195 protein-coding genes and 2 tRNA genes (2 of these 197 only partly in view) are annotated in these 230,686 nt (G+C 45.2%); 83 read left to right on the top strand and 114 right to left on the bottom strand.

Annotation, left to right across the window (positions count from 1 at the left end; all coding sequences use genetic code 11):
- From GWR56_RS08780 to GWR56_RS08765, 4 genes are all read left to right on the top strand, one after another.
- Positions 1 to 1,188, top strand: the 3' end of a protein-coding gene (locus GWR56_RS08780; RefSeq protein WP_162430744.1) for an ABC transporter permease. Its footprint begins 1,212 nt before the window's first position; 1,188 of the gene's 2,400 nt are visible here — the last part of the coding sequence; the start codon falls outside the window, past its left edge; the stop codon is at positions 1,186 to 1,188.
- A 668-nt stretch (positions 1,189 to 1,856) separates the two neighbouring features.
- A complete protein-coding gene (locus GWR56_RS08775) occupies positions 1,857 to 2,438 on the top strand; it encodes a Crp/Fnr family transcriptional regulator (RefSeq protein ID WP_162430743.1) in 582 nt (193 codons plus the stop codon).
- 115 nt (positions 2,439 to 2,553) lie between these two features.
- Positions 2,554 to 3,249 (top strand): polysaccharide lyase family 7 protein, encoded by a 696-nt coding sequence (locus GWR56_RS08770; protein ID WP_162430742.1) that lies wholly within the window; start codon positions 2,554 to 2,556, stop codon positions 3,247 to 3,249.
- A 5-nt stretch (positions 3,250 to 3,254) separates the two neighbouring features.
- Entirely contained in the window at positions 3,255 to 4,223 is a 969-nt protein-coding gene (locus GWR56_RS08765) for a zinc-binding alcohol dehydrogenase family protein (protein ID WP_162430741.1), read from the top strand.
- Positions 4,224 to 4,368: 145 nt separating this feature from the next.
- Here GWR56_RS08765 and GWR56_RS08760 read toward each other — a convergent pair.
- Positions 4,369 to 4,456 (bottom strand) — tRNA-Ser (locus GWR56_RS08760).
- A 261-nt stretch (positions 4,457 to 4,717) separates the two neighbouring features.
- Here GWR56_RS08760 and GWR56_RS08755 point away from each other — a divergent pair.
- Both GWR56_RS08755 and cdaA read left to right on the top strand, forming a co-directional pair.
- Positions 4,718 to 5,689 carry a polyprenyl synthetase family protein gene (locus tag GWR56_RS08755; RefSeq protein ID WP_162430740.1) on the top strand — a complete coding sequence of 324 codons (972 nt, stop codon included), beginning with the start codon at positions 4,718 to 4,720 and terminating at the stop codon, positions 5,687 to 5,689.
- A gap of 128 nt (positions 5,690 to 5,817) precedes the next feature.
- A complete protein-coding gene (gene cdaA / locus GWR56_RS08750; RefSeq protein ID WP_162430739.1) occupies positions 5,818 to 6,609 on the top strand; it encodes a diadenylate cyclase CdaA in 792 nt (263 codons plus the stop codon).
- On the opposite strand, the gene GWR56_RS08745 is transcribed toward cdaA, so the two are convergent.
- From GWR56_RS08745 to GWR56_RS08730, 4 genes are all read right to left on the bottom strand, one after another.
- On the bottom strand, positions 6,606 to 7,121 hold the full coding sequence (locus tag GWR56_RS08745) for a hypothetical protein (protein WP_202925393.1): 516 nt from the start codon (positions 7,119 to 7,121) through the stop codon (positions 6,606 to 6,608). The two genes, cdaA and GWR56_RS08745, sit on opposite strands and share 4 nt — an antisense overlap.
- A 133-nt stretch (positions 7,122 to 7,254) precedes the next feature.
- Positions 7,255 to 8,181: a TIGR01777 family oxidoreductase gene (locus GWR56_RS08740; RefSeq protein ID WP_162430738.1), complete on the bottom strand. Its 927-nt coding sequence runs from the start codon at positions 8,179 to 8,181 to the stop codon at positions 7,255 to 7,257.
- An 11-nt stretch (positions 8,182 to 8,192) separates the two neighbouring features.
- Positions 8,193 to 9,008 (bottom strand): DUF393 domain-containing protein, encoded by an 816-nt coding sequence (locus GWR56_RS08735; RefSeq protein WP_162430737.1) that lies wholly within the window; start codon positions 9,006 to 9,008, stop codon positions 8,193 to 8,195.
- Between the two features lie 54 nt (positions 9,009 to 9,062).
- Entirely contained in the window at positions 9,063 to 9,569 is a 507-nt protein-coding gene (locus GWR56_RS08730; RefSeq protein ID WP_162430736.1) for a GbsR/MarR family transcriptional regulator, read from the bottom strand.
- A gap of 120 nt (positions 9,570 to 9,689) precedes the next feature.
- On the opposite strand from GWR56_RS08730, the gene GWR56_RS08725 reads away from it, so the two are divergent.
- The 3 genes from GWR56_RS08725 (at position 9,690) to GWR56_RS08715 (ending at position 13,075) form a co-directional block, all read left to right on the top strand.
- Positions 9,690 to 10,670, top strand: a complete 981-nt coding sequence (locus GWR56_RS08725) for an SDR family oxidoreductase (RefSeq protein ID WP_162430735.1) — start codon at positions 9,690 to 9,692, stop codon at positions 10,668 to 10,670.
- Positions 10,670 to 11,455, top strand: coding sequence for an SDR family oxidoreductase (locus tag GWR56_RS08720; protein ID WP_162430734.1), 786 nt, complete (start codon positions 10,670 to 10,672; stop codon positions 11,453 to 11,455). The genes GWR56_RS08725 and GWR56_RS08720 overlap by 1 nt, the downstream gene beginning before the upstream one ends.
- A gap of 126 nt (positions 11,456 to 11,581) precedes the next feature.
- Entirely contained in the window at positions 11,582 to 13,075 is a 1,494-nt protein-coding gene (locus tag GWR56_RS08715; RefSeq protein ID WP_304608936.1) for an NAD(P)H-hydrate dehydratase, read from the top strand.
- 198 nt (positions 13,076 to 13,273) lie between these two features.
- On the opposite strand, the gene GWR56_RS08710 is transcribed toward GWR56_RS08715, so the two are convergent.
- The 6 genes from GWR56_RS08710 to GWR56_RS08685 all read right to left on the bottom strand — a co-directional run bounded on the left by GWR56_RS08710 (position 13,274) and on the right by GWR56_RS08685 (position 17,825).
- Positions 13,274 to 14,101, bottom strand: coding sequence for an anti-sigma factor domain-containing protein (locus tag GWR56_RS08710; protein WP_162430732.1), 828 nt, complete (start codon positions 14,099 to 14,101; stop codon positions 13,274 to 13,276).
- Between the two features lie 2 nt (positions 14,102 to 14,103).
- Positions 14,104 to 14,655: an RNA polymerase sigma factor gene (locus tag GWR56_RS08705; RefSeq protein ID WP_162430731.1), complete on the bottom strand. Its 552-nt coding sequence runs from the start codon at positions 14,653 to 14,655 to the stop codon at positions 14,104 to 14,106.
- 24 nt (positions 14,656 to 14,679) lie between these two features.
- Complete coding sequence (gene lipA / locus GWR56_RS08700; RefSeq protein ID WP_162430730.1) at positions 14,680 to 15,558, bottom strand: lipoyl synthase; 879 nt, start codon at positions 15,556 to 15,558, stop codon at positions 14,680 to 14,682.
- Positions 15,559 to 15,948: 390 nt separating this feature from the next.
- Positions 15,949 to 16,281, bottom strand: coding sequence for a bacillithiol system redox-active protein YtxJ (gene ytxJ, locus GWR56_RS08695; RefSeq protein ID WP_162430729.1), 333 nt, complete (start codon positions 16,279 to 16,281; stop codon positions 15,949 to 15,951).
- Between the two features lie 231 nt (positions 16,282 to 16,512).
- Positions 16,513 to 17,010 (bottom strand): 6,7-dimethyl-8-ribityllumazine synthase, encoded by a 498-nt coding sequence (ribH, locus tag GWR56_RS08690; protein ID WP_162430728.1) that lies wholly within the window; start codon positions 17,008 to 17,010, stop codon positions 16,513 to 16,515.
- Between the two features lie 140 nt (positions 17,011 to 17,150).
- Positions 17,151 to 17,825 carry a tol-pal system YbgF family protein gene (locus GWR56_RS08685; RefSeq protein WP_162430727.1) on the bottom strand — a complete coding sequence of 225 codons (675 nt, stop codon included), beginning with the start codon at positions 17,823 to 17,825 and terminating at the stop codon, positions 17,151 to 17,153.
- A gap of 221 nt (positions 17,826 to 18,046) precedes the next feature.
- Between GWR56_RS08685 and GWR56_RS08680 the strand changes: the two genes are divergently transcribed.
- The gene (locus GWR56_RS08680; protein ID WP_162430726.1) at positions 18,047 to 19,144 is read left to right on the top strand and encodes a DNA replication/repair protein RecF; all 1,098 of its coding nucleotides are present in this window, start codon (positions 18,047 to 18,049) and stop codon (positions 19,142 to 19,144) included.
- The gene (locus GWR56_RS08675) at positions 19,137 to 19,427 is read left to right on the top strand and encodes a DUF721 domain-containing protein (protein ID WP_162430725.1); all 291 of its coding nucleotides are present in this window, start codon (positions 19,137 to 19,139) and stop codon (positions 19,425 to 19,427) included. Before GWR56_RS08680 ends, GWR56_RS08675 begins: the two co-directional genes overlap by 8 nt.
- Here GWR56_RS08675 and GWR56_RS08670 read toward each other — a convergent pair whose 3' ends face one another.
- Positions 19,428 to 19,628: a hypothetical protein gene (locus GWR56_RS08670; protein ID WP_162430724.1), complete on the bottom strand. Its 201-nt coding sequence runs from the start codon at positions 19,626 to 19,628 to the stop codon at positions 19,428 to 19,430. It abuts the gene before it with no gap.
- Positions 19,629 to 19,771: 143 nt separating this feature from the next.
- Positions 19,772 to 20,191, bottom strand: a complete 420-nt coding sequence (locus tag GWR56_RS08665) for a nucleoside-diphosphate kinase (protein WP_162430723.1) — start codon at positions 20,189 to 20,191, stop codon at positions 19,772 to 19,774.
- Between the two features lie 126 nt (positions 20,192 to 20,317).
- Between GWR56_RS08665 and GWR56_RS08660 the strand changes: the two genes are divergently transcribed.
- From GWR56_RS08660 to GWR56_RS08635, 6 genes are all read left to right on the top strand, one after another.
- Positions 20,318 to 21,328, top strand: coding sequence for a bifunctional oligoribonuclease/PAP phosphatase NrnA (locus tag GWR56_RS08660; protein WP_162430722.1), 1,011 nt, complete (start codon positions 20,318 to 20,320; stop codon positions 21,326 to 21,328).
- 15 nt (positions 21,329 to 21,343) lie between these two features.
- Positions 21,344 to 22,306: an FKBP-type peptidyl-prolyl cis-trans isomerase gene (locus GWR56_RS08655; protein ID WP_162430721.1), complete on the top strand. Its 963-nt coding sequence runs from the start codon at positions 21,344 to 21,346 to the stop codon at positions 22,304 to 22,306.
- A 140-nt stretch (positions 22,307 to 22,446) separates the two neighbouring features.
- Positions 22,447 to 23,445 (top strand): FKBP-type peptidyl-prolyl cis-trans isomerase, encoded by a 999-nt coding sequence (locus tag GWR56_RS08650; protein WP_162430720.1) that lies wholly within the window; start codon positions 22,447 to 22,449, stop codon positions 23,443 to 23,445.
- 48 nt (positions 23,446 to 23,493) lie between these two features.
- Positions 23,494 to 24,261 carry a TatD family hydrolase gene (locus tag GWR56_RS08645; RefSeq protein WP_162430719.1) on the top strand — a complete coding sequence of 256 codons (768 nt, stop codon included), beginning with the start codon at positions 23,494 to 23,496 and terminating at the stop codon, positions 24,259 to 24,261.
- Positions 24,262 to 24,298: 37 nt separating this feature from the next.
- Positions 24,299 to 25,318 (top strand): asparaginase, encoded by a 1,020-nt coding sequence (locus GWR56_RS08640; protein WP_162430718.1) that lies wholly within the window; start codon positions 24,299 to 24,301, stop codon positions 25,316 to 25,318.
- A 193-nt stretch (positions 25,319 to 25,511) separates the two neighbouring features.
- On the top strand, positions 25,512 to 25,784 hold the full coding sequence (locus GWR56_RS08635) for a GIY-YIG nuclease family protein (RefSeq protein WP_238395336.1): 273 nt from the start codon (positions 25,512 to 25,514) through the stop codon (positions 25,782 to 25,784).
- Positions 25,785 to 26,007: 223 nt separating this feature from the next.
- On the opposite strand, the gene GWR56_RS08630 is transcribed toward GWR56_RS08635, so the two are convergent.
- Both GWR56_RS08630 and GWR56_RS08625 read right to left on the bottom strand, forming a co-directional pair.
- A complete protein-coding gene (locus GWR56_RS08630; RefSeq protein WP_162430716.1) occupies positions 26,008 to 26,718 on the bottom strand; it encodes a LytTR family DNA-binding domain-containing protein in 711 nt (236 codons plus the stop codon).
- Entirely contained in the window at positions 26,715 to 27,737 is a 1,023-nt protein-coding gene (locus tag GWR56_RS08625; protein WP_162430715.1) for a sensor histidine kinase, read from the bottom strand. Before GWR56_RS08625 ends, GWR56_RS08630 begins: the two co-directional genes overlap by 4 nt.
- Before the next feature lie 243 nt (positions 27,738 to 27,980).
- Between GWR56_RS08625 and GWR56_RS08620 the strand changes: the two genes are divergently transcribed.
- Positions 27,981 to 28,796 carry a hypothetical protein gene (locus tag GWR56_RS08620; RefSeq protein ID WP_162430714.1) on the top strand — a complete coding sequence of 272 codons (816 nt, stop codon included), beginning with the start codon at positions 27,981 to 27,983 and terminating at the stop codon, positions 28,794 to 28,796.
- 97 nt (positions 28,797 to 28,893) lie between these two features.
- Here GWR56_RS08620 and uvrA (GWR56_RS08615) read toward each other — a convergent pair whose 3' ends face one another.
- Positions 28,894 to 31,740: an excinuclease ABC subunit UvrA gene (gene uvrA, locus GWR56_RS08615; RefSeq protein ID WP_162430713.1), complete on the bottom strand. Its 2,847-nt coding sequence runs from the start codon at positions 31,738 to 31,740 to the stop codon at positions 28,894 to 28,896.
- A 327-nt stretch (positions 31,741 to 32,067) separates the two neighbouring features.
- Positions 32,068 to 32,859 carry a lytic transglycosylase domain-containing protein gene (locus tag GWR56_RS08610; RefSeq protein ID WP_238395335.1) on the bottom strand — a complete coding sequence of 264 codons (792 nt, stop codon included), beginning with the start codon at positions 32,857 to 32,859 and terminating at the stop codon, positions 32,068 to 32,070.
- A gap of 221 nt (positions 32,860 to 33,080) precedes the next feature.
- Here GWR56_RS08610 and GWR56_RS08605 point away from each other — a divergent pair, with 221 nt between their 5' ends.
- Positions 33,081 to 34,496, top strand: a complete 1,416-nt coding sequence (locus GWR56_RS08605; RefSeq protein WP_162430712.1) for a pseudouridine synthase — start codon at positions 33,081 to 33,083, stop codon at positions 34,494 to 34,496.
- A 285-nt stretch (positions 34,497 to 34,781) separates the two neighbouring features.
- The gene (locus GWR56_RS08600) at positions 34,782 to 35,915 is read left to right on the top strand and encodes a lactonase family protein (protein WP_162430711.1); all 1,134 of its coding nucleotides are present in this window, start codon (positions 34,782 to 34,784) and stop codon (positions 35,913 to 35,915) included.
- A gap of 81 nt (positions 35,916 to 35,996) precedes the next feature.
- Here the strand turns inward: GWR56_RS08600 and GWR56_RS08595 are convergent, their stop codons facing one another.
- The 8 genes from GWR56_RS08595 to ileS form a co-directional block, all read right to left on the bottom strand.
- Positions 35,997 to 36,491, bottom strand: a complete 495-nt coding sequence (locus GWR56_RS08595) for a lipocalin family protein (protein WP_162430710.1) — start codon at positions 36,489 to 36,491, stop codon at positions 35,997 to 35,999.
- Between the two features lie 76 nt (positions 36,492 to 36,567).
- Complete coding sequence (bshA, locus tag GWR56_RS08590) at positions 36,568 to 37,701, bottom strand: N-acetyl-alpha-D-glucosaminyl L-malate synthase BshA (RefSeq protein WP_162430709.1); 1,134 nt, start codon at positions 37,699 to 37,701, stop codon at positions 36,568 to 36,570.
- Positions 37,702 to 37,881: 180 nt separating this feature from the next.
- Entirely contained in the window at positions 37,882 to 38,292 is a 411-nt protein-coding gene (locus tag GWR56_RS08585; RefSeq protein ID WP_162430708.1) for a hypothetical protein, read from the bottom strand.
- Between the two features lie 87 nt (positions 38,293 to 38,379).
- Positions 38,380 to 38,619, bottom strand: coding sequence for a hypothetical protein (locus GWR56_RS08580; protein WP_162430707.1), 240 nt, complete (start codon positions 38,617 to 38,619; stop codon positions 38,380 to 38,382).
- 109 nt (positions 38,620 to 38,728) lie between these two features.
- A complete protein-coding gene (locus GWR56_RS08575) occupies positions 38,729 to 39,421 on the bottom strand; it encodes an SIMPL domain-containing protein (RefSeq protein ID WP_162430706.1) in 693 nt (230 codons plus the stop codon).
- 752 nt (positions 39,422 to 40,173) lie between these two features.
- Positions 40,174 to 40,779, bottom strand: a complete 606-nt coding sequence (locus GWR56_RS08570; RefSeq protein ID WP_162430705.1) for a lipoprotein signal peptidase — start codon at positions 40,777 to 40,779, stop codon at positions 40,174 to 40,176.
- Positions 40,780 to 41,157, bottom strand: coding sequence for a TraR/DksA C4-type zinc finger protein (locus GWR56_RS08565; RefSeq protein ID WP_129878235.1), 378 nt, complete (start codon positions 41,155 to 41,157; stop codon positions 40,780 to 40,782).
- The gene (ileS, locus tag GWR56_RS08560) at positions 41,158 to 44,541 is read right to left on the bottom strand and encodes an isoleucine--tRNA ligase (RefSeq protein ID WP_162433150.1); all 3,384 of its coding nucleotides are present in this window, start codon (positions 44,539 to 44,541) and stop codon (positions 41,158 to 41,160) included. It lies immediately after the preceding gene.
- Positions 44,542 to 44,951: 410 nt separating this feature from the next.
- On the opposite strand from ileS, the gene GWR56_RS08555 reads away from it, so the two are divergent.
- The gene (locus GWR56_RS08555; protein WP_162430704.1) at positions 44,952 to 46,601 is read left to right on the top strand and encodes a M28 family metallopeptidase; all 1,650 of its coding nucleotides are present in this window, start codon (positions 44,952 to 44,954) and stop codon (positions 46,599 to 46,601) included.
- Between the two features lie 123 nt (positions 46,602 to 46,724).
- Here GWR56_RS08555 and GWR56_RS08550 read toward each other — a convergent pair whose 3' ends face one another.
- The gene (locus tag GWR56_RS08550) at positions 46,725 to 47,342 is read right to left on the bottom strand and encodes an HAD family phosphatase (RefSeq protein WP_162430703.1); all 618 of its coding nucleotides are present in this window, start codon (positions 47,340 to 47,342) and stop codon (positions 46,725 to 46,727) included.
- A 106-nt stretch (positions 47,343 to 47,448) separates the two neighbouring features.
- Between GWR56_RS08550 and GWR56_RS08545 the strand changes: the two genes are divergently transcribed.
- Both GWR56_RS08545 and GWR56_RS08540 read left to right on the top strand, forming a co-directional pair.
- Positions 47,449 to 48,981, top strand: coding sequence for a CotH kinase family protein (locus GWR56_RS08545; protein WP_162430702.1), 1,533 nt, complete (start codon positions 47,449 to 47,451; stop codon positions 48,979 to 48,981).
- Between the two features lie 10 nt (positions 48,982 to 48,991).
- Complete coding sequence (locus tag GWR56_RS08540; RefSeq protein WP_162430701.1) at positions 48,992 to 49,186, top strand: hypothetical protein; 195 nt, start codon at positions 48,992 to 48,994, stop codon at positions 49,184 to 49,186.
- Here GWR56_RS08540 and GWR56_RS08535 read toward each other — a convergent pair.
- Complete coding sequence (locus GWR56_RS08535) at positions 49,180 to 49,956, bottom strand: SDR family oxidoreductase (RefSeq protein WP_162430700.1); 777 nt, start codon at positions 49,954 to 49,956, stop codon at positions 49,180 to 49,182. The two genes, GWR56_RS08540 and GWR56_RS08535, sit on opposite strands and share 7 nt — an antisense overlap.
- Before the next feature lie 125 nt (positions 49,957 to 50,081).
- Here GWR56_RS08535 and GWR56_RS08530 point away from each other — a divergent pair, with 125 nt between their 5' ends.
- Together GWR56_RS08530 and recO are read left to right on the top strand one after the other, a co-directional pair.
- Positions 50,082 to 50,267: a hypothetical protein gene (locus GWR56_RS08530; RefSeq protein ID WP_162430699.1), complete on the top strand. Its 186-nt coding sequence runs from the start codon at positions 50,082 to 50,084 to the stop codon at positions 50,265 to 50,267.
- 27 nt (positions 50,268 to 50,294) lie between these two features.
- Complete coding sequence (gene recO, locus GWR56_RS08525; RefSeq protein WP_162430698.1) at positions 50,295 to 51,020, top strand: DNA repair protein RecO; 726 nt, start codon at positions 50,295 to 50,297, stop codon at positions 51,018 to 51,020.
- A gap of 7 nt (positions 51,021 to 51,027) precedes the next feature.
- Here the strand turns inward: recO and GWR56_RS08520 are convergent, their stop codons facing one another.
- A complete protein-coding gene (locus tag GWR56_RS08520; protein ID WP_162430697.1) occupies positions 51,028 to 51,543 on the bottom strand; it encodes a hypothetical protein in 516 nt (171 codons plus the stop codon).
- Positions 51,544 to 51,684: 141 nt separating this feature from the next.
- Here GWR56_RS08520 and GWR56_RS08515 point away from each other — a divergent pair, with 141 nt between their 5' ends.
- Complete coding sequence (locus GWR56_RS08515; protein ID WP_162430696.1) at positions 51,685 to 52,632, top strand: hypothetical protein; 948 nt, start codon at positions 51,685 to 51,687, stop codon at positions 52,630 to 52,632.
- Between the two features lie 27 nt (positions 52,633 to 52,659).
- Here the strand turns inward: GWR56_RS08515 and GWR56_RS08510 are convergent, their stop codons facing one another.
- From GWR56_RS08510 to GWR56_RS08475, 8 genes are all read right to left on the bottom strand, one after another.
- Positions 52,660 to 53,760: an AI-2E family transporter gene (locus GWR56_RS08510; protein ID WP_162430695.1), complete on the bottom strand. Its 1,101-nt coding sequence runs from the start codon at positions 53,758 to 53,760 to the stop codon at positions 52,660 to 52,662.
- Positions 53,761 to 53,867: 107 nt separating this feature from the next.
- Positions 53,868 to 54,110 carry a hypothetical protein gene (locus GWR56_RS08505; RefSeq protein WP_162430694.1) on the bottom strand — a complete coding sequence of 81 codons (243 nt, stop codon included), beginning with the start codon at positions 54,108 to 54,110 and terminating at the stop codon, positions 53,868 to 53,870.
- A 238-nt stretch (positions 54,111 to 54,348) separates the two neighbouring features.
- Positions 54,349 to 55,197, bottom strand: coding sequence for a sugar transferase (locus tag GWR56_RS08500; protein WP_370463818.1), 849 nt, complete (start codon positions 55,195 to 55,197; stop codon positions 54,349 to 54,351).
- Positions 55,198 to 55,269: 72 nt separating this feature from the next.
- On the bottom strand, positions 55,270 to 56,079 hold the full coding sequence (locus GWR56_RS08495) for a class I SAM-dependent methyltransferase (protein WP_162430692.1): 810 nt from the start codon (positions 56,077 to 56,079) through the stop codon (positions 55,270 to 55,272).
- A gap of 6 nt (positions 56,080 to 56,085) precedes the next feature.
- A complete protein-coding gene (locus GWR56_RS08490; RefSeq protein WP_162430691.1) occupies positions 56,086 to 56,739 on the bottom strand; it encodes a class I SAM-dependent methyltransferase in 654 nt (217 codons plus the stop codon).
- A complete protein-coding gene (locus GWR56_RS08485; protein ID WP_162430690.1) occupies positions 56,736 to 58,067 on the bottom strand; it encodes a flippase in 1,332 nt (443 codons plus the stop codon). The genes GWR56_RS08490 and GWR56_RS08485 overlap by 4 nt, the downstream gene beginning before the upstream one ends.
- A gap of 100 nt (positions 58,068 to 58,167) precedes the next feature.
- A complete protein-coding gene (gene typA, locus GWR56_RS08480) occupies positions 58,168 to 59,979 on the bottom strand; it encodes a translational GTPase TypA (protein WP_162430689.1) in 1,812 nt (603 codons plus the stop codon).
- A gap of 173 nt (positions 59,980 to 60,152) precedes the next feature.
- Positions 60,153 to 61,826 carry an SUMF1/EgtB/PvdO family nonheme iron enzyme gene (locus GWR56_RS08475; RefSeq protein ID WP_162430688.1) on the bottom strand — a complete coding sequence of 558 codons (1,674 nt, stop codon included), beginning with the start codon at positions 61,824 to 61,826 and terminating at the stop codon, positions 60,153 to 60,155.
- Between the two features lie 219 nt (positions 61,827 to 62,045).
- On the opposite strand from GWR56_RS08475, the gene porV reads away from it, so the two are divergent.
- Both porV and ispF read left to right on the top strand, forming a co-directional pair.
- Positions 62,046 to 63,224 (top strand): type IX secretion system outer membrane channel protein PorV, encoded by a 1,179-nt coding sequence (porV, locus tag GWR56_RS08470; protein WP_162430687.1) that lies wholly within the window; start codon positions 62,046 to 62,048, stop codon positions 63,222 to 63,224.
- Entirely contained in the window at positions 63,225 to 63,707 is a 483-nt protein-coding gene (gene ispF / locus GWR56_RS08465) for a 2-C-methyl-D-erythritol 2,4-cyclodiphosphate synthase (RefSeq protein WP_162430686.1), read from the top strand.
- Positions 63,708 to 63,842: 135 nt separating this feature from the next.
- Here ispF and GWR56_RS08460 read toward each other — a convergent pair whose 3' ends face one another.
- From GWR56_RS08460 to GWR56_RS08430, 7 genes are all read right to left on the bottom strand, one after another.
- Positions 63,843 to 67,289, bottom strand: a complete 3,447-nt coding sequence (locus tag GWR56_RS08460) for a glycosyltransferase (RefSeq protein WP_162430685.1) — start codon at positions 67,287 to 67,289, stop codon at positions 63,843 to 63,845.
- A gap of 47 nt (positions 67,290 to 67,336) precedes the next feature.
- Positions 67,337 to 67,498, bottom strand: a complete 162-nt coding sequence (locus GWR56_RS08455) for a FeoB-associated Cys-rich membrane protein (protein WP_162430684.1) — start codon at positions 67,496 to 67,498, stop codon at positions 67,337 to 67,339.
- Positions 67,499 to 67,552: 54 nt separating this feature from the next.
- A complete protein-coding gene (locus tag GWR56_RS08450; RefSeq protein WP_162430683.1) occupies positions 67,553 to 68,746 on the bottom strand; it encodes a hypothetical protein in 1,194 nt (397 codons plus the stop codon).
- Positions 68,747 to 68,799: 53 nt separating this feature from the next.
- The gene (locus GWR56_RS08445) at positions 68,800 to 69,633 is read right to left on the bottom strand and encodes a type 1 glutamine amidotransferase (protein WP_162430682.1); all 834 of its coding nucleotides are present in this window, start codon (positions 69,631 to 69,633) and stop codon (positions 68,800 to 68,802) included.
- Positions 69,634 to 69,731: 98 nt separating this feature from the next.
- Positions 69,732 to 70,829, bottom strand: coding sequence for a carboxylate-amine ligase (locus GWR56_RS08440; RefSeq protein WP_162430681.1), 1,098 nt, complete (start codon positions 70,827 to 70,829; stop codon positions 69,732 to 69,734).
- Positions 70,830 to 70,986: 157 nt separating this feature from the next.
- A complete protein-coding gene (locus GWR56_RS08435; protein WP_162430680.1) occupies positions 70,987 to 72,063 on the bottom strand; it encodes a RimK family alpha-L-glutamate ligase in 1,077 nt (358 codons plus the stop codon).
- A gap of 53 nt (positions 72,064 to 72,116) precedes the next feature.
- Positions 72,117 to 72,824, bottom strand: a complete 708-nt coding sequence (locus GWR56_RS08430) for an esterase family protein (protein WP_162430679.1) — start codon at positions 72,822 to 72,824, stop codon at positions 72,117 to 72,119.
- A gap of 219 nt (positions 72,825 to 73,043) precedes the next feature.
- Here GWR56_RS08430 and GWR56_RS08425 point away from each other — a divergent pair, with 219 nt between their 5' ends.
- Entirely contained in the window at positions 73,044 to 73,856 is an 813-nt protein-coding gene (locus tag GWR56_RS08425) for an esterase family protein (RefSeq protein ID WP_162430678.1), read from the top strand.
- Between the two features lie 10 nt (positions 73,857 to 73,866).
- On the opposite strand, the gene GWR56_RS20625 is transcribed toward GWR56_RS08425, so the two are convergent.
- On the bottom strand, positions 73,867 to 77,772 hold the full coding sequence (locus tag GWR56_RS20625) for a methylmalonyl-CoA mutase family protein (protein WP_238395334.1): 3,906 nt from the start codon (positions 77,770 to 77,772) through the stop codon (positions 73,867 to 73,869).
- A gap of 743 nt (positions 77,773 to 78,515) precedes the next feature.
- On the opposite strand from GWR56_RS20625, the gene GWR56_RS08410 reads away from it, so the two are divergent.
- On the top strand, positions 78,516 to 81,710 hold the full coding sequence (locus GWR56_RS08410; RefSeq protein WP_162430677.1) for a SusC/RagA family TonB-linked outer membrane protein: 3,195 nt from the start codon (positions 78,516 to 78,518) through the stop codon (positions 81,708 to 81,710).
- Positions 81,711 to 81,723: 13 nt separating this feature from the next.
- The gene (locus GWR56_RS08405; RefSeq protein WP_162430676.1) at positions 81,724 to 83,229 is read left to right on the top strand and encodes a SusD/RagB family nutrient-binding outer membrane lipoprotein; all 1,506 of its coding nucleotides are present in this window, start codon (positions 81,724 to 81,726) and stop codon (positions 83,227 to 83,229) included.
- 446 nt (positions 83,230 to 83,675) lie between these two features.
- Here GWR56_RS08405 and GWR56_RS08400 read toward each other — a convergent pair whose 3' ends face one another.
- From GWR56_RS08400 to GWR56_RS08390, 3 genes are read right to left on the bottom strand one after another with little or no spacing between them, the layout of a single operon-like run.
- Entirely contained in the window at positions 83,676 to 84,167 is a 492-nt protein-coding gene (locus tag GWR56_RS08400) for a hypothetical protein (RefSeq protein ID WP_162430675.1), read from the bottom strand.
- A gap of 5 nt (positions 84,168 to 84,172) precedes the next feature.
- Positions 84,173 to 85,153, bottom strand: a complete 981-nt coding sequence (locus tag GWR56_RS08395; RefSeq protein WP_162430674.1) for a hypothetical protein — start codon at positions 85,151 to 85,153, stop codon at positions 84,173 to 84,175.
- A gap of 57 nt (positions 85,154 to 85,210) precedes the next feature.
- Positions 85,211 to 86,110, bottom strand: coding sequence for a hypothetical protein (locus GWR56_RS08390; protein ID WP_162430673.1), 900 nt, complete (start codon positions 86,108 to 86,110; stop codon positions 85,211 to 85,213).
- A 1,136-nt stretch (positions 86,111 to 87,246) separates the two neighbouring features.
- On the opposite strand from GWR56_RS08390, the gene GWR56_RS08385 reads away from it, so the two are divergent.
- The 5 genes from GWR56_RS08385 (at position 87,247) to GWR56_RS08365 (ending at position 94,132) form a co-directional block, all read left to right on the top strand.
- A complete protein-coding gene (locus tag GWR56_RS08385; RefSeq protein ID WP_162430672.1) occupies positions 87,247 to 88,209 on the top strand; it encodes a TIGR01212 family radical SAM protein in 963 nt (320 codons plus the stop codon).
- A 502-nt stretch (positions 88,210 to 88,711) separates the two neighbouring features.
- On the top strand, positions 88,712 to 89,947 hold the full coding sequence (locus tag GWR56_RS08380) for an acyltransferase (protein WP_162430671.1): 1,236 nt from the start codon (positions 88,712 to 88,714) through the stop codon (positions 89,945 to 89,947).
- A 1-nt stretch (position 89,948) separates the two neighbouring features.
- Positions 89,949 to 91,250 carry an acetylxylan esterase gene (locus tag GWR56_RS08375; protein WP_162430670.1) on the top strand — a complete coding sequence of 434 codons (1,302 nt, stop codon included), beginning with the start codon at positions 89,949 to 89,951 and terminating at the stop codon, positions 91,248 to 91,250.
- 9 nt (positions 91,251 to 91,259) lie between these two features.
- Positions 91,260 to 92,105 carry a hypothetical protein gene (locus GWR56_RS08370; RefSeq protein ID WP_162430669.1) on the top strand — a complete coding sequence of 282 codons (846 nt, stop codon included), beginning with the start codon at positions 91,260 to 91,262 and terminating at the stop codon, positions 92,103 to 92,105.
- 5 nt (positions 92,106 to 92,110) lie between these two features.
- Positions 92,111 to 94,132 (top strand): tetratricopeptide repeat protein, encoded by a 2,022-nt coding sequence (locus tag GWR56_RS08365; RefSeq protein WP_162430668.1) that lies wholly within the window; start codon positions 92,111 to 92,113, stop codon positions 94,130 to 94,132.
- Between the two features lie 317 nt (positions 94,133 to 94,449).
- Here GWR56_RS08365 and GWR56_RS08360 read toward each other — a convergent pair whose 3' ends face one another.
- Both GWR56_RS08360 and GWR56_RS08355 read right to left on the bottom strand, forming a co-directional pair.
- Positions 94,450 to 95,079: an RDD family protein gene (locus GWR56_RS08360; RefSeq protein WP_162430667.1), complete on the bottom strand. Its 630-nt coding sequence runs from the start codon at positions 95,077 to 95,079 to the stop codon at positions 94,450 to 94,452.
- A gap of 33 nt (positions 95,080 to 95,112) precedes the next feature.
- The gene (locus GWR56_RS08355) at positions 95,113 to 95,739 is read right to left on the bottom strand and encodes a DUF4159 domain-containing protein (RefSeq protein WP_162430666.1); all 627 of its coding nucleotides are present in this window, start codon (positions 95,737 to 95,739) and stop codon (positions 95,113 to 95,115) included.
- 286 nt (positions 95,740 to 96,025) lie between these two features.
- On the opposite strand from GWR56_RS08355, the gene GWR56_RS08350 reads away from it, so the two are divergent.
- Entirely contained in the window at positions 96,026 to 97,021 is a 996-nt protein-coding gene (locus GWR56_RS08350; RefSeq protein WP_162430665.1) for a MoxR family ATPase, read from the top strand.
- A gap of 24 nt (positions 97,022 to 97,045) precedes the next feature.
- On the opposite strand, the gene GWR56_RS08345 is transcribed toward GWR56_RS08350, so the two are convergent.
- The gene (locus GWR56_RS08345) at positions 97,046 to 97,513 is read right to left on the bottom strand and encodes a DUF4293 domain-containing protein (RefSeq protein WP_162430664.1); all 468 of its coding nucleotides are present in this window, start codon (positions 97,511 to 97,513) and stop codon (positions 97,046 to 97,048) included.
- Between the two features lie 66 nt (positions 97,514 to 97,579).
- On the opposite strand from GWR56_RS08345, the gene GWR56_RS08340 reads away from it, so the two are divergent.
- The 3 genes from GWR56_RS08340 to GWR56_RS08330 all read left to right on the top strand — a co-directional run bounded on the left by GWR56_RS08340 (position 97,580) and on the right by GWR56_RS08330 (position 100,643).
- A complete protein-coding gene (locus GWR56_RS08340) occupies positions 97,580 to 97,936 on the top strand; it encodes a hypothetical protein (RefSeq protein ID WP_162430663.1) in 357 nt (118 codons plus the stop codon).
- A gap of 31 nt (positions 97,937 to 97,967) precedes the next feature.
- Entirely contained in the window at positions 97,968 to 98,774 is an 807-nt protein-coding gene (gene truA, locus GWR56_RS08335; protein ID WP_162430662.1) for a tRNA pseudouridine(38-40) synthase TruA, read from the top strand.
- A gap of 111 nt (positions 98,775 to 98,885) precedes the next feature.
- Entirely contained in the window at positions 98,886 to 100,643 is a 1,758-nt protein-coding gene (locus GWR56_RS08330; protein WP_238395357.1) for an ABC transporter ATP-binding protein, read from the top strand.
- 66 nt (positions 100,644 to 100,709) lie between these two features.
- Here GWR56_RS08330 and GWR56_RS08325 read toward each other — a convergent pair whose 3' ends face one another.
- The 3 genes from GWR56_RS08325 to GWR56_RS08315 are packed head-to-tail and all read right to left on the bottom strand — an operon-like array spanning position 100,710 to position 102,473.
- Complete coding sequence (locus GWR56_RS08325) at positions 100,710 to 100,961, bottom strand: hypothetical protein (RefSeq protein ID WP_162430660.1); 252 nt, start codon at positions 100,959 to 100,961, stop codon at positions 100,710 to 100,712.
- 49 nt (positions 100,962 to 101,010) lie between these two features.
- Positions 101,011 to 101,766 carry a DUF4846 domain-containing protein gene (locus tag GWR56_RS08320; RefSeq protein ID WP_162430659.1) on the bottom strand — a complete coding sequence of 252 codons (756 nt, stop codon included), beginning with the start codon at positions 101,764 to 101,766 and terminating at the stop codon, positions 101,011 to 101,013.
- Positions 101,763 to 102,473 (bottom strand): M23 family metallopeptidase, encoded by a 711-nt coding sequence (locus GWR56_RS08315; protein ID WP_162430658.1) that lies wholly within the window; start codon positions 102,471 to 102,473, stop codon positions 101,763 to 101,765. The genes GWR56_RS08320 and GWR56_RS08315 overlap by 4 nt, the downstream gene beginning before the upstream one ends.
- A 213-nt stretch (positions 102,474 to 102,686) precedes the next feature.
- On the opposite strand from GWR56_RS08315, the gene GWR56_RS08310 reads away from it, so the two are divergent.
- The 6 genes from GWR56_RS08310 to GWR56_RS08285 all read left to right on the top strand — a co-directional run bounded on the left by GWR56_RS08310 (position 102,687) and on the right by GWR56_RS08285 (position 108,438).
- Positions 102,687 to 103,160 (top strand): ribonuclease H-like YkuK family protein, encoded by a 474-nt coding sequence (locus GWR56_RS08310; protein ID WP_129877731.1) that lies wholly within the window; start codon positions 102,687 to 102,689, stop codon positions 103,158 to 103,160.
- A gap of 134 nt (positions 103,161 to 103,294) precedes the next feature.
- Entirely contained in the window at positions 103,295 to 104,137 is an 843-nt protein-coding gene (locus GWR56_RS08305; protein ID WP_162430657.1) for a sulfurtransferase, read from the top strand.
- Positions 104,138 to 104,187: 50 nt separating this feature from the next.
- Positions 104,188 to 104,655: an SRPBCC family protein gene (locus tag GWR56_RS08300; RefSeq protein ID WP_162430656.1), complete on the top strand. Its 468-nt coding sequence runs from the start codon at positions 104,188 to 104,190 to the stop codon at positions 104,653 to 104,655.
- 188 nt (positions 104,656 to 104,843) lie between these two features.
- Positions 104,844 to 106,478 carry a TldD/PmbA family protein gene (locus tag GWR56_RS08295; RefSeq protein ID WP_162430655.1) on the top strand — a complete coding sequence of 545 codons (1,635 nt, stop codon included), beginning with the start codon at positions 104,844 to 104,846 and terminating at the stop codon, positions 106,476 to 106,478.
- A gap of 2 nt (positions 106,479 to 106,480) precedes the next feature.
- Positions 106,481 to 107,818, top strand: coding sequence for a TldD/PmbA family protein (locus GWR56_RS08290; protein WP_162430654.1), 1,338 nt, complete (start codon positions 106,481 to 106,483; stop codon positions 107,816 to 107,818).
- A 158-nt stretch (positions 107,819 to 107,976) separates the two neighbouring features.
- On the top strand, positions 107,977 to 108,438 hold the full coding sequence (locus tag GWR56_RS08285) for a hypothetical protein (protein ID WP_162430653.1): 462 nt from the start codon (positions 107,977 to 107,979) through the stop codon (positions 108,436 to 108,438).
- A 110-nt stretch (positions 108,439 to 108,548) separates the two neighbouring features.
- Here GWR56_RS08285 and GWR56_RS08280 read toward each other — a convergent pair whose 3' ends face one another.
- From GWR56_RS08280 to GWR56_RS08255, 6 genes are all read right to left on the bottom strand, one after another.
- Positions 108,549 to 111,221, bottom strand: a complete 2,673-nt coding sequence (locus tag GWR56_RS08280) for a TonB-dependent receptor (RefSeq protein WP_162430652.1) — start codon at positions 111,219 to 111,221, stop codon at positions 108,549 to 108,551.
- The gene (locus GWR56_RS08275) at positions 111,218 to 112,162 is read right to left on the bottom strand and encodes a GLPGLI family protein (protein WP_162430651.1); all 945 of its coding nucleotides are present in this window, start codon (positions 112,160 to 112,162) and stop codon (positions 111,218 to 111,220) included. The genes GWR56_RS08280 and GWR56_RS08275 overlap by 4 nt, the downstream gene beginning before the upstream one ends.
- A gap of 191 nt (positions 112,163 to 112,353) precedes the next feature.
- Entirely contained in the window at positions 112,354 to 113,022 is a 669-nt protein-coding gene (locus tag GWR56_RS08270) for an RDD family protein (RefSeq protein WP_162430650.1), read from the bottom strand.
- Positions 113,023 to 113,067: 45 nt separating this feature from the next.
- Positions 113,068 to 114,057, bottom strand: a complete 990-nt coding sequence (locus GWR56_RS08265) for a LiaI-LiaF-like domain-containing protein (protein ID WP_162430649.1) — start codon at positions 114,055 to 114,057, stop codon at positions 113,068 to 113,070.
- 2 nt (positions 114,058 to 114,059) lie between these two features.
- Positions 114,060 to 114,665 carry a PspC domain-containing protein gene (locus GWR56_RS08260; protein WP_162430648.1) on the bottom strand — a complete coding sequence of 202 codons (606 nt, stop codon included), beginning with the start codon at positions 114,663 to 114,665 and terminating at the stop codon, positions 114,060 to 114,062.
- Positions 114,666 to 114,691: 26 nt separating this feature from the next.
- On the bottom strand, positions 114,692 to 115,396 hold the full coding sequence (locus tag GWR56_RS08255) for an SDR family oxidoreductase (protein ID WP_162430647.1): 705 nt from the start codon (positions 115,394 to 115,396) through the stop codon (positions 114,692 to 114,694).
- Between the two features lie 92 nt (positions 115,397 to 115,488).
- Here GWR56_RS08255 and GWR56_RS08250 point away from each other — a divergent pair, with 92 nt between their 5' ends.
- The 5 genes from GWR56_RS08250 to GWR56_RS08230 all read left to right on the top strand — a co-directional run bounded on the left by GWR56_RS08250 (position 115,489) and on the right by GWR56_RS08230 (position 120,244).
- Positions 115,489 to 116,220, top strand: coding sequence for an ABC transporter permease (locus GWR56_RS08250; protein ID WP_162430646.1), 732 nt, complete (start codon positions 115,489 to 115,491; stop codon positions 116,218 to 116,220).
- On the top strand, positions 116,217 to 116,969 hold the full coding sequence (locus GWR56_RS08245; RefSeq protein ID WP_162430645.1) for an ABC transporter ATP-binding protein: 753 nt from the start codon (positions 116,217 to 116,219) through the stop codon (positions 116,967 to 116,969). Before GWR56_RS08250 ends, GWR56_RS08245 begins: the two co-directional genes overlap by 4 nt.
- A 152-nt stretch (positions 116,970 to 117,121) precedes the next feature.
- A complete protein-coding gene (locus tag GWR56_RS08240; protein ID WP_162430644.1) occupies positions 117,122 to 118,009 on the top strand; it encodes a class I SAM-dependent methyltransferase in 888 nt (295 codons plus the stop codon).
- A gap of 88 nt (positions 118,010 to 118,097) precedes the next feature.
- Entirely contained in the window at positions 118,098 to 119,159 is a 1,062-nt protein-coding gene (locus GWR56_RS08235) for a hypothetical protein (protein WP_162430643.1), read from the top strand.
- A 122-nt stretch (positions 119,160 to 119,281) separates the two neighbouring features.
- Positions 119,282 to 120,244 (top strand): Gfo/Idh/MocA family protein, encoded by a 963-nt coding sequence (locus GWR56_RS08230; RefSeq protein ID WP_162430642.1) that lies wholly within the window; start codon positions 119,282 to 119,284, stop codon positions 120,242 to 120,244.
- A 61-nt stretch (positions 120,245 to 120,305) separates the two neighbouring features.
- On the opposite strand, the gene lepB is transcribed toward GWR56_RS08230, so the two are convergent.
- Genes lepB through GWR56_RS08205 form a run of 5 tightly spaced genes read right to left on the bottom strand, consistent with a single transcriptional unit; the run spans position 120,306 to position 124,675 of the window.
- Positions 120,306 to 121,442, bottom strand: coding sequence for a signal peptidase I (lepB, locus tag GWR56_RS08225; protein ID WP_162430641.1), 1,137 nt, complete (start codon positions 121,440 to 121,442; stop codon positions 120,306 to 120,308).
- Positions 121,443 to 121,464: 22 nt separating this feature from the next.
- Positions 121,465 to 122,214, bottom strand: a complete 750-nt coding sequence (gene dapB, locus GWR56_RS08220; RefSeq protein ID WP_162430640.1) for a 4-hydroxy-tetrahydrodipicolinate reductase — start codon at positions 122,212 to 122,214, stop codon at positions 121,465 to 121,467.
- A gap of 18 nt (positions 122,215 to 122,232) precedes the next feature.
- Positions 122,233 to 122,940, bottom strand: coding sequence for a DUF5683 domain-containing protein (locus GWR56_RS08215; RefSeq protein ID WP_162430639.1), 708 nt, complete (start codon positions 122,938 to 122,940; stop codon positions 122,233 to 122,235).
- Between the two features lie 3 nt (positions 122,941 to 122,943).
- Positions 122,944 to 123,867, bottom strand: a complete 924-nt coding sequence (locus tag GWR56_RS08210) for a ParB/RepB/Spo0J family partition protein (protein WP_162430638.1) — start codon at positions 123,865 to 123,867, stop codon at positions 122,944 to 122,946.
- A 4-nt stretch (positions 123,868 to 123,871) separates the two neighbouring features.
- A complete protein-coding gene (locus GWR56_RS08205; RefSeq protein WP_162430637.1) occupies positions 123,872 to 124,675 on the bottom strand; it encodes a ParA family protein in 804 nt (267 codons plus the stop codon).
- A gap of 275 nt (positions 124,676 to 124,950) precedes the next feature.
- Here GWR56_RS08205 and GWR56_RS08200 point away from each other — a divergent pair, with 275 nt between their 5' ends.
- The 3 genes from GWR56_RS08200 (at position 124,951) to GWR56_RS08190 (ending at position 127,621) form a co-directional block, all read left to right on the top strand.
- A complete protein-coding gene (locus GWR56_RS08200) occupies positions 124,951 to 125,472 on the top strand; it encodes an NADPH-dependent FMN reductase (RefSeq protein ID WP_162430636.1) in 522 nt (173 codons plus the stop codon).
- Positions 125,473 to 125,536: 64 nt separating this feature from the next.
- The gene (locus tag GWR56_RS08195; protein WP_162430635.1) at positions 125,537 to 126,274 is read left to right on the top strand and encodes a hypothetical protein; all 738 of its coding nucleotides are present in this window, start codon (positions 125,537 to 125,539) and stop codon (positions 126,272 to 126,274) included.
- Between the two features lie 105 nt (positions 126,275 to 126,379).
- Positions 126,380 to 127,621: a hypothetical protein gene (locus GWR56_RS08190; RefSeq protein WP_162430634.1), complete on the top strand. Its 1,242-nt coding sequence runs from the start codon at positions 126,380 to 126,382 to the stop codon at positions 127,619 to 127,621.
- A 16-nt stretch (positions 127,622 to 127,637) separates the two neighbouring features.
- On the opposite strand, the gene GWR56_RS08185 is transcribed toward GWR56_RS08190, so the two are convergent.
- The 3 genes from GWR56_RS08185 to GWR56_RS08175 form a co-directional block, all read right to left on the bottom strand.
- Complete coding sequence (locus GWR56_RS08185; RefSeq protein WP_162430633.1) at positions 127,638 to 129,566, bottom strand: gliding motility-associated C-terminal domain-containing protein; 1,929 nt, start codon at positions 129,564 to 129,566, stop codon at positions 127,638 to 127,640.
- A 151-nt stretch (positions 129,567 to 129,717) separates the two neighbouring features.
- Positions 129,718 to 131,661 carry a gliding motility-associated C-terminal domain-containing protein gene (locus tag GWR56_RS08180; RefSeq protein ID WP_162430632.1) on the bottom strand — a complete coding sequence of 648 codons (1,944 nt, stop codon included), beginning with the start codon at positions 131,659 to 131,661 and terminating at the stop codon, positions 129,718 to 129,720.
- Between the two features lie 108 nt (positions 131,662 to 131,769).
- On the bottom strand, positions 131,770 to 133,728 hold the full coding sequence (locus GWR56_RS08175) for a gliding motility-associated C-terminal domain-containing protein (protein ID WP_162430631.1): 1,959 nt from the start codon (positions 133,726 to 133,728) through the stop codon (positions 131,770 to 131,772).
- A gap of 106 nt (positions 133,729 to 133,834) precedes the next feature.
- On the opposite strand from GWR56_RS08175, the gene GWR56_RS08170 reads away from it, so the two are divergent.
- Positions 133,835 to 135,178: a sorbosone dehydrogenase family protein gene (locus GWR56_RS08170; RefSeq protein ID WP_238395333.1), complete on the top strand. Its 1,344-nt coding sequence runs from the start codon at positions 133,835 to 133,837 to the stop codon at positions 135,176 to 135,178.
- 173 nt (positions 135,179 to 135,351) lie between these two features.
- Entirely contained in the window at positions 135,352 to 137,430 is a 2,079-nt protein-coding gene (locus GWR56_RS08165) for a TonB-dependent receptor (protein WP_162430630.1), read from the top strand.
- Positions 137,431 to 137,505: 75 nt separating this feature from the next.
- Here the strand turns inward: GWR56_RS08165 and GWR56_RS08160 are convergent, their stop codons facing one another.
- The 10 genes from GWR56_RS08160 to GWR56_RS08115 form a co-directional block, all read right to left on the bottom strand.
- On the bottom strand, positions 137,506 to 138,627 hold the full coding sequence (locus tag GWR56_RS08160) for a glycoside hydrolase family 26 protein (RefSeq protein WP_162430629.1): 1,122 nt from the start codon (positions 138,625 to 138,627) through the stop codon (positions 137,506 to 137,508).
- Positions 138,628 to 138,787: 160 nt separating this feature from the next.
- Positions 138,788 to 140,542 carry an alpha-L-arabinofuranosidase gene (locus GWR56_RS08155; protein ID WP_162430628.1) on the bottom strand — a complete coding sequence of 585 codons (1,755 nt, stop codon included), beginning with the start codon at positions 140,540 to 140,542 and terminating at the stop codon, positions 138,788 to 138,790.
- A gap of 5 nt (positions 140,543 to 140,547) precedes the next feature.
- Complete coding sequence (locus tag GWR56_RS08150) at positions 140,548 to 141,768, bottom strand: AGE family epimerase/isomerase (protein WP_162430627.1); 1,221 nt, start codon at positions 141,766 to 141,768, stop codon at positions 140,548 to 140,550.
- A gap of 3 nt (positions 141,769 to 141,771) precedes the next feature.
- Positions 141,772 to 142,956, bottom strand: a complete 1,185-nt coding sequence (locus GWR56_RS08145) for a glycosidase (RefSeq protein WP_162430626.1) — start codon at positions 142,954 to 142,956, stop codon at positions 141,772 to 141,774.
- 4 nt (positions 142,957 to 142,960) lie between these two features.
- Entirely contained in the window at positions 142,961 to 144,808 is a 1,848-nt protein-coding gene (locus tag GWR56_RS08140) for a sodium:solute symporter family protein (protein ID WP_162430625.1), read from the bottom strand.
- A gap of 111 nt (positions 144,809 to 144,919) precedes the next feature.
- A complete protein-coding gene (locus GWR56_RS08135; protein WP_162430624.1) occupies positions 144,920 to 145,795 on the bottom strand; it encodes an AraC family transcriptional regulator in 876 nt (291 codons plus the stop codon).
- Between the two features lie 166 nt (positions 145,796 to 145,961).
- On the bottom strand, positions 145,962 to 147,038 hold the full coding sequence (locus tag GWR56_RS08130) for an IPT/TIG domain-containing protein (RefSeq protein ID WP_162430623.1): 1,077 nt from the start codon (positions 147,036 to 147,038) through the stop codon (positions 145,962 to 145,964).
- Between the two features lie 27 nt (positions 147,039 to 147,065).
- A complete protein-coding gene (locus GWR56_RS08125) occupies positions 147,066 to 148,682 on the bottom strand; it encodes a RagB/SusD family nutrient uptake outer membrane protein (protein WP_162430622.1) in 1,617 nt (538 codons plus the stop codon).
- A gap of 18 nt (positions 148,683 to 148,700) precedes the next feature.
- A complete protein-coding gene (locus GWR56_RS08120; protein WP_238395332.1) occupies positions 148,701 to 151,856 on the bottom strand; it encodes a TonB-dependent receptor in 3,156 nt (1,051 codons plus the stop codon).
- Between the two features lie 652 nt (positions 151,857 to 152,508).
- The gene (locus GWR56_RS08115; protein WP_238395331.1) at positions 152,509 to 156,633 is read right to left on the bottom strand and encodes a hybrid sensor histidine kinase/response regulator transcription factor; all 4,125 of its coding nucleotides are present in this window, start codon (positions 156,631 to 156,633) and stop codon (positions 152,509 to 152,511) included.
- Between the two features lie 403 nt (positions 156,634 to 157,036).
- On the opposite strand from GWR56_RS08115, the gene GWR56_RS08110 reads away from it, so the two are divergent.
- From GWR56_RS08110 to GWR56_RS08080, 7 genes are all read left to right on the top strand, one after another.
- The gene (locus tag GWR56_RS08110; protein ID WP_162430620.1) at positions 157,037 to 157,846 is read left to right on the top strand and encodes an ABC transporter permease; all 810 of its coding nucleotides are present in this window, start codon (positions 157,037 to 157,039) and stop codon (positions 157,844 to 157,846) included.
- Between the two features lie 4 nt (positions 157,847 to 157,850).
- Positions 157,851 to 158,624 (top strand): ABC transporter ATP-binding protein, encoded by a 774-nt coding sequence (locus tag GWR56_RS08105; protein ID WP_162430619.1) that lies wholly within the window; start codon positions 157,851 to 157,853, stop codon positions 158,622 to 158,624.
- Between the two features lie 17 nt (positions 158,625 to 158,641).
- On the top strand, positions 158,642 to 159,631 hold the full coding sequence (locus GWR56_RS08100; RefSeq protein WP_162430618.1) for an MlaD family protein: 990 nt from the start codon (positions 158,642 to 158,644) through the stop codon (positions 159,629 to 159,631).
- A gap of 127 nt (positions 159,632 to 159,758) precedes the next feature.
- Entirely contained in the window at positions 159,759 to 160,223 is a 465-nt protein-coding gene (locus GWR56_RS08095) for a hypothetical protein (protein WP_162430617.1), read from the top strand.
- 290 nt (positions 160,224 to 160,513) lie between these two features.
- Positions 160,514 to 160,996, top strand: coding sequence for a sigma-70 family RNA polymerase sigma factor (locus GWR56_RS08090; protein ID WP_162430616.1), 483 nt, complete (start codon positions 160,514 to 160,516; stop codon positions 160,994 to 160,996).
- A complete protein-coding gene (locus tag GWR56_RS08085) occupies positions 160,993 to 161,490 on the top strand; it encodes a hypothetical protein (RefSeq protein ID WP_162430615.1) in 498 nt (165 codons plus the stop codon). Before GWR56_RS08090 ends, GWR56_RS08085 begins: the two co-directional genes overlap by 4 nt.
- A 110-nt stretch (positions 161,491 to 161,600) precedes the next feature.
- Positions 161,601 to 161,756, top strand: a complete 156-nt coding sequence (locus tag GWR56_RS08080) for a hypothetical protein (protein WP_162430614.1) — start codon at positions 161,601 to 161,603, stop codon at positions 161,754 to 161,756.
- Here GWR56_RS08080 and GWR56_RS08075 read toward each other — a convergent pair.
- The gene (locus GWR56_RS08075; RefSeq protein ID WP_162430613.1) at positions 161,749 to 163,287 is read right to left on the bottom strand and encodes an alpha-N-arabinofuranosidase; all 1,539 of its coding nucleotides are present in this window, start codon (positions 163,285 to 163,287) and stop codon (positions 161,749 to 161,751) included. The genes GWR56_RS08080 and GWR56_RS08075 overlap by 8 nt on opposite strands.
- A gap of 255 nt (positions 163,288 to 163,542) precedes the next feature.
- Here GWR56_RS08075 and GWR56_RS08070 point away from each other — a divergent pair, with 255 nt between their 5' ends.
- From GWR56_RS08070 to GWR56_RS08055, 4 genes are all read left to right on the top strand, one after another.
- Positions 163,543 to 164,850, top strand: a complete 1,308-nt coding sequence (locus tag GWR56_RS08070) for a gluconate:H+ symporter (RefSeq protein WP_162430612.1) — start codon at positions 163,543 to 163,545, stop codon at positions 164,848 to 164,850.
- 1 nt (position 164,851) lies between these two features.
- Positions 164,852 to 165,649, top strand: coding sequence for an alpha/beta fold hydrolase (locus GWR56_RS08065; protein ID WP_162430611.1), 798 nt, complete (start codon positions 164,852 to 164,854; stop codon positions 165,647 to 165,649).
- A gap of 83 nt (positions 165,650 to 165,732) precedes the next feature.
- Positions 165,733 to 166,053 (top strand): hypothetical protein, encoded by a 321-nt coding sequence (locus GWR56_RS08060; protein ID WP_162430610.1) that lies wholly within the window; start codon positions 165,733 to 165,735, stop codon positions 166,051 to 166,053.
- Between the two features lie 263 nt (positions 166,054 to 166,316).
- Positions 166,317 to 166,676 (top strand): response regulator, encoded by a 360-nt coding sequence (locus GWR56_RS08055; RefSeq protein WP_162430609.1) that lies wholly within the window; start codon positions 166,317 to 166,319, stop codon positions 166,674 to 166,676.
- A gap of 87 nt (positions 166,677 to 166,763) precedes the next feature.
- On the opposite strand, the gene GWR56_RS08050 is transcribed toward GWR56_RS08055, so the two are convergent.
- The 3 genes from GWR56_RS08050 to ispG form a co-directional block, all read right to left on the bottom strand.
- Positions 166,764 to 166,934 carry a hypothetical protein gene (locus GWR56_RS08050; protein WP_162430608.1) on the bottom strand — a complete coding sequence of 57 codons (171 nt, stop codon included), beginning with the start codon at positions 166,932 to 166,934 and terminating at the stop codon, positions 166,764 to 166,766.
- Between the two features lie 16 nt (positions 166,935 to 166,950).
- Positions 166,951 to 168,858 carry a molecular chaperone DnaK gene (gene dnaK / locus GWR56_RS08045; protein WP_162430607.1) on the bottom strand — a complete coding sequence of 636 codons (1,908 nt, stop codon included), beginning with the start codon at positions 168,856 to 168,858 and terminating at the stop codon, positions 166,951 to 166,953.
- A 283-nt stretch (positions 168,859 to 169,141) separates the two neighbouring features.
- Entirely contained in the window at positions 169,142 to 171,169 is a 2,028-nt protein-coding gene (gene ispG, locus GWR56_RS08040) for a (E)-4-hydroxy-3-methylbut-2-enyl-diphosphate synthase (RefSeq protein ID WP_162430606.1), read from the bottom strand.
- Positions 171,170 to 171,409: 240 nt separating this feature from the next.
- Here ispG and GWR56_RS08035 point away from each other — a divergent pair, with 240 nt between their 5' ends.
- Positions 171,410 to 172,231 (top strand): hypothetical protein, encoded by an 822-nt coding sequence (locus GWR56_RS08035; RefSeq protein WP_162430605.1) that lies wholly within the window; start codon positions 171,410 to 171,412, stop codon positions 172,229 to 172,231.
- A gap of 1 nt (position 172,232) precedes the next feature.
- Here the strand turns inward: GWR56_RS08035 and GWR56_RS08030 are convergent, their stop codons facing one another.
- The 8 genes from GWR56_RS08030 to GWR56_RS07995 all read right to left on the bottom strand — a co-directional run bounded on the left by GWR56_RS08030 (position 172,233) and on the right by GWR56_RS07995 (position 183,454).
- On the bottom strand, positions 172,233 to 173,090 hold the full coding sequence (locus tag GWR56_RS08030; RefSeq protein ID WP_162430604.1) for an NAD(P)-dependent oxidoreductase: 858 nt from the start codon (positions 173,088 to 173,090) through the stop codon (positions 172,233 to 172,235).
- A gap of 3 nt (positions 173,091 to 173,093) precedes the next feature.
- Positions 173,094 to 174,095, bottom strand: a complete 1,002-nt coding sequence (locus tag GWR56_RS08025; protein ID WP_162430603.1) for a phosphotransferase — start codon at positions 174,093 to 174,095, stop codon at positions 173,094 to 173,096.
- Positions 174,096 to 174,177: 82 nt separating this feature from the next.
- Positions 174,178 to 175,509 (bottom strand): TldD/PmbA family protein, encoded by a 1,332-nt coding sequence (locus GWR56_RS08020; protein ID WP_162430602.1) that lies wholly within the window; start codon positions 175,507 to 175,509, stop codon positions 174,178 to 174,180.
- 3 nt (positions 175,510 to 175,512) lie between these two features.
- Complete coding sequence (locus GWR56_RS08015) at positions 175,513 to 177,150, bottom strand: TldD/PmbA family protein (protein WP_162430601.1); 1,638 nt, start codon at positions 177,148 to 177,150, stop codon at positions 175,513 to 175,515.
- A gap of 51 nt (positions 177,151 to 177,201) precedes the next feature.
- Entirely contained in the window at positions 177,202 to 178,956 is a 1,755-nt protein-coding gene (locus GWR56_RS08010; RefSeq protein WP_162430600.1) for a hypothetical protein, read from the bottom strand.
- Positions 178,956 to 181,076 (bottom strand): DUF4175 family protein, encoded by a 2,121-nt coding sequence (locus tag GWR56_RS08005; protein WP_162430599.1) that lies wholly within the window; start codon positions 181,074 to 181,076, stop codon positions 178,956 to 178,958. Before GWR56_RS08005 ends, GWR56_RS08010 begins: the two co-directional genes overlap by 1 nt.
- A complete protein-coding gene (locus tag GWR56_RS08000; protein WP_162430598.1) occupies positions 181,069 to 182,529 on the bottom strand; it encodes a BatA domain-containing protein in 1,461 nt (486 codons plus the stop codon). The genes GWR56_RS08005 and GWR56_RS08000 overlap by 8 nt, the downstream gene beginning before the upstream one ends.
- Before the next feature lie 70 nt (positions 182,530 to 182,599).
- Positions 182,600 to 183,454 (bottom strand): DUF58 domain-containing protein, encoded by an 855-nt coding sequence (locus GWR56_RS07995; protein WP_162430597.1) that lies wholly within the window; start codon positions 183,452 to 183,454, stop codon positions 182,600 to 182,602.
- 548 nt (positions 183,455 to 184,002) lie between these two features.
- Here GWR56_RS07995 and GWR56_RS07990 point away from each other — a divergent pair.
- The gene (locus GWR56_RS07990; protein WP_162430596.1) at positions 184,003 to 185,835 is read left to right on the top strand and encodes a DEAD/DEAH box helicase; all 1,833 of its coding nucleotides are present in this window, start codon (positions 184,003 to 184,005) and stop codon (positions 185,833 to 185,835) included.
- A gap of 114 nt (positions 185,836 to 185,949) precedes the next feature.
- On the opposite strand, the gene GWR56_RS07985 is transcribed toward GWR56_RS07990, so the two are convergent.
- The 5 genes from GWR56_RS07985 to GWR56_RS07965 form a co-directional block, all read right to left on the bottom strand.
- The gene (locus GWR56_RS07985; protein ID WP_162430595.1) at positions 185,950 to 186,270 is read right to left on the bottom strand and encodes a hypothetical protein; all 321 of its coding nucleotides are present in this window, start codon (positions 186,268 to 186,270) and stop codon (positions 185,950 to 185,952) included.
- Positions 186,271 to 186,327: 57 nt separating this feature from the next.
- Complete coding sequence (locus GWR56_RS07980; protein WP_202925392.1) at positions 186,328 to 186,672, bottom strand: hypothetical protein; 345 nt, start codon at positions 186,670 to 186,672, stop codon at positions 186,328 to 186,330.
- A gap of 31 nt (positions 186,673 to 186,703) precedes the next feature.
- Positions 186,704 to 187,711: an NAD(P)H-dependent glycerol-3-phosphate dehydrogenase gene (locus GWR56_RS07975; protein WP_162430594.1), complete on the bottom strand. Its 1,008-nt coding sequence runs from the start codon at positions 187,709 to 187,711 to the stop codon at positions 186,704 to 186,706.
- A gap of 217 nt (positions 187,712 to 187,928) precedes the next feature.
- Complete coding sequence (locus tag GWR56_RS07970) at positions 187,929 to 189,269, bottom strand: efflux RND transporter periplasmic adaptor subunit (protein WP_162430593.1); 1,341 nt, start codon at positions 189,267 to 189,269, stop codon at positions 187,929 to 187,931.
- Positions 189,270 to 189,291: 22 nt separating this feature from the next.
- Positions 189,292 to 190,731 (bottom strand): TolC family protein, encoded by a 1,440-nt coding sequence (locus GWR56_RS07965; RefSeq protein ID WP_162430592.1) that lies wholly within the window; start codon positions 190,729 to 190,731, stop codon positions 189,292 to 189,294.
- Between the two features lie 85 nt (positions 190,732 to 190,816).
- On the opposite strand from GWR56_RS07965, the gene GWR56_RS07960 reads away from it, so the two are divergent.
- Both GWR56_RS07960 and GWR56_RS07955 read left to right on the top strand, forming a co-directional pair.
- Positions 190,817 to 191,452, top strand: a complete 636-nt coding sequence (locus GWR56_RS07960; RefSeq protein ID WP_162430591.1) for a polysaccharide deacetylase family protein — start codon at positions 190,817 to 190,819, stop codon at positions 191,450 to 191,452.
- 364 nt (positions 191,453 to 191,816) lie between these two features.
- Positions 191,817 to 194,084 (top strand): aconitate hydratase, encoded by a 2,268-nt coding sequence (locus tag GWR56_RS07955; RefSeq protein ID WP_162430590.1) that lies wholly within the window; start codon positions 191,817 to 191,819, stop codon positions 194,082 to 194,084.
- Positions 194,085 to 194,436: 352 nt separating this feature from the next.
- Here the strand turns inward: GWR56_RS07955 and recA are convergent, their stop codons facing one another.
- The 4 genes from recA to GWR56_RS07935 form a co-directional block, all read right to left on the bottom strand.
- Entirely contained in the window at positions 194,437 to 195,444 is a 1,008-nt protein-coding gene (gene recA, locus GWR56_RS07950; RefSeq protein WP_162430589.1) for a recombinase RecA, read from the bottom strand.
- A 113-nt stretch (positions 195,445 to 195,557) separates the two neighbouring features.
- Entirely contained in the window at positions 195,558 to 196,319 is a 762-nt protein-coding gene (nth, locus tag GWR56_RS07945; RefSeq protein WP_162430588.1) for an endonuclease III, read from the bottom strand.
- 211 nt (positions 196,320 to 196,530) lie between these two features.
- Positions 196,531 to 196,728, bottom strand: a complete 198-nt coding sequence (locus GWR56_RS07940) for a hypothetical protein (RefSeq protein WP_162430587.1) — start codon at positions 196,726 to 196,728, stop codon at positions 196,531 to 196,533.
- A gap of 299 nt (positions 196,729 to 197,027) precedes the next feature.
- Positions 197,028 to 197,612: an RNA polymerase sigma factor gene (locus tag GWR56_RS07935; RefSeq protein ID WP_129877749.1), complete on the bottom strand. Its 585-nt coding sequence runs from the start codon at positions 197,610 to 197,612 to the stop codon at positions 197,028 to 197,030.
- A 401-nt stretch (positions 197,613 to 198,013) separates the two neighbouring features.
- Between GWR56_RS07935 and uvrA (GWR56_RS07930) the strand changes: the two genes are divergently transcribed.
- Both uvrA (GWR56_RS07930) and GWR56_RS07925 read left to right on the top strand, forming a co-directional pair.
- Positions 198,014 to 200,881, top strand: a complete 2,868-nt coding sequence (uvrA, locus tag GWR56_RS07930; RefSeq protein ID WP_202925391.1) for an excinuclease ABC subunit UvrA — start codon at positions 198,014 to 198,016, stop codon at positions 200,879 to 200,881.
- Positions 200,882 to 201,108: 227 nt separating this feature from the next.
- Positions 201,109 to 203,136 carry an IPT/TIG domain-containing protein gene (locus GWR56_RS07925; protein WP_162430586.1) on the top strand — a complete coding sequence of 676 codons (2,028 nt, stop codon included), beginning with the start codon at positions 201,109 to 201,111 and terminating at the stop codon, positions 203,134 to 203,136.
- A gap of 75 nt (positions 203,137 to 203,211) precedes the next feature.
- Here the strand turns inward: GWR56_RS07925 and GWR56_RS07920 are convergent, their stop codons facing one another.
- From GWR56_RS07920 to tsaD, 3 genes are all read right to left on the bottom strand, one after another.
- Positions 203,212 to 203,604 (bottom strand): contact-dependent growth inhibition system immunity protein, encoded by a 393-nt coding sequence (locus tag GWR56_RS07920; RefSeq protein ID WP_162430585.1) that lies wholly within the window; start codon positions 203,602 to 203,604, stop codon positions 203,212 to 203,214.
- Between the two features lie 4 nt (positions 203,605 to 203,608).
- Entirely contained in the window at positions 203,609 to 203,779 is a 171-nt protein-coding gene (locus tag GWR56_RS07915) for a hypothetical protein (protein ID WP_162430584.1), read from the bottom strand.
- Between the two features lie 93 nt (positions 203,780 to 203,872).
- Complete coding sequence (tsaD, locus tag GWR56_RS07910) at positions 203,873 to 204,874, bottom strand: tRNA (adenosine(37)-N6)-threonylcarbamoyltransferase complex transferase subunit TsaD (RefSeq protein ID WP_162430583.1); 1,002 nt, start codon at positions 204,872 to 204,874, stop codon at positions 203,873 to 203,875.
- Positions 204,875 to 205,054: 180 nt separating this feature from the next.
- On the opposite strand from tsaD, the gene GWR56_RS07905 reads away from it, so the two are divergent.
- Positions 205,055 to 209,530, top strand: coding sequence for a translocation/assembly module TamB domain-containing protein (locus tag GWR56_RS07905; protein ID WP_162430582.1), 4,476 nt, complete (start codon positions 205,055 to 205,057; stop codon positions 209,528 to 209,530).
- Here GWR56_RS07905 and GWR56_RS07900 read toward each other — a convergent pair.
- The 3 genes from GWR56_RS07900 to GWR56_RS07890 all read right to left on the bottom strand — a co-directional run bounded on the left by GWR56_RS07900 (position 209,527) and on the right by GWR56_RS07890 (position 212,721).
- Complete coding sequence (locus tag GWR56_RS07900; RefSeq protein WP_162430581.1) at positions 209,527 to 210,732, bottom strand: bifunctional 3,4-dihydroxy-2-butanone-4-phosphate synthase/GTP cyclohydrolase II; 1,206 nt, start codon at positions 210,730 to 210,732, stop codon at positions 209,527 to 209,529. The genes GWR56_RS07905 and GWR56_RS07900 overlap by 4 nt on opposite strands.
- A gap of 100 nt (positions 210,733 to 210,832) precedes the next feature.
- Positions 210,833 to 212,251: an LptF/LptG family permease gene (locus tag GWR56_RS07895; RefSeq protein ID WP_162430580.1), complete on the bottom strand. Its 1,419-nt coding sequence runs from the start codon at positions 212,249 to 212,251 to the stop codon at positions 210,833 to 210,835.
- 89 nt (positions 212,252 to 212,340) lie between these two features.
- Complete coding sequence (locus GWR56_RS07890; RefSeq protein WP_162430579.1) at positions 212,341 to 212,721, bottom strand: START-like domain-containing protein; 381 nt, start codon at positions 212,719 to 212,721, stop codon at positions 212,341 to 212,343.
- A gap of 319 nt (positions 212,722 to 213,040) precedes the next feature.
- Here GWR56_RS07890 and GWR56_RS07885 point away from each other — a divergent pair, with 319 nt between their 5' ends.
- Together GWR56_RS07885 and GWR56_RS07880 are read left to right on the top strand one after the other, a co-directional pair.
- Positions 213,041 to 213,571 (top strand): phage integrase SAM-like domain-containing protein, encoded by a 531-nt coding sequence (locus tag GWR56_RS07885; RefSeq protein WP_162430578.1) that lies wholly within the window; start codon positions 213,041 to 213,043, stop codon positions 213,569 to 213,571.
- A 75-nt stretch (positions 213,572 to 213,646) separates the two neighbouring features.
- Positions 213,647 to 214,018: a hypothetical protein gene (locus GWR56_RS07880; RefSeq protein WP_162430577.1), complete on the top strand. Its 372-nt coding sequence runs from the start codon at positions 213,647 to 213,649 to the stop codon at positions 214,016 to 214,018.
- Positions 214,019 to 214,179: 161 nt separating this feature from the next.
- On the opposite strand, the gene GWR56_RS07875 is transcribed toward GWR56_RS07880, so the two are convergent.
- The 4 genes from GWR56_RS07875 to GWR56_RS07860 form a co-directional block, all read right to left on the bottom strand.
- The gene (locus GWR56_RS07875) at positions 214,180 to 215,133 is read right to left on the bottom strand and encodes a hypothetical protein (protein WP_202925390.1); all 954 of its coding nucleotides are present in this window, start codon (positions 215,131 to 215,133) and stop codon (positions 214,180 to 214,182) included.
- Entirely contained in the window at positions 215,133 to 215,357 is a 225-nt protein-coding gene (locus GWR56_RS07870; protein ID WP_162430576.1) for a hypothetical protein, read from the bottom strand. Before GWR56_RS07870 ends, GWR56_RS07875 begins: the two co-directional genes overlap by 1 nt.
- Positions 215,358 to 215,622: 265 nt before the next feature.
- Positions 215,623 to 215,871 carry a helix-turn-helix domain-containing protein gene (locus GWR56_RS07865; RefSeq protein ID WP_238395330.1) on the bottom strand — a complete coding sequence of 83 codons (249 nt, stop codon included), beginning with the start codon at positions 215,869 to 215,871 and terminating at the stop codon, positions 215,623 to 215,625.
- The gene (locus GWR56_RS07860) at positions 215,871 to 217,370 is read right to left on the bottom strand and encodes an SIR2 family protein (RefSeq protein ID WP_162430575.1); all 1,500 of its coding nucleotides are present in this window, start codon (positions 217,368 to 217,370) and stop codon (positions 215,871 to 215,873) included. The genes GWR56_RS07865 and GWR56_RS07860 overlap by 1 nt, the downstream gene beginning before the upstream one ends.
- Positions 217,371 to 217,658: 288 nt before the next feature.
- On the opposite strand from GWR56_RS07860, the gene GWR56_RS07855 reads away from it, so the two are divergent.
- Positions 217,659 to 217,732, top strand: a tRNA-Met gene (locus GWR56_RS07855).
- A 200-nt stretch (positions 217,733 to 217,932) separates the two neighbouring features.
- Here GWR56_RS07855 and GWR56_RS07850 read toward each other — a convergent pair.
- The gene (locus GWR56_RS07850; protein ID WP_162430574.1) at positions 217,933 to 219,723 is read right to left on the bottom strand and encodes a hypothetical protein; all 1,791 of its coding nucleotides are present in this window, start codon (positions 219,721 to 219,723) and stop codon (positions 217,933 to 217,935) included.
- A 10-nt stretch (positions 219,724 to 219,733) separates the two neighbouring features.
- Entirely contained in the window at positions 219,734 to 220,492 is a 759-nt protein-coding gene (locus tag GWR56_RS07845) for a hypothetical protein (RefSeq protein ID WP_162430573.1), read from the bottom strand.
- Positions 220,493 to 220,633: 141 nt separating this feature from the next.
- Between GWR56_RS07845 and GWR56_RS07840 the strand changes: the two genes are divergently transcribed.
- Positions 220,634 to 221,278, top strand: a complete 645-nt coding sequence (locus GWR56_RS07840) for a response regulator transcription factor (RefSeq protein WP_162430572.1) — start codon at positions 220,634 to 220,636, stop codon at positions 221,276 to 221,278.
- A gap of 5 nt (positions 221,279 to 221,283) precedes the next feature.
- Here GWR56_RS07840 and GWR56_RS07835 read toward each other — a convergent pair whose 3' ends face one another.
- The gene (locus tag GWR56_RS07835; protein WP_162430571.1) at positions 221,284 to 223,059 is read right to left on the bottom strand and encodes a tetratricopeptide repeat protein; all 1,776 of its coding nucleotides are present in this window, start codon (positions 223,057 to 223,059) and stop codon (positions 221,284 to 221,286) included.
- 699 nt (positions 223,060 to 223,758) lie between these two features.
- On the opposite strand from GWR56_RS07835, the gene GWR56_RS07830 reads away from it, so the two are divergent.
- The 3 genes from GWR56_RS07830 to GWR56_RS07820 are packed head-to-tail and all read left to right on the top strand — an operon-like array spanning position 223,759 to position 225,964.
- Entirely contained in the window at positions 223,759 to 224,493 is a 735-nt protein-coding gene (locus tag GWR56_RS07830) for a hypothetical protein (protein WP_162430570.1), read from the top strand.
- A 2-nt stretch (positions 224,494 to 224,495) separates the two neighbouring features.
- On the top strand, positions 224,496 to 225,161 hold the full coding sequence (locus tag GWR56_RS07825) for a hypothetical protein (RefSeq protein WP_162430569.1): 666 nt from the start codon (positions 224,496 to 224,498) through the stop codon (positions 225,159 to 225,161).
- A gap of 2 nt (positions 225,162 to 225,163) precedes the next feature.
- On the top strand, positions 225,164 to 225,964 hold the full coding sequence (locus GWR56_RS07820) for a hypothetical protein (protein ID WP_162430568.1): 801 nt from the start codon (positions 225,164 to 225,166) through the stop codon (positions 225,962 to 225,964).
- Between the two features lie 23 nt (positions 225,965 to 225,987).
- Here GWR56_RS07820 and GWR56_RS07815 read toward each other — a convergent pair whose 3' ends face one another.
- Positions 225,988 to 226,569: a non-canonical purine NTP diphosphatase gene (locus tag GWR56_RS07815; protein WP_162430567.1), complete on the bottom strand. Its 582-nt coding sequence runs from the start codon at positions 226,567 to 226,569 to the stop codon at positions 225,988 to 225,990.
- 1 nt (position 226,570) lies between these two features.
- Positions 226,571 to 227,203: a hypothetical protein gene (locus tag GWR56_RS07810; RefSeq protein WP_162430566.1), complete on the bottom strand. Its 633-nt coding sequence runs from the start codon at positions 227,201 to 227,203 to the stop codon at positions 226,571 to 226,573.
- 151 nt (positions 227,204 to 227,354) lie between these two features.
- Between GWR56_RS07810 and GWR56_RS07805 the strand changes: the two genes are divergently transcribed.
- Both GWR56_RS07805 and GWR56_RS07800 read left to right on the top strand, forming a co-directional pair.
- Entirely contained in the window at positions 227,355 to 228,737 is a 1,383-nt protein-coding gene (locus tag GWR56_RS07805) for a peptidylprolyl isomerase (RefSeq protein ID WP_162430565.1), read from the top strand.
- A 3-nt stretch (positions 228,738 to 228,740) separates the two neighbouring features.
- Positions 228,741 to 229,703: a MoxR family ATPase gene (locus tag GWR56_RS07800; RefSeq protein WP_162430564.1), complete on the top strand. Its 963-nt coding sequence runs from the start codon at positions 228,741 to 228,743 to the stop codon at positions 229,701 to 229,703.
- Positions 229,704 to 229,831: 128 nt separating this feature from the next.
- Here GWR56_RS07800 and GWR56_RS07795 read toward each other — a convergent pair whose 3' ends face one another.
- Positions 229,832 to 230,686, bottom strand: partial view of a DUF4440 domain-containing protein gene (locus GWR56_RS07795; protein ID WP_162430563.1) — the 3' portion only. 9 nt of this gene lie beyond the right edge of the window; the window shows 855 of its 864 coding nt (coding positions 10-864); its start codon lies beyond the right edge, outside the window; its stop codon occupies positions 229,832 to 229,834.

Below are 230,686 nucleotides of genomic sequence, written 5' to 3'. Positions count from 1 at the left end.
TTAAAAGGGAGTATCATATCAAACAGTGCACCGGGCGGTACGCAATGGCTGCGACACGGGCTTGTGGTAGTACAGTTTTCGTTATCAGTTTTGCTTATCATTAGCGCCATCGTGGTCATTAACCAGGTGAGCTATATGCACAATAAAGATTTGGGCTTCAGGAAGGAGCAGGTTTTGTTCTTCCCTATGAAAGGTGAGAATCTTCAAAAAAATTATGCAAGCTTTAAGAATGAATTGATTCGCTACCCAGGAATAAAGTCGGTATCAATTGGCTATGGCTTTCCTGGTGATAAATTTGGCGATGGTTTAATGACAGTAAAAGAAAAGCCTAAATTGAAGCCAACAAAAGCTGTACAGGTAATGGTTGACGAAGATTATCTCAAGACACTTGGGCTAAAACTGCTTGCAGGCAGAAATTTTTCGAAAGAAATCGGCAGCGACGTAAGCGCTTACATCATCAATGAAACAGCCGTTCGGAACTTGGGGTTGGGCAGTGCCAGGCAGGCTATCGGTAAAACATTGTCATGGCCTACATGGGCAAAGTCTGACTCATTAAAAACCGGGCCAGTGATCGGCGTAGTTAAAGATTTTCACTACAAAAGCCTCCACGAAATAATAGAACCGGCGGTGCTGCAGATTTATCCGCAGGCTTATTCTAAAGTAGCTGTTAAAATAAGTGGCTCAAAGATCGAAACAACTATTGGCGAAATCAAGAAAGTATGGGGCCGTTATTGCGCCGACTACCCTATTGAGTACAACTTCCTTGACGAAAGCTTCGGTAAGATGTATAACGGTGAAGATAAGCTCAAAACCCTTCTTACACTGTTTACGGCAATAACTATTTTTGTATCGTGTTTAGGTTTGCTGGGTTTGGCTGCGAATGCTGCGGAGCGGAGAAAAAAGGAGCTTGGGGTGAGAAAAGTCCTGGGCGCCACAGTAGCGGACCTGGTTGCGCTGCTATCAAAAGATTTTGTAAAGCTGGTTCTGATTTCTTTTTTGGTAGCTTGCCCTATTGCGTGGTACTTCATGAACCAGTGGCTGGATAGTTTTTCTTACCGCATCACCATTACCTGGTGGATGTTTGCTGTTGCTGGAGCGCTTGCAGTGATGCTGGCATTAGTAACAGTTAGTTTTCAGTCAATAAAAGCTGCGCTTTCTAACCCCGTTAAGAATTTAAGAACAGAGTGATTTTTAGGGAGATTTTTGTATCGCTGGTCTTTGCCATATCCAGCCTTTTTCCGTTCGAAGGTATTATCACCTAAAAAAAGCGAACTGATCCAACAGATCATTTCATTTTCGGCACTCGGGCGGTTTGACCGTCTAACAGGCGATTTTGGTTTTAAAGTGCCTAAAGCCAAGAACTGTGACATTTAGAACAAAATTATAACTCACAGAAAATACTTTTCATATGTTTAAAATGAATGCGTTGACCGTCCATAGTAACACGAAGGTAAATAGGTGCAATGCCGTCGGCACTCCTGCGTTGTTCTAATGTTAACAGGCCACCAATGGGTCACCAGAGTAATGCGATTGTTTGAACAATTTGGTAGTGCCCGAAAACAAAAACGCTTTAAATGCATCATTTAAGGCGTTTTTGAATCTTTCGATATATAAGTTGCGGGGATAAAGAGCGTAGGATTGAACACCTTTCTACGATTTTGGCAGTTATTAAAGAAATATTTGGAAAATAATAAAGAATAATGTGGTTATAATTGCGAATCCAAAAAGCACAGATGTCGAACACCTTTATCCATGATGTAAAGAAAATTATGGTGTTAAAATCAGATAAATAATCAAGGCTCAATGATTTATATTTTTTAAGTTTGATTCTCGAAAAAGAATATTGTGACTAAGCTGTGCAAATAGAAAAGTTAAAGGAGCATTTCGATAATTATTTCCCACTCGATTCCGCAGAACAGGAGGCGCTAAATAAACTTTTTAGTGAAAAAAATATAAAACGCAGGCATTTTGTACTGGAGCAGGGCGAGGTTTGCAAGCATTTTACTTTTGTCGTTTCAGGGTGCCTAAGAATGTATGCGGTCGACACACATGGCAAAGAGCATAATCTGCAGTTTATCCCCGAGAATGATTGGGCGACAGACTTAAGCAGCTTTTATTCAGAACAACCGAGCCAACTTTTTATCCAGGCCTTAGAGCCATCTAGGGTATTGCAGATAAGACATGATAATGTCTTGTATCTATATACCAAGTATCACAAATTCGATCATAACTTTAGGGTAATATTCGAACAAAAATATATTGAGTCACAAAATAGGACGCTTCAAAATATCAGTTCTTCAGCTGAAGACCGGTACCAACATTTTCTGAGGCAATACTCCAATCTTTCTAATCGGCTATCCAATGTTCAAATAGCTTCCTACCTCGGTATTACACCCGAGTTTCTGAGCGTGATCAGGAGAGCTAATGCTTACAAATAAAATTTGAGCGTATTCCGCAGTATTTCTTAAAATACTTTAAGGGTATTTCGTGCATTTACTATTGAACTTTGTAGTATAAATCAGGAGTACTAGGAAAGAAACTATTTAATACAAAATGAAAAAATTATTATCCATTTTATTACTGTGTCTACCTGCGTTTTATACGTTCGCGCAGGAGATTGCTTATCAAAATCAAAGGTTTGAGTTGCGCAATGTAAAAGCATCATTGGAGACTCTCGGTGGCAAACCTGTGCTAAAGGTGGAAAGAGACCTGGAAGCTCTACCATTTGATGTAAATAATCTATCTAAAACTGTCGATGAGCCAACCTACGTCAAGCTAAAAGGTGTCGACTTCGAAAACGGAGTCATAGATGTCAAAGTGCTTAGCCGTATTCAAAACCCATCGCCTTTTGAGAATGCGCAGGGTTTTATAGGCGTGGCTTTAAGGATCAGCGAACGCGATTCGGCTTATGAGTCCATTTATTTAAGGCCAAAAGCTGGTAGTTCGGACAATCAGTTTGCCAGAAATCATACCGTGCAATACTATTCCTATCCAAACTATAAGTTCGACAAGTTAAGAAACGAACCCAACGGGTCTTATGAGACCTATGCTGATATAGGCCTGGATGAATGGATAGATATGCGTATTGAAGTAGCCGGCAATAAGGCAACGCTCTATATCAACGGCCAGAAACGCCCGTCATTTATTATTGAAAAAATGAAGGGCAGCACAACCCACGGCGAAGTCGCTCTTTGGGTTGACATTGGCACGATAGGATATTTCAAAGACCTGAAAATAATAAAGCAATAAGTTCCATGAAAGCAGCAGTTATACACCAACCGGGCGGTCCCGAAAATTTTACCATTGAAGAAAGACCTGTTCCTGAACCACAGAATGGCTGGGTCTTGATAAAAGTTAAAGCATTTGGGCTTAACAGGGCAGAGTTAATGACACGGAAGGGCTATTCCCCAAATGTAAAGTTTCCGAGGATATTAGGTATCGAGTGTGTTGGCGAAGTGCAAGATGATCCATCTGGCCAATTTTTAACTGGACAAAAAGTCGCCGCATGTATGGGCGAAATGGGCAGGCAATTCGACGGTAGTTATGCTGAATATACTTTACTGCCAAAATCACTGCTGTATCCTTTTGAAAGCAAGCTGCCATGGGAACAGCTTGGTGCTATTCCCGAAATGTTTCAAACGGTATATGGTTCGCTTCATTTAGCATTGAAAATTAAACAGGGGGAGACGCTGTTTATCAGGGGAGGCACCTCATCGATAGGGCTTCTGGCCGGACAACTAGCTAAACACAGCGGGCTTAATGTAACCGCAACTACAAGGAATCCGGAAAAAACCGAACTATTACTAAAGAATGGCGCCGATCACGCTATCATTGATGACTGCGATTTATCTGATAAGGTTAGAGCCATCCACCCCAATGGTGTAAATAAGGTCTTAGAACTTATCGGCACGTTAACACTTGGTGATTCTCTCAAATGTGCTGCTCCGGGTGGCATAGTTTGCATGACGGGCATGTTATCGGAACAATGGTCGTTCACAGATTTCGCACCGATGGACTATATTCCGGCAACTGTTGGCTTAACAGTGTACGACAGCGGTCAGTTTCGTGTTGACCTGCCAGGTTTTCAGCAATTCTTAAAGGACGTTGAAGCTGGCATCATTAAACTACCTATCGGCCGCACCTTTAAACTACATGAAATAACTGTTGCACATCAATTGATGGACAGTAATTCGGCGGGTGGGAAAATTGTTATACTCACTTAGCTCGACCGTTCAAAAAGTAAAAGCGGTAACAATAAAACAGACGCAATATGTGATCGAAGTATTATGAGATTTAGAACACCTAAAAAATAGCCTAAAGTTATCTTATAGAACAAAGCCTGACTATTGCCAAGCTTAATTAATAATGCGGAGAGGGAGGGATTCGAACCCTCGATACGCTTTTGGCATATACACACTTTCCAGGCGTGCTCTTTCGACCACTCAGACACCTCTCCGTATTTTTGAGGAGTGCAAATGTAAAAATAAACCCGCACAAAAAAAGCGGGACCTTGCGGCCCCGCTTTAAAACGAAAACTTTAACTCACAAAAACTAAACTTATATGCAGTTATTACTAACTTATAATAATAGAGTGTGAAACAGGGTTAAGGTTTAATAGGCGTAAAAGTATTTGCGGTTTATGCATATATATTTTTTTAAGCTTATGTTTGCTGCGGATTGCCGGTACAGGTGATTATATAAAGCGTGTTTTGTTTTAATGCTGAACATCAACGAAATTAAAAAACCTATTGCTGCAGAAATTGATGTGTTTGAAGAAAAATTCAAAACATCAATGAAAACGCCTATAGCCCTGCTGGATCGCATCCTTTATTATGTGGTAAAAAGTAAGGGGAAAAAGATACGGCCCATGTTCGTCTTTTTTTCGGCGAGCATATGCGGCGGCATTAACGAGGCTACGCATCGCGGCGCAGTATTGGTAGAGCTGCTGCATACAGCAACCCTGATGCACGACGATGTGGTTGATAACTCTTACCAGCGACGCGGCTTTTTTTCGATAAATGCCTTATGGAAAAATAAGATAGCCGTTTTAGTGGGCGATTACCTGCTGAGCAAGGGCTTGCTGCTGTCTGTAGATAACGGCGACTTCGGATTGTTAAAGATCGTTTCTGAAGCGGTTAAACAGATGAGCGAAGGTGAATTGCTGCAGATAGAAAAGGTGCGCAAAATGGATATCAGCGAAACGGTTTATTACGAGGTTATCCGCCAGAAAACCGCTTCGCTGATCGCTTCGTGCTGCGCATGCGGGGCGGCATCCGCCAATGCTGATGATGCCACTATCGAAAAGATGCGCCTGTTTGGCGAAAAAATAGGCATCGCTTTCCAGATAAAGGATGATATGTTTGATTTTGGGACCAACGATGTGGGCAAACCACTGGGCATAGATATCAAAGAAAAAAAGGTGACCCTGCCGCTGATATACGCGCTTAACAATAGCGATGGAACGGAAAAAAGGCGCATGATAGGCCTGGTAAAAAACCATAACGACGACTCGAAAAAGATAGCCGAGATCATCAGTTTTGTAAAGGCAAAAGGCGGACTTGAATATGCCGGCACACAAATGAAAAAATACCAGGAAGAGGCTTTTGCAATACTTAACACCTTCCCCCCCGGCGAGGCACGTACCGGCCTGGAGCAACTGGTACGCTTTACTACCGAACGTAATAAATAGATCGTAGTTTTTACTTTACTTTCACCCTCTTTGCCCAGCAGAGAGGGTCGACGAGCGCAGCGTAGTCGGGGTGAGTAAACTAACCGATACTATTACAGAACTTTCCTAAAACTTATTAACTTCGTAACATGCACTCCTTTGATTTCAGCAGCCTTAAGGTAACGCCATTTGCCATACTGGATATAATTCTGCTGGCAATTATTATTTACCAGTTGTATAACCTGATAAGGGGCACCATCGCTGCTAATATCTTCATCGGGCTGGCCATTATATACATACTGTATTTTATCGTACCCGAATCAAAAATGCCGCTGCTGGCAGGTATACTTAAAAAGGTTGCCGATGTGGGCATTATCGCGGTTATTGTTTTGTTTCAGCAGGAAATACGCCGCTTTTTATTGCTGGTGGGTAAAAATGCTTCGCTGCAACGCAATAAAGCATGGTGGCGTTACTTTTTTGGGAAGGCCGAAACTGAGAAGAATAATTACGCCCGTATAAAACCTATTATTGACGCCTGTAAGAGCATGAAACAAACCCGAACGGGGGCGCTGATAGTTTTCGCGAAGTATTACGACGAGCAGTTTTACCAGAACAGTTGCGAAGTACTTGATGCCAGGATATCAAAACGGGTGTTAGAGAGCATATTTCAAAAGAACAGTCCCCTGCATGATGGCGCCGTGGTGATATCGGAAAATAAGATAAAATCGGCCAGCTGCATTTTACCCGTTACCGAAAAGGCCGACCTGCCCGCTCAGTTCGGGTTGCGCCACCGTGCCGGCATTGGTGTTACCGAAGCCAACGATGCTACCGCTATCATTGTATCTGAAGAAACCGGCGAAATATCCTATGCTAAACAAGGCCGCATAAAAATGGACATCAGCTTTGCCGAGCTTGAAAAATTGCTGAATAAGGACTTTTAAGCGCTTTCCAGCTGTTCTAATTTCCTGCTGTACCAATAAGCCACATACAAGGGGATGATACCGATTACCCCAAAAGAGCAATCTACCAGCTGCCAAAACAACGGGATATGCCGGATAGGCCCTGCAACAAATGCCAGCGGGAAAATGAGCACGCAGGCTATCATACCAAATTGTAACACCCATATATTTCGGACAGGATCGCGCAGCGGACCAATGAACGCAATGGCAATAACGATGTGGGCAAAGGCCAGCCAGTCGGTACCATAACTGAGGTAAGGGTATTGCGAGTTAGTGTTTTTTACAGCTGTGTAAATGGTGGTAAGCCAGTGCTGTACTTTGGGTGAAAAGCTGTTGATATTATTCATCGCGATCGCCAGTTCGCTCTCGATAGGGAATGCGGTTATCCCGCTCAGCACCAAGCCGGTTATCAGGAAGATAAGCCAGTATTTGATGCGCTTTTTTAATTGTGTTTGGGTAAGGTTCATATGATCGAAAAAAAATGTCTTTTTCAATTCCCTCCCTTGGGAGGGGCGTGCAGAGTTGTGTATTGGCAGGGAGGGGTTATTACGCTGTTTATCGCTTTATTGAACCCCTCCCTGCACCCTCCCTTGGGGAGGGAATCGCTCCGCACTCCACATTCTGATATTATATGCTAATGCTCAATATATCTTTAATGGCGTGCTCCGCCTTGGCAAACTGGAACTGAAAACCGGCATCGAGCAGGCGTTTGGGCACCACCCAGCGGCTTTTTAATATCAATTCGGTTTCGGTGCCGATAAGGGCTGCGCCTATTTCCAGCATCCATGCCGGAGCGGGCAAGCCGAACGGTATGCCACATGCATGGCGTAGCTGTTTCATCAGGTCGGTGTTTTTTAAAGGGTTTGGAGCGGTACAGTTAATAACCCCTTTCATCTCGGGGTGCTGCAGCAGCCATTCGGTACATTTCACCACATCCTGTTCATGTACCCATGATACGTACTGCTGCCCGTCGCCCTGATGGCCGCCCATGCCGGTTTTAACCAGGTTAACTAAGCGGGGAAAAGCACCTTCGTTATGGCTTAGCACTATGCTTATCCGCAAAGCCACCTTACGGGTATGCGGAGTTGGTATATCAAAAAATGTATTTTCCCATTTTTTACAAACATCAATAGAAAAGCCATAACCAATTTCACCGGTTTCTTCGTCCTGCGGGCGGTCTTCAGCATGGCGATATATGGTGGCCGATGCCGCGTTTATCCAAAGCTTGGGCGGGTTAATCAGTCCGTCAATAACCTTTCCCAGCAGCCGGGTAGGCTCCACCCTCGAGCGGATGATCTCTTCGCGGTTTTGTTTGGTGTAACGGCAGTTAACGTTTTTGCCGCAAAGGTTTATCAGCAGATCGGCGCCTTCCAGTTCCTTAGCCCAGGGGCCGGACATACGACCATCCCAAACCAATGTTTTAATATTTTCATTGTCAGCATGGGAGGTCCTGCTTAAAATGATAACCTGTTCGGCTACATCTTTATAATGGTCGGCAAGGGCTTTGCCCAACTGCCCGCTACCCCCTGCCAGTATTATTTTATGATATTTCATGTCAATAAGTGTTAAATGAATAAAATGACCGCTAAAACAAATGCCCTGTAAATAGTCCAGGTGATGGTAAGCGTCCACCCGATGTTTAATATTTTGCTCCTGCGGATATGCTCCAAGAACATCAGCCCCGCTACCAGCATAAAATAGCCCGCGTAAAACATGGGGTGCTGCCCTATCAGTCCGGCCAGCAGCAGCACGGGCAACAATAATAAGCCGCCTCCAAAAGAAATGGTCATCATGTTACCCAGGTAATCCCATTTCTTTTCGTTAGCTATCAAACTAATAATTATCCCCTGAAAAATTACCTGCCCACCGCATATCAGGGCTTCGCGGTACAGGCTGCCTACGGGCATAATACCCTGCAGCAACCCGGCGTAAAAGGTTAGTATATACGAGGTAACGGCCCAGGTAAATACCAAATAGGCTACCCGGTAACGTAACAGGAAGGTTGGCTGCAAGGCAAAGCCATCGCCGGCTGTTGGTATAATAACCCTGCGGTTGTATGATATAAAGGCGTAGACCTTGCCCATTAACCAAACAAACGGCGCAAAGCCAAACAACGGCCTTAACAGCGGCATGGCATTCGCCAGTATTTTAAACAGGCTTTTTATACCGTAGGTTACCTCGCCGGTTTTATTGTTCACCAACGCTATTTCGTTTACGGCGCGCTGCCTGTTTACCATCGGGCAGTTTTGTGGCTCTAATTGCTGGTATGGCGCCCGGCCGTTCGTGTCAAGCAAACCTGTTTGCACAAAGGTTTTGGTATATAGATCGCACATGGGGCATTCGGCATCGTAAAGTATGGTGTGGTCGTTCAGGGTTTTCATTATTGTAATATTTGAATTTTCAGTAATTTTTGAAATATATACTGCAAAAAAATGCTACTTAAACATTTTAAAAATAGAGCCCCAAAACCAGTTCTCTTCAGCTTTTAACATCGTATCCAAAGTTCTATCTACGTTTTTAGCCATCCTGTTTATATCGGTTACGGATTTATTAAAGGTGGCATAATCAGCATCTTTGCTATCCCCTTTGACCTTTACCAGCTCGTCTAATATTTTCATAACGGGTTCCAACTCGCGTTTGCGGCGCTCTTTGGCTACCTGGCGGGCAATGTTCCAGGTATCTTTATCAGCAAAAAAGTATTCTTTACGTTCGCCGGCCTTGTGCCTTTTTTCAACCAGCCCCCAGCCCATCAGTTCGCGCAGTGTCATGTTGGCGTTACCACGGGATATGCTCAGGCTTTCCATGATCTCTTCAGTAGTTAACTCGGTCGGGGTTACCAGCAGCAGCGCATGCACCTGCGCCATGGTGCGGTTTATCCCCCACTCAGAGCCTAACTTGCCCCACGCCTCGATAAATTTTTGTTTTGCTTCGGGTAATTCCATGCACAAATATAAATATGTTTTTAAACTTTCAAAACTTTTTGAAAGTTTATTTTAAATATTGTTTCAGGTTCCCACTAAATAATTTTTATCTTCCGCTGCATACCTCCATATTTACGATACATGAATATTTTAGTGACAGGCGCTACCGGGTTTATTGGCCGGAAACTTTGTTTCGAGCTTGCTCAAACGGGCCATCATGTAAAAGCGCTTTGCCGGAATACGGAGCACCCCTACCTGATCAGACATCCAAATATTGAACCTGTAAAAGGTGATATATTGCTGCCCGATACGCTAAATAAAGCGATGGAAGGCTGCACGCAGATATACCATACTGCTGCTATGGCTAAAATGTGGTGCCGCAATCAGAATGATTTTCTGGAAACGAATGTTACCGGCACCCGCAACGTACTGCTTGCCGCGCAGCAGGCAGGTATAGCGCGGGTGGTTTACACTTCAACCTGCGGCGTTTGGGGACCGACCTTAAAATATCCTTTGACCGAAGATGAGCCGCGCATTGTGGGCTTCCCGATAGCATACGAGCGCACAAAGTACCTGGCCGAACTGGAAGTGAATAAATTTGTTGAACAGGGTATGGATGTGGTTACCGTTAACCCGTCCCGGGTGTTTGGCGAGGGGCCGATTACCGACAGCAACACCGTAAGCAAAATGATAAGCGGGTATTTAAAAGGTAAATGGCGCATTATCCCCGGCGATGGCGGGCAGATATCCAACTATGCCTACCTTGATGATGTGGTGAACGGGCATATAGCGGCTATGGAAAAAGGCCTTACCGGCAACCGTTATATTTTGGGCGGCGAGGATATAAGCTTTGATCAGTTTTTCAGTACGTTGGCAGAAGTATCTGGTGTGCGCCGAAAGATGGTAAAACTGCCGCAAAAATTAATAAAATTTTATAGCCATCTCGAAGCGTTGAAAACCAGGCTAACGGGCCTTGCCCCGGTTTTTTTACCCGAGTTTGCCGACCGCCTGCTATTTAACCAAAAGTACAGCAGCCAAAAAGCGGCAGAACAATTGGGATATACCATAACCCCCTTTGATGAAGCCATGCGCCGAACCGTTAACTATTTAAAAGCACACTAATGCCGCAATTAACCGCCATAGTAACAGGGGCCAGCGAAGGATTGGGGAAAGCATTTGCCATTGAACTGGCTAAACGCAATATTAACCTGGTCTTGATAGCCCTACCGGGTCCCGGGCTTTATAACCTGGCAAAATACCTGGTGAAGAATTTTGAGATTAAGACCGATGTTTTAGAAACGGACCTGACGGATGCCGATAGCTGCCACCAAATTTTTAAGTATTTAACCGAACATCGCATAACCGCCCACATGCTTATCAATAACGCCGGCATCGGCAATTGGGACTGGTTTACCGATAAAAGCACAGGCTTCTATAAAAAACAAATAGATCTTAATATCACCGCTCCTGTTTTGCTGACGCGATTGTTTTTGGCGCAGGTGGATGTCACTATTACATCTTACATTTTAAATGTAGGCAGCATGGGTGGCAAGTTTATAGTCCCGCGCAAGCAGGTTTACGGGGCAAGCAAGGCGTTTATCAGTTATTTCACAAAATGTATGCAGTTGGAACTTGCAGGCACAAATGTGAAAATGAGTTTGCTTAGCCCGGGTGGGATAAACACCAAGCCGGAACTGCTCGTGTTAAATCAACAGCTTAAAGGCATTGCCAAAGCCACCATATTTGAAGCGGAAGATGTGGCCCGTATCGCTATCGACGGTTTGTTTAAAGGCAAGCCAGAGATAGTACCCGGTGCTGCCAATAAATTTTTAGTCGCCTTGAACAGCTTACTGCCGCAGTTTATCAAGAACGCTATTATTAAACGCAAGTTAAAGGGGCACGGGTAATTTTTAGCCCAGGGGGTGATAGGTAATAATTCGCAAATCGAACCCTTCGTTCGCTTATCCCGACAAATCTTTTTCCTTACCAAACAAAACACAAAAATCCTACCTTTAGGCTATATGTTGCCGTTATTGATATCCAAGCAAATCCGCGAAGCCGACGCTTACACCATCGCTAATGAGCCAATAAGTTCTATCGACCTGATGGAACGCGCATCAAAAGCTTTTGTAGGATGGTTCGTCAATCATTTTCAAGACAGGAAGCAAAAAATAGCTGTTTACTGCGGCACCGGCAACAACGGCGGCGACGGATTGGCCATCGCCCGCATCTTGGGGCATCACGGTTATAACCATATAGATGTAAAGATATGCCGCTTTAGCGATAACGCCAGCGATGATTTTACCACGAACCTGAAGCGGTTAAAAACCTCAAAAATCCCTATAAAAGAATTAAAAAAGGGCTTTAAGACCATTAAAGAAAGCGCTGATCTGATTATAGATGCCATGTTAGGTACAGGCCTTAACAAGCCACTGGCAGGCGACTACAAAACGCTTGTGGAACACCTTAACAGCCTGGAAAAAACGGTGGTTGCGGTTGATGTGCCAACGGGTTTATTTACAGAGGCCGAATTACCTGAAGGTGCCGCGGTCCTTAAAAACGACCTGGTGATCACCTTTCAGCAACCGAAGATAAACTTCCTGCTGCCCGAGAGCGGCCCCTACATTAACTGCTGCGAAGTAGTAAAAATTGGATTAAGCGAAGATTTTATAAACACAGCCGACACCCCATATTATTACGTTGAGGAAAAGGACGCAAGGCAGCTGATAAAACCGCGCAGTCGGTTCAGCAACAAGGGCACATACGGGCATGCCCTGATCATTGCCGGTAAGGACGAGACCATGGGAGCGGCACTGCTGGCCTCATCAGCTTGTGCACACGCGGGCAGTGGGCTAACAACTGCCTGTATACCCCTAAGCGGATTGGTAGCCCTGAACAGCTCGATGCCTGAAATAATGGCTTTGATACGCCGGGAAGAAAAAACGCCTGATATTGATGGAGACAAATTTACCGCCATTGGTATCGGCCCCGGTTTAGGTAAAGAAACAGGCACTTTAAAACTGCTAAAAGCTGTTATAAAAAATTATAAAAACCCGGTGGTGATTGACGCAGATGCGCTTAATGTACTGGCAGAGCATCAAAACCTGCTAAAAAAGCTGCCGGCCGGGAGTATTTTAACGCCCCATATGAAAGAGTTCGACCGTTTGTTTGGCAAGCATACCAATTGGTGGCAGCGGCTGCAAACCGCCAAAGCAAAGGCCAAGGCGTTAGGCATTTATATTATCCTAAAAAATGATTACACCATAACAGCTACGCCGCAAGGACAGCTTTATTTTAACTCTACAAGCAACGCGGCTATGGCAAGCGGGGGCATGGGCGATGTGCTAACCGGTATCATAACCTCGTTGTTAGCGCAAAAATACCCGCCGCGGGATGCCTGTATATTGGGGGTATATGTTCATGGTAAGGCGGGCGACGAACTGGCGCTGCCAAACCGTATGAACGTGGTGTTACCCAGCCGCATTATTGCCCAGCTGCCGGTTACCATGGCAAAATTAAAGGCATAAAAAAAGCGAATGTAAGTATTGAACATTCGCCTTTTTAAACTATTAACTGATCTTATAAAGAACTAAATACTTCTAACTAATTGTATATATATGACGTGCGCCACATATAATAGTTACAATAACAACGCGAAATATTTAATTGTTTGATAATTGATACAGTTTTTAACAAAACTTTAACATACGGCAGTTTTTCCCGGATTAAAAAGTGCCTATCACCACCATCTCGTTCATAGTGGGATTTATGCTACCGCCCATGGGTTCTAAGGTTACCGCAAAGCCCTGAGCAGAAGCTATCGCCTTCATTTCCTTTACCCCGGCGGTATCTGCATCAGGGGCATCAAATACTCCCATATCTACAGGTTTGCCGTTAACCAGCGCCCATAGCTGGTATTGATGTTGTTTGTCGTTCTTAGGCAGTTTTACACTCTGAACATCAACCATTACCTTTTTGCTCACGGCGTTCCAGGCCAGTATCATGGCGGCTGTTGGTGTTTTAGCGGTGCCCTTTAATTTTAGCACCTTATACGATGGGTCGCGGTACATATCCAGCTGGTTATCCATTAAACTAACCTGGTTGGCAAAATGCTGTTTATCCAAACGTAAAGCGGCGATCTGAGCATTTGAATCCTGCAGCTGGCTGTATAGGTTTACCAGGCCATAAATGCTTATCAGCAACAGGGTAAGGCACGCTGCAAAGGCGTACTTGTAAAAGCTGTTTACGCGTGCGGCGGGCAATTGTGGTACATTGTCATCGTCATGGTGCGTAACGCTTTTGGTAAAAGTATTGTCATCGCCAAGGTTTACAACCATGCTATTTAAAACCCGGTTACGCAGTTGTTCAGAAGGTTCAACGGCCTGCGCGCGGGCATAAAGTTCAAGCGATGTTTCTATTGCATTGATCTCGGTCCTTATCTCGGGGTATTTTGAGGCCATACCTTCAACCTGCAACTTTTCTTCCGCGCTCATATCGCCCAGAACGTAAAGTTCCAAAATTCCCGATTCGATATATGCCTTAACGTCTTCCACGCTTAATTAAAATGTTTTCTGAGTTGAAGTATCCCCATCCGCAACCTTGTTTTAACAGTGCCCAATGGTATGCCGAGTTCTTCGGCCGCTTCAACATGGGTATAACCTTTAAAATATACCAGGTCGAGTATTGATCTTTGTTCGGGTTTCAAGGTGGTTACTAACTCCTTAATACCCAACAACTCGGGCTTGTAAATTGTATTTTTCTGTTCATCAACGAAAGTTACGTTATTTTCAAGCTCATGGTTTTTGCTTTGATTTTTAAAATCCTTTGATCGTACTTTATCGATAGCCAGGTTTCGCGCGATATTTACCATCCATGTAAATAATCGCCCTTTATCGCTGCTGTAACCGCTGAACGAACGCCAAATTTTTACAAAAGTTTCCTGCAAAACGTCTTCGGCGATAGCTTCGTCGGTGATGATCCTGGAAATAACGCCGAATAAAGAAGAAGAGTACATATCATATAAAGCCTCAACCGCAATTTTCTCGCGGTTGCGCAAAGCAAGTACTAATTCTTCCTCAGATAACGATATTTTGCGTTGGGGGCTCAATGTGATGAAGATAAACAGGAATTATCACATTTCAAACAGATGTTTTTCGGCATGGTAAGATGAGCGCACCAGCGGCCCGCTTTCTACATACCTGAAGCCCTTTTTCAACCCCCATTCTTTATAATTCGCAAACTGGTCGGGGTGTATCCAATCAATAACCGGGTGATGGTTACGCGTTGGCTGTAAATACTGGCCCAGCGTAAGGATATGTACACCTGCTTCCAACAGGTCGTCCATCGCTTCAAGCACATCTTCTTCACGTTCGCCCAGGCCAAGCATAATGCCCGATTTAGTGCGCACGCCGGCAGCCGACGTTCTTTTTAGTGCCTCAAGGCTACGATCGTACTTAGCTTGTATGCGTACTTCGCGGGTTAAGCGGCGTACGGTCTCTAAATTATGCGATACTACCTCGGGCTGGGTTGCCAGCACACGGTCAAGATTGTCCCATATCCCACGGAAATCCGGCAACAAAGTTTCAAGTGTGGTTTGCGGGCTTTCGCGACGGATAGCGTTGATAGTTTCGGCCCAGATGATAGAGCCGCCATCCTTAAGGTCGTCGCGGTCAACAGAGGTAATTACGCAATGTTTTACCTGCATCAGCTTAACCGAATTTGCTACACGGTTTGGCTCATCCATATCAACAGCCAATGGCCTGCCGGTTGCAACCGCGCAGAACGAACAGGACCGGGTACAGATGTTGCCCAGTATCATAAAGGTGGCAGTACCTGCTCCCCAGCACTCGCCCATGTTTGGGCAATTGCCGCTTTCGCAAATAGTGTGCAGCTTATGTTCGTCAACCAAACCACGCACGTGGGCGTATTCCTTCCCTACCGGAAGCCTAACCCTTAACCAATCGGGCTTACGCTGCGGCTGGCTGGCGGGAACTACAGGCAAATCTATCATGGTACAAAATTAGTTAAAAACCCCCTAACCCCCTAAAGGGGAGATAGAATTAATGCAATATTACAGTTTGTTGATGTAAAAGCAATAATTGAGTAAGTTAGCACTATTGTCCAACTGCTTGTGAATAAAAAAAGAGAACGGGTAACGCCCTATATTTTTAATAATATTATTTCCCCTTCTACCAAAGTTTTTCGCCGTTGTTGGTGTTGTCACCAACAACTTTTAGGACGGTAAACTTATGTGCACTGGATGCATGGTGCTTGTTGGTGACAACACCAACAAGGGCTAAAACGAAAAATACATAGTGGCGATAAATAAAAATCCGCAGGATAAACCTGCGGATCATATATTATTAAGTCTTGATTCCTGAATCTAAAAATCTTTATTCTCTTACAAAACCAGCACACTCATGGCCTCATCTACCGAGATAGCGCCGTGCGACTGATCCAATATACATTCGCCGTCCTTTATCAGCAGCATCTGCGGCGACTCGTGGTACACACTAAAATCCTGCGCTATTTTGTTTGACAGTTCGCGATATTTGATCAGGTCTAAAAAGTAAAGCGGCATATCAGCCGGCAAGCTCTGCCAATCCATTTCAAAGCGCCTTTTTGCCATCATACTGATAGAGCAGCGTGTGCTGTGTTTAAAAATCAGGCTATAACCCTGCTGTTGTTTAATATTTTCCAGCTGATCAGCCGTTTCCAACGATATCCATTCCATACAACAAAAATAAAGTAATGCGCCTGTTCAAACGTAAAAACAGTGTAAAACCGCTTTTAGTTTTTAGCTAAAGGCAATAAAATGACAAATGAATGTTAACGGTGGTTGGGGTACGAACCGTATGCAGGGCATAATTTGTTTGAGCACGAAGCCATTGTGGCTAATGCCAACGCGATAACTGCAATGTATAATATCTTTTTCATTTGCTTTAAACTTACTATTTATACGGGTTTAACCAATTAAAGTTTCGTTCAGTTTAGCCATCTTAATGGCTGTTACCGCGGCCTCATCGCCTTTGTTACCATGTTTACCGCCGGCCCTGTCAATGGCTTGCTGCTGATTATCAGTGGTTAACACCCCAAATATAACAGGTTTTGAATATTTTATGGCAACATTGGTTACACCATTTGCTACCGCGTCGCAAATAAAATCAAAATGGCGTGTTTCGCCCTGTATAACACAGCCCAGGGTTATTACGGCGTCAAGTTTTTTGTTTTTCAATAACAGTTCGGCGCCCGTGGTCAATTCAAAACTGCCGGGAACCGGATACGAGTGAATATTTTCGGGCCTGGCGCCATATTTTACAAGGCTGTTGTAAGCGCCCTGGTATAGTGCGTTGGTAATTTCGGCGTTCCACTCGGCAACTACAATACCAAAGCTATAGCCTTCGGCCGACGGGATTTCGCCCGCGGTTGAAAAATCAGACAGGTTTTTTAATTGCGTAGCCATAGTTTGATTTCGGATTTTAGATATACGATTTCGGATTTGCTGTTAACTAAAAAGTCCGATTCCTAATTTATCCGGTGAATATAGTTACTCATAGGATAAATCCGAAACCGAACTTCCGAAACCGATATTAGGTTAATTAATTACTTCGCTTCGGCGCGGGCTATATATTCGTCAATATTTTGTGCTTCCGCGCTGTCAAAATAATCAGTTTTGATCTTTTTATAAGTATCAACAGCCGACTTGTAGTCTTTCTTTGCTTCGTAAACCAAGCCAAGTTTCTTTAAATAAAAAGGCGAAAGAAATTTATTGCTTGCTTTATCAGCGGCTTTTTTAAAGTAGGTTTCGGCTTTATCGTAATCTTTCAGTTCAACGTAAGCGTCGCCGGTACTGCCCAGCGCTTCGGCGGCCACCATGTTGTCGTCGCCGCGGTAGTTGGTCAGGTTATCAATAGCCTGGCGGTATTCGCCTTTGTTTAAATAAGCGGTACCTAAATAAAAATAGGCAAGGTTAGCAACTTTTGTGTTGCTGTAGTCGGTTATTATCTTTTTGAAGCCGGGGTAACCGTTATCGCCGTTAATGGCTTTATCCCAGTCCTTATTAGCCCAAAAATCCTGCGCTACATGCATTTGGTTTGCTGCGGTAACTTCCCTTGGTGCAAGGTATAATTTAAGGTATGCTACGTAAATAACAATCATTACAACAATAGCTGCTGCAATAAATATTAAGCTTTTTTGGTTCTCCTGAACAAAACTACCGCCTTTTACAACATTGTTTTTAGTTGCAGTAGTATTCGACTTCACCTCGGTTGCTGACATCTGTATTTTAAAATTAAGTGTGCAAAAATACGGTTTTCAATCCTTTTAGCAAATTTAAATTTTGAGGTTATTAAGGGAGAAAGGACTGAATGACAAAAGATAAAGGAAGGCTACTCGTAAAGACGCGATACTTTGCGTCCCTACCCGGATAAATAGCAATACCAATGAACAAATAAACCAATGAACTAATGAACTAAAACAACTAAATTTGCTTTCCGCTTATGTACCTGCAGCAACTCTCATTCATCAACTTTAAAAATTACGCCGAAGCCGAGGTTTCGCTGGCCGAGGGCGTTAACGCTTTTGTAGGTAATAATGGCGCAGGAAAAACCAATCTGCTTGATGCGGTGCACTACCTGTCGCTTTGCAAGAGCTATTTTAATCCTATCGATAGCCAGCAGATAAAGCAGGGCGCCGATTTTTTTATGATCAACGGTATCTTTAAAAAAAACGGCCACAAAGAAGTTGTTGCCTGCGGGGTTAAGCGCAACCAGAAAAAGCAATTTAAACGAAATAAAAAAGACTACCAGCGCCTGGCCGATCATATCGGGCTGCTGCCGCTGGTAATGATTTCGCCTTATGATATCAGCATCATTATAGAGGGCAGCGAGGAACGCCGCAAATTTATAGACAATGTAATATCACAAACCGACCATAACTACCTGGACGAGCTGATCGCCTATAATAAGGTTTTGGTTAACCGTAACTCGCTGCTGAAGCAAATTGCCGATACCGGCCGGTACGACCCTGAACTGCTTGCTGTATTTGATGAGCAGTTAACCGCATCCGGGAAACGAATATTTGAAAAACGCCGGGCTTTTATGGAGGTATTCACCGGGATATTTAACCGGCATTACCAGTTCATAAGCGAGGATGCCGAGCAGGTAGAACTGGTGTATGAGTCGCAGTTATTGCACAACGATTTTACCGCACTGCTTAATAAAGCCATAGAGCGCGACAGGGTGCTTGAACGTACCACAAACGGCATACATAAGGACGACCTGCTGTTTAATATTCACGGCATGGCCATGAAAAAATTTGGTTCGCAGGGGCAGCAAAAGTCCTTTTTGATAGCGCTTAAGCTTGCCCAGTACACCTTCCTTACCCAAAAAAACGGTTTTAAGCCCCTGCTGCTGTTGGATGATATTTTTGATAAGCTTGACGATAACCGCATTACCAAACTAATGCAAATGGTATCTAACAACGATTTTGGGCAGGTATTGATAACCGATACCAGTACAAGCCGTGTAAAAGGAATATTTGATAGTATAAATGTAAGCGTTAAATTATTTAAAGTAACGGAGGGTAGCATTGCGTAAGGCTAACGATAAATCGCTTAAAGAGGCTATTGAACAAATGCTGAACGTTTACAAAATAAAGCGCCGTTTTGACGAAACCGCCATAGTAAGCGCCTGGCCGCAACTGGTAGGCAAATCTGTTGCTAACCGTACAAAAGAACTGTTTATACGCGATAAGAAATTGTTTCTGCGGATAGAATCATCGGTAATTAAAAATGAGCTGGTAATGATGCGTAACCAGATTATCCAGAAAATAAATGATGATGCTAAAACCGAATTGGTAACCGAGATCGTGTTCCTGTAATTAACGCCCGCGCGAAAGGCGTAAGCGGCGGCTCACCTTGCGGAAGCTATCGTCCATTATTTGCGAGAAGGCAAGCAGAAAAATACCGGGAAATATAAAAGCGAACTGCGCTTCGGGATGGTTCCTGAAAATATCCATTGAAGTAACAATGATAGTAACCATTATTACCGAATAAATAAGATATTTAAACAGCGATTTCATTGGAACCCGTTAATTAGCTGCGCGTTATGCGCTTAAAGGTAAAGATAGTTTAATACTTTAATTAAACAATAAAAAATATTAAAAAAGCCATTTGTGCATTACAAATATAACGCACAAATGGCTTTTCTTGCTCATGCGGGCGGTTAAAACCTTTCGAAGGCCGAGAAAAAGAAGTTAGCCTCGATTTCGGCGTTCTCGTCAGAGTCTGACCCATGCACCGCGTTGGCATCAATTGATTTGGCAAACAGGTTGCGTATAGTGCCTTTTTCAGCCTTAGCAGGGTCGGTGGCGCCAATCAGCTTGCGGAAATCTTCTATCGCGTTATCCTTTTCAAGTATCGCAGCTACAATAGGGCCCGATGACATAAAGTTAACCAGGTCTTTAAAAAATCCGCGCTCGGCGTGTACCGCGTAAAACTCGCCGGCCTTTGCCTCTGATAACGAAGTGTATTTAAGGGCAGTTATTTTAAAGCCCGCTTTGGTTATCTGATCTAAAATAGCGCCTATATGCCCGTTAGCTACTGCATCGGGCTTTATCATTGTAAAAGTTTTGTTATTTGCCATTGTAATATGCTTTGTATTTAAAGAGGCGCAAAAGTAGCGTTTTATAACTGAAACTTAAAGCTTTTGCTATAAATATGATACACGTATTTAATTAATTTACTTAGCTTTGCAGCTCTTTAAAAATTGATGTTGGATTTAGCTTCGCTTACTGAACTTTTAAGTCAGCCACGTAAAATAGTAATTACTACCCATCATAAGCCCGATGGCGATGCCATGGGCTCGTCGTTAGGGTTGTATAATTACTTTATACAGCAAGGCCACCATACCAAGGTAATTACCCCGACAGACTACCCTGACTTTTTAACATGGATGCCAGGTAACGGGGAGGTGATCATTTACACAGAGAACGCGGAACTGTCAGCAAGGCTTATTGCCGATGCGGAACTTATTTTTTGTGTGGATTTTAACAGCCTTACCCGTATCAACGATATGGGGGTGCTGGTGGGCAACAGCGCCGCCTGTAAAGTAATGATAGACCATCACCTTGAGCCCGAAGATTTTGACGATTACCGCCACTGGGATATCAACGCCTGTGCTGCCGCCCAGCTGGTTTATACTTTTATTACCGATAAGCTGCAAAATAAAGCGCTTATAAATAAGGATGTGGCTACCTGCCTGTACACCGGTATCATGACCGATTCGGCATCTTTCCGCTTGCCAAATACAACATCAGCCGTGCACCGCATTGTTGCCGACCTGATAGATGCGGGCGCGAATAACTCGCGCATACACGAGCTGGTTTACAACAGCGCCTCAGAGAACCGATTACGCTTTTTAGGCCATTGCCTTGCCAATTGTTTAGAAATACTGCCCGAATACAACACCGCTGTAATAGCCGTTAGTAAAAACGATATTGCAATGTTTAACGTAAATACCGGTGATACCGAAGGCATTGTTAACTATGCCTTATCAATTGCCAGGATACATTTAGCGGCCTTTATTGTAGAGCGTGCCGATAAGGTTAAAATATCGTTACGCTCAAAAGCGGAGTTTCCGGCTAACGAGATATGTAAAAAATATTTTAACGGGGGCGGCCACCGTAACGCCGCAGGCGGCCAGTCTGACGAGCCGCTTGAGGCTACCATCGCAAAATTTAAATCGATATTACCAGAATATAAAACCCTTTTAATACAATAAGAATTAAACAAAAAAATGAGAAAGAACTTAACGATCATAGCCATTGCAGCATTAGGGCTTGCAAGCTGTAAAGGTGGGTTTAAGCAAACCGAAGGCGGGCTATTGTACAATATCCGTACAGATAATTCTGGCCCAACCGTTAAACCGGGCGATTTTATCAGCCTTAACCTAACCTTAAAAAACGAGGGCGACTCAGTATTGGGCAGCACTTACGAACAGGGGCGCCCTGCACCGCAGATAGTTGAAAAAACAACCCGCAAGGGCGATGTAACATCGGTTTTCCCGCTGCTGAGCGAAGGCGACAGCGTTACTGTAAAAGTTAACATCGATTCAACCTTTAAAAAAGGCGGCCCAAGGCCTCCGGGTTTAAAAGGAAAATACATCATTTACGAAATTAAAGTAGAAAAGGTAATTGCAAGAGGCAACACAACCGAAGCCGTTTTTAACGCTCATATTACCGACTACTTTAAGGCACAGGCCGACCAGATGAAAAAACAAGAACCGGCCAAGATCAAAAAATATGTTGAAGAAAAAAAGCTGAACGTTAAAACCACCCCTTCGGGCTTACAGTACCAGATCACCCAGCAGGGATCGGGCCCAATGCTGGTTGTTGGCGACACCGCGGTGGTAAACTACACCGGATCGTTAGTTGACGGGAAAGTTTTTGATACCAGCATTAAAGAAGAGGCGATGAAAAACAAAAGGATTTTTAACCCAAGCCGTAAATACGAGCCGTTTAAATTCCCTGTGGGTGCAGGTGCCGTTATTCGTGGTTGGGACGAAGGCTTCCTGCTCTTGAACAAAGGCAGCAAGGCTACTTTCGTTATCCCGTCTGAACTGGGCTGGGGCGAACAAGGCTCGCAAGGTATGATACCTGCCTTTGCACCGGTTATTTTCACGGTAGAGGTTTTAGATATCATTAAGCCAAACCCTAACGCGCCAAAGCCTGTTCAACCAACAGTGCCGGCACTTAGATAATTTCAAAAAAAATTTATAGCCTTCCGGGATACCTCCGGGAGGCTTTTTTTATGTCATGAAACCATCACAGGCTGCAGCTCAAAAAACTATTTGAATATAGCGTGTAATAGCTTCATAGCCATTAAAAAACAATAATCCTGATGAAAAATACTTTTTATTTAGTCGTTATATTTTCGTTGTTAACCCTTACCGCAGCAGCGCAGTTTAAGCAAACCTCCTCTGGTGTGCAATACCAGGTTATCAGCAATGCCCCCGGTCAAAAAATAAAGCAAAACGATATCATAACCTTCCAGGCTGTACAATGCACCGATAAAGATTCGGTATTGTTTAGCACCTATCAGCAGGGCCAGCCGGTAAAGGCGCAAGTGCGCCCATCTGCCAACGTAGCCGACCTGATGGATATATTCCCGCTATTGGCTGTTAATGATAGCGCCGTTGTTAGGGTACCGGTTGACTCAGTATTTAAGGGCCACGAAACCGAAATGCCACCGATATTTAAAAAAGGCGGCAACATTGTTTTTAAGCTGAAAATATTACAGGTGCAAACTTTAGAAGAAGCTATGGCCGAACGCAACGCCGCTATGGCAAAGATGAAAGCCGAAGGCGAAAAACTGAAAGCTGCCGAGGCAGCTAAACTGGAAGGCTACATTAACAGCAACAAAATAATAGCTAAAACCACCCCATCCGGTTTAAGGTACGTTATTAAACAGGCCGGCAATAAGCCTAAACCGCTTAAAGGCGATACGATTTATGTAAACTATACCGGCCGCACCCTTGAAGGTAAGATGTTTGACAGCAGCATTGAAGCCGATGCGAAAGCCGGCGGTTTAAACCAGCCCGGACGCCCTTACGAGCCTATTAGCTTTGCATTGGGTACCGGCAGGGTTATACCAGGCTGGGACGAGGCTTTCCTGCTGATGAACGAAGGCTCAAAGGCGAAATTGATCATCCCTTCCGCGCTGGCTTATGGCGAGTATGGCTCGGGTGCCGACATCACCCCTTATGCACCTTTAGTGTTTGATGTAGAACTTGTAAAAGTAGTAAGGGTAAAGCATCCTGCCACAATACCTGCTGCCAAAGCGCCGTTAAAGAAAAAAACAGCGGTGAAAAAGCGAACAGCAGTTAAAAAGAAAAATTAATTTTAATTGAAAAGCCTTCTGCAAAGAAGGCTTTTTTAATTTTGTGCCATGGTGTTAACCGATACACATACCCATTTATATTACGAAACTGATACTGACAAGCGGGCGCAAATGATGCAGCGTTGCCTGGAAAATAATATTGGGCGCTTGTTTTTGCCCAATGTGGATGCGGCGTCGGTACCTATGATGTTCGATCTGGTGAAAACTTACCCCGATGCCTGTTACCCCATGCTCGGCCTGCATCCGTGTTCGGTAAAAGATGACTGGGAAGAGGAACTGGCGGTAATACAACCGGCCATGCATCAGCATAAAATATACGCTGTGGGCGAAATCGGGATAGACCTTTACTGGGACAAAACCTTTTTAACCCAACAGGTACAGGCTTTTAAATTGCAGATACAATGGGCTAAAACTTTAAAATTGCCCATAGTGATACATTGCCGGGATGCCTTTGATGAAGTTTACCAGGTATTGCATGATGAGCACGACGAAAACCTGCGCGGTATATTTCACTGCTTTACCGGTACGCTTGAACAGGCAAGTAAAGTTACCGCACTGGGGTTTTACCTGGGCATTGGGGGCGTAGTGACCTATAAAAATGCCGGGTTGGATAAGATATTACCGCAAATTGACCTGAAGCATGTGGTTTTAGAAACCGATTCTCCGTACCTTACGCCCGTTCCGTACCGGGGTAAACCCAATGAAAGCGCTTACCTGATCTATGTGGCGCAAAAGGTGGCGGAACTGTATCAGATATCTGTTGAAGATGTGGCCCGTATAACCACCGAAAATTCAGAAAAGATATTTGGTGTTTAGATCAAAGATTATATTAATAGCATAAACCTGACCCAAAATGAGCCAGATACTGATCATCTATACCGGTGGTACAATAGGTATGATGAGCGACCCTGTTACAAAAACGTTGGTACCCATCAACTTTGAGCAGATAATGGATAATGTACCCGAACTGGAAAAGCTTAATTGCAAGATTAAGGTGCACTCGTTCGAGCATATTATCGACTCATCAAACATGAACCCCGTTATATGGGCCGAACTTGCCGCGCTTATAGAAGCCAATTACGATACTGTTGATGGCTTTGTGATACTGCATGGTTCTGATACCATGGCATTTACTGCCTCGGCACTTAGTTTTATGCTGCAAAATCTGAACAAGCCGGTAATTTTTACAGGATCGCAGTTACCCATCAGCGCGGTACGTACCGATGCCAAAGAAAACCTGATGACGGCTATTGAAATTGCTAAGGCGAAAAAGAACGACAAGGCACGCGTACCCGAAGTTTGCATTTATTTTGATTACAAACTGTTTCGGGGGAACCGCGCGTTCAAATATAACTCATCAAAATTCGAGGCCTTCCGCTCGCCCAATTACCCTATATTGGCCGAATCGGGCGTACACCTGCGTTTCAGCATAAACGATATCCGCCCGCCGGGCGAAGGCCCGCTTAACGTTCATAACAAGTTGGTGAGCGATGTTGCTGTACTAAAACTGTACCCGGGGATCAGTCCGAAGGTTGTGGAGACCATTTTAAGTGCAGACGTACGCGGCATAGTAATGGAGACCTTTGGCGCGGGTAACACTACTACCGACCAGTGGTTCATCGATCTGCTTGAAGCCGCTATCGATAGCGGAAAAGTGATCCTGGATATTTCGCAATGCAAGGTAGGTACGGTTGAACTGGGACGATACGAAACCAGCAAGCAGTTAAAAGATATTGGCGTGGCCAACGGGTATGATATGACCTATGAAGCCGCTGTTACCAAAATGATGTACCTGCTGGGCGAGATAGACGACCCTAAAGAGGTAAAGCGCTGCCTGGAGAAGGATCTAAGAGGCGAATTAACGGAATCATAGGCCGTTTAATAACACAACCATGTCATCCCCAAATCCGCCACGTCATGGCCAGGTACGAAGCAATCTCTTCAGGACAGTTGGGCGATGTACGATTGGATTAAGGCACTTCCCGTCATTGCGAGGAACGAAGCAATCTCTTTAGGACAATTAAACATGTAATATGGTTATGCAAAGAGGCGGTTGTGTGTACATCATGACTAACAAGCAAAATGTAGTTTTTTACACTGGGGTAACCTCCGATTTGATGGATAGGGTTTGGGACCATAAAAACAAAACCTACCCTGACAGTTTTACTTCAAGATATAATTGCCATAAACTCGTTTATCACTACTTCTACTCGCATATTGAAGAAGCGATTGCGGCTGAAAAACTGATTAAAGGCGGAAGTCGCCAAAGCAAGATAGATTTAGTCAATTCTATAAATCCCGGATGGAACGATTTATATGATGATCTGCTAAATGAATAATTAGCATGTGGTAATAGCTTAAAGAGATTGCTTCGTTCCTCGCAATGACGGTCCTGTCTTGTTGTAGCTATTTGTGTATTAATTTTTACCAAACCGTTGGTGGCACAGCTTCGTCAGTACCTAAAAATTAAAACGCCTGATTATCAAGCGTTCACGTGTGTTCACGGTGTTCACGTGGCGCGAACGTGAACACTAAGAGTCCCAGGCAGAGCCGGATAGCCCCCTAAAATATCCTCTGCCTTATCACTGCCATAAATCCCTCCCTGAACTTTTCGCTTACCGGGATCTGCTTATCGCCGATGTAAACGTGGTTATCCTGTATCTTGCTTAAGCGTTTGGTATTTACGATGTATGAGTTATGCACCCGCACAAAAGGCTGGGGCAGCTGCATTTCTACCTCTTTTAAACGGCGGTATATCAGCAGTTCTTCGGTAGCCGTAACCAGGCGCACATATTCCTTTTCACCCTCAAAGTACAATACCTCGTCCAGCAGTATCTTACGCAGCGTTTTACCCGATTTTACAAAAAAGTAATCATCCTCCGGCTTGCTCTCGCTTTTTTCTATCACCGTATGTTTGCCAAAAGCGGCATCAATTTTTTGTGTAGCGGCCAAAAATCGTTTAAGCGTTATAGGTTTCAGCAAATAATCAATGGTTTGGAAGGCGTAGCTGTCGGCCGCATGTTCGGCATAAGCGGTGGTAAAAACAATTTTGGTTTCTTTGGGCAGCAACCCCGCCAATTCCATACCTGTAAGGTGCGGCATGTTGATATCCAGAAAAATAAAATCTACGGTATGTTTCTTTAAAAAGTCTATCGCCTCCAACGCGTTGTAGCATTTGCCTAAAAGCTGCCATTGCGTGGTCTGACCGATCAGCACTTCCAGCAGGCTAACCGCGTTTGGCTCGTCGTCGATAATAATGCAGCTTAAGTTCATGCCAGCGGGATATTTAGTTGCGCAATGTAAATATCGCCTTTATTTTCAACCTGCAGCTCAAAATCCGTTTGGTAAAGCAGCACTAACCGTTTCCGTAAATTCTGAATACCAAACCCCGTGGATAAAGTAGTTAACGGCTTATCCGGAATGGTGTTGGTAGTGGTAAACTGCAGCCGGCCATTTTGCTGTAGCAATGTTATATTTATCTTATTATGGCTGCTGCTTTTATCGATACCATGCTTAAAAATATTCTCGACGAAGGTCATCAGCAGCATGGGCGGCAGGGTTAACGACATGTCGCAATCTTTGGTAAAGGTGATATCTACATCGTAACGGATGCGGATATTTTCCAGCGCGATATAATTTTCAAGAAATTGCACTTCGTTCGCAAGACTAACCTCCTGCCTGGGGCTTTCATCAACAAAATAGCGCATAATGTCCGACAGCTTCTCGATCAGTGCTGCCGTTCGCGGCGATTCAAGATAAGCTTCGTAATAGATATTATTCAGGGTATTAAACAAAAAGTGTGGCTGCACCTGCGATTTCAGGAGGTTTAATTCGGCCTGTGTTTTTTGGACAAGGATATCTTCTGATTGTTGCTTTAACTTGAAATAGGCAAGCGCTATCCTGAAAATAAAACTGAGCATAAATATCAGCAGCCCCGCTATAACAAAGCTCATGATAGCTTCAAATTTCATCTTGGTGGGGTGCCCCATGGCAAAAAAGGCGTTGTATATATATAATGACAGATAAGCACGCAGCGCACCGGTTATCAGCAGTAATACAATAACCGCTAAAATATAAAGCGCTAACCTGCCTGTTTGATATAACTTCGGGAAAAGCCACAAAATGTTGCCATAAATTATGGCCGCATAAAAAAGGGTGTTTATCAATGCAAAAACAGTCGACTGCCCTATGCCATCCATCGGCAGCAACGAAAACAGCACAATAAAAAATACGAAGATCCAAACCATCCACTGCTGTTGCCGGATGTTTGGCTTCCTTTTAAACAATTGCATGCTTAAAAGTACAAAGCTTTTTGATAGATGTGTACCCGTTTAAACCATATGCCAAGTTTATTAAACCATCGCCGGTAAAGTTTCAATGAAATGGTCATGGGGATGAATAAACAAGCGATTGCGCATTTATTGAAAAAATCGCCCTGCCTGCTAAATAGATATTAACGTATGTTGAAATAGTTTGAGCTGATGCCCTGTAAGATGCAGTTTTAAGTAATTATGAAAACCGTAAACATACAAACCATGAGATCACTATCACCTATAAGCGCCGCTTTGACCGCTGCACTTGTCACATTGCTTTTTTCAGCTCAACCCAGACGTGCGCTTGCACAAGTAGATACCATTCGCGTAAAAGATCATCGCCTAAACACCGCGACACTGAAGCCCGGCATGCGCCAGTACCTGGTGTACTTTCAAATGCCCAAAAGCCCTAAAACGTTAAGGTATTGGCTTTGGCTGCGCGATACAAAAATAGTGGAGCGCAACGGCGAAAAGGTATTTGCCACTACACAACACTGGTATGGCAGCGATACCATGAGCTACCGCACGGGTTATTCGGTAAACAGGGTGAAGGATTTTTCGCCTGTATACCATAGCGAAACGGTTGCCGGTAAACTTGGCGCTTACAACTGGGATGCCAATAAAATAAAAGGCGCGGATACCGTAGCGCTAAATACCAAAAAGGATTTCGAACTTAATTTTACTGAGCGCAATTTTAACTGGAACCTGGATATAGAAACCTTTGAAATGCTGCCGCTTGCTGCAGGGAAAACCTTCGCCATAAATTTCTATGATGCCGGTTTCGGTAAGCCGGAATATATTATATACAAAGTTACCGGCAGTGAAGTGATAAGCACTTTGGATAACCAAAAAGTTGACTGCTGGAAACTGGTGAATGAAGCCGAACACAATGGTCAAAAATCGGTAGAAACATTTTGGATCAGCAAAAAGAACCACGAATTTTTAAAAGAAGAGGACAGCTTTGGCGGCATGTACCGTTACAAGGTTAAGATGCCCGGCGCTGCCGCTAACCTGCTGCAAAGGTTTGCAGGGAAATAACCACTGATTTTGTCATGCTAAAGGATAACGGGGAATTGATCCACGCATTTCGAATCGGCCACTAAAGGTTTGATATCCTTTAGTATGACAAATTTTATTACTTCAATCCCATTTCCTTTTTCAAAAACTGGCCGGTAAAGCTGTCTTTAACTTTGCATAAACCCTCGGGCGTACCACTAAACAGGATTTTACCGCCGCCAGAGCCTCCTTCGGGACCGAGATCTATAACATGGTCAACAACCTTGATAACATCCAGGTTATGCTCTATCACCAGCACGGTGTTGCCCTTATCAACCAGTTGGTTTATTACGCCCAGCAACACGTTTATATCCTCGAAGTGCAGGCCGGTTGTGGGTTCGTCCAGTATGTAGAAAGTGTTACCTGTATCTTTTTTACTAAGCTCAGTAGCCAGCTTTACGCGCTGCGCCTCGCCGCCTGATAGTGTGGTTGACGATTGCCCAAGCGTAATATAGCCCAATCCCACATCAAACAGGGTTTTTACCTTGCGGTAGATAGATGGGATGTGTTCAAAAAATGGCGTGGCATCTTCGATGCTCATATCCAGCACATCGCTGATGGATTTGCCACGATATCGTACTTCCAGCGTTTCGCGGTTATAGCGCCGGCCGCCGCATTCTTCGCATGGCACCTGCACATCGGGTAAAAAATTCATCTCGATAACCTTTTGGCCTGCGCCCTGGCAGGTTTCGCAGCGGCCTCCTTTTACGTTGAACGAGAAACGGCCCGGCTTGTAGCCACGTATCCGCGACTCGGGCAAGGCGACAAACAGGTTACGTATATCAGAGAATACGCCGGTATAAGTAGCCGGGTTTGAGCGTGGTGTACGGCCAATGGGTGTCTGGTCTATTTCGATAACTTTATCGATATGCTCCAGCCCTTCAATTTTATCGTACGGCAGCGGATGCTTTTTAGCACGGAAGAAATGTTGGTTCAATATCGGGTACAGCGTTTCGGTGATCAAACTTGATTTACCGCTGCCCGATACGCCTGTCACCCCTATCAGCTTACCTAACGGGAAATCGACCGATACCTTCTTTAAATTATGCCCCGTAGCCTTTTTAAGCGATAACGTTTTACCATTACCTTCCCGGCGCTTTTTAGGGATAGCTATCTCACGCTCGCCGTTAATGTAAGATGTGGTTAACGTATGCTTAGCCATTAATTGGGCAGGTGTACCCTCGGCAACAATAGTACCGCCGTGTACCCCCGCTGCCGGGCCCATATCTATCACATGGTCGGCTTCCAGTATCATATCCTTATCGTGCTCTACAACCAAAACGGTGTTACCCAGGTCGCGCAGGTTTTTAAGGGCGTTTATCAGGCGTTCGTTATCCCGCTGGTGCAGGCCGATGCTTGGCTCATCCAAAATATACATAACGTTCATCAGCTGCGACCCTATCTGCGTAGCCAGCCTGATACGCTGCGCCTCGCCACCAGATAGGGTTTTGGCGGTGCGGTCAAGCGTAAGATAGCTGAGGCCGACATCCAGCAAAAAGCCGATGCGTGCGCGTATCTCTTTTAATATTTCTTTAGCGATAACGTTCTGGCGCTCGTTCAGCCTTTCTTCCAACCCGGTGTACCACTTATCCAGTGTGGTAATATCCATGCAGGCTAACTCAAAAATATTCTTTTCGTCAACCTTAAAATGCAGCGATTCCTTTTTGAGCCTTGCGCCATCGCAAACCGGGCAGGTACGCAGTACGCGATAATTTTCCATATCGTCCATACCCTCGTCGTTGCGGCGCTCCTGCTGCTCTTCCAGCATGCGGATGATGCCGTCGAAGGTTATCTGGTAACTTTGAACGTTCCATTTGTTGTACTCAACCGCCACGGTTATCATATCCGGCGATCCGTTCAGGATAATGTCCAACTGCTCGCGGGTCAATTTTTCTATGGGGGTGCTCAAGCTAAACTCATATTTTTTAGCCAGCGCCTTCAGCACCTGGAAGATCCAGGTTTCACGGTATTCGCCTATCGGCGCTAATCCACCGTTAATAATACTCAGTTTAGGGTTTGGCACTACAGATGCCTCGTCAACTTCGAAAATATAACCCAGTCCGTTACACTTTTCGCAAGCACCATAAGGCGAGTTGAACGAGAAGGTGTTAGGCTGTGGTTCATCATACGAGATGCCCGACACCGGGTCCATCAGGTATTTGCTGAAATAAGATACATTGTTATCCTTATCGGCAATGCGGATAATGCCTTTGGCAATTTTAAGTGCCGATTGCACCGAGGTATATAATCTTTTGCTGTCAGCCTCGCTCACTACCAGGCGGTCCACTACGATGTCAATATCGTGTATCTTATAACGGTCTACCTGCATTTTCGCTTCCACATCGGCGATAGCGCCATCAATGTAAACCTTCAGGTAGCCCTGCTTACGTATTTGCTCAAAAAGCTCGCGGTAATGGCCTTTACGGGCCTTTACCACCGGCGCCAGTATGTTTACCGGCTGCCCGTCAAACTTTTCTAAAATGGTTTTCAGGATCTGGTCCTCGCTCATGCGCTCCATTTTCTCGCCGGTGGTGTACGAGTAAGCCTCGCCCGCACGGGCAAAAAGCAGGCGCATAAAATCGTAGATCTCGGTAATGGTACCTACGGTACTGCGGGGGTTTTTGCTGGTGGTTTTTTGTTCGATGGCGATAACCGGACTAAGCCCCGATACCTTATCTACATCAGGCCGCTCCATACCGCCCATAAACTGGCGCGAGTAGGCCGAAAATGTTTCCATATAACGACGCTGACCCTCGGCATAAATGGTATCAAACGCTAACGACGATTTACCGCTGCCGCTAAGCCCGGTTATAACAACCAGCTTATTGCGCGGAAAAGAGACATCTATATTTTTTAAATTATGTACCCGGGCACCATAAACTTCAACTTCACTTTGCTCGCCCAGGTCTAATGTTTTTTCGCTCATATATTCTTCAGAAAACAAGACAGATACGGCTTAGTTTTTGGTTGGCCGTGTAATTACTAAAAAAGTTCGCAAATATACATAAAAGTGGTGGTGATTTAAAGGGTTAGCATGGTGATGGAGGTACCGGTTAATGTAAAAATTTCCACATCCGTCAATCCGTTGCCGGGCCTTTTGACGCCTCGTTGCTGGCAACGAAGGGTTACTCTTTCTTTCCCTTTTTTTTAAATGATAAAAGCTTTTTCCGTGTTCAGGTGAAGGTTTCCACAACGTAAAAAAGCCACCCCGCTTGGGATGGCCTTTAAAAGTGCTCCGTAATATTAAATTACTTTAATTGTTGTATGCTACCGAATATGGCAGTGGCTTTTGCATATAGCTATAAAAGTTTTTATAGCCGTACTTTTCGGGGTTGTTGATGATCTCTTTCATCGCTATAAGTTTGTAAACGTACGATCCGGTTTCGCGGTTAAGGCTCATGCGGAAGTAGTTATCCTCATTTTGCTTGTCCATGGCCCTTTCCAGTTTAACCGAACCATTGTTGTAGGCTGCGGCAGCCAGCGTCCAGCTGTTAAACTCGCCGTACAGCTCTTTAATGTACTTACAAGCGGCTATGGTTGATTTACGAACGTTCAAACGCTCATCTTTACCGTGCCCTACCTTTAAACCATATGAGCGCGCGGTGCCCGGCATAAACTGCCAGATGCCCCTCGCCCCTTTTGGCGATGTACCAGACTGTAAACCCGACTCTACCAGCGGTACGTACTTAAAATCTTCGGGGATACCGTAAAACTTTAAGATAGGCTCGATGATAGGGAAAAGCTTATCGGCTTTTGAATGCAGAACGTTCGACTGAACGTTTTTGTACCTGTGCTTCGCTATTGATTTTTTTAATTTAAAATCTACTTTTTTGTCGTTTACCGGTATGGCTTCGTCGGCAAAACTATAGGCTTCTTCAAAGTCGTCGGCGGGCTTGCTGAACAGTAAATTTGAAGGCGTGTAAGCGATATGTTTTGCAGGAAATACCGGGTTGGTACTGAAAATGTTAAGACTGGAAATGATAACCAGCACCAAGATTACGGAGCACGTAATTAAGTGTTTTTTAGTCATTTCAATTTTACTCATTAATTAAACATTTTGGTATGATGTGCCGCAAAGGTACGTTATATAAAGCAGATTATCAAACACTTATATTATACTTAGTGTTTTGAACATTTTAAAACTGGCCAAAAATCGACGTTTAAAGCGCTTTAAACCTGCTTTTTGGACCTGATTAAAAAGTTGTTTTTTTGGTTAATTTGTAGTACTTTTGACCCTCACGCTGCGAAAGCGCAAAACAAAAAAATATGGTATTCAAAAGACCAGCAGGTAGTCGCGACGACAAGCCCGACAAATCACAGGGCCGCTCAAAAAGTGGTGGCGAAAACACCAAAAGACCATCATTTTCCAGCACAGGAAAATCCTTTGGCGCAGGTCGCGCAGATGGCAAAAAAAATTTCTCTACAGATAAAAGAGGATCTACCTATTCAAAACCCAATACCGGTAAACCAGATGCTGACGGCACCGAAAGGCCACGTAAAAGCTATGGCCAGGCCTCGTCATTCGGCGGTGGCGATAAAAGATCATTTTCGCCAAAAGGCAAGCCGTACAGCGGCCGCCCAACAGATGGCGACCGCCCAAAACGCAGCTACGGCGATGCGCCACAAAACGACCGCAAAACTTTTGCCCCACGTGACAAACCTTACAGCGGCCGCCCACAAACCGGCGACAGCGAAGGTGGCAGTTATAAAAAGCCAGGCTTAGGCCCGGCATCATACGGCCCTCGTAAAAATCCGTCATCGTTAGATAAGCCCTTTAACAGGCGCCCTGCCGGTACTGATGGGCCAAAGAAAAGCTTTGGTGAGAAGAAATTTGCAGGCACACGCGGCGGCAAAAAAGACTTTCCAAGCACGTCTACAGGTTTCCGTAAGAGCGAAAACGATAATATACCATCAAAACCTACCATGCGCGGGCGTAAGAACCCGGTGGTTAAGGCTAAGGATGATGGCCTGATACGACTTAACCGCTACATTGCCAACGCAGGTATATGCAGCCGCCGCAAAGCCGACGAACTGATAGCCGCGGGAGTAGTATCGGTAAACGGCGAAGTGATATCTGAACTGGGCCACAAGGTTGACCCGCTTAAGGACCTGGTACGTTACAACGGCGAGGCTTTAAAACGCGAGAAAATGGTTTATGTATTGCTAAATAAGCCAAAAGATTATATCACCACAACCGACGACCCGCAGGAACGCCGCACGGTTATGCACCTGGTTGAGAAAGCCAGCAGAGAACGCATATACCCGGTGGGCCGACTTGACCGCAACACCACAGGCTTATTGTTGATGACAAACGATGGCGACCTGGCCGACAAGCTATCGCACCCGCGTAACAGCGTAACCAAACTTTACCTGGTAGAACTTAACAAGGCGCTTAGCCAGGGCGATCTTAATAAAATTGAGTTTGGCATTGAGCTGGAAGATGGCATAATTAAACCTGATAGCGTATCGTATGTTGCCGGCGGCACAAAAAAGGAAATAGGCATACAGATACATAGCGGTAAAAACCGCATTGTGCGCCGCATTTTCGAATCGCTGGGGTATGACGTGGTGAAGCTTGACCGGTCGGTTTACGCTAACCTTACAAAAAAAGACCTTCCGCGTGGCAGGTGGAGATACCTAGACGAAAAGGAAGTGATACAACTAAAGCATTTAATAAAATAATAACAATAAAGGCATCATGTAAGTGATGCCTTTATTGTTGTGGCGCTTTGTGCAGCCCGATGTATATAGGCAGGTCATCCTAACAGATTGCCCCGCTATCCGCAACTACGTATTCGAGTGATAAGTGGCTATTTAGCGCGATTGAGCAGACAAATGTTTATATCCCCCTTTCAAATGCATCATCCATTAAACCTATTCGTGCATCATCCTGTCTTACACATTATTAATAAGTAGTGTTATCTTTTTTAATCATTTTATTAACTTGCACTTATAAACCAATTACGAATGAAAAAATCTCTGTTGATGATAGCTATGCTTCTGCCTATAATAACATCTGCTCAAAAAAAAACGGAATCGCCCAAAAGTTTCGACCTTATTGTGGGCGCTTATACCAGCGGTTCCAGCAAGGGGATTGCTGTTTACCGTTTTTATACCGAAACCGGCAGACTGGCCTACTTAAGTCAGATAGATGATGTAAGCAACCCATCGTACCTTACCGTATCAAATAACAATAAGTTTGTTTATGCCGTTAACGAGAATGATAACGGCGAGGTAAGCTCGTTCTCGTTTGAGCCAAAAACCGGTAAGCTAACATTTATCAATAAAGTATCTACCCTGGGTGGCGCGCCGTGCTATATTTCTGTAGACAAAGATCAGAAGAACCTTTTTGTAGCCAATTACTCGGGCGGTAACATTGCAGTGCTGCCTATAAACGAAGACGGATCTATCGCCCCTGCCGTACAAACTATTAAAGATGACGGCCATAGCGTTAATAAAGAGCGCCAGGAAAAAGCGCACGTACATACCGCGGTATTATCGCCCGATGAAAAATATGTATTGTATACCGATCTTGGTACCGATAAAATTAATATCACCAAATACAAAGGTGGCAAAAGCAACCCTATAGTACCTGCAAAGCCTGCCTTTGTAAGCGTAAAACCAGGCTACGGCCCGCGCCACCTGGCTTTTTCGAACAATAAAAAAACCATGTACCTGATAACCGAAATGGGCAGTACAGTGGTTGTATTTGATTATAATAACGGCAAACTAAAACAACGCCAGGACATAAGCCTGTTACCTGATGGTTTTAAGGGAGAGACCGGCGCTGCCGATATTCACGTTTCGCCAAACGGCAAATTCCTGTACGCTACAAATCGCGGCGATGCCAATGATATATCTGTATTTGCCATCAATCAGGAAAATGGCGAACTAACATTTATAGAGCGTAAGCCATCAGGCGGTAAAGGCCCGCGCAATTTTGTGATTGACCCTACAGGGCAATACTTGTTAGTAGCCCACCAAAACAGCGATAACATTACCGTTTATAAGATAGATGAAAATACCGGTAAAATAACCAGCACGGTTGCACGCATTACCGTTGGTAACCCTGTTTGTTTAAAGTTTGCCCCGGCGATGTAATTAAAAAATAAAATTTAGCTGATTAGCAAAGAAGCCGGAAGTGATTTACTTCCGGCTTCTTTTGCTTTTATCTTATTCAGCTTACCGGGCTTTGGTAAACGAATAAATTATATAGCCATTACTGTTACCTATTGCTACAGGCGATCGCAGTGTCATGGTAGTGTTATCGATAACACCGATATCTAAACGATAACCTTCCTGTACGTTTTTGGCCTTATCGCCTTCGTAAAGTTTTTTGAATTGAAACTGCGTACCGGTGGGGCCGTTAAATACCGACCAAAAAATGGTTTGCGAGGTTCCGTTGGTTAATGTATAAATACCATTACCGCTGTTGGTAAATTTCCAGGTACTGCCTACAAATGCATCAGGCGATGCCTGGTCAAATACATTCTGCACAGCGCCCGGTACCAGGCCATCGTAGGTTACGTTGGTTAATGTCCAGGTGCCTACAAACTTCCCGCGTGATACATTAGCTGAAGATGTTGCGCCCGAATTTGTGTTTTGAGGTGTTGAGCAAGCTGAGAAAATAAAGGTAAGGGCTAAAATTGCAATTGATGTTTGAAATATCTTTTTCATGGTTGATGGTATGATATGTGTTTTAATTGGTATATAAACACAAATCAGGCCAAAAGGTTATGGTAATAATATAATATTACCGCTTGCTACGCTCAATAACCTCCTGATAATAATTTTCATATAAAGGCATTATATTAGATAGCTCCAGTTCTTTTGCGCGTGCAAGCGCGTTTTCTTTAAACTGGTTTAACCTTTCTTCGTCTTCCAATATAAATATGGCTCTTTCGGCCATTCCTTCTACATCACCTACGTCCTTTAAAAACCCTGTAACACCCTCCAGGTTAAGTTCGGGTAAGCCACCTGCATTGCTGCTTATAACGGGCACCTTACAAGCCATAGCCTCTAAAGCGGCAAGCCCGAAACTTTCAGACTGCGACGGCATTAAAAACAGGTCGGAGACGGAAAGGATCTCTTCAATAGCATCCTGCTTACCTAAAAAACGTACGTGCTCGGCAATGCCCAGGTCGCGGCTCAACTGCTCGCATACTGATCGTTCACCACCATCGCCCACCATTAATAATTTAGATGGTATCTTTTCTACCACTTTAGCAAACATCTTTATTACATCCTCGGTACGCTTTACCTTACGAAAGTTTGATGTATGCACCAGCACTTTTTCGCCGTTAGGCGCAATGGCCTTTTTAAAATGATCTTTAGCTTTTAGGCTAAAGCGTGTAAGGTCAATAAAATTTGGTATTACCTTAATATCCTGTTCAATATCAAAGTATTTGTAGGTGTCTTGTTTCAGGTATTCTGATACCGCAGTTACCCCATCAGATTTGTTTATTGAAAATGTTACCACCGGCTTATAGGTACTATCCTGCCCTACCAACGTAATATCAGTACCATGCAGCGTAGTTATAAACGGTATTGAAATGCCATAAGTAGCGAGTATTTGTTTGGCCATAAATGCCGCGGAGGCATGGGGTATGGCGTAATGTACGTGCAGCAGGTCAAGCTTTTCAAACCTTACGACATCAACCAGGCGGCTGGCAAGGGCCAGTTCATACGGCGGGTAATCAAACAACGGATATTGGGACACCGACACTTCGTGATAAAAAAGGTTTTCCGAAAAAAAATCGAGGCGCGCGGGCTGGTTATAGGTAACAAAATGTATCTGGTGCCCCCTGGCTGCAAGGGCTTTCCCTAATTCTGTAGCAACAACCCCGCTCCCGCCAAAGGTGGGATAACAAACTATTCCTATTTTCATTTTACTAAATGCATTTTAGGCCTCAACAACGTTAATTTATTTAACACTGATAATCAGCATGCAAGTTTAACAGCTATTTATTGTAAAAGTGTTAGCCCTATGTAAAATGATTGAACGGTATGATGAAGAGTCAAAAGATGTAAAACAAAAGACAAACAGGTAACTACCCTGCTGCATCTGCTAAACTACGCCCGCCATCAGCTTGATTAACGAGGCGTTCAGCAGGTTATTTATAGCGTTTAACGTAGCGCTGCTTTTCGGTTCTTTTTGCAGGTCGGCATGATATATCATGTGGTGTACGCCTAATACCTTTAAGGTCGCATCTGCACTAATGCTCTCATTGCGTTTGTAGCAGCAAATTTTGATGTGTTTATAAAACGGATTGGTTTGCAAACGACGCAGCACCCTTTCTATATGATGGGCCATGTGTGCATGGTGAAACAGGATAACGTCAGGCTTAAGTTCATGTATACTCGGAAATATAGCGGCGATTACCGAAATGTGTTTCACGTTATCGTACTCGGCCAGCAACTGGTCGGGAAAAGCTTCCGGGGCCACCAAAAGCACTTTCTTTGAACGGGTACCTATCATGCTCAAACCGTTTGGGGGACACGAAGATAAAATGTATATTTTACAATATCAACCCCCATTGAGCAAAAAATAATATTTAATTACCTGTTAATGAACGGGTCGCGCATCCGAAGTGTCGCTGGCCCCATGGCCTGCAGGGTCGGCATTACCGGCATTGGTACTATCCATTTTTGTAGAATCTGCCGCGTGGGTATTCCCAGGATCGCCCGTGCCGGCTTTTGCAACCGTATCCTGGGTGCCGCCTAATGTGGCGTTACTGCGATCTTTACAAGCGGTTACAGATATGGTTAAAAGCGCTGCTATTGTTATATATTTTAAAGCTTTCATACTTTTATTTTTATTAGTAACATCCCCATAAATTAAATGTTTGGCAATAAACAAAACAGCCCCCGCAATTATCGTTGCGAGGGCTGCTTATCCTAATATAGCGGGTCGATTATTTTATCTCGAACACGGCGTTTATCTGAAAACTCAGTTTTATCTTTTTGAAATCGATATCCGATTCAGGCACCGCTGCATCAGCCGCGGCCGATTTGAACATCACGTTAGCGTACATACGGGGCTGCGGGAAACTGCTGTTATCGCTCTCGGTAATATTCAATGCGCTGCCTAGCTTATCGCCTAAACCATTTACTAAGAAAGCGGCTTTGTCTCTTGCGGCAAGCAACGCTTTCAACTTTAGTTGATTTTTCACTTCGTTAATTTTTGAGTAATCATAGCTATCAATATTGGTGCTTTGAATGCCCTTGGGGTCCAGTTTGCTCATGATCTGGTTAAACTTGTTCAAGTCGCGAAACTTAACGCCATATTGTTTACTGGCCAAAAAGTCGGGGTTCTTCTTCTTCTCTGTTTCATAGTTCCATGAAGAGAGGTTATTAATTGTAAAGTCTTCCTTTGCAATACCGGCCTCGGCAATGGCTTTCTCCAATTGTGCCTCCAACTGGCTAATTGTAACCTTCTTTTTTCCGTTAAGATATTCTTTAAGGGATATAGAAACGTTTATAATATCAGGAGTAACTTCTTGTTCGGCAATGCCGGTAACTTCAATTTTTCGGCGCATGTCGGCGTTTTGTGCAAATGCCCCAAATGTGGTGGCGAATAAAGCGGCAAATAAAAATAACTTTTTCATAAGTATTAAATAAGTATATAGTGTGTAGAGTTAATTACGTATCAAAAGTTTAATTTGAAACATACATAAAAACATAATGTGTAACCTGTAAGACCGCGGTGTGTTTTAATAAGTTGATAATAAAGAGGTAAGGCTGAAATATTTAATAATTGCACAAACCCATTCTAACGAAGAACTGGCCAGTGCTTTAATAAACGCCGGTCCGCTCATTGCCGCGGAGGGCTACTTCTTTTCTCTTGATAGAAAAGAAGCAAAAGATCAAGTCAGAGCAATGCTTCAGCTCGCCCTGCCGGTTCTTAACGCTTTTTTCTCGATTGTTCGCTGTGCTCCAATCTATCGAAAAAAGCTAAACCGGCATTCCCGCCATACACCCGGCCCGCTCACTCTGACAGCAAGCCCCCGCGCTCCTAAATGGAGCCTGAAAAACGGAACGTCACCAAAAAATGCGGCATTGGCCTGTTCGGGTAGTACAGGCATTGCCTTAGCACACCCTTTCACAGAACAGGACGCAGCCGAGACTTTTCTTTGGTCACTTTCTTTTGAGAGAAAAGAAAGTGACATCCACTGACGACTCGTTGTAACACTGCCATTCCTAATGAAGAACTAAAAGGATATACATTCACCGCGTTCCCTCTCCACCCTGGCGTATAAGCACATGGTTGACAAATAATTGGTAATTGCTTTATACTCATATTGCAATAAAACAAAAAAGCCTCCCGTATCCGGAAGGCTTTGAAATTATTTAAAAGGTGTTACTCCTCCACCATTTCGCTATTAGGATTGCTTTCTTCGGGCACTTGCTGTTTAAAGTAACGCTTTTGATTTAGCAGTATCATAATAACCCCTACTGATATAGATGCATCGGCCAGGTTGAATACCGGCCGGAAGAAAATGTAGTCCTGACCGCCCCACACCGGCACCCAATGTGGGAATTGCCCTGTTAACAGCGGGAAGTAAAACATATCAACAACACGCCCATGAAACAAGCTTGCGTAGTTATAAATTACGCCATAAAAGGTAGAATCAATAATATTACCCAGCGCGCCTGCCAGTATCAGGGCTACCATCATAATTAAACCACGGTGATATTTATGCTTAATCAGGAAGACCAGTGCGTAACCAATGCCACAAACGGCCACAATACGGAACAGCGTTAAAGCCAGTTTGCCAAACTCGCCGCCAAGCTCCATGCCAAAGGCCATACCGTTATTTTCGGTATAGTGCAACATGCCCCGGTTACCCAAAAAGCGTATCTCTTCGCCCAAGGACATATGGCCCCTAACCCAGATCTTGATGATCTGGTCGAGTAAAATGATAAATGCTGCGGTTAAAAAAGGTTTTGTATAAGCAGCCTTCATTTATTGCTTTAATTTAGCTTCCATAGTAAGCGTTGTGTGCGGAACAGCACGCAGGCGCTCTTTTGGAATAAGCTTACCGGTTTCGCGGCAAATGCCATAGGTTTTGTTTTCGATACGAACCAAAGCGGCTTCTAACTGCTCAATAAATTTCTTCTGGCGGGCAGCCAATTGGTTTATCTGTTCTTTCTCTAACGTCGCAGATCCATCTTCAAGTGTTTTATACGTACCCGCAGTATCATCAGTACCGTTCGCGTTCGGCGAGCTTAGCGACGTAGCCAGTGCGCTCAACTCTTCTTTAGAGCTGCGTAATTTTTCTAATAATAGGTCCTTGAATTCTTTTAATTCCGAATCAGAATACCTTGTTTTTTCGTTTTCCATTTAACTTTTACTTATAGCGATCAAAATTTCGTTCTCATCAATCACGGCCTTAACGCCTTCAGATAGCTGATTATCAAGCACAAGGCTGTCTGCTAAAATTTCGGCGCAAATATATGATAAATTATTTTCCAGTGCTTTCCAGATACCGGTGCCGCAACTCACACTTACGTTTATGCGGTCGGTTACTTCTAATCCTTTATCTTTACGGTTATTTTGTATACGGTTTACAAATTCCCTTGCAATACCCTCCTCTTTCAACTCATCGGTTATCGTAACATCTAAAGCCACGGTTAGTTTTCCTAAATTTGCAACCTGCCATCCAGGTACATCTTCGGCTATAATTTCCACGTCAGAAAGTAGTATCGAGTGTTTAGCATCAAGTATCAGGATAGAGCCGTTTGTTTCCAATTCGGTTATCTGTTGCTGATCAAACCCATTGATAGCAGCGGCCACATCTTTCATATCCTTTCCTACCTTGGCGCCCAAAGCTTTAAAGTTGGGTTTTATCTTTTTCTTGATAAAACCGGCAGCATCGGTGATGTATTCAATATCCTTAATGTTGGTCTCTGATAGGATCAGCTCTTTCACCTTCTCTATCTGTGCTTTAAATTTCTTATCCAGTATTGGCAATAAAATCTTGCTCAACGGCCGGCGCACAGGCACCTCTATTTTTTTACGAAGCGATAACACCAGTGATGAAATATCCTGCGCCAACTGCATGCGTTCTTCCAGGGCGGTATCAACCAGGTCGTTATGGTATTCGGGGTAGTACGCCAGGTGTACCGATTCAAACTCCTCTTTACCGGTAACGCTGTTCAGGTCGGTATATAAACGCTCGGCAAAGAACGGTGCAATAGGCGCCATTAACTTGCTGATGGTTATTAAACAGGTGTAAAGCGTTTGGTATGCCGAGAGCTTATCTTCAGAGTTATCTGACCGCCAGAAACGGCGGCGACTTAGCCTGATGTACCAGTTGCTAAAGTGAGCGTCAACAAATTCCTGTATGGCACGGGCCGCTTTGGTTGGTTCAAAATCGGCGTAATAGTCATCAACCTCCTTGCTAAGGGTGTTTAACAGCGATATGATCCAACGGTCAAGCTCGGGGCGGTCCTCTATCGCTATCTCGGCTTCCTCGTACTTAAACTTATCGATGTTGGCATAAAGCACAAAAAACGAGTAAGTATTGTACAGTGTACCGAAAAATTTACGGCGAACCTCGTCCAGCCCTTCGATATTAAATTTCAGGTTATCCCATGGGGCCGCGTTACTGATCATATACCAGCGGGCAGCATCGGCGCCAAACTGCTCGATGGTCTCAAACGGATCTACGCCATTGCCCAAACGTTTTGACATTTTGTTACCGTTCTTATCGAGCACCAAACCGTTTGATACCACGTTCTTGAACGCAACGCCTTTGTTGCCTACCTGCTCGTTAATGGCTTTTACTTCGTCGCTCGCTTCGCTCAGCATTACCGCTATGGCGTGCAGTGTAAAGAACCAGCCGCGGGTTTGGTCAACCCCTTCAGCAATAAAATCTGCCGGATAAGCATTTTTAAATTCTTCTTTATTTTCAAACGGAAAGTGCCATTGTGCGTAAGGCATGGCGCCGCTGTCAAACCAAACGTCAATCAGGTCGGGTTCGCGTAGCATGCGTTTGCCGGTCGATGATGTTAATATTACATCGTCCACATAAGGGCGGTGCATGTCTTCCAGTTTAAAGCCCGCAGGCATTAAACCGGCCTCAATTGATCTTTGTATCTCGGCGTTCAGTTCTTGTATCGAACCAATGCACTTTTCTTCTTTGCCATCTTCCTCGCGCCAGATAGGCAGCGGGGTACCCCAGTAGCGCGAACGCGACAGGTTCCAGTCAACCAAATTCTCCAGCCAGTTACCAAAACGGCCTGTACCGGTACTTTCGGGCTTCCAGTTAATGGTTTTATTCAGCGCAACCATTTTATCCTTCACCGCTGTGGTGCGGATGAACCAGCTGTCTAAGGGATAGTAAAGTATAGGTTCATCTGAGCGCCACGAGTGGGGGTAGCTGTGCTCGTATTTTTTAACGTCGAATGCTTTGTTCTCGGTCTTTAACTTTATAGAGATGAGTACATCAGTCGGTTTAAACCCTTCCGCTGCACGGTCTTCGTTGGAATAGTATTCTTCTTTTACGTAACGGCCGGCAAAATCGGTAACCTCTTCAACAAAGCGGCCTTGTTTATCAACCAAAGGCACTTCTTTACCGTTCTCGTCCCTTACCATTACCGATGGCACGTTATTCTCCTTACATGCTCTAAAGTCATCCGCACCAAAAACCGATGCGGTGTGCACAATGCCTGTACCATCCTCGGTAGTAACAAAATCAGCCGGGATCACACGGAAAGCGTTTTGCTCCAATTCCGCATTTGTTACGTACGGCATTAGCTGCTCGTAGTGAATATCCAGCAGGTCGGTACCCTTAAACTCGCGGGTCAATGTCCAGGGTATAATTTTATCGCCGCCTTTGTAATCTTCAAAAGATGCGTTCTCACCCTCGGCCTTAAAGTATTTCTTCACCAGGTCCTTAGCCAACACCACGCTAATGGGTTCGTAGGTATAAGGATTAAAGGTGTTTATCTGTACGTAGCTGATGCTTTCGCCAACGGCTAATGCGCAGTTTGACGGCAATGTCCATGGGGTGGTCGTCCAGGCCAGGATAAACACATCGCTGCTTACACCGTCAAATAAAAAGGCTGAATCGCTGTCATTCTTTACCTTAAACTGGGCGACAATGGTAGTGTCTTTTACCATTTTGTAGGTGCCCGGCTGGTTCAACTCGTGCGAGCTAAGGCCGGTGCCCGATTTTGGCGAATACGGCTGTACGGTATAGCCTTTGTAAAGCAGGTCTTTATCGTACAATTGTTTCAGTATCCACCAAAGGGTTTCAATGTATTCGTTCTCGTAGGTGATGTACGGGTTTTCAAGGTCGACCCAATACCCCATCTTTTCGGTAAGATCATTCCAGATATCGGTATAACGCATTACCTCCTTGCGGCAGGCATCGTTGTATTCTTTTACCGATATTTTTTTACCAATATCATCTTTGGTTATACCCAGGGCTTTTTCAACAGCAAGTTCAATAGGCAGGCCATGGGTATCCCAGCCGCCTTTGCGTTTAACCTGGTACCCCTTAAGGGTTTTATAACGGCAAAAAATATCTTTGATGGAGCGGGCCATTACGTGGTGAATACCCGGCATACCATTGGCGCTTGGCGGCCCTTCATAAAAGGTATACGGCTTGCTTGCCGGCCTGCTGCTGATACTTTTTGCGAATATGCCGTTCTGTTTCCAGAAATCCAGCACTTCTTTACCTGTTTGCGATAGATTTAACTGCTTATATTCCTTGTACATCAATATGTTCGCCTCGAATTTTAAAGGTTGCAAAAATACGGATTTTTATTATTAAATGATAGTTAATAGGGTAATTATGACGGAGAGATTTTGATAGGATGGGATTTATCCGGACACGCATGCCGTATATAATGCTTTGCCGGGTTGGCTCACCCCCTGCCCCCTTTCTGCTGCGCAAAGAGGGGGTGTAAGAGTCACTCTCTTTGCAAAACAAAAAGCTGTTACCCTCTTTGCGCAGCAGAGAGGGGAGGTTTTTTAATCTTCTAAACCCTCTTTACGCAAGCGTAGAGAGGGTCGCGCACGTAGTGTCGCGGGGTGAGTTATCGCCGCCCGTGTAACCAAGCCTTTACCATTAGCACCTGCAAACAATCCAAAGCTTTCCTATATTTGATCTACAAACATTCTGAACCATGAAACTAAACTTCATAAGCTTTTTGACCGCTGCCACCCTCCTGGCCAGTTGTGCAGGTAACGAAAAGAAAACAACCATCGTTACAACCCCGGATACGGGCATGGCTGCCGATATACGCCATCATATTGCTGTTTTGGCCAATGATAGTTTATTAGGCCGTAAGCCGTTTACCCGGGGCGAGGATAAAACCATTGCCTATATAGCCCGGGAATTCAAAAAGCTGGGGCTTGAGCCGGGCAACAATGGCAGTTACTTTCAGGAGGTACCGCTGGTTGAGATAACCTCTGCCTCGCAGGAAATGAGGATAAGTGGAGCGGCAACAACATCCCTTAAACCGGGTGTTGACTTTGTAGCATCGACCCGCCGCGAGTTGGACAGCCTGAGTTTAAAAAACTCTCCGTTAATTTTTGCGGGCTTTGGCGTGGTTGCGCCAGAGTACGGCTGGAACGATTATAAAGGCCTTGATGTAAAGGGTAAAACGGTTATTGTTTTGGTTAACGACCCGGGCTTTAAGGCCAAAGAAAAGCTATTTAAGGGCGATACCATGAGTTATTATGGCCGTTGGACCTATAAATATGAAGAAGCCGCGCGGCAGGGCGCGGCCGGTGTTATTATCGTTCACCAAACGGACCCGGCAAGCTACGGCTGGCAGGTAATTCAAAACAGCTTTACCGGATCAAAGCTTTACCTGCAGCAGGCAGATAAACACATGAACCGCTGCATGGTTGAAGGCTGGATGAGCGAAGAGGCTGCCACAAAATTGCTATCGGCCGCGGGCGTCAATGGCGATATCCGCGAGTATGCCCGTAAAAAAGGTTTTAAGGCAGTACCGTTGAAAAGCACCGTATCATTAAATTTAAAAAATACGCTCAAATACTCTAAATCGCACAACGTGATAGCCCGTTTAACAGGATCCGCGCGGCCGGACGAAACCATTTTATATACCGCACATTGGGACCATTTTGGCATTGGCAAACCTGATGCAAAAGGCGACAGCATTTACAATGGCGCGGTTGATAATGCCAGTGGCGTAGCTGCTGTTTTGGCCGTTGCTAAAAAGTTCACACAGCAAAAAACCAAACCGGAACGTTCGATCGTTTTCCTTGCGGTTACTGCCGAGGAACAGGGTTTATTAGGGTCGGAATATTATGCTACCCACCCTATCTATCCCCTAAATAAAACTGTTGCCAACCTTAATATTGACGCCTTATCAGATTTTGGCGAAACCAGCAACTTTTCTATCACCGGCAAAGGGCAGAACGATCTGGACGACTATGTAATAGCACTCACCAAACCAAAAGGCTGGGATGTTGTGGGTGATGAAACACCGGGTTCGGGCAGCTACTACCGGTCAGATCATTTTAACTTTGCTAAGGTGGGCGTACCGGCGCTCGATCTGCATAACGGCTCAAAAAGCATCCAGCGCGGCGAAGAATTTGGCAAGGAAAAAGCTAAGGAATACAACGAGCAACATTACCACCAGCCATCAGACGAGTACAGCGAAGCTATGGACACGAAAGGCATGGCCCAAACCGCCAACCTGATGTACCAACTTGGCGTTAAGCTAAGCAACGAAACCACCTTCCCTGGCTGGAAAAAAGGCTCGGAGTTTAAGGCGGTAAGGGATAAAATGATGGGGAATAAATAAACGCTTATAAGTGACCGACGTGTCATTGCGAGGTACGAAGCAATCTCTTTAAGCAAATCGGCTATGCAAGTTGTATACCGATCCTGAAGAGATTGCTTCGTACCTCGCAATGACGTTTTTTAATTACACCTTATCAATCCTAATCCACTGCATGCCGGCTGCTTCGGCTGCTTGTACGCCAGGTTCGCCATCTTCAAAAACCAGGCAGTGGCGAGGCTCAACACCCAACTGTTCGGCAGCGACTAAAAACGGATCGGCAAAGGGCTTTCCGCGTTCGGTTTCGCCTGCGCATATCAACACTTCAACCAGATCGTAAATGCCCAGTACCTGCAGCGTTTTGGTTACCGAGTTACGGCTGCCGCCAGATACCACTCCTATTTTAATCTTTCCCGCATGGCTCTTTAAATGGTTCACCACATACTCTATAGGCTGGGTTTGTTCAATATACTCATTAAAAAATATCTTGTGCTTACGGGCTGCAAAATCGGCAGGTTCAAAGGTGGTGTTGTAACGTTTGTTTATTTCGTCGACAACATTAAGTATAGGCAGGCCGGCAAATTCGTCAATAATATCTCCGTCTATCACTACGCCGTCATCCGCAGCTACCCGTATGTAGCTGTTTTTATGAGCGCCCATGTTATCTGCAAGGGTGCCGTCACAATCGTATAAAAAGGCCTGGTAATCGCCGGCAGCAAGCTTTGTTAAAGCTTTATATTTTTGAGTTGATAATGTTTTATCCATCTGTGCAAGTATAAATAACCTGCAAACATTTTTCAACACCTGCGGGTGTATCTTACCGCATAGTTGCATCTTTTTTTTAATATCTTGCAGATTATAAACGCGTTAAATGAAGAGACACATTACCTCAGTTTGCTTTCTGTTATTAGTTTTTGGGTGTAAAAAAGATTCGGTGATCATTCCGCCGGTTATAGAACCCGTTGTAAGCAAGTTTGAATTTAAAATAGAAGCTGCTAAAAACCCGGACCAGATTTTTACCGATGTTGTTTTAACTATAGAGGGTACCAGGATAAAAGGGTATACTCCCGGTACAAAATCCCTGCACGAGTTGATATTATCCTACAAGCTAAAAGATAATGCATCGATAGTGAAGGTTAATGGCGTGGTACAAAAAAGCGGTGTAACATCAAACGATTTTAGCAAACCGGTGATTTACTCTATAACCGACTCTAAAGGCAGCACTACCGATTATACGGTTAGCATATTTAACTTTACCGGCCTGCCCATATTTAACCTTACAACATCGGCCCCGGTGGTATCAAAAGACGATTATGTTACCGGCACACTTAATATAAACACCAACGGGCTTTATGAACAGGAAACAAACGATATTGCACTACAAATAAAAGGCCGGGGTAACTCTACCTGGGTTTTACACCCCAAAAAGCCATATCGCTTAAAATTCAATTCGAAGGCAAAAGTGCTGGGTTTGCCCGCCGCTAAAAACTGGGTACTGCTCGCCAACTATTCTGATAAAACACTTATGCGTAACTATATTGCCGATGGTGTGGCGCAAAGCCTTAACGGCGATTTTACCCCGCATGGGATATTTGTTGAAGTGGTAATGAATGGCAGCTACGTGGGTAATTATATGCTAACCGAACAGGTAGAAGTAAATCCCGGACGCGTTAACATCACCGAAATAAAAAGCGGAGATAACGCCGATCCTAACATTACAGGCGGCTATTTATTAGAGCTTGACCAGCGGCAGGAAGATGAAAACCGGTTTACAACAAATGCAAACCTGCCCTTTACGGTAAAGGAGCCCGGAAGCATTACTCCGGCCCAAATGGCTTATATTAAAACCTATATTCAGGATACCGAAAATGCCATATTTGCAGCAAACTTCGCCGATCCTGTAAATGGCTATGCCAGGTATATCAATACCGACTCGTTCATCAACTGGTTCCTGGTCAACGAATTATTTAAGAACCAGGACGCGGCAAACTTTAGCAGTATGTTTTATTATAAAGACAGGGGCGGCAAATTGGGTATGGGCCCCGCCTGGGATTTTGACCTGGGCGCTGGAAATGTTGATTACAGCGACGCTACTAAACCCGATGGTTGGTGGGTACGTACCGGGCCGTGGTTTAACCGCCTGTTTCAGGACGCTGCGTTTGCGGCAAAAGTGAAAGCACGCTGGCAATTCTTAAAAGCTAACGGCATACCGGCCATGTATAAGAACATTGACCAAACCCAGGCTTATTTAACCTTATCGGCACACGAAAATTTTTCTACATGGAATATTCTGGATACATACGTTTGGCCTAACCCGGTTGTTTTAGGCTCATACCCCAGGGAAGTTGCGCAATTAAAAACCTGGCTTACACAACGCGTAGCATGGCTGGATAGTAATTTGTAATTTTGCAGTTATGAATTTTAAGATATTTGTGGTGGTATTTGCAGGTGTGCTCATTATACTGTTTGCCATCTTCAGCCTGTATGCTGTTGGCGCACAAAACCAGCAATGGAAAAACGTATTGATAGGCGCCGCTATAGGCTGTGTGCTTGCAATTGGTTTCCGTGCTATGAAAAAGAAGAGGCTGGACGGTAAAAAACCTCAATAAATATTACGCCCCGCTCCACCATCAACCTGTATGGTTTGCCCGCTTATATAGGCAGCTTGTTCTGATGCCAGGAACGCCACCAGCGCGGCCAGTTCTTCGGGTTTGCCAATACGGCCAAGCGGGATGGTTTTGGCTTTTTCGGCCAGCGCCGTATCCGGGTCGGCACTTTTTGGCAGCGTATGTTTTATACGGTCGGTAAGGATAAGGCCGGGCGCTACGTTATTTACCGTGATGTTATAAGGGCCGAATTCATCGGCCATCAATTTTGCCATACCCACAACGCCCATGCGCATAGCGGTTGATAACACAGAATTAGCCAGCACCGATTTAACCGATCCGCTTATAATATTAATGATGCGCCCGCTGCCTGTTTTTTGCAGGTGAGGTAATACCAGGCGGCTGGTGCGCGCCATACTCAGTAAATTAAGTTCGAATGCCTTTTGCCATTGGCTATCGTCAAAATTTTCAAACTTGTCAAAGGGCGGGCCGCCGGCGTTATTTAGCAAAATATCTATACGACCAAAAGCATCAGCGGCCTTGCTTATAAAATCGGTTACCTGTGCAGCGTCGGCAACATCAACCGGGATGGCTATCACGTCGTTACCGGTGGTCTGCTTAATTTCCGCAGCGGTTTTGTTCAGTGCGGCTTCATCACGAGAGCCAATGATAACCTTTGCGCCTTCGGCAGATAATGCCATTGCAATAGCCTTGCCTAAGCCCTTGCTGGCCGCAAGTACAATTGCCACCTTGTTGTTCAGTTTCAGATCCATCTTACAATAACATATAATTTTGATACTTGTTGGTTTACCTGTGTCCGTTTGCTAACATAAATAAAATATCTTTGTGATGGTTAAACAAGCCTAAATGGCTTAATTTAAACGTAATTCAAAAAGGGATGAAAAACCAGGTTGCCCGTACCTTTTTACTGTTAGGCACAGCGCTTATACTTTTTGCCTCGGCCGAGTTGTTTATACTACCCGGAACCTACCGTGATATTTGTAACGGCGCTTCGGCTGGCTTGGGGCTGGCCGGCTGCATAAGCTTTGTGATGCTACTCGTCGAGAACTTTAAAAAGCGCTAACCGGTATGAAAATATTATTGCTTTGCCATGCTGCATAAAACCCGCGGCATTGTTTTTAAAACTACCGACTACAGCGAGAGTAGTGTTGTGGTACAGATATTTACCGAAAAATTCGGGCTGCAATCGTACATCATAAATGGGGCAAAAAAGCCAAAGGCCAAAATAGGCCGCAATATGCTTCAGCCGCTGCACCTGGTCGATATGGTGGTATATCACAAAAGCAATGGCAACGTGCAGCGTATAGCCGAATTAAAGAACGCGCCTACCCTTCATACCATCCCATACGATGTGGTTAAAAGCTGTATTGCCATGTTCCTGAACGAGGTATTGTATAAAGCTGTAAAGCAGCAAACGCCCGACGGAAACATATTTGATTTTATCTTTAATGCCATCGAACTGCTTGACCATAAAACACGCGGACTGGCAAACTTTCACTTGGTATTTTTAACTCAGCTAACGCGGTACCTGGGCTTTTACCCGCACGGCGGCAATATGGCTACGGCCAATTATTTTGATATGAGGGACGGCGTTTTTAGCAATTATAAGCCGGATAGCCTAAACTACCTGTCGCCGCCGCATACCAAAAATTTTTATGTTTTGCTGCAAAGCAGCTTTGCCAATGCAGATGAAGTTAAGTTAAGTAACGACGAGCGACGTTACCTGATCAATAAACTACTGGAATATTACGCTATGCATATCGAAGGTTTTGGCAATATCCGGTCGCACGAGGTACTGGAAGAGGTTTTGGGATAAATCTTGCTTATTTAGGGTTGTACTGAAAATCTACCCCGCCCATAATAGTTTCCGCTTCAAATCTGGCTTTTAACAGTTCGGCAATAGTAATTTCTTTGGTCTTGTATCGCGAGAAAGCGTAATCAAGATAACGCCATGCCGCACGGCAATTATTAGCCTTTGCACCTAAATTAAATGCGGTTATTAATGTTAACGACGCCGTTGAGGCAAATGAAACATAGGGTAAATATTCGGAAGAATATTTTGCGGTATCGCTGGCTATAAATGTTGTTACAAAAACCGATGAGATAATGGCTATACAACCTAACAATACGTAAGTAAGGTGCAACTGCGTTGCCATGCCATCATAAGTATTCAGGGTATCAACTATGCTGATCTCGATATCTTTGGGCACATCGTTTGAAGATATTTTGGTTATGGGCTTTTGTTTATTAAAAAACTTAAATATTAAAGCCACGCCTCCTGTTGTTATTAATAACCCAATTACAATTTTAACGATAAGGGCTGGTGATAAAGCTGTCATATACAAACACTTGGTTATATTAAAGATAACAAAAAACAATAAGCCAAACAATAATGCCAAGCCAAATATCGGTTATAAATTACCCGATAATGTTACGATGTGTTTTCCTTGCAACTAAAACAATTTTTATATTTTAGCATCATGCCCGCCATCTATCAAAAAGCAATAAAACCATCATTAATTTTAATATCATCACTTATCTTTTTTACCGGCTGTGGCCCTAAAAAGAAAGAAAAATTTAAAATATCTTTTAAAGATGTAGAAGGTATTACATTTTTAGAGGTGTCGCGCAAGCAAAATAATGGGCTATCGTTTAACGAGTATGGCTTTCACCTGGTGCCCGACTGGAGGCTTCAGTTTGTATCGGCAGACTCTGCTGCCCTGTATAGCCCGGTAAAAAAACAATTCTTCAACTTTCCACTGGCTTTGGGTACCGACTCTGTTTTTAATATTGCCCACGCATTTTTAAAAATGAAAACAATGAGTAAGGATAGCCTTGTGTTTGCCCTGCTCGAAACAGATGGCGACTCGATGAACCTTAATAAGTCGCGTGTGACGATGAAGCTTTATTCCGAGGATTTTATAAAAAACAAATTACACACCGATGTTGCGTTACTGCAGCGCCCCGGCAAACAGGATACCGTTTTTATTCGTAGTTTGGTAAACAAGGCCAACGCTGACATTAAGAAAGCATTTGCCGCATCGCAACCGGTGCAGCTTATCAGTAAAAACCCCAATGTTACGGTTGATAAGAATAAAGCAGTACCCAGTCTTTTAGATAACAAATACAGTACGGATGATGATTATTTGAACCCGGTTTACAATATAGTTATTAACAAAGCTTACCAGGATTTTGACTATTCGTTCGAGGCGGTGGTAGATTCGGCCGGTGTATGGCATTACAGTAAACCGCTGGTTGTTTTTTTGGGCGATAAAAAAGCCGAGGCAAACTTCATAAAAGTTTCTACCGCCATCATGAACACGTATCTTAAACTGTTTTTAACAACCATCCCCGGCGAAACACTTGGTATGAAGCATGCCAGCATCATATCGGTAAATGTAAAAGGTATTACTGCCGCCAAAAAGTAAATACCGCGCCCGCCGAACGTCAGATCGTTACTTTGCGCGCTTGAATAAACGTGTTATAAAATTACCCTGTTCTCCTTTTTTCTCTTTAGGCGGGGCAATTAAAAAGGCGTAATCATTTAATGGTTCGCAATGGTCGCAAACTATTTTAAATATCCCCAGCAGCGGCACAGCCAGTATCATGCCGGGAATACCCCACACTGCTTCGCCCACCACTATTATGAGGATAGTAAACAGCGGATTGATGTTAAGCCTGTCGCCAACAACCAGGGGTTCAAGCACATAAGTTTGTATAAATTGTACCAGTCCATAGGTTATCAATACCCCTGCTACAACCCGGGTATCGCCGCTTTGCGCCAAAGCCATTAAAACGGTAATGGATGTGCCGGTAATATTACCTGCAAAAGGCACCAGTTCGAGTATGCCGCACAATACGGCAAAAAACAGCGCGTTGTTAACTCCGGCAATAGTAAACCCAATGCCATACATTACCCAAAGCATTACAATCATCAGGCCCAAGCCCCCTAAATAGTTTTGGGTAACTACACCTGCGCTGGTAAGTACAGTTTCGGCGTCTTTGCGGTTATCTGGCTTAAACAAACGCAGTATAAACTTTTTAAAATGAACGCGATAGAACATGAACAGGAAGGTATATACCACTACCAGCACGGCATCTATAATTATCCCAACCAACGAGCCTGCAAGCGTGGTTACCATACCCGCAACCTTACCCATACCGCCGCTTTGCTGTTCCTTTATTATCTTTGTCTGTTCGCGGTGCGATATGCCAAAATGTTGATTTACATAATCTTTAACGCCCGCAACAAGGCTTCCCACCCGTTCTTCGATCTTTGAAAGATCGTCCGTTAGATCGCTCAGTTGGTATTGCAACAGTGTAATAATACCCCCTATAACTACAAGCAGCGCTAATACACTTAAAACAGATGCAAAACCGTTACCCATTCCTTTACCTTGCAGCCAGTGGCACAATGGTAAAAGCAGCATGGATAATACTGCCCCAAAGGTAAGCGGTATCAAAACGGCCGATGCAAAATACAGGGCGCCAAACACCAAAATAAATAATAAAAGGATGCGGAGAGTTTGATTAAGGTAAGTAACGTTCACAGGCATAACATTTAAAGGCGGGAATAAAAAAGGGTACTGGGTTTAGCGGCAATAGCAATATTAACAGATATCTATCGCCACACCCGGTACCCTTTAATGATGGTTACAGGCCGTTAGCCAAATATGCGTTTTTTGATATAATCAACGGCCGAATCGGGAAGTTCGGTTCCGCCGGTCTGCACAAGGCAACCGTCATCCTGAACGGTGAGTTCGGCCTCTATATTTTTATCTATACATACATCAAGCTTGTTTTGTTCCTTTTGAACACGGCATGGTACTTCGCGACCAGAGTAATGCATTTCAAACTCGTATTTACCATCTTTATAAGCGGGGCTGGTATCTTTCTCTTCTATCATGGCTTAGTTATTTTAGGTATAACACCACAGAGTGTACCAATGTTTTAAAACCAAAAAAGAGAAAATTTTTGGTTTTCTCTTTTTGTGTTTTTACTGACCTCATTATATCATAAAGAACAATTGGTTGGGTAGGATATATAATAATTACCCAAATATAATATCTATATACTTAGTAGACAATATTAAATAACTTTTTTTTATCAACAACTTGCATTTTATTTGGAAATATGTTGATAAGTTAAACCCTTCTTAGCATATATTTCGCCCGGAGTTGTTTGACAAAACGCATACCCCGCTGCAAAAAGCCACCTTTCCGGTTTTTTAAAAAATGCTTAATAGCATGATAAGCCTTTACGTTTTCTTCTATTTTATCCGGGTAAAAACATACGGGCTGCTGCGCCACCTGTACACTGTACATGTGCTCGATATTAGAATGGACGCCGGTGCCGTCATGCCCTATATTGTGTATAAGCGATTTGCTTGGGTTTAAGGTGAGCCCGTTCTTTAAAAACACCGATGCATACCATCGTATTGCCCATGAATTGTTTTTACGGGCCTTAAACTCCTGCATCTGTTTCCAGAAGTTCATGGTGCCATCTATCGAGAAGCGGCGTATTTTTTCTGCGTCGAACTGCGCCATCAGCGTATCAATATCGGGCTCAAAGTTTTTCCAGGCGCGCGCCCATGTAGCCCAACCCCAACTGGTAGCGGCTCTAAAAAAAAAGCTTTCGGGCAACGATTTGTCCTGCAGGTGAAACATATATGCTCCAATATGCATTACCTGATCCTGGTTAGCGTAACGTATTAACGCATCATTAAAATATTGCAGTGTATAGGGCGATGATATCAAATCATCTTCAAATACAATTACGCTGCCATATTGGTTAACCAATTGTGTAACCCCGCTGATGATGGAATTGGCAAGCCCCATATTTTGATCACGCTCAATAACTTTAACCGATTTAAAACCCGATGCTCCCGCTGCTACACGCCTAACGGCTTCTACACTGGCCTTATCAGCCAAGGTTTTAGCCCCGTCCGAAAATATATACAAAGGCGACTCGGCCGCCAATAAATTTTTTTGCAAATAACTCAGTGTTTGACCTGTATGATACGGCCTGTTATATACAAAAAGCGCTATAGGTGCTATGGATTCCAATTAATGAATAGGTATTGATGAATTTTGAGACCCTGTTGTTGTTTGATTAAATATACCGGGCTGCTTACCGGCCGTAGTACATAACACCGTATACGCATTGGCCAGTCGCTCCCGGAACGAATCGCTAAGTTCAACTATGGTATTTTTTATGGCGTAGGCTGCCAGTATCTTAAACCTGTCGATAAACTTTCCGGGTTTCTTTTGATTGATAAAGGTGTTATAGCGCGTAACTTCGGGCCAAATGATAGAATACATATCTGTTTTGATCTTATAGCCTTCGGTCTGTAATAGATATCTTAAAGTTGTTGGTGTATAAATATTGATAAGCCCATATGACAAAAAATGCTGTATGCGTTTATCGGCGTTTGTCTTATAATCAACCGAAACCTCTATCACAACATGCTTGCTTAAGCGTTTGATCTCGCGCAGCAAGAGGCGCTCATGTTCTGCATGCTCCAATACATGTGACAAAATAACCAGATCAAAGCTATTATCTGCAAAGGGCAGCTGGTACCCTTCAACAACCTGTACCGATACCAGGTTTTTGATATTCCGTGCGCGGGTGTATGCTACCGCGCTTTCAGAGACATCTACCGCATAATATTCAGACCCGAAATTATATTCCGATAATTTTTTTAACACACTGCCATCGCCCGAGCCAACTTCCAGTATCTTATTAAACGTTTGGCCCTTGCATACAGTAATAATATGATGTGCCTTATACTTTGCACCAAGCATACGCCACGCCTCGTCATGGCCCTGGTACAGATCGTTGTACGCCTTTTTCAGGTTGTGGCTGATGCTTTCCATTGTTCATTATATATCCAAACAATTATCAGCTTTATAAAAAACCGATGTTGACTTACGGTAAAAAAGTCCCGGGGATATCCCACTCAGTAATAAGTGCTTAAATCCTTTACTTATCAAAAAGTCTATACCTTCCTGGTAAACGTCGCGTTCAGAATCGTCCAATACCATAACGCCGTTTGGCGATAACGCCTCGACGCCCTGCTTGCAGCAATTTACCCTATCGCGGCCATCAACAATAATAATATCAAACTTTTTGTTTAGCTTAACAGGCATGCGGCAATAATCGCCCCCTTTTATCAGCTCGCTATATATGAGTTCTGCATTAGCCGGTTTATTTCCAGATCGGTCTATTTTGTCAAACCACTCCTTATCATGTTCAACAGACACTACCGAACCAGCATATTTGGCGTAAAAGTATGTTGAATTACCCGAACCAAACTCAAACACCATGTGATCTTTATTAAGCCTGGTTTTTATAAAGTCGATAAAAGAATAGGTAACCCAGGGAATTGGATTGCCATCATTATCAACAGGCGACCGGGTATCAAAGGCTTTAAACCAGCCAATATCATTCAGATACCCTTTTTTATCAAACGACAACAGCGCACGCAGGTGCGACGGATGGGTTAATACTTTTATTAATGATGAAAATGTACTCAACGTTTTACAATCTTTTGAAAAAGTGAAATCAAAAATAACGATTTTAACATCATAACCCCCTGCCCTCTTGTTTTGGGGATAAACAATATAAAAAACGTTGCGGCCGCATAGGCTATTAGAGTGGCATAAGCCGCGCCAATAATGCCATAACGCGGAATGAAAAATAAATTAAGGATAATATTTATTATAGCGCCAACACCGGTACGCAACATCGACAGTTTAAAATACCCTTCGGCTATCAGATACTGGCCGCTGGCGCTGCCTAAAAACACGAACACACCAGCCCAAACATGTACGGCTAATACAGGGGCTCCGGGCCAGTATGCGGGCTTGTACAATAGATGATAAATTAAATTTGAGCCCAAACTCATAACAATGGCAATGCCCAGGCTTAACACCACCATCAAATCGTACAGGTTTTGCAATCGTTTATAGTATCGCTCTATTTCAGTTTTACGCGCATGCATAATGGCCGGAAATATTGAGGTTACTATAGCTACAGGAATAAAATACCAGTTTTCGCTGAGGCTGGCTGCCGTATTGTAAATACCAAGCTGGCTCGCATTTTCATACATAGGTATCATAACCTGGTCTATCTTCATGTAAACGGTTACCAATATGGCCGAAAACGCAAGCGGCCACGAATGCCTGAGCAGATAGCCGGTTATGCGCTTATCATAAGTCCAATTACTTATGCGTTCTCCATTCTGTCTGTAAAGTATGATATACCCCACCGCCAATAAAGCCGTATCGAGCACTAACGAATAAACGAACCATATAAGCGGCAGCTGCAATACTATAAACAGCAATTTGATAACTGCCGATGCAATATTACCCGATACTTGTACCAGCATAATACTTTTTCCCTGCACCCTCGACTGAAAAAAGCTGTCGATAATGTTTACAGATTGCACCACTGATGTACAGGCCACTATTAAAACATAACTAAACGGAGTTTCTAACGGCTTGGCTAACGACAGCAGTGTATAAACTCCGTAAACCAAAGGTAAAGTTAATATACCTGCCGCAAGCCGGAGCCAAAACGCCGTGCCCAGCAAAGCGTTCTTCCTTTCCGGATGCGTAAGCAACTCGCGGGTGATAAAGCCATCCAAACCAAGCGCAGCTATAGCCATGGTAAAAGTAACAATGGCCATAGGGTAATTTAAAACACCAAACTGTTCGGTACTAAGGTATCGCGATAGCAGCACACTGTTAATTAAAAACTTAACGATCATGCTGCCAACCCGGGCTATTAAAAGCCAGCCGGTATTTTTAAAATACTTTTCAAAGGCCTGCTGGTCAAATCCGGGGATGCTGGGTATGCGCATATATAGCGCAAATATATAAAAAGCAAAGGGCTCTCCGTTAGGAAAGCCCTTTGCTTTTTATTAGCTTCAAGATCGGTCAGGCGCCTTACCTTTAACTCAGTTACTGGCTCTGAAACTTCTTGGCGTTTATCCTTCTTTCGTTCTCGTTCAGGAATATTTTACGCATGCGGATACTTTGCGGGGTAACCTCGATGTATTCATCAGCTTGTATATATTCCATTGATTCTTCTAATGAGAACTTGATAGCAGGCGCTATACGTACGTTGGTATCGCTACCTGATGCACGCATGTTTGTTAGCTGCTTGCCTTTGGTAAGGTTAATAACCAAATCGTTATCGCGTATGTGCTCGCCTAATATCTGGCCTTCGTAAATATCCACACCCGGATCGATAAAGAAACGGCCGCGATCTTGCAATTTATCAATGGCAAAAGCGGTGGTTTTGCCGGTATCCATAGATACTAAAACGCCGCTTAAACGTCCGGGGATATTGCCTTTCCATGGCTCGTAAGCCTTAAAGCGGTGCGCCATTATAGCCTCGCCACCGGTGGCAGTTAACACGTTATTACGCAAACCGATAATACCGCGTGCAGGTATATCAAACTCAAGGTGTTGTAAGTCGCCTTTAGGCTCCATCACCAACAGGTCGCCTTTGCGCTGTGTAACCAATTCAATAACTTTACCTGCAACATCTGCCGGTACATCTACTATAAGGGTTTCAACCGGCTCGCATTTCACACCGTCAATTTCCTTTACAATAACCTGCGGCTGGCCTACTTGTAACTCGTAACCTTCACGGCGCATGGTTTCTATCAATACTGATAAATGGAGGATACCGCGGCCGTACACCAGGTATGAATCGGGCGATTCAGTTTCAACAACTTTAAGCGCCAGGTTTTTTTCCATCTCTTTATACAAACGGTCGCGCAGGTGGCGCGATGTTACAAATTTGCCCTCTTTACCAAAAAACGGAGATGTGTTGATGGTGAAGAGCATGTTCATGGTAGGCTCATCAATTTTGATTACCTCAAGTTGCTCCGGATTTTCAAAATCAGCAATAGTATCGCCAATATCAAAACCTTCGATACCCACAACGGCGCAAATATCGCCGGCGTTAACCGATGCGGCTTTAACCTTTCCTAATCCCTCAAAAGTGTAAAGTTCCTTGATACGCGATTTTTGAATGGTGCCATCGCGCTTAACCAATGATACCGGCATATTTTCTTTAATGGTACCACGTGCCACACGACCGATAGCGATACGACCAACGAAAGATGAATAATCTAATGACGTGATCTGCATTTGCAGCGAACCTTCGTTGATAGGCGCCGGCGGTATATTTGCCAAAATGGCATCCATTAACGGAAAAATATCTTCAGTTGGTGTTTTGTAGTCGGTGCTCATCCAACCTTGTTTAGACGAACCATAGATAACCGGGAAATCCAGTTGTTCTTCGGTAGCCTCAAGGTTAAAAAACAGTTCAAATATCTGTTCGTAAACTTCTTCGGGGCGGCAGTTCTCTTTATCTACTTTGTTCACAACCACAATTGGCTTTAAGCCCAGGGCCAAAGCTTTTTGGGTTACAAAACGGGTTTGGGGCATAGCGCCTTCAAAGGCATCGCAAAGCAGCAAAACGCCGTCGGCCATTTTTAACACACGTTCAACCTCGCCGCCAAAGTCGGCGTGACCAGGGGTATCAATAATGTTTATCTTAACATCTTTATACATTACCGAAACGTTTTTTGATACGATGGTAATACCACGCTCGCGCTCCAGGTCGTTATTGTCTAATATCAGTTCACCGGTCTCCTGTCCTTCACGGAAGATGGCGCAACTGTGTAAAATCTTATCAACCAATGTGGTTTTACCGTGGTCAACGTGTGCGATAATCGCAATATTTCTTATTTTTTGCATGAAATGCGGCCTTATAAATTTGGCGCAAAGATACGCTTAATATATGGCAATTGGAAGAGCAGCTGGCATTTTACAATTATCTGATGCCTAAGCCGCATCGCGGCGTGTTGTATGCAAATAAAAAGTCCCTGCCGGTTAACCGTCAGGGACTTAAAGTTTTGCCTTTACAGCTATTAGCGTGCTTTATAGTTTTTTGGTCTTTTTACAGGGTAATGCGGTTTGCCTTCAGGGTGTATCTCAGGCGCGCCCACCATGGTCATTGCGCATCGGAAACCAATTTCGGCGCTGGTGCTCTCCTGATCGGCAAACCGGCGGGTTGCCGGGTTAAGCCAGTAAGCCATGTCGTTCCACGACCCGCCTTTGTACACCTTCGAGTGGTCGTTCACTAAGGTGGTGGTACCGTACAAACTGGTATTCACAGAGTCGCCATAACCCCTGTAGTCCGAAGTGTAAGGTTTACCCGCCAGAGGATCTGCATTTGCTGTAACAGCAGGTTGTGCGCCGTTATTTGCAGCACCGGCAGCCTGGGCTTGTTGCTGTGCTATCATATCGGCGTATTTCAATTTTTTATTTGAGCGGGCCGGGTCTTTAATAGGGCGGCCGTATTTATCTTTTGCGTAAAGGCCCTTTGCAGGGTCGGCAAGGCGTTTATTGGTAAACTGGTTACCACGAAAAGGGTTAAGGTCGTCTACTTCTTCAAACGATGTTTGGCGATAAGTATCGGCCACCCACTCGTTAACGTTGCCCGCCATGTTATACAAACCAAAATCATTCGGCTGGTACGAACGTACAGGCGCTGTTATAATGGCCTTGTCATTTAAGCCTCCCGCAACTCCGGCGTTATCGCCGGCGCCGCGTTTAAAGTTGGCCAATATCAAACCACGGGTAGTCTTTTTGGGCGAACGCACCCCAAGGCCATCCCATGGATATACACGGCCATCATTTATGTTTTCGAACTGAGTGTTACCTGCAAGTGCCAAAGCGGCATATTCCCATTCAGCTTCTGACGGCAAACGGTAACCCTGCTTTAATATGCCATCCTCTAAACGCACAGGCCTTACAGCACGCTTATTGGTACCGGTGGGCTTAGCATTAGGGTTAAGGTCGGTCATCATTTTTTTACCATCGATTCCCTGGCCTTGATATTGCCCGTTTAGGTACATATCCGTATTATATGGCAGGTTTGTTGACGTAGTAGCATTAGCGGTTGTTCCGTTTGCACCACCGGCATTAGCAGTTCCATTTGCACCACCGGCCCCTGCCTGATTCCTTGCCTGGTCCTTCCACGTAACCAGGTTGCCGCGTTCGCGCAAAATATTTTCATTGGTACGGTCGGTGCGCCACACGCAATAATCCTGGGCCTGCTCCCAGGTAACACCAACTACGGGGTAATCCTGAAACGCAGGATGGCGCAGGTAGTTATCTACGTAAGGCTCGTTGTATGATAAAGGTCTACGCCATACCAGCGTATCCGGCAGGGCGTTATAGTACAATTCGTTATCGTTAGGGAAGGTAATATTTATCCAGTGCAGGTAATCCAGCCAGTCCTGGTTAGATACCTCTGTTTCATCCATGTAAAACGACGGAACAGTTACCCTGCGGCGCATGTTGTTATACTCGTAGGTAACATCCTGGTCGGCGCTGCCGCCTAAAACAAAAGTTCCGCCCTCAATTGGTACAAGGCCCGGGCCCGGGGTAGGGTGGCTTTGTTGATATCTTAGATAGCCGCCATTTGTCCGGTCGTTGTAAGCTAAGCCTGTTTTTTGTGATTGCTGACGTTTACTGCAGCTGCTAAGCATAACACCTAACGCCCCCAACACCAAAGCAGTATTAGTAAGTACTTTCATATTTTGCAAAATATATTCAGAGGTAAATTTAGAAAAAATCAATTATAAAAATGTGTCTGTAACAAGTTTATCCCTAAAACTTTGTTAAACGGATATTTTATAGACGGAGTTACAATAATTTAAATCATAACCAGTTTATACCACATTGCATATAAAGTATTGCGGTAATAACGTTAGCATATTTTTATTATTTTTAAATAATAAGACTAAATTGCACCAATGAAGTTCTTGAACACCAGAAACCTTGCTTTAGCTATACTACTGGCCTTGCCCGCGCTGGCTACGGCACAAAACGGCAACCCGGGCTCGGATGGTAGTTCGTCAAACGCCATACCCACAGCTGTACCGTTCCTGAATATATCGCCCGATTCACGCTCGGGAGCTATGGGCGAAGCAGGGGTTGCGTTATCGCCAGATGTTAATGCCAATTACTGGAACCCGGCAAAGCTTGCATTTCTTGAAAATAATAACGACATCGCTTTATCGTACAGCCCCTGGCTAAGGCACCTGGTGCCCGATGTTAACCTCGCCTATTTCAGTTATGCGCATAAAATTGATGACAGGAATACCTTTGGCGCTTCGCTGCGTTATTTTAACCTGGGATCGATACAACTGATAGACGATAACCAAACCGACCAGGGCGTTTATAAACCCAGCGAATTTTCAATTGATGCGTCTTTTGCGCGTAAGTTTGGCGAAAACCTTTCGTTGGGCTTAACACTCCGTTATATCTATTCGAATTTTAGCAACGGCGCTTTCGTAGCGGGTTCAGCTCAGCAAAGCAAGGCAGGCAATGCGGTATCTGCCGGAGTATCATTATTTTATAACAAGCCATATGGCGATAACGCCGTGTTTGCTTTCGGCGCTAATATTTCAAACATCGGCAATAAAATAAGCTATGCCACAACCGGCCAAAGTTACTTTTTGCCGGCCAACTTAAAGTTGGGCGTAGCCAATACCTGGAATGTTGACGACATGAGCAGGTTTACCATCGCTTTTGATATCAATAAGCTATTGGTGCCAACGCCGCCAATACGCGACAACGATGGTAATATCATCAAGGGCAAAAATGATGATGTATCGGTACCGGCCGGAATTTTTGGCTCGTTTGCTGATGCACCCGGAGGGTTTAGCGAAGAGTTAAAGGAAATTACGCTATCGCCAGGGGTAGAGTATACCTACAACAACCTTTTTGCACTAAGGGCGGGTTACTTTTACGAAAACCCCAGTAAGGGCGGCAGGCACTACGCTACTGCGGGTTTCGGGCTGAAATATGATGTATTCGCCTTCGATTTTTCGTACCTGATAGCCAGCCAGCAAAACAGTCCGCTGGCAAACACACTGCGTTTTACTTTGTCGGCTGGGTTTGGCGGCACCAATAATGCTTCTAAAAAATAAATGGCTAAAATTAAAGTAGGTTTTGGTTTTGATGTACATCAGCTAAAACAACAACACCCTTTTATACTGGGCGGCGTAAACCTTGAACACACCGCCGGCGCTTACGGGCACTCTGATGCCGACGTGCTGCTGCACGCCATATGCGACGCCCTGTTGGGCGCTGCTAACCTGCGCGATATTGGCTTCCATTTTTCTAATAAAGATGATAGATGGAAAGGCATTAGCAGCCTGATATTATTACAACATGTAGTGGCTTTGCTGGCCGAAAAAAACTGGCAGATAGGCAATATTGATGCCATGGTTTGCCTGGAAGCCCCCAAAATAAACCCTCATATACCGGCCATGCAGGACAATATTGCCAAAGCTGCGGGCATTGATATCGAAGATATATCGATAAAAGCTACCACTAACGAGCAGCTTGGTTTTATAGGCCGCGAAGAAGGCGTGGTTGCCTATGCCGTATGTTTAATAGAGCGCGTGTAGTTTATAAAATTCTAGGGTTCGTTGAGTGATTGGAAGAAAAGCAAACCACTGCTAATCGTTGTTAGTGGTGCCCTTACAAACCGCCGCGCTCAAACTCACGTTTTAAATTGAACTGATGCCCGGCGGACCGCCGTATTACCTGTTGCTGATATATGTGTACAAAAAGTAAACAGCTGCCGCGATTGTAAAAACAAGTATGGCTATAACTACCGGTTTTGTTTTCTTTTCCTCTGCGTTCACCTTTACATTCCCGGTGCGTTTAAGTACGCCCCAGGTGCTCAATTCGCCTTTTAAAGCCTTGCGGATAGATTTGAACAGAATATAATACATCAATTGGCGCCATATAAAGCGCTGAGGTATAATGTAAACCAGCTTGCGGTAATCTTCCTTTTCCATCCTGAAGGCCAATATGCCCACCAGGAAATCGATCAATACAAAAACCGCATAATAGGTGAGCATCTTCTCGGGGTGGCTGCCAAAAAGCCCCAGTATCATGATCAGATCGGCCAAGGGCGAAAATAACGGCAATATGATCTGGAAGATAAGGATGTTGGGCATCCCCACCATACCAAAATACCTGAATTTTTTATTGAACAGCGCGTCGCGGTTTTTCCAGAAACTTTGCATTACCCCAAAACTCCAACGAAAGCGCTGTTTTAGCAACGCATTTATAGTTTCTGGCGCCTCGGTATAGGCAACTGCCTCGGCGCAATTTTTCACCACATAACCCTGCTTTAAAATACGCATGGTAAGATCGCAATCCTCGGCCAGCGTATCATAAGTAAAGCCCCCTGCCCTGAACAATGCAGACTTGCGGAACGCCCCGATGGCCCCCGGCACCACCGTAATGCTATTGATGATATCAAAGGCACGGCGGTCCATATTTTGGGCGGTGATATATTCTATCGACTGCCATTTGGTGATGATATTATTTTCGTTTCCAACTTTTACAGTACCCGCAACAGCGCCAATTTCTTCATCGGTAAAATAAGCCATTAAGTGGTAAATGGCGTCGGTTTTTAACTGCGTATCGGCATCAATACAAACCACAAAATCGTGTTCGGCATGGGTGATGCCAAAGTTAAGCGCCGATGCTTTGCCCCCGTTTGGCTTAGTTAACACTGTTACCAGCGGATGGTTGGCATATGCCTCTGAAACCACCTCAAAGGTCCTGTCCTTTGATCCGTCGTCAACAAAAATGATATTAAAGTTGGTGTACTCCGTCTTTAAAAGGCTTTGTATGGTTTTTATAGCGGTAATCTCTTCGTTATATGCAGGTACAATAATGCTTACAGGGGGCTGAGGATGCGGGGCGGCATCAATTTTTTTGTTAAGCGAAAACTGCCGCGCCGCTAAAATGCCGATCAGTATTATACGGCCCATGGCTAAAAATATAGCCGACAGGAACAGGTAAAAAAGAAATTTATTCCCTAAAAAGAACCCCACCACAACAATGTCGTAATATTTACCCCAAAAACTTTTGCTTTCCTTTTCCGCCGGTGGCATCAGGTCGTCTTTGGTTTTTCCCAAAACATCAGCAATGGTAGTAAACTCGTAACCGTTCTTCTTAAAAAAATGGATGATGGCCGGTAATGCCTTTACCGTTTCTTCCCGGGTATCGCCGCCTGCATCATGCAGCAGTATCATACTGCCGTTATCCTTTTGTTTAATGGTGCGGGCAATAATGCTGTCGGCAGTTACACCGGGCTGCCAGTCCCACGGATCGATGGACTCGCCTATCGTAATATAGCTTTGCCTGCGGCTTTCAGCCACGGGTATAACCTCGGCAAGGGTTTGCGGTTCGGCATCCGCGTTAAACGGCGGGCGAAACAATATAGTGCTCCGGCCGGTGATGGATTCGATAAGCTTACGGGTGGAGTTCAACTCCAGGTTAACCCTGTCTAAACTTATGGTCGAGATATCCGGATGAAAAAATGTGTGGTTACCAATTTCGTAACCTTCGTCGTAAATACGTTTAAGGATAGGGATATTCTTCTCTACCATAGAGCCCACTACGAAAAACGATGCGGGGACCCTTTCACGTTTTAGTATGTCGAGTATCCGGGGTGTAAATTCCGGATCGGGGCCATCGTCAAAAGTTAAAACAACCTTGCCGGGCTTATAACCGTATCGGCGTATAACATATTTTGTAGGCAGCTTTATGTATTTTTGATTGGTGATGGTGTACGTGGATGTATCCATCTTAACATCGATGTGGCCCGTAGTAGGCGTAGTGATCAGGTCGAGCACTTCGCCCCCTTCACCGGCGTAATCAATCTTATTATTTAACCCAACAGTAGTAAAGTGCTTAATATCCACACCGGTTTTCTTCAACGAATCTATCGAAAGGTTTTTTTGGAAGAATGTCCACAGGCGCGGGTCTTCGGCACCCATACGCCATAAAGCTACTCCGCCTGTAGCCCAGTCGTCGGCCATGCGAATGATATTGAAATTGGTGGCCGCGTCGGCAAAGTAAACTGTATGGTTAAGGCTATCGGTACCCAGGTAGTTGTAATGCAGGTTAGCCGATTCCGGGTCGTAAGCTATGTTCTTGTTGTTTTCTTTTGCGGTGCTTACGGCCTGTGGGTAGCCAATGGGCGTACCAACGCTCCCTTCGCGCCAGTCGTAGCCGCCGCCGGCAATAGTCAGTATAACCTTTTCGCTGGGTATTTGTGAGCAAACCTCGTCCAGTATTTCTTCAACCCAATGCTGGTGCGATATATCGCCCGGGTTGCTCATGTCTGAATGCTGATCGATAGCCATTACGAATAAAAAATCGTTAATGTGCTGCAAACGCTTCAGGTCAAACTCTTCGTCGTGCGGTATAACGTTGGTTGTTACAAGCAGTTTTTGAGCGTGAAATATGGTGTAGAGATCGTTCTGGAAGGCAACCATCTCTTTACCATTCCGGTCGGGCAGGTCTTCTATATCAATATTGATCCCGTTAAATTTATAACGCTGAAGCGCAGCTGCCATGCTGTTGATAAATGCCACACGCAGCTTTTTATTTTTAAATACGCGAAGCACATCTTTAACATCATAACCACCCCTTACGTTATCATAGTTAACATAATTGGATAGTGTTACCAGTACCTGCTTCTTATACTTTTTGTTGAGGTTGATAAGGCCTGTATCAATACTAACTTTTAACGTATCGGCCCCTGGCGAGAAAGCGAAGCCCTCAGTTACCACCATGTCCAACCTGGCCATGTGGTCAACAAGCGAATTATAGGCCTGCGCTTCCCAGGCCTTGTAAAAGCCCGCGTTTATACGGTTTTCGTTATTAGGGTGTTTTAACTGATGCAGGCGCCGTGCCTTGTCCAGCACCTCTATTTCGGCCTTTTCTATCTTAAAATCGGCATACCGCTTTGATTTTTTCAAGGCTTCGAGCTCGGCCTTAGAAAGCTTTTTGGGCGCAGGGTTAAGGTCGGGGATTATAGGGTATTCTGTTGAGGTAACAGTAACTACCGCCGCTACAACACCCACTACAAATACCACTAATAAAATACGGCTGATCCATTTAAAACGGTTCCACCTGCCGGGATTATCAGCCTGAAATATCTGCTTGTTATTAGAAGACATGAACGGGATTTAAACGATAAATAGTGACAAGGAAAAATAAATACAAATTATTTAGCCTGTTTAATAGCCTCGATATCAGAAAAATCGACACCGCATTTGCAATTGTTACCACAGCCTTTTTTGACGAATACGCTCTTATACAGCAACCGGCCAACGTAAAATACCGCAGCAACAAACAATACGATGATAATAATTGACTGTATGTTCATGTCGCAAAATTAATACTTTATTATATACGTACGGATGTTAAAAATAGTATAAGCTTACTTATGCATAAAAGCTACCGTACCGCCCACCCAGTTAAAATCCTTATTATACCTAACGCCTATCATTTTGCCCTTGCTAAGCCTTGCCAGATTAATGGCAAGTGTAGGCTTAGCATCGCCATCGGGCCACAGGTACATCAGCCTAATTTCGATCTTAACACCTCCGTCCGGCGATTTCAAAACCGGCTCGTACGTTACCTTTTCCTGTAATATCCAGTTTTCGGGGTCTTTTATCTTCTCAATGTCGCCATCCATAATATCAATAATAACTCCCTGCCCCGCAAAACTAAACAGTGGTTTAAGCACATAATTTTGCAGGTCGGCCGGTGTTTCTTTAAGCTCGTGCAAAAACTGCGTTTTCGGTATATAATCTCCTTGCAGCAAAGGCATGGTAAACTTACTGATACGGTAAAACCAGCTGGGGTGCGCCACCCATTCCACATCAAGCGGCTGGCGTATATCTACCACTTTATCGAATATTTCCGGGTCGCTCTCTATCTCGTCAAATATCAGGCGGTTGTAAATACGGCGGATGCGTTTTTGTTCGCCGTGGTGCAGGTAAAAAAGCTGGCTGCCTTGCTGTATAAGATCGGCAAGAGAAACTACCGGCGTGCCTATGTATCCTTCAGTGAGGTAAAAATCAACTGCGGTTTTTTGGTTCGGCGCATCTACGTCCATTATCACCACTTCGTCCGGCTGGTAGGGGCCAAGTATGGTTTTGCGCAACAGATCAAGGTAACTGCTTTTATTAAGGCCATTAAAAAATATGGTTTGATTACCGTGGATATCAAACGCGTGGCGGTAGTTTTCGGCCAGGTGCACCTGGAACCCGTATAACGACGGGAAACCTTGCAGTTCTATCAGCTTAGGCACAATATTGCCCGCACCATCCTTACACACCCCAAAATCAAGTGTAATAAAATGCGGGTGGGCATTTTCGTTGGTTATGCGCCAGGCTCCGGGAATAGCGCGTTCGGTTATATCTTTAAAACCGGGTTTTAATATAGTGGCTACTATCTCATCGCCGGCCTTTATCAGTTTATCCCTGAAATCGTCCGTCAAAAACACCGGCGTTTCTGCAATGCGAAACTCTATGGGGCTTTTAACCCCGGCGTTAAGATCTACCAGAAAATCAGCATACTTTTCTTCGGTAAAGCTTTCGTTGAACGTTTTTCTGATAGTTGGGTTCATAGTTTACTTTTAACCTATGTCATCCTGAGCGATAGCGAAGGATGACAACTTGTTTAAAACGACAACGTCTTCAAAATCGCTTCATCCAAAAAATTAGGGATGATGGTATCTTGCGTGTGCGCTATTTTATCCGGATCGTCCAGGCGTTCCAGCATTTCGCGGTATTTAGCTTCGCCGTGTTCGCTTATTACTTCTTCTTTTTTATCCTCGCGCATCAGCATTATCTTCATACCGTGCGGATCAGCTTCGGGATGAAACTGCGTGGCAAAAAAGTACTCGTTAAAGCGTATAGCCATTAACGCGCGAGGCAGGTCAACATACGGGCGTTCTTTTTCGAGCGCCAGTATTTCCATACCCAATTCTTCAAAGCGCTCCATGTTTGGGTTTATCACCTGCCAGCTGCGCGAATCTACTGTGTAAAACGGGTCGGCAAGGCCTTCAAAAACCTGTTCGGCAGCCCCTGCTTCGGTCAAATGTACCGGCAATATCCCAAACGATGGCGAACGCCTCGTGTTGATCTCGCCCAAACCGTACCTGCGGCACATCAGCTGAAACGAATGACATACGAACAGTACATGCTTTTTTTGCGGATCATCGCTTTTATTATGCCTTTCCAGCTTATCTATCAGTCGAAAGTATTTCTTTTCCCATTCGGTACCCTCGCTATCCAGCGGACTGCCCGGCCCGCCGCTTGATATGTATACATCAAAGCCGGTATCGGGCACCTGCGCTTTACGACGCACATCAAAAATCTCATAAGTAAGGTCAAGCCCGTGCTTCACCTTATAACGGTCCAGTATATCCCGGAAACCACGCATCCCTTCGTTAGCCACCCCATTGTACAGGTCTAATATGGCTACTCTTACTTCCGGTTTATCTGTGTTCATTGTTCTATTCTAATCTTTTTGCACCTAAATCGTTTCCAAGGCGATGATTTAGAACCTCTATTTAAAATCCTCTCCTTTGGCGAGGGCATAGTGAGGCTTTATATTCCCTTTAACGTTTGCGATGTAATGTAATCCACCACATCTGCAAAGTTATTGTTTTGGTTGTAAATAGCCAGTTGCCTGTCGGCGCCGGTACCATTTTCTAATATCTTGTGTACATATTGCAGATCGTCGCGGCAACCCAAATCGTCAACTACATCATCAATAAAATCCAACAGTTCCAGTATCAGGGCGCGCGTATTTACTTCAAGCTCCTTGCCAAAATCTATCATCTTGCCATCAATGCCGTAGCGTGCTGCGCGCCATTTATTCTCGTTGATCAAAGCCCGGTTATAGGTAATAAACTTCATGTTTTGCTGCCTAAGCTTATACAGCTTTGCGCATATGCACTGAAAAAGAGCAACAAAGGTCATGGTCTCATCTATCAGCATGGGGCAATCGCACACACGAAACTCAATGGTTTCGAAGAAGGGATGTACGCGAAGGTCCCACCATATTTTTTTCGCGTTATCAATGCAATTGGTTTTTACCAGTAGCTTTATATAGTTGTCGTAATCTTCAATGCTGGCAAAATAATCAGGAATACCCGTCCTCGGGAACTTATCAAACACCTTTGTACGGAATGATTTATAACCGGTGTTCCTGCCCTCCCAAAAAGGCGAATTGGTTGACAGCGCGTACACATGCGGCAAAAAATAGCGCGCCTGGTTGGCAATATGTATAGCCATATCGCGGCTCTGGATGCCTACGTGCACGTGCAGGCCGAAGATCAGGTTTGAGCGTGCCGCCTCCTGCAGTTCGTCAACTATTTCAAAATACCTGGGGTGGTCGGTTATCAGCTGGTGCTGCCAGTGCGAAAACGGGTGTGTACCCGCCGCGCCAATACGCAACCCGATATCGCCGGCCAGCTGGGCTACAGTTGTGCGCAGCTTGCCCACCTCCCTGCGGGCTTCTTCGGTATTACGGCATATATGGGTACCCACTTCCACAACAGCCTGGTGCATTTCGGCCTTTACCTGGTCTTCATGTATCTTTTGCGCGCTGTCGACAATTTTCTGGTCGTGCGATTGCAGCTCCCGGGTAACCGGGTCAATCACCATAAATTCTTCTTCAACACCTAAGGTGAACTCGTTCATAATTGGTAGCGGTTATTGGTACTTTTTTTCATCGTAGTTTACTCACCCCGACTACGCTTCGCTGGGTCGACCCTCTCTGCTGCGCAAAGCGGGTTAGCTGCAATCATTTCCAAACCCCCTCTTTGCGAAGCAGGGAGGGAAAACGGGGTGAGTCAACTTATTTCTTTGCTGCCTTCTTAGTTGCAGCCGCTTTCTTTTTTGGTTTCGCCTCATCTGTTATCGCGTGGTCAACTTTACCAGCGCTTACATCTGCTTCGGCGGTTTTTGCAGCCGCCGTACCCATCAGCGGTTTACCTGCCGCGCCGGTTTTTACATATTCGCCCCAGGTAAGGTTGTCCCGGTTATCCTTTTGTGCTTTGGCCCGTTCTATAGCATAGCTTGCAGCGGTTTCTACTACCCACTCAAAGTTATCCTCACCAACGCTGGTTACTTCCGCATCGGGTGCGGGGTTGCAAAAATCAATGGCGTAAGGTATGCCATCGCGCACAGCAAACTCGACGGTATTAAAATCGTAGCCCAGGTATTTGTTCAACTGCAAAACGTATTTGGTAATGGTATCCAGCATTTTTTTTGATGCCGGGGCTTTGCCATGCTCATAACGCAGGTGGTGCGGGTTGCGCGGCTCGTATTGCATAATGCGCACGTGCTTGCCGCCAATGCAATAACAGCGAAAGTAATCGTCGAAGATAATTTCTTCCTGCAGCAGCATTACCAGTTGACCGGTTTGCGCAAATTTATCCCACAGATCGTCTTTGTCGCTTATCTTATAAACATCTCGCCAGCCGCCGCCGTCAAAAGGTTTCATGTACGCCGGGAAACCAACATAATCGAAAATAGCGTCCCAGTCAAGCGGGAAAGCCAGGTTGCGAAAGGAGCGGTCGGTGGTGCTTGCGGGGTGGTCTTTTGAGGGAAGCAGCACCGTTTTTGGTACCGGCACACCCAGTTTTACGGCCAGGGCATTGTTAAAAAACTTCTCGTCGGCGCTCCACCAAAACGGGTTATTGATAACCGCCGTACCGGTGATGGCCGCGTTCTTTAAAGACGCCCGGTAAAATGGTACATCCTGCGAGATACGGTCTACAATTACCGAGTAGCCTAATGGCTCGCCCTGCATCATTTTATCGATGCGTACAAATTCGGCACTGATATTTTTTTCAGCTTTCTCGTTTATCCTGTCAACAAACGCCTGCGGAAATGAATTTTCCTGCCCGAATAAGATGCCTATTTTTTTCATATGAGATGTTTTATAGTGTAGTTGGTTTGTCGTTATATCTTATTTAACTGATTCTATTTTATGGTAGATAAGTAGTGTGGAAACATTTCCTTCCAGATAGGCCAATCATGCTTAGCGAAAGGGCGGATATCCAGCCAATGGTTAATACTCTTCCCGCGCAGGATGTTTGACATGCGGATGTTATCATCCTTACATATATCCTCATCTGATGTTCCTAAAATGATGTTCATTTGCCACAGCCCGGGCTTATCGCTGCCGGGTAAAAAATCTACCGGGTTATTGTAAAACACATTATCATCGTAGTAGCCATCGGTGAACATTTTTACATCAAAAGCACCGCTCATGGTAAAAAGATGCCCCACCATTTCCGGGTGCTTAAACGCGAAGTTTGCAGCATGGTACCCCCCAAAGCTGCATCCCGCCGCCGCAACTTTATTTACGCCGGTTTCGTGCATGGCCCAGGGGGCAAGTTCATCTACAAGCATCTTATCGTACCATGCATAGTTACGGGCGCGATCGGCGGGGTGTATGCCTTTATCGTACCAGCTGCGATCGTCAATGGTATCGGGGCAGTAAATTTTCACCAGGCCTTCATCAACAAACCACCGTACGCTGTCTATCAGCCCAAAATCTTTGTTCTGGTGGTAACGCCCCTTAGTTGTGGGGAAAAGTATAACGGGGTAACCTCTGTCGCCAAATACAAGCATTTCCATATCCAGGTTCAGATTTGGGGAATGCCAGCGGTGATATTGCTCAGTCAAGTTATTGTGTTTAAGACGGTAATATAACAGGATTGTATGTAAATGTCAACAGCGTGCCAAATAATTATGTTTTGAGGATTTTTTAAAACTATAACGGTATTTTTGCCCTTTTACTGACTTAATGCCCCGCTCTGTCGTATTTAAACAGAGGTTTCGGAAAAGAACTTTAGATCCACTCGTTTAGAAGCGGATTTAGATGAGGCAAATAATTTTACCACTATGTACTACAGTACAGATTTTGAAATGAAGATAGCACAGGAGCAATTTACCATAACATCAAAAATACTTGACCGGGATGTTACCTGTACTTTGCTGATACCCGAAGACGGCGCTGTGGCCGAACCACTTAACCTGCTTTTACTAAATGATGGCCAGGAACTGGAAAACCTTAACCTGGTTGATACGCTTGAGAATTTATACGAACGGAATTGCTTAAAGCCCCTGCTTACCGTGGCTATACATGCCGGTGAGGGACGGTTACAGGAATACGGGGTAGCCGGCAAGCCCGACTTTAAAAAGCGCGGCGCCAAAGCCGACCTTTACACCAAATTTGTAAAAACCGAATTACTGCCTTTTATCCACGAGCATACGGGTATAGATCATTTTGAGACGACCGCTTTCGCGGGATGCTCGCTTGGGGGGCTGACCGCCATGGATGTTGCCTGGAATAACCCGGAGCTGTTTGATATTGCAGGCGCTTTTTCGGCTTCGTTTTGGTGGAGGAGTAAGGACCTGGCTAAGGGTTACACCAATGACGACCGGATCATGCATAACGTCATCAAAAATACCGCCGGCAAGCCCGAATTGAAGTTTTGGCTGCAAACCGGCACCAAAGATGAGACTGCCGATCGCAATAAAAATGGCATTATTGATTCGATTGACGATACCATCGATATTATTAAGGAACTACTTGCCAAAGGTTATCAGCGCCCTGCCGACATCCAGTACCTGGAGGTATTAGGCGGCACCCACGACACCCAAACCTGGGGCAAAGCCATGCCCAAGTTTTTGACATGGGCATTTGGGAAGTAAGTTATTCAAACTACATATTCCTTCGGTACTGCCCCCCTACCGCGTAAAGCGCGTTGCTTATTTGGCCTAAGCTGCAATATTTACAAGCTTGCATTAAAGCTTCGAAGATGTTATCGCCGGCTATGGCGCGCTGCTGCAGCTCTTTTAACAGGGCAGGTGCATGCTCCGCGTTGCGTTGTTGAAAAAGGTGCAGTGCCGCTATCTGGAACTGCTTCTCTTCCTCGGTAGCGCGGATAACTTCCGAAGGTACAATGGTAGGCGACCCTTTTTTGTTAAGAAAGGTGTTTACCCCGATGATAGGGTATTCGCCAGTATGTTTAAGGGTTTCGTAATAAAGCGATTCTTCCTGGATCTTGCTGCGCTGGTACATGGTTTCCATAGCGCCCAATACACCGCCGCGATCGTTGATGGCCTTAAACTCGGTTAATACGGCTTGCTCTACCAGGTCGGTTAGTTCTTCTATGATGAAAGCCCCCTGTATAGGGTTCTCGTTCTTGGCAAGGCCCAGTTCGCGGTTAATGATCAGCTGAATAGCCATCGCCCTACGCACCGATTCTTCGGTCGGGGTGGTAATGGCTTCGTCGTATGCGTTTGTGTGTAACGAGTTACAGTTATCGTAAATGGCATATAAAGCCTGCAGCGTGGTGCGGATATCGTTAAAGTCGATCTCCTGCGCATGCAGCGACCGCCCGCTGGTTTGGATATGGTATTTAAGTTTCTGCGACCTGTCGTTCCCCTTGTATTTGTTTTTGATGGCCTTGGCCCAGATGCGCCTTGCTACGCGGCCGATCACCGAATATTCCGGATCGATACCGTTGCTGAAAAAGAAGGACAAGTTAGGCGCGAAATCATCAATGTGCATACCCCTGCTTAGGTAATACTCTACATAAGTAAAACCGTTGCTTAAGGTAAAGGCCAGTTGGGTGATAGGATTTGCCCCCGCTTCGGCGATATGGTAGCCCGATATGGATACCGAATAAAAATTCCGAACCTTCTCGCGTATAAAATACTGCTGGATATCGCCCATCATCCGCAGGGCAAATTCCGTGCTGAAGATACAGGTGTTTTGTGCCTGGTCTTCCTTTAAAATATCGGCCTGAACCGTACCACGCACGGTGGCAATGGCATAAGCGCGAATCTTCTCATATACATCCGCAGGTAAAACCTGGTCGCCGGTAAGACCTAAAAGCATTAACCCCAGGCCGTTGTTGCCGTTGGGAAGTTTCGAAGAGGCCTCACCTAAATCCTCTCCAAAGGAGAGGACTTTCCTGTCTGGCTGATTGTGAAGGGTCTCTTTAATTTTCTCAATTACATTGTGAGTATTCTGCAATACTTCTTCGTTTGTAAATCGAATTACATCAAATCCCTCATCATTTAACACTCGGGTTCTGACCTCATCTTGGTCCTTTGTTATATTATGATACCCGCCGTCAATCTCAATTACCAACCCCTTTGGTAAGCAAACAAAATCTGCAATGTAACCATCAATCGCATGTTGTCTTCTTATCTTATAGCCAATTTGATTATTTCTTAATAATTGCCATAGCAAGCCTTCGGCTTCTGTCGGGTTTTGTCGGTTATCCTTAGAATTTTCTTTCAGTATATCCCAAATTTTTAAGTCAGCCGTTTCAAACCCCAACCTTTTAACCCCCTCTCCTTTGGAGAGGGTTGGGGTAAGGCCTCCTTTAGATAGGGCAGGTTGAGGCTTCAACGCGCCCTGATATTTCGGCCGCTCCATCCCCTTATCGTCATAAATCCTCCTATAAGCCGCCTCTACCAAATGTTCCAGCTTATGCTCGGTGATGTATTTTTCGCATTGCTGGTCTATGGCGGCGTTCATGAAGAAGCCTAATAGCATAGGCGCGGGGCCGTTGATGGTCATGGATACCGAGGTTGAAGGATGGCACAGATCAAACCCCGAGTACAGCTTTTTGGCATCGTCCAGAGTGGCGATGCTTACGCCCGAGTTACCTATTTTACCATAAATATCCGGCCGCTCGTGCGGGTCTTCGCCGTACAGGGTAACCGAGTCGAACGCGGTGGAGAGCCTGTGCGCAGGCTGACCAAGCGATACATAATGGAAACGCTTGTTCGTCCGTTCGGGGCCGCCTTCTCCTGCGAACATGCGGGTTGGATCTTCGCCCTCGCGCTTCAGCGGGAACACCCCTGCCGCGTACGGGAACTCGCCCGGTACGTTCTCGGTAAGCAGCCAGCGCAGTATATCGCCCCAGGCCTCGTATTTTGGTAAAGCTATCTTGGGCACCTTTAACTGCGAAAGCGAGGTGTAGTACAACGGCTGTTTAATTTCCTTATCCCTTACCTTATATATAAAGTTCTCGGCCTGGTATTTGGCAACGGTTTCGGGCCAATCCTTTAGCAGGCGCTTGCAATCGGCGTGCAGGTGGTCTTCCAGGTGTAAATATATCTCTTGTAGAGACGCGATACTTCGCGTATTAAACTCCTGTGCATCGGCGGCTTGCATAGCCGAAGACGCAAGGTATTGCGTCTCTACGGTTGCTATCGTGCCCTTCACATTATACATCTGCTGGGCTATTTTACACTGCTCGTTAACCCAATCGGTATAGGCGGCGCTGCTTTCGGCAATCTCGGCCAAATAACGTATCCTGTCCGGCGGGATGATATAGATCTTCTCCGATTCGCCCTCTTGATTCTTGCCTCTTGATTCCTGATCCCCCAACAGATCCACCCCCGTCTTGTCCTTAACGGTTTTCATCAGGGCGGTAAACAGCGTGTTCATACCCGGGTCGTTAAACTGCGAGGCCATGGTGCCGTAAACGGGCAGGTCCTCATCTTTGGCATCAAAAAGCATATGGTTGCGCTTGTACTGCTTGCGCACATCGCGAATGGCATCTAAAGCGCCGCGTTTATCAAACTTATTTAGAGCTACCAGGTCGGCAAAATCAAGCATGTCAATCTTCTCCAGCTGGGTGGCAGCGCCAAACTCAGGGGTCATTACGTATAACGACAGGTCGCAATAGTCGGTTATCATCGTGTCCGACTGGCCAATGCCGCTTGTTTCAACGATCACCAGGTCGTAACCCGCCGCTTTGCAAATATCAATGGCTTCCTGCACGTGCTTGCTTAGCGCAAGGTTGGCCTGCCTTGTTGCCAACGAGCGCATATACACCCGCGGGTTATTTATCGCGTTCATGCGGATCCGGTCGCCAAGCAGGGCGCCGCCTGTTTTGCGCTTGCTGGGATCTACCGATATTATGGCCAGCGTTTTGTCCGTCTCCATCAGGTAGCGGCGAACGATCTCATCCACCAAACTTGATTTCCCCGAGCCGCCCGTGCCGGTGATGCCGAGGACAGGAGTCTTTAGTCTTAAGTCTTTAGTCTTAAGTTCAACTGGGCTTCCTAACTCAGCGGCAGTTATCAGCCGGGCTATTGCTCCTTTGTCCATCATGGGCTTAACTCCCTCTCCTTCAGAGAGGGTTGGGGTAAGGCTTTCCGGCGTCAAAAAATCGCACTCCTGCATCATGTGGTTTATCATGCCTTGCAGGCCCATGGTGCGGCCGTCGTCGGGCGAATATATTTTGGTGATGCCGTAGGCCTGCAACTCTTCAATTTCGTGCGGAAGGAACACCCCGCCCCCACCGCCGAATATTTTGATATGGCCCGCGCCGCGCTCGGTCAGCAGGTCGTGCATGTATTTAAAGTACTCTACGTGGCCGCCCTGGTAACTGGTGAGGGCAATACCCTGCACATCTTCCTGTATGGCGCAGTTCACCACCTCATCAACACTGCGGTTGTGGCCCAGGTGAATAACCTCGGCACCGGTGCTTTGCAAAATGCGGCGCATAATGTTAATGGTAGCGTCGTGCCCGTCGAACAACGAGGCGGCGGTTACAAAGCGTATTTTGTGTTGCGACTTATAAGGAGCAATGCTTTCCATGCAGGCGTATAATGGTTAAGCGGCAAAATTAATGATTTTAGATAACTATGCATGCATAATAAGTTGATGATGGGTGATGGTTCAATCGCTCATAGCCGGAAAGCAGATGCGGTTTCCTCGACAAGAAGGTCAAGGTTATGTTGATGTGCAATCCTGATAGCTTGCGGCATCAGGTGTCTATTAAACGCGCTATTCGTCATTCAAACACTTGAATTGACGTCAACTTACCCGGTTATTGTAAAAATCAGGTTACTAATTAGTGTACTTACCGAAGTATGCTTTTAAAACATAGAGACAAAAGGTACATCTCCGGATTATATTATCCCATATAGTGCCGTTATTATTCATCGATCGCTCCCACTTTCTGCATTTATATTAAATATTAACCAAAGAATTAATAGCTCGAATAATATTCGTTTTTAATTAACCTTAAATCATCTCATTTAATCAAAAATTAATATGTTTGCATTGTCAACTATGACAGAGACCGGTGCGGCGTTTCATATGCGCCCAAAATCATTACCCTCCCTAATTACCTGTATTTAAACTTAACGTTTGATGACGCTGGTAGACCAAACCAAATTCACACCCGGCTTTACTGCCGAAGAAAATATTACATACGCTGTTTGTTCTTTATAAGATCAGTTAATTAGGAAAGCGCCTCCCTCGGCGTAGGGGTCGCTTTTTAAATTTTAATAGTTAAAAATGAAGTTTAATGTTTTTATGGAAAAGGAGTACTAAATATGAATAGATTATTATTATTGGTTGTTTTGATTTTTAACGCTGCGATGGTATCGGCCCAAACCAAAACAGTAACAGGCACCGTTACAGCGCAGCAAGACAAGGGCACCCTGCCGGGTGTTAGTGTGCGGGTAAAGGGCGGCCAGGCAGGTACGATTACCGACGGGAACGGCAAGTTTTCTATCACCGTACCTGATAATAACGCTACGCTTGTATTCTCATTTATCGGCTTTACTACCAAAGAAGTGCCGGTTGGCGGCCAAACTGTTATTGATGTGGCCCTTAGTGAAAGCAGCCAGCAGCTGGGCGAGGTTGTGGTAACGGCTCTGGGTATATCCCGCCAGGAGAAATCACTGGGTTATGCCGCGCAGCAAATAAAGGGCGAGAACCTGACCATGACACGGCAACAGGACCTAAACACCTCATTGGCCGGCAAGGTATCGGGGGTGCAGATATTAGGCGGCTCGGGCGCGCGCTTTGGTGCGTCAACCATTCGTATCCGTGGCATCAACTCGCTGCAGGGTGGCAACCCAATTTATGTGGTCAATGGTGTTATTACCGACCCTAATGCCGTCAATAACGATGATGTGGAATCGTTAACCGTGCTTAAAGGCCCGGCGGCAACCGCTTTATACGGTCAGCGTGCCTCAGAGGGTGCCGTTGTTATCACCCTTAAAAAGGGTTCTGCAAAAGGGTTAGGTATATCTGTAAACCAAACCACAACCTTAGAGCGCGTTTCAACATTACCGCAATATCAAAACGAGTATGGCGGCGGTACCAGCCAAACCTGGAACATTTACAATTACAAACCGGGCGACCCTGAATACCTGAAAAACTTTAGCGGCGTTAAATATTATAACTACTCGGTAGACGAAAGCTGGGGCCCGCGCATGGATGGCACTATGTACGCCCCCTGGTATTTCTGGGACCCCTCGGACCCTGAGTTTGGTAAGCTTAAGCCATTTGTGGCACAGCCAAATAACGTACGCGATTTTTACCGAACAGGTGTTACCACCAACAACAACGTAGCTTTTTCAAAAGCCGGCGATAATTACAACACCCGTATATCGTACACCAACCTGAACCGTACCGGTGTAAGCCCAAATACCAACCAAACGCGTAATAACGTAAGCGTAAACGGCGAAATTAAGCTAACGCCCAAATTAACCGTTAGCGCCAACGTCAATATTTTTCAGGAAAATCTGAAGAATGTTCCGGCAGAGGGTTACGGAACGCAAACATCGGGCTCGTTTAACCAGTGGTTTCACCGCGACCTGGAGATGAATAAACTAAAAAACTATCGCAGGCCCGATGGTACCTACACTACCTGGAATATTACCAGCCCAACCAACCTTTCGCCGAAGTATTGGGACAACCCTTATACCGAAGCGTATGTTAACACATCCGAGGCAAACAACAATCGTTTATACGGTAACTTAACTGCGTCATATAACTTAAGGAAGGACCTCAAATTATCTGTAATTGCCAGGGGCGATTATTTAAACCGCGATGCAAACAGCCGGGTGGGTTCGTACACCATTAACCCCGATGCCTACGCCGAAAGCACCTATCAATACAAAGAGTATGATTATGTGGCTTCGTTAGAGTACGACCATTATTTTGGCACCGATCTTTCGTTCCGTGCGGGCGCTTATGCCGAATCGAGGGAAGATGTTGCCAAATATTTAACAGCCGGTACAAACGGCGGTTTGGCAATCCCGGGGCTTTATACGGTAAACAACTCGTTAGACAGGCCGAGCAACAGTTCGTTCCATAGCACCAAGGTGGTGAACAGCATGTACGGTTACACTTCATTTGGGTACAAGCAGTTTTTGTATCTCGACTTAAACATCCGTAACGATAAATCATCCGCCCTGCCATCAAACAACAACTCTTATTGGTATGGCGGCGCGTCAACATCGTTTGTGTTTACCGAATCGGGCCTTGTTCCAAAAAACAATTTCCTTACGTTTGGTAAGTTAAGGGCATCGGTAGCTAAGGTAGGTTCAGACATCGACCCTTACCAAACCGCGCAAACCTTTAACTTAAGTACAGTGCCTTATGGCAGCAGCCCTATACAGTTTTTACCAAACAGTTTGCCAAATCCAAACCTTAAGCCTACCCTGTCAACCGCGTACGAATTGGGTACCGAATTGCACTTCTTAAAAGGCGACCGCATCCGGTTTGATTTTAACTACTATCATCGCAACACCAAAGACCAGATACTTAACTTACCGGTTAACGGAACCACCGGTTACTCAAGCATTATCATCAATGCAGGCTCTATTGTTAACCATGGTATCGAAATGTCGTTGGGGGGTACGCCGGTTAAAAACAGCACGCTTACTTACGATGCCAACTTTAACATAGCCTTTAACCGCAATAAGGTGGTATCGCTTTATCCCGGCTTTAACACCCTGCGCTCATCGCCCGAGGGTGGCGGTGGCGCAACCCTTTCGGGATACCAGGGCGCCGGCGCCACAGGTTTCGGTTTTGTGGGGTCGCCATCCTTCTCGGTTAACAGCGTAGTTGGCGAGCCGTACGGGCAATTAATAGGCTCTGGTTTCCGCAGGGATGCGTCGAACAATATTATTGTTGATGCAGACGGTTTCCCCGAGCGGGACGATAATGTAACCCTGGGAAACATCCTGCCCGATTTTACCGGTGGTTTTACCAACAGCATAACCTACAAAGGCTTTAATCTCGGCTTTTCTATCGATTACCAGTATGGCGGCAAGTTTGTATCGGTAACCCAGCAAAACCTTGCCGGTTCGGGCCTGGCCTTATCTACCGTAGGTAACAACGAAAACGGCATCCCGCGGCGCGATGACCCATCGGCCGGCGGTGGTACGCTGGTTAAGGGCGTGCATGAAGATGGCACCCCAAACACTACCTATGTTGATACCCGCGACCTTAATGAAGGTTACTACAGCACCATTTGGGAGCAGTACACCTACGATGCTACTTACATTAAATTAAGAGAGGTGAGCCTGGGGTATAATATCCCTAAAAGCTGGTTTGGGCGCATTCCGCTGCAATCGGCACGCTTTTCAATTGTGGCGCAAAACCCCTGGTTAATATATACCAAAGCCAAAGTTAAGGGGATAGACCCGTCTCAACTGCAAACGTCGTTTTACGAGGGCGGGCAATTACCCGCAACACGTACCATAGGCTTTAACCTTAATTTAAACTTTTAACTATTGATGTTTTATGAAAAAGTTTTTAAATAAATTCATGGTTGTTTTTTTAGTGGTAACGGCAGCTACGTCGTGCAAAAAAATAACCGACGATATAAACGTAAACCCCAACCAGCCCTCGGTATTATCAACCGGGTACGCCTTTAACGGCGCCCTGCAATACCTTGGCGGCACCGGCGGCGGCGGCGCTACCACAAATATCAACAGCTTTGCGGGCGAGTTATACTCGCAATACCTGTCCGAAACGTTTTACACCAACGAATCGAGGTTCGCGCTGGCCCAGTACGATTACCAGGGGTATTATACCGGCCCTATCGCCGATCTTAACCAGGTGATACGGTTTAACACCGACCCTGCTTATAAAGACCAGGTAACCACCACCAACTTCGGCTCAAACGCAAACCAGATTGCCGCGGCCCGTATATTAAGGGCGTTTATCTTTCTAACCATTACCGACCGCTGGGGCGATATCCCCTACAGCCAGGCTTTACAAGGGCTAAACACCCTTAACCCAAAGTTTGATGCGCAAAAGGATATCTATACCGACCTGTTTAAGGAACTTACCGAAGCACAGGCGCAGTTTGATGGCGGCGGCTTTTTTAACGACCTGCTGTTTGATGGCGATGTTACCAAATGGAAACACTGGGCAAACTCGTTGCGCGCCGTTATGGCCCTGCGCTTAAGCGAGGTTGACCCAAACACCGGCAGCGCCGAATTTAAAAAAGCGGTTGCCGACGGCTTGATGACCTCTAACGACGATAACGCCGCCTACAAATATGCCGCCGAGCAAAATAACGAAAACCCATACTTTGGCAACTACCGTAACCGGTACGATTATGCCGTGAGCGACCAGCTGGTTAACCGTTTAAAAGCCCTGAACGATCCCCGCCTGCCGGTATACGCCGAGGTTGCCGATAACGGCGAATATGTTGGCCTGCCTTATGCTACCGCCGGCGACGACCTTGACCAGTACAGCATTGGCAACCGCGACGTAGCCGCTAACACCATTGACCCGGGGAACGTTTCGCAGATTGGCCGCGCCTACTCGTCGCAGTCATCTCCTGCGGTATGGACAAGCTACGCGCAAATACTGTTTGCCCAGGCCGAAGCCGCCCACCGCGGCTGGATACCCGGGGGCGATGCCGCCGCGGCCACGTTTTACACGCAGGGCATCACCGCTTCGCTGCAGCAAAACGGCATTTCGGCGGGTAACATAACCACCTACCTGGCGCAGCCCGGTGTAACCTTTAATGCCGGCAACGCCCTCGAGCAGATCATCACCCAAAAATGGATTGCCAACTACCTGGGCAACGGCTGGGAATCATGGGCCGAGTACCGCCGCACGGGCTACCCCAACCTGGTAGACCCTGTGCCAACCGCGCTGAACGCCGATAAGCATATACCCCGCAGGCAGCAGTACCCGCAATCAGAAAACGACCTTAATAAGCAAAACTACAACGAAGTTATTGCAAGGCAAGGCCCCGACGCCCTGTCTACCCATGTATGGTGGGATAAATAACCACATACATAACCCAAACAAAAAGGGCAACCCGCAAAACATGCAGGTTGCCCTTTTTTATTGCCCGAGCAGCTCCCCTCTTGAGCGGGGTTAGGGGTGTGTTGACGGATGTGCCAGGCAGAATAACACGCCGCCGCTTTGCCGCCAGGTGTTCACGTTCGGCGCACGTGAACACTGTGAACATACATGAACACCTGATAACCAGCGAATTGCATTTTCAGGTACTGACATGATTGTGCCACCATGCTTATGGGGGAATTTTTATATGCCGTTTTGTGGGGGTGCTGTTATGGGCTTTGGATTGTGACTGCTACGCTATTTTGGATTTAACCGGATAAACTAAATTCCAATGCCATAGGCGCAATAATTGCGGTAATCACGCAAGACCAAATTAGAAAGTCTGAATGAACATAATTTCATAAAAAAACAATAATTTCATTTTCAAATCATCCTGCTTTTTGAAGGTTTATAATTCTAGTTAATATCAAAAGGCTTCGCCATAACGTCAGAGCAATTATGACTAAGCCGAGAATGTTAAAAAAATAAATAAATTTTTGGCTACCCTCATTTAAAAATAATTTTAAAGAATAACCGATTACCGAAATCACAGTTAAAGATTTAACACAGTTTTTCAAATGCTTAACGGTTTCGAAGTATAAGTCAGTTGCAAAAAAGATTTCAAACACTGTTTCTTCGTCGATATTCGTGTCTTTTTTAATCGTAGAGCCGCTTTTAAAAGTGATGAGGACTGTTAAAAGCGTTAAAATAAAACCTGCAAGAGTCAAAGCAATTGTTGATAAATCGGATGCGGTGCTTACCGTAAATTGTTCTTTTGGTAAGCTTATATAACTACTTCTATAAAAATAGAAGCATACAGTACATAGGGTAAGTCCTATTGTATAATCGCAAATTAATGGTCGTCGAAAGTATTGGTTCATCACGACTACAAGCTTTGTATAAAATCGTCTATCTCTATTTGAATCAATTCATACCATTCTTTGAGTTTCGTTGTTTTCTTTAAATCTATTTCTTTAATGATTTCTTTTTTACCTTTTAATAGATTGAAAACTTCCTCTTTCCCATTAATATCTTCGTATCGAACCACAAAATTTTCAAAAGCGTCAATATTAAAGGGACGTCCTTTAAATTTTTGCAGTAAATTAATTACCATATTATTAGCTTCTTTATTCAATTGCGTACTTTTGACCGAATTCCCGGGAGTTTGGAATAATGCTTCAAGTTTTATAAACTTAGGTTTTATACGTTGGCCTATCGTGTTTATACCTAAAAAATACTGTCCAACTAAATCTGTATCCATTTTTGCCAATTTCTGCGGTTGTATCTTTATATCGATATTCAAAACATTTTTGAGTTCTGTTAAAGTTTTATCAATTGATGTATCCATATATACCGTAACTTCAGTCGCCTTGGCTAATTTCAATGTGTCTCTTGCAACGTTTCTCAGGTAATATTCTATATCGGATAAACGTGGCCCATTACTATTAAATTCTAAGCAGATCACAGCAGGGTTTCTACTATAATCGATAAAGAAGTGGGTCTGTTCGGCTATTGACCCTTGAGCTGCATCTAATGGGATTAACTTGAACTTGTCAGCAGGTTTAAGCATGGGAACTCTTCCTGATCTTAATAAAGCCATTGTACACCTTATCCTTTTTTCCTTTAGTAAGATAACTGATTGAGCCATGAATAACTCTCTACTTCCCTCTTCCGGTCGATTATGATTTCTGTCTATTAAATGTCCTTTCCCTTTGTGTAATTCGTTTGTTACATACGTGATTATTTTAAAAAGTATATCATCATTAGATTGATTACTCTGGTTATATGGAGTGAACTTTAGAGAATAAAAGTGAAACCGTATCGTCGTCAAATTACTTTTGTGTTTTTTTGTGTCTTTTTCACTCATAAATTTAATATCAAATGGTATATAGTTTCACTAATAAGGCTTATAAAACAATATGGTTTACATTATATCATTTATATTTTTCTGCCATGCATCGTTGTGTAAAAATCGATATTGGTGTAATTGATTATCAAGTATCTCTCCTTTAGAAAGTTGAGCCACAACATTCCAGTCCTGTCCTAAAACATACGTGGCATTGCCTTCAAAAATACTTTCCAATATATAAAAATCATGCTTTGGATAACCAAATACAAAATACCCTTTAAATCCAGCCCGTCCTGTGGCTACAAAATTTGGTGTATAACTAGACAAGAATTCAAATCGATCTTGAATTGCTTGGCGAGTATTTATTGGTGTATTATTTATTACCATTTGAATTCTTGGCTGTAAAGTAGCCCAAGGATAATTTCCCGGTGGTAGAATATCCCAATTTAACCTCGTTATTGGAATATTAAGTGCCGGAAGCAAGTTATCTTGTAAAATTTCACATTCTCCAAACAGTTCTAAAAATAGATTAATAGTATGTTTAATCATGTTATGATTCCCTGGGGAATTATTTAACAGAGGAGATCTTGCTATTTTCTCTCCTTGCAGATTTTCTACAATGCTTATTTCAATTAGTGGAGCTGGTAATATTTGTCTTGGATATCGTTCGTAATCTATCATTTTGGTATGCCAATTGCCATGCCAGTCTTGAAAAGTAAACTCTCGCTGAGCTGGAACCTTAGGCTGGCCCTTTAAAGTAATAAAACCACCATTTGCGTTGAATTTTGAAATGGCTTTATTAACAGTTGGAAGAACTTGTTCTCCGATGTTTAATGCGGGTGTAAAACCGGCATTAATTAACAATTGTTGGTTCGCGTTTGTAATAACTGGGCTTGCCACGTAAAAGTTGTCCCCTGGATTTATTCCAAGTAGATAGTTGTCAGGTTTTCTAATTCTCCTTTTTGTAATTCTCATAATTAAGTTTGGTTAATTTGCTAATATTATTAATAGAGAGCAATATTCCTATACGTATAAATACCTGTTTTTCAATTAACTAATAGATAATATTCTGCCGCTACCGCAAGCGCCCTATCTCGGGCCCATGCAAAGCGTATAAGATTTATCAAGTATTTTATGTTTAAGGCGTGATGAATTCCCTCCGGTTGGTTCTCATCATACCTCGTTCGAAATGACAGGTTACCCCGTCCGGCATGTCCGCTTCCCTTTGCGGACAGTTGGAATTAGCCAACCCGTCATCCTGAACTTGTTTCAGGAACTCACGCGGCAGGTAGCCAAGATGCTTGTGGGATGCCGAAATAAATTCGGCATAACGGCAGCCCCATCGCCCCCTAAACCCGATAGCAGCGTATACCGGCCACCTTTCGGTCAGCAGTTATTAGTTTGCGGTTTGCAGTGGCTTTAATAGTTAGCGCGTAAGGCCTGCAGGCGTATGAGCGGATAGCGGGGCTGGCGTAACCAAACGCTGCAACAGTACCTTTACTTATCGGCTATCAAAATTTCGAACACCGAACGCCCAATGTTGAATAATAAAGTAGATCGACATTCGATATTCAGCATTCGATGTTCGAAATTATCATCAACACACCCCTAACCCCTCTCGAGAGGGGAACTTGGTCTGTGGCTTGTCAGTCTGAGCTTGTCGAAGACCTGTACGCTTATGCATCCTGGCTAATAGATGCTTCACTATGTTCAGCATGACAAAATGCGGCTATGTGGTTCGACAGGCTCACCATGACAGACTTCGACAGGCTCACCATGATAGCCTTACTTCTACTCATCGCTTCATTAACACACCCCTAAGCGCTCTGCAAGCGGGAAAATATCCCGGATTGTAAAGGGATAAATTAAAGTATCGGGGAGGTGCGATTCCCTCCCAACGGGAGGGTGTAGGGAGGGGTTTATACAACATACATCGTCTATAAACCCCTCCCTGCCACCACACAAACATCGCGCCCCTCCCAAGGGAGGGAATTTAAGCCGCCCAATAGTTGCACAGTATCTCGTGGACCAATGGTTTCAAGAGGGGAACTGCATCTGCACATCTGCACATCCGCACACCTGCACATTTAAAAATCCGTATCTTTGCGGCAATGCAATCAGTGGAAACAATAACGCAACCGGTAGAACCGAGGTGGGAGAAGGGCTATAACAACTATGGCCCCTGGCTTAAGGAAAAATACAAAGGGCACCGGGTGTTTAAGGTGATTGTTGATGGCGGCTTTACCTGCCCCAACCGCGATGGCAGCAAGGGCTACGGCGGCTGCACCTATTGCAATGTCGATTCGTTTACGCCATCGGTAAGCCGCAACGCCCCTACCGTGCGCCAGCAGGTGATAGAGGGTATGGAGCGCGCCCGCAAGGGCAACAAGGCCGATAAGTTTATTATCTACTTTCAGCCCAATACCAACACTTACGCGCCTGCGCATTACCTTAAAATGATGTACGACGAGGCCTTAAGTTATGGCACCGAAGATATTGTTGGCCTTAGCGTGGGTACCCGCCCCGACTGTATAGACGCCGAAAAGATAGCCCTGCTGGAAAGCTACACCGACCGTTTTGACGTTGACCTGGAGATGGGCATGGAGAGCATTTACAACGATACGCTGAACCAGATAAACCGTGGCTGCAGTCACGAAGAACTGATACGGGCGCTTGCCTTAACCGAAAACACCAAACTGGATATTTGTGTGCACACCATCTTCGGTTTCCCCTGGGAAACTAAGGAGATGATGCTGAAATACGCCGACGAGATAAACCGCCACGCGCAGATAAAATTTGTAAAATTTCATCACCTGCATATTGTAGAGGGCAGCGTGATGGGCGTTAAGTACAAGCGCGAACCTTTTAAGCTGTTCAGTATTGACGAGTACGCCGACTTTTTGTGCGAACTGCTGCCGCTGGTACGGCCGGATATCATCATCCAGCGCCTCTTCGGCCTTAGCGACCGCGAGCTGCTGATTGCCCCCAACTGGGGATTGAAAAAAAGCGAGATACAGTACTATATTGACCAGCGGATTTTAAGCAGGGGCGTGGTGCAGGGGTCTGCTTTATAGATGTGCAGATATGCAGATGTGCAGATGAAATTGCATGGATACCCGCCGCTGTCATCCCGAACGAGCGATAGCGGGGAGAGATCTTCTACGCCTTGCATTTGAACGTGCATAGCCGGCACTGATCGCTCGTATAAGATTTCTCACTATCGTTCGAAATGACAGCGTGGTGGTAAGGGCTTACTCCCCCTCCTATGGAGAGGGCCGGGGTGATTTAAGCCTCACCTAATCCTCTCCTTTGCAGAGGACTTTAAAATAAGCGTGCTTTAGCTCCCTCTCCTATGGAAGAGGGCCGGGGTGCTTTAAGCCTCACCTGAATCCTCTCCAAAGGAGAGGACTTTAAAATAAGCGTGCTTTAGCTCCCTCTCCTTTGGAGAGGGCTGGGGTGAGGCTTCCTTTGGAGAGGGCCGGGGTGAGGCTAAATTCGGCAGTGCGTACAAGTGGTACTTGCTTTGCATAACCATAGGCGATAATTACGGGTTAAACACAAATTTAAACTACAGTTTTGGCGCAAAAACCTTTACAAAATTACATTCCGGCCCTAACAGGCGTGCGTGCAATGGCTGCCTACCTGGTATTCATATCGCATTACGCCTACGCCTTTGATGAAAATTTTCCCCGTGCTGTGCAACGTTTTCTTAACGAGTTCCATATCGGTGTAACCATCTTCTTTGTGCTGTCGGGTTTTTTGATCGCCTTCAGGTATTTCGACAGCTTTAAGCTCACCGGCAACTGGTTCAGGCAGTATCTTAAAAACCGTGTGGCGCGTATTTACCCCATGTACTTTTTGCTTACGCTGGGGGCCTTTGTAGCCTACTATTTTACGCACGACCAAAAGGTAACCAATGGCTTTGCCAACCCCATCGGGCTGTTTTTTATGCATATCACCTTTTTACGCGGCTTTTTCGACCAGTTAAAGTTTACCGGTATTGCCCAGGGCTGGAGCCTTACGGTAGAGGAGTGCTTTTACTTTTCGGCGCCTTTTATATTTTACTTCGCCCAAAAGTACCGCAAGTTTTACGTGCAGCCGGTGGCCATTACTTTGGCGGGCGTTACGCTGGTGCTGATATTCAGGCATGTTAACTGGTATGGCTTTTTCGGCAACTTTACCTTCATGATGCTGTACACGTTTTTGGGCCGGTGTTTCGAGTTTTTCGCGGGGATACAACTGGCGCTTATCGTACGCAAAAAAAACCTGACGGGGCAAAGCAAAAGCAAATACACTTACCTGGGTTTCGGGCTGATATTTGTTTGCGTGTGGATCATGAGCCTGCTGCCTATCCCCAAAGGCGAGGTTGCAGGCCTGCACCATCCGCTGGGCATCATCACCAATAATTACCTGCTGGCAGCCTCTATAGCGCTGTTCTTTTACGGCCTGTTGACCGAAACTACCATCCTCAAAAAAATATTATCGAACAAATTTGTTGAGCTGCTGGGCAAAAGCTCGTATATATTTTACCTGATCCATTTGGGCTGGATGTACGATATTTTACACAACGCCTTTAACAAATGGAACGATGATATTTTTGAGCTGTACGATAAATGGGGGAAGGACTGGAACTCGCCCTTCCAGTACGATAACCTGAACGTGCTGTACGCCTTTATCATCCTTAACGGGGTATCTATCCTGTTGTTCAAGCTGATAGAGGAGCCGCTAAATCATTATATTCGCAGGTCGGATTTTTTGATCAAAAACCAACCACGTAACCCCGAAAACAACTCAGCAGCAATTAAGGCTTAATATGGCTAATCCATCAAACAAGATATTTTTTTTACTGCTATGCCTGTTAACTTTCGCGGCGATAAGCCCGGCCGTAGCCCAGGACGACGAGGAGGGTATATCTACCGTGCTTACCTCGGCCAGCAAGAACGCCATTTTTGATAGCAACGCCAAATATACTTTCGAGGTAAAAAACCCTACCGATGTGGTGCAGGAGGGCACGGTATCATACCTGATTACGCAGCATGGCAAAAAAATAGGTTCGGGCACGCAGAAAGCCCATATCGGTAAAAAAGCCGCGGAGAAATACACCTTTGAGCTGCCGGCCCTAAAGTCGGGTTTTTACAAGGTGAACTTTATGGTGAACATTAGCGAGTACGACGATACCACGCGCCGTGTTTTTGGCATTAAGCCCGAGGAGATACGATCTAAGTACCCCAAGCCTGCCGATTTTGACGCCTTCTGGCAAAAAGCAAAAGCCGAACTGGCACAGGTGAAACCAAACTTTAAGGTAACGCCGATGCCAAAAATGAACACCGATAACCGCAAGGTGTACCTTATCGAGATGCAATCGCTGGATAACTACACCATACGGGGATGGATGACGGTGCCCATCAGCAGTAACAAGAATCGCAAGTTTTCCGTATTATTGGGTTTACCGGGTTACCAGGTTAACTTATTGCCCATAACCGGTCTGGATGAAGACCTGGCTATTATCACCCTAAACGTAAGGGGGCAGGGTAATAGTCGCGGGCCGATCGATACCCGCCGCGACGAGTTTATTTTTTACCGGGTAGAAGACCGCGACAAGTACGTGATGCGCGGGGTGATAATGGATTGCATACGCGCGGTTGATTTTGTGTACGCGCAGCCCAACCTTAAGCACGATAATATACTGGTATCGGGCGGTAGTATGGGCGGGTACCTGGCCATAGCCACCGCCAGCCTTGATAAAAGGGTTAACCTGTGCTCGGCGCAAAACCCTATATTATGCGATGTAAATAATTTAGACGGCGAGGTTACCTGGCCAATAAACGATATCAAAAAATATGTACGTACACAGCCTGGCTTAACCTTTACCAAGGTGCTTGATAATTTAAACTATTACGACGGGAAGAACTTTGCCGCCAACTTAACCTGCAATACCATTATGGGCATAGGCCTGTTAGACCCCTACGCCCCACCCTATAACGAGTATGGCACGTTTAACATCATCCCCGGCAAAAAAAAGCTGCTGGTGTTTAAAGATCTGGGGCACGAAGTAAGCCAGGTGTACAAAGACCTGGAGGGCAGGTGGATGCGCGACGCGTTTGCATTATTTTAACTTTAAAAGATGAATTTACCTAAAACTCACTTAAAGTATTTATTAATTGCCATCGGCATCATGATGCTGGCGCCAAACAGCAGCCACGCGGGTGGTTTCCCGGTGCGGCCAAAACGGTTGCTGCTGTCGCCGTCGTTCAGTTACTTTTATGCCGACAGGGGCTGGGATTCGCTGCGCCGCAAAACGCTGTTTCCCGAGGGCGGGCAGTTCGAGTCGCTTGGGTTTTCGTTATACGCCGAGTATGGTTTAAGCAGGCGCTTTACGTTGGTGGCGCTGCTGCCCTATGTAAAAAACACTTACGAGGATAATACCGCCAAAACCGTTACCATGGGCTTCACCGATTTGGAAGTAGGCCTGCGCTATTACCTGGCCAACATCAACTACATTTATTACTTTACCATACAAGGCACCTTCGTGCAACCCCTGTATACCGACCCCGGCCTGGGCTACAACCAGCAGGGCGCCGAAATTAAGCTTGCCTTTGCAGGCAGCGGCAAGGTGCTGGGTAAAAACTATTATTTTACTTTAGAAAACGGCGTGCGCCAGTACTTCGGCCCCGAAGGGCCCATACAAGACAGGTACACCGGCTCGTTCGGCCTAACGCTCGACAGGAGGTTCCGTCACCAGGTTTCGGTGTCGTTAGGCGGGTTTTACTCGGCCAGCAGCTTTACCAGGTTTTCGCCCATACAATCCACCAATAAAAATTTCGCGTTCAACCAGGCATCGTTTACTTACGGGTACACGTTCAGCAGGCGGTTCTCGGTGTTCTTATCGGCGGGCCATTTCATAAACGGCCGCAATACCGGCGATGGCACAACGGCTTCGGCATCGTTCTTATTTAAGCCTTTCAGATAACAGCCATGGTCAGATTACTTTTGATATTCTTCCTTTTCCCGGTTTGCTGCGCCGCGCAAACCGCCGAAAGCTTTATGCAGAGTGGTAATGCAAAGGCGGGCCAAAAAAACTATAACGCCGCCGTTGCCGATTTCACTAAAGCTATACAGCTTGACCCCAAGAACGGCCGCGCTTACTTTTACCGCGCCAACGCCTATAACGACCTGAAGGAGTACCCCATGGCCGTTCAGGACTATGACCGCGCTATCGAGCTTGACCCTAAAAACCCCTTCGCCTATTTTTATCGCGGCAACGCAAACAACGCGCAGCAAAAATATGTCGATGCCATAGCCGATATTACCAAAGCCATTGCCCTGGCCCCCAATGCAGATATGTACCATTACAGGGCAAACGCCAAAGCCAACCTGGGCGACCACGCCGGCGCGGTTGAAGATTTTACCAAAGCCATTGCGTTAGACCCTAAAGACCCATCTTTGTATGAGTATCGCGGGGTAGCCAAAAGCAACCTGAAGGATAACGAAGGCGCCATTGAAGATTACGACAAAGCGGTGGCCCTCGACCCAAAAAACTCTGACCTGATCTACTACCGGGCTAACTCAAAAGGCAACATCGGCGATTTTAAAGGCGCTATTGCCGATTATACCGCGGCCATAGCCCTGAACCCTAAAAACGCCGAAGCGGTGTTTTACCGGGGCAATGCTTACGGTAACCTTAAAAATTACAAAGCTGCCATTGCCGATTATAAAAGGGTGATTGTACTTAACCCAAAAATGCCAAACCTGTATAAATACCTGGCAAACGCGTTGAGTAACAGCAACGACAAGAAGGGCGCGCTGGAATATTTTGCCCAGGCCATAAAGCAGGACCCTAACAACTCGGAACTGTACCTGTACGATGGCATGGTACGCCGTAACCTGGATGATAAGGAAGGGGCCATTACGGATTTTGATAAGTCGATAGAGCTGAAAGCAAACTCCGATGCTTACCAGAACCGCGCCGATCTGAAACTTGACCGCAAAGATTACGACGGCGCTAAGGAAGATGCTGATAAGGCAATTGAACTGGATGCCAAAAACAGCTACGCCTATATCACCCGTGCCCGTGCCAAACTTGAACTGAAGGACACCGCTACCGCCTTAACCGACCTTAACCTGGGCATAAAAATCAACCCGGGCAACGATTACGCGTATGTAGTGTTGGGGATGATCGCTTACGACCGTAAGGATTATGGTACGGCAGTTAAAAATTACAGCAAATCGTTAGAGATACAACCGGGCAACGTGGAAACCCGCCTGAGGCGCGCCAATACCCGCCTGAAGACCGGCGACAGGCCGGGTGCCTTAGCCGATTTCAAAAAGATAGCAGATATTGGCACCGACGATGATGACTTTTACGCCCGCATGGTAAAAGCCATGATGAAGGCACGCTTTTACAGCGAAAGCCTGCCGATATTAAACGCTTTAATAGCCAAAAACCCTAAGGTGGCTACGTTTTACGTTGGCCGGGGTGCTGCCAAACAAAGTACCGGCGACCCTAATGGCGCTATCATTGATTATAACGCCGCCTTAAAGCTTGATACGGCATCTGTTGATGCTTACAGTAACCGGGGCAGCGCTAAACTCGATCTGAAAGATTACCCGGGCGCATTGGCTGACGTAAATAAGGCCATTAAGATACACGAGGGTGACGAGGAACCTTACCTGATACGCGCCGCTATACGCATGGCCATGAAGAACTACCAGGGCGCTGTGGATGATTATAACAGCGTTTTGTTTATCGATCTGGACAACAACATTGTATTTGCAAAACGGGGACTGGCGCGCAGCTTTTTAGGCGATAACGACCGCGCTAACGCCGACTTTAACTACGCCCTTAAGTTTGAGTCAAAGAATGATGAGATCTACACCCTGCGCGGGCAGGCCAGGCTAAACATGAAAGACCCAACAGGCGCCTGCGCCGATTTTAAACAGGCTATCACCTTAGGTTCAAAAGAGGCCATTGCTTTGGTTAAGATGTATTGTAAGTAGTTCTATTCGCCGTTGTTGGTGTTGTCACCAACAACCTTTTCGCCGTTGTTGGTGTTGTCACCAACAACCTTTAGACAGGTAACCGACACGCTTTTAGCATGGCGGCTTGTTGGTATTCGCCGTTGTTGGTGTTGTCACCAACAACCTTTTAGACAGATAACCGACACGCTTTTAGCATTGCGGCTTGTTGGTATTCGCCGTTGTTGGTGTTGTCACCAACAACCTTTAGACGGATAACCGACCGCTTTAGCATGGCGGCTTGTTGGTGACAACACCAACAGGGCAAAAATCGTCTGCATATCCGCACACCTGCACATCTACCTGTTCCGTACCAGCACATAGGTGCGGGCTATCTTATCGTGCCAGGCCTGCTTGTGGTCGTCCCATAAAATGGCAAGGTAGCCCACCAGGAAAACGATCTGCGAAAGAAACTTGCTGAGGTTACGTAGCAGCGCCCGGCCCATGCTCAGCCTGCGGCCGTCGGTATCTACAACCACCAGGCGGCATATTTTTTTGCCCGGGCTGCCTTGCAGCGGGGTGGCCTCGCAAATGGCGTTGTAAAAGGCAAACACCAAAAAGTTCATTAGGGTAACCTGGAAAAACAGGGGCATATCCTCTTTGGTGAGGGTATTATCTAACATCTTTTTATAAATAGGCGCGGTAATATCACCCGTAACAAGCGACAGCAGGTTGGATACGATCACCGAATCGATAACGTAAGCCAGCAGGCGCCACCAAAATCCGGCCAGATTATCCTCGGTAGGGAAATAAAAGCCCTGCGCTTCAAAGTAGTCGAATAGTTCGGGCAGGTCAGATGCCCGCTGCCAGTCGCCGCCCAGCGGCGATAGCACCATGGTATCCAACTCAAGGTGCATACCCAGCAATTCTTCAAGCGTATAAGGGCCTTCTTCGCGGTCGTTTATAGATATATAGTAGCCTTCTGTCATGTAAATTTTAAATCCCGATAAATATAATGCTAATTACGAATTCATGGCGTAAACAATAATGTTTACCCCAAATTTGGTATTGTCTTCGGCCAGGAAACGCTTGTTGCGGAAGTCGTAATCCCACTCGCAGCCGTAATCCTTACTGCTGTACAATACGCCTATGCGGCCATTTATTTCAATGGCTTTCAGGTAATCGTGTACCAGGTCGTCGCCCCATCCGTTCAGTTCAAAGGCGGTTGTTGGCGGCCCTTTATCAAACTTAAAGAACGAACTGTACAGCTTATGGGTATTGGGTATCTTCTTCAGGGCTGTTGGCCCAAACAATGCCGCCATTTGCGCCTCGAATGATTTGGCGAACAGCCCGTCGATATCGTGGTTGCAATCGTCAACAAAAACAAAGCCGCCGTTTTGTACATATTTTTTAAAGTTGGCTTTCTCCTTAGCGTCAAACTGCACCAGTTTGTGGCCGCTCAGATAACAAAAAGGGTAATTAAAAATATCCTCACTGCTCAGGGGGATCACCTTTTCGGCGGTATCAATGGGGATAGTGGTATATTCAAGCAAAGAGTTAAGCAGGTTTGACGGCATACGCTGGTCGGTGTCCCAATCGCCGCTGTGGTAGCTTAACCTTGTAAAAGTGAATTTTTGCCCGTATGCCATTTGCCGCCGATCCCAATAGATATCGGGACTAAAATTAAACAAAAATATTGCCCGCTATTATTAATAAACATAACAGGGTGTAAAGTTTTAGATACTTTAGCGTGATTTTTATAAAAAAGCATGGTATTTAGTTAAAAGCATAATATCTTGTAGCCTCAGAGCCTCACCCCAACCCTTACCGAAGGACGGCGAGAAAAACCCCCTTTGCGCAGCAGAGAGGGTGGTCGGGCGAAGCTAAGACCGGGTGAGTAATAAAAACGCTGACAGTTATATAATTGATAACACATTGGAACTGACCGAAAAAAACATAAATGCCCTGCTGCAAAAATTACCGGCATTAAAAGCCGAGATACAAAAGGTAATTGTTGGGCAGGATGCTATACTGGACGAACTGCTGGTTGCATTTTTGGCCGGAGGGCATTGCCTGCTTGAGGGTGTGCCCGGTCTGGCTAAAACGCTGATCGTTAAAACCATGTCGCAGGCGTTGCACCTGTCGTTCAGGCGCATACAGTTTACGCCCGACCTGATGCCTACGGATATCATAGGTACCGAGATACTGGAGGAAGACCATGCCACCGGAAGGCGCTTCTTTAAATTCAATAAAGGCCCGTTGTTTGCCAACATTATACTGGCAGACGAGATAAACCGTACGCCGCCCAAAACGCAGTCGGCCCTGCTGGAAGCCATGCAGGAGTTTGAGGTTACCTACGGCGGGCAAACCTATCCGCTGGATAAACCTTTTTTTATCCTGGCTACGCAAAACCCCATTGAACAGGCTGGTACATACCCATTGCCCGAGGCACAGCTCGACAGGTTTTTGCTGCTGATCAAGATTGGCTACCCAACCCCGGATGAAGAGTTCGCGATATTGAATCGCACCACGGGCAGCCAAAAGGCAGATGTGCAGGCCGTGATCACCGCTGACGAAATTATACAGGCCCAGGCGCTGGTAAGGCAGGTAACTATCAATGAAGACCTTACCCGATACGTTAGTGAGGTGATCCGCGCTACCCGGCCCGATACCACTAATACAGCTTACGTAAAAGAATGGGTACGCTGGGGCGCCGGCCCGCGCGCAGGGCAGGCACTGATACTTACCGCTAAAGCGAGGGCATTGCTAAAAGGCCGTTATTCGGTTGTGATGGAGGATATCCACGCCATGGCGCCTGCTGTTTTAAGGCACCGTATATTAATGAATTTTAAAGCCGAAGCCGAGGGCATCACATCAGATAAAGTAACCGCCGAACTGCTAAAGGTAACAGAACGTAAAGGCGGGCTATAAACCCGGCTTTATTTGCCATGCAGTTTACCGCAGCCTGTCGGCCGATTTTACAAGCTTTTCGTCGCGTTGGATGGCTTTAACCGCGAATATGATGAGTATGATGCTCAGCGAGGTTAAAAACAGGCCAATACCCATGTTCTTATATTCCAGCTGAATTTGGCCAACCACTTTTTTAACGGTTTGCGCCATCCAAAAACTGTAGCCTATAAGCAGCAGTATGGCGCTGTAACAAAGTGCTATTTGCTGTTTGCGGTTTTTGTATAAAAAGATAACCGCAAAAGGTATAAGCGCGGCAATAACAGTAATAATGGTAAGCGCCAAAAATTGCTGTATTTGCTTATCCTGCCCGTTAACAATTTCGTAAACGCCGGTAACAGATACGTTCACCAGTTTACCGCCCACAAAAATGTTATGTGCGAGCGGGAATATGAAGAGCGCAAAAAGTACTAATGAAGCAAACAGCAGGTATATGGATTGGATACGTTGTAGCATTTTTTTTAAGGGTTGTAGATTGAAACAAAGATAAATGCTTTTTAATTACTTTTATTTTTCAATTATATGAAAATAGATTTTCTACGTAATGTGATAAGTTTTATTGACGAATTTGGAGTCATTAAAAAGCATTCGCCACTCTCTACCAGTTTCTACGAGGTAGAAATATTAGCAGACGGCCGGGTCTTGGTTTGTGAAGCCCCCTTTAACTTTGAATATCGGGCCAAGTCAAATTTATATTGTTTAAGCAGAACTCTTGATGTAGAATGGTTTTTATCTGTGCCTAACTTGTGTTTTGAAGATGATTTGTATGTCGGATTTACTTCCTGGGGCAATGAAATTTATGCAAACTCGTTGGCCTGCTATAGGGTGGGGATTGATACGAATTCCGGACTACTAAAAAGCGTAGAATTCACAAAATAATAAGTTTGCCAAATGATGTTAACTTTGTACCGTGGCCAACACCCAGCGATATTTTATTGAGCTAAGTTACGATGGCACCAACTATCACGGTTGGCAGGTGCAGCCAAATGCCGTTACCGTACAAGAGTTATTGGATAAAGCGCTGACAACCCTGCTGCGCCAACCCATAGAAACCACCGGCTGCGGCCGTACAGATACCGGCGTGCATGCTAAAGAGTATTATGCGCATATTACCCCCCACCCCCCTGAAGGGGGCGCTGAAGAAGCACTTCAAAAATTCCCCCTTCAGGGGGTTAGGGGGTTAAACGCCCTGCTGCCGCATGCTATCGCCGTAAAAAATATCATCCCAGTACATGCTGATGCGCACGCACGGTTCGACGCTACCCTGCGCTCGTACGCGTACCATATCCACTTCGAAAAAGATCCGTTTTTGCACGGCTACTCCTGGCTGCTGCGCGACAGGCCAAATTTGGAACTGATGAACCGGGCGGCGGCAATTATCATGGAATACTCAGATTTTAGCTGTTTTAGTAAAAGTAATACACAGGTTAAAACCAATAATTGTAAAATTGTAAAAGCGGAATGGGCGGAGACGGAAAACGGCATCGTTTTTCATATCTCTGCCGACAGGTTTTTGCGTAACATGGTGCGGGCCATAGTGGGCACGCTGATCATGGTGGGGCGTGGTGAAATGCAGCCGGAAGATATCCGCAACATCATCGAAAGTAAAAGCCGCCGCAACGCGGGAATGAGCGTACCGGCGTGCGGCTTGTATTTAACAGAAGTAAGGTACCCTTATATAGCCCCTAACCCTGAAAGGGGAACAAATTTGACTTAATAAATGAGTAAAGACAATAAAAAAGATACTTCAAAAACTCCCCCTTCAGGGGGTGGGGGGGCTGCTGTAGTTACAGGTAAGGCGCTCGACTGGAAATTGCTGGGGAGGGTTATGCGCTATGTTAAGCCTTATAATGGCACATTTATCATAGCGGCATTGCTTACCATTTTTTTGGCGGGCATTGCTTTGGTACAGCCCATCCTGATACAAAAAACGCTTGATAAGGAGATATTGGGCAACAACTACAACGGCCTGGTTTTTATGGTTGGGCTGATGATCACTCAGCTGCTTATCCAAACTGTTGCGCAATATTACCAAACCTATCTGACCAACTCGTTGGGGCAGTCGGTTATCCGCGACCTGAGAGTAGATATTTTTAACCACATCACCAGCTTGCGGTTAAAATATTTTGACCGTACACCTATCGGGATGCTGATTACGCGTACCGTGTCTGACCTGGAGACCATCGCCGATATTTTTTCGGAAGGACTCATCTCCATTATGGGCGATATGCTGCTGGTATTTGCCGTTATCGGGTACATGCTTTGGCAGGACTGGAAACTGGCGCTCATTACACTGATACCCATGCCGCTGCTTTTTGCATCTACATATGTTTTTAAGGAAGCGATAAAATCGTCCTTCCAGGAAGTGCGCACGCAGGTAGCCCAGTTAAATACCTTTCTGGCCGAACACATCAGCGGTATCAGCATTATACAATACTTTGCCCGCGAAGAGCAGGAAATGCGCAAGTTTAAAGCGGTCAATTTAAAATACCGCGATGCCAACATCCGCTCAAACTGGTACTATTCTATCTTCTTCCCAGTGGTCGAGATCTTGTTTGCCATTTGTATAGCGCTTTTGGTTTGGTATGGCTGTAAACGCATCCTGAACGATCAGCAGATGCACGCGCTGTCGGCATCGCCTAATGGTATCACTCCCGGCGTTATTACGGGGTTTATTGTGCTGCTCAACATGCTTTTCAGGCCGATACGCCAACTGGCCGATAAATTTAACACGCTGCAAATGGGTATGGTAGGCGCCGACAGGATATTTAAGGTTTTAGATACCGATGAGGTTGCTATCGACGAAGGTAAGCTTGCGCCGCCGGCCTTAAACGGCGAAATTGAGTTTAACAACGTTTGGTTTGCTTATAATGATGAGAACTGGGTACTAAAGGACATAAACTTTCATATTAAACCCGGCGAAACCCTGGCACTGGTTGGCGCAACCGGGGCGGGCAAATCGTCCACCATCAACATCCTTAACCGCTTTTATGATATTGGCCGGGGTGAGGTTAAGGTTGACGGGCACGACATACGCGAGTATAAGGTAGATTACCTGCGATCGCGGATAGCTACGGTTATACAGGACGTATTTTTGTTTACCGATACCATCGGCAACAACATCAGCCTGAACAATACCGCCATAACGCGCGACGAAATTATCGCGGCAGCAAAAGATGTGGGCGCGCATGAGTTTATTGAGCGCCTGCCGGGCGGATACGATTATAATGTGATGGAGCGCGGGGCAACCCTTTCGGCAGGGCAGGCGCAGCTGATCTCGTTTATCCGTGCGCTGGTGTATAACCCCGCTATACTGGTTTTAGATGAAGCTACCTCATCCGTAGATACCGAAACCGAGCTGCTGATACAAAATGCCATTAACAAGCTGATGCAGGGCCGTACAGCTATTGTAATAGCCCACCGCTTATCAACCATACAAAATGCCGACAAGATCATCGTGCTTGACCACGGCGAGATAAAAGAAATGGGCACTCACCAGGAATTACTGCGTATAGAAAATGGCTACTACCGCAAACTGTACGATCTGCAATTTAATTCGGCCGGCATAGCTAAGCCCTTGTTATAGTTTAGAGGTTAGATGAAAGTCCTCTCCTTTGGAGAGGATTTAGGTGAGGCTTTCCCCGAACGCGCGTTATTTAGATTCCAGCCGGCGGGCGTCATCATCTGATGCGTCGGGCTGATCATCAGCGGGCGGGGTCTTAACCGGCGTTACAGGCTGTTCGCGGTTCTCGTAATACTTCGCTACGTTTTCCTGCTCCGGCTCGTCAGCATGATATTCCTTATCCCTATTTTTCACTACACTTTTGTGGCCTTCATCGTTAGGCCTATCTGTGGGCGTATCAGATGGCGACGGCTTATCGTGGTTGTTTGCAGGTGTTGTCATGATATGATAACAGGCAAATCAAAAAATTGTTGATTGCTTTCGCAGCTCATCAAAATCTTTTTAAATATTTAAAATTCACCAATTCGCCATAAGGTATGTCTGCTATTGTATCCAGACTAAACCACGGTGATCCGTTTTGCAGCACCTGTATATTTTGAGCGGGCATAAAGCTTTGCGCCAGCAGGAACTGCTTTTTATGGGCGGCATTCTCGGTAACATCCATCACTATAAAACAATGCCCCGGCGAGCCACCTTTTATAAAGACGTCACCAGCTTTTATATCGTTAGGGTTGGTAACGGGCTTCAGTTCTTTTTGAAGCGATAGTGTGCCGGCATAAGAGAACACCAGGTTCATGTATCGTAGAAAGTTAGGGTAGCTGTAATCCTTTTTACCCCGTAATACCCACCGCTCGTTAGCGTAGCGGTAACCGTTGGCATAGTGGGTATAGTCGCATTTAAACCCACTGGTAAAATTAAAGGCAATGGCATTGTAATTTCCCTGTTGGTACAAGTATTCGGCTCGCAGGCGCATTACGGCATCGGCGCATTGCTGGAGGTCTTGTGTACCAATACTCATATCAATTACTGCGGCGGTATAAGGGTCGGTATGGGCAATACTGCCGGTGTAAGTTCTCGTGTGCGTTCCCGCTGGTTTAAGCCGAAGGGTTTGCAGGTAAGCCCCAAAGCTACCCGGAGCAACAGCAACATGGTTATACCCTGCCGATGGCTTAAAGCGGGTGCGCACATTGTCCGGGGCAAATGCCATGGTTGCAATTAGTAATACCAGGGATAAGATATTTTTCATTGTGCTGTTGATTTAACCAGTTGCCGGTAAGGGTTAAAAGGTACGGGCAGCCCATCCTTTATATGAAAGGCGGAAAAGTGCAAATGGGTAGGCGAGCGTTTCTTATAAGCATTAAGCCCGGTACGGCCAACCTCGGCTATTTTTTGGCCTTGCTTAACCCCATCGCCGGGTTGCACAAATATTACCTGGTTATGGGCGTAATAGGATATAAAACCTTCGGGGTGATACACCCAGATAAATTTGCCGCCACGCATGGTGCTTGCCGGTTCCCATTGACTACTACACGCTATTACTACACCATCCTCAATTGCCAGTACGTTTACAGGGGTGCCGGTTTTATCATCAATGCCATCCTGATTTTTGTCGCGTATAAAAATATCATGTGCAGGATGGGCGGTGTGTTTATTGCCATCCAGGTAGTTGTAGCCTTTATCGCTGTAGCCATTGCCGTTGGTGCCGCCAATTGCGTTGCTATTATAGCCTTTTAAAGGAAAGGCCCACGGCCCAAAAGCCACAGGTTTAGGTATTATCTTGTCTAACTGGTCAATAAGCGTTTTAAACTGTTTTGCGGCATCCAAACGTTTAACGGTGCTGTTCAATACGCGATTGTTAAGCTCATTTACTTTTAGGCAGACAGATCTTGCATCCTGCGCGAATACCGGGAAAGTAAGTACAAGGACAATAAATAGCAGTAGCAGCTTTTTCATAATTGGTAGACTAAATTTAAGGAAAAGCCGGATGGGATGCAATTCTATTAACATAACCTCAATAATTTCAAGGGCTCGATAGCGCTAACATGTTAATATTCAGCTAAATGTTAACAAATAATTTACTGCGCATTAACGTTTATAAAATAGTTTATCGCTTATTTTTATAGACCTGTAAAAAGGCCGTACTAAAATAACTCTAAAACTATTTTTATGACCTGGAGAAAATTTAGCGGAGAGGTGATCCAAACACCTATACTGGAAGAAGTGGAAGCTGCCATTGAACGGGAAACCAACCTGGGCAATAAACTAAAAGTTTGTATCGGTACAGATTCGCAGGTGAAAGGCTCGGTTACCGATTTTGCCACTGTTATTGTTTTTATTCGTGAACAGCGCGGCGCATTCATGTTCATCCACCAGGAGCGCACCTCGCAAAAAATGAGCATTAAAGAGCGGATGCTTTACGAAGTACAAAAGTCTATTGACATTGCCTATAAGCTTTGCGACCTGCTTGACCTTTACGATGTGGGTCTTGAAGTACATGCCGATATCAACACCAACCCTATGTTTAAAAGCAATGCCGCCCTGCACGAGGCTATGGGTTATATATTAAGCATGGGCTTTGTATTTAAAGCCAAGCCCGAAGCCTTTGCAAGCTCGTGCTGTGCCAATAAGATGGTGCAGTAGTCAGAGAATAAAGATTGGTGATCAGAGATTAGTTATTGGCAATTTTATTTGTGCCGGGCTTTTTCTAACTTGCCCTGCGAAGTGATTAAGGAGTGTCCCTAATCTCTAATCACTAATTAACTAATCACTAAAGAATGTCCCCATTAATAGAAATTACCGATTCCCGGGTATTTGACCCGGCTACGATATTGATTGATGTACGCGCAGGGGCTAATGCGCACGAGCGTTACCTTGCCGGGCACCTGCCCAACGCCATTTTTGCCACGCTGGATGATGATCTGGCCGCGCACCCTGCCGACCCTGCTTATGGGGGCAGACACCCCCTACCATCGTTGAAAGACTTTGCCAGCACATTGGGGCATTGGGGTATAACACCCGATAGCCATGTGGTGGTGTATGATGATAAGAACGCTGCCATGGGCGGCGCGCGCCTTTGGTGGATGCTGCGCTCGATAGGCCTTACCAACGTGCAGGTATTGAACGGCGGCCTAAAAGCTGCTACAGATGAAGGCATTGAATTAAGCACCGATGATTACCAACCCAAACCGGCGGCAGCATATCCAATCCCTGCCCAATACAGCAACACAGTAGATATAGAAGAAGTTAAAGCAGCCGCCAAGGCCGACGACCGCATGGTAATCGACGTACGCGAAGGGCAGCGTTATTTGGGCCATACGGAACCGCTTGACCTTGTTGCAGGGCACATACCCGGCGCGGTTAACCTGTTTTACAGTAACAGCCTATCGCCCGAAGGCAAATATCTAACCGCGCAGGCGCTGGCTACGCTATACAAGGAGACATTTGGCGGTGTAAACCCGGCGAATGTGATCGTTCATTGCGGATCGGGCGTTACAGCCTGCCACACCTTGCTGGGCATGGAACACGCGGGTATTACCGGGCCAAAGCTGTATGTAGGATCGTGGAGCGAGTGGAGCCGCCGGAACCTGCCAATTGCTACGGAAGCGAACGGACTATAATTAATGGAGCTAACCATATAACAATTACCTACCCAGCCTGTTATCCCCTCGTGAAAACATACGCCTTAAAACTAAAACAGCAAATCCCCATCAGTTTAGATGAGGCCTGGGATTTTTTTTCGTCGCCGCTAAACCTGGCAAAGATAACGCCGCCTGATATGCGTTTTGTGGTAACATCTGATTACACCGCCGAGACGAAAATGTACGCCGGCATGATCATTACCTACAAAATATCGCCCATGCTGGGCATTAAGCTAAACTGGATGACCGAAATTACCCACGTGCAGGATGGTAAATATTTTGTAGACGAACAACGTTTTGGGCCCTACGCTTTATGGCATCATCAGCACCACTTTAAAGAAATACCCGGCGGTGTTGAAATGACCGATATCCTCAACTACGCTATCCCCTACGGCGCTATAGGCCGTTTAACCAATAAGCTGCTTGTTGCCAGTAAGATCAGGAAGATATTTGAATACCGTGTAAAGGCGATAGAAGACCTGTTTGGGAAGATGTAACCCTGCGTTGTTGCGTAGCGATAGCGTACAAATCTTAGTTATAAAGTAGGCAATAGGCCATTGAGAACCGCTTTGCACTTGCAAGGCCGGCTTGATTATCTACAGATCTGCACATCCGCACATCTAAAACCATATTTGCATATCCGCATATCAAATTATTATATTTAGGCAATAAATACTGACCCATTTTGAAAAGAAAAGATTTCCTTTACCTTACCGGCATGGGCATAAGTGCTTCCATGCTTAGCAGGTTTACCGCGGCTGGTTCGCCCATTGTGCCCGGTACCCGCATGCGCGATGTTGATGTGGCCATAAAAAAGCGCATGAGCGATGTGGCCCTTAATGCCGCCCGCGCTAAAGGCGCTGCCTATACCGATGTGCGCCTGGGCCGCTACCTTAACGAGTACGTGGTTACGCGCGACAAAAATATCGAGAATATTGTTGATACCGAAAGCTACGGTATGGGCATACGCGTTATTGCCAATGGCTGCTGGGGTTTTGCCGCTACCGACAGGCTGGATAACGACAGTATTGCACGCGCTGCCGAAACGGCCGTTGCCATTGCTAAAGAAAACTCGCGCCTGCAAACCGAGCCGGTACAGCTGGCCCCGCAAAAGGGCTATGGCGAGGTTAGCTGGAAAACACCTATCGAGCGCAACGCCTTTGAGGTGCCGATGAAAGAGAAAACCGACCTGCTGCTATCGGTTAACGATGCCGCGTTTAAGAACGGCGCCAACTACGTTAACTCGGTACTGTTTATGGTGAACGAGCAAAAGTATTTCGCGTCGACCGATGGCTCGTACATCGACCAGGACATTCACCGCATCTGGCCGGTGTTCGGTGTTACCAAAATTGACGAAAAGAGCGGCAAGTTTGAAACCCGCAGCTCGTTAAGCGCACCGCGCGGAATGGGCTATGAGTACCTGGTACCGCGCGCAAGCGATAAGATAAAAAGCCAGACCACCCTATACCGCGACCGCTACGACATGCTGGAAGATGCGGGCGCGGCTGCCTTACAGGCCGCCGAAAAGCTGAAGGCAAAAAGTGTTGAGCCGGGCAAGTACGACCTGGTGCTTGACCCAAGCCACCTGTGGCTTACCATCCACGAGTCGGTGGGGCATCCGTCCGAGCTCGACCGTGTGCTGGGCTACGAGGCCAACTTTGCCGGTACCAGTTTCCTTACACTGGACAAGTGGAAAACAGGCAAATTTAACTTTGGCAGCAAGCATGTAAACATTGTGGCCGATAAACTGCAGCCGGGTTCGCTTGGCGCTGTTGGTTACGATGACGAGGGCGTGGGCACCAAGCAATGGGATATCATCAAGGACGGCATACTGGTAAATTACCAGGCTATTCGCGACCAGGCGCACATTATCGGCTTAAAAGAGTCGCAGGGGTGCTGCTACGCCCAAAGCTGGCGCGATGTTCAGTTTCAGCGTATGCCAAACATATCACTGCAGCCGGGCAAAGAAACGCTTGCACCTGCGGACATGATCAAAAATGTAGAAAAAGGGATTTACATCATCGGCGACAGTTCGTTCTCGATAGATCAGCAGCGTTACAACTTCCAGTTCAGCGGCCAGCTTTATTACGAGATCAAAAACGGCAAAATTGTGGGTATGCTAAACGATGTGGCCTACCAGGCCAATACCCAGGAGTTTTGGAACGCCTGCGCAGCCGTATGCGATAAAAATGATTACCGCTTAGGCGGGTCGTTTTTTGACGGTAAGGGCCAGCCTATGCAGGCCAGCGCGGTATCGCACGGTTCATCAACAGCCCGTTTTAACGGGGTTAACGTAATTAACACAGCAAGAAAAATATAGATATGGCTATTTTAACAGAAGATGAATGCCGCGCGATACTTAAAAAAGCGCTGAGCTATTCAAAAGCCGACGAGTGTGAAATAAACCTTTACGGGTCGGATTCGGCCAACATCAGGTATGCCCGCAACAACGTATCAACCAGCGGCGCTATCAGCAGCACCGGCATGGTTGTATCATCGGCATATGGTAAAAAACTCGGGGTTATCACTTTAAACGAATATACCGACGAGGCCATACAACATGCTGTAAAACGGTCGGAAGAACTTGCGCAGCTGGCACCCGAGAACCCGGAATACATGCCGTTTTTAGGGCCGCAAACCTACGGTCCGGGCGGAAAAACCTTTATACCGGCAACCGCGGCCTTAACGCCTGCGCAGCGCACTACCATGGTTGAGCAAAGCCTTAACATTGCCAAACAAAACAAACTTACCGCGGCAGGCTTTTTGCAAAGCAGCAGCGGTTTTAGTTCGGTCATGAACTCGAAAGGGTTATTCCTTTACGATACCTCAACTAATGTTAACTTTTCGGCAACACTGCGCACAGGCGACGGACAGGGATCTGGCTATGTAACCAAAGATTATAACGATGTAGCTAAGATGGACGCGGTTGGGTTTACCAAAATTGCCGCGCAAAAAGCGGCCGCGTCAACAGGGGCCAAAGCCCTGGAACCGGGCAAGTACACCGTGATACTGGAACCCGCGGCAGGCATTGTACTGCTTGAGCAACTGTACGGCAGCCTTGACGCCCGCAGCGCCGACGAAGGCCGCAGTTTTTTAAGCAAACCGGGCGGCAAAACACGCCTGGGCGAAAAACTGGTTGACGAACGGGTGAACATTTACTCGGACCCGACCAACCCCGAAGTGCCCTCGAGCCCCTGGGCTGGCGACGGACAGCCCCTGCAAAAAATGAGCTGGATAGAAAAAGGTGTGCTAAAGAATGTGAGCTACTCGCGCTATTGGGCGCAAAAAAAAGGCGTAAAACCTGTTCCCGGCCCTTCTAATATCATCATGGAGGGCGGCACCCAAAGCCTGGAAGAACTGATAAAAGGTACCGAAAAAGGTATTTTGGTTACCCGCCTGTGGTACATACGCCCGGTTGACCCCCAAACCTTGCTTTATACCGGCCTTACCCGCGATGGTACTTTTTACATCGAGAACGGGCAGATCAAGTTCCCGATAAAGAACTTCAGGTTTAACGAAAGCCCGGTTATCATGCTGAACAACCTGGATGCCCTTGGCAAAGCAGAACGTACTGTAAGCGGCGAAAGCAGCCAGAGCGCCCTGATACCGCCAATGCGGATAAGGGATTTTACGTTCAGCTCGTTGTCTGACGCGGTGTAGTGGAGTTTGCATAACAAACATTAGTACATAGTATAGCGATGGGTAAAACCCATCGCTATTTTTTTCCGTTTAATAGTTAAGATCTCCCACAGTTTTCAAATGACCTCGCCAATACTACCGAACCAGAAATAATAATTATCTTTCCTAAAACTTTAAAGATGTCTTTCGCAAACGGCACACTTATTACAACCCCCAACGGCACAACAGCCATAGAACAATTAAAAATCGGCTATACTGTATCGGCATGGACACCCACAGGTGTAATACCAAAAGCCGTTGTACATAGTCTTGGTGAGACGGACCTTCCGTCGCTTACGCTTATGCAGCTTAGTTTCAACGATGTTACCTTGCTGGTTACCCTGGATCAACCTGTTGTACTGGCAGATAACAGCATAAAAAAAGCCGGGCAGCTTAACCCGGTTACCGACCACCTTATGGGTACAAACGGCCAGCCGGTAAAGTTAACCTCGCTAAATATGGGGATGTATAACCTTGGCATACATTCTATAATTATTGACACGCCGGCCAAAAGCGGCCAACACCGTATTATAGCTAACGGCATTGTTTGCGGCGATTATTTGATGGAAATAATGCCCTCGACTGATAAGGATTATGATTAGCGCTGGATACGAAGCCTTACAACGGGCCAAACGGTAACGGTCGGTATAACTTATCTGGCGTTCAAGCCTTCGACAGGTTCATGACTGACAGATTTTACGCATAACCCATCTTACAAATTAAACATCACCTTAGCCAGCAAAAACCTGCCCGGTATGGTGTACGAGCTGCTGGTAAAGGTATTGGCCGACAGGTACAGCGCGCTGTATGTTTTGGTGTTGAACAGGTTTTGTGCGCTCAGTTCCAAATCAAGCTTTAGCTTATCAAACTTGTACTTCATGGATGCATCAGCAAAAATGTATTTAAGGTCATTGGCCTGCTGCTGGTGCGTATAATAATGGTCGGCAGCAATGCTAAAGAACAAAGTATTAAGCGGGTTATAATTTACCGATGCCTGTTGTATCAGCCGCTGAAACTTACTGGCGCCTGCCACAGCCGGCGACTTGCTGGTTGTTTCGTCGTAATTTGCCTTATAGCTAAAGTTGACGGTGCTGCTCACCTTGGTATCGGCACCGGCGCTAAACGTTGTAGAAATGGTGTTATAAGGCAATATAATATTGTTTTGTATCTGGTTAAGCTTTGTAGTTTGTACCGATACGCCAGCGCTAACGGTGGTGCGCAACCCAAAAATATATTTGCTGACATTGCCGCTGCCCGTCCACGAATCTACATTGTTGTTATATGGCAATACAATACGCTGCTGGATGTTATCGGTTAATATGCTCGACGCGATGTTATTGGCATTGATGTGGCTGTACGACGCATTTACACCAAAAAAGAAAAGGGTAATGGCCTTGCGGTAATTAAAGCCCAGCATGGCGTTTTGCGTTTTGCGCTCGGTAAGGTCGGCGTTATTGGCATACAGCGAGCGGTAGTTTTTTAGGATATAGCCGTTATAAACATCCTGTATGTTGCCAATATCGTTACGGAAGTTATACCCCGCAGAAATATAGTTCTCAACCCCGGTTTGGTATTTAAGCGATACGCGGGGGTTAAAATATAAACGGGTAAGGTCCTTATCCAGTTTATAATAATTATCGTTATAGCTTATCTGCTGCAGGTTTAGCGGCAGCGTTATGCTCATTTTTAATTTATTGCCGGGGATATCGAAACCCGCTTCGGCATATGCTTTACGTCGCTGCCAGCTCAGGTTGTTCACGGCACTGTCTGATAATAGGTTTACCGAATTATCTGCCTGCGTAACATTTAACGCTGATTGCAGGTCCTGCGATTGCAGGCTGAACCCGGCTTTGTAGCTTTGCGTTAAATAATTACCCGGTACTTTATAACTTATGTAATTATTGGTGAACCAGGTAGGGATATCTACCGTTTGGGTTAGCTGCTTATAAGCTAAGCCGTTGTTAAAGATATCCGGATTAAGGCCGGGGTCTATGACGCGGTTCTCGGGTTCGGTGCTACGGTTAAGGTAACTGTAAAACTCCAGTATCTTGTTACTTTTACTGGTTTTCATCAGGTTAAACTCGTTTGATAGGTCCATCAAATTATCCCTAAAAATCTGGTTGACGGGCGTGCCGTTGGTAGTTAGCGCCGAGTAGCCGGTATTGCGGCTGTAATCGGCAATAAAGTTATTGGTAAGGTAATATTTATCGCGGTTAACGTTTGCCGATAGCTGGGTGTGCAGAATATCCGGGCGGCGGCGGTTGTTCTGTACTTCCGCGTAGCGGATGGTATCGGTTGGCAGGTAATACTCGCTAAACCTGGTGTAGTTTTGCTTCTGACTATCATGCAGGTAAGATATATTGGCCTTTACCTGTACATCGTTTTTCAAATTTACCAGGTTATTCAAATTTAATATACCTGCCTGGTTAAAGAGGTAGCGGTTGCGCGGCAGGTCGGGATCGCCGGCGGTGCCTAATGACAATACAGTGTTCGGCTTGTCGTTATCCAGCCTTGACAGGTAGCTGGACAGGTTGTGCGATACCAGGTCGTATGCCACATCGTTACCGGTGTTATTGGCCTTTAAGTAATTTATTGCCTTGTATTTATCCTTAAACATCATGGCGTTAAGGTCGGCATAGTACTTATCGGGCAGGCCTGCACCAACGGTCTCCTGGCCAACCAGTTGCAGCTTGGCATCCTTTTTTATAGTGAGGTTTAAAGCCACATCTTCGCTCACTACCTTATCCTTCAGCATTTTTACCGGCTGATGGTTTTCCATCACCTGCACCTTATCAACCACTCCCTTAGGGATGGAACTTGTGGCTATATTGTATTTATCATCCAGCAGGTTATCTCCGCCAATATACAGGTTGGATATGGCCTTGCCGTTGTAGCTGATCTTGCCGTCTTTAGCCACATCAATACCGGGCAGCTTTTTTATCACATCGCCAATTACCCTGTCCTGCGGACTGCTAAAATCTGATACTTTATAATCGGTGGTATCGCCATGCACCCGTAAGCGCGGGTTATTATCCTTCACGGTTACAGCCTTTAACTGGTTTACCGAGTGGGCAAGCTTAAAGTTGTAGGTTGCGGCAGCATCGGTAACCGGTTTGGCCTGCCTTGAAAACCCTACGCAGCTTACCTCTATAACCAGGCCGCTTTTGTTTGCATCGGCAGGTATTTGCAGGGTATAATTGCCTTTGTCATCGCTGCTGGTGTAAGCAATGATGAGGTTGCCGTTGTTTTTAAGGTTTATACTTGCAAATGAAATGGCTTTGTCCAGGCTATCGGTGACCGTACCTTTTAGGCTTTGGGCAAAACCCGCGGCAGAGCACAGCATACAAAAAACGAATGCCGCTCCCAGTCTTTTTAATAAACTCATTTCTTTTCTGGCAGTTCTAACGGGTTATTAATTACAGGCCCGTTGGCCACCTGAAACTTCATGTTGGTATTTACGCCCGGCGCTATGCGCATAGTTGCGCCCGACGCTGCCATTGCGCTTTGCATAAAGGCGGCCGGATCTTTTTTCATGGCCTCTTTCAGCTTAGTAAACTCCTTTTCGGTGGTTTTTATACCGGTTGATGGCAGGGAGATAATACCCGGGTCTTCGTTGGCATCTTCCATACCTATCATTTTAACAACCATACCGCCGGATTGTATGGTGCTGCCGTCGCCGGCGCCGGGGGCCGGCTTTTCAAGTTTACTGGCATCATCCATTCCATCAAATTTGAAAACAACCTGCTTGTTGGTATCATAGGCCTCCACAATCAAACCGGGCAAGCCGTTCAGTTTCCAGGGGCCGCTGTGAAAAGGCAGGTCGGGGCAAAACCAGGCGGTGTAATCGCGGCCGGCGAAATGGCCTGTCGCCTTCTGGCATTTCAGGCCCGAAAAGCTGGCGGTATCGGCGCTAATCTTCCAGTTAATAACGGGCAGCGGCTCTTCTATCAGGTAATTATTTACCAGGCGCTCTTTACGAACCAGCTTTTTTTGCGCCGGATACATATAATACTCGTTATTGGTAATTCCCGGTCCGCCGCGTTTAATATTAATATTTCCGCCTGCGCCGGCGTTTGCTTTTATCTGATCGGCAATTTGCTTACGCATCATGGCGTCCTGCATTTTGCGGTCGTAGCTTTTGTAGACGCTTGCGTTACGGCCTAAAAACAGCACCATGTTTTCCGTATAAGGTTCATTAGGTTTAAGCGTATCGCGCAGGTGCGAGAATTTATAATGAACTACAGCCTGTGTAGTATCAGGCTTTTGCGCATGGGCTGCGAGCGCGGCGGCGCACATGCATAAGATCAGCGTAAATAATTTTTTCATAAACTGTGATATCTTTTAAGAGGTTGACTAATGATATCACAAATATAACTAACAGATTAGTCAAATTACGAACACTTCGTAGTATTTAACATTTTTTAACTTATTAAGGTTGGGAGAGGTTAAGAGTTATAGATGTTGTAAGGTTAAATGATCTGACGTTTTTTAACCCTTATAACCCTTTATAACCAAAATCAACTATCCAATCTGTCCTTAATTACCACCGTATCGGCCAGCATATCGTGAAGGCATTGTTGTTTTTGGCTAAAAAAACACATTAGGTAACCTATAAAAAAAGTAGCTGTGGACAGGTATTTACCCAGGTTACGGCCTATGGCCTGTGCAGCGGTAATTTGCTCGCCGTAAAGGTCGCATACACGTATCTTCATCAGTTGCTTGCCAAAGGTGCCACGTGTGGGGCCGGCCTCCATTTTAACGTTATAGATGATCTTACCGATGGGTGTTAATGCTACAATGCCCGCGGTAATACCAATACGTATAATTTTATTTTCATCGCCGGGCAGGGCAAGCAGCAATATAAGCAATACAACCAATGCCGCCATAATAAACGCCGCGAATACGATAAGCCAATCGATAACGGCGGCAATGGCGCGCTGGTCAAAGCTGCCGAAGTATTGCATGGGTAATGGCTGCCTGTTAAAACCAAAAAGCTGCCTTAATGCAGCAATTTCATGGGCTTCCTTATAGTCGTCCATGTCGGCGGTTTTTACAAAATCGCCGGGCTTAATTTTACGCTCTTTTAATTCGGCTATGCTAAACGGGCCATTTGGCTTACCGTTGATGACCAGTATATACTGGTCGGTATCGGAAGGGTGTAAAATTTTATTGCCGGATGGTTGCATAGTTTTCAAAAGTAAACATTAGCGTACCCATCCGGCAATAAATTATTAGTATTTAACTACCTTAAAGTCAGACACGCCACCTTTTAAGTGAATAAACATTTTATTGGTTGCCGCGCCGAAACCTTGTGTTTCGTAAACGTTATCGCCTTTTTTATCAAACCCGTTAAACTCGCTTGATGAAAGACCCGAGTTTGTGGTAATACGGCAGGCCGCGTTTGCAGGCACCTTTATCTCTACCTCGGATACTCCTGTTGAAACTTCAACATTTGTAGTTGCCAATGGTTGCCCAAGCTTCACATGGAATGATGCCGCGCCACCATTGATCACAAAATTGCGTACCTTATATGGTGACATGTCGAAATCCAGTTCGGTTGCGCCGGCTTTTACATTAATGTCCCATACCGGGTTTACATTCAGTTTAATGGCTGCCGAATTGCCGTTATCGCTATCCCATTGGATATGGCCTTTTTTATCCTTCATGTGCAGGGTAAGCACCGGTACGTTACCTTCCATTGTGTGGGTGTATATGTACCTGTTGTAGCGCTCTTTAGTTACTGCCGAAAATAGCTCGCTTGTTGTGTCCTTTAGCGTATAAAGCGTACCGCCGCCGCTTATATTCAGTTTGGCAGCCGTGGTGCCGGGTGTAAAAGGCTCGGTATAAGTGCTGCTGCCTTCAACCTTAACAACGCCTTTGCTATCGCTGGTATCATCGTCATCATCATCGTCGTAGTCGCCATTATCTTTGTACCAGCCCTTGTCGTTAAAATGCCAGTTGTTGCTAAACGGATAAAACCGGCTTGTAGGCACAAACAATATCAGCGCAAAGCCTAACAGCACAACGCCGATTTTTACGGCGAGCGCCCAGTTACTGCGGTTGTTGGCAAACACCAGGTTTACGCCGCCCATGATCAAAAATATCGGCCAAAAGCGCCACAAGCTGGCCCAATGAAAGTTGATCACATGATAATTATCTAACAGGAACGTGGTTCCTAACAGCACCAGGATAAGGCCTGGTATAATTTTATCGCTTTTCATGGTTATACGGTTGTAGGGTTATCGTTTGATTGTTCGTCGGTTGCTTCAGCCTTGGTTTCGGCGGTAAAATCAGCCTCCTTTTTTTCGGCATGCCAGCCTTCTTTTTCCCAAGGCTGTTTTTTACTGCCAAACAACAGGGTAGCGCCAATGGCTACCAGTATTACCGGCCATAATTTTTCAAAGTCCCAGTCGGGGATAATGTCAAACTCGTCCAGCAAAAATATGGCGCCGAGGCCTATCAATATCATCCCGAACACTACACCCACGTTTGATGACTTTTTTGGTGTATACGGTGTAAATGGCTGCCCTGGCATTGGTGGCGGGGGTACGGTATAATCTACATGCACATCTCTAAAACCATGGCCGTAATTGGGGTTATACCCGGGTGTTACCCCCGGCTTAAAGGTTGGGTCGTTGTAGTTGAACGGGCGTTTTGGCAGTACTATCCACAGTACAATGTATGGCAGTATGCCAACGCCTTTTAAAAACACGGCCAATACGAATACTACCCGTACAACCGATACGTCTACATTAAAATACTCGGCTAAGCCTGCGCAAACGCCACCTACTGTTTTGTGGCGCTCGTCTCTGTAAAGTTTCTTTTCCATTATCTTTTAGTTTAAGTGCTTGGTTATTATATCTGGCCCGATGCTGGTTTTATGATCAGTTCATCAACATTTGCGCCGGCGCTCATATTCAATATGTTTACAATTGCCGATGCTACATCTCCGGGCAGTATCATTTTGGTTTCATCAACCTCCATCCCTTTCCACGAGTCTGTTAATGTCGACCCCGGGATCACTGCTGTTACCTTTATACCATGTTTCTGCATCTCGAGCCTCATTACCTTATTAAGACCTAAAAGTGCATATTTAGTTACACTATACACACCTGCCTCCGCTATGGGGTTTATAGCCGCTACCGAGCATATATTGAATATATGCCCTTTACCGACAGAAACCATACTTTCACCGAAGAAACGGTATAGTTCGTAGGCGGGCATCAGGTTAGTGTCTATCTGTTTTTGGAAAGAATCTTCGCTGTCGTTAAGTATAGAAACATGCTTGTACATGCCCACATTATTTACAATAATGTCGACGAAACCCAGCTTTTTCTCGGTGAATTCGGCAAAATTTCGTAGTTCATCGCGCTTACTGCAGTCGGTTACCATGGTCACCACCGTAATTTGCGGGTTAATATTTTCAAGCTCCTGTTTAAAATCTGTTAAATCTTGCTCGTTCCGAGAACAAATTGACAGGTTTATTCCTTGTTTAGCAAAAGCGATGGCAACGGCACGGCCAATGCCTTTTGTTGCAGCGGTAATTAGGGCGTTTTTCATATATAAATATCCAATTTATTTTGAACGATTTGGAACCGCCAATATAGCTTAATATTAAAAAATGTATTTTTAACCGGATTTCACAGTTTCAAATGTTTCAAAGCTTAGGAAAATATATACTCTTATTACGTTTAAGTTTTAAAAAACCCGAAAAGTTCAGTGTTTACTGGGGCGAGGTTATGCGCGAAATGGTATCGGTAGGCATTGGCTCGCTGGGTATCATCAGCATCATTTCGTTATTTATAGGCGCTGCAACCACCATTCAGGTCGCCTTCCAGCTATCGAGCCCGCTGGTGCCCCGCAGTATTGCAGGCAGCATCTCGCGCGACTCCAATATCCTGGAATTTAGCCCCACTATTTCGTCGCTGGTACTGGCAGGCCGTGTGGGCTCAAACTTCGCATCAAACATTGGCACCATGCGGGTAACCGAGCAGATAGATGCACTGGAGATAATGGGTGTTAACGCGCCGGGCTATTTAATATCGCCCAAAATCATAGCCAGTATAACCATGGTGCCCGTACTGGTAATTATTGCTATATGCCTGGGTATTACCGGCGGTTATATAGCCTGTATCATTACCGGGGATATTACCCCTGCTGATTACCTAATGGGTGTAAACGAAGGTTTTGACGGACTTACCGTTAGAGTGGCATTGGTTAAGGCGTTTGTTTTTGGGTTCATCATAGCTTCTATTTGCTCGTATCAGGGCTTTTATACCAAGGGCGGCGCGCTTGAGGTGGGCCAGTCGGCAACTGCGGGTGTGGTTTACAGTTGTGTTTGGATACTATTTGCTGACCTTATGATCACCAGTTTAATGCTATGATCGAAATTAAAGATATCTATAAAACTTTTGGCGATAACGAGGTGCTTAAGGGCATCAGCGCCACCTTCCAAACCGGCAAAAACAACCTTATCATAGGCGGCTCGGGGTCGGGTAAAACCACCCTGCTGAAATGTATTGTGGGCCTGCACGAACCCACAAAAGGCGAAGTGTTTTTTGAGGGCGACAATTTTACCGAGATGAATTTTACCGAACGTGTGCCCATACGCACGCAAATAGGGATGCTTTTCCAGAACTCTGCTTTATTTGATAGTATGACGGTTGAAGAGAATATCATGTTCCCGCTAAACCTGTTCACCGATCAATCGATAGCTGAAAAACGCGACCGTGCCAATTTTTGCCTGGAACGGGTGAACCTGAAGGATACGAACAAACTTTACCCGGCTGAACTATCGGGCGGGATGAAAAAACGTGTAGGGATTGCCCGGGCCATATCCATGCAGCCAAAATTTTTGTTTGTGGACGAGCCAAACTCGGGCCTCGACCCAAAAACCTCTATCCTGATAGATGAACTGATAGACGACCTTACCAAAGAGTATGACATGACCACCGTTGTTGTAACTCACGATATGAACTCGGTAATGGGCATAGGCGACCACATCATCTTTTTACACCAGGGCCAGAAATGGTGGGAAGGCAGCAACAATGAAATTGCCAAGACCGATAATAAAGAGCTGAACGAGTTTGTATTTGCCAGTAAGTTTATGCAGGCGGCTAAGGACAAGCTGTAGCTTCAGTCGGGAAGTCTGATGTCCGAAAGTCCGCAAGAAGGACGAAAGCTCGATTAGATTGTATAAATTTGCGGCTTTATATTGTTCTGGCAATTAACTATTAAAACACTTCCCGACTTTCGGTCTTATCCGACTTTCGGACTCAAAAAAACATGATCCAACTGCTTACCCCTACCCACTGGAAAGATTACGAGCTGATAGATTGCGGTGACTTTGAAAAACTGGAAAGGTTTGGCAATACCATACTGATACGCCCCGAGCCGCAGGCCGTTTGGAGCAAAGCCTTAAGCAACGCCGAGTGGCAACGCTTGCACCATATAAAATTTAAGGGCCGCAGCGCAACCGCGGGCGACTGGATAAAGAAAGACCAAAAAACACCCGACCGCTGGCACATCGAATATAAAAACAATGATGTAGCCATCAAATTTCGCCTGGGCTTAACCTCGTTTAAGCACCTGGGCATCTTTCCGGAACAGGCCGTTAACTGGGATTACATATCGGGTAACATCAAAAAATTTAAAACGCCGACACCCAGGGTACTTAACCTGTTTGCCTATACGGGTGGCGCATCGCTGATTGCCAAAGCCGCGGGCGCCGATACCACGCATGTGGATTCGATAAAACAAGTGGTTACCTGGGCAAACGAGAACCAGGAATTGTCGGGATTAAAGGATATACGCTGGATGGTTGAGGATGCCCTTAAATTTGTGAAACGTGAGGTAAAACGCGGTAAAACCTACAACGGCATTATATTGGACCCACCAGCTTATGGTAACGGCCCCAACGGTGAAAAATGGAAGTTGGAAGATAACATCAACGAAATGATGAGCGATGTGATGCAACTGCTCGATCCCGATGAGCATTTCCTGATCCTGAATACCTACTCGCTTGGCTTCTCGTCGGTGATCATCGAAAACCTGATCAAAAACGCGTACCCAAAAGTGCAAAATCTTGAAATTGGCGAGCTTTACCTGCAAGCCACTGCCGGCCCTAAATTACCTTTAGGGGTATTCGGAAAATTTTATAAAAATAAAAGCTAAGGTCCTATCTATTTTTATCTTTACAAGCATTATATTTAACAAGGCTGAAAAAAGCCGGCACACACACACTCAAATACCCCATTTATCTATGAAATTGAAAAGCGTAGTTTTTTCCGCTCTGTTCGCGGTATGTTCATTAGTATTATTTACGGCCTGCAGCCAAAGCAGCGGCAGCAAAACCGCCGACAAAAAGGCCGATACCACCGCAAAAGCAACAGGCGAAGAAGCCGACACTGTGAGCGTTGTTAAGTCGAGCTACCCGCCAACCGACAAAGCCAAATACGATGAGCTGTTAAAATTTAATGCCCATACCGATACCAGCGGTCGCTGGCCGGTTAAAAACCAGCCTTACCCATTAGGCGGCGCAATTTTGCCTTTTAAAAGGGTAGTGGCTTTTTACGGCAACCTGTACTCGAAAAGGATGGGGATATTGGGAGAATTACCGCCAAACGAAATGCTTGCTAAACTAAAAAGCGAAGTAAAGGCCTGGGAAAAAGCCGATCCTAAAACGCCCGTACAACCGGCGCTGCACTATATTGCTGTAGTTGCCCAGGGCGATGGCGGTAAGGATGGTAAATACCGTTACCGAATGCCGTTTAAACAGATAGATAGTGTATTAGCATTGGCTAAAAAAGCGCACGCTATAGTATTTTTAGATGTTCAGGTTGCATTAAGTAATATACAGGCCGAACTGCCCTTATTTGAAAAATATTTGAAAATGCCGCAGGTGCATTTTGGTATGGACCCTGAATTTTCGATGAAAGACGGTACCAAACCGGGCAAAAAAATTGGTACTTACGATGCCGCCGATGTAAACTATGTATCAAATTATTTAGCCAATATTGTTAAAAAGAACGGTTTGCCGCCAAAAATTTTAGTTGTACACCGCTTTACAAAAAAGATGGTTACTAACTATAAAAACATCAAACTGCGCCCCGAAGTGCAGATAGTGATGGATATGGACGGCTGGGGCGAACCAGACCTTAAAACAGGCACTTACCGTTACTTTATAAACCAGGAGCCCGTACAGTTTACAGGCTTTAAGCTATTTTACAAAAATGATATTAAGAAAGCGCCCCACCACATGCTGACCCCGCAAGAGGTGTTATCACGGTACAGCCCTTACCCTATTTATATCCAGTACCAGTAACAAGTCTTAAAGCGAAAGTCTTTAGTCAGAAAGCCTTAAGCCAATAGCTTAGGGCTTTTTTATTGAAAACTAAATCGCATTTTTGACTTTCGACTAAAGACCCAACTTAAGACTTTTACAACATGACAAAATGGGGTATTATTGGCTGCGGACGTATAGCACACAGGTTTATGCAGGGGTTAAGTGCTTTGCCCGGCAATGTACTTGCGGCCTCGTACTCGCGCCGGGCCGAAACGGTTGACGCCTTTGTTGCACTATACGGTGGCAGGGCCTGCTGCAGCACCGAAGAGCTTTTAGCAAGTGATATTGACGCGGTTTATATAGCTACGCTGCCCGATACCCATGCCGACTATAGTATAAAAGCCATGAATGCCGGTAAACATGTTTTGTGCGAAAAACCTGCAACGCTAAACTTAGGGCAACTTAACGAAGTACTTGCAGTAGCCAAATCAACCGGCCTATTATTTATGGAGGGTATGAAACCGCCCTTTTACCCCCTCTATAAAAAACTGAAAGAACATCTACAGCACGATCCGGTTGGGCCGGTGGGCTACGTAAGGGCGGGCTCGTCGGTAGCGGATATTAGCCGCGATCATCCCAACTTTAGTCACGAACTGGCAGGTGGAGCCTTAATGCAAATAGGGATATACGAAGCTTTTTTAGCGATAGACTGGCTTGGCGAAACCGAGGAAATACAGGCTATGGGCCGCTTTAGCGGGCTGCAGGTTGATATGTTCAGTATATTTCAGACGCGGCACCGGGGCGGCTACGCGCAACTGTATGGCGGGTTTGATCTGCATGGCAAGGGCGACGCCCTGATATGCGGCACCCTGGGCCATATCACCATTCACAAAAATTGGTGGAACCCTGCAAAGGCCACTATTGATTACCTTGACGGGCGTATAGTAGAAATTAACGAACCTTTCACTGCCGGCGGATTGAACTACGAGATAACCCACTTTGTTGATCTGATGAGGTCGGGCGCGGTGGAGAGCCCGGTTATTACGCACGATATGTCAAGGCGGATGATCAAGATGATAGATGATGCCAGGGCGATTATAGGCTTAAAATATATTGGGGAATAGCCCCCGAACAAAAAAGCCCCGTTCTTGCGAACAGGGCTTCGAATATTTTGAACAGGTCTGTTTAGTGGATGCCCATAAATAACCTGCTCCAGCGTATCTTGCTGAAAAAGGATGCATTATCGTCCCAGCTCATCCATATAAACAAGGCCTTACCTACAATGTGGTCTTCGGGTACAAAACCCCAGTAGCGCGAGTCGGCGCTATCATGGCGGTTATCCCCCATCATCCAGTAATAGTTCATTTTAAAGGTGTAGGTCGCAGCTTCCTTATCATTAATAAACACCTTGCCATTTTCTATCTTTAATTTGTTGCCTTCGTAAACCTCAATGGCGCGGCCATAAACTGGTAAAGTTAAGCTATCCAGTTTCACCGTCCATCCCTTTTTAGGGATAATGATAGGGCCGTAATTATCTACGTTCCAGTCAAAATCCTTGTTTTTAGGGTCGAGCTTATACTTAGGGTATGCCGCCGGGAACACCGGGTTAAGCGGATCGGCAATGCCGGGCGGTTTGTAATTTGGGGTTATCGACTTGATGTTAGAATATGTTTTTAACTTCTCGGCGGCGCTTTTGGTCATTGTAGGCGAGGGTACATTTTCGTAGTTAGATACTTCCAGGTCGCTTAATATCTGCGGGTTTATATCTGTGCCGTTGGTAGTAATGGTATAATCGGTTTGCGCGCCCGGCGGGTTGGGAGCGGCCTTCCCATTTACATAAACCTGCGCGTTAATTATCCTTACGGTATCGCCGGGTGTACCCTGGCAACGCTTAATATAATTCTCCCGTTTATCCACCGGCCTGTAAAACGGCGAATCGGCCTCCATGGGGTAGTTAAACACCACTACATCGCCTTTTTTAACTTCGCTTAAGCCCGGTAAACGGTAGTATGGCAATTTAATGGCATCCCAATAGGCTTTCGTGCCAATTATAGGCATGGTATGGTGCGCAAACGGGAACGCCAGGGGCGTTATAGGTGTGCGCGCGCCGTAGTTTACCTTACTTACAAACAAAAAGTCGCCCACCAAAAGCGAACGCTCCATTGATGGGGTTGGTATGGTGTATGCCTCAATAAAAAGCGTACGGATAAGCGTAGCGGCTATAACAGCAAAAATAATGGCATCGGTCCACTCGCGGGCGGCGCTCTTTTTTTTCTTCGTTTTATCTTTAGATTTATTTTTGTTCCAGAATTTCCAGTTCATCACTTAAATATTGGGCAGCAAATTAGTTATTAAAATCAAACATATCCTCAACAGAATAAAATCCTTTTTTATCCTTTATCCATTCGGCCGCAAGCACCGCTCCCAGGGCAAATCCATTGCGGTTATGAGCGGTATGCTTAAACTCAATGGTATCCACCTCCGAGTCGTAAATAACGGTATGGGTGCCGGGTATGTTCTCTATCCTTAACGATTCTATAAGCACCTCATCGGCGGCAACCATTTCATCGTCAGGCTTATCATCGCTTATCAAAACGTTCTTCCACTCCTTTTTACTGTCCAGGCTGTCAATAATACCCTCGGCAATGGTAATGGCCGTACCGCTCGGCGAATCGAGCTTTTGCGTATGGTGTATCTCTTCCACCTGAACATCGTAATACGGGTAATTGTTCATTAGCCGCGCAAGCACTTTATTTACATGAAAAAATATATTAACGCCTACGCTAAAATTGGTTGCGTATATGAACGATCCTTTATGATATGCACACTGTTCCTTTATCTGCGCCATTTCGTTATGCCAACCGGTTGTACCAACCACTATAGGTACACCTGCCTTAAAACAACTTTCAATATTCCCCAAAACGGTTGATGGTGTGCTAAACTCAATGGCTACATCAGCCTTTTGCAGGTTTTCGGTGGTCAGTTCGTTAAGGTTGCCGTAATCTATCTTTAGTACGATCTCATGCTTCCGGTCGTGGGCTATCTTTTCGATTATCTTACCCATTTTGCCGTAACCTAACAATGCAATTTTCATTGGTGTGTGCTTTTACATTTAAAGCGTAAAGGTAAATTTTAAACCCGGAATAAACGCACTGTTAAAATTTGCGGCATACATGGGCTGCGGCACAAGGGTAGGCGCTACCTTCATCGATAAATTATTATCCACTGTATACGAGCTGATGAACTTTGCATCGATATAAGCATCGATGGCCTGCACACCCCAAACGGCGATGATACTTAAAATGCTTATCTGAAAGTTTCGCTGGTAACCGCTGGCGGCGTTCTCCAGGTCGGGGTTTGATGCGCCATAATTCACCACGTATAAATCGTATTCGCGCTTATACTTAATGTACGATGCATATAAGGGGCTGCCGGGCTCGGGTATACCACCCGTGCGCGTAATCTTTGCAAGGGCTAAAAATACTTTATAATCGCGCAGATTAACAATTACTGCGTTACCCAGCATGCCAAGTCCCGCGTAAATAAGGGGGACTTTCCACCACCTGTGGTTATATACCTGCCCCCACCCGGGCACAAAAAGCGACCGCTTTACAGCCAGGCTGGGCTTATGGGTACTATCCGGGTGATACTCTTTTTCTTTTTTGATTTTTGGCGCAAACGAAGTGCGTTTAACGGTATCAATGTTTTTAATAACTGCTGTATCGGGTTTAGGTTTGGCGGCAACGGTATCGGGGGTTTGGCCCATTGCAAAAAAGGCAAAGCATAAAAATATTACAGTAGTTAAAAGTTGCTTTAACATAGTTTACCAATCCAGCATTTCGAGTATACGCCCCAGATCATCTTCGGATAAGAACGGTATTTCTATCGATCCATTGCCCTGGCTGGTAACTTTAAGCTTAACCCTTGTGCTGAATTTTGAAGCGAGGTCATCCTCAACCTTCTGCAACTGGTACGAGAGCGGTTCGGGCTGTTTGCCCTCCTTTTTTACCGGGGCCTTTTGCATTTCCCTTACCATCTCCTCCACTTTGCGTACAGATAGTTCCTGTTTGATGATCTGCTGGTGGATGTAAAGCTGCGCGGCAGGATCTTCAACCGCTAAAAGTGCTTTGGCATGGCCCATAGTTATGGCCCCATCCCGTAACGACGCCTGTATAGCAGGCGGCAATTTCAGCAGCCTTAAGTAATTGGTAACGGTAGACCGGTTTTTGCTGACACGATCGCCAAGCTCTTCCTGTTTCAGGCTGCACTCATCAATCATGCGCTGAAAGCTAAGTGCAACCTCAATTGCGTTAAGGTTTTCGCGCTGTATATTTTCTATAAGCGCCATCTCCAGCATTTGCTGATCGTTGGCGGTACGCACGTAAGCCGGTATTTGGGTAAGACCGGCAATTTTCGATGCACGCAGCCTGCGCTCGCCCGATATGAGCTGATAGGCATGCGCGCTTACTTTACGTACGGTGATAGGCTGTATCAATCCCTGCAGCTTTATTGAAGCTGCCAGGTCGGCAAGGGCCTGTTCGTCAAACTCTGTGCGGGGCTGAAAAGGGTTAACTTCTATTTCGCTGATCCTGATCTCATTGACAGATCCAAGGCTATCCAGTTCAGAAACAGAGCTTGAATTAACCTTTTCGCCGGCATTATTGCTTTTATATGGAAGTACGCTTGGCGAATCGTTTAACAGGGCGCTTAACCCTTTGCCAAGAGCGTTTCTTTTTTCTGTACTCATCTTTTTAAGCTGTTACCGTGGTTGCCAGTTCCTCGTTGCTAACCAGGCCGTTTTTGCGGATAATTTCGCGGGCAAGGTTTAAATAGTTTACGGCACCTTTACAGTTTGCATCGTGCATAATCACTGATATACCGAAGCTTGGCGCCTCGCTTAAGCGGGTATTACGTTGTATAATGGTATCAAATACCATATCTTCAAAATGGGTGCGAACCTCGTCAACCACCTGGTTTGAAAGGCGCAGGCGCACATCGTACATGGTTAATAGTATCCCCTCTATCTGCAAAGCTGTGTTTAAGCGCGACTGTACAATTTTAATCGTGTTAAGCAGTTTGCCCAGGCCTTCAAGCGCGAAGTATTCGCATTGTACCGGTATAATTACCGAGTCGGCCGCAGTAAGGGCGTTGATGGTGATCAGTCCGAGCGATGGCGAGCAATCTATAATGATAAAATCGTACTCATCCCGCACGCTTTCTAATACAGCTTTCATTTTATACTCGCGGTTGGGCAGGTTTATCATCTCTATCTCGGCCCCAACCAGGTCTATATGCGCTGGCAGAAGGTCAAGGTTTGGTGTTTCGGTTTTTTGGATGGCATCATGGGGATTAATATCGTTTATAATGCACTCGTAGATGCTGTTTTTGATATTGCGCGGATCAAAACCAATACCCGAGGTTGAGTTAGCCTGCGGATCTGCATCAACCAGTAAGGTACGATATTCCAGCACGGCTAAGCTTGCGGCAAGGTTTATTGATGATGTGGTTTTTCCAACCCCACCCTTTTGATTGGCTAAAGCAATAATTTTACTCATCTGTGTCTCAAAAATTTATATCTGCGGTTATTACAACGAAAAACAGAAACAGAAATTTCTATGTTTGTATTGTTTTTTATCCGCCGCTAAAGATACGGATTTAAATAATTGAGAAATTAACAGTTTTGCCAACTTACAAACATTGTGGGATTTGGTTTAAGTAGTGATTAGTGAGTGGAGATTAGTTAACAAGTTGGTTAAAACCGCTATTGAACCTGTTCTGAAATTTGTAATTCTAACTGCTCGCCATTCTGCATTCACTACTCACTAATAACATGGTAACTATCATAGCCTCAACAAATCGCCCTAACAGTTCAACCCTTAAACTGGCGCAGTATTATCAAAGGCAACTTGCGGCAAAGGGGATGCAAACTAATTTACTGTCGTTGACGCAGCTGCCGCCCAACCTGATAGAAACTGACCTTTACGGCAAGCGCAGCGAAGCTTTTACCACCATACAAAACCAGATAACAGCTACCGAAAAATTCCTTTTTATCATCCCCGAATATAATGGCAGCTACCCAGGCGTTTTAAAGGTTTTTGTTGACGCGTGCAGCTTTCCCGAAAGCTTTTATGATAAAAAAGCGGCGCTGGTAGGGCTATCATCGGGCAAGTATGGCAACATCCGTGGCATCGATCATTTTACAGGGGTTTGCCATTACCTTAACCTGCAAGTTATGCCCCTGAAATTACACATTGCATCTATCCGTAAAGAAATGGACGAACAAGGCAACCTTACAGCCGAAGATACCCTGCGCTTTACCAACGAGCAAATAGATAAGTTTATCAGATTTTAGCATCTGAATAAACCATACAGGTTGGCGCATATTTCTTATATTCACGCCGGCTATTATCACAATTATGAAACTGTACTATATACTGCTATCAGCAGTTTTACTCCCATCTGTTTGTTTTTCGCAAAGAGCATTTAAACCCGGCTACGTTATAGATCTGAAAGGTGATACGCTAAGGGGTTTTATTGAGGAGCACGAATGGGATAACAACCCACGTGTAGTTTCCTTTAAAACCCATGGCACCGATAATGCCCGGAAATTTACAGTTGCCGATATTGATCAATTTACGGTTGAAAGCGCAGTAACCTATAAACGGCATATCTGCCGCATAAGCCTGGCTACCACAGACGAGAACCATTTATACGCGAAGGACACAACAACCAAACTGGATACCGTATTCCTGGAAGTGTTGCAAGCCGGTAAAAATATTTCGCTGTATGCTTACGCTGACAATGTTAAAACGCGCTACTTTGTAAGTGAGAAGGATGCCACGCCGCAAGAATTGATATACATGGTATACATAAAGCCAAGTGTGCAGGCAACAGACCCGGTACGCACCCAAACGGATAATGTGTTTATACAGCAACTTAGGTCGATTGCTTTAAAGTATGGCCGCCTTGACGATGACCTGCAAAAGCAGTTAGACGGTTTAGAATACCGTGAGCACAGTGTTGTTGATGTTGCATCCAAAATAAACGGTATAGACAAGCCGGTACTTGTAAAGAAGAAAAAAAGCTATCTCAAGCTAGCCTTTGCCCTGGCACTGTTTGTTTTTATAGGTTACCAGGTGTTTGGCAAATTGTAAGCATCAACCAAACTATTGTACCCTGCAAACGCTAAGCAAGCATCTGACCAGCAACCGCTATTTAAGTTTAATATATATATTTAACAACCAAGCCTTAAGTACAAAATGAAGAAATTTTACTGTGTAGCGATCCTCGTACTACATTCTTTATGCCTTTCTGCACAAAGCAACTATAAGCCCGGCTACCTCCTGAATAACAACGGCGATACCACGCGGGGGTATATCAATTACCGTGAATGGGGCGAAAACCCCGCAACCATAGAATTTAAAGCCGCGCTAAACAGTGATAAAAGCAAGATAACCCCTGCAGATGTAGCAGGCTTTGAAATAGCAGGCTTAGCCGCTTATAAAACCTATAACGGCCCTGTTTCAACCGATGAGATCAGCGGTGACAGACTTCCCGACAGCCGCGATACCTCGTTCACGAACGGCCAGATCTTTTTAAAGGTGCTTCAAAAAGGCAATATTGTAACACTTTACAGCTACCAGGACCGCATTAAGGCCCGGTACTTTATAAGCGAAGGCAGCCAGGGGCCCACTGAACTTATATACCGCACGTATCATTCAACCGACAGGCAGAACAGCAGTATTGAAGAAAATACATATCGAAAACAGCTTAGTGTTATAGCCAGTAAGAACAATCTGCTTGATGCTAAATTGAATATATACATACAAAGAAGCGAGTATAGTTACCCGGGCATGTTATCAATAGTGAGTAAGCTAAACAATTTTAAAACCGTTAAAGAGGATAACACAATCAAAGCAAATTATTTTTATGCAGGTGCGGGTGTTAATGTAGCTTTATATCAAACACGAAGCGTATACAATAAAGTTGACGGCCAAACGCACACATCGGTATTGCCAAGAGTTACCGGCGGTTTCAACTTTTTCATGGATCAAAATACTCAGGCGCTTGCCTTCCGTATCGAGTTAGGAGTGGGCGCAAATAAATACGAATCATATTATCCAAATCTGGTGTCGCCGTCTGATGAGATCGTTTATCATTTTACACAGATAATGTATTCTATTGAGCCAGAGGTGCTTTATAATTTATATAACGCGCAAAATTTTAAGTTTTATTCCGGGTTGGGTTTTCAGATGGCATACGCACAGTACGTTGACAAGGGTTTGATACAAAAAAATGGCAGCGATTTTGACCACCAACCAGATGAGCTTTTCAGGTTGAATAAGTACTTTACCAGTTTTGCGTTAAAAGCCGGGATCATCATCAATAAAAAGATAGACATATCTGTAGCTTATTTAACTACCAGTGATGTAAACAGCAACAGCGATTTTTTTATAAATAACAATTTCATACAGGCAGGTATAAATTATTCGTTTAAATAAATATTACTGTTTAGCATTACCGCATCAGCATTACCCACCCCGACCGCGTGGGCGTGTCGTTCTTCAGGTCGATAACATAATAGTAAGTACCTGCAGGCAGGGGGCTCCCATTAAATTTACCGTCCCACGGTTTACTGTAGCCCTTGCTTCGAAATACCTGTTTGCCGTCGCGGGTATAAATGGTTATGATGCTCTCAGGATAGGTCTGTAATGCTTCAATATTCAAAATATCGTTCACGCCGTCGTTATTGGGGGTAAAGGTGCTTGGTAACACTAACTTGTTGTAAACCCTTATAAATACGCTGCTTTCGGCAATACCGCAGTCGTTATCCGACGTAACTGTGAGGGTATACGTTTTATTAACGGGAGGTGTTGCTACGGGCGTTAACGAGTGCGGATCGTCGAGAAAATCGGGTGGAGACCATGTATAGTTCAAGACGCTGCCGCTTACCTTTCCTTCCAGCGTTACCGATTGCCCCTCAAATATTTTTTTATCTTCACCAGCGCTGGCCACAGGCCGGTCTTTCACTGTTACCAGCACCATCCCCGTACTAACGCAGCCATTGTTAGCGGTAACGGTAACGGTGTACTGTGTAGATACATCGGGGCTGGCTACGGGGTTAGCAATATTGGGGTTGGATAAGCCGCTTACAGGGAACCAACTGTATGTTTTAGCATCTGTGGCAAATGCGCTGATGGTGACACCATCGCCGCCGCAAACAGCGGGGTTGGCATTGCTCAATTGTATTACCGGTTTTTGGTTCACAGTAACATCAACGTACCTGAATGTTGAACACCCAGCCGCCGATATTACTTCGACCGTATACCGGCCCTGCATACCCGCGCCTGCATTGGCAATCACCAGCGGGTTTTCAGAAGTTTCTGGCAGGTTTGGGCCGGTCCATTTATAAGTTGCACCACCCGCTGCGGTCAAAGTGAACGGATCGCCCTCGCAAACATTTAGGGGTAAAAGCTGGGGAGGATCAGGATATGCTGTTATATCAATAGTCACCGTGTTTGAATATACCCGACAATTTAACGACTGGATATTTCCACCCTCGGCTACCCCAAGCCTGTACTGATAGGTGCCGACCGGCTTACCGGCGGGGAAATCGAGCGTAAGCGACAGGCTTTCTTCGCCCGCCATGTCCTTCCATCCCTGCCCGTTATTTAAATTTTGCTGCCATTGGTATTTAGCATTTGCATAACCCGCCGGCTGTTCGGCTTTGATAGTATACGTTTTTGAGTTACCCGCACACAAATTAGTTTGCGTAACCGATACATCACCGGCAATACCGGCCTTTACTACAGGCCCACATGCCCTGAAAGCGATATCATCAAGCAAAAAGTCGTTACCGGCCCCGCCGGGGGCATTGTTCACCATTTTTACTACCACTGTTGTTACGCCGGGCGGGGTAGTAAAGTATACCCCATATTTTTCCCACCCATCGGGGTTGCCGGTTGGCGGTATGTCTGTAGGGTCCGACTGTTTGATGATCTCGCCGGTAGTTGTTTGTATAATAAAAGTGATCTTCGGTTCGATAAAGCCAAACTGGCCTGCCTTTATCAGGTTTAATATATAAGCCGAAAATTCATACGTCGTGTTTTCACATAATGCCCCCAGGTTTGTGCCCTCAATGGTTGTTTCCTTACTAAAAAACTCTTTCCCTGCAACCGCATCTGCGTTAATTACCATCATGTAACCATCGTTGCCTGTATGATCTTTTAATACTTTGTGCCAAGTATCATCGTGGCACCCCGTTTCGGTTTTTGAAATGGAGTATTGTCCGTCGTCGGGGCATGAACCGCCACGGAAAGAATAACCCGTGGTTGGAAACTTCATTTCATTGCCCGAGCCGAAATCAAACGTAAATACAGGGTCGCCTAAACTGCCGGTACATACTTGTGCCCACCCGTGTGTACTACCAAGTAAAAGTGTCAGCATGAAAAAGAGCCTTAGTTTAGTTAGCGGCATAGGGCTGTTGTAAAAACGGTGGGTTGTCAAAAATATAATTTTTAGCCAAGGTATGACATGTGTTTATGCTATTAGGGTGCTTAAAGTACATTTTTATATTGCTGAATAGTTGCAGGAGCGCTTACCGCAGCAGCATAACCCAGCCGCCCTGTTTTGGCAGGTTATTTTTAAGATCGATGATATAGTAGTAAACGCCTGCCGGCAAGGCCTTGCCCTGGTAAATACCATTCCATTGTTTGGCGTCACCAACGGTCCTGAACACCTCTTTCCCCTCCCGTGTGTAAACATACAGCACACTTTCGGGATAGGTGATCAGCTTATCAATATGCCAGGTATCATTCATCCCGTCGCCATTAGGTGTAAAAGTTGAGGGGATGGTAAGCTTTTTAAACACCCTTATGTTCACCTCGTCGGTAACGATGCCGCATTCAGGCGTTTGCACATGCAATATATAAGTTTGATTATCGGGCGGGTTAACCGTTGGAGTTAGCGATGAAGGGTCGTCCATATAAAGGGATGGCGTCCAGTAATAGCTGGTCCCAATTGCCGTAGCATGCAGTGTTACCGGTTCTCCTTCATTTATCCCCCGGTCAGGTCCCGCTTTTGCCACAGGTCTTTTTAAAACGGTTACCCTTACCGTACTGGGTTGCTCGCAGCCTCCATTGCCTATAGTGACTGTATAAGCTGTAGTAACCGAAGGGCTTGCCATGGGGTTACTGATATCATCATGATCTAAGCCTGCGGCAGGCGACCATTTGTAAATAGTACCGCCGCTTGCACGCAGTTGCACCACATCGCCCTCACAAATGGTGAGGCTGTCATTTTCTACGGATGGTTGTAAGGTGGGGTGCCAAATCGCTTTGGTTTTTGTAATGTAAGGGCAACCACCGTCACCTGTTATTACAAGGGTATATATCCCCTCCATACTCTGGTTGGCGTTGTCCGCTATCCTGGGGCTTTGTTTGGTTGAGTGAAAGCCGTTCGGCCCCGTCCAGTCATACGATTGCCCCTGGTTGCCAAAAAACTCCAGGGTACTTCCCTCGCAAAAATTGGTAACAGCCGGCAGGTCGTATTTTGGCACAGCATTAACATTTACCGTTAGCGGGGCCGAAAAAGTCTGACAGTTTAGCGATACACCCGGCGCGGTTAAAACACCTAATCTATACCGGTATGTGCCTTTGGTATGCGGCACATTAACCCCTATAGATACCGATGTAGCCCCCGGGATATTTTCCCATCCCTTATTATCAACGTTACGCTGCCACTGATATATAGCGGTAACACTGTTTACGGGCTGTGCAACTAAACTGTAATGTGTTGTGGCGTTATCCACGCAAAGCTCCCGGGTTGAATTATCCTCGGGGGTGGTGAAACCTACAGCCAATTCAGGGCCATACGGCCTAACGGTTATATTATCCAATACAAGGTCGTTACCCATGCTGCCGAAGGTGTTATTTTTTAATTTTACTACAACATCTCCGCTAATTGGTGCAGTAAAATCAACTTTATAGTTAACCCAATTTACACCTGCAGTCGCTAATATAGTGCCTGTGTTTTGAGGTGGCTGTAAAGCATTACCATTTGCATCTTCTACAATAAAGCTTACGTTAGGCTGGTCATACCCCTGCGTTTCAGGCATATCTCGAAGGATGTTTAAAATATCGACGGCAAACTGATACTTGCCGCCCGAGCATAGTAAGCTGCCCGGAATCCTTTGTGTATAAAACACATCGGGATTGTCTGACGCGTTTATAATCATCATATATCCGGCAGGTTGCGAGGGTTTCGTCCTGTCCTGCGATACGACGTGCCAGGTTTCCCCAAGGCAGCCACCAGAACTGGACGCAATCGTATATTGGCCGCTGCCAGACGGGCACTTATCCTTCACAAACTGCAAATTTGTAATGCCGGAAGGCAAAGGATCACCTATAGGTTTATAAGTAGAGCCCACGCCAAAGGTTTCATTAAGCACGGGGTCACCAAGGCTGCCGTTCTGGCCCTTCAGGTGTGATGCAGATGCTATGATAAGGGTTAATAATAATAACCAGTGTTTTTTACTTGGCATTGGTGTTCGTGTCCCTGTATTAAAATTATATTTTCGGCGCATTGTTGCTTAACGTTTGCACTGGCCAACAAGCGTAACCATTTAATGCTCCGGCATACTTCAATTATTTTATCTTATCAGCATAACCCAGCCGCCCTGTTTTGGCAGGTTATTTTTAAGATCGATGATATAGTAGTAAACACCTGCCGGCAAGGCCTTGCCCTGGTAAATACCATTCCATTGTTTGGCGTCACCAACGGCCCTGAACACCTCTTTCCCCTCCCGTGTATAAACATACAGCACACTCTCGGGGTAGGTTATCAGCTTATCAATATGCCAGGTGTCGTTCATCCCGTCGCCATTGGGTGTAAAAGTTGAGGGGATGGTAAGTTTTTTAAAAACCCTTACGTACATCTCATCACTTACTATCCCGCAATTGTCAGGCGACTCCACGTGCAGGGTATACGTTCTGCTATCCGGCGGGTCTATCCTTGGGGTAAGCGATGTGGGGTCGTCCATATATTCGGTGGGTGTCCAATAGATATTTATATTCGACCCGCTGGCCGAGCCCTGCAGCTTTATGGGTTCGCCTTCTTTCATTGTCCTGTCGGGACCGGCATTTGCAACGGGTAACTTTAAAACCGTCACCACAATAGTTCTTTCTTTGGTACAGCCATCGTTACTTATCAAAACATTATATGCAGTGTTATCGGTTGGGTTGGCTATAGGGTTGGGTATATCATCATGATCTAACCCGGCAGATGGTGTCCATTTATATTTAAGCCCCCCGTGCACCCCTAATTGTACTGAAGTGCCCTCGCATATTACGGGCGAGGCATCATCAACGGTTACGGTTAAAGGCTCGCCTACCACCACCCTGGTTTGAGTGGTATATGAGCAGCCATCCCGCGAAATAACAACCTGGTATATGCCTTCATTACTTTTAGAGGCGCTGGTAGTTACATTTAAGAAATGGTCGGTAGAGTGGGTCCCATCAGGCAGGGTCCAGTAAAAATCTGTCCCGCCATCAGCATGTATAGATAATATTTCGCCTTGGCAAACAGTGGTTGTATCAGGTAACTTGTAATCAGGGTTTTTAACAACGTCGATCGTTATAGCCTGCGAGAACGTCTGGCAGTTTAACGATGTCCCCGGCGCGCTTAAAGCCCCAACCCGGTACTGGTATTTGCCAACTGCAGGGTTTAAAAAAGTAGTCGATAGGTTCAGGTCTTTATTTGTTGCCCCGTCGATATTTTTCCATCCGGTGTTATTAAAGTTTAGCTGCCATTGGTAAAGCGGCGAGGCATAGTTATGGACTAATGATTTTAGAACGTATGTTTTTGGCCCGCCATCCAGGCATTGAGTTGTATTAATTGGCGCAGGGCCGGCTACTGTGCCAATACCCACATCTATTACAGGGCCGTAAGCTTTTACAGTAATATCATCTAAAGCAAAATCGTTACCAACGGTGCCGGTTAAAGCGTTATTGCTTAATTCGATTATAATATCAGAACCATCGTTCGGTGCATTAAAATCAACATGATACTGTACAAAGCTATCGTCAGGGTCTATGGGGCCCGTTGTATAGGTGCCCAAGATCGCGCCTTTTGATGATTTAACAGTAAATTTAACATCGGCATCAACATATCCATCGGGCCTGGGCATACCTTTATTGATATTATTCAGATAGGCCGCAAATTGGTAGCGTGCGCCGCCGCAAAACTTACCACCTTCAATAATACGCGTGTAATATATTACGGGCTTGCTGTCGCCGTTCACCATCATCAAATAACCAAATGGGCTGCCTCCGCTATGGTCAAAATTGATGGTTTTGAAACTATCGCCATAACAATTAGACGAACTGTTCAAGATCAGATATGCCCCCGGGTTAGGGCACCTGCCGCCATCACCGCCGTATTTCATTGTGCTGTAATCGCCTTTTAGCGGAGGACCAAGTGGGGTATAATTAGTACCGAAACCAAAATCTTCATAAAGCACCGGGTCGCCAAGGCTGTTTTGCGCAACAACCCTTGCCGAAAGCAATATCATCAATAGCAGTAAGAGTGATTTTAACTTATTGGTTAGCATTATGCAGCTGGCGTACAACTTATTCAAAAATATATTTTTTTGTCACATAAATGCGTTAATCTTTGTAATAAAGGCGTTTAGGTAATACATCCGCAAAACAAAACCCATGTGCGCAGGTTATTTCAGCATGCCGATCTTCAGAACACATCTCCTATACATAGCAAGCATTACTCTTTTAGCTGCGAGCTGCAAACAAAAAAAAGTAGACGCCTCTAAAGCCGATGAAATTAACACGCCGGCAAGCCAGGGTGTTAATTTGCCCGCGCCCTACCAAACAAAATCTGTAAGCAATTACAGCAAGGTGATTGGCTGGCCCGCAGGTAAAACGCCGGTTGCACCCGCGGGCTTTAACGTTAATTTATTTGCCGATACCCTGCGCAACCCGCGCAATATTTATGTGGCCCCCAACGGCGATATCTTTGTATCCGAAGCCAATACCGAGGTTAAGGGCATTAAAAAGATAGGCGCCAAGATCATCGGCGTAGCGGCTTCGCAAAACCTGGGTAAAAGCGCTAATCGCATAAGCATTTTGCGCGATACCGACGGCGACGGCATACCCAACCTGCGTAGGGTGTTTTTGAGTAATTTAAATCAGCCATACGGTATGTTGATACTGGGCAATTCATTTTATGTAGCCAACACCGATGGCTTGTGGAAATACGATTATACGGCCGGGCAAACCAAAATAACCGCGCCGGGCAAAATGATATTATCGCTGCCTGCCGGCGGGTACAATAACCACTGGACACGCAACATCCGCGCGAATGCGGCGGGCACTAAAATATATGTTTCGGTAGGCTCAGGCACCAACATAGCCGAGCACGGCATGGATGTGGAAAAGCGCCGCGCCGATGTGCTGGAAATAAACCCCGATGGCAGCGGCGAGCGCGTGTATGCCAGCGGGTTGCGCAACCCTGCCGGGATAGACCTGCAGCCGGGTACCGGCGTGTTATACGCGGTTGTTAACGAACGGGACAAACTGGGCGACGACCTGGTACCCGATTACCTTACCAGTGTTAAACAAGGCGGCTTTTACGGCTGGCCATGGGCGTACTTTGGGCAGCATGAGGACCCGCGGACTGAAGTAAAACGCCCGGATATGGTAAAGAAAACCATTACCCCCGACTTATCCTTAGGCCCGCATACGGCATCGCTGGGGCTGGTGTTTTATACCGGAAAAATGTTTCCCACTAAGTATGTTAACGGCGCTTTTATTGGTCAGCATGGCTCGTGGAACAGGTCCGTTTTATCGGGTTACAAGGTAGGCTTTGTGCCGTTTACCAATAACAAACCAGCCCCGCAGATGGAGGATTTTTTAACGGGCTTTGTTGCCAATCTGGAAAAGCGCGAGGTTTACGGCCGACCGGTTGGTGTAGCTGTTGCTAAAGATGGCTCGCTGCTGGTAGCCGACGATGCCAGTAACCGCATATGGCGTGTAAGCGCTAAATAAATAGCCTCATCCCAACCCTTCTCCAAAGGAGAAGGGCTAAATCCCGATGATTTGTTGGCAAAGTCCTCTCCTTTGGAGAGGATTTAGGTGAGGCTTAAAAAGTTTGTAATATTTTTAACAAGGATAGCCCGTTACAGTGTAAAGGGCTATTTTTGTTTACTTCGCTGCCTGATATGATCAAATACTGCTTAAGTTTATTTTCAACCCTGATAATTTGCGCAGGGGCTGCCGCGCAAACTAAACCCGCCGTTAAAACCGACACCCTGCTTCACTTAAAGCCAGTTATAGTTAAAGCTTATCTTTCGGAGCAGCCGGTGCTAAGCATACCGGCATCAGTAAGTGTTTTGGGTGTAGCGCAATTAAAGGTACAGCCCGATAATTCGTTTGTTACCGCGCTGAATACCGTACCGGGTGTACGTGCCGAAGAGCGGTCGCCGGGGAGTTACCGTTTGTCTATCCGCGGCAGCTTATTACGATCTCCGTTTGGGGTTAGGGATATTAAAATTTATTTTGACGAGATACCGCTCACCGATGCGGGCGGCAACACTTACCTCAACGCCATCGATATTGCCAACATACGCCACATAGAGGTCGTTAAAGGGCCGGATGGAAGTCTTTTTGGGGCGAATTCGGGCGGGGTTGTTTTGCTGAATCCCGTTAACCGTATAGATAGCAATTACCTTACGGCAGGGATAAACGGCGGTTCGTATGGGTTGTTTCATGAGAAGCTTTCCTTTCAAAACACAAACGCTAAGAACCGCTTCAACTTTAATCAATCGTACCAAACGTATGATGGTTACCGCCAAAACAGCCGCATGCACCGCACTTATCTACAGGCAGGAGATGCTTACCGCTATGGCCAGCAAAGCGAATTGCGTGCGCTGCTAATGTTTGCCGACCTTGATTATCAAACGCCCGGCGGTTTAAACCTGGCGCAGATGCAGGCCGATCCGCGCAGCGCAAGGCTGCCAACCGCTACCTTGCCTGGCGCTATCCAGCAAAAGATCGGTATCAATACAAAACTGCTTTTGGGCGGACTGGTTAACGATGCCCGAATAACCGGGCGCATCCGTAATGTGCTGGCGATATTTGGCAACCATGTAGATTTTGCGAACCCTTTCATCACCAATTATGAGCAGCGCAGCGAAAACACTTACGGCATGCGCACTTACTTTGAACTGGGCGCCACCCAAAAGGAAAACTTTGACTGGAAGCTGAACCTGGGTATGGAATGGCAGCAAACTAATTCGAGTATAAGCAATTACGATAACAATGCCGGCGAAAAGGGCGACGTTCAGAAAATAGATAAGATAAACACCGGGCAGCATTTCTTTTTTGCGCGATATGCAGCTGATATTTTTAAACGCCTGCATGTGGAAGCTGCAGCAAGCCTAAACTATTATGGCTACAAATTTCGTAACCTGGAACCGTTGAACGAGGGTGCGTTTACCAACCGCGACTTTGATGCGGTGCTGATGCCCCGGATAGCGCTGTCATACAAGGTAACCAATAACTTTATATGGCGGGGCACTGTTAGTCGCGGATATTCGAGCCCTACTACGGCCGAGGTTAGGCCGACAGATAATATCATTAATACCGGCTTGCAGGCGCAGCTTGGCTGGAACTATGAAACCGGCCTGCGCCTGCGCAATAACGATGAAAGCCTTTTGCTGGATGCCTCCGTGTTTTATTATAAGTTAAACAAGTCTATCGTCCGCAGGTTGAACCCGGACGAAACCGAATACTACATCAACGCGGGCGGTACTAACCAGCCGGGATTTGAACTGGCCTTTACCGATTGGCTTATCCGTAGTAATACTAACCGGTTTATCCGCGGGCTGCAATTTAATACTTCGCTAACCCTTAGTCGCTTTAAATTCAGGGATTACAATGTGGCCGGCGCTAATTATTCGGGCAACCGTTTAACAGGTGTGCCACGAGAAGTAATTGTATCGTCGTTACAAACCTTATTCCCGCAAAACTTTGCACTGTTTGTGCAGCATAACTACACATCGTCTATCCCGCTGAACGACGCCAATACGGTTTACGCGGGCAAATATCACCTGCTGCAGGCCAAGGCGTCGTGGCAGCATCGTATCGGCCGCAAAACGCGCTTTGAGCTTTACGCAGGGGCGGATAACCTGCTTAACCAAAAATACAGCCTCGGTAACGACCTGAACGCGGTGGGTAACCGTTATTATAACCCATCGCCGCCGCGCAATTACTTTTTCGGGGTGAATGTGAATTTATAGTCCATGGTCGATAGCCCATGGCTTTACGGATCCTTACTTATTACCATAATAGTTAAGACGCGAAGTATCGCGTCTCTACGGCGCTATGTATCTGCCGTATACTGCTAACGGGGCCAGCCGGTTTTCGAACAACACCTGCGGACTATTAAAAAATCGTTTAAAATCTTCTTCGCTTACCTGGCCGGGGTACGGTACGTAGTAATGATCGGCACGGCCGTTGCGCCATGCCATTACGTAGGAGGTTTTGTGTTTGGCAATGGTTGGCAGTAAAACTTTCGTCCACCAGTCGGCTTGTGGTATTTGCTCGTAGCCTGTTTCGGGCAGGCACACCAATTTATGATTTTTAGCGGCTATGGCATCCAGTATCCCTAAACGCATATCCAGCTTTTTTTGATAATCGGGCACGCTGTTGTAACAGTAATTATCAAAGCCAATAAAATCGGCATAATCATCACCCGGATAACGCAGCATAAAATCGGCCTCGCTATCAAAATCGGCTGCCGAAAACACGATGAGCAGGTTGTGCAGTTTTTTGGTATGGCGCATATAATCAACCGTAAACCGCCACAAGTTTTTAAACTCTTCGGGCGTGCTGGTATTTGCGCACCACCAAAACCAATTGCCCGTAAGCTCATGAAACGGCCTGAACAGAATCGGGATAGCCTCGCCGTTAGGGCCTTTTAAACCCGCCAAGTAATCAGCCCCTTTTTCGAGCCATTTTACATACACATCGTGGTAAGCGCCGCCGGGAAGCAGCTCTTTAACCGTTCGCATACTGGTATCCCAGGCGGTCTTACCGTTGGCGGGGTTATCCATATGCCAGCAAAAGGTGTTGATACCGCCCCGATCATAAGCCTCGCGCACCAGCTTCTTCTGTAGTTTAAATGGGATACCGTTGATATCCCTTGTGCTGTCGTGCTCTATCTTGGCCAGGTCCCAACCATATAAACCGGGATACGATCCGGTAACCGTTTTTACATCCGAGTGATTAGGCTCATAACACCAGCCTATTCCGTAAGCGGTGTCATCGTGGTGGCCAAATATCGCGCCCGCACCAACCAGGCGCTGCATACTGTAAAACAATTGCCGGGTTTCGTGAGTGGCTTGCTTATCGCAGGGGTTGTATAACTGTGCGTTAGCCGCTCCGCTGCAAATAAACAGCAAAACGAAAGCAACGTAACCAAAAGTATTTTTCATATATATCGATATTAATTAATGAGCCTCTTTAAGCCTCACCTAAGTCCTCTCCAAAGGAGAGGACTTTACTTTGTAAATCATTAAATCTTCTATTCTAAAGCCCTCCTCCTTTGGGGAAGGGTTGGGATGGGGTTTAATTGGCTCATCACAACTTAAACTATTATTTGCCTTCGGCGACTAAAAATACACTTCCGCGCGCAGGAACGGTAACAATTATTCCGCCTGCTATGGCTGCGGTGTTGGCAGCAATAGTTTTGTAAGTTACCGGGCCGCCAGATTCGGCCGCCGGGCCTGTGCCATTGACAAACACCTTGCGAGAGAAAGGGGCATTATCCGTGCCGCCGTTAAGCGTGTAATAGTAGTATTTACTGCCAGCGCTAAAGTTTTTTATGGAAACGGTAACGTTCCTGTCGAGGCTGCCGCGGTTTACCAGCACCACCCCTGCCTGACCTGATTGGAACGACGACCCATAACTAAAGATCTCCGGGCTGCCCGTTACCGACGAATTTACCATCCTGTCGCCAAAATACTTCTGGAAAAAATACATATAGTAAAACGCAGGCCTCGCGTTCCAGGCCGGGGCGCCGGGTTCGTCGTTTTTATTACTGAACAAACCATGGTCGTTGCCGTTATCCCAACTGTTGGCCAGGTCCCAGCGGCTGGCCATACTATACTGGTTTTTAATGAGTTCCCCCAAAGTCATTACCGCATGCACACCCGCCACATTCGATACCATCTGCTTCGATCCTGTCGAAAATATATTCCACTCATCAAGCGCAACGGGTTTTTGCGGCAAGCCCGCCTTTTGCAGCGATGTTTTCACCCAGTTCATCATATCCAAAGTTACGTTTGGCGGGGTAGCCAGTATCACCTCGGGCGTTGAGTTTTGCATGTACGGCGTATAGTAGTTATGCACTACATAAAAATCAGGTGAAGTGCCTGATGTCGCCATGGCGTTACTGTTCCAGTTTTGTATAATGGTTGATGTGTTGCCTTTTTCGTCGGCCTCTGTAGTTACCATGCCTATCTTGATACCGGTGTTACCAACCTCGGCAGCCGCCTTTCGCATCGAATCGGCAAATATCTTAAAGTGAATACCGTAAATGGCGCCGTTTAGTATAGCCGGCTGCCCATCTTTATTGGCGGCTGGGTTTATGCGATAGCCCGCCTCCCAGTTGCCATAATTTTCGTTGCCTATTTCCCAATATTTTGTGCGGCCATTATCATAACGTACCCAATCAGCGGCCAAATGCGCAGCGGTTTCTGCAGGTTTATCGCTGGTGCCATAACGCGCGTAGCCATAATTTACGGTGATTAAACCCGTGCTGTTGGTTTGCTGTAATACCTTGTAATAGTTGTCCAGGGTAAAGGTCCACTCGGCGGTATTGTTGCCGTACCAGTAATCTGCATCTTTATAGGCACCTGCATTATCAGGTAATTGCGCAGGGGCGTCATCCGGAGCTTTGTTGCTGCCATTCCAAAAGTAAATATCAGACAAGCTGCCGCCCGGGAAACGCAGGATATTAGGCGACAAATCTGTAAGCTGCTGCATTAAAACGGGCTGGTCTACATACTGCCCCATAAAAGGGTTGGTGTTATTACCAAACAGGTTTTTTGACACCTTGGTTATTACCTGGCTTACTTCAACCGTTACCACAACCGCGCCCGCGGCAGGCTTGGTTACTGTATTTGAAGATACCGGCGCAGCAAATGTTTTGGGCTGCCAGCCATCCAGGAAAAAGCCCTGCGTTGCGGCAATATCAGGGTTGTTGGGGGCAATTATTTCCCCGTTACCACTATCGCTCCCATTGTTGTTACTATTGTTATTTTGAGGCGCGCCATCCTTTTTACAAGATTGCAGCACGGCCAGGGCCACTAATGCGGCCATGCCTGTTTTCAAGAAATGTTTCTTCATTGGTGTTACTGTCTGCTTATTCGTTTAATTAATTCGATACACGCCCTGCTGTTATGGTAAGGGCATTTCCAGATACCGGCTTTGTCTTCAGTTTGCATCACGTTGCCATCAGCGTAAACGCCCCAAAACCATTCACCGTTCTGAATATCTAATATGTGTTGCTTAACGAAAGCCCAATTTCGGAGCGACAGCTCAAGATATTCCTTGTTGTTACTTATTTGCCAGGTGTTATAAAAGCCTACCATAGCTTCGGCCTGTACCCACCAGTGTTTTTCTTTTATCAGGTGGCCCTCGGCTGGTTCGTACTCGTACCAAAGGCCGCCATCTGTATCTAATCCTTGCTTAGTTGCATCGCTAATTTTGATGCAGATCTGCTTGATTTTTTCTATCAATTCATGGTGCTCAACAGCTTCGGCTGCTTCCAAAAGCAACCAGGTAGCCTCGATATCATGCCCGTACGATACCGTGTTGCCCTTTTTATTCCAGTCCTCATCAAAAAACAATACCAGGTGGTTGGTCTCACTATCAATGATATGGTCAAGAAAGTTATTTATCAACGTTTGTATCTGTATTCGCAGTCCTCCATCCGGCCAGATACTATACAGCGTAGTGTAGGCTTCCAGCACGTGCAGGTGGGTGTTCATGCTTTTTTTCTCGTTGGCATCCTTGGCGCTCAGGCGCAGGTCGGCTATTGGCTGCCACTCTTTGGTGAAGGCCTCCAGGTAACCAGTGCGCTGGGTGTCGTAGCTTTTATCTACTAAAACCCTATAAAGCTCCACCGCGTAATCTTTTGCTTCGACTGCGCCGGACGCCTTGTGGTATTCGCTCAGTGCATAAATAGTAAAAGCCGATGCGTAAACCTGCTTTTTGGTATCGAGCGGGTTACCCAGATGGTCAACCGACCAATACACACCGCCAAACTCAGCATCAATAAAATGTTTAAGTATGTACTGGTAAGCCCTATTGGCCATTGCCAGATAGCGCTTATCGGGATCGAGGTTATACGCGGCCGAAAAGCTCCACAGTATGCGCGCATTCAGCACCGCGCCTTTTGGCGAATCGGCGATAACATGATTATCGTTATCTATCCTGCCGTAAAAACCGCCGTACTGCTCATCCACCGTGTTGGCCATCCAGTAATTCAGAATGTTGGCCAGCTCGGCAGTAAGTTCCTTTTCATAGGTTGCCTGCTGATCTTTAACGCTATACTCCGCCCCCGTTTCCATCACCTATTGTACCGCTAAAAGGCTTTTATTTTTATTAATGATGCTGTTAATGGTATTCACCGATGCCGCCGATCGCAGGCCATCTGCCGGGGTGTTCATTACATAATCCAGCAATTTATCAACCGTTGTGGTAGCCACATGCATGCGCGTGTCAGAAGATGCGTAATAAATAAACACTTTGCCGTCCTCATCCGCTATCCAGCCGTTGCAAAAGGCCACGTTCGATACATCCCCAATACGCTCTATACCCTCGGGGGCTAAAAAGTAGCCGCCGGGTTTGTAGGTAACCTTGGTAAGCTCGTTCAAATCGGTCATGAACATGTACAGTGTATAACGCAAGCCTGCCGCGGTATTGCGCACGCCGTGTGCCAGGTGCAGCCAGCCTTTGGCCGTTTTTATTGGCGCGGGGCCCTGCCCGTTCTTGGCCTCGTAAACAGTGTGGTATTGCTTATTGTCTATAATAGCCTCATGGTCGATCACGGCATTTTCCATGCTATCGCAGAGGCCAAAACCTATGCCGCCGCCCTTACCCGCGCTGATAAAGCCATCCTGGGGGCGGGTGTACAAAGCGTATTTGCCATTCACAAACTCGGGGTGTAAAACTACGTTACGCTGCTGCGGCGAGTTGGTTTGCAGGTCGGCAAGGCGTTCCCAGTTAACCAGGTCCTTTGTGCGGGCAATGCCGCAGGCGGCTATGGCCATGCTCTGGTCGTACGCAGGAGCCTCGGGGTCGCGCCTTTCGGTGCAGAACAAGCCGTAGATCCAGCCGTCCTCATGTTCGGTAAGGCGCATATCATACAGGTTAGTATCAGGCTCGCCGGTTTCGGGCATGGTAATGGGGTGTTCCCAAAACTCAAAATGATCTATCCCGTTAGGGCTTTCCGCTATCGCGAAGAACGATTTTCGGTCGGCGCCCTCAACCCTAACCGCCAGTATGTACTTTCCATTGAACTTAATAGCCCCCGCATTAAATGCCGCGTTAATGCCAAAGCGTTCCATCAGGTAGGGATTGGTATCGGGGTCAAGGTCGTATTTCCAGCACAGGGGCGCGTGCTGCGCGGTAAGTACCGGGTATTTATAACGGTCGAAAACACCGTTGCCCAGCCCGTCAACCTCGTTATTTATATCGATCAGCTTCGCGTATGCTTCCTCTAATCCTGCCAACCTGTCTTTAAATTGCTGTGTCATTTTATTAGTATTCTTTTAGTTTATCCCACCAGGTACGTTTCAATATCACCATCATTACCGCTAAAATGGCTATGGTAATTAGTAAAGAGCTTTTTTGCCACAGCACCAGGTACATGGGCAGTATAGTTAAGCAGCACTGCGCAATGGTGCCCACCACAACGTTGAACATGTTTAACTTAAAATTTTTGTTTGGCTGAAACGATGGATCGTTTGCTAACGCGATATTTTTAACCGGTTCCCAAAAACCCCAGGGCCTTACGTTGGTGTAAAAAGATTGCAACACAGCCATATCCGTTGCCGGTGCGGCATACGAGCCGATGACTGAACCTGCCAGCGATACCAGGAACAGCACCGGGAACCAGAACAGTAATTGCCCTTCGGGGATGTAGCCGAACTTTACCAGCAATGAAAATAGCATAGCGCATAAGATGCCCGCAAGCATACCCCAGAAAAAGCCATTGGCATTAAAGCGCCACCAATGCCATTTTAGCACATTGGAGGCGATGTACCCCCCGTATAGGGCCGATACTATCCATTGCAGCACACTGTTGATATCCTGCACAAAAAAGCCAAGTATCACACCTACCGCTACCACAATTATCCCAACCACGTAGTTCATGGTGATGATCTTTTTTGTGGATGCCGCGGGGTTTACATATTTAATGTAGATATCATTTACGATGTACGCCTGTGCGGCATTCATGGTGCCGCTAAAGGTGCTCATAAATGCGCCCAGCAAACCGGCAAGCAGCAAGCCAACTAACCCAACCGGTAAAAAATTATTGATAACAGCAGGCAATATCCGTTCAAAATCGATATTACCCGTACCATCTGCCAGGTTCATCTGTCGGTAGTATATTAAACCTAAGGCGGTTAAGCTGATGATCAAAGTATAACGGATAGGCAGCAGGATAACGCTTACAAATCCGTTCATTTTGCTGGCCTCTTCGGGCGAGCGGGTTGAAAGAATCTTTTGCATATCATAATTCGGCGCGGGGCCCGCAAGCGCCGCGAAGAACCCCTTAAAGGTCATCATCATAAAAAAGTACGCAAACAGTGAATAACCGTCGCTCTTTATTTTTTGGTTAACCTCGGTGATAATGCCCGACCAGTTAAGGCCCAGGTGCTTGCCAAAGAACGGTGTATACCACCCGTTGGGTACGTTTAAATGATTACTGCTTAACTGGCCCGCCGCTATAAAGCCTATCCACACGCATGCCACCGTCATGATGCCATACTTGATCATGTCACCGGTAACAATACTGTGCATGCCCCCTAAAATGGAGTAAAACATGGCAAAGAGCGTAAAGGTGATGCCGTAAATATGCGGTACATACTGCGGCGCTACATCAAATGGTATGTAACCTTTGATCAGATTCCACGGCACAAATATCTCGATGAATTTACCCAGGCCTATAAAGCCGTAGGCCATAAAGCCCAGGCAGCTTAACAGTGCAAATGCTATTACTACCAGGTGCGAACTGGTTACGCCTGCGCCGGTTTTTCCAAAGCGGGTAGCAAGCCACTCGGCGCCGGTAGTAGCATTTGAACGGCGCAGCCAACGCGACAGGTACATCATCAAAAATACCTGATTAAATACCGGCCACAGCCAGGGTATCCAGATACTCTTCATGCCATACACAAAGCACAGGCTCACCATCCACATGGTGCCGCTTATATCAAACATATCCGAAGCATCGCTTAAACCCAGTTTATACCATGGCAGGCTTTTGCCGCCAAGCATATAACTGTCTTTATTTTCGCGCGCTTTTTTACGATACCAAAAGCCGATAAAAATGGTGCTGAGCAGGTACAGTACTATAATGGAAATATCTATCAGAGATAATCTCATTGATTAAAGTTTTGTAAATATTGGTGCCTGCTAAAATAGACGATTTAATTACCCCTTATGTAATACTATTTTAACCTTAAATTTGTTATTAGCCACTTTTAGTCGCTAAACTCATATAAAAACGCGGTTACCGGTGTAGGTTTCCCGGAACTCCTTTGGGATGCAAAACTTTTTGCGCTTAAAGATGCGGTTGAAGTTGGAGATGTTATTAAAGCCGCATTTATAAGCTATTTCGGCTACGGTGGTAGTGCTGTCTATCAGCATGCGCGACGCATGGCCAAGCCGTATCTCGTTGAGGCTGTCGATAAAAGTTTTACCTGTGCGTTTTTTGATGAACCTGCTGAAGGATGCTTCGGGCATATTGGCTATACGGGCTACTTCGGCCAGGCTTACCTGCTTATTGTAGTTGGTATTCATGTACTCGAATACCTTTTCTATCCGCCGGCTGTTGTAGTAAAACTTGTCATTGGTAAAGCTCGGATCCGACAAGGTTTTCATATTGCGCGAGATTGAAAGGTCGTGCAATATGGACAACAACTCTAATACACCATCAAACCCATTCTTTTTATCAAGCGATAACAACCTGTCTTTAAGCGCAATAATAGTTTCAGGCGAAAAGGCTATCCCCCTTTGCGATCGCTCCAGCATGCTCTTTACAAAGCTTAACTGGTTACGCCGTAAAAATTTTTCGTCGAACAGGTCTTTATGGAATTGTATGGTTACTTCGTTTATTGCCTCGCTTTTGCACTGGTGCGTAAACCAGGCATGGTAAAGGTTTGGACCTACCAGCACCAGTTCCAGATCGTCAATAACTTCGATATGCCCGCCTACTACTCGTTTTGCGCCGCCGGCGTTGAGTATAAGGTTCAATTCATATTCTTCGTGGTAATGAAGCGGAAAATCGAACTTATTTTTTACACGCGAAAAAATAGTAAAACAATCGCTTGGGGTAAGCGGCGTTATCTCACGCATAACATTATTTGGCATAGTAGTAATTACTGTTTTTGTCCACTAACGAATATTGATACGAATTTAACATTAATTGTATAAATATTTAATTGTTAACACTGTTCCTTTCCTCACATCAAAAACCAACAGTAATAATATTAACCGGCCGGCAGGTGTTGGGCCACCTGCCGGTTCGGTTAAAGTATTACTGGTTTACAATAATCACATCATCAAAATAAAACGTCTCATCCTGGTCGTTAGGGCCTTTAATCCAAAAGCCTATAGTATTAAGGGTATTCCCTGTGCTCCATAACGCGGCGGTGGATACCGGGATCTTGAAGTAGGTCCAAACGTTTGCCGGGATGGTAAGCGGCGTAGTTTCGTCGTTATTGCCATACCCTTTAGGACGTTTATCGGCGGTTAGGTAGAGGGTATAATCCTGCGATGCTCCTTTAACCCAAAACGTCAAATACTGATACTCCGCTTTCGATGCCAGGCCGGGCCACCAGTTCGAGAAACCATCGGCAGACCAGTTACCTTTTGCGTATGTGGCTGCAAAAGATGAAGTACCCGATTTTGATACCGTGGTAGATATAGTTGCGGGGCCCCATGAGTTGTTGGCCCACCCGTCGGCACCATAGCCGTCTGTAAATATCTGGTAGGCCATATCCAGGTTCTCAAATACTTGCGTAGTGGTTATAGGGCCGGTAGCATTCGTTATTTCTAACGGCGCCCCGGGTACGGTACTGTTTGCGGGCATCCTGATAACCATCTCTTTTTTGGTTTGCGATACGATGGTTATGTTATCATTAAACCCTTTAAACTTTACCGAGGTAACATCTGCAAGGTTATTACCGGTGATGGTAATTTCGGTATTGCCGGTAAAGTTGTAGTTTGATACACTCGATATTACCGGCAACGCGATAACGTTGAAGTTTACCAGTATCTGCTTACCAATTTTATTGGTAATAATGATATTCTGTTGCCCGCCATTTGCCGTATCAGGTACGCGGAAAATAAGGGCGTTATCGGTGTTAAAAACCGTATTGAACGGTGCAGGTACACTGCCTTTTTCAAACACTACCGATTGTATTTCGCCGAGGCCGCTCCCTGTAAGCGTTAAAACATCGCCGCCTTTAGCCGAATCGGGCTCAATTTTATCCGCCTTAGGGTTTGATGATGCCGCAGCCGGCTTTTCGTTTTCTTTGGTACAAGATGTGATGACAGATGCCCCCGCGATGAACACGAACAGTACCATCCATAACTTAAATATATTTTTCATGATCAATGATGATTTATACGTTATCATTTATTTATAATAATCAACAGCCGGTTCAAGCAGTTTAGGATCCTGAACGGTTTCTGACTGCGGGATCGGTAAAAACAACTGCGCTTCGGAATTTAAAGTCGCCTTGAAGCTGGTCAGGTGCCCGTTGCCGTCAACTGTACCCCTTTCCTGCGATGCTATGATCTGTTTTGCTTTGGCAAAACCCTGGCGTTGTATATCAAACCAGTAATCGCCCTCAAAGGCAAACTCCACCTTACGTTCATGTAAAATATCATCCATGGTGATACTGGTTAAGCTGGTTAACCCTGCCCTGTTATGAACCATGTTGAAAGCTTTTAGCGCCTGTGCATCAGATGTTGAACCACCGCCTGCCAAAACCGCTTCGGCATAAATAAGCAACACGTCGGCATAGCGCAAAATATAGGTAGGCATGCTGGTATGGCCATCAGGCGTAACCGGCTCGTTGGCGCGGTTAGGACCAACTATGTATTTCTGAATATTTGAACGTGTGCCGGTAAATATAAAGTGGTCATCAGTTTTTCTGCCGGTGGTATCATAAGTAAAACCATTCGGGAAGTTATCGTTCACCCATTCGTCTTTATGAAAGCCCTGCTGCATTACCGACCACCCGCGCCTTTTATCGGCGGTTTCGTAACCGGTAGCCGGGTCAAGCATATCAAACGAAGGTACTACTGCCGAGTACCCGTTACCTCCTGTTGGTTTTGGATGCACCAGCGGCTGAGGGGCAGCATAGATAGAAAAACGGTTACCACCGTTCCAGCCCATAGCAGCCAGCCACCTTAACGAGAAGAGATTCTCTTTATTTTTAACGTTAGCTACTGTTGATGAGGTAAACATAGCGTTGTAATCAGGGTTCAACCCTACTTCGCCTGCACCCGCGCCGTTTGCATAGTCAATAACCTGTTTAGCTTTTGCAGCCGCGTTAGGATAATCTTTAAGGTAAAGGTATATTTTAGCCATCATACCCAGGGCTGCATATTTTGTTACACGGCCATCCTGGGCGGCAACTTCGGGCAGGTTATCTGCTGCTGCCTGCAGGTCCTCCAGGGCAAATCGCAACACATCCTTCTGGTGATACTTAGGCACCAGGTAAGCGCCGGGTTTGGTAAGGTCTAAAGGGTTATCAACTATCGGCGCGTCGCCAAAAGCGCGGCCAATATAAAAATATGCAAAACCGCGGATAAAGCGGGCTTCAGCAATGCCCCTGTCAAGATACGCGGTGTTGCCGCCGCCGCCAAGCAGGTCTTTCTTTGTTTTGAATGTTTGTATCAGTACCGATGCCTGGCCTGCTGCCTTGTAGCACGAGTTCCAGGTGCTTGACACCAGCCCGTCGGTACTTTGGATATTAAAATTGTAAAACGAGTTGTACTGGTCGTTACCTTGTGTACCGGTAACGGTACCACCCAACAGGTCGCCTACCGATGTAAAAGCTTTGTCGAACCAATCGCCCCAAACAGCATTGTATAAAATACCGGTAGCGCCATTTACCTGCTCGGCATCGTTATAGTAGTTATCTGTTGTAGGCCCGGTGGTTGATGGATGGTTAAGGAAATCCTTTTTACATGCAACACCAAAGCAAGCTATCGCACCCAACAGAAATATTATCTTTCTTTTCATTTTGCTTATTTTTTATAATTAAAACTGAACATTGGTACCAAACGTAAACGTGCGTGGTATCGGGTAGTGGCCGTTGTCCACATTCATAAACCCAACAGTACTGTTTATGGCACCTAACTCAGGGTCGTACCCGGTGTATTTGGTAAAGGTGTACAGGTTTTGTACTGATGCATAAAGCCTTACCGATGCAATTTTAAGTTTGCTCATGATGCTTTTTGGCAGGTTATAACCCAATGCCACATTCTGTATGCGCAGGTACGATCCGCTCTCAATATACCTGTCAGATATCCTGGTGTTGTTGTTGGTCCACTGGTTATACCTTGGCATATTTGTTTCGGTATTTGTATCCGTGTACCTGTTAAGCACGGTAACCAACTGGTTATTGTTTGAATTAGACATGGCTTCGGTTTGCCTGCGGGTGTAATTAAATATCTGGCCGCCGTAACTGCCGTACAGGAACACCGAAAGGTCCACACCTTTATAGCTGAACGTATTTGTAAAACCGTAAGTGAATTTCGGGTTAGGGTCGCCTATTACACGTGCGTCCTTATCATTGATAATGCCATTGCCATCAAGGTCCTTATAACGGATATCACCCAGCCATAACGAACCCGGCGCAACAGTTAAACCTGCCGGAATAGGGCCCGCGGCCAGTTCTTCCTGGCTTTTAAATAAACCATCGGTTACAAAGCCGTAGTAGCTGCCTATAGGGCTGCCCGGCGCGGTCAACGATACCAGGTTGCTGGTGCCGTATTCGTTAAATATACCGGTTAAGGTAGCTGTAGGGTTATTTAACCTTACCAGTTTGTTTTTGTAATGGCTAAACGTAAGGTTGGTTTTCCAGTTGAAATCCTTGTTGCGGATGTTGTACGATGTGATACCGATATCGATACCCGTATTGGTCATTTCGCCGGCATTGGTAATTGGCGACTGGATGTCATTCCAGTTAGTACCCAAGCCCGAGAAAGATGGCAACTGGCTTGCCAAAAGCATATTGGTGGTTATCTTTTTGTAAACATCAACGGTTAATTCGGCTTTGCCGCTTAAGGTAGTAAGGTCGATACCCGCGTTGTATGTTTTTACAGATTCCCAGCCCAGATCCGGGTTAGCCACATTGAACGGAAGGCTGCCCGGACCAAAAGGCGCGGTGCCAAATAGTTGTATGTTTGATACAAAGGCATTTGCTGAAGTACTTTGGTTACCTACTTCTCCATAACCTAAGCGTACTTTTAAATAACTTAAGTTTTTAAGGTCTTTCAGGAACTCTTCATTTGTAGCTGTCCACGATGCCGAAACCGCAGGGAAGGTTCCCCACCTTTTGCCGGGCCCAAAGCTTGACGACCCATCGCGGCGGATAGTACCCGATATGGCATACCTGTCGTTAAAGGTATAGCCTGCACGTGCAAAGTACGATTCCATACTCCAGGTGCCTGCACCCGCGCCTATGCCCTGTGTAAGATCGGCCAAGCCGGCGTTTAATGACGGCAGGTTTGCCACCAGGCCGTTACGATTGGCATTGATGTAATCGTAATCCGACCGTTGAACTTCGTGACCCAATGTTGCACTTAGGCTGTGCTTACCAAATGAGCGGTCAAAATTCAGAAAGTTCTTTACATCCCAATACAAACTCTGGGTGCGTTGCTCGCGGATGCGGCTCGGCGAAAGGATAACGTCGCCGGTAATGCTGTTTTCCAGGAACGGCTGAAACGCCCGGTCGCTTTCCAGGTTAAAGTTGTAGTTAACCTCGTTACGTAAGGTTAGGCCTTTTATAATTTTCACTTCGGCATACAGCGCGCCTAAAGCTTTGCTATTAGCCGTGCGTACATCACGGTTTTGTGCCAGCGTAACCGGGTTGTTGGTAAGGTTTATCTGGTATCCGCCCACATTGGCATTGGTAATGTAGTTACCATAAATATCGCGAACAGGTGAGACAGGCGTATTATACAATACGGTACTGGTTACCGCGTCAAATCCATCGCTTAAGCCGATTTGCTGGCTGCTTTTTGACATGTTGGTTGTTAAGCCCATTTTTAACCAGTTGTTTACCTGGTGATCTATACTCGCCCTTACGGTGTACCTGTCGAACCCGGTTTTAATAAGCGTACCGGTTTGGTTTAAGTAACCGCCGCTAAAGTAAAACTGTGTTCTATCGGTGCCGCCCGATACTGATAACTGGTGGCTGGTTACAACGCCGCGCTGGTAGATCTCGTCCTGCCAGTCGGTACCATGGCCTAATACCGATGGATCCCTGAACTCCAGGGTACTGTCAAGTCCGCTGCCAGGTACCGCACGCACTTCGTTCACCAGCGAGTTACGGTATTCGGCATATTGCCTTAGGTCCATCACCTTTAGTTTTTTCGGTATTTCCGAAAAACCTACATAGGCATCGTAATTTAGTTTACTCTGGCCTGCCTTACCGCGTTTGGTATTGATGATAACTACACCGTTTGCACCGCGCGAACCATAAATTGCCTGCGCCGAAGCATCTTTCAAAATATCGATAGATTCGATATCCGACGGGCTAAGGGTAGCCAAAACGCTCTGACCTGTTTGCCCCGAGCCACCACCGAGGAAATCCTGGTTAAGGCTGTTGTTATTATTGCTTGCAAACTGCACACCATCTATTACATATAATGGCTCGTTTGAACCGGTAGCGCTGGTTATACCACGCACACGTACCGAAACGCCGCCACCAGGCTGGCCGGAGTTGTTCATTACCGTAACACCGGCAACCTTACCCTGTATAGCCTGGTCAACACCGGCAACGGGCAGGTTCTTGATGTCCTTTTCGCTAACCGATGAAATAGACGAGGTAATGTCAGCCCGGCGGATACTTCCGTAGCCAATTACCACAACCTCGTTAAGTGAGGTGTTTGATGCCTTTAATTTAGCATCAATGGTAGTTTGGCCATTTATGGCGATCTCGCGCGTTTCGAGCCCGACAAACTTGAACACCAGCACCCTTGCCGTTGGCGCAACCGTAATGCTGTACCTGCCGTTAACATCGGTTACGGCAACACCTTTGCCATCTTTAACAGATACGGTAACGCCGGGCAGGGCGCCGCCATCATCTGTTACTGTTCCTTTGATCACCGTGCCCCCGGTTTGCGCCATGGTTGCAGCGCAAATAAGGAAGGAGGCAAACAGCAATGCTATTCGTAGAATTTTTCCCATAATAAGTAATTAGTTTTTGGTTGGTTTATATTGATTAAATTGGTGTACGTGGTTTATTAATTCGCTTGCCGTAAAGGCCGCAGCAGCTTTACTGCGGCATATAACAGCACCTGCATTTGTTCAAAAAGTATTTAAAAACTGGTTAATTGGTTTATATAATCAGGCCACTGCAATTGCTGCCGGTGCATTATTGATTATTCAGCGGTTAAAATTATATGCTATTGAAACCCCTGTTGTGGATATATAGGGGCACAAATGTCAACTTAATTTAAAATACTGATTATCAATTATTTAATTATAATTAAATATACTTTCCAGTTGTTAAATTACAAATGTGCACCCCACATAGGTAGTCTGTTCACTTTATAAAGTGGTTAAATAGTATTATGCAGTAACAGCTTAAGGCGTTAAATTTTGCATGAATATTTTGTGTGAGAATGTATTAACCCGCAGGAGCAAGTAAGTTTGGCTAAGACAGTTTGAGATGCTGTCATCCGTTGGCTTTCGCCAACGGCAATGAAGGGTAGTTAAGCTTCACTACTTATGGCACACTGGGAAGAAATATCCAACACCGAATTTTGAATTGGAATCATGCAGATACCTTCGATGTTGGCATTCGAAATTAATTATTCGATATTAATTCTAACAATATCTACTCACTAACCCTCTCTCCATAGCGCGACGGGATGGTGTTAAATTCTGCTTTGAAAGTTTTAACAAAGTACTTCTGGCTTTTAAACCCTACTTTGTGGCATATCTGCGATATGGTAAGATGGCCGGTGCACAGCAATTGGGCCGCGCGTTTAAGGCGCATCTGCCGTACCAGTTCGTTAGGGGTTTTGCCGGTCATTTGCAATATCTTTTTATAGAGTGTATAGCGGCTAACGCACATTTCGCTGCTCAATTCTTCTACCGAAAAATTCGGGTTAGATATATTGTTATCTATCTGCACCAAAACCTTTTTTATGAACACCTCGTCGGGCGAATCAACGTGCATTTCTGTTGGCTTTGCTTCTACCTGTTTCTGATAGGTTTTCCGCATATACTCCTGCTGACTAAGTATATTTTTGATCTTAGACAGCAATATTTCGAAGTTAAAAGGCTTGGTCATATAATCGCTGGCGCCGGTGCCCAGGCCTTTAAGCTGCTGTTCTTCGCCTGCCATAGCGGTAAGCAGTATCACCGGGATGTGCGAGGTGCGGGTATCGCTTTTAATTTTTAAGCACAGGTCGATGCCGTTCATTTCGGGCATCGCAATATCACTTACTACCAGGTTGGGGTGTTGGGCAAGGGCCTTTTGCCAGCCCTTTTTACCATTTTCGGCCTCGATGATATTAAACGCGTCCTTTAAGTTATCCTTGATATAAAACCGGAAATCGTCATTATCTTCTACCAAAAGCACGGTTGGCTTTTTGCCATCGCGCAGTTCCCTTGTGCTCACCGGTTTTTGACTATCAATATTCAATATGGCATCGCCCGCATGCTGCAAAAGCACAGGCGTATCGGTAAACAAGCGTTTATCCAGCGCCTGTAACGGCAGCAAAACTGTAAAACAACTGCCCTGATTAAATTCACTCTCTACAGTTATCTCGCCGCCATGCAGGCGCACAAACTCCCTGGTGATAGATAAGCCTATTCCGCTACCCTGATTCAGCATAGAACCGGGGAGATCGTTCTGGAAAAAGGGTTCAAAGATTCGGTCGAGCTTATCGTTACGAATGCCTATCCCTGTATCTATTACCTTAATTTCTAACTGGCGCTTCAATATATCGTCACCATTTTTAAAGTACATCAACAAACTTACATGGCCACCCTCGTGTGTAAATTTATAGGCGTTGGAGAGCAGGTTGAACATAATGCGCTCAATTTTATCATGGTCAAAGGTGGTGTGAAACTCATCCACCTCGGCATCAAATACAAACCTTATACCTTTTTGCTCGGCTACATCTGTAAACGAATGCGCCAAGTCGCTGACAAAGCCGATGATATCCCCGGGCCTGGTATGCAGCTTTAGTTCCTGGTATTCCATCTTACGGAAATCGAGCAGTTGGTTAACCAGGTTTAGCAGGCGCTTGGCATTGCGGTTTACCAACAAAAGTTGTTTTTGTATATCGGGTTCGTGTGTTTGTTTAATGATCTTATCAACCGGGGCCATAATAAGCGACAACGGCGTGCGAAACTCGTGACTGACGTTGGTAAAGAACTTTATCTTCATCAGGTCAAGCTCGTGCAGGCGCTGCGTCTCTTCTCGCTCTTTTTCCAGCAAAAACTGCGCGCGTATCTTCTGGATACCCCTATGCCGCAGGTAAAACAGCGCCCCCACAAATGCCAATGCATATAACAGGTAAGCAATGGTGGTTTTCCACCAGGGTGGCAATATGGTAACGTGCAGGGCTATTTCTTTGCTGGCCCAAAAACCCGGGTTTGATGCACGTACTTTAAAAGTGTAATCCCCGGCGTCCAAGTTGGTGTAAACCACCTTGCGGGTAACGTTGTCAGCGGTTATCCAGTTCTTATCAAACCCCTGCATGCTATACTCAAACTTCACCTTATCCGCATCAAAATAATTAAGTGCGGCAAACTCCACCCCAAAAACATTCTCGTTATGTTTCAGCACAACCGAGGTTGTGTTAGCAATGGCATTGGTAAGGATAACCTTTCCGTATACCTTTTCGCCAACGGCAATACTCCTGTTAAACACCTGGAAGTCGGTAAAAACCAATGGCGGTACATTCCTGCTGGTGCGCAAGCTCACAGGCTTAAATATGTTAAAGCCGTTGCCGCCGCCAAAGATCATTTCTCCGCTGCGGGTTTTATAGGATGCGTTTGCTGTAAACTCGCGGCCCTGAAGACCGTCGCGTTCGTTATAGTTTATAAACCTGAAACTTATTTTATTTGCGCCCCGCGTTACAATAATATTTGACAGGCCGTTAGGCGTGCTTGCCCAGATGTTGTGATTGTCATCCTCGCGCAATTCTATAACCGTATTGTCGGGCAGTCCGTCCTTGTGGGTAATATTGGTAAACTTTTGTTTGATAGGGTCAAGTACACTGATGCCCTCGCGTGTACTTATCCATATCAGCCCGCTGCTATCCTCTAAAATATTATTGGTGTTGTTATTTACTATACTGTTGGAGTTTTTGTCGTCATGTATATAATGCATGAACTTATTGGTTTTCCTGTTCAGTACATCAACCCCGAACGAGGTAACCACCCACAAGTTTTTGCGCCTATCCTCTAACAGCGCCGCAATATAATTTGAATAAAGCGACTGCTGATCACCCGGTTTCAATCGGTAATGTTTAAAGGTATCTGTTTTACGGTCAAGCAGGTTAAGGCCGCCGGCAAGGGTACCCACCCAAAGGTTATTATCAGAGTCTTCCAGAATTGACCATACACGGTCTTCAGATAAACTACCCGGCTGCGCGTCGTTATGGCGGTAATGTTTAAAAGTTTTGCCGTCAAAGCAGTCAAGGCCTCCAAAATAAGTACCTATCCAAAGTTTTTGCTCATGGTCAAGGCACATGCTTACAATTACGTTGTTGGTAAGGCTGCCGGGGTCGGCGACGTTGTGCAGGTATTTTTTAAAGCTGCCATCTTTACGATTAAAGTAAACCAGTCCGCCGCCATTGGTACCCAGCCACAGGTTGCCATACCCGTCTTCAACAAATTTATTCACATCGCTGAAGCTGAGGCTTCCCGGGTCAGACAAGTGATGCGTATAAAGCGGGAATTTGATGATGCTCTCGTGATAATAGCTAATGCCGCGCTTGTAGGTACCTACCCAAATAATGCCTGTATCATCCTTATACAAAAGGATGATGCTGTTTTGCCCTATTGTTTTGGTATCGTCCTCGCGGTTGGTAATGTATTTGATCTTAAAGTCGTGTTTGCTTAACAGGTTCACACCGCCGTGGTCGGTGGCTATCCAAATCCTGTTCTTGTCGTCCTGTATCAGGTTCGATACCACATTTGTATTTAACCTATCCGGGCCGTTTCCCTTATCAATATGCTTAAAAACACTTTGATTTGCATTAAGGTAATAAACACCTGATGAATACGTGGGCACAAAAGCCCAGACATCGTCCTGCGCGTCAATAAAAACGCGGTAGCCAGTGTTCAGTCCCGGCGGCAGCGGACTCAATTGTTTTCGATAGTTTACGCGGTAATTTACGGGGCTCATACGCTCTAACACACCCTTGTTATAAACCAGCCAGATATTCCCCTTTGAATCGGATGCAAGGTCAACTACCGCATTGCTATATATCGAGCCATTTAAACCCGGCCTATAACTGATATGCGTGGTTTTTTTTGCTGACGGCTGATACCTGTAAAGGCCAGAGTTGGCATTTAAAAACCAAAAATTACCGTTTCGGTCCTTTTTTACGGCCGTGAGCCCCGTAGCGGGGACATGTATAGAATTGAGGTATTGCCCTGTATTATGGCTGAACCGGTCTGTTTCCGGGTCGTAAATATTGAAGCCGTTACGGGTCTCTATCCACAGCTTATTATCAGGCCCTTCGGCAATGGTAACTATAAAGTCGTCATTCAGGCTGGTGGTATCACCTTCAATATGTTTGTAAACCTTAAATTTATACCCGTCGTAGCGGTTTAGCCCCGAAAGCGTGCCAAACCACATAAAACCCTTGCTATCCTTTAAAATGGTGTTTACCTGGTTATGCGACAGACCATCGGTAATATCTAAACGGGAAAATTGAAACTCGTTAGTTTGCGCATATATATTTGCCGCTGTAAACAGTATTATAACTGCAAGCACTAATCCCCTGTATTTCCTTCTCGCCTTCACGGTATAATAAATGGTGTATCATAATGCCGCAGCGTACAATACAATGGTTTAATTGGTAGTTGCAATATAAGTGGTGAATCAAAAGTACCCAAATTAAAAAGTACACTATAATACTATTTTTACATTTCTTGATAGCCGCTTAACAACGACTATGATGTAAAACGCCTGTTTCTAAAGTACATACGCAGATATGCGGACTTTTGACATGATACTTTTATGCCAAACCTTACAAACCTTACAAGGCTTTTGAAAAACGTTTAAAAAGTTTTCGTAAGGGCTTTGGCAATTTATTACATTTCGGTGAACATCTTTTAAAACAATTTGGGCTGTAGGTTTATCTATATCTTACTTTAGTTATACCTTTGCCAAATTAATGGATAGCGTAGATAATTCAACCAGGCCCGCCCAATCGCGTATCAAAAAAACGCAGAACAAACTGGCTGCTTTTTTTTTAATGCTGCACAGGGTGTATGCTTTTGTGATGCGTTTTTTTAAAGAAGTGCTTGTGCCCCCTTACGAATTTAAAGAGGTGGTGCGCCAATGTTACGAAACGGGGGTACGGTCATTCACATTGATAACGTTAACCGGTTTTATTGTCGGAGTTATATTTACCAAACAAAGCCGCCCGTCGCTCACCGACTTTGGAGCGACATCCTGGCTGCCTTCGCTGGTGTCTATCGCCATCATGAAAGCGCTTGCACCGTTGGTTACCGCGCTTATTGCGGCCGGCAAGGTGGGTTCAAGCATTGGTGCCGAGTTGGGATCTATGCGGGTTACCGAGCAGATAGATGCCATGGAAGTATCGGGCACCAAGCCGTTTAAGTTTTTGGTATGCACGCGTGTTATAGCCACTACCATTACTATACCCCTGTTAGCTACATATACCGCTTTTATTGCCTTAATAGGCGGGTATTTGAACGTAAGCCAAAACGAGGGCACCAGTTACAGCGTTTTTATGCAGCAGGCTTTCGAGCCTTTAACCTTTATCGATTTCTGGGCGTCGCTTAGTAAGGCCATTATTTTTGGTTTTACCATCGGCATAGTAGGCTGCTATCAGGGTTATAACTCTACAAAAGGCACCGAAGGTGTTGGTAAGGCAGCTAACGGCGCGGTTGTTACCGCCATGTTTTTGGTGTTTATAGAAGAAGTTTTAATTGTACAGATAGCCGGTTGGTTCCGCTAATATAATGAAGAAGGAAAAGGCACATATCGATAAGAATAACACGGTCATCAAGATCAGGGGGGTTGAAAAATCTTTTGCGGATTATGATGTGCTGCGCGGCATCGACCTTGACCTTTACCAGGGCGAGAACCTGGTGGTGCTGGGGCGTTCGGGCACGGGTAAATCGGTATTAATTAAACTCATATCGGGTTTGTTAACCCCCGACGCGGGCACAATTGAGGTTTTGGGTAACGAGGTTACCACCATATCGCAACACGCGCTGGAAGAGCTGCGCATACGCATAGGATTCTCTTTTCAAAACAGTGCGCTATATGACAGCATGACCGTGCGCAAAAACCTCGAGTTCCCGCTGGTGCGCAATCGTAAAGGCATCACCCGTAAAGAAATAAACACCGCTGTTGAAACAGTGCTTGATGCCGTGGGGCTTTCGCAAACTATCAACCAGATGCCGGCAGAATTATCGGGCGGGCAGCGCAAACGCATTGGTATTGCCCGTACGCTGATCCTGAACCCCGAAATAATGCTTTATGACGAACCCACAGCCGGGCTGGACCCAATTACCTGTATCGAGATAAACGACCTGATCAATGAGGTGCAGCAACGGTATCATACTTCCTCCATCATTATTACGCATGACCTTACCTGCGCTAAAATGACCGGCGACCGTATCGCGATGCTTTTAGACGGAAAGTTTCAGCGGGTTGGAACTTTTGACGAGGTGTTTGCCACTAAAGACGAGCGGGTAAAACCATTTTATGATTATAATTTTGTACAATAGATATTAGTACCCCATATATGGATACAGCAGAAAATAAAAGATCAATAATAGTAGGCGTTTTCGTCCTGCTTGGCGTGGCCGTGTTTGTAATTGGCGTGCTTACCCTTGGCGGGCAGCAAAAAACATTTGTAAAAAGCATACATATCAGCTCGATATTTAACGATGTATCGGGCTTGAAAAAGGGCAACAACGTTTGGTTCTCGGGCGTTAAAGTGGGCACCATTAAAAACATAAACTTTACAGGTCCGGGCCAGGTTGATGTGGTCATGAGCATTGACGCCAGCACACAGCAATATATCCACCGCAATGCGGGCGTGCGCATAAGCAGCGATGGCTTAATAGGTAACAAAATAATCGTAATAGATGGCGGTTCGCCACAGGCACCTGCTGTACAGGATGGCGACGTATTGCAATCGGAGAAATTGTTATCAACCGACGATGTAATGAAAACCTTGCAGCAAAATAACCAAAACCTGCTGGCCATTACTACCGATTTTAAGCAGCTGAGTAAACAGATACTGGCCGGAAAAGGTACTGTAGGCACTTTATTGGCCGATAGCAGCATGGGTATGCAGTTGAGGCAAACCATGCGCAACCTGCAGGCAGCCACACAAAACGCGGCCAAAATGTCGGCGCAGTTAAACAACTTTAGCAATAAAATGAACACTAAGGGTGGTTTTGCTGATAATGTGCTTACCGATACAGTCACCTTTAACCGCATACGCGCATCAGTTACACGCTTAAAAGAGGCGGCGGATAATGCAACCATCTTAACTGATAACCTTAATAAAGCCAGTAACAAGCTAAACACTACCGATAATGCTATCGGTGTTTTATTGAACGACCCTAAAGCGGCGGTAAAAGTGCAAAGTACTTTAGATTATTTGCACCAAAGCTCGGTTAAACTTAACGACGACCTTGAAGCTGTACAGCATAGCTTCCTGCTTAAAGGCTTCTTCAAGAAAAAAGACAAAGCGAAGCAGGATAGTATCAAGAAAGCAATGTAAAACAAAAAAGCGATGTGAAAACACCGCTTTTTTGTTTACCGTGGCAATTGGTTTAAACGCCCACTACTTGTTAAACCAAACCATCTGAGCTTTTCGCTGTTCCTTCAAAACATCAACAGGAACAGACATGGGCAATTACAGGAAACCGGTTTGGCAAACATTAGGGTTAGGGGCGGTGGCCGGTGTGCGGGCAAGCGCAGCACCTGCAATAGCCAATTATTATAGTAACGGGTATTATTCCAGTCCGTTAAAAATTGTGCGCTTTGCGCAATCGCCCATAACCAGTTTAGCCACATCGCTATTCTCTGCGGTAGAGAGAGAAAGAAACCGATCAGGCAAAAGGACTAAAGATATACGACAATTAGGTCTTCACATTGCTTCGGGCGCTTTTGCAGGAGCGGCTATCTTTAAGAAAAACAAGCAAAGCATGTTCAAAGGAATGCTGATTGGCGGGGCAGCCGCGCTAATAACCGGCGTTGCGGGCTTTTACCTGCGTAGGCACGCCAATAAACTTCCGGACACGGCCGGCCAGTTTGCGGGAGCTTTTCAAGATGCGTTTGCATACAGCACCGGTATTGCCTTGGTGAAATAGTTACTCAGTTAACTTGGGTGGCTGCCTTTTATCAGGAGGCAATGCCTGGTATTTTCTGAAGCAGGTATTCAGGTAGCCGGGCAAGCTAAAGTCATCCGCGTTAACTACTATGCAAACCTTACAATTTATGACCCACCCGATGACTGATTTAACTTAAATTAACATTTAACCGCAGCACAAATATTCTTTAAAGGAGTATAAAATAAATCTGTTAAAGAAATTTTTTTAACCAAGTGTTTTTTAATTAGATTTAAAGCGTATTATAAGCCCTAACAAAACATTGATTAAACTTGAAACAGCAGGTACCCCAATCTGAAACTTCATTACCTGTAATAAAGCAACTTAAACATAGTTTATATACTAACTATGCAGCCATGCTATTAGGCTTTTTACAGGAGGCTATAAATGACCCGGCGGCGGCCGAACGGTACCTGATTGAAGTTTTTAACGATTTACAGCCGTCAGATATAGAACACATTACGGCTCCCGGTGCAAATCCTTTTTGCCGGTTACAGTTATTTACCCGCAAAAAGCTTGCATATATTCATGGAACCGACGGTTTTAAAAGTAACGGTAAGCCCGGTGTTGCTACAACCCTCACCGGCAACAAATTGGTTAATATGATGAGCACAGAGCAGCAGCATGTTTTTTGCGGCGTATACTATCAAGGTAAATCCATATCTGCCCTCGCTACTGAATTAAATATGCCTGTAGCAACTGTACGACAATTATTTAAGGATTCGATCACCCTAATCAGAAATAAACCGCTATGATACAAGAGTATATAAATAGCGGCATATTAGAAGCATATGTAATGGGCTCGGCTTCACCCGAAGAGGTAGACGAACTGTTACATATGAAAGCCGAATACCCTGAGGTGAGCGCTGCCCTGCACGACCTGGAAACTGATATGGAACGTATTGCCAGGCACATGGCAGTTACACCACCTCACTGCACCTGGGACAAGATAGCAGACCATATTGATGAGCTGATGCGCCAGAGCAGCCAGCCCGCTCAGCTTATTGATTTACAGGAAGATAAGTATAAAAATTTCGGCAGGCGCGATAGCGGCGGCCCGCAGTACATTGAGGTGGAAGCCGAATCGAACCACATGAAGGTTCATAAGGTATGGAAGACCATTTTTATAGGGGTATTTATACTTGGCAAGATCTTTTTGGCCTGCGCCATTTATTTTTACCTGGAAAACCGGCAGGCCCAGCAGCAGCTAAAAGATTTGAAGATCGAGTTGCGGCAACTCAAAAAATGATCGCTTTTTTCAGAAAATTCTTGAAATTTTTAAACTTTTTTGCGGGTTAATTTGAAGTTTTATAAACTTTTTACAGAGCCATAAGTTTTATAAAGGAGGAAGCATGAATCATGGAAACTTCACCCAAAAAAACAACACCGTCAAAAAAGGAAACCGCACCCTCTACCGGGGATAAGGAATTGAAAACCGATTTCCCGATGAGTGAAAAGGACGAGGTTAAAAAGGCTGAGCAGCGTACAAATAAACCGGTAAAAAAAACTACTTAAGCTCCAGCATTACTACCGACTTTGCCGGAAGCGTTATCGACAAATTATCTCCATCTTTTTTTGCCCCTGCGAAATTACGTATCAATAATTTTGAGGGCTGCTGAAACGTGTTTATATCCGTGATATTTTCCGAAGTTAAAATTTGACCGCTAACGGTTACCCACTTCATATCCGTTAGCTTTGCGGTTACTGTTACCGTTTTGTTCATATCTAAATTAACCAGCGAAATATGCGTCCGGCCGCTCGCGTCCTGCGATGCAGATACGTTAACCGCCGGGATGGTTTTGCCCCCAACCGTATAATCGGGCGATTGCAGCTTAATGGGTAAGTATTTGCCATCCTGGTGCACTTTATACATATCAAATACATGATAAGTTGGGGTAAGCAGCATTTTGGCTTTATCAGTAAGTATCAGGGCTTGCAATACATTTACCGTTTGGGCCAGTTCGGCCATTTTGATGCGGTCGCAATGGTTGTTAAATATATTTAGCGTGGTAGCAGCTATGAGCGCGTCGCGCAGGCTGTTTTGCTGATACAAAAAGCCCGGATTGGTATTAGGTTCCGGATCCGTCCACACACCCCACTCGTCAACTACCAGGGCCACCCGTTTTTCCGGGTCATACCTATCCATAATTGCCGAATGCTTGTTTACCAGTTCCTCCATTTTAAGGCAGTTTAGCATGGTATTAAAATATTCGGCTTCAGTAAATTTAGTGGCCGAGCCTTTTTTGTTCCAGTTACCGGTGGGTATGGTATAGTAATGCAACGATAAGCCCCACATCGTACCCAATGGGATCTTTTTCATGCATACTTCCGTCCAGTTATAATCGTCGGCATTGGCGCCGCTGGCTATCTTTTTCAATGGCGAACCAGGATAATCCTTAGCGTATGCCGCGTACCTTTTAAACTGATCCGTATAAAATTCAGGGGTCATCGATCCGCCACACCCCCAGCTTTCGTTCCCTACGCCCCAAAAGCTTACTTTGTAAGGCTCGGGGTGGCCGTTGCGGGCGCGTAGCTGCGCCACGGTACTTTTGCTGTCAGAGTTAAGGTACTCTATCCATTTCGACATTTCTTCTACTGTGCCGCTGCCAACATTACCGGCTATGTACGGTTCGCAATTCAGCAGCTTGCACAAGGCTAAAAACTCATGTGTCCCAAAGCTGTTGTCTTCGGTGACGCCGCCCCAGTTGGTATTAACCATTTTAGGCCGTTGCTCGCGCGGGCCAATACCGTCGCGCCAATGGTACTCGTCAGCAAAACAACCACCCGGCCACCTTAGGTTCGGGATATTTATCTTTTTTAATGCGTTAACCACATCCAGACGGATACGGTCTTGCTTTTTAACCGGCAAGCTTTTGTCTACCCAAAAACCACCATAAATACCCCGGCCTAAATGTTCGGCAAACTGGCCGTAAATATGCCGGCTGATGGTTTGCCCGTTGTTATTTGCTATAGTTACGCTGGCAGTGCTTTGTGCAACAACTGCCGACTGATAAAACACAAATAGTACAAGTAAAAGATTTTTCATACTGGTTATAGCTGTAGCTGGTACATTCATAAACTTAGCGTTTTTTATGCAAAAATCAATAAGGCTCCCATCAGTAACGGCGAGGCTTATCTACACCAGGCAACGGGCATTTTTTAAAGCGCTTAATAAAGGGCAGCATTCAAAGTATTTACCTATTTTTAAGTACTATACGCCCTTTTAATATAATGTTGTTACATTAGTTGCGCCGGTTTCTGCGGTAGGCAATTCAATTATAAACCTCTGAATATATAAACCATGCTGGTTATACTGTTTTGTATAGTACTGCTCATCCTTTTAGTTAGCTGGGCCAGGCTAAACCCGTTCCTCGCCTTTTTGCTGGTATCCATAGTTGCCGGTTTAATGTTAGGCATCCCCATTAATAAGGTTACCGCATCAGTGCAAAAGGGCATGGGCGATATACTGGGCGGCCTGCTTATTATTATTTGCCTGGGCGCTATGCTGGGTAAACTGGTTGCTGCAAGCGGCGCCGCCCAAAAAATAGCCGAGGTTTTGGTTAACGCCGTGGGGCAAAAATATATACAATGGGCCCTGGTGGTGGCGGGTTTTATTATCGGCATTCCGTTGTTTTACGGCATTGGCTTTGTGCTGATGGTGCCGCTTATATTTTCGGTAGTATACAAATACAAATTGCCCGCGGTTTTCATAGGCCTGCCCATGATAGCCTCGTTATCAGTTACCCATGGCTTTTTGCCTCCGCACCCTTCGCCGTCGGCATTGGTAGTGCTGTTTCATGCAAACATGGCTACCACGTTTGTGTACGGACTGCTTATTGCTATCCCCGCGATCATCCTTGCGGGTCCGGTATTCGCCCAGTTCCTGAAAAAGATCCCGTCCGAGCCGCTGGCTACCTTCCGCGCCGAAGAAATGCCTGCCGATAAACTGCCCAGCGGCTTTATCAGTTTTTTTACCGCCCTGCTGCCCGTAATGCTCCTGATGCTTACCGCGTTTTTTCCATACATGGGTGTTAAGGATCAGAAAATACTGAATGCTATGGCCTTTTTAGGCGACCCATCCATCGTTATGCTGATAGCCCTTATTGTGGCTACCTATACGCTTGGCATAAAACAAGGCCGCAGCATGAGCGCTATTGCCGTTAATTTTACCGATGCTGTTAAAGATATCGCCCTTATCCTGCTTATTATAGCCGGCTCGGGCGCGTTTAAAGAGGTGCTTACCACCAGCGGTGTAAGTAACCAGATAGCCGATAGCCTTAAAAGCTTTAATATGCCGCCGCTGGTTTTAGGGTGGGTAATAGCCGCTATAATCCGCATCAGCCTGGGTTCGGCTACCGTAGCAGGGTTAACCGCCGCCGGCATTGTTGCCAGCCTGGTTGTTACCGAGCATGTAAACCCTAACCTTATGGTGCTGTCTATCGGCGCGGGCAGCCTGGCATTCTCGCATGTTAACGATTCGGGGTTCTGGCTGTTTAAAGAGTATTTTAACCTGAGCATAAAAGATACCTTCCGCTCGTGGTCGGTAATGGAAAGCCTGGTATCTGTTATTGGTTTGGCCGGGGTGCTTATCATTAACTTATTTGTATAACATGAAAAAGCTATTATTATCATCAATTATCGCCCTTTGCTGCAGCTTAACCCTTTATGCGCAGCAGCCCGAAGGCAAATTCTTTACATCGTTTGATGGCACAAAAATTTACTACGAGGTAAAGGGAGATGGCTACCCGGTGATATTGGTGCATGGGTTTACCGGCACCAGCCAGGGATGGAAGCATGGCAGCCTGTACACTGCCCTGCTCCAGGATGGTTACAAGGTGGTTATACTGGACCAAAGGGGTAACGGTTTGTCTGATAAGCCCCACACCGATGCCGGTTATGCCAATGATGCCGAGGCAAAAGATATAATGGCGCTGGCTACCAGCCTGGGCTTTAAAAAGTATGCCGTGGTGGGTTACTCGCGCGGTTCTATTATCACTTCGCGGTTGATGGTGCTTGATAAACGTGTAGATAAAGCTGTTATGGGCGGCATGGGTGCCGATTATACCAACCCGGCGTGGCCAAGAAGGATACATGCCTACCAAGCCCTGATGGGTGATACAACCATACATGATGTGGATGACATGATGGTATGGATACGTAAAAACAATTTTGATACCCTGGCGCTGGCCTTTCAGCAAAAACACCAGCCCAGCACCAGCAAACAGGAGCTTGCAAAAGTTAAAATACCCGTACTGCTTATTGATGGCACAGAAGATAATACGAACGGCGATGTAAGCATCCTGCAAAAAATGATACCGCGATCAAAAATAGTGAGCGTACCCGGAAACCATAATAATGCAGCCAATACTATACAATTCGCATCGGCTATCATTAATTTCCTCAAATAAAAGTTTGTTAAATAAGCTTAAAAATAGCCTTTAAATAATCGGCGTACTATTTGCTTTGCATACATACAAAAGCAAATACTACAATGAAAAAGTTATTAATATACGGCGGCCTGCTACTTTCGTTAACTACCACGGTAAGTTTTAACGTGCAGGCGCAGGAGAAAAAAGGCATAAGTAAACAAGGTAAAGGTGCAATAATTGGAGGCGCAGGTGGCGCTGTTGCCGGCGCGCTGATAGGTAAAAGCGTTGGCGGCGCGGTTATCGGCGGCGCCATTGGCGCCGGCGGAGGTTACATTATTGGTAACGAAGCCCGCAGGCGGGAACAGAAGAGGAAGCATGCGGCCTGGCTGGAACGCCGGCGCGCCTGGAAACGCGCCCACCCCGGTAAACCTTACCCATATTAATTAAACAACAAACCCGCATCAGCGGGTTTGTTGTTTATAAGGTATGCCGATTCTGATCCTGGCAGGCCGTATAACAACATTGATACATTTTTATGCGTATTAAGCAATAATATTTCATACTAACAAATATATTTGTGGTATCTTTGAGAGATAGCCTGTTCATGATATCTTAAACATACACAGCCCATCCGATACCGTATTACGTCATTTTTTTATGGCATAGATACCATTTTCAGATATTTTTAGTTTATTTATTATCATTTATGGTAAAGCGCATTTTAGTATTGGATGACAACCAGGATATCCTCGACATTGTCCATGAAACACTCACCTACGAAAATTTTGAGGTGAAAAGCACAGGCGAAAGCAAAAATGTTATGCCGCTGCTGGAGGATTTTAACCCCAACCTGGTTATACTGGACTACCGCGTGGCGGGCACTAACGGCGGCGAGCTATGCCGCAACATAAAAGCGCACCCTAAATTCAGCGATGTGCCGGTAATTATATTTTCGGCTTACGTTAACCGCGAGGCCGACCTGTATGCCTACGGTTGCGATGCCATCATTAATAAGCCATTTGATTTAACGGAGCTGGTTGAGAAGGTGAATAATTTGATCGCGTAGATTTGGAAAAGATCAAGAACAAAAGATAAGACTTGCGTACGAGAAAAGCCAGCACAATTGTGCTGGCTTTTCTTTTATCCCTTCGCGTTATTGCAAGCGTAGCCTGGCTATCCCCTCGGCTACAAGCATGTCGAAGATTGCCGCGTCGCTATCGTTCCTCGCAAGGACGAGTGACCAAACCAGTTCGTTATTGCCACGTACGAAGCAATGAAGGTTATTTAAACAAAAAAAGGCCCCTATTTTTAGGGGCCTTTTCATTATATATATCGGGTAATTATTTTACCTCTTCAAAATCTACATCTGTTACGTTATCGGCGCCGCCTTCGGGTTGGCCGCCACCGGCCTGACCTGCGTCGGCACCGGGTTGCTGACCTGCCTCGGCAGACGCTTTGTACATATCTTCAGATGCAGCGGTCCACGCGGCGTTCAGTTCTTCCTGTGCGGGCTCAATAGCTGCAAGGTCTTTAGCCGAGTAAGCTGTTTTCAATTTCTCAAGGCCGGCTTCGATAGCGCCTTTTTTATCGGCAGGTATCTTGTCACCGTACTCTTTCAATTGTTTTTCGGTGCTGAAGATCAGGGCATCAGCAGAGTTCAGTTTTTCAACCTCTTCTTTTGCTTTTCTGTCGGCATCAGCGTTTGCTTCGGCCTCATCCTTCATCTTTTTGATCTCGGCATCGGTTAAGCCTGATGACGCTTCGATACGGATCTTCTGCTCTTTGCCGGTAGCTTTATCTTTTGCCGATACATGTAATATACCATTGGCATCGATATCAAAGGTTACCTCGATCTGAGGCACGCCGCGAGGCGCAGGTGGTATACCATCCAGGTGGAAACGGCCTATGGTACGGTTACCCGATGCCATTGGGCGCTCGCCCTGTAATATATGTATCTCAACTGATGGCTGGCTATCGCTGGCGGTTGAGAAAGTTTCTGATTTTTTGGTTGGGATAGTTGTGTTCGACTCGATCAGTTTGGTCATTACACCACCCATAGTTTCGATACCTAATGAAAGCGGGGTAACATCTAACAGCAACACATCTTTAACTTCGCCGGTTAATACACCACCTTGTATAGCTGCACCAATGGCAACAACTTCATCAGGGTTAACACCTTTTGAAGGCGCTTTACCGAAGAATTTTTGTACTGCATCCTGTATTGCAGGTATACGGGTTGAACCGCCCACCAGTATGATCTCGTCGATATCAGAAGTGCTGTACCCTGCATTTTTCAATGCAGTTTTACAAGGCTCGATAGTACGTTTGATCAGGCTGTCGGCCAGTTGCTCAAATTTTGCGCGGCTCAAAGTTTTAACCAGGTGTTTTGGGCCTTCGGCACCTGCTGTAATATAGGGCAGGTTAATTTCGGTTTGTGTAGAGCTTGATAACTCGATCTTCGCTTTTTCGGCCGATTCTTTTAAGCGTTGTAAAGCCATTGGGTCTTTACGCAGGTCAACACCTTCGTCGCTCTTAAACTCATCAGCCATCCAGTCGATAATTACCTGGTCAAAGTCGTCACCACCAAGGTGGGTATCACCATCGGTTGATTTTACTTCGAACACGCCGTCGCCTAACTCCAGTACAGATACGTCATGCGTACCGCCACCGCAGTCAAACACCACAATTTTCATATCCTTGTGTGCTTTGTCTAAGCCGTAGGCAAGCGCAGCAGCAGTAGGCTCGTTTATAATACGGCGAACTTTTAAACCCGCGATCTCGCCGGCTTCTTTTGTTGCCTGGCGCTGTGCATCGTTAAAATAAGCCGGAACGGTAATAACCGCTTCGGTAACTTCGGTACCCAAAAAGTCTTCGGCGGTTTTCTTCATTTTCTGAAGGATCATTGCCGAAATTTCTTGAGGGGTATATTTACGGTCGCCAATTTCAACACGCGGTGTGTTATTGTCGCCCTTAACAACTTTGTATGGCACACGGCCAACTTCGTTGGTAACCTCGTTAAACTGGTTACCCATAAAGCGTTTTATAGAATAGATGGTTTTTGTAGGGTTTGTGATGGCCTGGCGCTTTGCAGGGTCGCCCACTTTACGCTCGCCATCGTTAACAAAAGCTACAACGGATGGCGTAGTACGTTTTCCCTCGCTGTTAGCAATAACTACAGGTTCGTTACCTTCCATTACTGCTACGCAGGAGTTTGTTGTTCCTAAGTCAATTCCAATTATTTTAGACATATTATGATTTGTTTTTTCTTGATGATTAAATGCTTACACGCTTATTTATCAATGCCTGTGCCAATATGTATTTGGCAGAAAAAATAGCGGATAGGTGTCAGTTAGCTTACAAACAGTCAGTATGGGTTACTTTACGGTGACATGATGGCAGAAATAGGAGATCAGTTAGAGAAGCCCGTCACGCAAGTGGTCTGTAGCGTTATATTGCAAATTGATTTTGCGTGATGAACAAGACCCCTCTCCCCTTAATCGCACGCACTACATCACAATAGCGCGTGGTGTTCTACTCTGCAGGCTCTATCCAGTTGCCGTCCTCTTTAATAATGCCGATAAGCTCATCAAGCGCATTGGCAGAGTTAATATTTTTCTTTACGGCTTGCTGCCCGCGATATAGCGTTACCTTATCGGTACCCGAACCTACGTAGCCATAATCTGCGTCGGCCATTTCGCCCGGTCCGTTTACAATACAGCCCATTATGCCAATCTTCAATCCTTTTAAATGACTGGTACGGCTGCGGATCATTTGCGTGGTTACCATCAGGTCAAACAATGTTCGGCCACAGCTTGGGCATGATATATATTCTGTTTTAGAAATACGCGAACGGGTTGCCTGCAATATGCCAAACGCGGTTGAAGTAATAACGCCTGTTGCCACTTGCGGCGCATCTATCCAGATACCATCGCCAAAGCCATCGATCAGCAAAGCGCCTAAGTCGGGAGCAGCGTAAAGTTGCAAATCAGATGTGAGATCAATTTGACCATGGTCCATGGTCCATGGTCTATGGTCTGCAAAAGCATAACTCCTCTTTATGATAACCGGGATATCCAGTTCCATTTCCTGTAATTTCAAGAAAAAAGCACGCTGGTCAGCCATCCCGTGGGGCTCATCTGTTTCCAGCACAAAAACCAGCGACTTATCAAGTGGTATCAACCCGAAAGCTTCGGTATGCAGGTCGGCACTTTTAATGCGGATGAGGTTTAAAGCTGATGTGCGGTTAGCATCCGCAGCTATATATTCATGCAAAGTAAATAGCGGGTGGCAAAGTGTTTTATTGGTAAGCTTTTGCCAGGTATTGTAATTATATAGTTGCTTAAGATTACCCGGCAAAGTAAATGATGGCAAACTATCGCCCAAGTAAACAAAATCTACTGACTGCTCGGCCATGTTATACTTATCCAGTAAAGGCGAATACAGGTAACCTGCATCGTTCATTACTGCCGGGTCTTTCAAATTAGCCCGCGACAGGTCTATCACCACCCTGGGCACCATGTGCCCGCCTATAAAGGCGTTGGCTTCGTAGGTGTCGCGTTTTTTGTATTCGTATGGGGAATGTCTTAAGTCTGAAGCCTGAAGTTCTAAGTCTTGAGTCGACTTTCGACTTTCGACTTTCGACTTTTGACTTCGCTCAGTGTAGCGTTTCACTAACGCAATAGCCACCGGCGCTTCGGCTTCGGGTTCTTCGGTGAGCGACACCCGAACGGTATCGCCCAGGCCATCTTCCAGTAAAGTGCCTATCCCTACGGCAGATTTTATGCGGCCGTCCTCGCCGTCGCCGGCTTCGGTAACGCCCAGGTGCAAAGGGTAGTTCATACCTTCGGCTACCATAGTTTGCACTAATAGACGGTAAGCTTGCACCATTACCTGTGGGTTGCTGCTTTTCATGCTCACCACCAAACTGTAATAGCCAAGCGTTTCGCACATGCGGATAAACTCCATCGCGCTCTCTACCATGCCCTGCGGGGTATCGCCATAACGGCTCATAATGCGGTCGCTCAGCGACCCATGGTTGGTTCCGATACGCATGGCAGTGCCGTATTCCTTACATATTTTTACCAGGGGTGTAAATTTCTGGAAGATACGTTCCAACTCGGCCCGGTATTCCAGGTCGGTATATTCTATTTGGTCAAATTTCTTTTTATCGGCATAATTACCGGGGTTAACGCGTACTTTTTCTACTATCCGGGCGGCCACTTCGGCAGCATTGGGGGTAAAATGTATATCGGCAACCAGCGGGACGTTATAGCCGCGCATGCGCAGTTGTTTTTTTATTTCGGCAAGATTGTTTGCTTCTTTTATGCTGGGCGCGGTAATGCGCACATACTCGCAGCCGGCATTAACCATACGGATGGTTTGCTCCACAGTGCCCATGGTATCCATGGTATCGGTGGTGGTCATGCTCTGGATGCGGATAGGGTTGCTACCGCCCATTGGTATATCACCGATAGCTACCTCGCGGGTTACAAAACGCGAATAATCGGTCAGTGAGTTACAATAACGGCCTGGCAGCATCTTAACGGCATCAGCATTCATTTGCAGGGGTGAAATTAATGAAATGCAAAAATACGGATTTTGTTGTAAAGCGAATATTAATGATTGCTGTATGCTACTTTATAGTATAACTCATTTTCAAATAAGCTAAACCTTTATCACTGTGTATGTGGTATATCGACGATAGAAATTCACTACCGGATAATTTAAAACGGAACTTATTGTTTCGTACAGACAAAACTAACACCACATTTCCCTATATTGGGTTACCAATATAATTACATGAAAAGAATAGTCTGCCCCCTGCTTATACTATGTATATTTCTATCGTGCAAAAGTAAAAACGGAGATAGCGACCAGGACACTACCGCCAACGGCAGGCTCGACCAATCGCAGGCTTTACTTCATCAGTTTAAGCCGCTGATAAATGGTGTTTGGGTTAAAAAGGATTATATAAAAAAAGTTAAGAAAAGTAAATCGCCGCTGGAAGCTGTAGAACGGGGCACCGGCATTACCATTATGTATATTGATACTGCCCAGCTTAAAGGCGACAGTATAAGCGTGCCCGCCATTATTAACAACCATGAAGGCATGGATGTAACCTTAAGGTTTCAGGCAGGTAAAAACACCACCACTATTGAGCTTGGCGGTGACGAGTTAAGCTACAAAGTAAAGAATGGCGATACTACCCTTATTATCTATCATTACAATCCTAAAACCAAAGAAACGGCTACCGCGCAATATATAAAAGCCATGCAAACCATGCCAAGCGGAGGATTAGCCGACGGGATGAACTATATGATAAACCAGGCTATCCTATCTGGAATTTATGAGGGGACGGATGCCGCAGGTAAAAAGGTAAACGCCAGGTTTTATGACAACGGCAAAGTATCTGGACTGCCCGGTTTAACAACTTATTTTGTACAAAATGACCTTATTGCCGACCCGGAGCACAGCCATGACGAGATCATTTTTAACCTAAATGCACCCGGCCAGAAAGTTTATTCGTTTATTATCAATAAAAAAACATTAAGCCTGTACGATAACGCCGAACAAATAAAATCTAACAAACCGTCTTACAGTTTAAAAAAGAAGCGGGATTAATTTATTTGTCCAGATGCTTATAGATGGCTATCAGATCTTCGTCGCCAAACCTGGCGCTGGCATCTTCAAATGTCTTTAGTGCCGTTTGTCCCAACGGTGTATCGAGACCGATATCCCTTGATAACTGCAGGTCCTTAACTATATTTTTAAGCGTAAAAGCGGCTTTAAAGTTGTTGTTGACAATAGCCTCGCCTTTTAGTTTGCTATAAGGGTTGCCAATGGCAGTATTACTCAAAAGGTTCAGTAAAGTTTCGGGTTCAATGCCGTTGTTTTTTGCCAGGATAACCGCTTCGGCCAACCCCTGGGTGTAAAAGCTCAGCAGGGTGTTGATAGCTAATTTGGCCGCGTTGCCTGAGCCTACAGTGCCCACATTTGTTACCATTTTGCCAAGTTTTTCCAATATAGGTTTTACCTGTTCAAAAACGTCGGTGTCGCCCCCAGTCGTTATTACCAGTTGGGCGGTCTCGGCCTGTTTAACACTGCCAGATACCGGCGCATCAAGCAAATGGTTACCCTGTTGCCTGCACCGTTCAGCCATTTCTTTGTTAATGCCAGGCGATACGGTGCTCATGTTAATGATCACTTTATTGCTTACATCAGCCTGTAACAAACCGTTTTCGCCCTCAAATATTTCCCGGATGGCCTTATCATCGGTCACCATAATAATAACTATATCCGTTTGCTGCAGCAACTCCTTTGGGGTTGATGCCGTGGCGGCGCCCTGCTGTGTCAATCCGGCTTCTTTATCCTTATGGCGGTTATAAACCGTTATCGGATAACCTGCCTTTAACAATTGCTGCGACATGGGGTTGCCCATCAGGCCCAGGCCGATCCAACCTATCTTTGTTGTATTTGTCATGATCTAATTAACATTATTACCCTTCAGAACGTTTTCGTGGAAGTATTTTTTTACCAGCAAATTAATATAACGTTTTAAATACGTTTCGTTTAAAAACACGTTCGACCAATTATCAAACCGCTCGCACTGTATGCCCAGGTAAAAAAAATACATGCTTACCCCAAGCGCCGGTAACAGGCGCATCTCTTCGGCGCTTATTGGCGTTACGGATTGGTACCCGGTTAAAAAGCTTTTTTGCTTACCGTCGCGTTCGGCTTCAACCTTTTCGGTGCTGTGCAACTGCAAAATATAGTAAGCAATATCATAACAAAGCCAGCCATTGCCGCAAAAATCAAAATCGAACAGCGTAACGTTACCCTCTCTGGTGATGTTAAAATTATCGAACCAGATATCCATGTGCGTTACGCCTTTTCTTAATTGGTTGGTGTCGGCTCTGCTAATCTCGTTCAAAAGATATTTTTGCGTTGATACCATCCATTGCATTTCTTCGGTATCGCTTGATAAAAAACCTTTCAATTTCTCAAAAGCATCTATCAGTAAAACCTGGGGTGTATAGTTAACCCTTTGCAATTGGATATTGTGTGTTACCTGGTGTATGCGGGCCATTGTTTCGCCAACTTTAAAATGCATACTGGCATCAAAATTCAGCAGCTTTTCTCCTTCGGCAAAAGAAAACAGTACACCAAAACGTGTGCCTTCGGGCGCATTCAATTGCTGGATATATGCATCAGCCTTGTCTTTTACAGGGTAGGAAACTGAAACGCCGGCATCGCGAAGCAGATTCAACAACCTTAGTTCTTCTGTTATTTCCGTGTGTCTACGCCAGCTTAGGCTGTATAATCTAAAAACATGTTTGCTACGCCCATCTGTTAGTAAATAGCTATGATTGATGCCGGTTTTAAGCAATTTGCAGATAGCGTGCGTAGCAAAGCCATACTTATCTTGCAAAAATAAACCAATATGAGTGGCCGAAAGGATTGAACTGCTAACAGGGAAATTTCGCATGATAAAAGTTTTGGGGCTGCAAATAAACAAAAACGCCACTACTTTTGGCAATGGCGTTTGGTATTTATGTTGCAACGGGGTATTAAACCGCGTCTGACAGCGAACTGAAGGTAAAGTCGCGTATTTTCATAGGCGGTATCATGTAGCTGCGGTAGCTTTCTACGCTTATGCTGCGTTCTGTTTTGCCAAGGGCTTCCAGGTTGTTCAGCATAATCACCGGGCTCTCGTTAAACCTGAAGTTTTTTACCGGGAACATGATCTTGCCGTTCTCGATATAAAACGTACCGTCGCGGGTAAGCCCGGTTAACAGCAGCGATTGCGGATCGACCATGCGGATGTACCATAACCTCGAAACCAGGATGCCTTTTTCGGTGCTTTTTATCAGGTCTTCCAGGGTAGCATCGCCGCCTTCCATAATTATATTGCTTGGGCCGGGCAAAGGTGCTACGCCTTTTTTCTGCGCCCAAAAGCGCGAGTACGAAAGATTTTTTACTACGCCCTTGTCAATCCAAACGGTTTTTTCGCGTGGTTGTCCGTCGCCTCCCCATGTTGAGCCTGGCAGGTCGGGATTGAACGGATCAGAGTAAATGGTCACCTTAGGGTCCACCAGTTGTTCGCCCAAACGGGTGCCGCCGCCTTTTTTACTTAAAAAGCTACGGCCTTCTTCAGCGCTTCGCGCATCAAAACGGAACATATTTTCGAGCATATAGGTAGCCGCAACAGGCTCCAGTATCACGGTATATTTCCCCGGCTCAATAGCTCTTGCGCCGGCCGAAGCATTGGCTTTCATACAAGCCACGCGCGTTGCCGAGGCGGTATCCAGTTTAGATACGTCGGTAAAACCGCGGGCCGCATAGCCGGATATGGTGCCGCCCTCGTTACGGGTAGTAACAGAGAAGGTGACATCACTGCTTTTGTTATAGGCAAATAACCCTTTCGAGTTCATAACCGCGCTAAAACCAGTGGAGTTTTCGAGGAAGCCTGCCGCAAACAGTTTAGCTTGCCTGGTAACCTCTAAGCTTTTACCCACCATTTCGGCACGGCTTTCGGGCGTCATGGCGGCGGTATTTGCATTGTATGTTATCGCTTCTTTAAAATCGGATGGGCCCAACATCGGCATGTATTCCGAATTTTCGGGGGCCAGCTGCGCCAACTCTTCCGACCGGCGCACAACACGCTCTAACGAAGCATCGTCAAACTGGTCGATAGTGGCCGAGCCTGCTTTTTTGCCATAAACCGAGGTTACGCTAAGGCCAACTGTGCTGATATCGCCGGCGGTTGAAACCGCGTTAAGCGCGTAACGTACATTCCCGCCTTCGCTGCCGCCAAGGTTTACTTCACACTCCTCCGCTTTTGAATAGCTGAGCACCTTCTTTAATAAAGCCTGTGCTTGTTCTTTAGTATATATAGGCATATGTTATCCGATCTTTCTTTTGGTGTTGATTACATTAACACCGTTAAACCTTGCTGTTGATGAGCCATGTGATACCGCGCTGCTTTGGCTTGGCTGTCCCTTTCCGTCGTTAAACGATCCGCCCAAACGGTAATCGCGGTCGTCGCATACCTGTGCGCATGAGTTCCAGAACTCCTGGGTGTTGGCCTGGTAAGCTACATTATTAAGCATACCTGCAATTTTACCGTCTTTTATCTCGTAAAATAGCTGCCCGCCAAACTGGAAATTGTAGCGCTGCTGGTCGATAGAGAATGAACCGTCGCCAATGATGTAAATCCCTTTTTCAACATTTTTGATCATATCATCAACGCTTAGCGCGGCCTTGCCGGGCTGTAATGATACGTTCGGCATACGCTGAAACTGCACATCCTGCCAGCTTTGCGCGTAGCAGCACCCCTGCGATTCCTTAAGCCCGATGATATGTGCCTGGTCGCGAATGGCCTGGTAATTTACCAGGGTGCCGTCTTTAATAATATCCCATTTTTTACAGGCGACGCCTTCGTCATCATAACCCACGGCGCCGAGCGAGCCCACCTGCGTTTTATCGCCAACGATATTTACCTGTTTGCTGCCGAAGTTGAATTTGCCGCTTTTCCATTTATCCAACGTAAGGAAACTGGTACCGGCAAAGTTGGCCTCGTAGCCCAGCACTCGGTCCAACTCGGTTGGGTGCCCTACCGATTCATGAATGGTCAACCAAAGGTGGCTCGGATCGAGCACCAGGTCATATTTACCCGGGTCGACAGACTTTGAGGAGATCTTTTCTGCAGCTTGTTTGGTGGCATATTTTATATCCTCCAGCATATCATAGCGCTTTTTATAGCGGGTGGTAATACCGGTGACCTTTTCAGATGCAGAAGGGATCAAGTATTCATAACCCATACCCATGGGGGAACTTAAAGAGCGGCGTGTTTCAAAAGCATTTTGCGCCACATCTCTTTTTGTAACGGTAAAGTTGGGGTAAATACGATGAATATCCTGGTCGATATACGAGCCATCGGTAGATGCAAAATACTTTTGCTCGTTCACCGCAAATATCATGGAGTTTACAAAATCGGCACCGGTTGAAATAGCCGCGGCATTGGCGCCCAGCAGCAAGTCAACCTTTTCCTTAATAGGTACCTCAAAAGCATTTTTTTCGATAGGGGTTTTCCAGCTTACCTCGCCGTAGCCTTTTTGCGGGGCAAGCTGTACCGGCGCGCTGCCTAACTTGGCGTTGGCCTTGGCAACAGCAACTGCACGTTTAGCGGTTTTGGCAATACCTTCTTTAGTTACCTCGTTTGTAGCGGCAAAACCCCAGCAGCCGTTGGCTATAACGCGGATGCCCACTCCGTACGATTCGGTGTTGGCTACATTTAGCACCCGGTTTTCGCGGGTTATTACAAACTGGTTTAAGTAGCGGCCAATGCGCACATCAGCGTAGCTTGCACCAGCACCTTTCGCGGCGTTAAGGCCCGCGTCGGCCAGCTCTTTTTTAATGCGTACATCAACACCCTCAAGTGCCTGCTGCGCATCAATGTTTTTACCAAAGCCATCTAACGACGGCAGCATCATAGCCCCGGCGCCAAAGCCCGTTAAGTAAATAAAGTCTCTTCTTCTCAAAGTGTATCCTCCAATTGATTTAATAGGCCCGGTCAGCTGGGCGGTATAATATTACGATAGCTTAGCCTCTACCCATAAAAATGTACAGGCGGCAAGCAATAGGATATAAAAATATATTTTCGGTACCTCAATCCGAACTTTTTGATGTATCTGTTTTGTTACAATATCGGTTATTTTGTGTTCGCCCGCGTATTTTTTTGTTGCCGATATTTTATCCGCCGCCTGTACTGCTTTCCAATTATTTTCGGCGTAGGCATACCACGCGCTCAAACGTCCATTCTCTTCCATATTTTGCCATCCTGCTGATGGGGGCCAGTACATGGCGTTGTACTCAAAAGGAATATCAGCGTTTTGTACCGATGCCACGGTTTGCCCGTTAACAGTTATAGGTGATGCTTTACCCCGCGCAACATGCAATAGAACAGGGTGGTTAACAAACGGCAACCCGGAAAATTCGACGTTATTTTTCACCACATTATCCTTACGCGCCGCCTTGCTAAGCAATGCCGACCATAATGCCGTATAATCTCGCTTGCTTCCGGCAAGCATCCAGCTGAACGTATTGTTTAACGTGGTGAAAATAATTTTGCCAGAGCCAAACAGGGCGCTGCTTGACAATACCCCGCCCTGGGTGGTTTTTACCAGCGGCAAAGTGCCGTCCTGATAAATAATATGCGATGGCCCGTAGCTTAGCTTAACGGCGCTCTTTTTACCATCGATAATAAGTTGGGCAGGTGCTGGTTCCTTTCCCGACGGCTTATCCACTGCAAACTGCTTTTGCAGCCAAGAGGCCTTACCGGCGCTGTCGGAACGAACAATAAGCCCTAAACCTTTATCAGCTACCTGTTGTTTCAGCGCATCGGTTTCACCGGGACTTAAACTGCTGAAAACTGAAAGATCTCCCATAACCACATCAAATTTTCCGAGCGTTTGGGTTGATAGCCTTTCAAGGCTCAATTTGTCGATATTGATGTATTCGCTGTTATACTTATTCTTACTAATGGCCGCGCGCAAGGCAACTGCATAGCCGTTTTGGGTTAACCAGTTCTTTAAAAACCTGGTTTCAAAATCCGGCGAAGCCGACAGCATTAATACCTTAAGTGGTTCAGTGGATGTAATTTCCACAGGTATGTAACCTTGTAAGCTTGTATCTGCATGCAACGTAAATACTATTTTCCCGGTTGTTTTAGGAACCGTGCTCAGATTAAATGTGGTTTGCGCTTTTGGGGCCAGCGTTACTGAATCCAAGCCGGTATTCAATCCCTTTAAAACCAGTTTTACTTTTTTTGAAGACGGATTGTTGTAAACACCCTGAACCTGCATTGCGTCGCCCGCTTTCAGGTGGTTGCTCCAGCTTATGTGACTAACACCCCCAGGTAAACTTGCCGGGTGGAATATAAACGGTAAGCTGTCCAGTTCCAGCAAACCGGCGCGACTTAAGCCGTAACCGTAAATATGCAGCTGGTTGTTTCTGCTCAGCTCATCTGTACTGTTTATCAGCTTAGCCCGGGGATATGCTTGTTTAACATTTACCTCTGTAGTAACGATGTTGGAATCGACCGCGCTTAGGCTGTCGTCATTAAAGCCATCTGTCAGCAAGATGGTTTTATGCTTAGCCATTTTGGCAACATTGCCGGTATAGCCAATGGGCAAGGCAATGCAAGCCAATGCCGCCACCGCCGCAATTACCGCCAGCATGCGCAACGTTAAATTCCGCTTATTAACACGCCTGTACTCCTGCCACGCAAAAACTGCGGCCTGCAAAACGCAAAGCGTTAATACGATATATGTCCAGTTGGCCTGCATCAACGGTTTGCTTGTTTTAGATTTTTATAATACTGTTTTGACAGGCCCATATCCGCGGGTTCCTGTCCGGAAGAGGGCAGCGTTTTAAGTGCGCCCAAGGTTTTTTGCAGAACGACTTCAACAGCATTAACATCATTGATATTAGCGTTTGAGGATGATAATATCCTGCGCATGGCATTCAACGCCGGCAGATAAGCGCCCGGCCGGGCAGACGCCTGCATACTTAATTGCTGATCAGCCACTTGCAGCGCACGCCTGCCGGTGGCATTTAATACAGGGTTTAACTTTAATGCCTCCAAAACGCTTACGGCTTTTTTTAGGGCTTCCTGTTTATCGGCCGGGGGTTTTATATCCTGCCGGGTCACTGGCTGTATAACTTTATCAAGTTCGCCGCTAAGCCGCTTTTCCAACTTTAAAGGGGTAGGTTTATAGGCGGTTTTAGCAACGTACGATCTGGATTTCTGCTGCAGATCTTTGAGCAGGCGCAGCGCTTTGTAAGCAAACGGCAATGCTGCCTGCGGTTTATAAAGGCGAAGCTGTAGTTCGGCCTTCCACATTTCGGTGAGGGTGGCCTTCAGCTGGGCCTTTACCTCAGGTTCAAAAAATCCGGCATCTTCGGCGTTATCATGGTCGTCGGTATATTCTTTCAGTATCTTTTTGGCATTGCTGAAGTCGGCAGGATCCGCCGCTTCATCATCCGGAGTGCCAATAGCGTCCTCGCCTTCCTCGCCTAAAAATTTACCATAGCGCAGCCGCAGCAGCTTTTGGTCAATACCCAGGTCGTTACTGCGTGCGTTAAACCGTTCTACGCTGATGCTGTCCTTATCTTTAAGCAATTGCTGCGCATCAATGATGATCTGCCGCTCGCTCCTGAAAAACTCCGGTTTAAGGTTTACCCCCGTAAGCATCCCGTTCATGCTTAGCAATTCGGCGGTATCTTGTAAACTTACGGTATAAACATCGGTACGGCTTAACTGCTTATGGGTATCATGGGCTTGCACGTAAAAATAAAGCTGGTCGCCCGGTTCCATGTTAAGAGCGGGCAGGTTAACCAGTTTCTGAACATCGTATAACGGACTTTGCGCGTTAAACCCCTGCGGAAATGTTAACGTATACTCTTTAAACTTAACCCCCTCGCCCCTGCCCTTCGCTACCGTAGCCATGATGGATACGTTAGTCACACCATATTGATCGGTTATCGTGGCGCTGATATTAATTTTTGGCGCCTCGCCCGCATCTATATATGTATACTGTTTTGGTGACTTAATGCGTATTACCGGCGGGTTATCTTTAACCAACTGTACATAATACAACTCGGATAATTTACCGTCGATACTAACCTGATAAAAGCCGGGTGTGTGAAGAACAGAAGAAGCATACCATTCGGTATGTTTACTTTTGCTTATTAAATTTATTTTTTCCTTGTTATTGAAGATTAATAACCCTTTTTTTATCGCAACGTTCGTTTTAATATGCCATTCAACCCGCGCATCTTGCTCAGTTACCAAATTGAATTTATCCTGCATCCGCTTAGGCCTGCCGGTATATGCGGGCGGGGTAACGGTAACTTCTACATCGCTTATTTGCGGTAAAATCACCTCGGGCAATGGGGCCGGGCCGCAAACCGCAACCGCACGATTTGGCCCGTAAAATATCCTTTCGATATGAAATATTTTGCCGAGCGCCCATATTAAACCGGTGGCTACCATAAGCGACACAAATGCCACAACCAAACGCCTGGCAAAAGGCTTATGCGATATTTTTAACCCGGCTAAAACAGCAGATGTTTTGGACGATGCAATAACCTGTAAAGGATTTAGCTGTTCGGCAGGCAGTAACAGCAATTGGCTGCTCTCCTGCAATTCAGGATATTCCTTGTTCAAAAAGCTTGCTATTTTTTCATCGCTCACGTGCCATGGCCGGTTAACCGCCAACATTACGGCAAGAACCAGTGGGAATGTAATAATTCCCCACAGCAACGATGGCGACAACAGGTAATACACCAGCGCCCCAACGTAAAGCCCCGCGTACAAAGACAGCAGCACATCTTCCAGCACGTGGTAAACTACCCAGCGTCGGCGCAGGCTTTGTATCTTATGTATTCCGCCGTGTTCAGCCATTGTTTGTTTGTTTTTTTGCGTGCGAGACAACGCGCTCCGCTATAAACAGCCCAACCAGTAATAACCAAAAATAACGCGACAGGCTGGTTTGCGCCGTAGCTTTAGGTGATGTTATCACTTTGTTCTCCTTTTTAATAATGGGCTGCAACTGCGCATTATCTACTATACGCTTATCGTACGCAGCGGGTTGGCTAACCGTTTTATTGCTGATAAGTTTTAATATCATCGCCGGGAACTCATCGCTCCAAACCACATCGTTCCAAAGGGGGTTAAAACGGCTGTAAAAATTATAGGTGCGGCCATCAAAACCCAAAACAGGTTTGCCAAAACCATCCTTCCAGATAGTTTCTGTCTGGCTTAACGGTTCTAAGCGTTTTGCCAGCGTGATATGCCCCGGATCTATCCACGAGTTTACATCAGCAGGTTTACCGGCCTGGTACCTGAAAATATTTTCACCGCTTTTAGCCCCGCCGCTTAATGCCTGTTCGGATAACCAAAACACCCAGTTTTGCCCGGCAGGTATTTTCGCAGCGCTGGAATATTGATTTACAACGGCTTTTTGCCCGCTGAAGTTAATCGCCGCCAGCAATGCTGCTTTTAAATAATTCGCGTCTACGGTGTGTTTATCCGTGTAAATGGCCATACGTTGCATGGCAGTGTCCACAGCTACTTGCATTTGGCTTTTTTCCTTTAAGCTTACAAAGGGCTGCCCGTTTTGCATGGTAACAGCAATATCGCGGTTGCCCCCGCTTTGCAATACCTGCCCGGCGTAAATTGTACCCGCCGGGCTGCTATTGCCAACGGTTACACGAATAGTTCCGCTATTAGTTAACCATGCCGAGGCTATCCATCGGCTTAACGAATCGGCCACAGTATAGGTTTGCCAATGCAGGTTCAGGTCAACCTGCGGTCTGTCGCCCTTAAAATGCCCGATGCCATTGGGTGTAAATATATAAACCGGCGTGGCCCCTGAAAGCCGCCTGTCTAAAGCCTTTATCAAACCCCAGTAGTTGCTTTTGGCGGCGGTGTCTTTTAAGGCCGTATCTGCTAATATGTTATTCAGATCGGCACCTGCAAAACCATTGTTAAAATAATGAAAGCCGTACCCTGCTTTAGTTAACGAATCGATAGCGGGCTTAAATTTTTTGTATGTTTCTTTAAAGTTTTCCCTGGGGATAAGCAGCCAGCCTTTTTCAATTTTTGCCGAAGCATGCTTTTGCCAAAACGGCGATGCCAGCAGCAAAGCCAGCAGCCCCAGCAGCAGGCAGCGGAGTACCAGCAACAAGATATCCAGCAGCCTGAAACTGCGACGGGTACTTTTTGAGGCTTCGGTTATGAGCGATATACTGCCCACCTTAAGCGTTTTGCCCGGGCGCACATTCCACAGGTGAATGATAACCGGGATGCTTATTGCTGCCAGCGCAAAAAACCATATGGGGCTTAAAAACTGCATGCAGACCCTCCTAAACCCATTCCGAAAGGGAGGGGTTTTATTTTTTTATTCAAAGGGTTTACAAATTCCATCACAATCCTTTTTTACGCTGAACTAAAAACTCTTTTAGCGCTTCGTCTAACGGCTGTGCGGTGCTTATCATTTTATAGGCAATTCGCTTACCTGTTAAATTAGTTTTTATAGCTGCCAGGTGTTCCTGCAGTTTTTCGTGATAGAGCAGGCCCGCACGTTGGGTGTTTACTTGTATGGTTTCGCCGGTCTCAAGGTCTTCAAGTGTAGAAAAGCCCTTAAAATCAAAATCAAGCTCGTTCTGCCCCATCAGGTGAAACACAATTATCTCATGTTTTAACGCCGCCAGCGTATTAAGCAACGCATTTATTTCGCCATCGGCCTGGTACATGTCCGTTATAAATACCAGCAGTTCCTTACGTCCCGTACCGGCAAAAAGCTCTTTATAATGTACCGGCTTAGTGAACGTTCCTGCAGGATCAACTTGTTGCAAATGATAAAACAGTCGCTGTAAATGCTGCGGATCGGGTTTTGATGGCATCGAAAAAAGAGAACCATTCTGAAACACATTCAACGCTACCGAATCGCCCTGCAAATTAGCCAGGTAGGCTAATGATGCAGTCAGGAATTTGGCATAATCTATCTTTTTTATACCGTTATCATCATGATTCATAGATGCGCTGGCATCTACCAAAAACCTTACAGAGATACTTGTTTCTATTTCCGATTCGCGGATGTAATATCTGTCGCTGCGGGCAAACATGCGCCAGTCCAGCCAGCGCAGGTCGTCGCCGGGCTGGTAGCTGCGGTACTGGCTAAATTCGAGCCCCGGGCCTTTTACCGTACTTTTATTAAACCCTATCATAAATCCATCAATAACCGTTTTCGCCAGTAACGGCAAATCCTTAATGGTCATTAATACTTTAGGATCAAGCACTTTATCGCGGATTTTTGATTTGGGATTTATTGCGTCTTTTTAATCAGAACTCAGCAAAGTTGAGTTTGACAAGGCAAATGCTTTGGTTTGTAGTTGCGGTGAGTTAAAAATGTCCGCGCCTTTTACAGTGCCCTTAAGCCTCCGTAATAAACTTAGTTTTTCCGTATGGATATCCATTCTCAAATATACTTTTTCTTTTCAACCGAACTGTATGACGGGTCTATCATCCTAAAAATTTTACATATCAACCCGGTTGATTGCTAGCGGCCACGCCCGAAATAAACCAATATCATTTATTCCACTGTAACGCTCTCCCTTTCATTGTGCGCTAAACATGGGATATGTACTGCTTACACTAACACGTCAGCCATCGCCACAAAAACTTATTGATTTTAAGCTAATTACGATAAAACACCGTCAACCTTTAGGTTCTGTTAAAAATTAAAAAATCAGTATTTGAATTGTAAATTATTAGTTGTACTTTTGCACCCGATTTGGCGATGTAGCCAAATACGTTATTTTAATTCATGAACCCATTTATTCAACTGGGAATCCGTCATGATATTGTTAATGCCATCACTGAGTTAGGATTTGAAAATCCTACACCAATCCAGGAACAGTCAATTCCGGTATTGTTAACAGGCAGCAACGATTTTGTCGGATTAGCCCAAACAGGGACCGGTAAAACAGCTGCTTTTGGACTGCCGCTATTAGAACTGCTCGATTTCGAAGAAAATCATCCGCAGGCGCTTGTTTTATGCCCAACACGTGAACTTTGTTTACAGATCACGAACGACATTAAGAACTACGCCAAAAAAATGAACAACGTGCACGTTGTTGCCGTTTATGGCGGTGCCAGCATCCAGGATCAGTTACGCCAGATAAAACGCGGCGTGCAGATAGTTGTTGCCACACCCGGCCGTATGCTCGACATTATTAACCGCAAAGCGATAGACTTTTCGCAGGTTAAGTATGTAGTATTAGACGAGGCTGATGAGATGCTCAATATGGGCTTCCAGGAAGACATTGACAGTATCTTATCTACCACTCCGGACGAGAAAAAAACATGGCTATTTTCGGCCACTATGCCTTCTGAAGTTAGAAGGATAGCAAAAAAATACATGGATAACCCGTTTGAGTTAACCATGGGCGAAAAAAATACAGGTAACGCCAATATCGATCATGAGTACTACGTTGTACGTGCCCGTGATAAATATGCGGCCTTTAAACGCATTGTTGATAACAACCCCGAGATATTTGGTATAGTATTTTGCCGCACCAAGATAGAAACTCAGGAAATTGCAGAATCGCTGATAAAAGACGGTTATAATGCCGATGCTTTACACGGCGACCTTTCGCAGCAGCAACGAGACAAGGTAATGAAACGCTACCGCGAACGCAGCCTGCAATTGTTAATTGCTACCGATGTTGCAGCACGTGGTATTGATGTTAATGATGTTACACACGTTATTAACTACTCGTTACCTGATGAGATTGAAAACTACACCCACCGCAGCGGCCGTACAGCCCGTGCAGGTAAAACAGGTGTATCTATCGCCATCATCAACAGTAAGGAGCTTGGTAAAATTCGCCAGATAGAACGTGTTATAGGTAAAAAGTTTGTAAAAGCCGAAATACCTACAGGTTTTGATGTTTGCGAGAAACAACTTTTTGCACTGGTACATAAAGTGCATAATGTAACGGTTAATGATGACCAGATTGAGCAATACATCCCGCGTATTATGGATGAGTTTAAAGACCTTGATAAAGAAGAGGTGATTAAACGTTTTGCGTCGCTTGAGTTTAACCGCTTTTTAGATTATTATAAAAATGCACCAGACCTTAACGCCCCGGCTGATGATTTCCGCAGGGATGGTGAAAGAGGAGAACGCGGCATGCGCGATTCAGGTGGCAAGTCAGAATATACCCGTTTGTTTATCAATTTGGGCAGTGTTGACGAGTTTAACCGCGGCGATCTGCTCGGTTACATTTGCAACAACACCAAAATAAGCGGGCGCACCGTAGGTAAAATTGATGTTAAGGGTGTTTACTCTTTCTTTGAGGTAAACAACGGCGACGTTGACCAGGTGATGAATAACTTTAAAGGTGTTGAGTTTAAAGGCCGTGAGGTTAGGATAGAAGTATCCGGCGAAGGCACCAGCAGCCCTAGAAGCGGCGGCGACAGGCGCGAAGGCGGTTACCAAAGGCGCGAAGGCGGCGGCGGTTACAACCGGGATAGAAATAGTGGTGGCGGACGCCGCGAAGGCGGTTTTAACAGGGACAGGAACAGCGGCGGCGGTTTCCGTGATTTCTCTGGAAGGCCCCGCGAGGAGCGCCCTGAACGCCGCAGAAGATTTTAGTTAGTTAGTTAGTTAGTTTCATAGAGCTTTCGGAGTAGTTAACCGAAAGCATAGTTTTAGTTTAGTTTTGTTTACAGAGCCTCTCGTTTGTTTTTCATACGGGAGGTTTTTGTTTTACCGGCTAAAGTTCACTACCACCGAGTCGGGGTAAAGCAAGATCAGGTTGCTTTCATCAACTTTTTGTATAACAAATTTTGTAAAAGGCTGGTTGCCTTCAAAAGAAGTGAAAATGGTATCTCCTTTTACAAAATAATCCTCGGCGCTTTGCTCGTCACCATCCATAATAAATTTTTTACCGGTTATTTTAAGACTGGTGTTGGCATCCTTTGATTTCCAGGTGCCCTGCAACATGGTGTTAGATTGCTTTTTTTCGCAGGCGGTTATCATTAATGCCACCGCGAAAAAAATATACGATATTAAAATGTATTTTTTCATTTAGTGCATAAGGTAATAAAAAACGCAGCCGTTAGCTAATGGCTGCGTTAAATAATATTAGTGGGCAGGTTTATCAACCAGTTTAGCTTTTGGCACATAAATATGGTGCCCCTTTTTATTTACGTAATAATAGTACGAATTTTTATCTATGTAAATGGTTTGGCCCTGTGGGCCAACCTTTGCATCATATTTTTTATCTGCTACGGCCGATGCCCCTTTTGAAGCCACTTCGGCAGTTTTGTTGCCTACGGCGTTCGCTGCTTTCTTGGTGGCATGCCATCCCTTTTTAGCGGTGGTGCCAACCTTTTGGCCCAGTGTAGTATCTTTATGTGTTTGCGCATAACTTGCCGATGCAGCAAACATGGCCGCGGCAAACATGGTGGTTTTAAATAGCTTTTTCATCTGCAAAAAATTTGGTTCGTAACTGTAATAATTAACTCAATTTCTCTGCCAGTTTCTGCATTTCAATAAAAGGTGGGCTTTTCTTGTACAAAATAGCGTAAACGGCCTCGCAAATAGGCATATCAACCATATATTGTTTATTTACCTGGTGTAGGCAATTTACTGCATAATAACCTTCGGCTATCATGTTCATTTCTAACTGGGCCGATTTTACGGTGTAACCCTTCCCTACCATATTGCCAAAGGTGCGGTTGCGGCTAAACTGCGAGTATGCAGTTACCAGCAGATCGCCCAGGTAAGCCGATTCTTTGATATCTCTGTCTATAGGGTGTACCGCATTCACAAAACGCTCCAGTTCGCGTATGGCGTTTGATATCAATACCGACTGGAAGTTATCGCCATACCCTACGCCATGGCAAATACCGCTTGCAACAGCGTAGATGTTTTTTAATACCGCACCATACTCGGTGCCATAAATATCGTCAGATACAATGGTTTTAATATAGCGGGTGTTCAGCATACCGGCAAACTCAGCGGCAAGGCCGGTATCCTGCGACGCGATGGTAAGGTAGGATAGTTTCTCAAGGGCTACCTCCTCGGCATGGCACGGGCCGCTAATTACCAGGAAATGGCTAAACGGCACTTCGTAATGTTCGTTTAAAAATTCGCCTATAATTTTATTCTCGTCGGGCACTATACCTTTAATTGCCGATACTACCTTTTTCCCTTTTAGATCGGCGGCGGTGATACCCCGCAGGGCCTCTTTCAGAAAGGCAGCAGGTACGTTTAAAAGTACAAAATCTGCAACCTGTACTATTGCCCTTAGATCGGTAGAAATATGTTGCGCGGGCACCCGTATTTCAACCGAACTTAGATAGTTTGGGTTATGCCCGAATTTATGAATGTGCGCTACAGCTTCACCGTTGCGCATCCACCAAAAAATTTCTTTTTCAATGGCGTTATCGGTAAGCATCTTGATATTAGCGGTGGCCCAGCTTCCGCCGCCCACCACGGCAATTTTGTTTTTTTGCTTAAGCATTAAATAGTAAATGTCCCGGCCGGGCAATTGGTTTTCCCGGTGGTACAAATTAATGAAATATTATTTGGATGGTAAAAGGCAAATGCCGGAAGATAAAAAGCCTTGTCATCTGATTGCTTTGGGGATGATGTGATAGTCGCCCCGGGGCAACCATGCAAACAAAAAAGGACAAAGGTCTTTCGCCCTTTGTCCTTTGTCTAAAATGTCTATCTGAAAATTACTTCTTAGCGTCGGTATTAAAAAGTTTAGCTTTATCAACCTTTTCTACCAGCATACCGTCTTTTAATGTTTTAGATATAGCTGCGAATGGTGCTGATATCACATCTTCGCCACCTTTAAGGCCGCTTAATATTTGTATATAAGTGTCATCCTGTATACCGGTAGTTACCTCAACCTGTTTAACCTTATTACCCTGCAAAACAAATACATATTCCTTTGACGGGGCTGCGGAGATAGTGCTTTTCTTGTCGTCGTTTTGTGTATTGCCTTGTGTAGCAGCCGGTTTCTTTTCGTCGCGGGTGGTAACCGATTGAATAGGCACCGATAATGCTTTTACGTGATTGGTTTGTATATCAACGGTGGCGGTCAACCCCGGGCGAAACGGCGAATGGTTCTCTGCATTTTTCTTCAGCAGGTCTATATAAGATTGCGCTGTGATCCTCACCTTCACGGTAAAATTAGTAACCTGGTCGGCGTTGGTACCTACCACATTTGCCGAGCTCCCTATTTCAATAACCTCACCTGTAAATTTCTTTCCTAAAAACGCGTCGATCTCTATCTGCGATTGATTGCCAATAGCTATGCGGTTAATGTCATTCTCGTTCACATCAACGTTTACATCCATTTTGCTCAGGTCAGATATGGTCATGATCTCGGTACCGGCAAACTGTTGGGTACCTAATACACGCTCGCCCTGCTCAATAGATAGTTTTGATACCACGCCATCAACCGGCGCGTAAATGGTTGTCTTGGCCAGGTTATCCTGCGCTTCTTTTACAGATGCCTGTGCCTGCTCTAAGCCAAATTTAGATCCCACAACGTTTTGCCTTGCCGCCTCTAATGAGGCCTTTGCGCCTTCGTAATTTGCTTTGGCCTGTTCAAACTCAGCAACAGTTAAAACCTTTTTATCAAAAAGTTCCTTGCTGCGTTTGTATATTGATGCCTGGTTAGCAAAGGTAGCCTCGGACTGTTTAAGCATCTGCGAAGAGTTGCCAACGCTTGCCTTTTGGGTATTGTACGAAGCCACGGCACGGTCGTAACCTGACTTTAAAATGTCCGGACGAATACGGCATAACAATTGGCCTTTTTTCACCACGTCGCCTTCTTTAATAGGCAACTCCACCACCTCGCCCGATACCTCCGGGCTGATTTTAACCTCAACATGCGGTTTAATTTTACCGCTTGCGGATACAGTTTCGTTAATATCGCGGCTCTCTGCTTTTTCAACAGCCACCTGGGTTAATTGCGGCTTACCTATAATACCGGTTGCTTTGCCAATGATCAGGAGCACGATCAGTACGCCAAGGCTTATCAGAATATATTTAGTAGTTTTTCCCATGATTTCAGGATTGTTTGTGTTTTTAAAGTGTTATAGGATTTCCGAGATAATAGTCAATTACTTTGCTTCTGAACACAACTTCGTATTGTGCCTGTATCAAATCAAATTGCGATTTATTCAAATTAGTGAGCGATGTATTATAGTCAAGCGAGTTTACCAGGCCAACATTGTAGCGCTCTTGTATCACGTTAAAGGCTTCCTTATTGGCATTGTAAGTTTGCAGCATAGACAGGCGTTTCTTTTCGGCGGCCTGTACATCCAATACTGCCTGTATAATGGTTTTGCTTAAATTATTTTTTGCCAACTGGGTAGATACCTGGGCATTTTCGTAATTGATCTTGGCCTTACGTACTGCGGTACGTGTAAAAAACCGGTTAAATATAGGTATCTGCAGGTTAAAGCCAACCGACTGATTAAGGTTATTACTCAATTGTGTTGCAAATGAAGTAGTACCGCCAAACACCGGGGTTGTGGTAGGCAGGTCTATGGTGGTAGGTACGCCGTTTATATTTCCGTTAACCGTATTAAAACCCTGCACCGTGCCTAACAGCGCTTTACTGGTGCTGCTGTATTGCGTTACTACCGAACCTGACAAACTTAAGGTTGGATAATAGCCGCCTTTGGCAATTTTTATAGCCTGTAAATATGCTTTCTCGCGGGTTTGCGCAAGCACTACATCCGGGTTTATGGCAAGCGCTGTGTTTAAAACATTTTGCGGATCGTAAGCGGTAGCTACAGTAAGCTTGCTGATATCAGGTTTTTCAACCTCTATCGGTGTTAGCGGATCCATCTCCATGTATTGCTTCAAAATCAACAGGGATAAATCCAGCTGATTCTGCGCGGTTGTTAAATTAAGTTCTGCAGTTGATTGCTGGGCTTTTGCCTGCGATAGGTCGGCAAGGGTTTGGTTGCCTGCATCATAACTTATTTGCGCCCGGTCTAACGCTATTTTCGAGATATCTATTTGTTGTTTAGCCGCGGTTACAAGGTCCTGGTTTGTTAAAATGGTTAAATACTGTGTAACAACACTCAATATCAGGTCGTTTTTTATCTTCGCGGTGTTTGATTTATCAGCATCAAGCAACAAACGGTTCTGGATGATCTGGTTACGCAATTGCCCGCCCTGAAAAACTGTTACCTGTGCCGATGCGGAATTGGTATTGTAAAAAAAGCTGCCGTTATTAATGGCCAGGTTGGTTTGGTCGGTAGCACGGCCAAAATTGTACGATCCCTGCGAATTAACAAAAAGGTTTGGCAACAAATTATTTTTAGCCTGCCTGTAATCTTCGGTGCTTAGCGCTTCGGTAAGTTTAGCTTGTTTTATGGTTAAGTTGCGATCAAGGGCAAGGTCAATGGCTTTTTGCAGGGTGATAACTTCTTGTGCTTTTACAGTTAAGTTAACTGTTGAAAGTAATGTGAAGCAAGCAATAGTTACTTTTGTGATCTGTAAGTTTAGTTTCATAATTAATGTATACAATTGTAAGTAACTGGTAATTACTTTGCAAGCTCTATTTTTTGGTTAATATTAAACCCCTTTACGTTTACGCATGTACCTGGTAAAAACTCCGTGGTGGTTAAAAAAACTGTATCCTCAATTAATATGGGGCGCCAAAACGGGTACCCGTCGTATTTATTTGACTTTTGACGACGGCCCTATACCCATTGTTACACCTTTTGTATTAAATATTTTAAAAAGGTACAATGCCAAAGCCACTTTTTTTTGCATTGGTGATAATGTGCGCAAGCATCCCGACATTTTTATGCAGGTAAAAAACGATGGCCATGCCATAGGAAACCATACCTTTAACCACCTTAAGGGATGGGCTACTGATAACCAAATATATCTAGAGAATTTTTTGCAGGCTGATAAGATCTTGAACACCCCTTTGTTTCGCCCGCCGTACGGTCGTATAAAACGCAGGCAAATAAGTTTATTGAAACAGGCCCGTCCAGATCTGCAGATAGTAATGTGGGACGTACTGAGCGGCGACTTTGATATGAGCCTTAAGCCTGAAGAAGCTTTACAAAATGTGCTGAAGAATGTACAGGATGGATCAATAGTGCTTTTTCACGATAGTTTAAAAGCGTTCCAAAGGCTGGAACATGCCCTGCCTCTGGCTTTAGAGCATTGGAGTAACGCAGGCTATACGTTTGCGCCGCTGCCTTACACTTCGGCCCCCTAACCCGGAGAGTTTTTGATAACCGCCCAGATAACCTCTATCAGAGCGCACAATGTGGATGTTTATGGCTATTAAGCGAAGCAATGGTTTCAGAACAAATTCAGTTTGCGCGTGTTATCAATATCTGCGTGCTTAATGAACATCATAGCTGAGTGAAGCCCTTAATAATCGCACTTTTTAGAGCGTGTTTATGGTGACTGATCCCTTCCGCCTTGTAAGTTAACAGCGACAGGAATATTATTTAGAACATATCCAAATAACAATTGTACAAAGCCCTGACTGTTAATAAACTTTATATTTTGTAAATTCGCCGCAAGTCCGCCGTCTGGCAGATTTGTATATCTTTTACTACTAAAAATCAAACATTATGGCTTTTGATTTAGACATGATCAAAAAGGTTTATGATCGCTACAGCACCCGTGTGGATGCTGCCCGCAGAGCGACAGGTAAGCCCCTTACTTTAACCGAGAAAATATTATATGCCCACCTTAGCGAAGGTGACGCTAAAAAAGCTTTTGAACGTGGTACCGACTATGTTGACTTTGCACCCGATCGCGTGGCTATGCAGGATGCTACCGCTCAAATGGCATTATTGCAGTTTATGCAGGCTGGCCGCCCCCAGGTTGCAGTACCCTCAACCGTACACTGCGACCACCTGATACAAGCAAAAGTTGGCGCCGTTGCTGATTTAAATACTGCGATTGATATTAACCGCGAAGTTTACGATTTCCTTTCATCTGTATCTGATAAATACGGTATCGGTTTCTGGAAAGCCGGTGCCGGTATCATCCACCAGGTTGTTTTAGAGAACTACGCGTTCCCGGGTGGTATGATGATAGGCACCGATAGCCACACCCCTAATGCAGGTGGTTTGGGTATGGTTGCCATTGGCGTTGGTGGCGCCGATGCCTGCGATGTAATGGCCGGTTTGCCATGGGAGCTAAAATTCCCTAAGCTGCTGGGTGTTAAATTAACCGGTAAACTTTCCGGCTGGACATCGGCTAAAGATGTTATCCTGCGCGTTGCGGGTATCCTTACCGTAAAAGGCGGTACAGGTTTTATTGTTGAGTATTTTGGCGAAGGTGCCCGCTCTATGTCGGCCACCGGTAAAGCCACAATTTGTAATATGGGTGCCGAAATTGGCGCTACCACATCTATTTTTGGTTACGATAATAAAGCCGCAGATTACTTACGCGGTACCAAACGCGGCGATATCGCCGATATGGCCGACACTATAGCGCAGCACCTAACCGGCGATGATGAAGTTTACGCAAATCCTGAACAATATTTTGACCAGGTTATCGAAATAAACCTGAGCGAATTGGAGCCGCATGTAAACGGCCCGTTCACCCCGGATCTGGCATGGCCTATATCAAAATTCGCGCAAGCGGTTAAGGAAAACAACTGGCCTGCAATTTTAGAAGTGGGCCTGATAGGTTCATGTACCAACTCGTCATACGAAGATATTACCCGTTCGGCTTCTATCGCCCAGCAGGCTATTGATAAAGAGCTGGTTACCAAAGCTGAGTTTACCATTACCCCCGGCTCGGAACAGGTGCGTTACACAGTAGAGCGCGATGGCTACCTGGATACTTTCGCTAAAATGGGCGGCGTGGTATTAGCCAACGCTTGCGGGCCATGTATTGGCCAGTGGGCACGCCACACCGACGACCCGACCCGCAAAAACTCTATCATCACATCGTTCAACCGCAACTTTGCTAAACGCCAGGATGGTAACCCTAATACACACGCCTTTGTGGCGTCGCCAGAGATTGTTACTGCATTTGCAATTGCCGGTGATCTTACGTTTAATCCGCTTACCGATACCCTGCCGAACAAAAACGGCGAACAGGTAAAATTAGACGAGCCGCAAGGTATTGAAATGCCCGTACGCGGTTACGCTGTTGAGGATGCCGGTTACCAGGCACCTGCAGAGGATGGTAGCCAGGTAGAAGTAAAGGTTGACCCACGCTCATCGCGCTTACAGTTGTTAGAGCCTTTTACCCCTTGGGAAGGGACCGATATCAGCGGCTTAAGGTTATTAATAAAAGCCCGCGGCAAGTGTACTACCGACCATATTTCAATGGCAGGCCCGTGGTTGAAGTTCCGCGGCCATTTGGATAACATATCAAACAATATGCTTATCGGCGCTATCAACTACTTTAATAACACTGCCGATAGCGTTAAAAACCAGCTGACCGGCGAATACGGACCCGTACCTGCCACCCAACGCGATTACAAAGCGGCCGGTATAGGAACTGTGGTTGTAGGCGACGAAAACTATGGCGAAGGCTCATCGCGCGAACACGCTGCGATGGAGCCGCGGCACTTAGGTGTACGTGCCATACTGGTAAAATCATTTGCCCGTATCCACGAAACCAACCTTAAAAAACAAGGTATGTTAGGTATCACCTTTGCCGACCCTAACGATTACGAAAAGATACAAGAGGACGATGTTATTGATATTACCGGCTTAACCACCTTTGCCCCGGGCAAACAGTTAACCGTAGTATTGCACCATGCAAACGGCACAACAGAAAGCTTCCCGGTTAACCACACTTATAATGCACAGCAAATAGAGTGGTTTAGGGCCGGCGGCGCGCTGAATATCATTCGCAGGCAAATGGCATCCTAATTTAGATTTGCGAATTAGATTTTAGATTGAGCCTTCCCGATTGGGAAGGCTTTTTGCATATCTGTCCCGTTATAACAGAGTTGCCTAATAACATTAATACTTATGTTATTAGGACGATGTAAAAACGAACCTTAATTTATAACGGCTAACCAATTAAGCTGGTTAAACAAGAGTTTAGGGCCGGAGATTCCCAGGCACCCCCCCTGAAATTAATGCCGGCGGTACGCCAAAGCTGATCCGCACAAAAAATGGCTGATTAGCGCGAGCGTTAAGTTTAAAACCGAAAGGTATTATACTAAAACAGCCTCCCGTTTGGGAAGGCTGCCTTAGTTGATATACTCAGAATTATCTTTTAAGCTTCTGTTAAACTTTCACCGGTTACCGTTTCCTTTATTTTCGCTTCCAGTTCTTCCGCTAATTCCGGGTTATCCAGTATTAGTTGTTTAACGGCATCGCGGCCCTGGCCTAAACGTGTTTCGCCATAGCTGAACCACGAGCCCGCTTTTTTAATGATGTTGTATTCAACACCCAGGTCAATGATCTCGCCGGCTTTTGAGATGCCTTCGCCAAACATAATGTCAAATTCGGCGATGCGGAACGGAGGCGCAACTTTGTTTTTAACGATCTTAACCTTAACGCGGTTACCCGATACCTCGTCGGTATCTTTAATTTGCGATATACGGCGAACATCCAAACGCACCGAAGCGTAAAACTTTAAGGCGTTACCACCGGTAGTAGTTTCAGGATTACCAAACATAACGCCGATCTTATCGCGCAGCTGGTTAATAAATATACAGCAGCAGCCGGTTTTGCTGATGGTACCGGTTAGCTTACGTAATGCCTGCGACATTAAGCGCGCATGTAGGCCCATCTTAGAATCGCCCATTTCGCCTTCTATCTCTGCCTTAGGCACTAATGCGGCTACAGAGTCGATAACTAATATATCAATAGCGCCCGAGCGGATCAGGTTATCGGCGATCTCTAAAGCCTGCTCGCCATTATCCGGCTGCGATATCAAAAGGTTCTCGACATCAACACCCAGTTTTTTTGCATAAAAGCGATCGAACGCGTGCTCCGCATCAATAAAGGCGGCAATGCCACCCCTTTTTTGTGATTCGGCTATAGCGTGTATCGCAAGGGTTGTTTTACCCGACGACTCCGGGCCATATATTTCTATAACCCTGCCTTTTGGCAAGCCGCCTACCCCTAAAGCGATATCGAGGCCCAGCGAACCGGTAGATATTGCTTCCGTTGCTTCAATAGCGGTATCACCCATTTTCATGATGGTACCCTTGCCATACGACTTTTCCAGCTTATCTAACGTAAGCTGTAATGCTTTCAATTTATCTGCGTTGCTCATCTTAAATTATTGTGAAACAAATATAAAATATTATTTATTAAAATACTAATATTTTTAGTAATTTATTTTATTTGTTTGGTTCCCTGTAAACTTACCTAACCAATGCCTATCCATCAAATATCTTTATCAACACTTCGCTTTGTTAATTCTTTGCTTATGCCATTTAGTAGTTTTCTTTTTTTGGCGTCATTCGCCTTCCTGATGCGGGCGGCCTCGGCTTTCAACAGTGCCGTTTCAGAATTTAGCTGTTCGTAGTATTTGCAAAACCAGGTGAGGGGGCAAATTTCGCATTTCGGCTTACGGGCCACGCATATATATCTGCCATGCAATATCAGCCAATGGTGGGCCACGCCAAGAGTTTCTTTTGGTAAGTGCTGCATCAGCTGCCGCTCGACGGCCAGCGGGGTAGTTGCCCGGTTGGTAAGCCCAATACGGTTAGCTACCCTAAATACATGCGTATCAACCGCAATGGCAGGTGCATCAAACACTACCGACGCAATTACATTGGCGGTTTTGCGACCAACGCCAGGCAGCTGTTGCAACTCATCCAGCCCTGATGGTATTTCGCCGCCGAATTTCTCCATCAGCATTTTAGCCATCCCGGCCAGGTGTTTGGCCTTATTGTTAGGATAGCTTACGCTGCGTATATAGTTAAATATCTCGTCGGCATCAGCTGCGGCCAGCGCGGCGGCATCGGGGAAGCGTTTAAATAGCGCCGGTGTAACCTGGTTAATGCGCTTATCGGTACATTGAGCAGATAGTATAACCGCTACAAGCAACTCATAGGGGCTAGTGTAATGCAGCTCGGTAACCGCGTTGGGCTGGTTCTTTGAAAAGTATTCTACAAAGTGGCGGTATCGTTCGGCTTTGAGCATTTGTTAGTTCACTGGTTCATTAGTTCAATTGTTCATTGGTGCTTGGTTAAGCGAGCCAATCAGCAATGCAAAACTATTAAACTATCCACCAATAAACTAATGAACCATTAAACAAATGAACCCATATAAAAATAGAAAGGTTCATAAATCAAGCTGCCGGGGATTATCCGAACTGTTTGATCTATGAACCAGTGTTTTAGCGTAGTACTACTTAGCGCAGGCTCTTTGAATAATCTAAAATGTGATGTATGGTCTGCAGTTTTGGCTTTTTCTTTAAAAGATCCAAATCAGCGCGGAGGGAGTTATAAAATATCACCTCGTCCGCTTCCAGATTCTCATATACCTCTGATTGTTTCACCTGAGCTTTATTAGTGACCGCATTAAAAATTGAAGTAAAGGTTTCACCCATAAGCTGTTGTTTGTTTGATTATAAAATTAACGAGAATTATTTATTAATATTTCACAAAGATGAAAATTAAATGAAATTTTTTTTGAAGGTTAATTTTTGGTCCATTACCATGGTTCAAATTAAGAATATTAACTATTTCAATGGAAATTCATCGCAAATTAAACGGTGGTACGTGCGGCTTATTGTTGTAATATCATAAAAAAAGCCGCCCTTATAGGGCAGCTTTATAACAATGATATCTACCGGCATATTATATGCGCGGCTAACTCTTCAATTGATCAAATGATTATAGCGCAGAATTAGTTTTTCAAGCTCATTTCCTTGCTTTGCATCATTTTACGCAGGTTGTTAAGCGCATAACGCATACGGCCAAGCGCGGTGTTAATGCTTACATCAGTAACATCAGCAATTTCTTTAAAGCTCATATCGCCAAAGTGGCGCATAATAAGTACCTCTTTCTGCTCTGAGGGTAGTAGTTGTATCAGCGATTTCAAGTCTTTATGAGTTTGCTCACGTACCAGGCGGTCTTCCGCGCTTTCATCGTAATGCCCCAGTACCTCAAAAATATCAAAATCATCGCCATTGCTTACCATAGGCGCGCGCTTTTCACGGCGAAAATGGTCGATAACCAGGTTATGGCCTATACGGGTTACCCATGGCAAAAACTTTCCCTCTTCGTTGTATTTACCAGCTTTTAGCGTATTAATAACCTTAATAAACGTATCCTGAAAAATATCTTCGGCAAGGGCCTCGTCTTTTACAAGTAAATAAATGGAAGTGTAAATTTTTGATTGGTATCGCCTAATCAGCTCAACAAGTCCGGCCTCATTACCGGCGATATACAGATGGATTAGATCCTGATCACTTTTCAATTGAAAATCCATAGAAGCTACTAATAAACTAAATTAAATTTTTTGTCGTTATTAAAAGTAGAGTTCTATCTATAGCGTTTCTTTTAGGGTTTAAGAAAAATGTTACCCTCAAATATAATGATCTTAAAAAATAAAAACAAATATTTTTTAGCGGGGTATATTATGTTCTTCTCGAAAGCCACGTGTCACTAAATTGCAAACTCTTTTATTAATAACTCATTAAGCTCTCGTATTGCCAAAACTCATTTGGAAAAAGCTAAATATTTTAGGATTTTTGCATTTCCAAAAAGTTCATGGATAATAGATGGTAGTTTATTGCAAACTATTGGTTAGATAACAGGTTTTATCAAAGGTTTAACCTATAAGGCAAATTTCTACCATGATCTATGGGCCATGAACGACCAACCAATACTATGATCAAGGAAGCAGAAAAAGATCCGCAGAAAAATATAATTATAAAAGGGGCAAGGGTACACAACCTTAAAAATATGGATGTGGCCATCCCCAAAAACAAGCTGGTGGTTATTACGGGCATGTCGGGCTCGGGTAAATCGTCGCTGGCGTTTGATACTTTGTATGCCGAAGGGCAGCGCCGCTATGTAGAAAGCTTATCATCGTACGCACGCCAGTTTCTGGGCCGCATGAACAAGCCCGATGTTGATTACATAAAGGGCATAGCCCCGGCAATAGCTATCGAGCAGAAAGTAATCACCAGTAACCCACGCTCTACAGTTGGTACCAGCACCGAGATATACGATTACCTTAAACTGCTTTTTTCGCGCATTGGCAAAACCATATCGCCGGTATCGGGCGGGATAGTAAAGAAGGACAGCGTAACCGACGTGATCAATTTTATTACCACCCTGCCTGATGAAACACAGGTAACTATACTGTGCCCGCTGCACCCGCATAACAACCGCAGTATTAAAGAGGAACTTGCCGTTTTGATGCAAAAGGGGTTTGTAAGGGTTGAGTACGACGGGCAGGTATCGCGTATAGAATCGCTTTTGGAAGATGAAAGCATCGATAACGCCTCGATAGATACCGGGAAAGGCAAAAAAGACGATGCTGCCGACCATACGCAAACAACGACTGTTGATCCGCATGTGCGCATAGTTATTGACCGCATTACTAAAAATGAGGAAGATGAAACCATTAGCCGACTGGCTGATAGTATACAAACCGCGTTTTTTGAAGGTAAAGGCGATTGCTTTGTGCGTTACCGCAAACCCGAGGAGGAGGAAGAAACCGAACGTTTCTTTTGCGACCGCTTTGAGCTTGACGGCATCCGCTTTGAAGAACCTACACCAAACTTCTTCAGCTTTAATAACCCTTACGGCGCTTGTAAGCGCTGCGAGGGGTATGGCAAGATCATCGGTATTGACGAAGACCTGGTTATCCCCGATAAAAGTAAAACCGTTTATGAGGGCGCTATTGCCCCCTGGCGCGGCGAGAAGATGCGCGAGTGGAACGATGTGCTGGTAAAAAACTCCCTGAAATTTGATTTCCCTATTCACCGGCAGTATAACCAGCTTACCGAAGAACAGCAGCGCCTGCTATGGACAGGCAATCAATATTTTCGGGGGCTGGATGCTTTCTTCAAGGAAATGGAGGAGCAAACTTATAAGATACAATACCGCGTGCTGCTATCGCGCTACCGCGGAAAAACTACCTGCCCCGAATGTAAGGGCAGCCGTTTGCGTAAGGATGCAACCTATGTAAAGATCGACGGAAAATCAATCACCGATGTGGTGCTGATGCCTTTAGATACCGCACTGGAATTTTTCAGCAACCTGCAGCTGAACGAAACCGACCTTAAGATAGGCAAGCGGCTGCTTTTAGAGATCACCAACCGCCTCAGCTTTTTAAATGATGTGGGCCTGGCATACCTAACACTCAACCGTTTGTCAAACACACTTTCGGGGGGCGAGTCGCAGCGCATTAACCTGGCCACGTCGCTGGGCAGCAGCCTGGTGGGTTCGATATATGTACTGGACGAGCCAAGCATTGGCCTGCACCCCCGTGATACCCAGCGTTTGGTAACGGTGCTGAAATCCCTTCGCGATGTGGGGAACACCGTTTTGGTGGTTGAGCACGAAGAAGAGATCATGAAGGCCGCCGACCATATCATAGATATTGGCCCCGAGGCCGGCACACATGGCGGCAACCTGATATTTACCGGCACTTACGACCAGATCATAGTTGACGACGATAGCCTTACCGGCAAATACCTAAGCGGCCGCGAAGAAATTGCTATACCTAAAACGCGCCGCAAGTGGAGCGATTTTATCGAGATAAAAGGCGCCCGCGAAAATAACCTGAAACATGCCAATGCCAAGTTCCCGCTGGGTGTGCTTACGGTGGTAACAGGTGTATCCGGCTCCGGTAAAACCAGCCTGGTAAAACGCATACTGGCGCCCGCCCTGCAAAAAACGCTGGGCAATTACAGCGGCGACCAAAGCGGCGCTTTTGACAGTATTGAAGGCGATTACAACAAAATTGAACAGGTGGAACTGGTTGACCAAAACCCAATCGGCCGTTCGTCGCGCTCTAACCCGGTTACTTATGTGAAAGCCTGGGACGAGATACGTAACCTGTACGCTGCGCTGCCGGCTGCAAAAGCTGCCGGTTTAAAACCATCGGCATTTTCGTTCAACGTTGAGGGGGGGCGCTGCGATGTTTGCCAGGGTGAGGGCGAAGTGAAGATAGAGATGCAGTTTATGGCGGATATCTTCCTGACCTGCGAGGCCTGCGGCAGTAAACGCTTTAAGCAGCATATACTGGATGTTACCTATCAGGATAAAAATGTATCAGAAGTGCTGGAGATGACCATTGACGAGGCGCTGATATTTTTTGCCAAAGACACTAAAATATTGGCCAAAATAAAACCACTGGTAGATGTTGGTTTAGGGTATGTGCAGTTAGGGCAATCCTCAAACACGCTATCAGGCGGCGAGGCGCAGCGTATTAAGCTGGCTTCCTTCCTTGTTAAGGGTAACAACACCCATAAAACACTATTCATATTTGATGAGCCCACAACCGGTCTGCACTTTGCCGATATCAAGAAATTGCTGAAATCATTCGACGCGCTGCTGGAGCATGGCAACACTATTATTGTGATTGAACACAATATGGATGTGATCAAATGCGCCGACTGGGTGATTGACATTGGTCCCGAAGGCGGTGACCGCGGCGGTAACGTGGTTTTTGAAGGCACCCCCGAAAACCTGATAAAAATTGAAGACAGCTATACCGGCCAGTTTTTGAAGGAAAGGCTTTAGTGATCAGATCAGAGGTTGGGAAAACAAGTAAGGCGATGGAGTTATTCATCGCCTTTTTTTATTCCTTAAATATCACCCGCAAAGTACAACGATCGTGTCATGGTAATCGTTCGTAACACGCCTTTACCGACGGCCCGCTGTTAGTACGCAGTAAAATATACCGTAAATACTGTATATGCCTGAGATTTAAATAATCAGAGATTTAAAAAAATTAAAATCTCATCATAATGAAGCTGTATCTGAAAAAAATATTAAAAAAACCGGCCATCCTTGCCTTGCTTATTGTGGCGGTAAGCGCGTGCAAAAAAGAAACTGTAATTAAGCCAACTCCCCAACCGGAGGTTAAAACCTCTACCGTTAAAGGTAAAATAGACGGAAAGGAATTCGTCATCAAAGAAAATAATATCAAAAGCACATTATTCAGCACCCCCGGCGATGGGGTAAAATCCCTGGAGACATCGGCCACGCTGGATGCCAACGGCAACAAGCTTACTTTTTTTATCGACGATCTGAAGAACGGCGCTATCGCCCTAACCAAAAAGTCGGGCACATCACTTAACCCCGGCACTAAAACCATTAAAGTAAACGCGGGCACATCGCAAACCTATGTGCAGTACTTTAACAGCGGCAATGCGTATTATGCATTATCAGGCTCTATCAGTATCACCATTACGGATACCTATATTGAGGTTAAATGGGACATTATGTTTAAGGATGCAAGTGGCCGCGAGTTTAACTCGTCAGGTGGGTTTACCATAACCTTCGCATCGGTAGTAACCAAACCAAAGTCAGAGGTAAAAGACCCTACTCCGGTGGCTGATAAACCAACTATCGAAAACATTGCACCTACAAAAGGCCGTACCGGCGATACCGTGTCCATAACCGGTGTAAATTATAGTGCAACGCCTGCAGATGATGTGGTTAAATTCAATGGCGTAAATGCCGAGATCATATCGGCCACCGCTACCAAACTTATGGTTAAAGTACCGGCAGGCGGTTCAACAGGCGCGGTGTCTGTAAAAGTTAAGAACAGCGAGGTTGCCACCGGGCCTACGTTTACCTATATACAAGCGGCAACATTTACATCGTTTGCGCCGGCAAGCGCTAAAACTGGCGATACCATAGTTGTAAAAGGCACTAATTTTAGCACGATACCGGCAGACAATGTTGTACACTTTACCGGCCCGCAAAACAACCTGTTCACCGGTACAGTGATAGCTGCAACGGCCACGCAATTACAGGTTATAGTACCGCAGGGCGCCGTAACCGGTAAAATATATTTGACGGTTAACAGCGGCACCAAACTAACAAGCGCAACCGACTTTACGCTTGTGGTACCGTCGCCACCAAACGGTTGGACTCAAGTAGATCAAACGGTAAGTCCGCAAACGGGTATTATGTCGGCATCCTCAGGCAGTCGCATGTTCTTCACCAATGGCAAAACCGGCAGAAACCTGTATTACAGCAGCGATAAAGGGGTCACCTTCAATAATGTATTTAACAGCCTGCCGCTTACAAAAGATACATTGAAAGTTAACTTTATTGTAGCCGATGGGAACTACTTTTACATAACCACTAACCTGGGCGTTGTAAAAACAGATGGCACAGTGTTCACCAAACTTATCGTAAACCCTAATTTGCCAAACCTGGGCTTTAACGGCATAGTCGCTAAAAGTGATAAGGTGTACCTGCTATCGGGCCAGTCATATTATATATCACTGAACGGGGGAACCAGTTTCCAGGTAAAAAATGCGAGCTTAGGTGGCGCTACCAGGCTTGACCATATTGCAAGCGATGGAGGCGGTAAATATTTTTACGCTATTGATCCTGCATCCAATAAGTTCTACCGCTCTACCGACCAGGGGCAAACATGGCTGGTTACTACGGGAACTACGGGCACTTACTTTTTAAACGAAGGCTATAAAAATATCCTTTCGGCGCCTGGTTACACCTATGCTATATTCAGCACCAGCGCGCAAATAGCTGATAACCGCCTATATCAATCGCGCGGCCAGGGCGACGTATTTGTTAAAGTAAGTGACGAGCAGGTAAATGTGATAAAACAATGGGGGGATTATGTGGCCTATGGCGGCACAAGTTTCAGCCTGTCGAACGATGTAGGCAACAGCTATAAAAAGTACACCATACCGCAAGGGGCTACCATTGCCGGTATCGAAAGGGTAGATAACACTTTCTTTATTTTCTGCACCACTTCTGGCGGGCAATCTGTCAGAATATATAAAAGGGCTTTCTAATACTGTATAAAGTACGGGTTAGAATTTTTGTAAGTGTTTTTTTATACGGCCCCTGCAAATGCGGGGGCCGTTGTTTTAATTGAAATTGGCTAATATATCTTCAGAGATACCAGATTGAAGTAATAAATTTTTATTCCCCTTAATTAACTGTATCAAGTTTTTGAATAATAAACTATTCTTACTCCAAAACGCCTTATCAACTTTCAATACCACATTTAAAAGATCTCCTGGGTAATAATCCCCTTCCGATAAAATGTTAATATGTAACTGTTCCAGAGCTAATGGTATTAGGTAATTCAAACCTACTTGCTGCCCGATCATAATTCTCATGTCTTCAACCGAGTATTCGTTTAACGGCCGTCTTAAAAGTTCTGTGCAGCGCGCGGTTAAATTGGAAGAATATCCATCATTTGTCATCACCTTCTTTTCAAGGTTTTGCAAAGACTTGAATTTCCAATTGCTTTGCATTTAATTATTTGCCCCCGGTTTTCCAGTACATGTAGGCTATACCCCCAATCACCAAAATAGCCAGTACAATAAGCCCGGTTATACCTTTGCGTTTATCCTGGCGCATTAACCAAACTAAAAAAGCAACAAGCGGCAGTACAAAAACCGCCCAAAAGATAAGAGAAGGAATGTTCATAATTTTAGTTCATAGTCAATGGTCGATAGACCATAGTATTGTGTTTATCCGGAAGCAGGTCTATGGACTATCGTCTATAGACTATCGACTTCCCTACATCGGCATACGTGCCAGCGGCGCTACGTCCTGCCCGGCAAATTCACCTTTTAAATATTTATAATAACCGGCAATGGCTATCATAGCCGCGTTATCAGTACAGTATTCAAACTTGGGTATAAAAACGTTCCAGCCGTTTTCGGCGCCAAGCCGGGTAAGCCCTTCGCGCAAACCGGTATTAGCCGACACACCGCCGGCCAGGGCTATATCTTTAATGTTATATTCCTTAGCGGCACGTTTTAATTTATTTAATAAAATAGTAGCAATGCGTTTTTCAACCGATGCGCAAATGTCGTTTATATTTTGCTTTATAAAATCAGGGTTAGCAGCAACGTTATCCCTTATAAAATAAAGGATGGCTGTTTTAAGTCCGCTAAAGCTAAAATCAAAGCCCGGTATCTGCGGCTCGGGGAATTTATAGGCATCAGGGTTACCACTGCGTGCGTGCTTATCTATCAACGGGCCGCCGGGATATGGCAGGCCTAATATTTTACTGGTCTTGTCCATCGCCTCGCCTGCCGCGTCGTCAAGGGTTTGGCCAATCACTTCCATATCGAAGTAATCTTTTACCAAAACTATTTGCGTATGCCCCCCTGATACGGTAAGGCACAAAAAAGGAAAAGCAGGCTTGTTTGGGCCGATAAAGTGCGCAAGTATATGCGCCTGCATGTGGTTAATATCTACCAATGGCAGGTTTTTGGCAAGCGCGAAGGACTTGGCGAACGAAACCCCTACCAAAAGTGAGCCTAAAAGCCCCGGGCCGCGCGTAAAAGCTACCGCATCAATATCATTTTTGCTTACTTTTGCGTTTAATAGTGCTTGTTGTACAGCAGGAACAATATTTTGCTGATGAACCCTTGAGGCAAGCTCGGGGACAACGCCTCCGTACGCTTCGTGGATGGTTTGATTGGCAATAACATTGCTTAATATTTCGCCATCAACACAAACAGCTGCTGAGGTTTCATCACATGAAGATTCGATTCCTAATATTACCGGCACGTTATTAAGTAAAAGTCGAAAGTTAAGGTCAAAACACTTATTACTTTAGACTATGGTCATAAATAAATTCAAAAAGTAAAACACTTAGTACGTTTTTGAATTTTTACTTTTGAATTCTAAATTAAATACAAAGTTATTAAAAAAGTACTCAAAATAGCGTTAAGTATCGTATTGATAATTTTGTTACTGATAAGCATATTGCTATTGCTTTTTCAGTACAAGCCGGTACAAACATGGGCGGCAAAAAAAGCCACCACTTATTTATCAAAAGAGCTTAATACAAAAGTGGATGTAAAAAGCCTTTACATTAAGCCCTTTTCATCAGTAGTATTAGAAGGCCTGTACATTCTGGACAAGCAGCAGGATACCTTGTTGAGCACCCCAAAACTGGTGGTAGAGCTTAGCGGCTTTTCAATCTTCAACAGCATCAAAAAAAAGAAGATAGATTTTGCATCCATTCAGCTGGACAACGGCTCGTTTTACCTGAAAAAGTTAAAAGACAGCACAACCAACCTTAAGTTTGTGCTCGATTACTTTAATTCGGGCGATACAACAAAAACAAAAAGCAAACCCTGGACACTTACCTTCGAAAAAATAGCCATTAATAACTTTCACTTCAGGTACAAGAACCACTTAAGGACAGAATTGGTAAAAGGTGTAAACTTTAACGATGTAGATCTTACCCATTTCAGCACCATTATACGAAATATGGACCTGAAAAATCACCTTTTTAAAGCCAGGATAGGTGGTTTAACCCTGCATGAAAAAAGTGGATTCGTGGTACGGAACCTTAATGCTAACGCTACCATCGATACCAACCAGATATTGCTTCAAAACCTTAACGTACAAACAGCGCATTCCAGCGTGAAGAATTTTTTTAAGATGAAATTCAAATCGTTTGATGATTTTGACGACTTTGAAAACAAGGTGAATATGGACGCCGACTTTAAATCGTCGCACCTGTCATCAAAAGACATAGCTTATTTTACCAGCACACTGGATAAAACGACCTTTGAACTGGGCATAGACGGCCGCGTGCGCGGCATGGTAAGCAACTTGAAAGCCAAAAATCTTACCATTACAGCCGCCCAGGGCACATTTATAAAGGGCGACTTTAACTTAACCGGCCTGCCCGATTGGAACAACACTTTTTTGCAGTTAAAGTTCGACCAGATAGCCACCAATAAAAAGGACCTGGACTACTTGTATAGCCACTTTACAGGCAAGCCAAACGCAAAAGTGCCGGATGTAGTGAGCAAATTTGGAAACGTAAACTTTACAGGCAGGTTTACCGGCCTGCAAAACGATTTTGTGGCATTTGGTACTTTTAAAACAAAACTGGGCCGTTTTGACCCGGATATTAACCTGAAAATAAACAAAGCGGGTGTACCGAGTTACAGCGGTAAAATTTCCACTAATAACTTTGACCTTGGCAGCTTATTAAACGACAATCAACTTGGTCGTACTACGCTAAGGGCCAATATAACCGGCAGCGGCGACGACCTGAAAAGCCTGAATGTACACGGCGATGCGAAAATTGCCTACCTGCAATTTAAGGGTTATGCTTACAGTAACATAACTACAAACGGCTCTTTTAACCGCAAAACAGCTATAGGCAGGTTAGCCATTAACGATAAAAATATTAAGCTGAACCTGGCGGGCAGTGTTAATTTAAACCCCAAATTGCCTATATACAATTTTACAGGCAGTGTAGGTAACGCGCATCTTCGCCAGCTTAAATTTGTAAAAGATACCATTTCGCTCAGCACCGATATCAGCACCAATTTTTCGGGAAATAACCTGGATAACCTGGACGGACGTATTTTACTTAGCAACACCCGTATAATAGATCCACGAAACAACTACGTGGTTGATTCGGTTGCCTTAACCGCTGCCGGAAAGGGCGCTGCCAGGGTGATATCGCTGCGATCTGATCTGGCCGACGGCAGCATTAAAGGCAGTTACGACCTGGCCACCCTTCCGTCATACTTTAAAACCATAGCCAAAAAATATATTCCGTCGTTAAAAACAACCATTACCCCGCATCAGCCGCAAAATTTTGATTTTAACTTAGCGATAAAAAACATCGACCCGCTGCTGGCCATTTTTATGCCCACCCTTAAGGTGCCTGAACAGGGCACTTTTGTAGGTAAGTTTAATTCTACCGAAAAAACAGCCACATTGAACGGCTATATTAAGACCATTAAACTGGGCAAAATAGTGTTTCATGATTTTATTATTGATGAGAGCACGGCTGATGACATGCTCGGCCTAAACGTATCCTTAAACCGTGTTGACCTTACCGACAGCCTGTACATCAAAAACATTAACATTACCAACTTTTTAAAGAACGACAGCCTCAATTTTAACGTAAAGTTATCTGATAAGGACGCCGCCAACCAGTTAGACCTTTACGGACTGGTAGAATTTGGCCGAGACACTACCGCCAAACTGGCGATATTACCATCAGATGTAATATTGGAACACGAAAACTGGAAGATACAAGAGCAGGTAAAAATACGGCTGCTGGATGGTAAAACCCAGGTATCGGGATTTGAGCTATCAAACGGCGTCCAAAAAGTGCGGATAAACGGTTTTATATCCGACCGCACCGAAGACGAACTGAAAGTAACCTTTGATAAATTTAGTATGGCTACCATTAATCAGCTTACAAAAACATCAGGTGTACTGTTAAAAGGGTCCTTAAATGGCGATGTTACGTTGAGTTCCATCATGAAGAAACCCGGAATTGATGCAAACCTTAATATCGATTCGCTGGCGATGAACAAAACGCTGGTAGGCAATGTCAAGATCGTCTCGAACCTTGATAATGCCCATAAGCAGGCCAGGGTAAACTTAAATATAACTAATCGTGGTTTAAAGACCATGAATATCGATGGGGTATACACACTGGCGCAGGAAAACGGCGATAACCTGAACTTCGACATTAAAATGGACCATACCGAAGCCATTATCTTTGAGCCTTTTATAAAAGAGCTGGTATCTGATATTAAAGGCACCGTGTCAGCAAATCTGCAGTTATCCGGCTCGCCATCCAAGCCGCAACTTAACGGCGAGGTCTCGTTAAATAATACGGGCGTGACTGTTAATTATCTTAAGACAGCGTACACCGTAAACGAGAAACTGGCGGTAAGCAACAGTGTTATAAAGATTGATAAAATGGTGCTGAAAGATGGCCGTGGAGGCACCGGCGAGGCAAACGGAACGGTTGACCTTAACCAGATATCAAACCCTACGCTTGATATAACTGTGCAAGCCCGTAACCTGATGGCGCTTAACACCACTTTTAAGGATAACCACCTTTATTACGGTACTGCCTACGGTAGCGGTACCTTTAGTTTTACAGGGCCTGTAGATAACATGAAGATAGACATCAAGGCGTCAACCGAAGCGGGCACCATATTTAATATTCCGTTAAATACTTCATCTACGGCGGCGGAATATGATTTCATCAGATTTGTGGACCATAACGATACCACTTTAAAAAAGCCCGTTGAAAAGAGCAAGGCATTTAATGGTGTTACGCTAAATTTTGACCTTACCGTTAATGAAAGTACAACCGTACGGATAAGTACAGATTATGGTGTATTAGAGGGTACAGGCCAGGCCCGCAACCTCAAATTGAACATCAATAGCCTGGGCGACTTTGAGATGTTCGGCGCTTTCCTGATCACATCAGGGAAGTTTGAGTTTACCGCGAAGGATTTTATTAGTAAAAACTTTGTGGTGAACGAAGGAGGCACCATCCGCTGGACGGGCAACCCCGCAAATGCCGAGATAAATTTGAAAGCCGTTTACGAGGTACGCACCAATATCGCACCGTTGTACACCGCTGCCGGCCTGCAAGCGCCGCAGCCCAAGCAGGTACTGGTACAGGCCGAACTGATACTGTCCAAATCATTGTTACAGCCTAATATCGATTTTAATTTTAACTTCCCGGTTGACCCATCAATTAAAGATGACCTTAGCACCTACCTGGCCGATAACAATAACCGGAGCCAACAAGCCCTCAGTATTATTGTACGGCGTAGCTTTGCATCGGGCACAGGCAGCAACTTAACCAACCAGGTATTGGGTACCGCCGGAGAAGCAGTGAGCGAATTTGCGTTTAATAAGCTTAACAGTTTTATCTCGCAATCAAACATCAAATATTTCGATTTGAATATACGGTCGTTCAACGATGCGAGCGCGTCACTTAAGTTTTTGAACGACAGGCTTCTTATAAACGGCAGTTTATACTCTAACAGTGGCACAAGCGATCTGTTCAATAATAAAACCAATTTACTGAATACAGACTTCAGGACGCTAACCAAAGATTTCGAAATTCAATACCTGATACGAAGGGACGGTAACCTGCGGGCCAGGTACTCGTACCGGGCGTTAAACAGCACCACCCTGAACAGCATTAACGACGCGCTGGGTGTACAATATGTAAATGGTATAGGTTTAGTGTATCAGCGGGATTTTGATACGTTTGGCGAATTTTTGCGTAACATTTTCAGGCAGAGGCGCCGCCGTAACAACGATGCACCTAAAACCCCTTCACCGGTGCCCGCAACAAACATCGCAACACCTGTGCCTTCAAAGCCATCTGAGGACAACAATGCGAATGAGGATACCGAAGGTGATAATTAATGCTCGCGCATAATAGCGTGGTCCATTTTATCGCGTTTGGTACGTAGGTAAGCTTCATTATGCGGGTTCGATTCGATCTCTATCGGCAGGTTCTCGACCACTTCAAGCCCGTATCCTATCAACCCGGCACGCTTTTTTGGATTATTGGTTAACAGGCGCATTTTAGAAATACCCAGGTTGCGCAATATTTGCGCGCCTATGCCGTAATCGCGCTGATCCATCTGGAAGCCCAGTTTGATATTCGCCTCAACAGTATCTAACCCATTCTCCTGCAAATGGTAGGCTTTAAGCTTATTTACAAGCCCGATACCCCGCCCCTCCTGGTTCATGTAAACTACCACACCTTTGCCTTCCTTACTTATCATTTCCATGGCTTTATGCAGCTGTGGGCCGCAATCGCACCGGCACGACCCGAAGATATCGCCGGTAACGCATGAACTGTGCACACGCACCAAAACAGGCTCGCCGGGTTGCCATTCACCTTTTACCAGTGCTAAATGATTTTCGCCGGTATCCAACTGCGTATAAGCTATCATGTCAAAATCGCCCCATTGGGTTGGCATTTTTACCGATACCTCTTTACGCACCAACGACTCAGTGTTCAAACGATACTCGATAAGGTCTTTTATCGAAATTATTTTAAGGTCAAACTCTTTGGCCATCACCAGCAGCTCGGGCAGGCGTGCCATATCGCCATCTTCTTTCATAATCTCGCATATTACGCCGGCAGGTTCAAAACCGGCCAATACTGAAAGGTCTATAGCGGCTTCGGTATGTCCCGAACGGCGTAAAACTCCGCCATCCTTGGCAATCAGCGGGAAGATATGCCCCGGCCGCCCCAGGTCGGCAGGCCTGGTTGACGGGTCAATTAACGCCAAAGTTGTTTTAGACCGGTCTGTCGCGGATATGCCGGTTGTACAGCCATTACCAAGCAGATCTACCGATACAGTAAAATTCGTTTCGTGCGATGTGGTGTTACGGCTAACCATTGGCTCCAGTTCCAGCTCGTGCGCGCGTTGCCTGGTTATAGGCGCACAAACAAGGCCGCGCCCATACCGCACCATAAAGTTGATAGTTTCGGGCGTAGCGTTCCGGGCGGCGGTTAAAAAATCGCCTTCGTTTTCGCGGTCCTCATCATCTACAACAATAATGGTTTTGCCTGCTTTTATAGCTTCTATTGCTTCCGGTATGGTGTTTAACATGTCTGCGTCAATTTGTAAGAGAAATTGGCTGGTATAGTACAATTGCCGATACAACAAATTTATACGATAATAAGATGAATAAGGTCGGTATTTTGTAAAACTATACGGGCTTGGTTTTACGCAGGTTAAAGCGCCTAAAGAAACGTTTATACATATCCGCATCAAAAAGGGCCGAATCGGTAGCTGATTTATACGTAAGGAATACCCCAATAGGCAGTAAAACAGCAATGGCTACCCATGCCCCTATCAGCGGCGATAAGTCTCCCTCTTTGGCTGATTTTTCGCCAATGGTACCTATAATGTAATATACCAGGAAAAATATCACCGATATAACTACAGGCATACCCAACCCTCCTTTACGTATTATCGCGCCCAAAGGCGCGCCAATTAAAAACAGCACTATGCAGGCAGCGCCAAGGGTAAATTTCTTTTGATACTCCATTATATATCGGCGTATACTTTTTGATGTTTCCTTGTGCCTGTCGGCCCGGTTTTTTATCACATCCAATATTTGGTGAACTTCGCTGGAAGCATTGTTTAAAGCGCTGATCTTTTCACTTATGGAGCTCATCTTGATACTATCTGCCGGCAGCACTTTAACCTTTGATTTTTGCGGCATGGTATTATATTTCATATACGCCGCCACCAGCGAATAATTAAGCCTTACATTACTATCCACCTCCTTGTTTGCCGAATCGATATAATGCTGCAACTGGCGCAGGTTCATCATCATCGAGGCGCTCCTGAACTCGTTCTCGTCGGTCCGCGTCATCTTAAAGCCCGAAAGATCGAATTTTTGCTCGGTTTCTTTAAACCGGAAACGCGTAAGCCGCTTGCGTGGCATGGCGTTACCCTGATCGCCGGCATCTTCTACATAACGTACCCCATCCTTCAGCTTCAAGATCAGGTACAGATCATCTTTAGACCGGTACATGAGCCCCGACTTTGCAAACAAAACATCCTGGTTTGTTTCAAGCGCCCCTTTAGAATAGATCATGATATCGTGCAGGGTCTGCCCGTCGGGGTCTTTCTTTTTTACGCGTATGGTGTACCCCGGAAAACGATTGCTGAAAACATTTTCGGGGAGCAGGTCGGCTGATTTTTGCTTGCGCGCATCGTACAGGAGCGAGTAATATTTAAGGTTGGCCACCGGCAGCATATAATCCGAAAATACGAAGGCCGCAACGCTAAGTACCAACACAACAACCATCATGGGGTACATGGCGCGGCGCAGTGATATCCCGGCTGATTTAATGGCAACCAACTCATAATTTTCCCCAAGGCTGCCGTATGTCATGATAGATGAAAGCAGTACGGATAGCGGCAATGCCATAGCCACATTGGTAGCCGAGTTATACATCATCAGCTCAAGAATGATGTACCACTGAAAGCCTTTACCGATAAGATCATCGATGTATTTGAACAAAAACAACATCAGTAATACAAACATCACTATCAGTAAGGTTACTATAAAAGGCCTTATAAATGATTTAAGTAATAACAAATGTATTTTTTTCATCGGGCAATTGCGTACAGGGATTGAAACGTAAGCGCGCGCAAATAATTGTTATTTACACGCCGGTTTCATCATACAAAATACGGAGAAATTTAAGCGCCCAGGGTGCTTATCAGGTAATTTATCTGGTTGTCCCAGATAAGCTTACGCTCGGCAATGGTTTCTTCGGTTGCGAAATCAGTAATGCTTAAGGCAACATCATTTGTCAGTTCGTCCTGGATGATCTCCATTTCAAAGTAACATTGGGGCTCATCGTCAACCCATTTAAACCTAACCAGTTTGTTCTCTTTAACAGCAACCAGTTTGGCATTCTGCTTTTCGTCGTCCCAGGTAAAGGTGTAAATCTGGTCGCGAACGCTTACATCATCAGCAAACCATTGTGTTAAGCCATTAGCTTCGTTAAGGAAGGTATATAGTATTCTTGGTGAGGATTTTATCTCGTACTCAAGGTTGAATTTTTTCTTCTCGGACATTGGGGTTCAATCGTTACAAATCAATCAAGGGGGCAAAAGTGAACATTTTTTCTAAAGAAAGCGAATTTCTGCTATATTTGCAAACCTTTTTCAGGAACCATGAAAACGGCGGGGTAGCTCAGATGGTTAGAGCGTAGGATTCATAATCCCGTTCCCTTGGCGCTGAAATGGTTTGAAATGGGCAGGAAGGCCCTTTTTTATCCCCGTATCAGCCAGATTGAATCATCAAATGACAGGTTAATCCAGCCGAACCGTTAACAAATTGCGACCTTTGACTGGGGCGTGGAAAACAATTTTATTTACTTTAAAAGTTTTTCACATGGCCAGCGCAAAAATTGTTACATGGAGCCGCAAAGACAAAAACGGCAATTTCCCTATCGGTATTAAAGTATCTCAAAACGGCATTCCTGCATATCTTTTTGAAGGAAATGTTCTTGCCTCCCGCGATTTCTGGGATGCAACAAAACAGCAAGTAAAAAAGGCACATCTGCATCATATGCGGATAACCAATTTTCTGACAAAAAGGCTTGCTGAAATCAATGAAAAAATCCTTGAATTTGAAACTGCAAAAAAGTATTCAGCGGAAGACATTATCGAGGCGACAAAACCCAAACCCGTAAAGGAAATTTCTCCTGCGCCAAGGCTGCCCTTGTTCAAGGATGTTGCCGATAATTATTTGGCCGAACAAAGGGCCTTGGGCAATTACGATGTCTGCAAATCAGATACAAGCCGTTTGAAACGCTTTTATGAATTTGCCGGAAACGGTGTAACCTTTTCTAAAATCACGGTTAAGTTCCTACGCCGCTACACGCTATTTCTACGCACCGGGCATAGTCGGAATATTCATTAATTGTACCAAATCTCATATACTATATGATTGAAACACTAAAACTTAAAGCTAATTTTGCATCTAAAATTTGAGAACATGAATATTAATGATTTAAAATATTACGTACGATTTGTATTTAATTGTTCTGACGGGTTAGGGTTTTCAACAGATAGTGCGGATCACATAAAAAATTGTGTCAAAGGTCAAGATGGCAAGTCTACCAATGAACAATTTAACATTGGTGATGAAATAGTAATTATATGGGATGAGTACGGTGAACGTTCATATACCGTTAGCGAAGTAGAAATAAGGGATATTAGATACGATACGGATGAAAAACTGTATGGTGTACACTTAGATGATAGAGGAAACATTACTGACACAGACCGTTTTTCTTTCATGACGATTTTTGTGTCATTAACAGCAGTTGAAGAAAAAATGGAAGACAGCGACGAAACTGTAGAATAATTTTATCCCGAGCAGCACAGTCAGCCTTAATTTTTTTTGATTTTTGAAATTTGAGGTTGAAGCAGAAAGCCCATATCCCCAATAGTTTACATTCATCTGCATCATTGGAGGTTAACTATTATAGCATAGTAAATGTGTAGGTACAAAGGTCGGTTTGAATTCTATTTCGTCAGTTCAGTTTCGTTAATCGTTAAAACTTCAGTGGTGCCAATTTTGCTTGCCGATATCCCTGTATGTAAGTTGATTACCACAATAAAATAGGTTTTGTTGTTAAAACTTATCATCGGTGGAAAGAGATTATTCTTTTCGTTCAGTACGAATTCTATTTCGATATTGTCTGTATTGAATATCACAAGATAGCCAAGATCTTTGCTATAATCATTTGTATATTTTATTATCTGGGAAAAACCGTCAATTACTCTTTGTTTCCCGTAACTCTTATCTTTATCTAAAACTTTTATTTCAATGATAAGCGGATCGTCAGTTTCAATGGCTCCAATAATATCACCACGTCCCGAAGTCGATTTAGGCGTGGAGAATGGATAATCTATCCCTTGATCAAATAGAAATAATCTTAAATCGTCCTCAAAAATTTGCTCATAACTTTTGGTCGCATTTTGGTACTCTTTCAAAAGATCTTTATAGGTAAACCATTCCGTCCTTCTTTTGTACTTTTCCAGCAAATAGACAATTGAGTTTGATTTATCCAGTTTATCATGCAAGTAGTAAAATAAGGGGGTTATCAGTTCTTCGATAACGTTTTTTTTAGTCTCTTCAAAGTTTCCTCCGTGAAAGTTTGTATAGTGATGCAGATTGTAATCTTTATATTCTTGGATAAAATATTTTAAGAACTGATAACAGTAACTCGCATGTTGCACTTCATCTTCAAATGATAAATCCGGTGCGCCATAGTCATTATCTCCCATTTCTTTTAATTGTTCTTGGCTAAAAGGGTATTGGATAATGGAATCACTTATCAAGCTAAAAAGCAGCTTATTTTTTTCAATGTTATTGATGCAGTATTTTAATTGATGCCCAAACTGTTCATTAGTCGCCTTATAAAGTCTACCCTTCCATTCTTGTAAACTTGTTCTGATATTGTGATTATAGTACATTATTTCCCGATTTTCTTGAATATTTCTTCTAAACCTTTAAAGGCATTGTTTATTGTTTCGATATTACTATGGACAGATCCGTCGCTGTCTTTTAGCTGAATTTTTACTTTACAATTGTTACAAAAACGCAGTTTTTCAGCTTTTGCGTCAATAAGTTGAATTTCATCAATGTATTTACATTGGGGACATTCAATATCTATCCATATACTGTTAAAGTCGATCATTATAACCTACGCCAAATTAGATCTCCCGTTCGCGGGATTGATTTCGACCCTTCTCCGAAATTTCCCGGATACATTCGAGTTCGACTTGTTTCGCTCCTGCAACCATACCTTTGAAGTGGTCACTCTCGGCTTTAGCAGATAGCATTTATTGTGCAACTTCCGGCATTTCTTGTCTTAGCTTGTACATCTGATTAAAGCCCTTGATATATTCAGGCGATGTGTCTAATTCTTCCTGCATAGCTAAAAAGTTTCATAAGTAAAATCCTCAATGAAATCCCTGATGCTGTCGGCATCGTATAGGATAATTTTTTTCTCGGGCTGCTATAGGGAATTTTCCTTCGTCACGGAATTTCTGCACCGTGGTTTTGCTGATGATGCGTAACATCTTCATGGCTTCCTCGCCGGAAACCCATTTGTCGTCTTGTGATTGTTTAGGCTTTTTGCTGTCGATATAAGCTTCAACCTTATCGATCATTGCAAAAAAAGCGCGATCCTCAAAACAGGTAACTTCCATTATTCTTTACTAAATTTCTTAAAATCGTAAGCGGATAGCATTCTTTTAAATTCAGTATTTTTTTTGTTATTATAATCCCGTAAATATTTTTCTGTGTCTTCTATGCTAACCTTATCATTCATTATAGACCAAAAGATTGCTCTGCTTTTTGAACTTTTAGGCACCGAATTATCATCTAAAATTCCTTGTACTGTAGCGTGGAGTGTTTGACAAGCAGCGGGAACATCTGCCAAATATCCTTGAATTTTGATTTTCTGATTTTCTTTTAAAGCAGCGGCTGATGTTAAGTTGGCATTGATTAGATTAAATCCATAAATCGGAAAATATTGGGTCTTCGGTATAACGTATTTGTCGATTAATCCCACCGTCTGCGAATTAGCTTCATCAATTAATTTGAAATAATTAGCTAAAGTTTCAGAACTCGTTAAGTAATCATATTTTATTGTACGGTCTGTCCCAATGGCCAATATTTTTGCCGCATTTCCCAGCAGATCGAGGTCTTCAGTAATTTTCACTGCAATATTTCCGCCAGAGTATATTTCTTTCACTACCGCCTGCACCTTTCTCACATCCATCGCAGAAATAGGTAATTGCAGACTTGATATCGAGTTATAAATTGCGGAAAAATTATCGGTCCTAATTTTGTTTATTCTTATTGTGCTAAACCCTTCCATGTCAATATCATGCTCAACAATTTCGTTAGACATCGAGCCTGAATCGTATTCTACGAGCAAGAAATTCGCCCTGATTTTTTTTGCTTGTTCGGAATTTGGTTCTATGTATGTAAAGATTGTTTTCAAAATACTCTTAATATTTTCATCACCAATACTATATCCAAAAAAAATAATTGGATTGTGAATGAACAGCGATAACAATTGCGCTCTTATTAATTCATACTTTTGAAAAAAAATTTGATAATCTTCTGTTGTAATAATAAGCTTTCCTGGCAATGTACGGCATCCATGTATTTTGTATACAGACCCATAAGGATTGCTTAAAAGTATATCATTGCCTATCAATTTATTAAATTCAAATGTCTGTTCTATAAGATTATCGTAATTTGTTGTGATAATAGAACTTATATTTTTTCTGATCTTTTTGAGTTCAGATAATTCATCTGCTTTTTCAGGTCTAAAATCAAGCGTTGAAAATATTTGACTTATATAAATTTTAAATCGGCTTAAATTAACTCCCTTTGCCATGTTTTCATAGAAGATGTCGTTAATATCTTTGAATTTGCCGTTTCGCTCCTCCTGTAACTGACGATTAAATTCCATTTCAAGTTTACTCGAAATCATTTCGAATTTATATTTCCCATTTTCTTCGCTGGAAGCTTTTATATCAAGGTAATATTCGTTGTTGCCTTTAAGATCGAAAGCGATTTTAGCAAGTAAACCATCCCATGTGTAAGAATTTCGCAGATAGCGTAAACTAAACCCCGTTCCTATGAATAAAACAGGATGATTTTTATATTGCGAAATAAATTCAGAGATATTCATGTCAATAAGATTTACATAAATGTAAAAATAAATGACTTTAAAATACTTTTAGCATTAATTAAATTAGCGGATTTATGAACTTCTATCGATCACAAACAAACCCATCCCTTATCCACCCAGTTAAATACAAAAGTGAAAAATATTGTAAATTTATGCCATTGTTTGTTACCTTTGCGCTCCACGCCCGAAAGGGCGACCGTTAACAAAACCGTTAACAGGTTTGGAAGCTGAATAATGCCGGATGCGGCTAACGATATAAAGACTGATATTCAGCAGAGAATATAACCCGGCGGGGTAGCTCAGATGGTTAGAGCGTAGGATTCATAACCCTAAGGTCGGCAGTTCGATCCTGCTCCCCGCTACTGATAAAAGCCTGCTACGAACTATCGTAGCAGGCTTTTTTGTTAATACTATTACTTACCTAAGAGCTATCGTGTTACGCGTGAATCCAGTTTGCAAATACGAAATAAAAAAATAAAGACCCGATAGTGACATCCATTTAATAGAAATAGGAAACCGCGTAGTTAAAGGGCTTATACCTATATAAATTTGATAAGTATGCTTAACGACAGTGTACACTGAACTTGACGTTTATATTCAGGGAGTTACTGGGTACATCATAAATAGCTGTACCGGTGATGCCGTTATGCGAGGGAAAATCAAAATTACGCGCAGCCATAGTAAAGAGGGCTGATTCATACCATTCAAAACTATTATAGGTGTACATGTAATACTGGTCGCCGGCAAAAAGTTGGATGTGATAGCTGCCGCCACCGCCTGTTATACCCGTACCAAATGCATATTTGATAACACCTTTGCTTACATATATGTACGTCCATGGGTTTTGGTTGATCTTTGCAGCGCCGGCATCGTAAAGAAAGAACCACCCCGAAGGCAGCAAGTTGATAGCTTTGTTACTGCAATGACCTTGAATATTGAAGTTTACGTTAACAAATGTAGGGTTGGCCGGTGGGGTACCGAATGTAAGATCAATAGCACCCTGGCTGCATGGATTGAATAACTGACTCTGGGCAAGTATAGGCAGGCCGGGGTTAAGATAAAGGTTAAAACCACTTATCACTACTTTGCATTGCTCAATGTTTGGTACAGAAGGGAAAACGACCACGTCTCCATCGTGCACATATTCGCCATGGGCGCCCGCCAGGTATTGATTGTTTGGCGTACAAATGGTAACGTCGTAAATACCGCTGTTACCGGCGCCGCAATGTATACGTACAGTTAACGGGCTAAAACAAGTGCCGTAGGGGCGTCCGGTTATTGCCCAGCTCCAATCGAGGTTAAAACAGCAAAGATGTGAAGTTTCAAAAATGGCCACCAGGTTACCAGATCCATCTGCTGTTATGGTTACATCGCCTTCGCTTTTCCATTGCCCGGTTTCTTCAGTGAGGCTCCATAATGGTACAGTGTCTCCGGCTTTGATATCTTTACCGGTAACAAAGTTTGTAGTATGTGGGTCAAGCTTCATCGTTACTTTTAATGGTTTTGAAAAATGCCTTACCTGGGTGCCCCCGGCTGTCATTTTAATGGATAGCAGGCCCGCCGATACGAAGTTGATCGGGTATCCCCCGTTTACCTGTTTCCCGGTTGCATCTACCACGTTTGTGGGGCTGAAGCCGCCCGGAAAAGCCCCGTAGGAGGTTGTAGAGGTGGCGCTGTAATTAACAATGTTTGATGACAACTGACCCGCATTTATAGTCATATTATTCTGGTCGAGCATTTGGGTGCCGGGCTGTATGTTTATTTGCGCGGTCTCTACCATGCCGGCGCCCGCCTGCAAATTCAGCGTGGCACCGTTTGAAACACCGTTTGACAATGGCGATACCGCTGTAAGCACAGCCGTACCTTTTGGTGGATGAGCATACTCGATAGCACCGATATCCACAATGGTTGCTGTATCTTTTGTAATGGTAATGGTTTGCACCAGCGGTGCAAAACCCGGTATCTGCGCCGAAACATTAAAAGTTACCGGCGAAGTTGCCGATGGTGAAGCCTCGCGTAATAACGACAATGGCAGGAAACCATGTGAGGCTTTAAAACCAGAAGTAGCGCCGCCGTCCATTTGTACCAGTGCGGCATCCTTACCGGTTATCTCTACGTCAAAGTCCAGCGGCTGGTTCATTGAATTTACATTCGCATTGGCGAAATGCACTAATACCGGTGCCTTTGTAAGCGAGCTTTCGTTCACGTTTAGCTTTATGTCTTCATTTGGTTTCTTGCAACCACCTACCGATAGTATAAGTAAGGTTACGGTAAGCAACACCGCGATAGAAGATAACCCTATAATTATCCTTCGCGATATTTCCTGATCGTTGGATTTTGTATGTGTTTTCATTTGTGATAGTTTATTTAAGCCTGAAATTAAAATTGACCTGAACAACCGGCAGCCAGCGGTAGCCGCTCATATTTTTGTTAAATTGTTTAGCGTTATCGTCATTATCAGACAAAAGCTCTGTGCCGGTAAATGACGTGGCGGGGCTTGACAGATAGTAACTGCCAATATCTAAATTGACGTTAAAGACCTTGTCTGGAAAGTCCCTGAATAAGGCTATACCCAGGTAGGGCGCCAGTCCCTTCCAGTAGGCATTGGCGTATATGGCGCCTAATTGATCTTTGGTTACCGACCTACTACCTATATGGTATCCGCCGGTTGGCGATATTATTACATTGGCGTTTCCCTTTATCAGGTATGATGCCCCGCCTACTACCCGGATACTTTGCGTTGCGAATGGTGAATAATCAGCCAGTAAATGCAAGTTGGAGAAGCGTGAGGTAAGTTGGCCATGAACCTTGAACGAGGAGAAGTGAAAATTACGGCCGGCATTCACCGGGATTATTCCAAAACCGACCCGGCCCGACAACCTGGGCAAAAATCCGTATTTAATATCCGCACCTACACCCTGGCTGCCCAACAGCAATTGTACAGACACGGGCGAAACAAAACCGGGCGTCACGTGGTCATTTTTCAGCGCGTCCCTGTAAAGTTCGTCCTGTTCCCGGAGATTCAAGGCATGCCTGTTGTAAGTTATTTGCGCGGCGCTTTGTTGAGCAAGCACCGTAAGGCAAAACAGCATTGCGGCGAGTGTGGTAATTAGCTTTTTCATCGGCAATAGGTTCGGTTTTGTGTATGGCGACTGTGTTAATTGTTGGTAACACAATGTTATGTCGCCGCGCTAAGCCACACAATACAAAGCAGTTTGTATTTTTTATGGAGGTGATAAAGTTTAACTTTACATTATTGAAAGATGGAAACCCCTATCGCCCAAAAGATATCAGTTATCATAGCAGATGACCACACCCTTTTTATAAACGGGCTTCGTATGTTATTGGAAAATGAGCCGGATATCCAGATCACAGCTATCGCGGGCAATGGGCGCGAACTATTAAGTATACTGCAAACTCAAACGCCCCAGGTGATACTGCTGGATATTAACATGCCGGGTATCAATGGCTTTGAAGCGCTTAAAAAAATAAAAGATTGCTATCCAAAAATCAAGGTCGTCATGCTTTCTACATACAATGAAGAATACCTGATCGAAAAAGCTAAGAGCTACGGAGCTGATGGCTACGTTTTTAAAAATGCCGAGAAAGATGAATTACTCAATCTGATCCAGTCGGTCTCCCAGGGACGGGCGTCTTTCCCTAATAAAATACCCGCAGTAAATTCAACATTTGATGAACCAGACCCTTTTTTAAAACAATTTCAACTCACAAAAAGAGAGTTGGAACTACTACAATTCATTAAGCAGGATTATACAAACCGGCAAATGGCCGATCATCTTAACTTAAGTATTTACACTGTCGAGACCCACCGTAAGAACATTATGCAAAAGTTGAGTTTGAAAAACCCGGTTGAGTTGACCAAGTTTATATTGCAGTATAATCTGTAACACCGCTACGCCGGTACATAAACAGAAACCAGCGTGCCCTGACCTATTTTAGAAGATAGTTCGACTTTCCCTTTCAAAAAAATTATACGCGATCGCAGGTTATTAAGGCCCATCCCCTGGTATGTTTCGGGGCGGGCGGCGTCAAATCCTTTTCCGTTGTCTTCAATGGTTAAACTGATATTGCCTTGCTCATCTTTTATCAATGATATATCAATCCGGCTGGCACTGGCATGTTTCATTACATTATGTAAGCTTTCCTGCAACACCCGGTACAAAATAATTTCAACTGTATCATTAAATGGCTGATCAAATCCTTTGCAAAAAAAGTTGATAGTAATTGCCTGGTTTTCGATGTTAGATATAAATTGTTTAATAACCGTGGCCAGGCCGGTTTCATTAAGCGCCCACGGCATCATGTTATGCGATATGGTTCTTACCTCCCTGAAACCTTCGTCAACCAGGCTGATCGCTTTCTCTAACCGTTTTTGCTGTTCATCGTTTACAAAAGGCATCTCATTTGCAATAGCTCTCAGGCTCATCTTGGCAGCAGTCATGGTTTGGCTCACGCCATCATGAAGGTCCTGGGCTATCCGTTTTCGTTCGCTCTCTTCAGTAGCAATAATAGCCTGCATGGCAATATTGCGCTGCCTTAACCGTGTTTGTTTATAATATATATAGCCTGTTAAAAACATCAGCATGGCAACAACAGCTATACCGGCCACCCAGTAGTTGCGCTTGGTAATTTCAAATTGTTGCCGCAGCACCTGATCTTCGCGCTGCGTTATCTCATACTTGGTTTGCAACTCGTCCATTGTTTTTGAAATATGGTTGCTCCCCGGGGTACTCAATGCTATGCGCTTCTTTAAATAAACCAGCGCCTGACGGTGGTTGCCCACCTGCTCATAAAGGTCTGTTAACTCGTTCAGCACACTCCCCTGCATCTCTGTATAATATATGTTAGTAGCATATTGCAAACACTCCTGCAATGCTTCCAGTGCCCGGCCATATTGCTGCTTGCTTTTATATAATATGCCCAGGTTAAAATAATTTATGGTAAGCGCCAGCGTATCGTTAATAGCTTTTTTTGTATCGATGGCCTTTAAAATGTCCTCTACCGAACTCGTCTTGTGCCTCATACCTTCCATCACATCACCAATAAAGTCGCGGCTATAAGCTTCAGATGTATTTTTCTTTGTTCTTTCCACAAGATCTAACGAGTCGCTGATATCGTAAGCCCGTCTGAAATAATTTAAAGCATTTTGGTAATCGCGTTTAGCTTCATACAGTTCACCTATTTTATTAAGAGCAGCCATGGGCAGGCGCCGCGGCCCCGTTACAGGTGCATATAGTATCGCCTTGTTATAAAGCTCTATCGCTTTATCGTAATTCTTTTGCAGGGCGTAGGCTTTTGCCAGCTCCGCATAATTGTAAGGCAAAACATTTTCTTTAAGGGACTTGTCCGAAACATTGGCTGCAGCGTCATAATAATATGCCGCCGAATCATAACGTGTTAAAAAATAATAAGCCTTACCCATGCTCACCGACAACAGGGAAACAGCGGGCTTATTGCCCGACCTTACAGCAAGGCGCAGCCCGGGTTTTGCAATGGTTAGTACATCGTTAGCGTTTTTTACAGACGGATGCCCGGAACCCTTTATAGCAGCATTTAGCCGCTTTTGAACCGGCGCATTGCCCAGCACAATTTTATTTAAACTATCAATATTTTGACCTAAACATTCAACCGCAGTTAACAACAGGAAAAAACAAAAGAGATATTTCATATCCGGATAGTGGTTCCCTGTTAAAGATAATAATTATAAAATGATCCTATCAAATATACTCGCGCCGCTCCATGCCCGCCGCCTGCCGCCCTAAAACTACAGGGCGACGTGCCCAGGCAGCGTATTATTAAAAATCAAATAGCTGCAGTTGAATAATAACTATTATCATCGCAGTTGTTATCGCCAAAAAAAGAAATAGGTTTTGCTTTTGTCTGGCACAAACAATTTCGGGTACCCTGCCACTATCTTTAAGCTTTTTGTACCGAAGCAGGGACAGGCGCGACAATACCATAAAAACAACAGGGACAGCATAGGTTAAATACTCCAGATATTTCATAATAATTTAATTTGAGATAGACAGTAAAGACTACGCACCCCAATGCACCGGATAACTTAGTCCACTGTTTTTCAGACAGAACAATTTTAGAGAGAGCGGAAAGAGCAGGCAATACAAAGTGGTTGGTATTTTTTGAGCGATGATAAAAGTGTAGCTTTACTAATGATGTGATGGCTCAGAAATGGCCGCTACGGATACATGAATTAATTTGCCACTATTACCTGTTAAAAAGAAGAGTTTGCTATAGTACTGAACAGATGCATTACAGACCAAAAACATTTGCTATGATCGCTTTTTTAAGCCTCGCTTGGTCAGGTTCAGTATACGCACAAAGTACATTTGAACGTAAATTGCAGACAGGGTTGGATTCACTATTGAGCCAGGGCACTACCAAAAATTTGAGAGATGAACTTTTGCCCAATGATGTACTACAAAACCTGATATCACCCTCAGGATGGGGCGGTTTTGGCACATACATATTTGGAGGCATAGGGGGAGTTTACCCTCAAGCCTATACAAAAACAGGTGATCTGATAACATTTGCAGGATTCTGCGTCGGAGATCCTCAAAAGATTGTAAACGTTGCTGTTGGGATCAACTCTGCGGACGTTTCAACAAGCAGTGATTTTTCCGGAAATATTGTGGTAAGCAGGCAGATATTTACAGGCAGCAGCATCGCTGTTGGCGGCTTACAGTTATTTGCAAGCAAAATTCAGTCTGATGCGCCGGGGTCAACCTTTTATTTTGCTTTTAGCCATGCCATACAAAGCCTGCCCTCTGCAACGCCGGGCAGCTCAAAACTTACTTATACCATCGGTATTGGCAACGGGCGCTTTTATCATAAAAGCCCGGATGATATAAAAGCGGGCAGAGGCGCGCACGGGACGGCAATATTTGGAAGTATATCCTACGAACTGATAAAAAAAGTTAATTTTATTACTGAATGGTCGGGTATAAATTTGGGCTTTTCGCTTGGTATCAAACCGTTACATAGCCCTTTGGCTATTGGTATAGGTATAGACAATGTAACAAGATATTCATCAAATAAACCAAATTCTACATTCAGTATAAGTTATCCGCTTTCTGTAAACAGATAGAGATGAAAACAACATACCCTCGCATAGCAACAAACAACAACAGGCGGCCAGTATCGCTGCCTGTGCTTATCTTGCTGTTGCTGGCCATTACGGGTTCGGTAACCCCCGCTTTAGCCCAGCGTGGTAATTTATCAGACTGGCGTGTACCGCCGCCTTTGCCACCTGGCACTATAACAAAAGGCACCACCACCGGCAAAAGCGGAACAGAGCAATCTGTCTCACTGATCCTGATCGATATCCCCGGCGTGGCATTGCCATTAGTATCGCCCGTAAAATCGCCGGTGTTAGCTGCAATATCAAGGGTATCACCTGCGGTAAATAATCCCGACCAGCCGGCAGCCACCAGCACTATAGCTGCTTCGGCAGACATCCCGCTACCTGTTGCACCGGATATGCCACCGTTGCCCCAGCTAAGCTTACAGGACGCGGCGGTGCCTGCTACAATAGAAGTACCAATGCCGGAAGAGCCTCAAATGCCGCCTGCGCCAAAACAGCCGGTATCATCTGGTGCAAATTCCACGCAACGGGCGATTTTATTGATGCCCGACATAGTAACCCCCAGCCCACTGTCGCTGCCTGCCGGCAATGGCCTTATCCCGTGGCCCATTCCTGATGACCCCATCATACAAGTGTTTTATTATCAGTATAGTACCCAACAAAAACACTAACGATGAGAGCCGCGCTAATAAAATCAAACTGGCTGCTAATTATACTGTTAGCTCATATCAGTAACACCGCGTGCGCACAGGTGAGGTTCAAAAAGGGGGATGAATTTCAACGACAGGTACTCACCAGATCTAACTGTGTAATGCAACGAGGCGGGCAAAGCCTGCACGTCAGTTCGTCTTCCATTGTGGCAAAAACCTATAAGGTAACCGATGCTTCTGAAAACGGGGCCACCATGATCATCACAACAGACAAACTGACAGATACTATTAATGCTATGGACCAGACCATGATATATCATTCAGAAAAACCAGCCGATCCGGCCTCAGATATCCAGGTAAACCTGCAGAAAATAGCAAAAACATCCCCTACAATTACGGTAAATAACAAAGGCGAAATATTTAATGTAAAACGCGCCGCTACTGTGAATGATACTCTGTTATCATTTACCGGCTTACAACTTGAGCGCCTTGTGCCCGGGGCGATATTACAATTCATGGCCAACTTCGCTGTTAACCCTTCGCTAAAAAAAGGCTATTCATGGACAGATAATACACCATCAAAAACAACTACATATACTGTATACGCCGTTAACGGGCGAACTATCACCATCACCTATAAAACTTCCATCCTTGGCCAAAACTTAAATAGCAGGATCAATGGCTCAATATTGATAGACAATAACACCGGCATCATATTGAAACGATATTCGCAAAGTGTATCTACCGGGTACGAGATAGTGAATGGTATAGTTTACACGGCAACCCGCCGTACAGCCGTTACAGAAGTAAATCTTAAAAAATAAGATTGAACAAATGTCTAAAAGACCTAAAGCTCATTCTTCAAAAACGCGACGAGCAGATCAACCGCGCGGCTACGGTGGCTGATGCGGTTTTTTTCGTCCATGCTCATTTCTGCGAAGGTAATATCATAACCATCGGGCTGAAAGATAGGGTCGTAACCAAAGCCGGCAGTGCCGCTGCGTTCCTTTCGGATGCTACCTTCCACCACGCCCTCAAAAAAATACTCGGCACCATTCCACATCAAAGAAATTACCGTACGAAACCTGGCGCTACGATCGGTAAGCCCGTGCAGTTTGTTTAGCACTTTGTCGATATTGGCCTCATGGTTGCCATGGGTACCAGCGTAACGCGCCGAGTATATCCCCGGCTGGTTGCCAAGGGCATTTATCTCCAGCCCGCTGTCGTCGCCAAAGCAATTAAGTTTATACCGATCATAGATGTAATGGCTTTTTAAAGATGCATTCTCGTTAAACGTTGAACCGGTTTCGGCAATATCATCATAGCAGCCAATATCGTTAAGGCTCAGTAATTTTATTTTATTACCGGCCATAGCCTGCACTTCTTCTAATTTATGGGTATTATTTGTTGCAAAAACCAGTTGCTCCATTTTACAATTTTTTCATGTGTTCCCAAAAGGTCTTTTTATTCTCGTTACTGCTCATCATTTCGTCAAAACTGAAGCTATACAGCACGTGCGTTTTTTTTCCCTGAAGGGGTTGGTTAAATGGCAGTGTGCCTATGCCTGCCGGCAACGAATCTTTGCCCATTATAACCAGCCTGGTTGGGGCAAAGCAGGCGGCAAGGTCAGTAAGGTTAACGGCGGCGTAGGGGTTTACATTTAATATGGCTACATCATCAAGTAATAATTCTTTGCGTTTTAATATGTTCTCCAACGCAGCAAGATGGTCGGCGGCAATATGCTCCTGGGTGGGATAATTAACCAGTATTAAAAAATTCTTTTTGTTCTTTCCCAGATAATTAAACCCGCGACCGCTCGTTTGCTGTGTATGTGGCGGGGGTTCCTGCATGGCTTTAACAACAGGGATGCCGGGCTCTGTAACTTGTTCTTTATTGGGGTTAGCTTCGGTGGCGGGCGTTTCGGCTACTGTTATTATCTCAGGAACCCCGGTGGAAGCAGGCGTTACCGCCATACGGGCAGGGTTTCCACCCTTATCTTTATCCAGCAGGTAAATTTCATCCTGCATTATAAAACGGAAGGCCTGCGGATTGTCAATTTTCATATTTAACATATTTTAACCAAAAATACCTATTCCTGTTGAAGCATTATAAGCATATTCGTAGTACGGCTTAATTATACATTTATTATTAATAAATTTTACCGAAATTTGCAATTTACCGGATAATTATCCGTGATATTAGTTTAACAATTACATGAGAAAAATCGGACTGTCCATCTTCACTTCTTTTATATTTCTGTCATTCGCTCAGGCCCAGGTACACACCCTTGATAAAATTGCTGCGGTTGTGGGCAGTGGTATCATTCTGCAATCAGACATCGAGCTGCAATATGCGCAATACCTGGTAAGCGGCCAGCAACCCAACCCAAGCATTAAATGCCTAATACTGCAAAACCAACTGACCCAAAAACTGCTTGCGCAACAAGCTGTTATTGATAGCGTACAGGTAAAAGACGAAGAAGTTGACAGTGAGGTTGACCGCCGTATGCGCAGTTTTATACAGCGTGCGGGCAGCCAGGATAAGTTAGAACAGTTCTTGGGCCGTTCGGTAATTCAATACAAAGATGAGCTTCGCCCGGATATCAAGGAGTCGCTTATTGCGCAGCGTATGCGCTCCCAGATCACCGAAAAGGTGAATACAACACCACAGGACGTTAAGGACTATTTTGAAAAACTGTCTAAAGACAGCCTGCCAACTTATAATAAAGAGGTTGAGGTTGGCGAGATCGTATTTCAGCCAAAATTAAATAAGGAAGAAAAAGAATTTTATAAACAAAAGGCCGAAGAGTTAAGGGCACGGGTAAAAAAAGGTGAAGACTTTGCTAACCTGGCCAGGTTGTATTCGCAAGACCCGGGCTCTGCGCCTGAGGGCGGCGACCTTGGATTTTTTGACCGCACGGTAATGGTAAAGGAATTTACCGCCCAGGCTTTTAAATTAAAAACAGGCGAGATATCCCCGGTGTTTGAAACGGAGCATGGGTTTCACTTTTTACAGGTGATAGAACGCCGCGGAGAGCAGGTGCATGTGCGCCACATACTGGTTATACCGGCTGTTACGCAGGCAAGCTTAAACAGGGCGAAGGCTACTGCCGACAGCGTTTATAATTTGATGTTAAAAGCAAAAAACTTGGATTTTTCGAGTGCGGCAGCTTATTACTCTGACGATAAAGAAACAAAATATAACGGCGGAATGCTGCTGAACGCCGAGAACGTTCAAACACGCTCAACCTATATCCCGACAGATAAACTGGATCCGCAGGTTGCGCTGATAACCGATACCATGAAGGTGGGATCTGTTTCAAAACCGGCCTTATTTAACGACCCGCAAACCGGTAAGCAAAGCTATAAAATACTGTATTTAAAATCGGTGACTAACGCCCATAAAGCCAACCTTGAGCAGGATTTTGCTAAACTAAAGGAAGATGCCACTAACCAAAAGCTTTCGCGCACCATATCCGAATGGTTTGCAAAACGCCGTAAGGAAACCTTTATAAAAATAGATCCTGAATACCAGGGGTGCCCGCCGCTAAAAGGATGGGTATCTGACGAAACAACAGCGCAAGCCAAAACCGAATAAAATATGCAATACCGCTCGGATGTTGAGGCTGCTGATGCACTGCAGAACGCTTATGGGCAAATCCGTGCCGAAATAAGTAAAGTTATTGTGGGCCAGGACGAAGTAATTAAGTTTGTACTGATATCTATATTCAGCAACGGGCATTGCCTGCTTGTTGGCGTACCCGGCCTGGCAAAAACCCTACTGGTGCAAACTGTTGCACAAGTTTTAGACCTCGACTTTAAGCGGATACAATTCACCCCCGATCTGATGCCATCTGACATTATCGGCTCGGAGATATTGGGCGAAGACCGTAACTTTAAATTTATACGCGGGCCGGTGTTCTCGAACATTATACTTGCCGATGAAATAAACCGCACGCCGCCAAAAACGCAGGCAGCTTTATTAGAAGCCATGCAGGAAAAATGCGTTACAGCCGCCGGCGTTACCCACAAGCTTGCCAAACCTTTTTTTGTACTGGCTACGCAAAACCCGATTGAGCAGGAGGGCACTTACCCGCTTCCCGAAGCGCAATTAGACCGCTTTATGTTTAATGTGGCGTTAAATTACCCCTCGTTTGCAGAAGAATTGCAGGTAGTAAAAAACACCACCAGCACATCGCAGGTTAGCGTTAACAAGCAATTAAACGCCGAACAGATCATTTATTTTCAGCAACTGGTACGCAATATACCGGTTAGCGATAATGTTTTGGAATATGCGGTTAAGCTGGTTTCAAAAACACGCCCCAACAGCGAGTTTGCAAGCCCGCAGATAAAGCGTTTGTTAAACTGGGGTGCAGGCCCGCGCGCATCGCAATTTTTAATACTGGGGGCCAAATGCCACGCAGTGCTTAACGGTAAATATTCGCCGGATATTGAGGATGTACAAGCTGTGGCAAAACCTATATTAAGCCACCGTATAGTACGTAGCTATCACGCCGAAGCCGAAGGGCTATCTGCAAATGATATTATAGAGCAGCTGTTTTAACCCTGATAGGGAAATCCTAAATTCTAAGTTCCAAGTCCTAAAGGGAGGGAACTCCTTTCTTAACTCCTAAAATTTTTGATGGGCCTGGGTTAAATCCGAAATCGAATATCCGAGCTCCGAAATCAAAGTTAATTTTCAACGGTAGAGAACACCTCAAGTAACATATTCCACCTAAAGTTGGCGTCTATTTCCCAGATACGCACATAGTTGTAATTGTTAACGATATTCCCTTTTTTTATACGGGCGGTACCATAGGTGTATGCCAGGTCGTTACTGGTTGAACGGCCTACGTTCACCGTTTCGGCTGATATGCTGATGCCTTCGTTATCTAAAAACTTCAATATTTTATCTGTACCCGTAATAGGTTCAAAACCGGGGAAGTAATATCGCGCCTCGGCGCTTAAAAATTCTTTATATGCCGCCAATGTCGACAGCGAAAGCGAGTGGTTAAAGGTTTTGTCGGTAGCGGTTAATATATTCTTACCCGCAAATGGGTCTTTGCTCGCAGCTTTTTGCTTGGTAAGATCAGGCTCCTTAAAATCTATCACGGCGTCGCGCTCCGGTTCGGGATGCTGAATGCCCAGGTCTATCAGCAGTTTAAATTTACCATCAGTATCTAAACGCCATACCGAAACGTAATCGCCATAAACCTTATCCTCCTCGTTTTTACCATTTTGGTAAACATAAGGCCCGGCTGTAAAGCCAAGGTCCCCGTTGGCAGATATGCGCGCAAATTTTGGCTGCCAGCTAAGCTTGCCCGGTTGCTTATCAATACTATTATAAAACTCGGTTATTTTAACAGCGTTAGGCCTGAAAACAATACCTTCTACATCAGCAACTGCTAAAAAGCCGTCCTTTATGCCTTTACGCTCAACTAATTTATTAAAATTCTCTTCGGCGTTCACAACTGAGCCAACCTCGACCCTCGTTTGCGACATGGCCGAAAAACTGAATCCTGATAATATAATAGCAGCTAATAATGT

Origin of the sequence: Mucilaginibacter sp. 14171R-50, from assembly GCF_010093045.1 — a bacterium.
GTDB lineage: Bacteria > Bacteroidota > Bacteroidia > Sphingobacteriales > Sphingobacteriaceae > Mucilaginibacter.
The sequence above is the reverse complement of the archived record's forward strand: the minus strand, read 5'-3'. Positions and strand labels throughout refer to the sequence as shown.

Bases quoted from the DNA above. Each gene is read 5' to 3' on its own strand.
- GWR56_RS08770 (WP_162430742.1), top strand. From the start codon at position 2,554: ATGAAAAAATTATTATCCATTTTATTACTGTGTCTACCTGCGTTTTAT.
- GWR56_RS08765 (WP_162430741.1), top strand. From the start codon at position 3,255: ATGAAAGCAGCAGTTATACACCAACCGGGCGGTCCCGAAAATTTTACC.
- GWR56_RS08755 (WP_162430740.1), top strand. From the start codon at position 4,718: ATGCTGAACATCAACGAAATTAAAAAACCTATTGCTGCAGAAATTGAT.
- cdaA (WP_162430739.1), top strand. From the start codon at position 5,818: ATGCACTCCTTTGATTTCAGCAGCCTTAAGGTAACGCCATTTGCCATA.
- GWR56_RS08740 (WP_162430738.1), bottom strand. From the start codon at position 8,181: ATGAAATATCATAAAATAATACTGGCAGGGGGTAGCGGGCAGTTGGGC.
- GWR56_RS08735 (WP_162430737.1), bottom strand. From the start codon at position 9,008: ATGAAAACCCTGAACGACCACACCATACTTTACGATGCCGAATGCCCC.
- GWR56_RS08730 (WP_162430736.1), bottom strand. From the start codon at position 9,569: ATGGAATTACCCGAAGCAAAACAAAAATTTATCGAGGCGTGGGGCAAG.
- GWR56_RS08725 (WP_162430735.1), top strand. From the start codon at position 9,690: ATGAATATTTTAGTGACAGGCGCTACCGGGTTTATTGGCCGGAAACTT.
- GWR56_RS08720 (WP_162430734.1), top strand. From the start codon at position 10,670: ATGCCGCAATTAACCGCCATAGTAACAGGGGCCAGCGAAGGATTGGGG.
- lipA (WP_162430730.1), bottom strand. From the start codon at position 15,558: ATGATAGATTTGCCTGTAGTTCCCGCCAGCCAGCCGCAGCGTAAGCCC.
- ytxJ (WP_162430729.1), bottom strand. From the start codon at position 16,281: ATGGAATGGATATCGTTGGAAACGGCTGATCAGCTGGAAAATATTAAA.
- ribH (WP_162430728.1), bottom strand. From the start codon at position 17,010: ATGGCTACGCAATTAAAAAACCTGTCTGATTTTTCAACCGCGGGCGAA.
- GWR56_RS08685 (WP_162430727.1), bottom strand. From the start codon at position 17,825: ATGTCAGCAACCGAGGTGAAGTCGAATACTACTGCAACTAAAAACAAT.
- GWR56_RS08680 (WP_162430726.1), top strand. From the start codon at position 18,047: ATGTACCTGCAGCAACTCTCATTCATCAACTTTAAAAATTACGCCGAA.
- GWR56_RS08670 (WP_162430724.1), bottom strand. From the start codon at position 19,628: ATGAAATCGCTGTTTAAATATCTTATTTATTCGGTAATAATGGTTACT.
- GWR56_RS08665 (WP_162430723.1), bottom strand. From the start codon at position 20,191: ATGGCAAATAACAAAACTTTTACAATGATAAAGCCCGATGCAGTAGCT.
- GWR56_RS08660 (WP_162430722.1), top strand. From the start codon at position 20,318: ATGTTGGATTTAGCTTCGCTTACTGAACTTTTAAGTCAGCCACGTAAA.
- GWR56_RS08655 (WP_162430721.1), top strand. From the start codon at position 21,344: ATGAGAAAGAACTTAACGATCATAGCCATTGCAGCATTAGGGCTTGCA.
- GWR56_RS08650 (WP_162430720.1), top strand. From the start codon at position 22,447: ATGAAAAATACTTTTTATTTAGTCGTTATATTTTCGTTGTTAACCCTT.
- GWR56_RS08645 (WP_162430719.1), top strand. From the start codon at position 23,494: ATGGTGTTAACCGATACACATACCCATTTATATTACGAAACTGATACT.
- GWR56_RS08640 (WP_162430718.1), top strand. From the start codon at position 24,299: ATGAGCCAGATACTGATCATCTATACCGGTGGTACAATAGGTATGATG.
- GWR56_RS08635 (WP_238395336.1), top strand. From the start codon at position 25,512: ATGACTAACAAGCAAAATGTAGTTTTTTACACTGGGGTAACCTCCGAT.
- GWR56_RS08630 (WP_162430716.1), bottom strand. From the start codon at position 26,718: ATGAACTTAAGCTGCATTATTATCGACGACGAGCCAAACGCGGTTAGC.
- GWR56_RS08625 (WP_162430715.1), bottom strand. From the start codon at position 27,737: ATGCAATTGTTTAAAAGGAAGCCAAACATCCGGCAACAGCAGTGGATG.
- GWR56_RS08620 (WP_162430714.1), top strand. From the start codon at position 27,981: ATGAGATCACTATCACCTATAAGCGCCGCTTTGACCGCTGCACTTGTC.
- uvrA (WP_162430713.1), bottom strand. From the start codon at position 31,740: ATGAGCGAAAAAACATTAGACCTGGGCGAGCAAAGTGAAGTTGAAGTT.
- GWR56_RS08610 (WP_238395335.1), bottom strand. From the start codon at position 32,859: ATGAGTAAAATTGAAATGACTAAAAAACACTTAATTACGTGCTCCGTA.
- GWR56_RS08605 (WP_162430712.1), top strand. From the start codon at position 33,081: ATGGTATTCAAAAGACCAGCAGGTAGTCGCGACGACAAGCCCGACAAA.
- GWR56_RS08600 (WP_162430711.1), top strand. From the start codon at position 34,782: ATGAAAAAATCTCTGTTGATGATAGCTATGCTTCTGCCTATAATAACA.
- GWR56_RS08595 (WP_162430710.1), bottom strand. From the start codon at position 36,491: ATGAAAAAGATATTTCAAACATCAATTGCAATTTTAGCCCTTACCTTT.
- bshA (WP_162430709.1), bottom strand. From the start codon at position 37,701: ATGAAAATAGGAATAGTTTGTTATCCCACCTTTGGCGGGAGCGGGGTT.
- GWR56_RS08585 (WP_162430708.1), bottom strand. From the start codon at position 38,292: ATGATAGGTACCCGTTCAAAGAAAGTGCTTTTGGTGGCCCCGGAAGCT.
- GWR56_RS08580 (WP_162430707.1), bottom strand. From the start codon at position 38,619: ATGAAAGCTTTAAAATATATAACAATAGCAGCGCTTTTAACCATATCT.
- GWR56_RS08575 (WP_162430706.1), bottom strand. From the start codon at position 39,421: ATGAAAAAGTTATTTTTATTTGCCGCTTTATTCGCCACCACATTTGGG.
- GWR56_RS08570 (WP_162430705.1), bottom strand. From the start codon at position 40,779: ATGAAGGCTGCTTATACAAAACCTTTTTTAACCGCAGCATTTATCATT.
- GWR56_RS08565 (WP_129878235.1), bottom strand. From the start codon at position 41,157: ATGGAAAACGAAAAAACAAGGTATTCTGATTCGGAATTAAAAGAATTC.
- ileS (WP_162433150.1), bottom strand. From the start codon at position 44,541: ATGTACAAGGAATATAAGCAGTTAAATCTATCGCAAACAGGTAAAGAA.
- GWR56_RS08555 (WP_162430704.1), top strand. From the start codon at position 44,952: ATGAAACTAAACTTCATAAGCTTTTTGACCGCTGCCACCCTCCTGGCC.
- GWR56_RS08550 (WP_162430703.1), bottom strand. From the start codon at position 47,342: ATGGATAAAACATTATCAACTCAAAAATATAAAGCTTTAACAAAGCTT.
- GWR56_RS08545 (WP_162430702.1), top strand. From the start codon at position 47,449: ATGAAGAGACACATTACCTCAGTTTGCTTTCTGTTATTAGTTTTTGGG.
- GWR56_RS08540 (WP_162430701.1), top strand. From the start codon at position 48,992: ATGAATTTTAAGATATTTGTGGTGGTATTTGCAGGTGTGCTCATTATA.
- GWR56_RS08535 (WP_162430700.1), bottom strand. From the start codon at position 49,956: ATGGATCTGAAACTGAACAACAAGGTGGCAATTGTACTTGCGGCCAGC.
- GWR56_RS08530 (WP_162430699.1), top strand. From the start codon at position 50,082: ATGAAAAACCAGGTTGCCCGTACCTTTTTACTGTTAGGCACAGCGCTT.
- recO (WP_162430698.1), top strand. From the start codon at position 50,295: ATGCTGCATAAAACCCGCGGCATTGTTTTTAAAACTACCGACTACAGC.
- GWR56_RS08520 (WP_162430697.1), bottom strand. From the start codon at position 51,543: ATGACAGCTTTATCACCAGCCCTTATCGTTAAAATTGTAATTGGGTTA.
- GWR56_RS08515 (WP_162430696.1), top strand. From the start codon at position 51,685: ATGCCCGCCATCTATCAAAAAGCAATAAAACCATCATTAATTTTAATA.
- GWR56_RS08510 (WP_162430695.1), bottom strand. From the start codon at position 53,760: ATGCCTGTGAACGTTACTTACCTTAATCAAACTCTCCGCATCCTTTTA.
- GWR56_RS08505 (WP_162430694.1), bottom strand. From the start codon at position 54,110: ATGATAGAAGAGAAAGATACCAGCCCCGCTTATAAAGATGGTAAATAC.
- GWR56_RS08495 (WP_162430692.1), bottom strand. From the start codon at position 56,079: ATGGAAAGCATCAGCCACAACCTGAAAAAGGCGTACAACGATCTGTAC.
- GWR56_RS08485 (WP_162430690.1), bottom strand. From the start codon at position 58,067: ATGCGCATACCCAGCATCCCCGGATTTGACCAGCAGGCCTTTGAAAAG.
- typA (WP_162430689.1), bottom strand. From the start codon at position 59,979: ATGCAAAAAATAAGAAATATTGCGATTATCGCACACGTTGACCACGGT.
- GWR56_RS08475 (WP_162430688.1), bottom strand. From the start codon at position 61,826: ATGAAAGTACTTACTAATACTGCTTTGGTGTTGGGGGCGTTAGGTGTT.
- porV (WP_162430687.1), top strand. From the start codon at position 62,046: ATGAAGTTCTTGAACACCAGAAACCTTGCTTTAGCTATACTACTGGCC.
- ispF (WP_162430686.1), top strand. From the start codon at position 63,225: ATGGCTAAAATTAAAGTAGGTTTTGGTTTTGATGTACATCAGCTAAAA.
- GWR56_RS08460 (WP_162430685.1), bottom strand. From the start codon at position 67,289: ATGTCTTCTAATAACAAGCAGATATTTCAGGCTGATAATCCCGGCAGG.
- GWR56_RS08455 (WP_162430684.1), bottom strand. From the start codon at position 67,498: ATGAACATACAGTCAATTATTATCATCGTATTGTTTGTTGCTGCGGTA.
- GWR56_RS08450 (WP_162430683.1), bottom strand. From the start codon at position 68,746: ATGAACCCAACTATCAGAAAAACGTTCAACGAAAGCTTTACCGAAGAA.
- GWR56_RS08445 (WP_162430682.1), bottom strand. From the start codon at position 69,633: ATGAACACAGATAAACCGGAAGTAAGAGTAGCCATATTAGACCTGTAC.
- GWR56_RS08440 (WP_162430681.1), bottom strand. From the start codon at position 70,829: ATGAACGAGTTCACCTTAGGTGTTGAAGAAGAATTTATGGTGATTGAC.
- GWR56_RS08435 (WP_162430680.1), bottom strand. From the start codon at position 72,063: ATGAAAAAAATAGGCATCTTATTCGGGCAGGAAAATTCATTTCCGCAG.
- GWR56_RS08425 (WP_162430678.1), top strand. From the start codon at position 73,044: ATGTACTACAGTACAGATTTTGAAATGAAGATAGCACAGGAGCAATTT.
- GWR56_RS20625 (WP_238395334.1), bottom strand. From the start codon at position 77,772: ATGGAAAGCATTGCTCCTTATAAGTCGCAACACAAAATACGCTTTGTA.
- GWR56_RS08410 (WP_162430677.1), top strand. From the start codon at position 78,516: ATGAATAGATTATTATTATTGGTTGTTTTGATTTTTAACGCTGCGATG.
- GWR56_RS08405 (WP_162430676.1), top strand. From the start codon at position 81,724: ATGAAAAAGTTTTTAAATAAATTCATGGTTGTTTTTTTAGTGGTAACG.
- GWR56_RS08400 (WP_162430675.1), bottom strand. From the start codon at position 84,167: ATGAACCAATACTTTCGACGACCATTAATTTGCGATTATACAATAGGA.
- GWR56_RS08395 (WP_162430674.1), bottom strand. From the start codon at position 85,153: ATGAGTGAAAAAGACACAAAAAAACACAAAAGTAATTTGACGACGATA.
- GWR56_RS08390 (WP_162430673.1), bottom strand. From the start codon at position 86,110: ATGAGAATTACAAAAAGGAGAATTAGAAAACCTGACAACTATCTACTT.
- GWR56_RS08385 (WP_162430672.1), top strand. From the start codon at position 87,247: ATGCAATCAGTGGAAACAATAACGCAACCGGTAGAACCGAGGTGGGAG.
- GWR56_RS08375 (WP_162430670.1), top strand. From the start codon at position 89,949: ATGGCTAATCCATCAAACAAGATATTTTTTTTACTGCTATGCCTGTTA.
- GWR56_RS08370 (WP_162430669.1), top strand. From the start codon at position 91,260: ATGAATTTACCTAAAACTCACTTAAAGTATTTATTAATTGCCATCGGC.
- GWR56_RS08365 (WP_162430668.1), top strand. From the start codon at position 92,111: ATGGTCAGATTACTTTTGATATTCTTCCTTTTCCCGGTTTGCTGCGCC.
- GWR56_RS08360 (WP_162430667.1), bottom strand. From the start codon at position 95,079: ATGACAGAAGGCTACTATATATCTATAAACGACCGCGAAGAAGGCCCT.
- GWR56_RS08355 (WP_162430666.1), bottom strand. From the start codon at position 95,739: ATGGCATACGGGCAAAAATTCACTTTTACAAGGTTAAGCTACCACAGC.
- GWR56_RS08345 (WP_162430664.1), bottom strand. From the start codon at position 97,513: ATGCTACAACGTATCCAATCCATATACCTGCTGTTTGCTTCATTAGTA.
- GWR56_RS08340 (WP_162430663.1), top strand. From the start codon at position 97,580: ATGAAAATAGATTTTCTACGTAATGTGATAAGTTTTATTGACGAATTT.
- GWR56_RS08330 (WP_238395357.1), top strand. From the start codon at position 98,886: ATGCGCTATGTTAAGCCTTATAATGGCACATTTATCATAGCGGCATTG.
- GWR56_RS08325 (WP_162430660.1), bottom strand. From the start codon at position 100,961: ATGACAACACCTGCAAACAACCACGATAAGCCGTCGCCATCTGATACG.
- GWR56_RS08320 (WP_162430659.1), bottom strand. From the start codon at position 101,766: ATGAAAAATATCTTATCCCTGGTATTACTAATTGCAACCATGGCATTT.
- GWR56_RS08315 (WP_162430658.1), bottom strand. From the start codon at position 102,473: ATGAAAAAGCTGCTACTGCTATTTATTGTCCTTGTACTTACTTTCCCG.
- GWR56_RS08310 (WP_129877731.1), top strand. From the start codon at position 102,687: ATGACCTGGAGAAAATTTAGCGGAGAGGTGATCCAAACACCTATACTG.
- GWR56_RS08305 (WP_162430657.1), top strand. From the start codon at position 103,295: ATGTCCCCATTAATAGAAATTACCGATTCCCGGGTATTTGACCCGGCT.
- GWR56_RS08290 (WP_162430654.1), top strand. From the start codon at position 106,481: ATGGCTATTTTAACAGAAGATGAATGCCGCGCGATACTTAAAAAAGCG.
- GWR56_RS08285 (WP_162430653.1), top strand. From the start codon at position 107,977: ATGTCTTTCGCAAACGGCACACTTATTACAACCCCCAACGGCACAACA.
- GWR56_RS08280 (WP_162430652.1), bottom strand. From the start codon at position 111,221: ATGAGTTTATTAAAAAGACTGGGAGCGGCATTCGTTTTTTGTATGCTG.
- GWR56_RS08275 (WP_162430651.1), bottom strand. From the start codon at position 112,162: ATGAAAAAATTATTTACGCTGATCTTATGCATGTGCGCCGCCGCGCTC.
- GWR56_RS08270 (WP_162430650.1), bottom strand. From the start codon at position 113,022: ATGCAACCATCCGGCAATAAAATTTTACACCCTTCCGATACCGACCAG.
- GWR56_RS08265 (WP_162430649.1), bottom strand. From the start codon at position 114,057: ATGAAAAGCGATAAAATTATACCAGGCCTTATCCTGGTGCTGTTAGGA.
- GWR56_RS08260 (WP_162430648.1), bottom strand. From the start codon at position 114,665: ATGGAAAAGAAACTTTACAGAGACGAGCGCCACAAAACAGTAGGTGGC.
- GWR56_RS08255 (WP_162430647.1), bottom strand. From the start codon at position 115,396: ATGAAAAACGCCCTAATTACCGCTGCAACAAAAGGCATTGGCCGTGCC.
- GWR56_RS08250 (WP_162430646.1), top strand. From the start codon at position 115,489: ATGTTTCAAAGCTTAGGAAAATATATACTCTTATTACGTTTAAGTTTT.
- GWR56_RS08245 (WP_162430645.1), top strand. From the start codon at position 116,217: ATGATCGAAATTAAAGATATCTATAAAACTTTTGGCGATAACGAGGTG.
- GWR56_RS08240 (WP_162430644.1), top strand. From the start codon at position 117,122: ATGATCCAACTGCTTACCCCTACCCACTGGAAAGATTACGAGCTGATA.
- GWR56_RS08235 (WP_162430643.1), top strand. From the start codon at position 118,098: ATGAAATTGAAAAGCGTAGTTTTTTCCGCTCTGTTCGCGGTATGTTCA.
- GWR56_RS08230 (WP_162430642.1), top strand. From the start codon at position 119,282: ATGACAAAATGGGGTATTATTGGCTGCGGACGTATAGCACACAGGTTT.
- lepB (WP_162430641.1), bottom strand. From the start codon at position 121,442: ATGAACTGGAAATTCTGGAACAAAAATAAATCTAAAGATAAAACGAAG.
- dapB (WP_162430640.1), bottom strand. From the start codon at position 122,214: ATGAAAATTGCATTGTTAGGTTACGGCAAAATGGGTAAGATAATCGAA.
- GWR56_RS08215 (WP_162430639.1), bottom strand. From the start codon at position 122,940: ATGTTAAAGCAACTTTTAACTACTGTAATATTTTTATGCTTTGCCTTT.
- GWR56_RS08210 (WP_162430638.1), bottom strand. From the start codon at position 123,867: ATGAGTACAGAAAAAAGAAACGCTCTTGGCAAAGGGTTAAGCGCCCTG.
- GWR56_RS08205 (WP_162430637.1), bottom strand. From the start codon at position 124,675: ATGAGTAAAATTATTGCTTTAGCCAATCAAAAGGGTGGGGTTGGAAAA.
- GWR56_RS08200 (WP_162430636.1), top strand. From the start codon at position 124,951: ATGGTAACTATCATAGCCTCAACAAATCGCCCTAACAGTTCAACCCTT.
- GWR56_RS08195 (WP_162430635.1), top strand. From the start codon at position 125,537: ATGAAACTGTACTATATACTGCTATCAGCAGTTTTACTCCCATCTGTT.
- GWR56_RS08190 (WP_162430634.1), top strand. From the start codon at position 126,380: ATGAAGAAATTTTACTGTGTAGCGATCCTCGTACTACATTCTTTATGC.
- GWR56_RS08185 (WP_162430633.1), bottom strand. From the start codon at position 129,566: ATGCTGACACTTTTACTTGGTAGTACACACGGGTGGGCACAAGTATGT.
- GWR56_RS08180 (WP_162430632.1), bottom strand. From the start codon at position 131,661: ATGCCAAGTAAAAAACACTGGTTATTATTATTAACCCTTATCATAGCA.
- GWR56_RS08175 (WP_162430631.1), bottom strand. From the start codon at position 133,728: ATGCTAACCAATAAGTTAAAATCACTCTTACTGCTATTGATGATATTG.
- GWR56_RS08170 (WP_238395333.1), top strand. From the start codon at position 133,835: ATGTGCGCAGGTTATTTCAGCATGCCGATCTTCAGAACACATCTCCTA.
- GWR56_RS08165 (WP_162430630.1), top strand. From the start codon at position 135,352: ATGATCAAATACTGCTTAAGTTTATTTTCAACCCTGATAATTTGCGCA.
- GWR56_RS08160 (WP_162430629.1), bottom strand. From the start codon at position 138,627: ATGAAAAATACTTTTGGTTACGTTGCTTTCGTTTTGCTGTTTATTTGC.
- GWR56_RS08155 (WP_162430628.1), bottom strand. From the start codon at position 140,542: ATGAAGAAACATTTCTTGAAAACAGGCATGGCCGCATTAGTGGCCCTG.
- GWR56_RS08150 (WP_162430627.1), bottom strand. From the start codon at position 141,768: ATGGAAACGGGGGCGGAGTATAGCGTTAAAGATCAGCAGGCAACCTAT.
- GWR56_RS08145 (WP_162430626.1), bottom strand. From the start codon at position 142,956: ATGACACAGCAATTTAAAGACAGGTTGGCAGGATTAGAGGAAGCATAC.
- GWR56_RS08140 (WP_162430625.1), bottom strand. From the start codon at position 144,808: ATGAGATTATCTCTGATAGATATTTCCATTATAGTACTGTACCTGCTC.
- GWR56_RS08135 (WP_162430624.1), bottom strand. From the start codon at position 145,795: ATGCCAAATAATGTTATGCGTGAGATAACGCCGCTTACCCCAAGCGAT.
- GWR56_RS08130 (WP_162430623.1), bottom strand. From the start codon at position 147,038: ATGAAAAATATATTTAAGTTATGGATGGTACTGTTCGTGTTCATCGCG.
- GWR56_RS08125 (WP_162430622.1), bottom strand. From the start codon at position 148,682: ATGAAAAGAAAGATAATATTTCTGTTGGGTGCGATAGCTTGCTTTGGT.
- GWR56_RS08120 (WP_238395332.1), bottom strand. From the start codon at position 151,856: ATGGGAAAAATTCTACGAATAGCATTGCTGTTTGCCTCCTTCCTTATT.
- GWR56_RS08110 (WP_162430620.1), top strand. From the start codon at position 157,037: ATGGATAGCGTAGATAATTCAACCAGGCCCGCCCAATCGCGTATCAAA.
- GWR56_RS08105 (WP_162430619.1), top strand. From the start codon at position 157,851: ATGAAGAAGGAAAAGGCACATATCGATAAGAATAACACGGTCATCAAG.
- GWR56_RS08100 (WP_162430618.1), top strand. From the start codon at position 158,642: ATGGATACAGCAGAAAATAAAAGATCAATAATAGTAGGCGTTTTCGTC.
- GWR56_RS08095 (WP_162430617.1), top strand. From the start codon at position 159,759: ATGGGCAATTACAGGAAACCGGTTTGGCAAACATTAGGGTTAGGGGCG.
- GWR56_RS08085 (WP_162430615.1), top strand. From the start codon at position 160,993: ATGATACAAGAGTATATAAATAGCGGCATATTAGAAGCATATGTAATG.
- GWR56_RS08080 (WP_162430614.1), top strand. From the start codon at position 161,601: ATGGAAACTTCACCCAAAAAAACAACACCGTCAAAAAAGGAAACCGCA.
- GWR56_RS08075 (WP_162430613.1), bottom strand. From the start codon at position 163,287: ATGAAAAATCTTTTACTTGTACTATTTGTGTTTTATCAGTCGGCAGTT.
- GWR56_RS08070 (WP_162430612.1), top strand. From the start codon at position 163,543: ATGCTGGTTATACTGTTTTGTATAGTACTGCTCATCCTTTTAGTTAGC.
- GWR56_RS08065 (WP_162430611.1), top strand. From the start codon at position 164,852: ATGAAAAAGCTATTATTATCATCAATTATCGCCCTTTGCTGCAGCTTA.
- GWR56_RS08060 (WP_162430610.1), top strand. From the start codon at position 165,733: ATGAAAAAGTTATTAATATACGGCGGCCTGCTACTTTCGTTAACTACC.
- GWR56_RS08055 (WP_162430609.1), top strand. From the start codon at position 166,317: ATGGTAAAGCGCATTTTAGTATTGGATGACAACCAGGATATCCTCGAC.
- GWR56_RS08050 (WP_162430608.1), bottom strand. From the start codon at position 166,934: ATGAAAAGGCCCCTAAAAATAGGGGCCTTTTTTTGTTTAAATAACCTT.
- dnaK (WP_162430607.1), bottom strand. From the start codon at position 168,858: ATGTCTAAAATAATTGGAATTGACTTAGGAACAACAAACTCCTGCGTA.
- ispG (WP_162430606.1), bottom strand. From the start codon at position 171,169: ATGAATGCTGATGCCGTTAAGATGCTGCCAGGCCGTTATTGTAACTCA.
- GWR56_RS08035 (WP_162430605.1), top strand. From the start codon at position 171,410: ATGAAAAGAATAGTCTGCCCCCTGCTTATACTATGTATATTTCTATCG.
- GWR56_RS08030 (WP_162430604.1), bottom strand. From the start codon at position 173,090: ATGACAAATACAACAAAGATAGGTTGGATCGGCCTGGGCCTGATGGGC.
- GWR56_RS08025 (WP_162430603.1), bottom strand. From the start codon at position 174,095: ATGCGAAATTTCCCTGTTAGCAGTTCAATCCTTTCGGCCACTCATATT.
- GWR56_RS08020 (WP_162430602.1), bottom strand. From the start codon at position 175,509: ATGCCTATATATACTAAAGAACAAGCACAGGCTTTATTAAAGAAGGTG.
- GWR56_RS08010 (WP_162430600.1), bottom strand. From the start codon at position 178,956: ATGCAGGCCAACTGGACATATATCGTATTAACGCTTTGCGTTTTGCAG.
- GWR56_RS08005 (WP_162430599.1), bottom strand. From the start codon at position 181,076: ATGGCTGAACACGGCGGAATACATAAGATACAAAGCCTGCGCCGACGC.
- GWR56_RS08000 (WP_162430598.1), bottom strand. From the start codon at position 182,529: ATGCAGTTTTTAAGCCCCATATGGTTTTTTGCGCTGGCAGCAATAAGC.
- GWR56_RS07995 (WP_162430597.1), bottom strand. From the start codon at position 183,454: ATGACCATTAAGGATTTGCCGTTACTGGCGAAAACGGTTATTGATGGA.
- GWR56_RS07990 (WP_162430596.1), top strand. From the start codon at position 184,003: ATGAACCCATTTATTCAACTGGGAATCCGTCATGATATTGTTAATGCC.
- GWR56_RS07985 (WP_162430595.1), bottom strand. From the start codon at position 186,270: ATGAAAAAATACATTTTAATATCGTATATTTTTTTCGCGGTGGCATTA.
- GWR56_RS07980 (WP_202925392.1), bottom strand. From the start codon at position 186,672: ATGAAAAAGCTATTTAAAACCACCATGTTTGCCGCGGCCATGTTTGCT.
- GWR56_RS07975 (WP_162430594.1), bottom strand. From the start codon at position 187,711: ATGCTTAAGCAAAAAAACAAAATTGCCGTGGTGGGCGGCGGAAGCTGG.
- GWR56_RS07970 (WP_162430593.1), bottom strand. From the start codon at position 189,269: ATGGGAAAAACTACTAAATATATTCTGATAAGCCTTGGCGTACTGATC.
- GWR56_RS07965 (WP_162430592.1), bottom strand. From the start codon at position 190,731: ATGAAACTAAACTTACAGATCACAAAAGTAACTATTGCTTGCTTCACA.
- GWR56_RS07960 (WP_162430591.1), top strand. From the start codon at position 190,817: ATGTACCTGGTAAAAACTCCGTGGTGGTTAAAAAAACTGTATCCTCAA.
- GWR56_RS07955 (WP_162430590.1), top strand. From the start codon at position 191,817: ATGGCTTTTGATTTAGACATGATCAAAAAGGTTTATGATCGCTACAGC.
- recA (WP_162430589.1), bottom strand. From the start codon at position 195,444: ATGAGCAACGCAGATAAATTGAAAGCATTACAGCTTACGTTAGATAAG.
- nth (WP_162430588.1), bottom strand. From the start codon at position 196,319: ATGCTCAAAGCCGAACGATACCGCCACTTTGTAGAATACTTTTCAAAG.
- GWR56_RS07940 (WP_162430587.1), bottom strand. From the start codon at position 196,728: ATGGGTGAAACCTTTACTTCAATTTTTAATGCGGTCACTAATAAAGCT.
- GWR56_RS07935 (WP_129877749.1), bottom strand. From the start codon at position 197,612: ATGGATTTTCAATTGAAAAGTGATCAGGATCTAATCCATCTGTATATC.
- uvrA (WP_202925391.1), top strand. From the start codon at position 198,014: ATGATCAAGGAAGCAGAAAAAGATCCGCAGAAAAATATAATTATAAAA.
- GWR56_RS07925 (WP_162430586.1), top strand. From the start codon at position 201,109: ATGAAGCTGTATCTGAAAAAAATATTAAAAAAACCGGCCATCCTTGCC.
- GWR56_RS07920 (WP_162430585.1), bottom strand. From the start codon at position 203,604: ATGCAAAGCAATTGGAAATTCAAGTCTTTGCAAAACCTTGAAAAGAAG.
- GWR56_RS07915 (WP_162430584.1), bottom strand. From the start codon at position 203,779: ATGAACATTCCTTCTCTTATCTTTTGGGCGGTTTTTGTACTGCCGCTT.
- GWR56_RS07900 (WP_162430581.1), bottom strand. From the start codon at position 210,732: ATGTTAAACACCATACCGGAAGCAATAGAAGCTATAAAAGCAGGCAAA.
- GWR56_RS07895 (WP_162430580.1), bottom strand. From the start codon at position 212,251: ATGAAAAAAATACATTTGTTATTACTTAAATCATTTATAAGGCCTTTT.
- GWR56_RS07890 (WP_162430579.1), bottom strand. From the start codon at position 212,721: ATGTCCGAGAAGAAAAAATTCAACCTTGAGTACGAGATAAAATCCTCA.
- GWR56_RS07885 (WP_162430578.1), top strand. From the start codon at position 213,041: ATGGCCAGCGCAAAAATTGTTACATGGAGCCGCAAAGACAAAAACGGC.
- GWR56_RS07880 (WP_162430577.1), top strand. From the start codon at position 213,647: ATGAATATTAATGATTTAAAATATTACGTACGATTTGTATTTAATTGT.
- GWR56_RS07875 (WP_202925390.1), bottom strand. From the start codon at position 215,133: ATGTACTATAATCACAATATCAGAACAAGTTTACAAGAATGGAAGGGT.
- GWR56_RS07870 (WP_162430576.1), bottom strand. From the start codon at position 215,357: ATGATCGACTTTAACAGTATATGGATAGATATTGAATGTCCCCAATGT.
- GWR56_RS07865 (WP_238395330.1), bottom strand. From the start codon at position 215,871: ATGGAAGTTACCTGTTTTGAGGATCGCGCTTTTTTTGCAATGATCGAT.
- GWR56_RS07860 (WP_162430575.1), bottom strand. From the start codon at position 217,370: ATGAATATCTCTGAATTTATTTCGCAATATAAAAATCATCCTGTTTTA.
- GWR56_RS07850 (WP_162430574.1), bottom strand. From the start codon at position 219,723: ATGAAAACACATACAAAATCCAACGATCAGGAAATATCGCGAAGGATA.
- GWR56_RS07845 (WP_162430573.1), bottom strand. From the start codon at position 220,492: ATGAAAAAGCTAATTACCACACTCGCCGCAATGCTGTTTTGCCTTACG.
- GWR56_RS07840 (WP_162430572.1), top strand. From the start codon at position 220,634: ATGGAAACCCCTATCGCCCAAAAGATATCAGTTATCATAGCAGATGAC.
- GWR56_RS07835 (WP_162430571.1), bottom strand. From the start codon at position 223,059: ATGAAATATCTCTTTTGTTTTTTCCTGTTGTTAACTGCGGTTGAATGT.
- GWR56_RS07825 (WP_162430569.1), top strand. From the start codon at position 224,496: ATGAAAACAACATACCCTCGCATAGCAACAAACAACAACAGGCGGCCA.
- GWR56_RS07820 (WP_162430568.1), top strand. From the start codon at position 225,164: ATGAGAGCCGCGCTAATAAAATCAAACTGGCTGCTAATTATACTGTTA.
- GWR56_RS07815 (WP_162430567.1), bottom strand. From the start codon at position 226,569: ATGGAGCAACTGGTTTTTGCAACAAATAATACCCATAAATTAGAAGAA.
- GWR56_RS07810 (WP_162430566.1), bottom strand. From the start codon at position 227,203: ATGAAAATTGACAATCCGCAGGCCTTCCGTTTTATAATGCAGGATGAA.
- GWR56_RS07805 (WP_162430565.1), top strand. From the start codon at position 227,355: ATGAGAAAAATCGGACTGTCCATCTTCACTTCTTTTATATTTCTGTCA.
- GWR56_RS07800 (WP_162430564.1), top strand. From the start codon at position 228,741: ATGCAATACCGCTCGGATGTTGAGGCTGCTGATGCACTGCAGAACGCT.